Raw genomic sequence first — 221,387 nt, 5'->3', positions numbered from 1 at the left:
CAAGCAGGGCTGTGGAAACGGAAGCAGCACTGCCGTTTCCAGTTGAAGCATCCTGGCGCCAGAGTAGCACGGCCGCAGCAAAGGTTTCGCTGACATCGTGGCCGAGGCCTACGCTCTCGAACAGGGCGCGGATCGAATGAATGCGGCCGCCGGACAGGATGGAGCGCACGCGCTTTTCGCAAACGCCGGAGAGATCGACGATCGCCGCCGAGAAAAATTCCGCGCGGCCGGTGACGAGCGCATGGAGCAGGAAGGCTGGGGTCAGGCGCCCAGTCTCGCGCAGATGCGCCACAAGGCCGGGTAATTCCTCCACCGCCAGCGTGCCGGCCATGCCGACGGCAGCGATGTCGCAAGCTTCCCGCGTGATCCGCCGGCCGCGGGCTTCTCCGATCGCCATCTGCACCAGGCCGAAGGCGGCCAGTGCCGAGCCTACCTCTTCCACCAGCGCATGGCGGGCGTCGCTCGGCAGATCCGGCCGTGCAAGCAACAGGTCACGCACGGCCGCGCAACAGCCAAGACGCTCGGCAATGCGTTTCAACGACCGGCGCGACAGGTTGGCGCCGGCGTTTTCCAGGAGGATCAGAACTTCTTCCTCGCCACCGATCTCGGCGATCGCGGCCGATACAGCACGGGAGACGAAACTGCGCGCGGCGATCAGCGCCCGCGTTTCAAGCGTTCCTCTGGCTGCGAGGTCGACGAGGTCCTCGTCAGTCAACACCGGCGAGCGGGATATGACGACATAGGCAATTTCGGGCTGGTCTTCGGCAAGGCCGAGAATGATGGCGCGCGGAACCGACGCGCAGCCGCAAAGCGCATCGGCAAGTGCGTGCCGAACCTTTGGCGACGGATCGTCGAGCAGGAAGGTCATCGCCATCTCCGCGGCGCGGCGGTCCAGGCCATTCATCTGCGCATCGACATAGGCGCGACCAAGCGCACTGGCGGCGCGGGTGCGCTCACCCGTTCTCGCCGTTTCCACCCAGCGAAGAAATGCTTGTATGATCACCTACGCCCCACTAGACCACGCCAATGCCACCGATGTTCAAACCCTACCGGGCAAAGGTTTAAGATTGGTTCACCATGTCTGTTAACCGCTCCCAAACCATGAAGCCGCTGCTGATCGTCGACAGCCCCTTCCCGGCCGTGGACATCGCTGCACTCAATGCGCTCGCCGGCGTCATTGTCGATATTGATGCCGACACCGAAACACTTGCCGGAATGGCACGTTTGGCAGGCCGCACCTTCGCGCTTCTGGCGCGCGTCGAACCGCTGGAGCGGCTGAGCGGAGACGTATTGCGACGGCTGCTCGAAAGCGGTGCCGACGGCATCGTGCTTTCCGGATGCCGCGGGCGCGCCGATATACAGAAGCTCGATGTGATGTTGCGGGTTGCGGAAGCCGCCCATGGTGCAGCGCCCGACCCTGTCCGGATTTATGGGGAATACGGCAGTTCGCCGGAGGGTTTGTTGTCAACCCATCCGCTGACGGACTCGTCGCCCCGCCTGAAGGCTCTGATCTTCAATGGCGTAGCGCTGGCAAAGTCCATCGGTTGTCAGGAGCCGACCAGCGCTCGCCATCAGCGCGTCGCAGCGCCAATCCTCACTGGACGAGCAAATATGGTCTTGAGGGCGTTCGAAGCCGGCGTGCCCGCCTATGAGGTATTGCCTGCCACCCCTGACGAAGCCGCGGCGCGGTGGGCGCAATCGCAGAGCCGCGACAACGGCTTTGCCTCGGTCGTTTGCAACTCGATCGAGCAGGCAATCATTCTCGGCAGGGCGTGACCTGCGCGTTCAAAGTCGCGGATATCAACGGGTCGGACGGGTCATCTGAAAGACATCACCGCCATCGCAATAGTCCATGTAGCCAAGACGGGCGAGCGGCTTGACCGTCGCCATGTCGAAGCGGCCGTCGCGGATTGCCTCTTCTCGGATATGAATGCCGACGACCTGGCCGATGACGACATAGTTGTCGGTCACCGCGCCATCCAGGCCTTTTGGTTGAAACATCTCGGTCATCCGGCACTCGAGCGCAGCAAAAGCCTCGGCGACGAACGGCGCATTCACCAAGGTGCCGTCGACCGGAGTGAGCCCGGCGATCTCGAATTCGCTCTCGCCATGCGCTGCGGGAACAGACGTCTTGTTCACGGCCTCGGCAAGATTGCGACTGGCGAAGCTCGCCGTGAATTCACCCGTCGCCTCGATGTTGCGAACCGTATCCTTGTGGCCGCTTGACGAGAACATCACGAGCTTTGGCCGATCACTGATGGCGTTGAAGAAAGAATAGGGCGCGAGGTTATGCGTACCGTCGCCCCCGCGCGTGCCGATCCAACCGATCGGCCGCGGCGAGACGATGGCCTTGAAAGGGTCATGCGGCAGGCCGTGACGATTCGAGGCCGTATCGTAGAACATCAGGCGTCTTCTCCGACCCAGGTGACGATCTCGGCGAGTTCCGGCCGCGGCCGTTCCGTCGGCGGCACCATCGCGGTACCGATGTGAATGAAGCCAGCAAGTTTCTCACCCGGATTGACACCCAGCAAGGGATAGGCGCGTTCATCGAAAGCAAACCACTCGGTCAACCAGTTGGAGGCATAGCCAAGCGCGTTTGCGGCCATCAGCAGGTTGAGGCACACGGCGCCGGCGGACATCAACTGCTCCCATTCCGGGATCTTGAAATGCGGCGCAGCCTTGCTGACCACAGCGACGACGACCGGCGCTCGCGTCAGCCGCGTTTCCTCGACCTTGATCATTTCCTCCGAAAGATCCGGTTTTACCGCCAGCGCCAGCGCCTTCAATTCGGCGCTGATGCGCGCCCTTTCATCACCGCGATAGACGATGAAGCGCCAGGGAGCGAGCTTGCCGTGGTCCGGCACGCGGGAGGCGAGCTTCAGCATCTCCTCGACCTCGACCTTGCTGGGGCCGGGTTCACCCATCTGGAAAGCGGGGATCGAGCGGCGGGACGCGAGGTAGTCAACAAGCTTAATTTCGGTTTTCATGTCGGATGAATTCCACTAATTTGCCGCAGCATCGGAAGCCACGAAAATGCCATATCGGCGTCCCAAGTGGAGTCACTCAGTCAGGAAGTCAACTGCTCTCATGCGTGCATGCTCTCGTATTTTCCTCGGAACCGGGCTCGCGATCCTTGTCGCCGGCGCTGCTACGGAAAGTGTGCGTGCCGAGGATGCGACCCAGGCCTTTAAGAGTTTTCCCTCGATCGCCGGCCCGCGCAAGATGCCGAAGCTTATGGGCTTCAGCCCGATGACGAGCGATCCGATCGCCGAAGGCACCTTGAAGGATGTTAAGCTCGAAGCCTTGCTCACGGAGAAGGGCGCGCCCGTCGAAGCCGGCCTGACCTGGCGCATGTTCAGCCCGATCCCGGGAAGCGACGGCAAGCTGCCGCTGCTGGCGACGTCGGAAGGCGGCTCGACGGCATTCAACGTCGCGCCGGGTGATTACTTCGTCAATGTTTCCTTCGGTCGCGCCTCCGCGACGCGCAAGATCCGCGTGCCCCAGGACGGCACGCTCGAAAAGCAGACTCTCGTCCTGGATGCAGGTGGCATCAAGCTGAACGCCGTCTCCGGCAGCGATGTGCGCATTCCGCCGGCCGAACTCAGCTTCTCCGTTTATTCCGCAGATACGAAGAGCGACGGCGAGCGGGCGCTCATCATGTCGGATGTGAAGCCGAACACGGTGATCCGGCTCGGCGCCGGAACCTATCACGTGACCTCGAGCTACGGCGCGACCAACGCTTCGACGGCCGCCGACATTCAGGTCGAAGCCGGCAAGCTGACGGAAGCGACCATTCAGCACCGCGCTGCCAAGCTCACGCTCAAGCTGGTGTCGGAACCAGGCGGCGAGGCCATCGCCAACACCGCCTGGACGATCCTGACGTCGGCCGGCGACACCGTGGACGAAGAAAACGGCGCCTTCCCGACGCTGGTTCTGCTCGAAGGCAGCTATTCCGCCGTCGCGCGCTACAAGGACAAGATCTACGAACGGGACTTCACCGTGAAGGCCGGCGTCAACACGGACGTGGAGGTGCTGCTCAGCAGCGGCGGCAACGATGCGAACACAACCCCGGGCGTCGTCTCCGACGCACAGGACTAGAGCATCCTGCTTTGAAGTGTATCACTTGAAAGCAGAAAGATGCTCTAGAATCAAAGTGCTAGACCGTCCTTTGTGCGTTCCTATGAACGCACGGCGGCGCTCTAACTCCAGCGTTACGGTATGCGATTGACGCTACGTCAGCCGGCTCGCCGCATGAACCGCCGGCGCGGTGGCGCCATGGAGAAGACCGCGTCATAGATGCGGGCCAGCAGATCCTTGCGATCACTACAGACGCCGAGGTCCTCGGGCGTCAGCACCCGGCCGACGCGCGCCGCGATGGTCGTGCCGGACAGACGGCGGAACTCGCGGATCAGCAGCGACAGCCTCAACGTCAGTGAAATCTTGCTCGCAAGATGGAAGACGGGACCGTTCTGCCCCTCGAAGTAGATCGGGATGACACTCGCGCGTGCAGCCTGGATCAGTTTCGCCGGAAAGATCTTCCAGGGCAGGTCCTCGGCGCGGCCAAAACCCTTGGGCGCGGTCGCGACGCCGCCGGCCGGGAAGATCACGATCGTCACGCCTTCCTTCAGCAGCCGCAACGCCTCATGGCGCGTCGCCATGTTGACGGCCAGCGCCTCCTTCGTCTCCTCGAACGACACCGGCAGGGAGTAAGGCGCCATTTCCGGCACCTTCAGCAGTTCGTTGTTGATGAGGACGCGGAACGGTCGGCCAAGCTGTTCGGCGAGCGCCAGCACGGCGATACCGTCGCCAATGCCGAACGGGTGATTGGCGACGATGACGATCGGCGTGTCGGGCAAGTGCCGCGGCGGCCACTCGCCCTGGGTGCGCAGCTTCACATCGATGAGCTGCAGCATCTCGCCGAAGACCCGATCACTCTTGCCGACGATGTCGGACCGCCAGCGCGCGTAGAGCTTTGCGTAACGGTTGCGGCCCGACAGGCCTTCGATGGAGCGGATGAACCAGCGCTTCAGGCGTCGGTCGTTTGCGTTGGCGTAGGACAGCTCTTTGAACTGCACGGAAATCTCCGATGGATCATCTCGTATCCGGATATTCCGCTAATATGACAGTTTGCTGACAAAGCAAGTGCCCGGGGTCTCAACCCCGGGCTTTCTTGTAAGCAAAGTAAACCTCCACCTCCGGTGGAGGACTGGACGGGTTCTACATTGTGATTGAGAGACCTCCGTGCTTGGACCGCTAGGCTGGCCGAGACATAGAACGGAGGTTTTATGGATGAACGATCGCAATCACACGCGACATGGGACTGCAAATACCATGTGGTCTTCGCGAGTAAGTACCGAACGAAACGTCTTTACGGTGACGTGCGACGTGAATTGGGTGACCTTTTGCATCGGCTTGCTCTGCAAAAGGACTGCCGGATCGAGGAAGGGCATCTTATGCCCGACCATGTGCATATGCTGATATCGATCCCGCCGAAATATTCGGTGTCGCACATTGTCGGCTTCTTGAAGGGCAAGACCGCCCTTTACGTGGCCAACAAATACGCCCGCAAACGGCGCTACAAAGGGTATCACTTTTGGGCGCGAGGGTACTTCGTCTCAACGGCTGGCTATGATGAGCAGGTCGTCAGACGTTATATCCGCAATCAAGAAAAGGCCGACAAAGCTTCCGACTTTGCCGACCTCTTTAACCGTAGCTACTAACTTATAGCAAAACCGCTTCTAGCGGTTCAAGCGCAGCGTTTCAAACCTCCACCTCTGGTGGAGGTTATGACTTTCGGCCTTGCGCTTGAGGTCCGGCGCCATGGCTTCCGAGGCGAGCGAAGCAAGCGCCTCGTCGAGCGACATCGCGGTCTGGGCCTGGGAACCCAGACGGCGGATGTTGACCGACCGTTCTTCCGCCTCGCGCTTGCCGCAGACGACGATGACCGGAACCTTCGTGACCGAGTGTTCGCGGACCTTGTAGTTGATCTTCTCGTTGCGGAAGTCGGTCTCCACGGTCAAGCCCGCTTCACGCAGGAGTTCGGCAACCTCGCGACCATAGTCGTCGGCTTCCGAGGTAATCGTCGCGACCACGACCTGCAGCGGCGAAACCCAGAGCGGCATATGGCCGGCGAAGTTCTCGATCAGAATGCCGAGGAAGCGTTCCATCGAGCCGCAGATGGCGCGATGGATCATGACCGGCTGGCGCTTTTCCGATTCCTTGTCGATGTAGAACGCGCCGAAACGCTCCGGCAGGTTGAAGTCGACCTGGGTGGTGCCGCACTGCCATTCGCGGCCGATAGCGTCCTTCAGCGTATACTCGAACTTCGGCCCGTAGAAGGCGCCCTCGCCCGGCAGGATGCCGGTCTTGATGCGGCCTTCCGACTGCGCCTCGATCGTCTTCAGCACATCCATCATCACGCTCTCGGCACGATCCCAGAGCTCGTCGGAGCCGACGCGCTTGTCCGGGCGAGTGGAGAGCTTGACCACCACTTCCTTGAAGCCGAAGTCCTCGTAAACCGAGAGGATGAGGTCGTTGATGCGCAGGCATTCCGCCGCCATCTGCTCGTCGGTGCAGAAGACGTGCGCATCGTCCTGCGTGAAGCCACGCACGCGCATCAGACCGTGCAGCGCGCCCGACGGCTCGTAGCGGTGGACGTTGCCGAACTCGGCCAGGCGAACCGGAAGTTCGCGATAGGACTTCAGGCCATGCTTGAAGATCTGGATATGGCCCGGGCAGTTCATCGGCTTCAGCGCGAAGACGCGGTCGTCGTCGGTCTCATCGCCGGCGACCGTCACCTTGAACATGTTGTCGCGGTACCAGCCCCAGTGACCCGAGGTTTCCCAGAGCGACTTGTCGAGCACCTGCGGCGCGTTGACTTCCTGGTAGGTGTTTGCGAGCCGGCGGCGCATGTAGGCCACCAGCGTCTGGAACATGCGCCAGCCCTTGCCGTGCCAGAAGACGACGCCCGGGCCCTCTTCCTGGAAATGGAACAGGTCCATCTCGCGGCCGAGGCGACGATGATCGCGCTTCTCGGCTTCGGCGAGTACGTTCAGGTACTGGTCGAGCTCTTCCTCGGTGTGCCAGGCCGTACCGTAGATGCGGGTCAGCATCGCGTTGTTGCTGTCGCCGCGCCAATAGGCGCCGGCCACCTTCATCAGTTTGAAGGCCGTGCCGATCTGACCGGTCGAGGCCATGTGCGGGCCGCGGCAAAGGTCGAACCAGTCGCCTTGATAATAGATCTTGAGATCCTGTCCCTCGGGGATCGCGTCGACGAGTTCGACCTTGTAGCTCTCGCCCTTTTCAGCAAAGACCCGGCGAGCCTTCTCGCGCGACCAGACTTCCTTGGTGAAGGACTTGTTGCGCGCGATGATCTCCTTCATCCGCTTTTCGATCACAGGCAGATCGTCCGGAGTGAAGGGCTCGTTGCGCGCGAAATCGTAGTAGAAGCCATTGTCGATGACCGGGCCGATGGTCACTTGCGTTCCCGGCCACAATTCCTGCACGGCCTCGGCCATCACGTGCGCGGCATCGTGACGGATGAGCTCCAGCGCGCGCTTGTCGTCGCGCACGACGATCTCGATCCTGCCATCGGTCACTGGGTCGGACAGGTCGCGCAGTTCGTCGTCGAGCGCAATCGCCACGGCTTTCTTGGCGAGCGACTTCGAAATCGATTCTGCCACGTCACGGCCGGTCGTGCCGAAGGGATATTCGCGCACCGAGCCATCGGGAAATGTAAGGGAAACGGAATTCGACATAATGATCTCCTATCCAGTCCCGCCAACGAATGCGGGTGGTATGGTTGACCGGTAACGACCGGTGAATTGACGATACAGCGTCGCATCCGTCAGACGCGCATAGACCGCTGTAGTGCTTTGGATTGCTGCATGTTTTGCCCCAGACCGGAGGCGACCCGGGGAAACATGCGTAGCCTGATAAAGGGTTTTCGAAAGTGAGTAAAGGCGAAGGCTGCGCTGGAAACTAGGTGCGCAACATCTCGGCAAGCCCCTTCACCGTGTTCCAGTTGCGGAACGTTCCGACACCGAGGCGCTTGGTCGTCATCGCACCCAGGAGCTTCGATTCGCTCGCCTTGCCGGTGAAATGGACCCACAGATCGCCGTCGACGATTGCCAGACGTTCGCCGGCGACACAGTAACGCTCGAGACCTGCGAGCGTGGCGTCCGCCAGCGGATCGCGCATCACCCGCACATGGACACGCGTCGCGTCTTCTTCGCCCTCGCGGCGAAACGGATTTGATGCGGCAAGCTTCCGCCAGTCGGCGCCGGACCGGACAATAATGTCGACATGCCGACCGAATGTCCTGGCGAAAGCCATCTCAAGCGGCGATTCGAAGTCTCTGCTGGACGTTTGTCCAGCATCAAACACGAGATTGCCTGTCGCAACCAATGTCCGCGGCGAACGGTAGCCGAGGCCTTCGGCCATCTCTCTGAGATCGGCCATCACGACCCGTCGCCCGGCACCAAGAACGATGCTGTAGAGCAAGGCAACGTAGCTGTTCATCTCTTCTCCCGTTCACGCACGCCAGAAATCCGCAGCACCCGCCGGCAGGCGGGCGAGAACCCGATCAAGCTTCGCCTCGTCGATGTTGCGACGCAGGGCGGCAGCCACATCGACGATCGCGCTGTCCGGCGAAAGATTGTGATCGGGCCGGAACGCCTGCACCTCGCGGGTCATGGCGATACGACCCGAAAACGGGCTCTTCGGTTCTTCGAGGTCCCATTCGGCGACAAAAATCGCGCGCAGCACCGGCGGCAAGACGTCCGCGAACAGGATGGCCTCCTCAAGGTCCAATCGCCGCCGGAAAGTCTGGAGCACCGCCTGAACCATCGTGTAGGCCTGGTTCGTCGTCTGTAGCCCGGCCAGCTCGCGCGCGTCGAGGATGAACCGGTCGAAGTCGACCGAGGCCTGGCGGTATTCCATCGGCATAGGCATCGTGATCAACCAACCTTCGGCCGCGGTCGCCAGTAGCGCCACGGCGCATACCACACGAGGCGAGACTCAAGCCGTTCCGGCACCGGATCAAAGCCGTGCGTCCCGCCCGGCCCGCAGCGGGCGACGCGAAACAGCGTCATCCAACCTCCGGCCCACAAGCCATGACGGGCGATTGCCTCATAGCCATATTCCGAACAGGTCGGCAGGTGCCGGCATGAGTTGCCGATGAAGCTCGAAAGCGTGAGCTGGTAGGCGCGGATCAGCGCCATCCCGATCAGCCGCCCCGGAGTCTTGCGAAACGGGCCGCTCCAGTTTCGACCATGCGCCGCCGGCTTCGCACCGCTGTCCGGCGAATGCCGACAATTCGGTCCGCCGCACATGTCAGACTGCCGCGAGCAGCCGCTTGGCTTCGATCTGCTCGATGGCGTCGACCACGGCATCAAAAGTCAGCATCGTCGATGCGTGGCGCGCCTTGTAGTCCTTGACGGGACGCAGGAAACGCATGTCCTCGAAGCGCCCGGACGGCCCCTCACCGTCCGCCTTCAACATGGCAAGCATGTCCGCACGCGCCTGGCGGATTTCCTCCGCACCGGCGCCGACGACATGGCGCGCCATGATCGAGGAAGATGCCTGACCCAGCGCGCAGGCCTTCACGTCATGGGCAAAATCGGCGACCACGTCGCCATCCATCTTCAGCCAGATATGCACCTTCGAACCGCAGAGCTTCGAATGTGCGGTCGCGTCCGCGTCGGCATCCGAGAGCGTTCCGATGCGCGGAATGTTGCCGGCAAATTCGAGAATTCGGCTGTTGTAGATGTCATCCATCATTTGACGCGATCCGACTGATTTTTCGCGGTTTTGAGTGATCGACGCATGATTTTCTCCGGTAGGCAGGAAAAAAGCACGACGCGACACGCTCCGCCTCTTTCATCTCTGTGGCACCATACTATATGCTATGTCGTGTTGGGGCGACAGTTCCGCAAGAGGAACAATGTCGCCTGTTGTTTGGGAAACCGTGCCGGAAGGTCCAGTGCACTGCTAAGCCAGGACCCGAAAGCCCCGGAGCCCGCCAACGGAACCCAAGCCTGCAGGGTTAGGCGAATGGCCAGTGGCGAGTTGTCCGAAAGATAAAACGTCAAGCAATCCCGTATTGCTCAAAGAGGCCATTATGGATGCCATAGTGAAGAATTTTCCTGTGCTCGACGATGCGAGCGGCCGCCCGACCCAGAAGGAAGCGGAGGATGCCGTGCGCGTGCTGTTGCGCTGGGCCGGCGACGATCCGGAGCGCGAAGGCCTGAGGGACACGCCCGCGCGCGTGGCGAAGTCCTACCGCGAGCTTTTCAGCGGCTATGATCTTGCCGCCGAAGACGTGCTTGGCCGAACCTTCGAAGAGGTCGCCGGCTACGACGACATGGTGCTGGTCAAGGACATCCCGTTCTACTCCCATTGCGAACACCACATGGTGCCGATCATCGGCAAGGCACATGTCGCCTATCTGCCGAATGGCCGGGTGCTCGGCCTGTCGAAAATCGCCCGCGTGGTCGATATCTACGGCCGTCGGCTGCAAACGCAGGAATCGATGACGGCGCAGATCGCCCGGGCGATTGACGAGTCGCTCGCCCCGCGCGGCGTCGCCGTGATGATCGAAGCCGAACATATGTGCATGGCGATGCGCGGCGTCCAGAAGCAAGGCTCGACAACGCTCACCACCACATTTACGGGTACATTCCAAACGGAACCGGCTGAACAGGCGCGGTTCATGACCATGATCAGGGGCTTCAAGTAGGGCTCCGACAGACGGAGCCTTCCATGACGCTCATCTTCGACGCCCCCTCTTCCAATAAGGCCGAACTGGAATCCGGACCGGCCTTCACCCCCCGGTTCGATGAAAAGGGCCTGATCACCGCTGTCGTCACGGATGTGCGGGACGGCGAACTCTTGATGGTTGCCCATATGAACGCCGAGGCTCTGGCCCTGACGATCGAGACGGGTATCGCGCACTATTACAGCCGCTCGCGCAAGAGCCTCTGGAAGAAGGGCGAAAGCTCCGGCAACCTTCAGACCGTCAAGGAGATCCGCACCGATTGCGACCAGGATGCAATCTGGCTGAAGGTCTCCGTGGGCGGTCACGACGCCACCTGCCACACCGGTCGCCGGTCCTGCTTTTATCGCACGGTCGGCGTCGAGAGCGGCCACGCCGTCGTCACAATCACCGACGACCACAGGCACTTCGACCCCGCCGAAATCTATGATAAAAATTAAGGATCGCGCATCTTTTTGATGCGGCCACATGCTATATTTATCATTTGGAAACCAAGCGAGCGCCTAATCCTTAAGCAAGGATGCGGCGCGACGAGGGAGCGACAACGTTCCCAATTGTATTGCAAACTGTATCCAATATTTATCGGTCATGCCGCAATCGGCGACGGGATCGGTGATATACCTAAGTACGGTGCCAGTCTTTCAGCAATGGAATAGGACGAGGCCGGCACCTGCGCCGGCTTGGCGAAGCCTCCCAAGACGCGCGCATCAATTTGCCTTTCTCCAGGATCGAATTCGGTCCTGGGAAGTTAAGTCAATGATGAATTGCCACAGCGACCTTCGCGCATTCTCATCGACGTGTCGCGCTGCGGAGTATTCGGCGGTGTTGGAGGTGCCGGATGTTGAACTGGACTTTTACGCGTAACAATCAGATTGCAGATCTGTCCGGCCCGGACGGAACATCGATTTCAACAACACCACCAGAACCCGCGACACCCCCACAAAGACCGAAGATCGCTATTGCGCTTGGGGGCGGCGCCGCCCGCGGCTGGGCGCATATCGGCGTGCTGCGCGCCCTCGACGAGGAAGGCATCGAAGTCGGCATGATTGCAGGCACGTCGATCGGCGCGCTCGTCGGCGGCTGCTACCTTGCCGGCAAGCTCGACGAACTCGAGGCCTTCGCGCGCTCCCTAACCGTTCGGCGGATCGCTGGCCTGCTCGACTTCGCCATTGGCGGCGGCGGTCTCTTCGGCGGCCTGCGACTAACCAAACGCATGCAGGAACACCTGGAAGGTCTCAGCATCGAAGGTCTCGACAGACCGTTCATAGCCGTTGCGACCGAGGTGCATAGCGGTCACGAGGTTTGGCTCGAAAGGGGATCACTCATTACCGCGATCCGCGCCTCCTACGCGCTGCCCGGCATCTTCGAACCGATCAAGGCGAACGGGCGCACGCTCATCGACGGCGCACTCGTCAATCCGGTTCCGGTCTCGGTCTGCCGCGCTCACGAGCAGCAACTCGTCGTCGCCGTCAACCTCAACTACGACCTCTATGGCCGCTCCGCCGTCGTCAAGCACAGCGCTGGCATGGAAACGCCGGATTCACAGGAAAAGGAAGCGACCCATCACTCCCGCCTCGGGATGACTGGCGTGATGGTTCAGGCCTTCAACATCATCCAGGATCGTATCTCGCGGGCCCGCCTTGCCGGTGATCCGCCGGATCTGGCATTGCACCCCAAGCTCAACGATATCGGCCTGTCGGAGTTTCATCGTGCAGGTGAGGCGATCGACCGCGGCTACCACGAAGCGAAGGCCAAGCTCATGGAAATCCGCAGAATGCAGGACGCGCTCGTGCGCTGACGTGCGTTCCGTCAATCTTCTGCGCTGGCCCCGCGGTGACTGCGCGCGGGGCATTGCCCATTTGAGGGAACCGCTTCGCAAAGCCCGAACGAGGCACCTCGCGCGTCGTCGCGACAAACAGGGCGACGTACCCGAGGCGGATAAGAGGGCGGCGCAGGCCGCCCTACCCCTCAGCCTGCGATATAGGCCTTGATCTGTTCGGTCTCGTGCTCGATCGCACGGATGTGGTGTTTGATCACGTCACCGATCGAAACGATGCCGGCGAGCCGGCCATCTCTTTCGACCGGCAGATGGCGAGCCCTGAGCTTACTCATCATTTCCATCAGAGCCTGAACGGACATTTCCTCGGTGCAACTATAGACGTTCTGCCACATGACAGCCGCGACCGGCCTTTCGAGACAGGTGGCTCCCTGCTTGGCGATCGCTGCGACGATGTCGCGCTCGGTGAGGATGCCTGCGATCTGATCGTCCGCATCGACGATGATGACCGCACCGATATGATTGTCACGCAAGAGGATGGCAGCCTGTTGGACTGTCATCTGCGGGCCGACCGTTACGACATTGCGGCCCTTCTCATCGAGTATTGCTTTTACTGACATGCGCACATCTCCCGTTGCGACAACACCGGGTCGGCAGGGAAAGGTCCAGCCGTCTCTCGTGCGGTACGGTCGGGCGATGGAACCTGTACCCTGGCCGCTTACGATCGCCTGCCCGCGTGCTCCTCAGACGCGAATGGGCTTTCAATACCCGGCCTTCACAGGCCGCCTGCCTCTCGACAATCGGCGACCGCAGCAAATGGTGCGCCAGCACCCTTGGGAAATCAAGCGCCCAGGAACTCGTCCGCCGATCTTTCCCCGGCCGTCAGTCGCGAGGGTCGAAAAGGCCGAAGAGAAGAAAGCCGAAGAGGAAACCGCCGATATGGGCCTCCCAGGCGATGCTGCCCGCGCCGCCGGGCGTAAACACGCCAAGCCCGATCAGAAAGTTGGTGAGGAACCAGATCCCGGCGAAGATCACGACGGAGCGATTTGCCAACGACTCGCTGATTGGCAGCCGTCGATTGAGATGGGCAAATTGCCGGCTGATCCGTCCACTTGGCGAGAAGACGAAGCGCGCCGCCGCGCCCATGAAACCGGACACGACACCCGAAGCGCCGACGACCACGATCATCTCACCCCAATGAAATGCCGTGTGCAGCGCAACGGCAGCCGCAGCCGAAAGACACCAGAACACCGCCAGCCGCCCCATGCCGATGCGGCGCACGACCGGAGCACCGAAAGCGACCATCCAGAAGATATTGAAGATCAGGTGCTCCCAGCTTCCGTGCAGGAACGAATAGGTAACGGGGCTCCAGAGCCAGGCGAGACCCTGCTCGGCCAAGGGATGATCGTAGCGCGCCGGCAAAAAGGCGAAGTTGAAGATGATCTCCTGATCGATCGCAGGCGGCAGGACATAGGTGCGCAAGGCGTGAATGGCGATCAGAAACAGCAGGATGCCGGTCAGCCCGGCCGGCAGATTGAAGGCAGGCTCACGCGAAGGACCGGCGGCGCTGTCCCGGTCCGTTTCCGGTGGCGTTGCCGCCTGATCTCGTTCCATGGCTGCTGCTTTCTCCATCGATTGGTCCGTTCGATCGCTTTCGATCGAGGCGATGGCATGACATCGCCGGATTCGGACCGGACTGGGGCGACCAGCCATAAGCAAACAAAAAAAGACCGTCCAGTAAAAACTGAACGGTCGCCAAGCTCAAATCCGAGCTCCAGTTCAAGTGCCGAAGCCAACGCTTCGTGAAGTCATGTCTTCCAGTGCCAGTCGCGGTGCCCGCGTGCAATCGAAACCGTTCGTTAACCTTAATCTCGAGCTGGCATGGTTTTCGCTCCATTGATCTCAAGACCGCAATGAACGGCCAAACATGTGCCAGACCGGCACAGACGGCTCGCAGAAATGGAATGAACGCAAAGATGCGCAGCAATACGAGCACGGAGCTTTTCCGATACTGGAACACCATTCGCGGCAAGCGCGACCTTCCGCGTCGGGACGAACTCGAGCCAGGGGACATCCGCACGCTGCTCCCCAACCTTTTCATTCTCGAGCGTGACCGTAACGCCGGCATCTCGTTTCGTTTGGCAGGAACCCATGTCTGCGCCCTCTTCGGCCTTGAGTTGCGCGGGCGACAATTCGGCATGCTCTGGCTGAACGCGCAAGCCGCCAGGGCGCAGCACATGGCCAGCCAGGTGATGGCGCACCGGGTGCCTGTAATGCTGTCCGCCAAGGGTCGTACCGCCGATGCGCGCGAGATCGAGGTCGAAGCGCTGTTGCTGCCGCTCGCCTCGACCGAGGGGGCAAGCGACCGAATCCTGGGTGCGCTCTCGCCACTTTCCCGCCCGTATTGGTTGCATGCGACATCGGTGGAAGGCCTTGACGTCACCGGCATGAAAATCCTCGATCCCGATCGCACAGCCGTGTTTCGCGAAGAACAGGCGCCGGAATATGTCCCGCCCCGCGCAGATTCACATGGCCGCGACGGGGTTTTCGGCGAGTTCCGTCGTGTCCGGCATCTCCGCATCCTGGAGGGCGGGCGCCGCGGCTGATCGCCGCCGCTGTCCCGGGCTGGCCACGTGGACCAACCGGAGGACGAACCTTCTATTAACCCGAATGTCCTAAACTCTGCCTGCCGAATTACGTCATGCAGAGTCATCATGTTCTCGTTCCAGCACGCTCAGAATACCGCTCCGAAGCCGCATCACGAAGGTGCGTTCCAGCGCGTTTCCGTGAACCTTGCTGGACGGTTGATGCTCGCCAATCGCGACGAATATGACTGCACCGCCGTCGACATGTCGCCCGGCGACGTGCTGTTTTCCTCACCGGCACGGCCGCGGGCCGGCGAGCGTATCATCGCCTATATCGACCATGTCGGCCGCCTCGAGGGCACGGTGTCGCGCGTCGCCGACGATGCCTTCGTGATCCAGCTCAACGCCACCGAGCGCAAGCGCGAGAAGTTGGCCGCGCAGCTCACCTGGATCGCCAACAAACACGAACTCGGACTGCCGGAAGACCGGCGTCATGATCGCCTTGCACCGCGCAAGACGTCTACCGAGCTGACGCTCGACACCGGCGAGAAATTCCCTTGCCGCATCATCGACCTCTCACTCTCCGGCGCTGCCGTGGACATCGAGAACCGCCCGCCAATCGGCACCCCGGTCATGCTCGGCAATATGAAGGGCAAGATCGTTCGCCATTTCCAGGAAGGCTGCGCCATCGAGTTCTCGGGCGTACAGTCCCGCGAAGCGCTGACAGATTTCCTTTGAGGCGCGCCCGCGCCATCGCGCCTGCCGTACCCCGGATCAAGTTCGCTGGCTGATGCTGCCGCACGAAACAAGAGTGCGTCGCGAACTTTCGGATTCGATTCCTGCGCTGTAAGTTTTGACATTTCGCATGTCGGCATCGCAAGACCGCTGCCCATTTTTGCGCGACATGCTTTAATCCTCGGCCTTTCACGGTAGATCTGCCCCATAGGCCGCAACGAAGCTGCCGGTGAAGCCCAGCCGATCGAAATCGTTTCGAGGCGGAGACTGCCTCATTTCGGAACATCAGGTTCCAACCGCACTTTCAACAGTCGCTAATATTTTTTCGAACAAATTCAAGGCAAGACGCATATTCCAAGTCGAAAAGCGTCGACACAATCGCCGGAATTCGCCTCGCGAGCCACACATCGCGGCCGCCATTCTCCCCTTACCGCTGCGGCAGTCGATCCGTGGATCGACATGGGCCGATTGATTACAATCACTTACATGGTCAAGGAAACATGAACGGAAGGTCGTCCCGTTGGAAAATCGATAAAATTTGAGTCAAATTCGATTTAAATAAAAATCAAAATCTATTCTTATTTTATTCTTATACGACTTTCATTTGTACTTGTTTTTAGTTCGCAAGTTCGCGATCGATGAAAACGTCTGTGCCATTGTCGAACCACAACGGGGAGACAATCATGCTCAAGACAATCACCAAGATGATCGCGGCTGCGGTCCTTTTCACCGCCGGCCTGATCGAAACGGCGCAGGCACTTCCGGCCAACATGGTCGTCACCGGCGCCACCAACCCGCCGATCGGTCACTACGAGTTCTGCAAGATCTATCCGTCGGAGTGCACCTCCAACGGCAAGGACGGCGGCCCGATGGTGCTGACCCGCGAAGGCTGGCAGAAGATTCTCGAGGTCAACTACGACGTCAACCAGGCGATCACGCCCATGACCGACATGGAAATTCACGGCGTCGAAGAAAAATGGTCCTACCCGGAGACGGTTGGCGACTGCGAAGATTACGTTCTGCTGAAGCGCCGCAAACTGATCGAGAACGGCTTCTCTCCGTCGGATCTGTTGATCACCGTCGTTCTGCAGCCGAATGGCGACGGCCACGCCGTCCTGACCGTGCGCACCGACCGCGGCGACTTCATTCTCGACAACATGCGCAACAAGGTGCTGCTGTGGTCGGACACCGAATACACCTACCTCAAGCGCCAGTCGACCGAACACTCCGGTCGCTGGGTCAAGCTCCAGGACGGCCGCACCGTCGCCGTCGGCAGCGTACGGACGCAGTAACCTTTGAAGACTTGCGAGGCGACGCGCCTGCCGCAGCGGCCTCCGCCATTACAGGGCTCCGGTCACACTATCCCCGTCCATACCGGGCCTCGGCCGGTTCCGCGTCCCTCGGAACCGGCTTTTTTATCAGCGATGTCCCCGCCGCCAACCGCGTCGCGACCTTTCAGATTTGCTCTTGCACTTTAGTTTTTGATCGCAAACCGCTGCGCACTTTTTGCGCCACATGCCCTGGCAGCCGTAAGGCGCCTTCATCGGAAATTAACCATCCTCGACCAGCGTCGGGCAAGCGACATCGTCCATCCTTCGGTGTGCAGGAAAGCCTACGCCGATCACTGGACCGCCAGGCTCGGCCCGCGCGACGGGACAGTCCAACGATGAGCAGCACTTCAAATGATACTCACGAACCGGACCTCCGACCGCTGCTGTCGTCCGGCTTCGTCTACCGGGTAACGGCGGTCGTCATGGTGCTCGCGACGCTGACGGCCACCATCTCGCTTGCGGGGCGCTGGTTCGGCGAAAATCTCGCCCTTGCCGGCCACACCGCGAGCAATGAGGTTTTCGACATCTTCATCGGCCAGGATCACTTGCGCCTTCCGGCAAATATGATCCGCTTCGAAGCTCAGCGCGCCACCTCGATCGCCGAGCGCGTCGATCTCTACCTGAGCTGGCCGGGGCTCGAAGGCTACAGCGATCGGAGCCGGGAACTCTTCAACAATGTCGACGCACCCGAAAAGCTCATTTTCCTGCAGATTTCGCAAAGCACGATGTCTCGTGACATGTCCGGGCGGCTCGAGCCGATCTACGCACAGATCTTCGACGGCGCGCCCACGGCTGGCCCTGCGGGGCTGATGGAGCACGCAGTCAAGGCGACATCCAGCTATGCGGGCGAAGTCTTCCTGACCGCTGAGACGACTGCTCAGTCCCCCTATGTGGTGCGCTGTCTCAAGCCCGACGCACAAGCCATCTCGACAAGCGCCGACTGCCAGCGCGACATTCACGCCGGAAAAGATCTCGTCGTGCTCTACAGATTCTCGAACAGGCTGCTGCCGCAGTGGCGCGAAATCGACCAAGCGATCGCGACCTTCGTCAAAAGCCGTCTCGTGCCCTGATTTCGACTAACTGGTGTGGTGCAGGCAGCCCGCCGCGCCATTGCGCCACACCGGCATCGCCCTTGTACGAATGCGTTCGATTCCGGAAACCAATCATTCATCATAAACCGATTGGTAACGCTATGCCGATACTGTCTCAAGAACGGTCGTTCCCGGAGGCGGCGTCCGGACAACCCCATGACATGAGAATAATGAGTAGCGTAGTGTCCCAATCCGGTTTTTTTGATCTCGCGAAGCGCCCGTTCGGCGCTCTTTCAAAGATGATAGGACGGGTCGTCCTTGCGGGCGCCATTGCCTCGGTCGCGCTTGCAGCGCCGACTTTCGCGGCTTCCTCGAACTACGCCAGTCCGAAATATTCAGGCATCGTCATCGATGCGAAGACGGGCAAGATCCTCTACGGCGAGGACGCCGACGAACTGCGCTATCCGGCGTCGCTCACCAAGATGATGACGCTCTATCTGACCTTCGAAGCGCTCGAGGCCGGCCGGATCACGAAATCGACGCCCATCCCCTTCTCGAAGAACGCTTCCTCGGAGCCGCCGTCGAAGCTTGGCGTACGGGCAGGACAGTCGATCACCGTCGAGCAGGCGATCCTTTCGCTCGTCACCCGCTCGGCCAACGATGCGGCGACGGCGCTTGGTGAATATCTCGGCGGGTCCGAGCAGCGTTTTGCCCGCATGATGACGAACAAGGCCCGTGCGCTCGGCATGACGCGCACGACCTACCGCAACGCAAACGGCTTGCCCAACCCGGAACAGCGCACGACGGCGCGCGACCAGGCCCGCCTCGGCCTCGCGCTTCGCCAGCACTTTCCGCAATATTACGACTACTTCTCCACCCGCAGCTTCCAGTTTGGCAAACAGACAATCGGCAACCACAACCGCCTGCTCGGCAATGTACGCGGCGTGGACGGCATCAAGACCGGCTATACCCGTGCATCGGGCTTCAACCTCGTCACATCGGCTCAGCTCGAAGGCCGCAGCATCGTCGCTGTCGTCATGGGCGGCACCTCCGGCGGCAGCCGCGACGCGCAGATGCGCCGGCTGGTCGCCAAATACATGCCCGCAGCGTCCCGTCGCGGCGACGGCAACCTGATTGCCGAAACCAAGTCGGCTCCGGTTCCGGCTGAAGAAACCGAGGTCGCTTCGGCCGCGCCGGTTGCCGAGACGCCCGTTGTCGCCGCGACCGCCAGCGGCCATGACCTGCCCAACACCGGCCCGGTTCCGGACTTCCGCTACAACGGCGAGAGCGCGAGCAGCGTGCAGATGGCTTATGCCGGCAACGCGCGCGCATCCGACAACCCTGTCCTTTCGCCGAAGATCGTTCCCAACACGCTCGATGCGCAGAGCCTGAAGCTTCGTCAGCCGGTCGCCGCCGGCATGGTCGACACCCAGGTCACCAACTCCGTGCCGAAGAAGGCCGAAGCCAGCGCAAAGGCGGAGCCGGTCGAGGTCGCAAAGGCCGAACCGATGCCGGCTCAGCCGCAGGGCTGGGTGATCCAGATCGGTGCGACGCCGGACAAGGATCAGGCCATGACCCTTCTCGGCAATGCCAAGGACAAGGGCGGCAAGGCTCTGCAGAACGCAAAGCCCTTCACCGTGGCCTTCGGCCAGGTCTACCGCGCGCGCTTCGGCGGCTTCGACGACCAGAACGCAGCCGTCAACGCCTGCAAGGCATTGAAGAAGAAAGGCATCTCCTGCTGGGCGAGCCAGCAGTAAGGTAAAAGTTTTGGCGGCCGGATGTGTTTGTTTTCCGGCCGCCTTCCTCGGATTTGTACAGCGTAACGAGGTTAATCATGGCGATGAACGAAAACGTTCCGGGTGTTACCCCGCTGCCGGGACGGCGCGCTAAGCCGTCGCGTATCAACCTGCATCCCCTGCACGAGGCGGCCATGCGCATTGCCGATCTCGGGCTCAACAGATCGAAGGCGAAGACGCGCGATCTGGTCGGGATGCTCCTGACGCATGGAGCGCGCGCCTGGCGATCGACGCAGCCGCGCGCCGGCATTCATCTTCACGTGACGGGGCCGAACCGCCGCCATCCCTTGAAGATGCGGATCTCCTGAAAATTCGCGAAGTTGCAAGGGCGGCCTATGCCGCCTTTGTGCTTTCAGCAGTGTCGCTGCAACGATGCGCGTAGATTACACTCGACCAGCCATCCGGCTGGTGGTTCGCCACATTGTCAAAGTTGAAGGCTAGAGCAAACGTCGTGCGTTCATCCGGACGCACGGCGCTCTAGAGAAGCCCGAGTTCCGCCAGTTCGCGCCGCAGTTCGAGCGGCATATCTGCACCACCGCCGGAAAGCGACGCCAGGTCGCGCGGCGCGTCCTTGCCGGTCAGATAGCGCCAGCCCTGGAAGGCGCGCCGCGGCTGCAGCTCCGTCTCGACCACTTCCGGCCCAAGCAGCAGATTGCAGCGGCCGATACCCTCACCATCCGTGAAGGTCTCGATACCGATCAAGGGCTGCCGCGCCTGCACCGTCCCCTTGATGACCCAGTAGAGCGAACCGCCGTTCAGCAATTCCTCCACCCGTTTCGGCACCATGCGGGTCGTGTGGAAGGAGTGGGGCTCGAGGCCGGCGGCCATGGCAGCCATCGCCTTGCGCGAAACCCATTCGCGCAGGTCCTCGATCGATTCCGCTCCGACGCAGAGCTTTATGAGATGCAGAGACATAGCTGTTTTGAACACCCGTCCGGCCGTTGCGGTCAAGCGGCCAGGCGCTGTTCATCCACAATCACCGCCACTGCATAATTCCCTAAACCGGAATCGATTTAGGGACAAATTATGCAGCGCTCCAAAGTGATACAGCGACCTTGCCGCGCCTTAAAAGGCGCGCGGCGCTGTATGGCTCAACATTCGACGACGTTGACCGCGAGACCGCCGGTCGATGTTTCCTTGTACTTCTCGTTCATGTCGACGCCGGTCTGGCGCATGGTCTCGATGCAGGCATCGAGCGGCACGAAATGCTTGCCGTCGCCCTTGAGCGCCAGCGACGCCGCCGTTACGGCCTTGACCGCGCCGAGTGCGTTGCGCTCGATGCATGGCACCTGAACCAGGCCAGCCACCGGATCGCAGGTCATGCCGAGGTGATGCTCGAGTGCGATCTCGGCGGCATTTTCGATCTGCTCGGGCGTACCGCCCATGACGGCAGCAAGCCCCGCAGCCGCCATGGCGGAAGCTGAACCGACTTCGCCCTGACAGCCGACTTCTGCGCCCGAAATCGAGGCGTTGTGCTTGATGATGCCACCGATCGCGGCAGCCGTCAGCAGATAGTCGCGGATGCCCTCCTGATCGGCATCGTCATGGAAGTGCATGTAGTAGCGGATCGTCGCGGGAACGACGCCGGCCGCACCGTTGGTGGGCGACGTGACAACGCGGCCGCCCGCGGCATTCTCTTCATTGACCGCCATGGCGTAGACGCTCAGCCAATCGTTGGCGAGCAGCGGGTTGGTCTTATTGGAGCGCCATTCTTCCTGCAGCTTGTCGTGGATCGAGCGGGCCCGGCGGCGGACCTTCAGGCCGCCGGGCATGATGCCTTCCTGGCTGAGCCCTCGGTCGATACAGTTGCTCATCGCGCCCCAGATACGGTCGAGCCCGGCATTGAGCTCATCCGGCGACATGGTCGCTTCTTCGTTCGCCCGTTTCATCTGAGCGATCGTCAAGCCCGAGCGGGCCGCCATGTCCAGCATCTCCTGCGCTGACGAGAACGGGAAAGGCACCTTGACGCCAGCCGCCTTGTTCTTCGAGGCACGCATGGCCTCAAGTTCCGTATCGGTCACGACGAAGCCGCCACCGATCGAGTAATAGATCCGCTTCAGAAGCAGCCTGCCATCCCGATCGAAGGCGGAGAAGGACATGCCATTGGCGTGACCGGGCAGCGGCACCTTCTTATCGAAGATCAGGTCCGTCTTCGGCTGGAATTCGTAGGACGGATGTCCTGATGGCGCAATGCGTCCACTGCGCTCGACCTCGTCGATCAACGCGTCCATGCGATCGGGGTCGACCAGATCGGGGCGTTCGCCGACGAGGCCAAGGATCACCGCCCTGCCCGTTCCGTGGCCGATACCGGTATGGGCAAGCGAACCATGCAGGCTGACCTTGATCGCCGCAACGGCAGCGTGGGACGGGCGCGGCCAGTCATCAGACAGGATGAGATCGAGAAAGCGATTGGCGGCCGACATCGGCCCCATCGTATGCGAGCTCGAAGGCCCGATACCAATCTTGAACACGTCGAAGACGGAAAGAAACATAAGCTGCCTGCCCCGGAGACTGACCCGCAGCGCACCGGCATGACCGCCTGAACGCCGCATTCACGATTGCCTCGATATCACGCTTCACGGTCCGTGCGAACCGCCGCGCTATCCTCATATTTGCTGGACGATTTTATCCTCAGATCGGTCCCGATTTAAGGAAATCCGCAACAAATATAGGAACGAAGCCTAAGCGATCCCATAGGAGACGGTCAGGCGGTCAACCGACATTCGATCCCATCCGTGCGACATTGCCGTGCGCAGGCGCTCCCGCCATCTGGAATCAAAACGGCGCGGCTCTTGGGAAGCCGCGCCGTCAATCAGTGGACTTTTCTAGATACTAGATATCAAAGGCCGCCGAAAAGATAAGCAAGAACAAGAACGCCCGCGAAACCAGCTACGGCGCGAGCAGTCACACCCCAGCAAGACTTCTGAATTGTATTGTCCATGATGTCTCCGAAACACTCTCAACGGCCGCGGGCACCACAAGTGGCGCGCCCCGCGTCAGGGGCCATGCATATTGAAGAAAGCGTAAATGCGCAATGGGGAAATGTGGCGAAAAGGTGTCCTGGCCTTGCCGCAGCGAATGTCAAGCTGGTGAAAACCGCGCAATCGGCCGACGGCGACGGAGAGAAATTCCGCCGCAATTTCATCACAGTAGTTGACGCGCCGCCGATTCCCGCGCCGCCGCGGCCACCTTGCAATTTCCAAAAGCCATGCCAAAAACACGTGTATGACCTTCGAAGATTACATAGCGCTTGTCGTGTTCATCCTGCTTTGGGCAGGCTTCAGCTGGGCCACCGACGGCTCGCGCGGCTTCAAGCGCGTGAGTCTCACCCGTCTCATGAACGAGCATCGTGGCCGCTGGATCCGCAATTCGCTGAACCGCGACCTGAAGATGATCGACACGCAAATCATCGCAGGGCTTCAGGCCGGCACCGCCTTCTTTGCCTCGACGACGATTTTCGCACTCGGCGGCTGTTTCGCGTTGCTGGGGGCCACCGAACAGGCGCAGATGATCTTCGCGGACATGCCCTATGTCTTCCATGGCGGGCGAACCGCATTCGAGCTCAAGGTCGGCGGCCTCACCTGCCTCTTCGGCTATTCCTTCTTCAAGTTCGGCTGGTCCTATCGGCTGTTCAACTATTGCTCGATCCTGATGGGCGGCATTCCGATGACCGCCGACATGCAGCGAGATCCGCGGGCGGCAGAGAAGGCTGCCGAACGGGCGATCCGCATGAACGTGCTCGCCGCCAAGCACTTCAACGCCGGCCTCAGGGCGATTTTCCTGTCGATCGGTTATCTCGGCTGGTTCGTCAGCCCCTATGTGTTCGTCGGGCTTACCGTCTTCGTCATCTTCGTGCTGACCCGCCGGCAGTTCTACTCGCAGGCACGCGCGGCGCTGCTGCAGGACGTAGCGCCCTGACGGCACGCACGCCTTTCGCGCCGAACAGAAACAAGCCAGGTCTGCTCAGTTCCACCATCAACCAGCGACGCGTGTTTGGCGCAAGCCAAGCCTGTCATTCTTCCTCACGCCCACAGGATGGCGAATGCCCATGTCCGACAGCAACGTGACTTCACCGGCAACACAGATACCGGCTCAACCTGCCGCACGGCGGCGGCTTGCCTTCATCGATGTCGCGCGCGGCGTGGCGCTGCTCGCCATGGCAACCTATCACTTCGTCTGGGATCTCGAGTTCTTCGGTTATGTTGCCGCGGGAACCGCCGGCACCGGCGGCTGGAAGATCTTCGCCCGGCTGATCGCCAGCAGCTTCCTGTTCCTCGCCGGTTACAGCCTGGTGCTCGGACAATGGCCGAAGCTGCGCCTCGACGCGTTCATGCGCCGCTTCGCCAAGATCGCCGGTGCCGCGGCGCTGATTACCATCGCGACCTATTTCGCCTTCCCGGACTCGTTCATCTTCTTCGGCATCCTGCATGCCATCGCCGCGGCAAGCGTGATCGGCCTCGTTTTCCTGCGGCTTCCCGCGGTCGTCTCCCTCGTAGCGGCGGCGGCAGCCATCGCAGCACCCTTCTATCTGCGCTCGCAGGCCTTCGACGCATCCTGGCTCTGGTGGGTCGGACTGTCCGAAACGCTGCCGCGCTCCAACGACTACGTGCCGCTGCTACCGTGGCTCGGGCCTTTCCTGCTCGGCCTTGCCGCAGCCAGGCTCTTCCACGCGCGGCTCGTTGCGGCCCTGGCAATCCGCCCATCCACAGGCGACAAAGGCAAGCTGTGGATGAAGCCCTTCGTCTTCGGTGGTCGTCACAGTCTGGCCATATACCTCATTCACCAGCCCGTGCTCATCGGACTGGTCTATCTCTTCTCGCTGATCTCACCGCCGACATCGCCGGATCCCAAGCAAGCCTATCGCAGCAATTGCGTCGCGGCCTGCAACCAGGGCAACCCGGCCGTGCCGTGCGAGGCCTTCTGCGGCTGTACGTTGGACCTTCTGGTACAGCAGAACCTGTTCGACAGCCTGAACAGGGGAGAGATCAACGTAAGCACCGATGAACGCATTGCGCGAATCGCGCGACAGTGCACAATGGACGTGCAATCAGGGGACTAGGACATGAATGCCTATCGTGCCAAGCCGCTGACCTTCCCGTGGCCCGCCCTGCTCTACGGCGTCGCCACGCTCACGGCCCTTGTTCTGGGGCGAGATTCCCCCATCCCGGTGGCACACGGACATAGCTGGTTTCCCTGGATCATCGGCGGCACACTGATCACTGTCGCCATCTGGCTGGACCTCTGGGCGGTCAAGACCTTGCTCGACCGTCACACGGCCGTCATGCCTTACCGCTCCGCGACCTGCCTTGTCACCTACGGCCCCTTCCGCTTCACGCGCAATCCGATCTATCTTGGCTATACCTTGATGATGGTCGGCTTTGGCCTTGCGACGCTCAATCCGTGGTTCTTCATCACGGCGATCGCGGCGGTGATGCTGACGACACTCTTTGCCATTCGCAATGAAGAGCGGCACTTGCTTTCGCGCTTCGGCTTCGAATTCGAGCGCTATTGCCGGCACACCAGCCGCTGGATCTGAGCTGGCAGCCCGGTAAAGCCAACAAAAAAGGCGGCGCAGACGCCACCCTTCGAATTCCTCATCTGCAATACAATTGGAGGATCAGGTGCCGACGCCAATCTCCGCCAGACGCGTGAGGCACGCCTCTTCGACATTGTCGAGTTCTGCCAGGGTGTCTTCGATATCCTTGCGCTTCTGCCGAAGTTCCTCACGCTTTTCCTCGACGCGGCTCATCAACAGCCGAAGCTGGCCCATTTCACCGGGCGGGTCCTTGTAGACCTGGATGATTTCGCGGATCTCGGCAATCGTAAAGCCAATGCGCCGGCCACGCAGAATTTCCTGGATCAGTCGCCGATCTGCCGGCCGGAACAGCCGCGTACGTCCGCGGCGCTCGGGATGAATGAGGCCCTCGTCCTCATAGAACCGCAGCGTTCGGGTGGAAATGCCGAATTCCCGCGTCAATTCGGTGATGCTATAGTATTTATTCACGCCGCCATTCCATGATTTTTTGCAAGTCCACTATCGTTGACCTTGACGTAAAAGTCAAACAACGGCGCTTACGTGACGTGGAACCACCAGGTGGCTATGCCGAGAAAACTGAAGAAGCCGGTGATATCGGTAATGGCGGTCACGAAGACGGCGGAAGAGACAGCCGGATCCGCGCCGAAGCGGTCCAGGCACAGCGGAACGAGGATGCCGGCGAGCGCCGCGGCCATCATGTTGATCAGCATCGCGGTAGCGATGATGCCGCCGATGTTCGGATCCTGAAACCAGAGACCGGCCACCAAGCCGATCAGCGTGCCGAAGATCATGCCGTTGAGGAGCCCCACCCCGGCTTCGCGCCGAATGATGCGCGGAGCGTTGTGAATATCGAGGCCGCGGGTCGCGAGCGCGCGCACGGTGACCGTCATCGTCTGCGAACCGGCATTGCCGCCCATGCCGGCGACGATCGGCATCAGGATGGCAAGCGCCACGATCTGCTGAATGGTCGCATCGAAGAGGCCGATGACCGAAGCGGAGATGCAGGCCGTCATGGAATTGATGAACAGCCAGGGCACGCGCGAGCGCGATGCTTCCGCCACCGAGTCCGACAGTTCTTCGTCGCCAACGCCGCTCAGGCGCAGCAAGTCTTCCTCGGCTTCTTCCTGGATGACGTCGACGACGTCGTCGATGGTGAGAACGCCGACCAACCGACCGTTGTCGTCGACCACCGCCGCGGAGAGCAGGTCGTACTGCTCGAAGAGCTGAGCTGCCTCTTCCTGGTCCATTTCGGCAGGAATGGCGTGGCTCGTGTCGTGCATGATTGCATCGACCTTGACCGAACGTTTGGTACGCAGCACGCGATCGAGGTCCACGGCACCGAGCAGCTTGAAGGTGGGATCGATGACGAAGATCTGCGTGAAGCTCTCGGGCAGGTCCTCGTCTTCGCGCATGTAGTCGATCGTCTGGCCGACGGTCCAGAACGGCGGCACCGCCACGAACTCGGTCTGCATGCGCCGGCCGGCCGTGCTCTCGGGATAGTCGAGCGAGCGGCGCAGACGAACCCGTTCCGTAAAGGTAAGCTTCGCCAGGATCTCGTCCTGGTCTTCCTGGTCGAGATCCTCGAGAATGTAGACGGCATCGTCCGAATCCATCTCGCCGATAGCTTCGGCGATCTGCTCGTTCGGCATATGGTCGACGATATCGAGACGGATCGCCTCGTCGACCTCGGTCAGCGCCGAAAGGTCGAACTCCTTGCCGAGCAGCGAGACCAGCGCCAGACGCTGCTCCGGCTGAATCGCCTCGAGCAAGTCGCCGAGCTCCGAAGAATGCAGGCCGGCAACGTGCTGGCGCAGATAGATCGTGTCGCGATCGGCAATCGCCGCGCCGACATGCATGAGGAAATCGGAACGGACCGAACCGTCGTCGGCATAGATGTCCGAACCGTCAAAGGTCTTGACGTCTTCGAGACCGCTGTCGTCGTCGCCGATATTGCTCATGGGCGCCCTCGAAACGATTGCTGCTTTCCGGTGGTCCATCTTTGCAGACCGGAAAGAATGCGTCACTGACGGTTGGCTGGCCTTCTTCCGCCGCCGTGGTCCGGAGTCGGGCTCTAGAGCCTGCTACCGCAAAGCCCCGCCGAGGTCCACAGCACAGTTATCACCCCGCGCGTGGCGACAACAGATTTATTCAAGCTGTTGCAAATACATAAGAAACTGGCCACATCTCGATACAGTCGACATCGATCGCATGATCGGTTAGCACTTTTCTTCGTTCCCTGGAGCCGGAATCGATTTCAGCGAGCGAAACAGCAGATCAAGGTTTACGGTGCCTCTTGCGTTCTTCGACGGGACAACCGCGCCGCCCAGACCGCTGCAGTCGAGGAATATCTGATGGCGATCCGCCCCATTGTCCGCTTTCCAAACCAAATGCTGAGCCGGAAGGCGGACAGCGTCACCCGCTTTGACGCGACGCTCGAGGCCCTTGCGGGCGATCTTCTCGACACGATGCGCGCGGCGCCGGGTATCGGCATCACCGCGACGCATATCGGTGTCCTTCAGCGGGTGACCGTTATCGAGCTCGACCAGGAGAGCGGCGTTAGGATCTACGTCAATCCGGAGATCGTCTGGCACTCTGCCCAGCTCATGAAACATGCTGAAGGCAGCGTTTCGATGCCGGGGGTCACGGAAGACATCGAACGTCCGCAAGCGGTGCGGGTTCGCTTTCAGGCACTCTCCGGCGAGACAATCGAAGAAGAGGCCGAAGGGCTGATGGCGATTTGCCTGCAGCACGAGATCGACCAGCTCGACGGCATATTCTGGACCCAGCGCCTCTCGCGCCTGAAACGCGATCGGGCGATCAAGAAATTCGAAAAGCTGACAAGGGAACAGACACGCGGCTAGAGCCGTGCCCCGTAGACAGTATCCAATGACTCCACCAAGGATCTGACAATGAAGCCAAAATATCTTGCAGTCATCGGCCTCCTGGCTCTTGCCGGTTGCAACAGTGCCCAGCAGAGCCTTGAACCCCTGCCCGAAAGCCTGACCTACGGCGAGAACGCGAGCAAGAGAAAGACGCAGGCCGCTCCCGGCACGATGGTCCAGAACCGCTTCATGTATGAAGGGCAAATGGTCTACGAAACCTACGAGGTTCAGCCCGATCACAGCTACAAGCTCGTCCGGCGCCGCATGGACCAGAGCGGGCCGGCCGGTAACAGCTGACGAGAGCCGCGGAGTCGTGTTCGACCTGAAAGGCGCCTTGCGATCGACGGTGCAGACGAACGCAAGGCGCCGGCACAGGGCACGCGTGTGTTCAAAGCTAACTGCTGGATTTACAAACAAAAAACCCGGCCGAAGCCGGGTTTTTTTGGTGCGGTCGAGAAGACTCGAACTTCCACGGGTTGCCCCACAGCGACCTCAACGCTGCGCGTCTACCAATTCCGCCACGACCGCATCGTGGTAGCTGCCGACTCGCGCCAGCGGGGCTGCATTTAGCAAAAGCCCCCGAGGTGCACAAGGGACGGCTGTGCACAATTTGGACGATCGCGACGGAACGCAGCAGCCGTCGCGTTTCGGTGTGAAGAGGCCAGGGCCCGGCCGCCTCGCGCAGACCAAGTGCGCACGCACGTTATCGGCCACCGCGCCGAGACCGGCCGTTTGCATCGCGGCAGCCCTCGACCAATCGCGAGCAAGGCGAACGAGCTTCGTCCCGCCTTGTCGAACGCCTGCCCTTGATCGGAAACGTGCTGCCCGGGCAATACGCCGTTTCGCTAAGCTGAAGATAAAAAACAAAAAACCCGGCCGAAGCCGGGCTTTTTTTTGGTGCGGTCGAGAAGACTCGAACTTCCACGGGTTGCCCCACAGCGACCTCAACGCTGCGCGTCTACCAATTCCGCCACGACCGCATCGTGGTAGGTGCCGACTTGCGCCGACGCGGCTGCATGTAGCAAAAGCCCCTGGGGGGCACAAGAGGATGACGACAGAAATTTGACGGGAAATGAAACTATTTCAACAGCCCGCTCGGGAAGCCTTGGAAACGCTGGACTCTTGTCTCACGCCATCCCATGTACAGGCTCTGAAAAACAGGAATGCCCAGCGAATGCAGCGTGAAAATCTGAGCCAGGACATGTTCGCCCCTCCGGAATCACCGCCGGTTCGCTGGCGGATCGCCTCCGAACTGGTCGATTATCCACAGGCCGTCGAATTGATGGAGCGGGAAGCCGCCGCGATCGCCGCCGGAACGGCCGACGAACTCGTCTGGCTGGTCGAGCATCCGCCGCTTTATACGGCCGGAACCAGCGCCGATGCCGCCGACCTGGTGATGCCAGATCGCTTTCCGGTTTTCGCGACCGGTCGCGGCGGCGAATACACCTATCATGGTCCGGGGCAGCGCGTTGTTTACGTCATGCTCGACCTCAAGCGCCGGCGACAGGACGTGCGCGCCTTCGTCGCCGCGCTGGAGAGCGTCGTCATCTCCACGCTCGATTCCATGAATGTCAGAGGCGAGCGCCGCGAGGATCGGGTCGGCGTCTGGGTTCGCCGCCCGGAAAAGCCAGCCCTGCCCGATGGCTCCATGGCAGAAGACAAGATTGCCGCAATCGGGATCCGCCTGCGCAAATGGGTGAGCTTTCACGGCTTCGCGCTAAACGTCGATCCGGACCTCGACCATTTCGGCGGCATCGTGCCCTGCGGTATCCGCGGTTATGGTGTCACGAGCCTCGTCGACCTTGGTCTGCCGGTCATGATGCCGGACGTGGACATCCGTCTGCGCGAAGCCTTCGAGAGCGTGTTCGGCCCGACGAAGAGCGACGGGGCCTGAACCCGCCTAGTTTGCTGCCCGTCGCCCGGCCTGCCGCTCGCGCCAGATGATGAAGAGGCCAGAGCCGACGATAATGGCGATGCCGAGCCATTTGGAAAGCGATGGGAAATCTCCGAAGATGAGATAGCCGAGCGCCGTCGCCGTGACGATCTCGAAATAGTGGAATGGCGCCAGCAAGGAGACAGGCGCCGCTCTGAAGGCCTTGACGACAAGCAGGTGGCCGTAGCCGGAAAGCGTGCCGAGCACGACCACCAGCGTCCACCCAAGTGCCGAATGGGGCAAGGACGGCACGAAGTCCGCACTCCCCATGCCGTTGCCGATCAGGATCACCAGCGCCATCATCAATGTGCCGCCGATACCGGCGATGGTCTGCATCGTCAGCGGCGAGTCGCCGGTACCGACCGCACGATTGAGAAGCAGATAGCAGGCAAACACAAAGGCGCAGGCAACCGGCAGCAATGCCGTCAGGCCGAATACCGCGAAGCTCGGCTGGATGACGATCATCGCCCCACCAAAGCCGACGACGATCGCCAGCCAGCGCCGCCAGCCGACCTTCTCCTTGAGAAACACGGCCGAAAGGCAGGTGAGGATGAAGGGCTCGACGAAGTAGATGGCAAAGGTGTCGGCCAAAGGCATGTACTTCACGGAAATGAAAAAGAACAAGGCGGCGGTTGCCAGCAGCACGCCGCGCAGCAGATTGGCCCAGGGACGCTTCGGCTTCAGCGCCCGCAGGCCGCCGGCGCTGAGAAGCATGGGCAACGTCGCCACCAGCTGGAAGAAGAAGCGATAGAAGGTTACCTGGCCGGGCGACATGCCTTCATAAACGGCCATATATTTCGCGATCACATCCATGCCGGGCAAGATGACCATCGCAAAGAGCATGATGGCGACGCCTTGCATCACGGTATTGGCAGGCTCGGCAGCCGCGGTTCGGGCGTCGGTCATGGGCAAGCTCCGGTTGGCCGCGGCAGATTAGTGGCGACGCTGTGGTTTTCAACGGCAGAAGACAAGACGGAGAACGAACTATCCGCGCCTGCAGCGCCGCGCGTTTTATCAGACGCGCAAAGGTCGCTGTAGCACTTTGATTTGCTGCCTGTCTTCGTCCTCGAATCGAGGTCGGTTTAAAGAGACATGCAGTAAGCCGCAATTGACGGTGTTTTTGGCGCTTCGGGGTGGTCCCTCGCCAGTCAAATGCCTATAAGTTCAGGACCATCTTCCGCCCCGGAAATCAAAAGCGGCTGTCTGCCGGATCTCCGGGACCTTTGAGCGTAACCGTGGCAAAGGAGATATCCATGCGCTTGTCCACCGAAACGATGATTGCTCGCCTGCGAGACACCAGCGACGGTGACACGCTGGGTGGACGCATCTGGAGGGCGCGCGATGCCGCCAACCTCAGCACCAAGGATCTTGCAGACCAGCTTGGAGTGCGCGCCGAAACGGTCTCAGCCTGGGAGCGCGATCGCGCCGAACCCCGGACGAACCGGCTGTTTCTGCTGGCCGGCGTGCTGGGCGTTACGCCCGCCTGGCTGATTGCCGGCCTCGGCAAGGCCCCGGACTCAGACACGTGCGACGACGAGCGCGACAGTCTTCGCGAGCAGCTTGCACTGGTCAAGAAGCTGCATGAACAGACCGGCAAGGCCATCGCGGCTCTTGAGATGGAACTCAATCGCGTTCAACAGAACATTCGTTAGCTATTACCGATTCCAACGGGCCGCCGTCCTGGTGGCCCGAAACCATTTTTGCTCAAGGGAGAAATTAAATGGACGTACGCGCCGCCGTTGCCGTTCAGGCCGGCAAGCCGCTCGAGGTCATGACGGTTCAGCTCGACGGCCCGCGGGCCGGCGAGGTGCTGATCGAGGTCAAGGCCACCGGCCTCTGCCACACCGACGACTTCACCCTGTCCGGTGCCGACCCGGAGGGCCTGTTCCCGGCGATCCTCGGCCATGAGGGCGCCGGCATCGTCGTCGACGTCGGCCCGGGCGTCACCAGCGTGAAGACGGGCGATCACGTCATCCCGCTCTACACGCCCGAGTGCCGGGAATGCTATTCCTGCCTGAGCCGGAAGACCAACCTCTGCACGGCGATCCGCGCGACGCAAGGCCAGGGCCTGATGCCGGACGGCACCTCGCGCTTCTCGATCGGCAAGGACAAGATCCACCACTATATGGGCTGCTCGACCTTCGCCAACTACACGGTGCTGCCGGAGATCGCCGTTGCCAAGGTCAACCCGGAGGCGCCGTTCGACAAGATCTGCTACATCGGCTGCGGCGTCACCACCGGCATCGGCGCGGTCATCAACACCGCCAAGGTGGAGATCGGCGCGACCGCGATCGTCTTCGGTCTCGGCGGCATCGGCCTCAACGTCATCCAGGGCCTCCGGCTTGCCGGTGCCGACATGATCATCGGCGTCGATCTCAACAACGACAAGAAGGCCTGGGGTGAGAAGTTCGGCATGACCCACTTCGTCAACCCCAAGGAGGTCGGCGACGACATCGTGCCCTATCTCGTCAACATGACGAAACGCCATGGCGACCTGATCGGTGGCGCCGACTACACCTTCGACTGCACCGGCAACACCAAGGTGATGCGCCAGGCGCTGGAATCGGCCCACCGCGGCTGGGGCAAGTCGGTGATCATCGGCGTCGCCGGCGCCGGCCAGGAGATCTCGACCCGACCGTTCCAGCTCGTCACCGGCCGTCAGTGGATGGGCACCGCCTTCGGTGGCGCCCGCGGCCGCACCGACGTGCCGAAGATTGTCGACTGGTACATGCAGGGCAAGATCGAGATCGACCCGATGATCACCCACGTGATGCCGCTCGAAGACATCAACAAGGGCTTCGGGCTGATGCATTCCGGCGAAAGCATCCGCTCGGTCGTTCTTTACTAACCGCCAAGTGACGCAATTCCGGGCGGAAACCACTTCACATTTTTCCTGGAATTGTTTCACAATCCAATTCAGAACGGCGCCGGAGTCGATTGATTTCCGGCGCCTTTTTCAGTCCCGTTAAGAAACTGATTCAAGATGATCTATGTCGATGCCGATGCCTGCCCGGTGAAGGCGGAAATCCTGAAAGTGGCCGAGCGCCATGAAATTGAGGTGACTTTCGTCGCCAATTCCGGCCTGCGTCCTTCGCGCGACCCGATGGTGCACAACGTCATCGTCTCGGCGGGCTTCGACGCCGCGGACAATTGGATCGCGGAACGGGCGCATGAGGGCGATATTGTCGTCACCGCCGACGTGCCGCTGGCCGCGCGCTGCGTTGTCGCCGGCGCGCTGGTCACCGGTCCTTCGGGCCGCCTCTTCGACAAGACCAATATCGGCATGGCGTCCGCCATGCGTGATCTCGGCCAACATCTGCGCGAAACCGGCGAGAGCAAGGGCTACAACGCCGCCTTCACCCCACGGGATCGCTCTGCCTTTCTTGAAACACTTGACCGACTCGCACGCCAGTCGAAAAAATGACGGTGCGACGAGCAAGCCCGCGGGCAACTGCAATCGCAGGGGCATTTCAATGAAAGCGACGACAAGGCTCAGGCACTGGCCCTTCTACACCGCCCTCTTCTGCGGAGTTCTGACCGTACCAGTCCTCTGGTTCGTTGCGCGCCCCTTTGTCCTCGTGGTCGCTGCCATCACCTTTTTCTGCGTCTATCTCTTCATGAGTTGGCGGCGCTTGCGAATGATGACGGGCAGACATCTGAAAACGCATGCCCGCAACACCGACGAGCCGGAAGCCGTCATCTTCCTTGTAACATTCGCGGCCGCCGCAACTGCACTCGTCTCGCTGTTCATTGCGCTCAACGCCCAGCAAACGGGCTCCGCACTGGCCCTCGCCCTCGCCTTTGCCTCCGTCGTGCTTGGCTGGGCGACGATCCACATGATGGCCGCCATGCACTATGCCCATGTCTACTGGGTGGCTGACCAGAATCAGCAGGCGGCGGAGCCGGCGCGCGGCCTCGATTTTCCCGGGACCCCCGATCCTGGCGGTTATGACTTCCTCTATTTTTCCTTCGTCGTCGGCATGACGGCGCAAACATCTGATGTCGCCATCACGACGACGACCATGCGGCGTATCAACCTGATGCACGCCGTCGTTTCGTTCTTCTTCAACACCGTGCTCGTCGCCGCCGCCGTCAACGCGGCCGTGCAGCTTGCCGGCTGAGCATCATTATCCAAGGAGCATCCCATGAAAGTCCTTTCGCAAAACACCGCCTTCGGCGGCATGCAGGGCGTCTTTTCGCACGAGTCCGAGGCCTGCAAGGGTGAGATGACCTTCGCCGTTTTCGTGCCGCCACAGGCGATCAAGGAGCCGAGGCCGGTCGTCTGGTACCTGTCCGGCCTCACCTGCACGCATGCGAACGTCATGGAGAAGGGCGAATACCGGCGCATGGCCTCCGAACTCGGTCTCATCATCGTCTGCCCGGACACCAGCCCGCGCGGCGCCGACGTGCCCGACGAGCTGACGAATTGGCAGATGGGCAAAGGTGCCGGGTTCTATCTCGACGCCACCGAGAAGCCCTGGGCCGAGCACTATCAGATGTACACCTACATCACCGAAGAGCTGCCCGCCTATGTCAGCCAGCACTTTCGCATGGACATGAGCCGCCAAGGGATCTTCGGACATTCAATGGGCGGTCACGGTGCGATGACGATCGCACTCAAGCACCCGGACCGCTTCAGGAGCTGCTCGGCATTCGCGCCGATCGTCGAGCCTTCGACGGCTGATTGGTCGATCGGCGCCTTCGAGAAGTACCTTGGAACCGATCGCGCAGCCTGGCGGCAATATGATGCCTGCGCCCTCGTCCAGGACGGCGCACGCTTCCCCGAATTCCTGATCGACCAGGGCAAGGCAGACAGCTTCCTCGAAAACGGATTGCGCCCCTGGCTGTTCGAAGACGCCGTGAAGGGCACAGGCATCGATCTGACGCTGCGCATGCATGAGCGCTACGACCACTCCTATTACTTCATCTCGACCTTCATGGACGATCATCTGAAGTGGCATGCCGACCGGCTGGCCTGAGCCGATTTGACCCGGAGCGACTGATGACCCACCTCTTTCTCGTCGGCGCCGGTGGCGCAATCGGCTCGATCTTGCGCTACATTGCCGGTCTCTGGGCTATCCACCGCTTCGGGCCCAGCTTCCCGTGGGGCACCCTCGGGGTCAATATCACAGGCTCGTTCCTGATCGGCCTGTTGGCGGAGATGATCATGCGCAAGTTCGGCGCGTCGGCGGAAATGCGCGTGTTCCTCATCACCGGTGTTCTCGGTGGTTACACGACCTTCTCCGCCTTCTCGCTGGACGCAATCACGCTCGCCGAGCGCGGCGATGTCATGCTCTCCATCGTCTATATCATCGCCAGCGTCGCGCTTTCGATCTTGGCGGTCTTCTGCGGGCTGGCTCTGGTGCGCGCAATAGTCTAAAGGCTGCTCCTACGGGCGCTGCGTCTCCGAAGAGAAACGCGGCGCGTTACTGCATTGGTCCTCGACCGTCATCGCTTCGAGGGCATCGTTATGCAGCGGCTAAAGGATTACGGCAGCCCTTGCGCGCCTGAAGCGTTTTCCTGCGTCCATCCCTGCGCAGGAGCTTCGGACTGACGCGCGACGCTGCGGAAACAGAAGGCAGGTTCGCTCAAATGGCAGGTATAGAACACAGACAAGTCGATGGTGACGAGGCCGGCATGCGCCTCGACCGCTGGTTCAAGGTGCACTTTCCCGGGCTGGGCTTCGGTCCGCTGCAGAAGCTCTTGCGCTCCGGCCAGATTCGCGTCGATGGCGCGCGCGCCAAATCCGACACCCGCATCCAGCCCGGCCAGACGATCCGCATTCCGCCGCTCGGCGTCGACCCAAAGGAGACCAAGACCGGCCCGATCGGTGGCCGCGATCTCAGGCATTCTCCGGATGGCGAGCTTCTGTCGCGCATGGTGCTGCACGAGGATGCGAAGGTCATCGTGCTGAACAAGCCTGCCGGCCTTGCCGTCCAGGGCGGCTCCGGCGTCAGCCGTCATATCGACAAGATGCTCGAGGCCTGGACCAACCAGAAGGGTGAAAAGCCGCGCCTGGTGCACCGGCTCGACCGCGACACCTCGGGCGTACTGGTGATCGCCCGCACTCGCGGTGCCGCCCAGCAACTGACGGCCGCCTTCCGCGAGCGTGACACCAAGAAGACCTATTGGGCCCTTGTGAAAGGCGTGCCGCGCAAGCGTGAAGACCGGATATCCACCTGGCTCGTCAAGGAACAGACGCCGGATGGCGACCGCATGCGTATTGCCAAGCACGGCGACGACGGCGCCGATCACGCGATCTCCTACTACCGGATCGTCGAACAGGCCGGCCAGAACCTCGCCTGGCTGGAGATGGAGCCCTATACCGGCCGCACCCATCAGCTGCGCGTGCACGCAGCCCATATCGGTCATCCGATCATCGGCGATCCCAAATACTTCGACGCCGACATCAACTGGTCGTTCCCGGGCGGTATTCAGAACCGGTTGCACCTGCATGCCCGGCACATCGACATCCCGCATCCGAACGGCGGTCGTCTGCAGGTGACCGCGCCGTTGCCGCCGCACATGGTGCAGAGCTGGAACCTGCTCGGTTTCGACGAGAATGCTGCGAACGAGGAAGACTGATGAAACTGGCTCTCTTCGACTGTGACGGGACACTGGTCGACAGCGGTGGCCTGATCCATGAAGTGATGGCGCGCACCTTTGAAGCGTTCGATCTCGAGCGCCCACCCCTTTCGGTGACCAAAGGCATCATCGGCCTGACACTCGACATCGCCATTGCCCGCTTGCTCGGCCGTGAGCACGTCGACGACCTGGCGCTGGCGATGACGGCACACTATAAGGCGATTTTCGCCGGCGTGCGCGGCGAAGCCGGCTTCCAGGAGCTGTTGTTTCCGGGCATCGCCGACATGATGCAGACGCTCTCGTCGCGCAATGAACTAGTGATCGGCGCCGTCACCGGAAAGTCGCGGCGCGGCCTGACCCATATCGCGGCAACCCACGGCTTCGACAGCATCTTCTTCGTTTCCCGTACGGCCGACGATTGCCCCTCCAAGCCGCATCCGGCAATGGTGACGGAGTGCTGCTCGGAAGCCGGCATCGATGCGAAGGATACGGTCGTCATCGGCGACGCGATCTACGACATGCAGATGGCCAAGGCAGCCGGTGCTGCCGCCATCGGCGTCGCCTGGGGTTATGCGTCCGTCCCTGATCTCATCGAGGCAGGCGCGGATTTCGTTGCCCAGACGCCGGCTGACATCATTGAATGGATGGAACACAATCATGCCTGATATTCGCGACGAACTCAGCGGTGCGATGAGCCACGAGGATCCGGTCCGCCGCGCACAGATCCAGATGCTGAAACCGCTGCCGAAGCGCTTCTACAAAGAGGTCAGCGTCGCTGCAGCCGACGGAGATACGTACAGCGTGCTGCTCGATGGCCGGACGGTACGCACGCCGGCAAAACAGCCGCTTGCCGTGCCGACGCTGAAGCTCGCGGAGATTCTCGCCGCCGAATGGGAGGCACAGACCGAGGTCATCGACCCCGGCCAGATGCCGGTCACCCGCATCGTCAACACGGCGCTCGACGGCGTCGCCAAGGACCAGCGCTCGGTCTTCGACGACATCCTGCGCTTCGCCGGAACCGATATGCTCTGCTACCGCGCCGACAGTCCGGAAGGTCTCGTCGCCCGCCAGAACGAGATCTGGAATCCGGTGCTCGATTGGGCGCAACAAACGCTCGGCGCCCGCTTCATCCTTGCCGAAGGCGTGATCCATCAGGAACAGCCGGAAGAAGCGCTCGCTGCCTATGCGGAAGGCTTGCGTGCCTTCGCAACGCCGCTCGGCCTCACCTGCATCCACACGGTGACGAGCCTGACGGGCTCGGCCCTGCTGGCGCTCGCCTTCGCCTCGGGCAGGCTCTCCGCCGAAGAGGCCTGGACGGCCGCGCATGTGGACGAGGACTGGCAGATCGAGCATTGGGGAACCGACGAAGAGGCCTTCCGCCGGCGGGAGAACCGCTGGCAGGAAATGCAGGCGACCGCCGCGGTGCTCGACGCCCTGCGTTAAAAGAAAACGCGATATCGCAGAATACGATTGCGGGCTGCACGTCCTTCATGACGCGCAGCCCGCTTCGTTTGTAACTGTGGCTGCCGCTTCGAGAGCCTGACGCTACGACAATGCAGTACGCAGCGTTAGGCAGCGAGCTTCAGCCCGGCAATGCCGCTGACGATGAGCGCGATGCAGCCGAGGCGGATGAAGGTCGCCGGCTCAGCGAACAGGAAGATGCCGAGGATGACCGTGCCGACGGTGCCGATACCGGTCCAGACCGCGTAGGCCGTGCCGAGAGGCAGGCTGCGCACGGCAAGACCGAGCAGCACGATACTGAGGATCATCGACCCTACTGTCAGGATCGTCGGCGTGACGCGCGTAAAGCCATCCGTGTATTTGAGACCGATTGCCCAGCCGATTTCGAGGAAACCGGCAAGCAGAAGAAGGAACCAGGCCATGTCAAACTCCCAAGGTTGGAGCGAGGCCGTCCCCGCGGATGTTCGGTATCGACTTTGCGAACCGTGCAGCCGTCTGCAATGCAGGCTCTATCTCACACCCCGATACCGACAGCAAGGCACCCACGGGCAGATCAGCTCTGCACCGGTGGCAAAGCTAGGTCGCTTCACGCATTCCTTGAACACAAGCGGGGGGTCCGACGAGCCAGGTATTTCGCAAGGGAAGCGGTCTTTTGCAGTCTCGGATAGGCACTAGGGAGCATTGCGCTCCCGGCGCAGTTTCGCCCACCATTCCAGCCGCTTACGGATTTCGCGCTCGAAACCGCGCTCCGGCGGGTCGTAGAAGGTCTGTCGGCCCATCTTTTCCGGAAAATAATCCTGGCCAGAGAAAGCATCCGGTTCGTCGTGATCGTAACGATAGCCGTCGCCGTAGCCTTCGCCTTTCATCAGCTTGGTCGGTGCATTGAGGATGTGCTTCGGCGGCAGCAGCGAGCCGTTCTCCTTCGCGGCGCGCATCGCCGCCTTATAGGCGGTGTAAACGCCATTCGACTTCGGCGCGGTCGCCAGATAGACGCACGCCTCGGCGAGCGCCAGTTCGCCCTCCGGCGAACCGAGATAATCATAGGCGTCCTTGGCGGCGTTGCAGATCACCAGCGCCTGAGGGTCGGCAAGGCCGATGTCTTCGACCGCCATGCGCACCAGGCGGCGCCCAAGATAAAGCGGGTCCTCGCCCGCGTCGAACATACGGCAGAGGTAATAGAGGGCCGCATCCGGATCGGAGCCGCGTACCGACTTATGCAGTGCGGAAATCAGATTGTAGTGGCCGTCCTGGCCCTTGTCGTAGACCGGGGCCCGCCTTTGCACGATATTCTGAAGTGCTGCCGCATCGAAGATTTCGTCGCGCCGGGCCGCCCGCCAGACTTCCTCGGCCAGTGTCAGTGCCGCCCGGCCATCGCCATCTGCCATGCGGATCAGGCTGGCACGCGCATCCACATCAAGCGGCAGCGTCTTGCCTTCCGCCTGCTCGGCTCGCGACAGCAGCTCCTGGATGCTGTCTTCGCCATGCGGCTTGAACGTCAACACGCGGGCGCGGGACAACAGAGCGGCATTGAGCTCGAAGGACGGGTTTTCCGTCGTTGCACCGACGAGAATGACGGTGCCGTCTTCCATGACGGGCAGGAAGCTATCCTGCTGGGCGCGATTGAAGCGGTGGATCTCGTCGACGAACAGCAGGGTCTGCCGGCCGGACATGCGCCGCGCGCGCGCCGCTTCGAACACCTTCTTGAGATCGGCGACACCGGAGAAGATGGCGGAGATCTGCTCGAAGGCGAGCCCCGCCTCCCCCGAAAGCAACCGCGCCACGGTCGTCTTGCCGGTACCCGGCGGCCCCCAGAAGATCATCGATCCAAGTGAACCCGACGCGATCATGCGCGACAGCACGCCATCGTCGCCGGTCAGGTGCTCCTGACCGGTGACTTCGGCAAGCGTGCGCGGACGAAGTCTGTCGGCGAGCGGTCTTGCCGACGCCATCTCAGGAGGTTCGGAGGCGGAGAAGAGATCGCTCATCGGAAGAACTGACGGATAAGTTGACCGTCCCGCTCGATTTCGACGCGCCAGAAGGAGGCATCATCGGCCAGCACATGCTCCAATGTCTTGGACGTGTCGATTGCGGTGCCGTTGACCGAACGCACGATGTCCTTCGGCTCCAGGCCGATGCGTGCCGCAGGCGAGCCGCGGTTGACCTCCATGACGACGACCCCTTGCAGCGAGGTCGACATTCGCAACTCGTCGGCAAGACGCGGCGACAGGTTGGCGACGACCGCGCCGGCGAAGGGGTTGCGCCCTTCGATCAACCGTTCGTCGCGCGGCGACGTCTCGGGCGCCCGATCGAGCTTCAGCGTCACGTCACGGGTTTTGCCGTTTTCCGATACGGTGACGCGGGCTTCGTGACCGATTCCGACCGTTGTCAGGCGGTAGCCGAGTGCATCCGGGTGCTCGACGTCGATGCCGTTGACGGCGGTGATCACCTGCCCCGGCTTGATGCCCGCCTGTTCGGCCGGGCCACCCGCCACGACAGCAGTCACCAGCGCGCCACGGGCGCGGTTGAGACCAAGAGCCTCGGCGACTTCAGAGGTCACCGGTTCGAAGCTTGCGCCGATGAAGGGACGCACGAAGGTGCCGTTGCCGCCTTCGGCGGAGGCGACGAAAACCTTCACCAGATTGGCCGGGATGGCGAAGCCGACGCCGTTCGAGCCGCCACCCTTGGAGAAGATCGCGGTGTTGATGCCGATGAGCTGGCCATTCATATCGATGAGGCCACCGCCGGAATTGCCCGGGTTGATTGCCGCATCCGTCTGGATGAAGAAGCCGAAATCGCCCGACGAGACCTGGTTGCGCGCGAGTGCCGAGACGATGCCGCTCGTTACCGTCTGGCCGACGCCGAAGGGATTGCCGATCGCCAGAACGAGATCGCCGACTTCGACCGCATCGGAATCGCCGAGCGGGACGATCTCGAACGGACCGTCCGACTGGATCTTCAGCACCGCCAGGTCGAGCCGGTCATCCTTGAGCACGATCTTGCAGGGAAACTCGCGGCCATCTGCCAGCGCCACCTTGATGTCGTCGGCGCCCTCGATCACGTGATTGTTGGTCACGACGACGCCGTTCTTGCCGACGATCACGCCGGAGCCGAGCGAGGATTGCTTTTCCGAACGGTTCGGCATCCGCTGACCGAAGAATTCCTCGAAGAAGGGATCGCCGGAAAAGATCGAGCGGCGCTCGACGACCCGTTCGGCGTAGACATTGACGACCGCATTTGCCGTCTGCTTGACGAGCGGCGCGAAGGAAAGCTGCATTTCGGTGCGCGACTGTGGAACGGTCTTGGCCTCTTCAGCCAAGGCCGGACAGGCAAGAGAAACAGCAATGACGAGCGCGGCAAGCGCTCTTCGACTAACGATCATGTGAAGCATTCTCCTATTCGTCGCGGCTACGTTCAGATAGGATTTCGCGGGAAAAAAGGCAAATGTTGGCGCAAGATACGCAAACTTGCCGGCTTCACGCGCTACGCACGAAAACGTGGTTCGGCACCCCTTTCACGGTGATCGAAAGTCTGCTGAGTTCTTACAAGCCAAGGCTGATAAACCACTCTCGGATAAGACCATGCCATCCTATCGTCCGCCGCGAATCGTTTCCTCCGAAATCACCCCGGAGAATATCTTCATCAACCGTCGCACATTCCTGGGCGCAGCCGCCGGCGGCATTCTCCTCGCCGGAAGCAGTTCAGGTATGGCGGCTGCGCTCAGCGCACCGAAAGGCAAATACGTCGTCGACGAGGATCTGACCCCGGAGGCCGACGTCACGGGCTACAACAACTTCTATGAATTCGGGACCGGCAAGGGCGATCCCGCCGCCAATTCCGGCAGCTTCAAACCGACGCCCTGGACGGTGAAGGTCGACGGCCTCGTCGGCAAGCCGCAGGAGTTCGGGCTGGAAGATCTGCTGAAGTTCCCGATCGAGGAACGCGTCTATCGCATGCGCTGCGTCGAGGCATGGTCGATGGTGATCCCCTGGACCGGCTTCCAGCTTTCGACCCTGCTCGACAGGGTCGAGCCGCTTGGCAGCGCCAAGTATGTTTCGTTCGAAACGGTCGTACGCCCCGCGGAGATGCCGGGCCAATCCGGCTTCTTTCAGCCGCTGCCCTGGCCCTATCGCGAAGGGTTGAGGCTGGATGAAGCCCGCCACCCGCTCACTCTCTTGTCCGTCGGCGTCTACGGCAAGACCCTTCCCAACCAGAACGGGGCGCCGATCCGGCTCGTTACCCCCTGGAAATACGGCTTCAAGGGGATCAAGTCGATCGTGCGGATTTCGCTCACCGAAACGCAACCGCCCTCCACCTGGAACCTCTCGGCCCCGCACGAATACGGCTTCTATGCCAACGTCAACCCGGCCGTCGATCACCCGCGCTGGAGCCAGGCGACGGAGAACCGCATCGGTGGCGGTGGCTTCTTCGGCTCCAATCGTCGCGACACCCTGCCCTTCAATGGCTATGCCGATGAGGTTGCCAGCCTCTATGCCGGCATGGACCTCAGAGCGAATTATTGATCATGGCCCATCTGCCTGCCCTCCCGAAACGCTACCACTCGGCCTCGGTATGGGCACTTTATGGCCTGGGCCTGCTGCCGGCAGGCTACGGTTTCTATCTCGGCGCCACCGGGCAACTCCCTGGAAATCCGGTCAAGGAATTCGAGCACCTGCTTGGTCTCTGGGCGCTTCGCTTTCTCGTCGCGACCCTGGCGATCACGCCGATCCGCGACATTTTCGGCATCAATTGGCTTCGCTACCGCCGGGCACTCGGACTGCTCGCCTTCTATTACGTGCTGATGCACTTTCTCGCCTACATACTGCTCGATCAGGTGCTGAACATTCCGGCGATCCTCACCGATATCGGCCGACGCCCGTTCATCACCATCGGCATGGCCGGGCTCGTGATGTTGATCCCGCTGGCATTGACGTCCAACAATTGGTCGATTCGCAGGCTCGGGACCCGGTGGAATACGCTGCACCGGCTCGCCTATGTCATCGCCGCAGCCGGCGCCCTGCATTTTTCGATGTCGGTGAAGGTCGTGGGCCCCGAGCAGATGCTCTATCTGGGGCTGGTCGCCACGCTCATCGCCTGGCGGCTGGTGCGCAAGCCCTATCTGCGCCGCAAACGTCAGGCGGCCAATGGGCCGATCAGACGACAGCCCATAGAAAAAGCGGCCGGGTGATCGCCACCCGGCCGCTTTTGTTTCTCTGCCTTCGATCGGCTTAGGCTGCTTCGGCAGCTTCAGCTTCTGCAGCAACGCGGGCGAGATCCTTCGCACCCTTTGCCGAGACGTCGCGGTCGACGAATTCGATGACGGCGAGCGCGGCGTTATCGCCGTGGCGGAAGCCGGCCTTCATGATGCGCAGGTAGCCGCCGTTGCGGGTGGCGTAGCGCGATGCGATCGTGTCGAACAGCTTCGAAACGACGGCGGCGTCGCGGATCTGCGAGATCGCCTGACGGCGAGCGTGCAGGTCACCGCGCTTGCCGAGCGTGACGAGCTTCTCGACGATCGGGCGGATTTCCTTGGCCTTCGGCAGGGTCGTAACGATCTGCTCGTGTTCGATCAGCGAAGCTGCCATGTTGGCAAACATCGCCTTGCGGTGGCTGGCGGTTCTATTCAGCTTGCGGCCGGCTTTTGCGTGGCGCATGGCTATTCTCCTTCAATGCAGGCTTTGCCTGCCGTTTCCTGGCACATACAGGTGCAACACCTGCTGTTTGACGGGGAAAGGCAGAACAAGCTGCCTTTATCTGTTAGTATTGGTCTTCGTAACGCTTGGCGAGATCTTCGATGTTCTCGGGCGGCCAGGACGGCACTTCCATGCCGAGGTGCAGGCCCATGGAAGCGAGAACTTCCTTGATTTCGTTCAGCGACTTGCGACCAAAATTCGGCGTGCGGAGCATTTCTGCTTCGGTCTTCTGAATGAGGTCGCCGATGTAGACGATGTTGTCGTTCTTCAGGCAGTTGGCCGAACGGACCGAAAGTTCCAGTTCGTCGACCTTCTTGAGAAGCGCCGGGTTGAAGGCGAGTTCGGTAACGGCCTCTTCCTCTGCTTCCTTCTGCGGCTCGTCGAAGTTGACGAAGACCGACAGCTGGTCCTGAAGGATGCGGGCGGCAAAAGCGATCGCATCTTCACCGGTGACGGAACCGTCCGTCTCGATGGACATCGTCAGCTTGTCATAGTCAAGAACCTGGCCTTCGCGGGTGTTTTCCACCTTGTAGGACACTTTCTTGACCGGCGAGTACAGGCTGTCGACCGGGATCAGGCCGATCGGAGCATCTTCCGAACGGTTGCGATCAGCCGGCACGTAGCCCTTGCCGTTGTTGACGGTGAACTCCATGCGGATCTCCGCGCCCTCGTCGAGGGTGCAGATCACATGGTTCGGGTTGAGGATTTCGATATCGCCAACCGTCTGGATGTCACCGGCGGTAACAACGCCCGGACCCTGCTTGCGCACGACCATGCGTTTTGCGTCGTCGCCATCCATCTTGATGGCGATTTCCTTGATGTTGAGCACGATGTCCGTCACATCTTCCCGGACGCCCGGGATAGAGGAGAACTCGTGCAGAACGCCGTCGATCTGCACTGCGGTGACAGCTGCACCGCGCAGCGACGACAGAAGCACGCGGCGAAGCGCGTTGCCGAGCGTCAGGCCAAAGCCGCGTTCAAGCGGTTCCGCAACCAGCGTTGCCTTGGTGCGGCCGGAGGAGACGAACTCCACCTTGTTCGGCTTGATCAGTTCCTGCCAATTCTTCTGGATCATGTTTTCTGCCTTCCGTTCGTTGCCACCATCCAATCGTGACAACCGAGCCCCGAAGACCGGGAGAGCGCGGATGCACCCTCACCGGCATGTTGAATGCATATGATCAGACGCGGCGCTTCTTGCGCGGACGGCAGCCGTTGTGCGGGATCGGGGTCACATCGCGGATCGAGGTGATCATGAAGCCCGCAGCCTGCAGTGCGCGAAGAGCGGATTCACGGCCGGAACCCGGACCGCAAACTTCAACTTCCAGCGACTTCATGCCGTGTTCCTGAGCCTTCTTGGCGCAGTCTTCAGCGGCGATCTGTGCGGCAAACGGGGTCGACTTACGCGAGCCCTTGAAACCCTTTGCACCGGCAGACGACCAGGCAATCGCGTTGCCCTGTGCGTCGGTGATGGTGATCATCGTGTTGTTGAACGACGAATTGACGTGTGCAACGCCAGACGTGATGTTCTTGCGTTCGCGGCGGCGAACGCGGGTGGCTTCCTTGGCCATAGGATCCCTTTCTTAGATCTCTGCACCGCCGTAATTCCAGCGGCTCCACCGGGAAAAGGATTTGTCGTCCCCTGCCCTGCATCTTCATTTCCCCGAAGAGCGGAATACCCAATCTTCGGCCTCAACATCCGGCCATTCGGCCGGACGGCGGTCAGGCAAGCGCCTTACCAAACTGCAAAAGGAGGCCGGCGCCTGACGCCAGCCTCCCAATCTCCCTTTTCGGGAAATTACTTCTTCTTACCGGCAATCGCCTTCGCCGGACCCTTGCGGGTGCGGGCGTTGGTGTGGGTGCGCTGACCACGAACCGGCAGGCCACGACGGTGACGCAGGCCGCGGTAGCAGCCGAGGTCCATCAGGCGCTTGATGTTCATCGAGGTCTCGCGACGCAGGTCACCTTCGACCTGGTAGTCGCGGTCGATCGTTTCGCGGATCTGCAGGACTTCAGCGTCCGTCAGCTGATGCACGCGACGGTCAGCCGGAATACCGACCTTCTCGACGATTTCCTGTGCGAATTTCGGGCCGATCCCGTGAATGTAGGTCAGCGCGATAACTACGCGCTTCGCCGTCGGGATGTTGACGCCAGCGATACGTGCCACGTCTATTCTCCTTGCGTTCCAGTTGCCATCCGGCAATAGGTGCTTCGTTACGCGACCTCGAAGAGCCGCACGTTGATTGAGGTTCGAGACACGTCAAAAACGACCGCACCCGGACTTCATTTTCTTTGAAGACCGCGCCGATCGCTCTCATGTCGCGAGTTGGCGCTGTCTTTGGCGGAATCGGCCGGAAAAGTCAACTCCCCGGCGGCTCCTTTTCGGCAAAGACCAGTGTCTAAGCCAGAATCTTCTCGATCTCTGCGGTGACAGCGGTCACGTCCGCCATGCCATCGACCGTTCTCAGTTGACCGGTACCGGCATAATGCTCGGAGAGCGGCGCGGTCTTTTCCCGGTATTCCGCCAGGCGACGCTTGAAGGCTTCCGGATTGTCATCCGAACGGACCGTACCTCCCGCAGCGATGGTCTCCGCTACGCGATTCTCCATCCGCTTTACAAGGGCCGCCTCGTCGACCTTCAGCTCGATGACCGCATCGAGCTTCAGCCCCTTGCTTTCCAGCATCTTGTCGAGGGCAATCGCCTGCGGAACCGTGCGCGGGTAGCCATCGAGGATGAAACCCTTGGCACAATCCGGCTGATCGATGCGATCCGACACGATTTCGTTGACGATCTCGTCCGATACCAACTGGCCGGCGTCCATCACTGCCTTGGCGCGCTTGCCAACGTCAGTCGCCTGGGCAACGGCGGCCCGCAGCATATCGCCTGTGGAAAGCTGCGGAATGCCGTATCTCTCCGTCAGAAGCTTGGCCTGAGTCCCCTTGCCAGCGCCCGGCGGTCCCAAAAATATCAGTCTCATCGTCCCCTCTTTCCTCCGCGCAGCTTCGACTTCTTGATCAGCCCCTCATATTGCTGTGCGATGAGATGGCCCTGGATCTGTGCTACAGTATCGAGGGTCACGCTGACAACAATCAAAAGCGACGTACCACCAAGGTAGAACGGCACGCCGGTCTGCGAAATCAGAACTTCCGGCAGAATGCAGACGAACATCAGGTAGACCGCGCCGATAACGGTGATGCGCGTCAGGACGTAATCGATATATTCAGCCGTGCGCTCGCCCGGACGGATGCCCGGAATGAAGCCGCCGTGCTTCTTGAGATTGTCGGCCGTATCCTTCGGATTGAAGACGATCGCCGTATAGAAGAAGGCGAAGAACGCAATCATCGCTCCGTAGAGAACCATGTAGAGCGGCTTGCCGTGACCGAGCGCGCCAACGATGGTCGTGGCCCAACCCGGCAGCGTCGCCGTGTTGGCGAAGCCTGCAAGCGTCGCCGGCAGCAGCAGCAGCGAGGAAGCGAAGATCGCCGGGATGACGCCCGAAGTGTTGAGCTTCAGCGGCAGGTGCGAGGTGTCGCCCTGGAACATGCGGTTGCCAACCTGTCGCTTCGGATACTGGATCAGAAGCCGGCGCTGTGCCCGCTCGACGAAGACGATGAGCGCAATGACGGCAACGACCATGATGATGATCGCGAGGATCAGCGGCGTCGAGAGCGCGCCGGTGCGGCCGAGTTCGAGCGTGCCGGCGAGAGCCGTCGGCAGGTGGGCGACGATACCGGCGAAGATGATCAGCGAGATGCCGTTGCCGATACCGCGCGACGTGATCTGCTCACCGAGCCACATCAGGAACATGGTGCCGCCGAGCAGCGAGATGACCGTCGAAATGCGGAAGAACCAACCCGGATCGTTGACGAGGCCGTTGCCGCTCTCAAGGCCGGCAGCGATGGCATAAGCCTGCGCCGTACCGAGAAGCACCGTGCCGTAGCGGGTGTACTGGTTGATGATCTTGCGGCCCTGCTCGCCTTCCTTCTTCAACTGCTCCAGCGCCGGAACGACGGAGGTCATCAGCTGAACGATGATCGAAGCAGAGATATAGGGCATGATGCCGAGCGCAAAGATCGCCATGCGCTGCACGGCGCCACCCGAAAACATGTTGAAGAGGCCGAGAATGCCGCCGCTCTGGCCCTGGAAGGCCTGTGCAAAAGCTTCCGGGTTGAGACCGGGCAGCGGGATATAGGTGCCAAGACGGTAAACCAGAAGCGCACCAAGCGTGAACCAAAGCCGTTTCTTCAGATCTTCCGCCTTGGCGAAAGTCGAGAAATTCAGGTTCGAGGCGAGCTGTTCCGCTGCAGAAGCCATGCAATTCTCCGCGTACCAAATCTCGGAATCAGCGGGAACACCCGGTCCGTTCCGGAAGGAGTAACTTTTCGTCTTGAAAACCGGACGCGAGGCGATTGTGTCTGCAATCGGATGCCTCACCGTGGTTTCCGCTATGTCCGCCGCGGCGAGCGATTCGCCGGCTGCGGACGTGAGGCTCACATATGGGAGCAAAACCGCCCGGAGTGAAGCACCCCGGGCGGTTCATCAGTAATATTATTCAGCAGCGGCTGCGAGCAGCTTGACCGAACCGCCGGCCTTTTCGATCTTCTCGATCGCCGACTTGGAAGCGCCAGCGACTTCGATCGAAACCTTCGCCTTCAGTTCGCCGTCGGCGAGAACGCGGACGCCGTCCTTTTCGCGACGGATGACGCCAGCGGCCTTGAGAGCGGCTGCATCGACGGTCTTCGAAGCGTCGAGCTTCTTGGCGTCGATTGCCGTCTGGATACGGCCGAGCGACACGACAACGAACTCCGAAGCGAAGATGTTGTTGAAGCCGCGCTTCGGCAGACGACGGTAGATCGGCATCTGACCGCCTTCGAAGCCGTTGATGGCAACGCCCGAACGAGCCTTCTGACCCTTGACACCGCGGCCGGCCGTCTTGCCGGAGCCCGAGCCGATACCACGGCCGAGACGCTTGCGGCTGTGGGTCGAGCCTTCGTTGTCCTTGATTTCATTCAGTTTCATGAGCTTATCCCCCTCACTTCTCGTCGACGACGCGAACGAGGTGCTGGACGGTCCGGATCATGCCGCGAACAGACGGGGTGTCTTCCAGCGTGCGAACCCGGTGCATCTTGTTGAGGCCCAGACCGATGAGCGTCTGACGCTGTACGGCCGGACGGCGAATGGGGCTACCGATCTGCTCGACGGTAACCGTCTTCTTGGCAACTTCTTTCTTAGCCATCTGTCAGCTCCCTTATTCTTCGGAAGCAGCGCCGGAGGAAACACGACGAGCCTGGAGCGTGGCGTACTTGATGCCGCGCTGAGCTGCGATGTCCTTCGGGTGCATCTGGTTCTTGAGGGCGTCGAAGGTTGCGCGAACCATGTTGTAGGGGTTCGACGAACCGGTCGACTTTGCAACGACGTCATGAACGCCGAGCGTTTCGAAGACGGCGCGCATCGGACCACCGGCGATGATACCGGTACCGGGCTTGGCCGAACGCAGCAGCACCTTGCCGGCGCCGTGACGGCCATGAACGTCGTGATGCAGGGTACGACCACCGCGCAGCGGGACGAAAATCAGGTCGCGCTTGGCAGCTTCCGTGGCCTTGCGGATGGCTTCCGGCACTTCGCGTGCCTTGCCATGACCGAAGCCGACGCGGCCCTTCTGGTCGCCAACGACGACGAGAGCGGCGAAACCGAAACGACGACCGCCCTTCACCACCTTGGCGACGCGGTTAATTGCTACGAGCTTATCGACAAATTCGCTGTCGCGCTCTTCGCGGTTCTGGCGATCTTCGCGAGAACCTCTTTTTTCTTGTGCCATTGTCCTCTTCCTTTTTCTTTTCCGGGTGCAATCGGCAGATTGACGAGACCGCCTCCCCTCTTTTTCGAGATGAAGACGGCTGGAGATTTGCGAAACCGGCTGGAAAGCCCGGGCGGTTACGCCCGGGCCAACGAACTTAGAAGTTCAAGCCGCCTTCGCGGGCTGCCTCGGCCAGCGCCTTGACGCGGCCGTGGTAGATGAAGGCGCCGCGATCAAAGACAACGTCCTTGACGCCAGCCTTCGAAGCACGCTCCGCCAGGAGCTTGCCGACAGCCGAAGCGGCTGCCGTGTCTGCGCCGGTCTTCAGAGAAGACCGCAGATCCGTGTCGAGGGTCGATGCCGAAGCAAGGGTCTTGCCGGCAACGTCATCGATGATCTGCGCGTAGATGTTCTTCGACGAGCGATGAACCGACAGGCGCGGGCGGCCGTTGGCGACCGCCTTGATTTGACGGCGCACGCGGTTGGCGCGACGCACAAGAGTATCTTTCCTGCTAGCCATTTCGCGTGATCCTTACTTCTTCTTGCCTTCTTTGCGGACAATCCGCTCTTCGGCATACTTGACACCCTTGCCCTTGTAGGGCTCGGGGCCACGGTATTCGCGGATTTCCGCGGCAACCTGGCCGACCTGCTGCTTGTTGATGCCGGACACGGTGATTTCGGTCGGCTTCGGAACAGCAATCGTGATGCCTTCCGGCGTCTGGTAGACGACGTCGTGGCTGAAACCGAGCGCGAGCTGCAGGTTCTTGCCCTGCATCGACGCACGATAACCAACGCCGTTGATTTCGAGCTTGCGCTCGTAACCGTCCTTGACGCCCTTGAAGATGTTCTCGATCATCGTGCGGGACATGCCCCACTTCGAACGAGCATCCTTGCTCTGGCTGAGCGGCTGAACAACAACCGCATTATCTTCGAGCTTTACCGAAACTTCGTCGTTTGCAACGAAGAACAGTTCGCCCTTCGGGCCCTTCGCCGTTACCTTCTGGCCATCAACGCTTGCCGTGACGCCTGCCGGAACCTGAACGGGCTTCTTACCGATACGAGACATTTTTATACCTGTCTGTTCGCTATGGAGAACCTGCTACGCCTTCGTTAGAAGACGGAGCAAAGGATCTCGCCACCAACATTCTGTTCGCGTGCCTGATGATCGGCCATCACACCCTTCGGGGTCGAAAGGATGGTGATGCCGAGGCCGTTCGCGACCTGCGGAATGGACTTAACCGAGACATAGACTCGGCGGCCCGGCTTGGAGACGCGTGCGATCTCGCGGATCACGGAAGCGCCTTCGTAGTACTTCAGCTCGATGTTCAGCTCGGACTTGCCGTTGCCGAATTCGACTTCAGAGTATCCGCGGATGTAACCTTCAGCCTGAAGGACATCCAGAACGCGTGCACGGAGCTTCGAAGCCGGCGTGGAAACGCTCGACTTGCGGCGAGCCGCGCCGTTACGGATACGGGTGAGCATATCGCCCAGCGGATCAGTCATTGCCATGTGCCCGTCTCCTTACCAGCTCGACTTGACGACGCCCGGCACCTTGCCGAGGTTGCCCAGTTCGCGAAGCGCAATACGCGACATACGAAGTTTACGATAGTAGGCGCGCGGACGGCCGGTAACTTCGCAACGGTTGCGGATGCGGGTCTTGGATCCATCGCGCGGCAGACCAGCCAGCTTGATGGTTGCCTTGAACCGCTCTTCAATCGGCAGAGACTGGTTCATGATGATCGCCTTCAGAGCGGCACGCTTTGCAGCCTGCGAGGCAACCAGTTTGCGGCGGCGCTTGTTCTTTTCAACTGCGCTCGTTTTCGCCATTACAGTTATCCTTCTTTACGCTTGTCGTTACGGATTACTGACGGAACGGGAAGTTGAACTCTGTGAGCAGAGCGCGAGCTTCGTCGTCGTTAGTTGCCGTCGTGCAAACGATGATGTCCATGCCCCACATCTGATCAACCTTGTCGTAGTTGATCTCAGGGAACACAATGTGCTCCTTGATGCCCATGGCGAAGTTGCCACGGCCGTCAAAGGACTTCGGATTGAGGCCGCGGAAGTCGCGAACGCGCGGGAGAGCGATGTTCACGAGACGATCCAGGAACTCAAACATCCGAACGCCGCGCAGGGTAACCTTGGCACCAATCGGCATGCCTTCGCGGACCTTGAAGCCTGCGATGGAGTTGCGAGCGCGGGTGATTACCGGCTTCTGGCCAGCAATCGCTGCGAGGTCGGCAGCAGCAACGGTCGGCTTCTTCGAGTCGCCGGTTGCTTCGCCAACACCCATGTTGATGACGATCTTGTCGAGGCGCGGGATCTGCATTTCGTTGGCGTAGGAGAACTTCTCCTGCATCGCCTTGCGGATGCGCTCTACATATTCCTTCTTGAGCCGCGGCTCATAAGCGGACTTAGCCATCGATCACTTCTCCCGAACGCTTGGCCACGCGGACCTTCTTGTCGCCATCGATCTTGAAACCGACGCGGGTCGGCTTGCCGTCCTTCGGATCGGCAATCGCGATGTTCGAAAGGTGGATCGGGGCTTCCTTGTTGATGATGCCGGCTTCCTGGCTCTGGGTCTGGCGCTGGTGACGCTTCACCATGTTGACGCCACGCACGACAGCCCGGTCTTCCTTCGGCATAACCTGGACGACTTCGCCGGTCCGGCCCTTGTCCTTACCGGTGAGAACGACAACCTTGTCGCCTTTGCGAATCTTTTGCATCTCTCAACGCTCCTTTAGAGTACTTCTGGAGCCAGCGAGATGATCTTCATGTGGTTCTTGGCGCGAAGTTCGCGCGGAACCGGTCCGAAGATACGGGTGCCGATCGGCTCTTTCTTGTTATCGATAAGAACGGCTGCGTTGGTGTCAAAGCGGATGACGGAACCATCCGGACGGCGGATGTCCTTCGCAGTGCGAACGACAACAGCCTTCATGACATCACCCTTCTTTACGCGGCCGCGCGGAATGGCTTCCTTGATCGAAACGACAATGATGTCGCCGACCGACGCATACTTGCGCTTGGAGCCGCCCAGCACCTTGATGCACATGACACGACGTGCGCCGGAATTATCCGCCACGTCGAGGTTTGTTTGCATCTGAATCATGTCAGGTCGCCTTCTTGTTGTTACCAGGCCGGTTGGGTCGAGACCCCCTCGCCTGGCTTATAGTGCTCATCTCAAAGCAAAAGAACGCCCGGACTCGAGCGTTCCTCTGCTTCAATTGCGTGCTTCATACAGGTATTTGCCCAAGACGCAAGGGTCTTGCGGTCAAAACCTGCAGAAATCAGGCGTGGACGGCTACGACCGTCCAGCGCTTATCCTTCGAGATCGGCGCACATTCCTCGATGGAAACGACGTCACCAACCTTGTACTGGTTGTTTTCGTCGTGCGCCTTGTACTTCTTCGAACGGCGAACGGTCTTCTGGAGGATCGGGTGCGCAAAGCGGCGCTCGACCCGGACGACAACCGTCTTGTCGTTCTTATCGCTGACAACAGTGCCCTGCAGAATGCGTTTCGGCATATTTTCTGGTCCTTAGGCCTTGGCTTCTGCCGCCTTCTGGCGGGCAATGGTTTTGACGCGTGCGATGTCCTTGCGGACTTCGTTGATACGCGAAGACTTCTCGAGCTGGCCGGTTGCCTTCTGGAAGCGCAGGTTGAACTGCTCCTTCTTCAGCTTGGCAAGCTCTTCGTTGAGTTGATCGGCGCTCAGAGCGCGAACATCTGCGGCTTTCATGAGCTTCACTCCTTACTCTGCGATACGCTGCACGAAGCGCGTCTTGACAGAGAGCTTGGCAGCGCCAAGACGAAGTGCCTCACGGGCAAGTTCTTCGCTGACACCATCGATCTCAAACATCATTCGGCCGGGCTTGACCTTGCATGCCCAGTATTCGACCGAACCCTTACCCTTACCCATGCGGACTTCCGTCGGCTTGGCGGTGACGGGAACGTCAGGGAACACGCGGATCCAGACGCGGCCGGCGCGCTTCATGTGACGCGTGATCGCGCGGCGGGCCGCTTCGATCTCGCGCGCATTGACGCGGTTCGGTTCCTGAGCCTTCAGGCCGAATTCACCGAAGGCGAGATCAGAACCGCCCTTGGCAACGCCCTTGATGCGGCCCTTGAACTGCTTGCGATACTTCGTACGCTTTGGCTGCAACATTTTTTTACTTCTCCGATATTGGCTGCCAAACGCGAATGTTACGCGTTTTCACGACGGCGGTCACGATCGCCACGGTCGCGATCACGGCCGGCCGGGCCCTGGTTGTCACTTTCGATCGCGCGACGCTCGGAAGCCATCGGATCGTGCTCAAGGATTTCGCCCTTGAAGATCCAGACCTTGATGCCGCAGATACCGAAAGCGGTTTCCGCTTCGGCCGTGCCGTAGTCGATGTCCGCACGCAGCGTGTGCAGCGGAACGCGACCTTCGCGGTACCATTCGGTACGAGCGATTTCGGCGCCGCCGAGACGACCGGCGCAGGTGATCTTGATGCCTTCGGCGCCAAGACGCATGGCCGACTGAACAGCGCGCTTCATCGCACGGCGGAAGGCCACGCGGCGCTCGAGCTGCTGGGCGATCGACTGGGCGACGAGCGTTGCGTCAACTTCCGGCTTGCGCACTTCGACGATGTTGAGGTGCGTTTCGGAGTTGGTCATCTCGGAAAGCTTCTTGCGGAGCTTTTCGATGTCGGCGCCCTTCTTGCCGATGATCAGGCCCGGACGAGCCGAGTGGATCGTGACGCGGCACTTCTTGTGCGGACGCTCGATGACCACCTTGGCGATACCGGCAGCCTTCAGTTCTTCCATCAGGTAGGCGCGGATCTTCAGGTCTTCGTGAAGAAGCTGGCCGTATTCGGCATTGTCCGCGAACCAGCGGCTATCCCAGGTCCGGTTGATGCCGAGACGGAAACCGATCGGATTAATCTTCTGGCCCATTATGCGGCCTCCCCTTTGGCTTCCACTTCACGAACGACGATCGTCAAGTGAGAGAACGGCTTTTCAACACGCGATGCACGGCCGCGACCACGAGCATGGAAGCGCTTCATGACGATCGACTTGCCAACGTAAGCTTCTGCGACGACGAGCGAATCGACGTCGAGATCGTGGTTGTTCTCTGCGTTTGCGATCGCAGATTCAAGGGTCTTCTTGACCGTTTCTGCGATGCGCTTGCGGGAGAACTCCAGTTCGGCCAGAGCGCGGTCGACCTTCTTGCCGCGGATCATCGCGGCAACCAGGTTGAGCTTCTGGGGGCTGACGCGGATCGTGCGCGCAACTGCCTGCGCCTCATTATCCTTCAGCCGGCGTTCGGCTTTTGCCTTGCCCATTGTTACTTCCTCTTTGCCTTCTTGTCCGCGCCATGACCGTAGTAGGTCCGGGTCGGAGAGAATTCGCCAAACTTGTGGCCGACCATGTCTTCGTTGACGCTGACCGGAACGTGCTTGCTGCCGTTGTAGACGCCGAAGGTGAGACCGACAAACTGCGGAAGGATCGTGGAGCGGCGGCTCCAGATCTTGATCACTTCGTTACGACCGCCTTCGCGGACCTTCTCAGCCTTCTTGAGAAGATAACCGTCAACGAACGGACCTTTCCATACTGAACGAGTCATTCGAGACTTCCTCTCTTACTTCTTCTTCTGATGCCGCGAGCGCATGATGAACTTGTCGGTCGACTTGTTCGAGCGCGTACGCTTGCCCTTCGTGGGCTTACCCCACGGGGTAACCGGGTGACGACCACCCGAGGTACGGCCTTCACCACCGCCGTGCGGGTGGTCAACCGGGTTCATGACGACGCCGCGAACGTGCGGACGCTTGCCGCGCCAACGCGAACGACCAGCCTTACCGTCATTGATGTTGCCGTGATCGGGGTTCGATACGGCGCCGATCGATGCGAGGCAGGAACCGTGCACGAGACGCTGTTCGCCCGAGTTCAGACGAAGGATCGCCATGCCCTGGTCGCGACCGACGAGCTGCGCATAGGTACCGGCGGAGCGCGCCATCTGGCCGCCCTTGCCCGGCTTCATTTCCACATTGTGGATGATGGAGCCAACCGGGATGTACTGCAGCGGCATCGTGTTGCCAGGCTTGACGTCAACGGCCTTCTCGGAAGCGATGACCTTGTCGCCGGCAGCGAGGCGCTGCGGAGCGAGGATGTAGGCCTTTTCGCCGTCGGCGTAGTTGACGAGCGCGATGAAGGCGGTGCGGTTCGGGTCGTATTCCAGACGCTCGACCGTGCCTTCAACGTCGAACTTGCGACGCTTGAAGTCGACCAGACGGTAGGTACGCTTGTGACCGCCGCCCTGGAAACGAACGGTGATGCGACCGAGGTTGTTGCGACCGCCCTTGGAGGACAGGCCTTCGGTCAACGCCTTGACCGGCTTGCCCTTGTAGAGGCCAGCCCGGTCTACGATGACCAGCTGACGCTGGCTCGGGGTCGTCGGATTGAAACTTTTCAATGCCATTTTCTTGTTCCCTTTTGGGTTTTTACCCTAATGGGCCTATCCGTTAGAGACCGGTGGAGACGTCGATGGACTGACCGTCGGCGAGCGTGATGATCGCCTTCTTCACGTCCTTCTGCTTTCCGGCAAAGCCGCGGAAACGCTTCGTCTTGCCCTTGCGGACGAGCGTGTTCACGGCCGTAACCTTGACGCCGAACAGAGCTTCGACAGCAGCCTTGATTTCAGGCTTCGAAGCGTCCTTGGCGACGTTGAAGACGACCTGGTTCTGTTCGGAAACCAGCGTCGACTTTTCGGTGATCGAGGGGGACACGATCACGTCGTAGTGGCGAAGATCCGTCATTTGAACCGCTCCTCCAGAGCTTCCACGGCAGCCTTGGAAAGCACGAGCTTGCCACGGCGCAGAATGTCGTAAACATTGATGCCCTGAACCGGCAGAACGTCCACGTTCGGGATGTTCTGGGCTGCGAGCTTGAAGTTGTTCTCGATCTCGGCGCCGCCGATGATCAGAGCGTTGGTAAGGCCGAGCGATGCGAACGCACCGGCGAGAGCCTTGGTCTTGGCTTCCTTGGCAACGAGATCGTCGATGACGATGATCTCTTCAGCCTTCAGCTTGGCCGAGAGCGCATGACGCAAGCCGAGGGCGCGAACCTTCTTCGGCAGATCATGCTCGTGGCTGCGGACGACCGGGCCATGGGCCTTGCCACCGCCGCGGAACTGCGGAGCGCGAGCGGAGTGGTGGCGGGCGCGGCCCGTACCCTTCTGCTTGTACATTTTGGCGCCGGTGCGCGAAACTTCCGCGCGGCCCTTGGCCTTGTGCGTGCCCTGCTGCTTCTTGGCGAGCTGCCAGCGAACGACGCGGGCAATGATGTCTTCACGGGGTTCGAGGCCGAAAATGGCGTCAGAAAGGGAAACCTTTCCCGCGTCCTTGCCCTCGAGGGTTTTGACGTTGAGATCCATTACTCGGCTCCCTTACTTCGATGCTTCGGCGCGCACGGCGGCCGGGCGCGGAGCGCCTTCCGGGGTGCCCGACTTGATGGCGTCACGAACGACGATCCAGGCACCCTTGGAGCCGGGGACTGCGCCCTTGACCAGGATCAGACCGCGGTCTTCATCGGTCGATACGACTTCGAGGTTCTGGGTGGTGACGCGGGTCTGACCCATGTGACCAGCCATGCGCTTGCCCTTCCAAACGCGGCCCGGATCCTGGTTGGAACCGGTCGAACCGTGCGAGCGGTGCGATACGGAAACGCCGTGCGTTGCACGCAGACCACCGAAGTTGTGGCGCTTGATCGCACCAGCAAAGCCCTTACCGATCGTGGTACCGGTAACGTCGACGAGCTGGCCGGCAACGAAATGGTTGGCCGTCAGTTCTGCACCGATGTCGATCAGGTTGTCCGCGGTAACGCGGAACTCGACGAGCTTCGCCTTCGGCTCGACGTTGGCAGCAGCAAAATGGCCGCGCATCGCCTTCGGCGTGTTCTTGACCTTCGAACGGCCGGCGCCCAGCTGGACAGCCACGTAGCCGTTCTTCTCTTCCGTACGCTGGGCTACCACCTGGCAGTTCTCCAGCTTCAATACTGTAACCGGGATATGCTCACCGGCGTCGTTATAGACGCGGGTCATTCCCACTTTCTGTGCAATCACACCTGAACGCATCGGTTCATTCCTCTTGAGAGTTAGTGACGGGGCAAGCCCCCTCACATCTCTGGTTTAAGGTTTCCTTGAGATCATCCGATCTTGAGGTCGCCCGTTTTCGGAAGCCGTTGGACCGGGGTCCACGTACCTTCCTTGTTATTAAAGCTTGATTTCCACGTCGACGCCGGCAGCCAGGTCGAGCTTCATCAGCGCGTCAACGGTCTGCGGGGTCGGATCTACGATATCGAGAAGGCGCTTGTGGGTGCGCATTTCGAACTGTTCACGGCTCTTCTTGTCGACGTGCGGCGAGCGGTTGACCGTAAACTTTTCAATGCGCGTCGGCAGCGGTACGGGACCGCGCACGCTTGCACCGGTACGCTTTGCCGTCGACACGATTTCGCGCGTCGAGGCGTCGAGGATCCGGTGATCAAACGCCTTGAGGCGGATGCGGATGTTCTGGCCGTTCATACGACTTATCCTTGTTCATGTTGTCTGCGGTTTCCGTGGAAAAACACGCATTGAACTTCGTTTATGTTCGGCCAGTCCGCTAATTTTCAAAGATCGGAGGGACAGGGTTTCCCCTGCCCCTTCCTATTTGAGCGGCCGTGGCCGGCCTGTTCCTTTGTGAGCGCACAACGTCGAAGCACCGTGCAAATCACGCGTGGGCGCCATTTGCACTATTTCGTCGTCTTCGGCAAGCCGTGCGACCAACTAAATCTTTCGGGGCGGCTATGACGGAGGCGCATAGCATGCGCCTCACTTCATTTCCGCCCTTAGTCCCGTCGATTACTCGACGATGGAGGCAACGATGCCTGCGCCGACGGTACGGCCGCCTTCGCGGATCGCGAAGCGCAGCTTTTCTTCCATCGCGATCGGAACGATCAGCTCGACGTCAACCGTGACGTTGTCGCCCGGCATGACCATTTCCGTGCCTTCCGGCAGCGTCACGATGCCCGTCACGTCCGTCGTGCGGAAGTAGAACTGCGGACGGTAGTTCGTGAAGAACGGCGTATGACGGCCGCCTTCTTCCTTCGTCAGGATGTAGGCTTCAGCCTTGAACTTCTTGTGCGGCTTGACCGAACCCGGCTTGCACAGGATCTGGCCACGCTCGACGCCGTTGCGGTCGACACCGCGCAGCAGCGCACCGATGTTGTCGCCAGCCTGGCCCTGGTCGAGCAGCTTGCGGAACATTTCAACGCCCGTGCAGGTCGTCTTCGTCGTCGGACGGATGCCGACGATTTCGATTTCTTCGCCGACCTTGACGATGCCGCGCTCAACGCGACCGGTCACAACCGTACCACGGCCCGAGATCGAGAACACGTCTTCGATCGGCATCAGGAACGGCTGGTCGATCGGACGCTCGGGCGTCGGGATGTAGGCGTCAACCGCTGCCATCAGCTCGCGGATCGCGTCTTCGCCGATCTTCTTGTCCGAATCTTCCAGAGCAGCAAGCGCCGAGCCCTTGATGATCGGAATGTCGTCGCCCGGGAATTCGTAGGACGACAGAAGTTCGCGAACTTCCAGCTCGACGAGCTCGAGAAGCTCGGCGTCGTCAACCTGGTCGACCTTGTTCAGGAACACGACGATCGCTGGAACGCCGACCTGGCGGGCGAGCAGGATGTGCTCGCGGGTCTGCGGCATCGGGCCGTCAGCGGCCGAGCAGACCAGGATCGCGCCGTCCATCTGCGCCGCACCCGTGATCATGTTCTTGACGTAGTCGGCGTGGCCGGGGCAGTCAACGTGAGCGTAGTGACGGTTCGGCGTCTCATACTCAACGTGCGCCGTCGAAATCGTGATACCACGGGCCTTTTCTTCCGGAGCGGCGTCGATCTGGTCATACGCCTTGAACTCGCCGAAGTACTTCGTGATCGCTGCCGTCAGCGACGTCTTGCCATGGTCAACGTGGCCAATCGTGCCAATGTTAACGTGCGGCTTGTTGCGCTCAAATTTGCTCTTTGCCATTTCCGGCTCTCCGTTTTCTATCCCCTCTCGGGGAAAACTTTCTATCTGCTTTCAGCGTATCGGTATTCCGGTCACTTCTGACCGGAATACTTTGCCTGGATTTCCTGTGCGACGTTCGACGGGACCGGCGCGTAGTGATCGAAGGTCATCGTGTACTGTGCACGACCCTGCGACATGGAGCGCAGGTTGTCGACGTACTTGAACATGTTCGCCAGCGGAACGTTTGCGTTGATCACAACGGCAACGCCACGCGATTCCTGGCCCTGGATCTGGCCACGGCGGGAGTTCAGGTCGCCGATAACGTCGCCGACGTAGTCTTCCGGCGTCACGACTTCCACCTTCATCATCGGCTCAAGCAACTGTGCACCAGCCTTCTTGGCTGCTTCACGGAAGCAAGCACGCGAAGCGATTTCGAAGGCCAGGACCGACGAGTCGACGTCGTGGAAGGCACCGTCGATGAGCGTCGCCTTGACGCCCAGCATCGGGAAGCCAGCAAGCGGACCCGAGGACAGAACGCTTTCGATACCCTTCTGAACGCCCGGGATGTATTCCTTCGGAACAGCACCACCGACGATCTTGGATTCGAAGACGAAATCTTCGCCGTCCGGGTTCGGTTCGAATACGAGCTTGACGCGCGCGAACTGACCGGTACCACCGGACTGCTTCTTGTGCGTGTAGTCTTCTTCGTGCTGCCGGGTGATGGTTTCGCGGTAAGCAACCTGCGGCGCACCGACGTTGGCTTCAACCTTGAACTCGCGACGCATGCGGTCGACGATGATGTCGAGGTGAAGTTCGCCCATGCCGGCGATGATCGTCTGGCCGGATTCCTGGTCGGTCTTGACGCGGAACGACGGGTCTTCGGCTGCCAGGCGGTTGAGCGCGAGGCCCATCTTTTCCTGGTCGCCCTTGGACTTCGGCTCGATCGCGATCTGGATAACCGGTTCCGGGAATTCCATGCGCTCGAGAACGACCGGCTTCAGCGGATCGCAGAGCGTGTCACCCGTGGTGGTTTCCTTGAGGCCGGCGAGAGCAACGATGTCGCCTGCGAAGGCTTCTTCGATGTCTTCACGCGAGTTCGAATGCATCTGCAGCATACGGCCGACGCGCTCGCGCTTGTCCTTGACCGTGTTCATGACCGACGAGCCCTTTTCGAGCTTGCCCGAGTAGATGCGGGCGAAAGTCAGCGAGCCGACGAAGGGGTCGTTCATGATCTTGAACGCGAGCATTGCGAGCGGCTCGGCGTCGTCAGCATGACGCTCGATTTCAGCTTCGGTCTTGACGTCGATGCCCTTGATGGCCGGAATGTCGACCGGCGACGGCAGGTAGTCGACGACGGCGTCGAGGAGCGGCTGAACGCCCTTGTTCTTGAACGCGGTACCGCAGAACATCGGGTGGAACTTCACGTCGATCGTGCCGCGGCGAACGAGTTCGCGGATCTTGTCATTCGAAGGCATGTTGCCTTCGAGGTAGGCTTCCATCGCGGCTTCGTCGATCTCGACAACGGTCTCGATCAGCTTTTCGCGATATTCTTCGGCCTTGTCCTTCATGTCGTCCGGGATCTCGACGACATCCCACTGGGCGCCGAGCGATTCATCGCGCCAGACGAGAGCGTTCATCTCGATCAGATCGATGACGCCCTTGAAGTCGCTTTCAGCGCCGATCGGCAGCTGCATGACGACGGCGGTCGCACCGAGACGGGTCTTGATCATCTCGACCGAGCGGTAGAAGTCGGCGCCGGTCTTGTCCATCTTGTTGCAGAAGATCATGCGCGGAACATGATACTTCTCAGCCTGACGCCAGACGGTTTCCGTCTGCGGCTCAACGCCGGCGTTGGCGTCGAGCAGCGCGATGGCGCCGTCGAGAACGCGCAGCGAACGCTCGACTTCGATGGTGAAGTCAACGTGGCCGGGGGTGTCGATGATGTTGAAGCGGCGGGTTTTGCCGTCACGGCCCTTCCAGAAGGTCGTCGTCGCAGCAGACGTGATCGTGATGCCGCGTTCCTGTTCCTGCTCCATCCAGTCCATGGTAGCGGCGCCGTCGTGGACTTCGCCGATCTTGTGGGACTTGCCGGTGTAGTACAGAATGCGCTCGGTCGTCGTGGTCTTGCCGGCGTCGATGTGCGCCATGATACCGAAGTTACGGTAGTCTTCGATTTTATATTCGCGTGCCATAGTGGACTGCCTCTTGAGACGTTCGCGCCAGAATTACCAGCGATAATGCGAGAACGCACGGTTGGCATCAGCCATCTTGTGCGTGTCTTCGCGCTTCTTCACGGCGCTACCACGGTTGTTCGCTGCGTCCATGAGTTCGCCGCAGAGGCGATCAACCATGGTCGTTTCGTTACGCTTGCGTGCGGCCGCAATCAGCCAACGGATGGCGAGGGCCTGGCGACGCTCCGGACGAACGTCGACCGGAACCTGGTAAGTAGCACCACCGACGCGGCGCGAACGCACCTCAACATGCGGCGCAATGTTGTCGAGCGCGGAATGGAATACGGTGATCGGCTCCTGCTTCAGCTTGACCTGGACCGCATCGAACGCGCCGTAAACAATGCTTTCCGCTACGGACTTCTTGCCGTGCAGCATGATTGCGTTCATGAATTTCGTGACAACCAGATCACCGAACTTCGGATCCGGGTTGATCTCACGCTTTTCTGCTCTGTGACGTCGGGACATACTTCTCGTCTCTTTAACTGTTTCAGCGCTTTACCACGCGGAGGACCTCGCGCAGCGCCGGGATTTTCAAAACCGAATTACTTCGGACGCTTCGCACCGTACTTCGAACGGCGCTGCTTGCGGTTCTTAACGCCCTGCGTATCGAGAACGCCACGGATGATGTGGTAACGAACACCCGGAAGGTCCTTAACGCGGCCGCCGCGGATCATAACAACCGAGTGTTCCTGAAGGTTGTGACCTTCACCCGGAATGTAGCCGATGACTTCGAAGCCGTTCGTCAGACGAATCTTGGCAACCTTACGGAGAGCCGAGTTCGGCTTCTTCGGGGTCGTCGTATAAACGCGGGTGCAAACGCCGCGCTTCTGCGGGTTTTCCTGCAGAGCAGGAACCTTATTGCGCTTTACCTGTGCCTGACGCGGCTTGCGGATCAGCTGGTTTACGGTAGGCATATACCCATCCCTTGCAAAATCTTATCACGTTACCCTTGCGGGCGGATCGTTGCCGTCGCCGGCAGTGTCGAACGCCTCATGAAATGCGCAAAACAGGGGCCGATCCGCCTTTCCGCAGATGGCCCCAAATAAAGCAGAGGACGCACTATCTCGCGCGTCTTGCGTGCAGCATTGTAGTCGTCGGCGTGCGTTTCGAACCTTGTTTGAGGCGAACTCCAGAACGCGACGTTCCGAACCAGCCAGCCTCACATGGGCTCCGATGCGGCGGGGTGTACTGATTTCAAGGCCAACAGTCAAGGGCAATTAAGAAATATTCCATCGCCCGCAGGCCCGATACGCCTGCAAAACAAGGCTTTTGCACATGGTTTCGACCCGGCGCTCGCCTCTTTGGCCCTTCAACAGGCGGAGTGTCCGACAGGGTTAAGGAATCGGCAACCACTTTGTGGGGGTTTTCCACGGTCTTCGAGTCGGGCACCGCAGAAGCGCTCCAGGAGCGCTGCATTTCCATCGCGCTGGACAGAAAAGGGCGCTAAGGTCGCGCCAGCCAAACGAAAGGAAACAAAATGGCCGTCACCCCAGACAACGACAATGCCCCGGACGAACCGATGGTATTCATCATCATCGGCAAGGCCTATGAGACCGACGGCGACGAAGACGGCGTGGACATTCACGTGATGCTCAAGGCGCCCGACGACGATACCGCCGTTCGCGAGACACTGAACGCCCTTGCCGAAGAGGGTTTTCTCGAGGCTGATCTGGACCAGATCGGCACACTGACCGAGGTGCCGAGCGAGGAACCTCACGCCTCTGCCTACCAAGGCGCACTCGAAGGCGAAGTGGCGATCATCCGCTTCAGTTGAGCCTTGCGAGCGAGCAACCTGCGCCCTCGCCGCTTGTGCGCGGGCCGCACCTCCCCAAAAGAAGAAGCCGCCGAGAGCGATCTCGGCGGCTTCTTCGTTGTCTGGACAGGGGGCGGAAACCCGCCCTCCCCGCTTATTCGGCGGCTGCGTTCTCGTTGGCGAGATCGGCAAGCATCGGCGTTGCGGTCTCGGCACCCGTGCCACGACGACGTTCTTCCAGGATCATTTCGTCGCGCGCGGTTGCGATGCGGCGAATCTGGGTCATCGTGCCACCGGTACCGGCCGGGATCAGGCGACCAACAATAACGTTTTCCTTCAGACCCTGCAGGCCGTCCGTCTTGCCGGCAATCGCGGCTTCGGTCAGGACCTTGGTGGTTTCCTGGAACGACGCGGCCGAGATGAAGGACGGCGTCTGTAGCGAGGCCTTGGTGATACCGAGCAGAACCGGGTCGCCATAGGCCGGCTTCTTGCCTTCGGCAATCAGCGCGTCGTTGACGTCTTCGAGTTCGATCCGGTCGACATTGTCACCGACAATGTAGGTCGAGTCACCGGCGTCGGTGATTTCAACCTTCTGCAGCATCTGACGAACGATGACCTCGATGTGCTTGTCGTTGATGACAACGCCCTGCAGTCGGTAGACTTCCTGGATTTCGTTGACCAGGTAGGAAGCGAGTGCTTCCACGCCCTTGATCGCCAGAATGTCATGCGGCGCCGGGTTGCCGTCGAGGATGTAGTCGCCCTTTTCGATGTAGTCGCCATCCTGAAGATGGAAGGGCTTGCCCTTCGGGATCAGGTATTCGACCGGCTCGACACCGTCTTCCGCCGGCTCGATCAGAACGCGGCGCTTGTTCTTGTAGTCGCGGCCGAAGCGGATCGTACCATCGATCTCTGCGATGATGGCGTGGTCCTTGGGACGACGGGCTTCGAACAGTTCGGCAACGCGCGGCAGACCACCGGTGATGTCCTTGGTCTTGGCGCTTTCGAGCGGCGAACGGGCGAGAACGTCACCCTGGCTCACCTTCTGGCCCGGCTCGACCGAGAGGATCGCGTCAACCGAGAGCAGGAAGCGGGCTTCGCCGCCACGCGACAGCTTGGCAACTGCGCCGTTCTTGTCCTTGATGACGATCGCCGGCTTGAGGTCCGTACCACGCGGAGTCGAACGCCAGTCAATAACCTGACGCTTGGTGATGCCGGTGGATTCGTCGGTCGCTTCAAGCACCGAGATGCCGTCGACGACGTCTTCGAAATGAACGGTACCTTCCACTTCCGTCATCATCGGGCGGGTGTAGGGGTCCCACTCGGCGAGACGCTGACCGCGCTTCACCTTGTCGCCATCGTCGACGAGGATCTTCGAGCCATAGGCAACGCGCTGCGAAGAACGCTCGACGCCACGCTCGTCCAGGATCTGGACCGCCATGTTACGACCCATCGCGACGAGAACGCCGTCCGAGTTGCGCAGCATGTTGCGGTTCTTGATCTGGACCGTACCTTCGTAGGACGCTTCCAGGAACGACTGGTCGACCACGGTCGCCGTACCACCAAGGTGGAAGGTACGCATGGTGAGCTGGGTGCCCGGCTCCCCGATCGACTGTGCAGCGATGACGCCAACCGCTTCGCCCATGTTGACCGGCGTACCACGAGCCAGGTCGCGGCCGTAGCAGACGCCGCAAACGCCCGTCTGGATTTCGCAGGTCAGCGCCGAACGGATACGGATCGACTGGATACCAGCCTTCTCGATCTCGATGACGTCGGCCTCGAGGATCATCCGGCCAGCATCGACGATGCGAGCGCCGGTGACCGGGTGATCGATGTCGTCCAGAGCCGTACGGCCAAGAATACGAGCGCCGAGCGAAGCCACGACCTGACCGGCATCGACGATCGCCGTCATGGTGAGACCGTTTTCGGTGCCGCAATCGACGGAGTTGACGATGCAATCCTGCGCGACGTCGACAAGACGGCGGGTCAGGTAACCGGAGTTCGCGGTCTTCAAGGCGGTGTCGGCCAGACCCTTACGGGCACCGTGGGTCGAGTTGAAGTACTCGTTAACGGTGAGACCTTCCTTGAAGTTCGAGATGATCGGCGTCTCGATGATTTCACCCGACGGCTTGGCCATGAGGCCGCGCATGCCGCCCAGCTGACGCATCTGGTTCGGAGAACCACGGGCGCCGGAGTGCGACATCATGTAGATCGAGTTCATCGGCTTCTGACGGCCGTTTTCGTCGAATTCCACCGCTTTAATGCGGGCCATCATCTCGTCGGCGACCTTTTCGGTCGCCTTACCCCAGGCATCGACAACCTTGTTGTACTTTTCGCCCTGGGTGATGAGGCCATCGTTGTACTGCTGCTCGTATTCCTTCACGAGCGCTTCAGTGTCACCGACGATCTTCACCTTGGTGTCCGGGATGACCATGTCGTCCTTGCCGAACGAAATGCCGGCGCGGCAGGCATGGGCAAAGCCGAGCTGCATGATGCGGTCGCAGAAGATGACCGTGTCTTTCTGGCCGCAATGACGGTAGACCGCGTCGATCATCTTGGAGATGTTCTTCTTGGTCATTTCCTGGTTGCAGATGTCGAACGGCACGTTGACGTTGCGCGGCAGCAGTTCACCAATGATCATGCGGCCAGGCGTGGTTTCATAGATCTTCGAAACCGGGTTGCCCTCGGCATCGACGGTCTTGAAGCGGCCACGGATCTTGGCATGCAGGGTCACGGCCTTGGTTTCGAGCGCGTGATGCAGCTCGCCCATGTCCGAGAACGCCATGCCTTCGCCCGGCTCGTTCTGGTTCAGGATCGACAAGTAGTAGAGGCCGAGAACCATGTCCTGCGACGGAACGATGATCGGCGCGCCGTTTGCCGGGTGCAGAATGTTGTTCGTCGACATCATCAGCACGCGGGCTTCGAGCTGGGCTTCGAGCGACAGCGGCACGTGAACGGCCATCTGGTCACCGTCGAAGTCGGCGTTGAACGCCGTGCAGACGAGCGGATGCAGCTGGATCGCCTTGCCTTCGACCAGGGTCGGTTCGAAGGCCTGGATGCCCAGGCGGTGCAGCGTCGGCGCGCGGTTCAGGAGAACCGGATGCTCGCGGATGACCTCGTCGAGGATATCCCAGACTTCCGGCTTTTCCTTTTCAACGAGCTTCTTGGCCTGCTTGACGGTCGAGGAGAAGCCCTTGGCGTCAAGGCGCGCATAGATGAACGGCTTGAACAGCTCAAGCGCCATCTTCTTCGGAAGACCGCACTGGTGCAGCTTCAGTTCCGGACCGGTCACAATGACCGAGCGGCCGGAATAGTCGACGCGCTTGCCGAGCAGGTTCTGACGGAAGCGGCCCTGCTTGCCCTTCAGCATGTCGGACAGCGACTTCAGCGGACGCTTGTTGGCGCCGGTGATCACGCGGCCGCGACGGCCGTTGTCGAACAGCGCATCGACAAATTCCTGCAGCATGCGCTTTTCGTTGCGGATGATGATGCCCGGAGCGCGCAGTTCGATCAGGCGCTTCAGACGGTTGTTACGGTTGATGACACGGCGATAGAGATCGTTCAGGTCCGACGTTGCGAAGCGGCCGCCGTCGAGCGGAACGAGCGGACGCAGGTCCGGCGGGATCACCGGAACGACCTTGAGGATCATCCACTCCGGACGGTTGCCCGACTCCATGAAGTTCTCGACGATCTTCAGGCGCTTCATCAGCTTCTTCTGCTTCAGATCCGAGGTCGTCTCAGCGAGCTCGGCGCGCAGGTCGCCAGCAATCTTTTCCAGGTTCATCGAAGCGAGCATTTCATAGATCGCTTCAGCGCCGATCATGGCGGTGAACTGGTCTTCGCCGAATTCGTCGACGGCGAGCATGTAGTCTTCTTCGCTGAGGAGCTGGTTTTCCTTCAGCGACGTCAGACCCGGCTCGGTGACGATGTAGTTTTCGAAGTAGAGAACGCGCTCGACATCCTTCAGCGTCATGTCGAGCAGCGTTGCGATGCGGCTCGGCAGCGACTTCAGGAACCAGATGTGGGCAACCGGAGCGGCGAGCTCGATATGGCCCATGCGCTCACGGCGAACGCGCGACAGCGTGACTTCGACGCCGCACTTTTCGCAGATGATGCCCTTGTACTTCATGCGCTTGTACTTGCCGCACAGGCACTCGTAGTCCTTGATCGGGCCAAAGATGCGCGCGCAGAACAGACCGTCACGTTCCGGCTTGAACGTGCGGTAGTTGATCGTCTCCGGTTTCTTGATCTCACCGTAAGACCAGGAAAGAATCTTCTCCGGCGACGCGATCGAAATCCGGATGGAATCGAAGGTCTGTGCAGGCACCTGCGGATTGAAAAGATTCATGACCTCTTGGTTCATGCCTGTCTCCTTTACGGGCTTTACGCCCTGAGCTTGGCGAGGGTGCCGACAAATCCCGGGCGCCGGCCCCTGCCCCTTAAACAGCTAAAACCGCATTGGCTGCGGCTCTGTTCCTGCCGAAGACGTCAGCGTCTCCAGGCGGAAACGGTGCGCGCCGCGTCGCGGCACGCACCTTGGGTCTCTTTACTCGGCTGCGTCCGGCAATTGTGCCGCGCCAATGTCGTCGACCTTCGAGTTCTTCGAGCTCGACCGAAAGGCCCAGCGAGCGCATTTCCTTGACGAGAACGTTGAAGCTCTCCGGAATGCCCGCTTCGAAGGTGTCGTCGCCGCGGACGATCGCTTCGTAGACCTTGGTACGGCCGGCGACGTCGTCCGACTTGACCGTCAGCATTTCCTGCAGGGTGTAGGCCGCGCCGTAAGCTTCCAGCGCCCAGACCTCCATTTCCCCGAAACGCTGACCGCCGAACTGCGCCTTACCGCCCAGCGGCTGCTGGGTGACGAGCGAGTACGGACCGATCGAACGGGCGTGGATCTTGTCGTCGACCAGGTGGTTGAGCTTCAGCATGTAGATGTAGCCCACGGTCACCTGGCGGTCGAACTGATCGCCGGTACGGCCGTCGTAGAGCGTCGACTGACCGGTCACCTTGAGGCCGGCCTTGGCCAGCATCTCGTTGACGTCGGCTTCGACTGCACCGTCGAAGACCGGGGTCGCGATCGACACGCCGCGGCGGGTCTGCTCGGCCAGGCGGACGATCGACTCGTCGTCGTACTGCTTGATCGGCTCACCCTTCGGACCGGATCCGATGACATCGTCGATGGTCGCACGCAGCGGCTTGATGTCGCCACTCTCGTGGTAGGCATCGAGCATCGCGCCGATCTTCTTGCCCATGCCGGCGCAAGCCCAGCCGAGATGGGTTTCGAGGATCTGGCCGACGTTCATGCGCGACGGAACGCCGAGCGGGTTCAGAACGACGTCGACATGCGTGCCGTCTTCCAGGAACGGCATGTCTTCGATCGGCACGATACGCGACACGACACCCTTGTTGCCGTGACGGCCGGCCATCTTGTCGCCCGGCTGGATCTTGCGCTTAACAGCGACGAAGACCTTGACCATCTTCATGACGCCCGGAGGCATTTCGTCGCCGCGCTGGACCTTCTCGACCTTGTCCATGAAGCGCTGTTCGAGGCGCGACTTGGATTCGTCGTACTGGGCGCGCAGAGCTTCGATCTCGCCCTGAGCCTTTTCGTCTTCGACGGCGAACATCCACCACTGCGAGCGGGGATATTCGCTGACGACGAGGTTCGAAAGCTCGGTGCCCTTCTTGAAGCCCTTCGGGCCGGCAACCGCCGTGTGGCCACGCAGCATGTCGACGAGACGTGCGTAGACGTTGCGATCAAGGATCGCCTGTTCGTCGTCGCGGTCCTTGGCGAGGCGTTCGATTTCCTCGCGCTCGATCGCCATCGCGCGCTCGTCCTTCTCAACGCCGTGGCGGTTGAAGACGCGAACTTCGACGACGGTACCGAAGGTGCCCGGAGGCATGCGCATCGAGGTGTCGCGGACGTCGGAGGCCTTTTCACCGAAGATGGCGCGCAGAAGCTTTTCTTCCGGCGTCATCGGGCTTTCGCCCTTCGGCGTAATCTTGCCGACGAGGATGTCACCCGGCTGAACCTCAGCACCGATATATACGATACCGGCTTCGTCGAGGTTGCGCAGCGCTTCTTCCGAAACGTTCGGAATGTCGCGGGTGATTTCTTCCGGACCGAGCTTGGTGTCACGCGCCATCACTTCGAATTCTTCGATGTGGATGGAGGTGAACACGTCGTCGCGCACGATCCGCTCGGAGAGCAGGATCGAGTCTTCGTAGTTGTAGCCGTTCCACGGCATGAACGCGACGAGCGCGTTGCGGCCGAGAGCCAGGTCACCGAGGTCGGTCGACGGACCGTCAGCGATGATGTCGCCCTTGTTCAGAACGTCGCCGACGGTGACCAGCGGGCGCTGGTTGACGCAGGTGTTCTGGTTCGAACGCTGGAACTTCTGCAGACGATAGATATCGACGCCCGACTTCGACGGATCGAGGTCTTCGGTGGCGCGGATAACGATACGGGTCGCGTCGACCTGATCGACGACGCCGCCACGACGGGCTGCGATCGCAGCGCCGGAGTCGCGGGCGACGACCGGTTCCATGCCGGTTCCAACGAACGGTGCTTCGGCACGCAGCAGCGGCACGGCCTGACGCTGCATGTTCGAGCCCATCAGTGCGCGGTTGGCGTCGTCGTTCTCGAGGAACGGGATGAGCGCGGCCGCGACCGAAACGAGCTGCTTCGGCGAAACGTCCATCAGGTTGATGTTGTCGCGCGGCGCCAGCATAACTTCGCCGGAGTGACGGCAAACAACGAACTCTTCGGAGAAGGAGTTGTCCTCGTTCAGCGGCGAGTTGGCCTGCGCCACGTGATACTTCGCTTCTTCCATCGCCGAGAGGTAGACGACGTCGTTCGTCACCTTGCCGTCGACGATCTTGCGGTACGGGCTTTCGATGAAGCCGTACTTGTTGACGCGGGCGAAGGTTGCGAGCGAGTTGATCAGACCGATGTTCGGGCCTTCCGGCGTTTCGATCGGGCAAATACGGCCGTAGTGGGTCGGATGAACGTCGCGGACTTCGAAGCCGGCGCGCTCGCGGGTCAGACCACCCGGGCCAAGTGCCGAGAGACGGCGCTTGTGGGTGATTTCCGAAAGCGGGTTCACCTGGTCCATGAACTGCGACAGCTGCGAGGAGCCGAAGAATTCGCGAACGGCAGCAGCGGCCGGCTTCGCGTTGATCAGATCCTGCGGCATGACCGTGTCGATTTCGATCGAGGACATGCGTTCCTTGATCGCGCGCTCCATGCGGAGCAGGCCGAGACGGTACTGGTTCTCCATGAGCTCGCCGACCGACCGAACACGGCGGTTGCCGAGGTTGTCGATGTCGTCGATCTCGCCCTTGCCGTCGCGCAGCTCGACGAGCATCTTGACGACCGCCAGGATGTCTTCCTTGCGCAGGATGCGTACGGTGTCGGCGACTTCGAGGTCGAGGCGCATGTTCATCTTGACGCGACCGACGGCCGAAAGGTCGTAGCGCTCGGCATCGAAGAACAGCGTGTTGAACATGGCTTCGGCGGAATCCATGGTCGGCGGTTCACCCGGACGCATCACGCGATAGATATCGAACAGGGCGTCCTGACGGTTCTCGTTCTTGTCGGCCGCGAGCGTGTTGCGGATGTAGGCACCGACATTGATATGGTCGATGTCGAGAACCGGGATCTCGTCGAAACCAGCCGAGAGGATGACCGGAAGGGTCTTCTCGTCGATCTCGTCGCCGGCTTCGAGGTAGATCTCACCGGTGGCGAAGTTGACGACGTCTTCGGCAAGGTAATTGCCGTAGAGATCATCGTCGGTCGCCTTGAGCGCCTTCAAGCCCTTTTCCTGCAACTGGCGGAGCAGACGCGGGGTCAGCTTCTTGCCGGCCTCGACAACGACTTCGCCGGTGTCGGCGTCGATCATGTCGGTGATGGCCTTCTGGCCCTTGAGCGCATCCGGCTGGAACGGCACGCGCCAGCCTTCGCCGTCGCGCTGGTAGAGCGACTTCGTGTAGAAGGTGTCGAGGATTTCCTCGCCGTCCATGCCGAGCGCCATCAGCAGCGACGTCACCGGAATCTTGCGGCGGCGGTCGATACGGGCATGCACGATGTCCTTGGCGTCGAACTCGATGTCGAGCCAGGAGCCACGGTAAGGAATGACGCGGGCTGCGAAGAGCAGCTTGCCCGACGAATGGCTCTTGCCCTTGTCGTGGTCGAAGAAGACGCCCGGCGAACGGTGCATCTGCGAAACGATAACGCGCTCGGTACCGTTGACGATGAAGGTACCGTTGTCGGTCATGAGCGGCATGTCGCCCATGTAGACGTTCTGTTCCTTGATGTCCTTGATCGACTTCGCGCCGGTATCCTCGTCAATATCGAACACGATGAGACGCAGCGTCACCTTGAGCGGCGCTGCGTAGGTCAGATCGCGCTGACGGCATTCTTCGACGTCGAACTTCGGCGGCTCGAATTCGTAGGACACGAACTCCAGCATCGATGCGCCCGAGAAATCCTTGATCGGGAAAACGGACTTGAAAACAGCTTGGAGCCCTTCGTCAGGGCGACCGCCCTTGGGCTCTTCAACCATCAGAAACTGGTCGTAGGACGCCTTCTGAACCTCGATGAGGTTCGGCATTTCTGCGACTTCTGGAATTTTACCAAAAAACTTGCGTACGCGCCTGCGACCGTTAAACGAAAGGGTCTGAGCCATCGTCGCTCCTTGTCAATCTTGCATCCGGGCCTGCAACGGACGGGAACCGATGGCCAGTCGACCCCGTCAATCAATGAGTTGTCCAATCTCGTCCAGCTAACGAAAAACGCTCAGCGCGGATTGCTGTGCTGCCTTTCGTTCGAGACCATCCTCTTGAAGAACCCATTACCCAAAAGCCGTTTTTCGACAGGCTTTTGGGTAATATGTTCCAAAAACGGTCAAAGAGAGGCGGCCCGAAAAGGCCACCTCCCCTTGCATGTAGCCGAATTACTTGACGTCAACCTTGGCGCCAGCTTCTTCGAGCTTCTTCTTGAGGTCAGCAGCTTCCGCCTTGGAAACAGCTTCCTTGACCGGCTTCGGAGCGCCTTCGACCAGGTCCTTGGCTTCCTTGAGGCCGAGACCGGTGATAGCGCGAACTTCCTTGATGACGTTGATCTTGTTGGCGCCAGCGTCAACGAGGATAACGTCGAACTCGGTCTTTTCTTCTTCAGCAGCAGCGGCAGCACCGCCGGCAGCGCCGCCAGCAGCAGCAACAGCTACCGGAGCAGCGGCCGAAACGCCCCACTTTTCTTCGAGCAGCTTGGAAAGCTCAGCAGCTTCCAGGACGGTCAGCGAGGACAGGTCTTCAACGATCTTTGCGAGATCAGCCATTTTACTTTTCCTTTTGTTCGGTTCGAACTGGTTTTAAATACAACAGCGAAAATCCGCCTTAGGCGGCTTCGTCCTTCTTGGCATAGGCCGAGAACACGCGAGCAAGCTGGCTTGCCGGTGCTGCAACAACCGTTGCGACGCGGGTTGCCGGGGCATTGAGAAGGCCCAGCAGCTTTGCGCGCAGCTCGTCGAGCGAAGGCAGGGTCGCGAGCGACTTGACTGCTTCGGCGTTGAGCGTGGTTGTGCCCATGGCGCCACCGAGAACAACGAGCTTGTCGTTGGTCTTGGCGAAATCCATGACGACCTTAGGAGCCGTGATCGGGTCTTCGCTGTATGCGATCAGCGTCTGACCCTTGAAGAGATTGGTCATCCCTTCCGACTCGGTGCCCTGAAGAGCGATCTTGGCCAGGCGGTTTTTCGCGACTTTGACGGTGCCGCCAGCAGCGCGCATCTTCGAACGGAAGTCGTTCATCTGCGCAACTGTGACACCAGCATAGTGGGCCACGACAACCGAACCGGAAGCCTTGAAGACTTCGTTCAGCTCCGTGACGAATTCGCGTTTTTCCGCTCTTTCCACTGTCTGTCTCCAGTTGACAGGGTTGCATGAACTGCAGCCCCTGCCGGGTTTGCCTTTGTCACCAGGGATCATCAAAGAAGATCCCAAGTAACGCTTGAGGATCCTGTCCCTTGGCGTTCCCGGAAAGCCGGGTCTGACACAAGGCAAGCGAGGCTCGAACCGAATTTCGACGCCTCCGGCGTCATGGCGAAATTCAGATCTTACCCGTCTCATGCAGGCCGAAGTGATTAAGGTAAAACCACCCGCAATCTCGGACAGGAGTTCCGGATCGAAATCCGGATTTCCGGCCCCAAGAGGGCCGGAAATTTGTGTGTCGGGCCGAAGCCCGAAAACAATTAGGCGACGCTGAGCGTGGCCGGGTCGATCTTGAGGCCCGGGCCCATGGTCGACGAAATCGCGACGCGCTTGACGTAGTTGCCCTTAGCGCCGGTCGGCTTCGCCTTGATCACGGCGTCAGCGAAAGCGCGGATGTTTTCTTCCAGCGCCTTGGCATCGAAGGATGCCTTGCCAACGCCGGCGTGAACGATACCAGCCTTCTCGACGCGGAACTCGACAGCGCCGCCCTTGGATGCCTTGACGGCACCAGCAACGTCCATCGTAACCGTGCCGACCTTCGGGTTCGGCATCATGCCGCGCGGGCCGAGAACCTTACCGAGACGACCGACGAGCGGCATCATGTCCGGGGTGGCGATGCAGCGATCGAAATCGATCTTGCCGCCCTGGACGATTTCAACGAGTTCTTCCGCGCCGACAACGTCAGCACCTGCAGCCTTGGCTTCGTCAGCCTTGGCGCCACGGGCAAAAACAGCGACGCGAACCGAGCGGCCGGTGCCGTTCGGCAGGTTGACAACGCCACGAACCATCTGGTCGGCATGGCGCGGGTCAACGCCGAGGTTCATCGCGACTTCGATGGTCTCGTCGAACTTGGCGGTCGCACGTTCCTTGACCAGCGATACGGCTTCAGTGAGGCCGTAGATCTTCGCCGGATCGATGCCCTCGCGGGACTTCTGTACACGCTTTGCAATCTTCGCCATGGTCTTAGCCTACCACTTCCAGGCCCATAGCGCGGGCAGAGCCCTCGACCATAGCCATTGCGCCTTCGATATCGGCAGCGTTGAGATCCTTCATCTTGGCTTCGGCGATCGACTTGATCTGAGCCTTGGTGAGCTTGCCAGCCGAAGCGCCCTTACCCGGGGTCTTCGAGCCGGACTGGATCTTCGCTTCCTTCTTCAGGAAGTAGCTGACCGGCGGCTGCTTCATGACGAAGGTGAAGGACTTGTCCTGGTAATAGGTGATGACGACCGGGATCGGCATACCCTTTTCCATTTCCTGCGTGGCGGCGTTGAACGCCTTGCAGAATTCCATGATGTTAATGCCACGCTGACCGAGCGCAGGACCGATCGGCGGGGACGGATTGGCCGACCCAGCCTTCACCTGCAGCTTGAGCTGGCCTGCAACTTTCTTAGCCATTTCTCTCTGCCTTTTCTAAGATCCTCTCGCGACGGATCGCTCCAAGGATCGATTGCGCCGGTTTCCCGGCTTTTGCCGACCACGGGGATCGACGGCTGCGGTTGCGTGGTGCGGAACATCCGACCCAGCTAAGGCCGGCTTCCTTCCACGCGCATGCGGACTTCTCCGCCAGAACGGGTCGCAACCCGCCCTATCTCTCGAGATCTTCTCAGACCTTCTCGACCTGACCGTATTCCAGCTCGACCGGCGTCGCGCGACCGAAGATCGATACCTCGACCTTGAGGCGCGAACGCTCTTCGTCGACATCCTGAACGACACCGTTGAACGAGGCGAACGGTCCGTCGGAGACGCGAACCTGCTCGCCGATCTCGAACGAAACCGACGGCTTCGGACGCTCGACGCCGTCCTGGACCTGACCGAGAATGCGCTCGGCCTCATGATCCGGAATCGGAACCGGCTTGCTGTCGGTACCGAGGAAACCCGTCACCTTCGGCGTGTTCTTGATAAGGTGGAACGCCTCATCCGTCAGGTTGGCGCGAACCAGAACGTAGCCCGGGAAGAACTTGCGCTCGGCGTCGACCTTGCGGCCACGACGCACCTCGACAACTTTCTCGGTCGGCACGAGAATCTTCTCGAACAGATGATCGAGACCCTTCTGCTTGGCCTTTTCCTCGATCAATTCAGCGACCTTCTTTTCGAAGTTCGAATAGGCGTGAACAATGTACCAGCGCGCAGCCATGCTACCCTCCACCCAATCAAGCGCCAACGTTGAGGACGAGGCCGATCAGCCATCCCATCAACTGGTCCGCAGCAAAGAAGAAGGCAGCGGCAAAAAAGACCATGACAAAAACCATCAGCGTCGAGATCATCGTCTCACGCCGAGAGGGCCAAGTCACTTTCGACGTCTCAGAGCGAACCTGCTGCAGAAACGTTACCGGATTCGTTTTGGATGCCATGTAATGCTCACGCCATTACGGCGCGTAAAGCCGATGATTCAGCCCCACGCACCGCGTGTCTGTTTGGACCCTACATAAAGACCGATTCTGAAAACCACAAGAGCCAATCAGTCTTTTCTGTGAATTTCGTCAGCCGGATTACCGGCCCTTAAACTTACTCTGCCGAACCCTCAACCTTTATGCAAGCGCGAGGAGAATGGCAGGGGCAGAGGGGCTCGAACCCCCGACCTGCGGTTTTGGAGACCGCCGCTCTACCAACTGAGCTATACCCCTATTCAGCGGCGCCTTCGTCTAACAACGCGTCGCCGCCTCAAGTCAGCGGCTTCATATTCAGTTTGCCGGAGGATGACAAGCGTCTTTCACCGAAGAAGCAAAAAAATCCTCATCGGAACGTATCCGGTCCCTACCCTGCCGCCTATAGGCTCGAAGAAGGGGCGCAAGCTATTGCCGAGCCAGTCGGAATTTTCCACAGGCGCAAAGCCAAAGGAGCCGCTACCCTGCCGGCGATTGGCCGGAGCCGAATCAAATGTCGCGCATCACGTTGGTCGAATACGATCCCTGCTGGCCATCGCTCTTCGAAGAACGAGCCATGGCCGTAACCACCTTGCTCTGCCCTTTTGTCAGCGAGATCCACCACATCGGCAGCACGGCAGTACCGGGACTGGTGGCGAAGCCGAAGATCGATATCGATGCGGTCGTCTCGGATCAAAGGATGCTGCCGGAGCTAAGCGCCCGCCTTCGCAGCGCCGGCTACACTTTTCACGGCGACCCGCATGCAAGCGGCCTCTGGACGTTCACCGCCGACACGCGCCCCTGCGGCACGCGGCTTTATCTCTGCACAAGCGGCAACGCCGCCCAAGCAGCCCGCCTTCTCTTCCGGGATCGGCTGCGTGAAAGGCCGGACCATGCCTCGCAATATGAGACATTGAAAAAGCGGCTTGCAGAAGAAGCCAATGACGATTGGGAATTCTACACCGGCGGCAAGCGTGCCTTCATCGAAGCGGTGCTCGCGTCCCCCTAACGAAAAAGGCCCCGCCGTCACCGGCGGGGCCTTCCTACTGACTTTTAATCAGCAGATTACTCGACGATGGAGGCAACGATGCCTGCGCCGACGGTACGGCCGCCTTCGCGGATCGCGAAGCGCAGCTTTTCTTCCATCGCGATCGGAACGATCAGCTCGACGTCAACCGTGACGTTGTCGCCCGGCATGACCATTTCCGTGCCTTCCGGCAGCGTCACGATGCCCGTCACGTCCGTCGTGCGGAAGTAGAACTGCGGACGGTAGTTCGTGAAGAACGGCGTATGACGGCCGCCTTCTTCCTTCGTCAGGATGTAGGCTTCAGCCTTGAACTTCTTGTGCGGCTTGACCGAACCCGGCTTGCACAGGATCTGGCCACGCTCGACGCCGTTGCGGTCGACACCGCGCAGCAGCGCACCGATGTTGTCGCCAGCCTGGCCCTGGTCGAGCAGCTTGCGGAACATTTCAACGCCCGTGCAGGTCGTCTTCGTCGTCGGACGGATGCCGACGATTTCGATTTCTTCGCCGACCTTGACGATGCCGCGCTCAACGCGACCGGTCACAACCGTACCACGGCCCGAGATCGAGAACACGTCTTCGATCGGCATCAGGAACGGCTGGTCGATCGGACGCTCGGGCGTCGGGATGTAGGCGTCAACCGCTGCCATCAGCTCGCGGATCGCGTCTTCGCCGATCTTCTTGTCCGAATCTTCCAGAGCAGCAAGCGCCGAGCCCTTGATGATCGGAATGTCGTCGCCCGGGAATTCGTAGGACGACAGAAGTTCGCGAACTTCCAGCTCGACGAGCTCGAGAAGCTCGGCGTCGTCAACCTGGTCGACCTTGTTCAGGAACACGACGATCGCCGGAACGCCAACCTGGCGGGCGAGCAGGATGTGCTCGCGGGTCTGCGGCATCGGGCCGTCAGCGGCCGAGCAAACCAGGATCGCGCCGTCCATCTGCGCCGCACCGGTGATCATGTTCTTGACGTAGTCGGCGTGGCCGGGGCAGTCAACGTGAGCGTAGTGACGGTTCGGCGTCTCATACTCAACGTGCGCCGTCGAAATCGTGATACCACGGGCCTTTTCTTCCGGAGCGGCGTCGATCTGGTCATACGCCTTGAACTCGCCGAAGTACTTCGTGATCGCTGCCGTCAGCGACGTCTTGCCATGGTCAACGTGGCCAATCGTGCCAATGTTAACGTGCGGCTTGTTGCGCTCAAATTTGCTCTTTGCCATGGGTACGTTTCCTGTGGTCAAGTATGAATGATCAGCCGGCAGGGCCGGTTTGTGGAGCCGTTTAAGGGTTTCAGGGGATTTGCGCAAGACTTAATTGCGTACGCCCGGACCGGTCGCCGACGGCCTTTTCCCGACAAAATGTAAGAACGGTGAAGCGCCGACGCAAGACCAGCCATCCGCGAATCACGGATCGCCAGCCGAACAAGATAAACAATGGCTTATCACGAAGCACTGAGGCATCGATTTAATTGGAAAAGTGGAGAGGATTCGCTGCTGGAGCGGGTAGCGGGAATCGAACCCGCGTATTCAGCTTGGAAGGCTGCTGCTCTACCATTGAGCTATACCCGCGGGCCTTCGATCCAGAAGCAGAATGGTGGAGGGAGTTGGATTTGAACCAACGTAGGCTGAGCCAACGGATTTACAGTCCGTCCCCTTTAACCACTCGGGCATCCCTCCATTATTCTGTCGGGATCTTTCGACCAAGCAATTGAGATCGCGAGACAACCAGCGACTTGTCGTTGCCGCTCTCGATCTGTGGCCGGGTATATGACCGCCCTCTTTCGTCCTGTCAACACGGCTCAATGGAAAATTTCTGAATTTCTCCACAGCGACAATTCCGGACCGCTCACGGAAAACCATTTCGCCCCGCCTGCAACCCCTCTATAAGACGCCCATGAGCAAAGATCGCACCGGCGACAAGAGCGCCAAGGACACCCATTACGCCAACCTCAGGCGCGCCCACCGCGACGCCAAGCGGGAGCGAGGCGAAATCCCAACGCCGAAACAGGAGAAGCGCCGCAAGGCGCCGGCCGACTGGAAGCCGCCGCAACTCGCGCCGGAACAGGTCCTGCTTTACGGCTTGCACACGGTTCGCGCCGCCCTCGACAATCCGGCGCGCCAGATCGTTCGCCTCAGCGTTACGCAGAACGCCGCTGCCCGGCTGGAGCTCGGCGAACTGTCGGCCCTGCCCTTCCCGGTCGAGACCGTGACGCCGCAGGATCTCGACAAGATCCTCGGCCCTGATGCGATCCACCAGGGCGTCATGCTCGAAACGCGCCCCTTGCCGCATCGCAAGCTAGAAGCGCTTCGCGACTGCCCGCTGATTCTCGTGCTTGACCAGGTGACCGACCCGCACAATGTCGGTGCCATCATGCGCTCCGCCGTCGCCTTCGACGCCGGCGCGCTGATCACCACCATGCGCCATAGCCCGACCGAATCGGGCGTGCTCGCCAAATCCGCCTCGGGCGCGCTGGAGATGATCCCGTATATCCAGATCACCAATCTCGCGGATGCCATCGAAGAACTGCATCGGCTGGGCTTCCAGACGATCGGCCTCGATTCGGAAGGGCCGCAGCCGCTTGAGGGAACATTCAGCGGTAAGAAGATCGCACTGGTTCTCGGTTCCGAGGGCAAGGGGCTGCGGCAGAAGACCCGTTCGATCGTGAAGGACCTTGCCCGGCTCGACATGCCCGGTGCGATCAAATCGCTGAACGTATCGAACGCGGCGGCGATCGCCATGTATGCTGCGCGCCAATTCCTGAGCCGCTGAGATCTCCAGACCGACCGCCCCATCGCGACAACCGCGCGGGCGGTCGCATTGCCCAAGGCTTAGCACAGCGACACCGAAGGCCGCGCATTGACGCGATATTGGGCCTGTGGAAATCTCCGCATCGTTGGGATCGGAGAGCTTTCATGATCATCGCACGGGCATCACGCACATCTATGTTTCGGCTGCTGGTTTTGAGTGCGGTCTGTCTCGGTCCACACGCCGCCTCCGCGGCCGGCGACATCGATCCCGCCATCATCGCGGCGCAGAAGGGCGATTATCTGGTCGCGCCGCTCGATGGCGCGGACGGATGCAAGCTCACACTCACCGCCGACGAGGCGATCGGCGGCTACGCCGTTGCCGGAGCCGAGGGCTGCGCCAAGAGCCTGCCAATCCTTGCCGACGTCGCCGCCTGGAATTTCGACGGGAGTGGCGGCCTGTTGCTGATCGACGTCCTGCGAAAGGTTCGCGCCCGCTTTGAAGAGAGCGAGGGATCCCCTCTCCTGACGAACGGCGAGAACGGGCCTCGGCTGGCGCTCGTACCTGCGGTGGACGGCATCTCGCATCTGCCGGCGCCGGCCAATATGAAAGGTGCGTGGCAGATGAAACGACCAGGCGGAGCCGCCGTCTGCCAAGTGAGCTTCACGGGGACCGCCGACAGTGACGGCAATCTGGGGCTGACCGTGGAGGAACCTTGCGAAGGCGCCGTCAGAAAACTGAAACTGCGGAGCTGGACAGCAAACGGCCTTGGCATCACCCTGCTCGGAGACGGCGGCAGTTCGCTCGCCTTCACGGCCACAGCTTCCGGATTCGAGAAAGACCGGAACGAAGGCGGCAAACCGCTGCTCCTCGTCAGAAACTGACCGATTGCCGCGTAGAGTCCGGAGGCGTGCTCATCCCGGCCGTCGGACAGCCGTCGCGCAACTTCTTCCAGGTGGTGACATTGAGGTTCATCTCGCAGCGCGCGAGATAGGCGTTTCCGTCGACACGGACGCAGGCAATCTGCCCAAGTTCATATTTCGAACCGTCGCGGTTGCGGCAGGTGCAGCCATGATCCGGCGGCGCGGCAAGGGCAGCTTCGGCGGCGAGCAAAAGAGCCACCGTAGCGGTCATGCCCCAAAGGATCGTCCGCCCGTTCGTCATGAAGGCAATATAAAGCAAATGATGATAGACGAAAACGGACAATGCCGGCTGCATCTGCAACCGGCACCGTCCGCAAGCAGGGCCAAGGCCCCTCCACCGGATCACCGCCGTGATCCGCTGAATTCATTTTTGTTTTAGCTCGCCAGGCGAAGCACATTGCCTGCGGCAATGGTCTTTTCGGCCTCGGCGATCGCGAACTGCTTGGAGTCGGCGCTGAGGTTCAGGCCCTCGGCGCGGACGAACTCGACATCGGTGACGCCCAGGAAACCGAAGACCGTCTTCAGGTAGGATTCCTGATGGTCCATCACGGCAGCCGGACCGGCGGAATAATGACCGCCGCGGGTCGAGGCGACGATGATCTTCTTACCCTTGGCGAGGCCTTCCGGACCATTTTCGGTGTAACGGAAGGTCTTGCCGGAGACGGCGATGCGGTCGATCCAGGCCTTGAGCTGGCTCGGAATACCGAAGTTGTACATCGGCGCGCCGATGATGATCGTGTCGGCAGCTAGGAATTCTTCGAGCATGTCGCGGCCAAGCTTGACGTCGGCGGCAAGGTCGGCGTCCACGCTGGCGAGATCTGCGGGAGCCATGATCTGGGCGCCGGTCAGGTGCGGGAGCGAGCTGGCGGCGAGGTCACGATAGGTCACCGTTGCATCCGGGCGGTCAGCCTTGACCTGAGCAGCGAGGGCGGCCGTCAGGCGGCGGGAAACCGAGTGATCACCGAGGATACCGGAGTCGATATGAAGAACATTCATGGGAACACCTTTGTGTTTGCGTTGCGGTGATCCACATATGAGGGGAAAACAATCACCCGATAAGCCAGCGGATATTTGACATACTGTTTCCAGACGGAAACAATCACGCCGAGCATCCGCACTTCGGAGACAGGACAATGCAGGATCTAAACGACCTCGGGCTTTTTGCCGCCGTGGTGCGAAACAACGGCTTCAGCGCTGCCGCACGCGACCTCAATATACCCAAATCCAAACTCAGCAAACATGTAGCCCGCCTGGAGGAGCAGCTCGGTGTGCGCCTTCTCGAGCGCTCGACCCGCAAGTTGCGCGTCACCGACATCGGCCGCGTGTTCTACGAACATTGCCAGGGGTTGCTTGACGGCGTTGCTGCCGCCGAAGCCGAAATCGCAGCCGTTCGGGCCGAGCCCTCCGGCACCGTCAGGCTCGCCTGCCCGCTCGGGTTCACGCCCATGCTCGCCGATATCCTTCCGGCGTTTCACCGGCGCTATCCCGGCGTCCGGCTGCTGATCATCGCCACCAACCGGCGCATTGACCTCATCGAGGAACGGGTCGACGTGGCGCTTCGCGCCCGCGGCCAACTCGATACCGACAATCAGTTGATCATCCGCAAGTTCGGCGAAGTGCGCGAGCGGCTCGCCGCCAGCCCGACGTTCCTTGCCCGCGCGGGCGAGATCACGATCGACAATCTCAGCCAGCAGGCGACGCTGTCGATGAACGAACAGCACCCGACCGATGTCTGGCGACTCATCTCGGCCGACGGAAACACGACGGAAATCACCCACCGCCCGATCATCGGCTGCAGCGACTTCATCATTCTCGAACGTGCAGCGATCGAGGGCATGGGCGTGGCGCTGCTGCCGGACCATATCTGCGAACGCGCCTTCCGTGCCGGCGTCTTGGTGCCGGTACTACCGGAGTGGACGTCGAACGACGTCGTCGTGCATCTCGTCTTCCCATCCCGCCAGGGCATGCTGCCGGCAACCCGGGCGCTGATCGACTATCTCGCCGAAAATCTTCTCAATGCTTTGCAGAAATGCCGCGAGGTCCCGGTGCGGATGGCCCACTCGTTCGATATCTGACGTCGCTGCCCGGTGCCGCTCGGCACCGGCAAATCACCAAGACCGTCGGGAGTGTGGACCATGGCTCGAATTGCACCGCGTGACGAACTCGACACCGACGCTGCCGCGTGGCTGTATGCGGCTGCCCGCATCTCAAATCCGAATGCGGTCCCACGGCAAAAAGCGAGCGATTTCAGCAAAAGGGGATGACGTGGTGCCCCCAGAGAGACTCGAACTCCCGACCTACTGATTACAAATCAGCCGCTCTACCAACTGAGCTATAAGGGCACTTTCAGCGGTCGGAGTTACCATAATCTCGCGCGGTGTAAAGCAAATTTGCGAATTCTCCCAATTTTTCAGATGCGTTCGGCTGCCGGCCATGCCAGAAACAGGGTCGAGAGATCGCCGTAAGCGGCACGCAACGCATCGAACGGACTAGAGTTTCATGGCCCGAACGTTCAATTCCTTCGCCTTCCTCGCCTCTTCTGCGGAGGAGGCGCAAAAGGCTGCGGCTGATCTCAAGGCGATCTATGGTGATCACGATCCGGCAAAGGCCGACGTGATCGTGGCGCTCGGCGGCGATGGCTTCATGCTGCAGACGCTGCACCAGACCATGAACAGCGGCAAGCTGGTCTACGGCATGAACCGCGGGTCCGTCGGCTTCCTGATGAACCGCTACAGCACCGAGAACCTGGCGGATCGCATTTGTCAGGCGGTCGAAAACGCGTTCCATCCGCTGGAGATGCAGACGACCGATGTCTATGGCGAGAGCTTCACGGCGCTTGCGATCAACGAGGTCTATCTCTTCCGCCAATCCTACCAGGCCGCGAAGCTGCGCGTCGTCATCGACGGCAAGACACGGCTCGAGGAACTGACCTGCGACGGGTTGCTGGTGGCGACGCCGGCCGGATCGACGGCTTACAACCTCTCCGCCCATGGCCCGATCCTGCCGCTCGAGGCGCCGCTTCTCGCGATGACGCCGGTCAGCGCCTTCCGTCCGCGGCGCTGGCGCGGCGCGCTGCTGCCGAACCATGTGACCGTCGAGATCGAAATCCTCGAAGCCGACAAGCGGCCGGTCAACGCGGTGGCGGACCATCAGGAAGTAAAATCGGTGGTCAAGGTGCGGATCGCCGAATCGGAGAACATGACGGCGCGCATCCTCTCGGATCCCGACCATTCCTGGTCGGACCGCATCCTGGCCGAGCAATTCTCGAACTGAGCGCACGTTCTCCGCGCGATATGTTATGATCCTCGTGGACCGGCTTGCGACCGTTGCTGCATGTTTCCTTTAATCGGACCCGATTAAAGGAAACATGCAGCAATTCAGAATGCTACAGCGAAGCGGCCGCGGAGCTGCGGTTTGAAAGGACGACAACCCCAAATGCAAAGATCCGCCCTCCTCGCGCTTCTCCTGTTCGTGAGCAGCGCCGGCGCCAAGGCCGAGGACGCCAACGTCGTGCCGCCGCAGGTAACTTTCGTGACGAGCACAGGCTATTGGGAGGAAAGCGGAGAGCCACTTTCGTCACTTGACCCCAATGCGGCCGCCGAGAAACGAGGCGACGCCCGGCGCGGCTACTACAAGCTGGTCGCGCTTCGCCAGGCGGATGGCACGGCACAGGTCCACCTGCAGCAGATCGAAGTGACGTCCGCCGGCCCCGTGGTGGTTTCCTCGGCGGAACTCGAAGAGTTCTCGGCGCTCAAGGCCTATGTCACCGATATTCGCCCGGAGACCTCGACCGGCGTCACCGCGCAGCCGGGGATGTTCGCGACGGTCTATCTGAAGACCGATCCGAGCGCGCGCGAACCGGAGAGCTGGACCGTGCTCATCGACGATCTCGGCGACATCAAGATCGAGCGCGCCTCGAACTGAGCAAAGGAAAAGGCCGGATGCGAACACCCGGCCTTCTTCAATTCCAGAACTCTCGCCGCGATGCTTAAAGCCGGTCGCGATCTTTCAGATCGCTCCTTGCGCCTTAAGTTCTTGATATCGCATGTCGTTATCGCAAAACCGCTGCGCACTTCTGCGCGACATGCTTTAGTTCAGATCGTCGACGACGGCATCCGCGCCGCCGCTGACACGGTGCGCGAGCGCTGCTTCCATGAACTCGTTGAGCTCGCCGTCGAGAACATCGCCCGGTGCCGTGCTTTCGACGCCGGTGCGCAGATCCTTGACCAACTGGTAGGGCTGCAGAACGTAGGAGCGGATCTGGTGACCCCAGCCGATGTCGGTCTTCGACGCGGCCTCGGCGTTTGCCGCCTCTTCCCGCTTCTTCAGCTCGGCCTCGTAGAGGCGAGCACGCAGCATGTCCCAGGCCTTCGCCCGGTTCTTGTGCTGCGAGCGTTCCTGCTGGCACTGCACGACGATGCCCGACGGGATGTGCGTGATGCGCACCGCCGAGTCGGTGGTGTTGACGTGCTGACCACCGGCGCCCGAGGAGCGGTAGGTGTCGATGCGGCAATCGCTCTCGTTGACGTCGATCTGGATCGAATCGTCGACGACCGGGTAAACCCAGATCGAAGAGAACGAGGTGTGACGGCGCGCGTTGCTGTCATAGGGCGAAATGCGAACAAGGCGGTGCACGCCCGATTCGGTCTTCAGCCAGCCATAGGCATTATGGCCCTTGACGAGCAGCGTCGCGGACTTGATGCCAGCTTCTTCACCATCCTGGATTTCCAGAAGCTCGACCTTGTATCCCTGGCGCTCGGACCAGCGGGTATACATGCGCAGAAGCATGTTGGCCCAGTCCTGGCTCTCCGTGCCGCCGGCACCGGAATGCACTTCGAGATAGGTGTCGTTCTGATCCGCCTCGCCAGAAAGCATGGCCTCGACCTGCTTCTTGGCCGCTTCCGACCGAAGCTCGCGCAGCGCCTGTTCGGCATCCGCGACGATCGCCGCATCGCCCTCTTCCTCACCGAGTTCGATGAGTTCGATGTTGTCGTTGAGCTGCTGCTCGAAACGACGCAGCCCATTGATGCCGTCGTCAAGCTGCTGGCGCTCGCGCATCAGCTTCTGTGCTTCCGAAGCATCGTTCCAGAGGGTCGGGTCTTCCGCCTTGTTGTTCAACCAGTCCAGTCGTCTTACCGCCTGATCCCAGTCAAAGATGCCTCCTCAGCAGGCTTATGGCCTGCTTGATTTCGTCGACAATATTCTCGATTTCGCTGCGCATGATCCTGCTTCTTGTGAACCCGATATGAAGGTGAGCGTCAAATAGCGATGCCCGCCGCTGATGTAAAGGCGGCGGGCATCGCAAGTGAGGAAAGGCTTAGAACAGGCCGTTGGAACCCGAGGTCACCGCCTGGTTTGCCTGCGGCGAATTCTTCAGGATCTCTTCCGGCGGTACATATTGATCGAGACCGCCGATGACCGAGAAGGTATCGGCCGGGCCGGTGCCGGGCTTGAACGCCTCTATGATCGTGTCCGGCTCACCCTCTTGGGCAGCCATGCCGGTCTTGCGGTTGACAGCGACCATGCTCATGCCTTCCGGCACGACGAACTTGCTCGGGCGTATGCCCTTGACGGCTTCCTGCATGAAGTCGTTGAAGATCGGCACCGCGAGGCTGCCGCCGGTGGCGCCGCGGCCGAGCGGCGCGGGATTGTCGAAACCGAGATAGAGGCCGGCGACGATGTCCGGCGTGTAGCCGACAAACCAGGCGTCCTTTTCGTCGTTGGTCGTACCGGTCTTGCCGGCAACCGGACGATCGAGCTTGATCTTGCCAGCCGCCGTGCCGCGCAGGACGACGCCCTCCATCATCGAAGTGATCTGGTAGGAGGTCATGGGGTCGAGCACCTGCTCGCGATTGTCGGTCAGGACCGGCTCTTCCTGGCTCTGCCAGTCGCTTGCATTGCAGTTGTCGCAGGTGCGATCCTCATGCCGGAAAATCGTCTTGCCATAGCGGTCCTGAATACGGTCGATCAGCGACGGCTTGATCTGCTTGCCGCCATTGGCGAGAACCGAATAGGCCGAGACCATGCGCAGAACCGTCGTTTCGCCGGAGCCCAGCGACATCGCGAGCAGCGGCGGCATCTTGTCGTAGATACCGAAACGCTCGGCATATTCGGCAACGAGGTTCATGCCCATGTCGTTGGCGAGGCGAACCGTCATCAGGTTGCGCGACTTCTCGATGCCGAGACGCAGCGTCGACGGACCGGCCGAGCCGCCCCCATAGTTTTCCGGACGCCAGACCTGACCGCCGGCGACGATTTCGATCGGGGCGTCGAGAATGACCGACGCCGGCGTATAGCCATTGTCGAGCGCCGCAGCGTAGACGAAGGGCTTGAAGGACGAGCCCGGCTGGCGCATCGCCTGGGTCGCGCGGTTGAATTCCGACTGGCCATAGGAGAAGCCGCCGACCATGGCCAGCACGCGGCCGGTCTGCGGATCCATCGCCACGAGACCACCCTGGACCTTCGGCGGCTGGCGCAGGCGATATTCGCCCTTTTCCGGCAAGGGCTCGACATAGACGACATCGCCGGCGCCGAAGACACCCTCGGGGGACTTCGCCGACTTGCGGTCGCCATTGGCGGACCGGTAGGCCCACTGCATGTTCTTGGCGGAGATGTGTCCGGTAACGCGTTCGGCGACAATCTTGCCCGAGGCTTCCTTATCCGGCTGGATGCCGATCTCGGCACCCTGCGCATCGACCGACAGAACGACGGCGAGCTTCCACTCCGGCACGTCGCTGAAGGCAGGAACCGCGCCAAGCGGCTCACCCCAATCGCCACCGATCTCGATCGTCTTTACCGGACCATGGAAGCCACGGCGCTCGTCATAGCTCAGCAGACCCGCCTGCAGCGCCTTGCGTGCCGCGATCTGCAGACGCGGGTCGAGCGAGGTGCGAACCGACAGGCCGCCTTCATAGAGCGCGTTGTCGCCATATTTCTGGATGATCTGCCGGCGGACCTCCTCGGCGAAGAAGTCGGACGCGAAGAGATGTGCGCCACCGCGGCGTGGATTGACGCCCAGCGGCTGCTTCTTGGCCTCTTCGCCATCGGCCTTGGTGACGTAGCCGTTCTCCACCATGCGGTCGATCACCCAGTTGCGGCGTTCGATGGCGGCTTCGGTCTTGCGGAACGGATGGTAGTTGGCCGGGCCCTTCGGCAGAGCGGCAAGATAGGCGGTCTCGGCAATGGTGAGCTCGGTGACCGACTTGTCGAAATAGGTCAGCGCCGCGCCGGCAATGCCGTAGGAATTGAGGCCGAAGAAGATCTCGTTGAGATAGAGCTCAAGGATGCGGTCCTTGCTGTAGGCCTGCTCGATACGGAAGGAAAGGATCGCTTCCTTGACCTTGCGGTCGATCGTCTGGTCGGACGACAGCAGGAAGTTCTTTGCCACCTGCTGCGTGATCGTCGATGCGCCCACGGGCCGACGGCCGGAGCCGAAGTTCTGCAGGTTGACGGCGATAGCGCGGGCGAGACCCGTAAGGTCGACGCCCGGATGCTGGTAGAAATTCTTGTCTTCGGCCGAGATGAAGGCCGCCTTGACGCGATCCGGGATCGCCTGGATCGGCAGATAGAGACGCCGCTCGCGCGCGTATTCTGCCATCAGGGCGCCGTTGCCGGCATGAAAGCGCGTCGTCACAGGCGGCGAATATTTCGCCAGCACCTCGTAGTCAGGTAGATCCTTGGTGACGACGCCCAGATAAAGCGCCACGGCTCCGGCCACGCCAAGCAGCAGAAACGCACCAATCCCGAAGAAATATCCAATCAGCCTGATCATCAGTCAGATACCGGTACCTTAATTATCGTCCAATTGCCGGACCGCCCCGCGACAGTCCATGCTCTGTCCCGCCGGCTTACATTGCGTCGGTCCGACCAAACTCTTTCGTCAGAAATCGTCTGGCATCGCAGCGCCCCGCCAGCCCGGCTCCTCATATGGCGAGGAACCCCGGGCATCAACTCGTTTCTCAACAAATCCGGGCGCAATTCCGGTTAGGTCGCGGATTGTGCGTAAAATAGGGCTGTTTCTGATTATTGCGTGCGCATCCAGTTGAAAAGCATAACGCTGTTACCGGGGCGACACAAATCACTTCGTTCCCGGGCCTGCCTTCAAACGTCAGCCGCCGCTGGCGACCGCCTGCTCGCGGTAACGCTGAACCGCGACGGCAAGACGTTCCGAAACTTTTCGACGCCATTCCGGATCCAGCAGCAACTTCTCATCCTCCTTGTTCGACAGGAATCCCAGTTCCAGCAGAATCGACGGCACATCGGGAGCCTGCAGCACCCGGAACCCGGCGAAGCGGTGCGGGTTGTTGATGAGATTGATCTGGCCCTCGAAAGAGGAAACCACCGCGCGCGCCATATTGACGGAGAAGGCCTGCGTCTCGCGGCGGGTCAGGTCGATCAGGATATCGGCGACCTCCGCGGGCTCGCTTTGAAGTGGTACGCCGGCGATTTCGTCCGAAAGGTTCTCGCGGGCAGCAAGGCTTGCGGCCAGATGGTCCGACGCCTTGTCGGAGATCGTATAGACCGTAGCGCCACGGATGTCCTTCTGCCGAAGCGCATCGGCGTGGAGCGAGATGAAAAGATTGGCGCCCTTGTTGCGGGCAATCTGCACGCGTTGCGGCAGCGAGAGAAAGACATCCTCTTCGCGGGTGAGGAAAGCTTCAATCCCCGCGCCCTTGTTCAGGGCCGCGGCGAGATCTTTGGCAAAGGCCAGCGTGACGTGTTTCTCTTCCGTCTTCGTCTCGCCGGCGAGCGCGCCGGTGTCGATGCCGCCGTGACCGGCATCGATCGCGACGATGAACGGCCCGCCGTCCTTCGTAGGCGCTACCGCGACGGGTCTGTCGGTTTTCGTCGCTGCGACAGAACCGGTCCACTGTTGTTCGCCGAGAAGCGCATCGAAACGCGCCTGGTCGACCCGTACGGCGTCGAGGACCAGGCGGTAGCCTTTGCCCCCTTCTTCCGCAATTACTTCCGCATGGGTCACGGCGACCGGTCCCTTCGCGGAGAGAACGATGCGGGAATTGCCCGCCCCCATGCCGCCATAGCGGATCGCATCGAACAGGCCACGCGGCTCGAGGCTCTCCGCCTTCAGGCCAAAGGCTGTTTCCGGAAGATCGACAACCACGCGAACCGGGTCGGCCACGTAATGAAGGGAAAAATCCGGCTTGCGGTCGAACTCGACGACGACCCGAGTGCGCGCGTCGTCACCGGCGATCCGTGCGCCAAAAGCGAGCAAGGGGCCCGGCTCGACAGCATTGGCGGTCGGCGCGTTCAAGAGAAAACCTCCGACGAGCAACGATGCACCGAGCAAACGCCAACCCGTACGCGACATTAACGACAACAGCGAACCGCGCATCCAAACCGCCAAAGGCTTCACCTTGGGCTCCCCACCACTTTCTCAAAAACCAGACGGCAGCCGACGCGGCCACCAAACGCACACCTTGATCAATGAACCTTTATGGTTAACCAAAGCTTGACAAAGGTCATCTTCCGCTCTGCACCGAAGCCATCGATTCATCATTTGCCGGCCTACTCCACGTGGACAAGCGAATCGATCATTATTGTGGCGGCACGGGCTTTTCCCTTGCCAATGTGACATAGAAAACATAAAAGCGTCACAAGGAGAAAGTGTTGACGGGATAGAACAGTCGACCGGGCAGCCGGAGCTTCTCCAAAGCTTGGCGCCAGGGAGTGGTCGAACCGGATTAACCGGTTAAACGCATCGCACTTCCGCGGTCGCAAGCGTTCATCCGCCGTCTCTGCATTTCCTCCTCGTATACTGGATCGCAAATTTCCGGCGGTGGCCGGAGTTCTTGATGGTGATTTTTCACCAACGCCCGCAAGCGGGCGCATTCATCGGGTCTTCATGAGACCTTGGACATTGGCATTCTTGTTTGGTCATTGATGTTGACTCAGCGGTATCGGTCAGAAGTAGAGCGGCCCCGGAACAGACATGTTCCGGCTGTCGTCTGGCTGCTGCACCATCGCCTGCACCAAACAGGAACTTTCATATCCGGCGCACCTTCCGACGTGTTTGGCAGTCTTCCCAAGGAAGCAGGTCTGTCTCCCGTTCCGCTGGTGCGCCGAGGAGCACAGCTTAGATGGCAGAGAAAATGCTTATCGATGCGTCTCACTCCGAGGAGACGCGCGTCGTTGTCGTACGCGGGAACCGCATAGAAGAATTCGACTTCGAGTCGGAACATAAGAAGCAAATCCGCGGCAATATCTATCTGGCGAAGGTCACCCGGGTGGAGCCTTCGCTGCAGGCCGCCTTCGTCGACTATGGCGGCAACCGCCACGGATTTCTGGCCTTCGCCGAAATTCATCCCGATTACTACCAGATCCCCCTTGCCGACCGTCAGGCCCTGCTGAAGGCCGAAGCCGAAGAAGCACGACGCGACGACGACATCGAACATGTCGAAACCGCACCGGCGCCGACGAGCGAGCTTTCCGTTCCCGTCGACCTCGAGGTCGCAACGGAGCCCGAAACCGCGGCGCAGCCGGCAGAAACCGTCGCCGCCGAACCAGTGGTTGAAGACGAAGCGCCGGCCGAAAAGCCGAAGGCAAAGCCGAAGCGCACCCGCAAGACCAAGGCCAAGGCTGCCGAAGAAGCGGCAGCCGCCTCCGCCGATGGCGACGAAAGCAACGGCGGCGAAATGGCCGCGATGGTCGATACCGACACCATCTCCGAGGACGTCGACAGCCGCCGTCGCCATGACGACGACGATGATGACGACGACAGCCACGATGGCGAAAAGGAAATCATCGAGTCCGTCGGCGCGGAAGACGCCATGGAAGAGGTTCCGGATCGTCAGATCCGCAAGCCCCGGAAGCAGTATCGCATCCAGGAAGTCATCAAGCGCCGCCAGATCCTGCTCGTCCAGGTCGCCAAGGAAGAGCGCGGCAACAAGGGCGCGGCGCTGACGACCTACCTGTCGCTCGCCGGCCGCTACTCGGTGCTGATGCCGAACACGGCGCGCGGCGGCGGCATCTCCCGCAAGATCACCAACCTGCAGGACCGCAAGCGCCTGAAGGAAATCGCGCGCGGCCTCGAAGTGCCGCAGGGCATGGGCGTCATCCTGCGCACCGCCGGTGCGAACCGCACCAAGGTCGAGATCAAGCGCGACTTCGAATACCTGATGCGCCTGTGGGAAAATGTCCGCACGCTGACCCTGAACTCCACTGCCCCCTGCCTCGTCTATGAGGAAGGCAGCCTGATCAAGCGCTCGATCCGCGATCTCTACAACAAGGATATCGGCGAGATCATCGTTTCCGGCGAGGAAGGCTACAAGGAAGCCAAGGGCTTCATGAAGATGCTGATGCCGAGCCACGCCAAGGTGGTTCAGCCCTATCGCGACGTGCATCCGATCTTCTCGCGCTCCGGCATCGAAGCACAGCTCGACCGCATGCTGCAGCCGCAGGTGACGCTGAAGTCCGGTGGCTACATCATCATCAACCAGACCGAAGCGCTGGTTTCGATCGACGTCAACTCCGGTCGGTCGACGCGCGAGCACTCGATTGAAGACACGGCGCTGCAGACGAACCTCGAGGCGGCCGAAGAAGTGGCCCGCCAGTTGCGCCTGCGCGACCTTGCCGGCCTTGTCGTCATCGACTTCATCGACATGGAGGAAAAGCGCAACAACCGCGCCGTCGAGAAGAAGCTGAAGGACTGCCTGAAGAACGATCGCGCCCGCATCCAGGTCGGCCGCATCTCGCATTTCGGCCTGCTCGAAATGTCGCGCCAGCGCATTCGCGCCTCGGTGCTCGAATCGACGATGCAGACCTGCCCGCACTGCAACGGCACGGGTCACGTTCGCTCGCAGTCTTCCGTCGCCCTGCATGTACTGCGCGGCATCGAGGAATATCTGCTCAAGAACACCACGCACGACATCACCGTACGCACCATCCCGGATATCGCGCTCTACCTGCTCAACCAGAAGCGCGGCACGATCATGGATTACGAAGGTCGCTTCGGCGTCTCGATCATCATCGAGGCAGACGCCCATGTCGGTGCGCAGCACTTCGCGATCGATCGCGGCGAACCGGTCGAAAACCCGGTCAAGATCGAGCAGCTCCTGCATTTCGAGCCGGAGCCGGAAGAAGATGACGTCGTGATCGAAGAGGATCTCGACGAAGAAGAAGCCGAAGAAATCGCCAGCGAGCAGCGCCAGGAGCAGCCGAAGGCTGCCCAGTCCTCCGACGACCAGGGTGGCCGCAAGCGCAAGCGCCGGCGTCGCCGTCGCGGCAAGGGCGGCCAGCAAGCCGAGGGCGGTGTGACCCAGGCTTCCGAAGCGGCAGGCGATCTGGAAGACGAGGCAGATGAAGGCGAAGCCGACGACGAGAGCGTCGACACCGAAGCCACGACCGCTGACGGCGAACAGAAGCGCAAGCGTCGCCGTCGCGGCAAGCGCGGTGGCCGCCGCAACCGACCGGAGGGCGAAGGTGAAGAAGGCCAGATCGAGGCCGATGCGGAAGGTGATGACGCCGACGAACCGGAGGCCGTAGAAGCGCCTTCCGTTACCGCCGAGATCGAAGTCGCCGTAGCCGCCGAGGAAACCGCTGCAGCCGTCGAGGAGGCCGAGGTCGTCGAGGCCAAACCGGCCAAGCCGAAGCGGACCCGCAAGAAGGCTGTGAAGGCGGAAGAACCGGTCGCGGCCGTCGATAACGTCGCCCAGGCCGCCGTCGAAGATCAGCCGGCAGACGTCGACGTCGCCGCCGAGGCTGTGGAAGAGGCTGCGGCCGACCTCGCCGAAACCAGGCCGGCGCGCGCAAACCGCGATCTCTCGAAGATCGCCTCGGAACCGGTCGTGACTTCGAATTCTCCGAAGGCCGAAGGCGAAGAGGAAGAGCCCGCCAAGCCCAAGAAGGGTGGCTGGTGGCAGCGCCGCGGCTTCTTCTAAGAAGTCGCTCTCTGGTCCCGGCTCGAAGCCGAACCGGGACCCTGGCGCCTCGAAGCGTTGAACGCGAAAGATCGTGAATAGAAAAGGCCCGGATCGCTCCGGGCCTTTTCTTTACAGGTAGTAGCCGAAGCAGACGGGACGTCTTCGCTCCCCCGTCCGTTCGGCCGGGTAATCAGGCAAGCCAGCGGGCGATCCTGTCCATTGCCTCGGCCATGTCACCCTCAGCGCCAGCATAGGAAAAGCGCATCGTACGGTGTCCCTCGAGCGGATCGAAGTCGAAGCCCGGCGTCGCCGCGACATTGATCTCGGCAAGCATCCGGCGGGCAAAGGCCATGCTGTCATTGGTGAAGCGGCTGACATCGGCATACGCGTAGAAGGCGCCATCCATCGGCGAGGCGATGGAGAAGCCGATCTCCGGCAGGCGCTTCAGCAGCATCTCGCGATTAGCCGCATAGGCGGCCTTGTAGCCGTCGAGTTGCTCATGCGCGTCGAGCGCAGCTTCGGCAGCGATCTGCGACAGCTCCGGCGGCGAAATGTAAAGGCTCTGGGCGATGCGCTCGAATCCGCGCACCTTGTCGGCCGGCAAGACCATCCAACCGATGCGCCATCCGGTCATGCAGTAATATTTGGAGAAGGAGTTGATGACGATCACCTCGTCGGTAACCTCCAGCGCGCTCGCCTCTTCGCCAGCGAAGGTCAGGCCGTGATAGATCTCGTCCGAAATGAAGGCGATCGATTCCGCCTGGCAATAGTCGGCCAGCGCCCTGAGGCCGGCCCTGCCCGTGACGGTGCCGGTCGGGTTCGCCGGGCTTGCCAGCAATACGCCCTTCAGCGGCCGGCCGACCTTTGCGGCGGCCCGCGCCAGGCTTTCCGGCGTCAGCGTGAAGCCGGTGTCGGCATTGGCCTCGACCTCGACCACCGTCAGGCCGAGCGCGGCCAGGATGTTGCGGTAGGCCGGATAGCCGGGCCGCGCGATGGCGACGCAATCGCCGGGATCGAAGAGCGCGAGGAAAGCGAGATTGAAGCCGGCCGATGACCCTGTGGTCACGGCTACCCGCTGCGGATCGAGTGCAATGCCGTGGCGCTTCTCGTAGTGGCGGGCGATGGCCTTGCGCAGCGACAGAGTGCCGAGCGCATCGGTATAGCCAAGGCGCCCGTGTTGCAGCGCGTTGCGCGCGGCTTCCAATGCGGCCGCCGGCGCCGGATGCGCCGGCTGCCCGACCGCCATAGAGATCACCGGGTGGCCGGCATTGCGGCGACGAGTCGCCTCCGCCAGCACATCCATCGCGTGAAAAGGTTCGACGGCGCTGCGTTTTGACAAGTCGATCAACGGAAAATCCTCGATATGCGGCTGTGCTCCAGCCCCTTTGCCCGATGATATTGACCTTCACAAGTCCGCGAGTGCCGTATTTCCGCCGATTTTGCCGTTTCGTTTCCGCGGCACCCACCCTATGCTGCGAGCATATAGCGAATACGAGGATTCCTGTTGTCTTTTGGAACTGCCCCGGTTGACGTGACGATGGGCAATGGACGACACACAGGATACGCAAGGACAACGAGGTAGAAATGAATTTCAGCACCAAGATGGTTGCCGCCGGAACGCTCGCCGCGCTCGTGGCCGGAGTCAGCCTGCCGCAGAGCGCGTTTGCGCTCGACGCGAAGCAGAAGGAAGAGATCGGCGCCTTCATCAAGGAGTACCTGATCGCCAATCCGGAGATCATGCTGGAGGTCCAGGAGGCGCTGACGACGAAGCAGCGTGCCAAGCAGCAGGAGGCCGCCGAAAGCGCGATCACCGAGAACAAGAAGGCGATCTTCAACTCCGACTATGACATGGTGCTGGGCAATCCCAAGGGCGACGTCACCATCGTCGAGTTCTATGACTACAACTGCGGCTATTGCAAACGCGCCCTTTCGGACATGGACGCAATCCTCGGCAAGGACAAGAACGTCCGCTTCGTGCTGAAGGAACTGCCGATCCTCGGCCCGGACTCGCTGGCGGCGCACAAGGTGAGTGCTGCGTTCCGTCTCATCGCTCCGGAGAAGTACGGCGACTTCCATCGCGCCCTGCTCGGCGGCGAAGACCGCGCTACGGAAGAGACCGCCCTTGCGGTCGCCGCCAAGCTCGGCGTTCCTGAGGATCAGTTGCGCGCCAAGATGGAAAAGGAGCCGCATGACGCGGCTGTGCGCGAGGCCTATGGGCTCGCCAACGACCTCGGCATCACCGGCACACCGTCCTATGTCATCGGCAACGAGGCAGTCTTCGGCGCCGTCGGCGCCGAAGAAATCGAGGGCAAGGTCGCCAATATGCGCGAGTGCGGCAAGACGGCCTGCTGACGAACCTTCCCATGACTGTGGACAAATCCCGCGGGGGCCCAAAGGGCTTTTCCTCGCGGGACCATCAGTCTATAGGTAACCCTCCATCATCGGACCGGAATCCCTTATGCCATCGACCATTTTCGTGCTGAACGGCCCCAACCTGAATGCGCTGGGCAAGCGCGAACCGGGTATTTACGGCGGCCAGACGCTCGCCGATATCGAGGCGATGTGCAAAGCCGAGGGCGATGCGCTCGGCTTCGCGGTCGATTTCCGCCAATCAAACCACGAGGGCACGCTGGTCGACTGGCTGCATGAGGCTGGCGGCGTCGCCGCCGGCGTGGCGATCAATCCGGCGGCATATGGCCATACGTCGATCGCGCTTCACGACGCCATCCGCGCCATCGGCATTCCGGTGGTCGAACTCCACCTCTCGAACATCCATGCGCGCGAAGAATTCCGTCACAAATCGATGATCGCGCCTGCCGTCAAAGGCGTCATCTGCGGCTTCGGCGCGCAGAGTTACATTCTTGCGCTGCATGCGCTAAAGAACCTGACAAATCCGTCGAAATAAAAAGAACATTAAGAGGCTCATATTCCATGGCTGACAAGAAACCAGGTATCGACCAGGCGCTGATCCGCGATCTCGCCAACATTCTCAAGGACACCGATCTGACCGAGATCGAAGTCGAGCAGGACGACCTGCGCATTCGCGTCTCGCGCAACGGCACGCCGGTGGCAATGCCGATGATGCCGCAGATGCCGGCCTATCAGGTTCCTGCCGCTGCTGCCGCCGCCGCCCCGGCCAACGCCGTCGCCGCTCCGGCTGCCGATAGTGGCCGCGCGTCGAAGAACGCTGTGACGGCCCCGATGGTCGGCACCGCCTATCTAGCTCCGGCTCCCGGTGCGCGCCCCTTCATCGAAGTCGGCGCCACCGTCAAGGAAGGCCAGACCATCCTCATCATCGAGGCGATGAAAACGATGAACCAGATCCCGGCTCCGCGCTCGGGCAAGGTCACCGAAATCTTCGTTCAGGACGCAGCCCCCGTCGAATATGGCGAACCGCTGATCGTAATCGAATAAGGCGGCGCGGCGATGATCTCGAAAATTCTCATTGCCAATCGCGGCGAAATCGCCCTTCGCGTGCTGCGCGCCTGCAAGGAGCTCGGCATCGCGACGGTTGCCGTCCACTCCACGGCCGACAGCGACGCCATGCATGTGCGCCTCGCCGACGAGAGCGTCTGCATCGGTCCGCCGCCCTCGCGCGATAGCTATCTGAACATTCACCAGATCGTCGCCGCCTGCGAAATTACCGGTGCCGACGCCGTGCACCCGGGCTACGGCTTCCTGTCGGAAAACGCCAAGTTCGCCGAAATTCTCGAAGCGCACGACATCACCTTCATCGGCCCGACGGCCGAGCACATCCGCCTCATGGGCGACAAGATCACCGCCAAGAAGACGGCGCAGGAGCTTGGCATCCCGGTCGTTCCGGGTTCCGATGGCGAAGTGAAGCCGGAGAATGCGCTTGAAGTCGCCCGCCAGATCGGCTTTCCGGTTCTGATCAAGGCCACCGCCGGCGGCGGCGGCCGCGGCATGAAGGTTGCACGAACGGAAGCCGATCTCGAACATGCCGTGGCCACGGCGCGCGCCGAGGCCCTGGCGGCCTTCGGTAACGACGCGGTCTACATGGAGAAGTTTCTCGGCCAGCCGCGTCACATCGAAATCCAGGTCGTCGGCGACGGTGCGGGCAACGCCGTACACCTCGGCGAGCGCGACTGCTCGCTGCAGCGTCGTCACCAGAAGGTCTGGGAAGAGGCGAACTCCCCCGCTCTCAACGTCGACCAGCGCATGAAGATCGGCCAGATCTGCGCCGACGCCATGAAGAAGCTCAAGTACCGCGGCGCCGGCACGATCGAGTTCCTCTACGAGAACGGCGAGTTCTATTTCATCGAGATGAACACCCGTCTTCAGGTCGAGCATCCGATCACCGAAGCGATCACCGGCATCGACCTCGTGCACGAGCAGATCCGCGTCGCGTCCGGCGGCGGTCTTTCGGTCAAGCAGGAAGACATCGTGTTCTCCGGTCACGCCATCGAATGCCGCATCAACGCCGAGGACCCACGCACCTTCGTCCCCTCCCCGGGCACGATCACGCATTTCCACGCGCCGGGCGGTCTTGGTGTACGCGTCGATTCCGGTGCCTATCAGGGCTATCGTATCCCTCCGTACTACGACAGCCTGATCGGCAAGCTGATCGTACACGGGCGCACTCGCGTCGAGTGCATGATGCGTCTGCGCCGCGTCCTCGACGAATTTGTCATCGACGGCATCAAGACCACGCTTCCGTTGTTCCAAGACCTGATCAATAATCAGGATATCGCCAACGGCGACTACGATATCCACTGGCTGGAAAAGCATCTGGCCGCCACGTCCGAGTAAGGGCCATACGTTGAAAGGGACGCGCAGCAAGCAGCCCGACATTACCCCGGATATGCTGCTGCGCGCCTATTCGATCGGCCTGTTCCCGATGGCCGATTCGGCCGACGACCCGGAGCTCTTCTGGGTCGAGCCGGAAATTCGCGGCGTTATCCCGCTGACGAACTTTCATGTCTCCCGCAGCCTCGCCAAGACGATCCGCCGGAAACCCTTCGACATCCGCTTCAACACCGCCTTCGAAGCGGTGATGGAAGGCTGCGCCGCCCCCGCCCCGGACCGGCCGACGACCTGGATCAACAGCAAGATCCGTACCCTCTATGCAACGCTGCACACGATGGGTTACGCCCACAGCGTCGAAGCCTGGGAGAATGACGTGCTGGTCGGCGGTCTCTACGGCGTCTCGCTCGGTTCGGCTTTCTTCGGCGAGAGTATGTTTTCCAGGCGCACCGACGCCTCGAAGATCTGCCTCGTGCACCTGGTGGAGCACCTGCGCGCCCGGGGCTTTGAGTTGCTGGACACCCAATTCACCACTGAGCATCTCAAATCCTTCGGTGCGATCGACGTACCGAAGGCCGAATATGAGATCATGCTCGGCAACGCGATGAACTCGCCGGACCTCTCGTTCTAGATACTCTTCGTTGGATATCTCCACCTGGAGATGTACTTCGGTCACGTGTTCATCCAGACTTCGGCCGTATTCGAGGGGACATCTGGATGAACAAGTTCATATTGGCATTATCGGTTTTCATGGCTTCCAGCGCAGTTGCGGAAGCAAAGACATATCGTGAGATGTTCGGTAGCGAACCGAACCTGTCACCCGAGTATTCGGCCATCGTGGGGTCGCTTGATTTCAAGCAGGGCAAGGTGTCGCTGCCCTCTGCCCATGCGCAGCTCGACATTCCAGCGGATTTCTATTTCCTGGATCCTGCCGATACCAGGAAGGTCCTTGTCGACCTGTGGGGCAATCCGCCCGGCTCGGCCGAGGGTTATCTCGGCATGGTATTTCCCGCCAAGTATGCGCCGGACGCAGACAAAGCCTGGGGATCGGCCATCGACTATCTGAAGGACGGTTACGTCTCGGACGCAGATGCGCTGACGACCGACTTCACCGAACTGTTGGCGCAACTAAAGGAAGCCTCAGCCGAAAACAACATCGAGCGCGAGAAGCAGGGCTACGATCCGATCACGTTGGTTGGCTGGGCCTCCCCTCCCCATTACGATCTGGGAACGCACACGATGCACTGGGCACGTGACCTGATCTTCGGCAAGGATCCGAACGGTCCCCACACCCTGAACTATTCGGTTCGCATCCTCAGCCGGGAAGGTGTGCTGCAGATGAACTTCATTTCGGGACTCGAGCAACTCGATGAAATCAAGGCGGGACTGCCGGGTGTGACCGGCATGGTGCAGTTCGATGCCGGTCAGGCTTACGCGGACTTCAAGGAGGGCGACGCGGTCGCGGCCTACGGAATGGCGGGTCTTATTGCTGCCGGCGCTGGCGCCAAGGTCGCCGCCAAGGCCGGTTTGCTTGCCGTCGCGCTGGCCTTTCTGAAAAAAGGCGCCGTAGTGGTCCTGATTGCCGGCGCTGCGGTTCTGCGTTTCGTCAAGGGCCTGTTCGGCCGCAAGGAACCGCCAAGCGCATAGCGCCGGGATGATGACGGAGATGGATAGGTGTTGGGCTGCCGATCTCAGGTCCGGCAGCCTTGGCAGACTACTGCTTCGCCGCGGTATCCGGCGGCGGCAAATCGGACGTCGCCTTGCAGGACTGCAGCCACACGTCATAGACCGGATGCTCGACGGCGTTCAGGCCCGGGCTATCGGCGAACATCCAGCCGGTGAAGATGCGGCGGATCTTGCGGTCGAGCGTGATCTCTTCAACCTCGACGAAGGTCGTGATCTTCTGCGCCTCGGTATCGTCGCGGCTGTAGCAGACGCGCGGCGTGACCTGAAGGGCGCCGAACTGGACCGTCTCACCGATATAGACGTCGAAGGTCGTGATACGGCCGGTGATCTTGTCGATGCCGGAGAAGACAGCAACGGCATTGGAGAGGCGCGCCGCATCGACGGCTCCCGCCGAGGCGATCAGCGGCAAACCGGCAAGCAGGGACAAGCCCAACCGCCGCGCACCTTGGCCGATTGCTTTGCGCAGATCAGAACCTGTCATTGTCGCCTGTCTCCCGCGTGCCCTATTCATCGTCGATGGATTTCAGGCGCTAACCATCAATTGTGGCCGCGCCGTGATCGAGGAACAATTCCGCGGTCCGTCCTCGTCGCTGAAGAGAGATTTCTCAGGAACCCGGTGTCCAGGCGTCGTAGTCGCCGGTCACGCGCGGGCGCTTGCCGGTGGCTGCGATCGAACCCTGCGGGCGGTAGGCATTGGCCGTGCCGGTCGGGTTCGCGCGATGCGGCTTCTGCCATTCGCGCGGCGTGTATTTCTCGTCGGCCGGCGAAACGTCGGTGCGGTGATGCATCCAGCCGTGCCAGCCGGCCGGAATGGCGGAGGCTTCGGCATAGCCGTTATAGATCACCCAGCGGCGGGTTCGGCCTTCGGAATCCTTGCCACCCTGGTAGTAGACATTGCCGAGCTCGTCTTGACCGACCCGTTGACCGTGGCGCCAGGTGTGAAAGCGCGTTCCGATCGTCTGTTCGTTCCACCAGGTGAAAATCTGCAGCAGGAGCTTCATCGATGCCGTCCTTGACCGGCCGTTGGGAAGGCGGCCAGATACCAAAACCATGTTCCCGCTTATGCCCCGCCGCTCATGGCTTGTCCAGTGATTCCGAGGCAAAGGCCGTCATTTCAACGGCATGAGAAAGCCGAAATGGCTGCGCACGAAGCCAAGCCGCTCATAGAAACGATGCGCATCCGTGCGCACGGCATTGGACGTCAGCCGCACCTTCTTCGCTCCGCGGCCTCGCGCCTCGGCGATGGCATGGCGCATCATGCGTTCACCGATGCCGCGGCCGCGCATATCTTCACGCGTCTGAACCGCCTCGACAATCAGGCTGGAACTGCCCCGCCCCGACAAGGTGGTATGCAGCGCCGTCTGAAAGGTACCGACGATCTCGCCGGCAAGGACTGCGACGAAGAGTGTCTGCAGTGACGAAGCCTCGATTTTATCGAAGGCGGCGACATAGTCGCCGAAAGCGGCGGGATCGGTCGTGTCACCATGACCACCGATCTGATCGGCGGCGAAGAGAGCGACGATCGCCGGCAGGTCTTCGCGCTTGGCCTTGCGGATCAAGAGTTCGGTTGTCGCGTCCATGGTTCCTCCGCTCACAGCGTTCATCAGCAGCGGACCAAACACCAGAAGGTAACGGCTTGATGACGGCGCAATCTCTCCCGAGGTTTTCCACAGGCGGAACGGACCAGGCTACGGCAGCGGAAAGATCTCCAAAGCGGGTCGCAATCTACCAGATCGCCCCTTACGCTCTAAGATCTGATATCTCGCATGCCGTTTTTGCAAAACCGCTGCACCTTTGCGCGACTTGCTTCAGCTGAGAAGCCGCTTCTCCAGGATGATGGCCGGCAGACCGGATTGCTCGTCACCGCAATTCGCCGTCTTGCCCATCTCTGAGAAGCCATGCGTTCGGTAAAACGCCAGCGCATGCAGGTTCTGCGGCTCGACTTCGACGCGCATGCGCTCGGCATCGGGGAAACAGGTCTCAAGCTCGGCGAAGATGTCGCGGCCAATACCCTGCCGCTGAAATTTCGGCAGCACATAAAGCTGATGGAGCACGGCGGTCTTGGGCTGCGTGTCCGACATCGCCGCAAAGCCCATGCCGCCGATCTGCCGGCCGTCATCGGCCACCAGGAATTCGGCGTTCTTGCGCGCGAGGCGGGCCTTCAGCGCCGGCAGCGAGTGCCAGCGCTCCGTCAGCTCGTTGACCTTCTCGACGCCATAGAAAGTGTCGTAGGTCGCGTGCCACGTTTCGATCAGCAGGGCACGAACCTTGTCCAGGTCGCGCTCGCTGGCCGTGCGCACGAAGAACATCGTTATTCCTCGATGCCGAGCTTGGCCTTCACCAAGGCCTGTACAGCCTGCGGGTTGGCCTTGCCGCCGGTCGCCTTCATCACCTGGCCAACGAACCAGCCGGCAAGCGAGGGCTTGGCCTGAACCTTGGCAACCTGATCGGGGTTGGCGGCGATGATCTCATCGACAGCCTTTTCGATTGCGCCGGTGTCGGTCACCTGCTTCATGCCACGCGCCTCGACGATTTCCGCCGGGTCGCCACCCTCGTTCCAGACGATCTCGAAGAGATCCTTGGCGATCTTGCCGGAAATCGTCTCAGCCTTGATGAGGTCGATGATTCCGCCGAGCTGCGCCGGCGAAACCGGAGTCTCTTCAATGGCTTTGCCGGCTTTGTTCAAGGCGCCGAGCAGGTCGTTGATGACCCAGTTCGCAGCAATCTTGCCATCGCGCCCCTCGGCTACCGCCTCGAAATAGTCCGCGATCGACTTCTCGGAAACAAGAACCGACGCATCGTAAACCGAAAGGCCGAGGTCGCGGACGAACCGTTCCTTCTTGTCGTCAGGCAGCTCCGGCAGGTCGGCCTTCAGGGCTTCGACGAAGGCATCGTCGAATTCCAGCGGCAGCAGGTCCGGATCCGGGAAGTAGCGGTAGTCGTGCGCGTCTTCCTTCGAGCGCATCGAGCGGGTCTCGCCCTTGTTCGGGTCGAACAGGCGGGTCTCCTGGTCGATCACGCCACCATCCTCGAGGATGCCGATCTGGCGACGTGCCTCATATTCGATCGCCTGGCCGATGAATCGGATCGAGTTGACGTTCTTGATCTCGCAGCGCGTGCCGAAGGCTTCGCCCGGACGACGGACGGAAACGTTGACGTCGGCGCGCATCGAGCCTTCGTCCATGTTGCCGTCGCAGGTGCCGAGGTAGCGCACGATCGAGCGCAGCTTGGTCATGTAAGCTTTCGCTTCGTCCGACGAACGCATGTCCGGCTTGGAGACGATCTCCATCAACGCCACGCCCGAGCGGTTGAGGTCGACATAGGACATCGACGGATGCTGGTCGTGCATCGACTTGCCGGCATCCTGTTCCAGATGCAGGCGTTCGATACCGATTTCGACATCCTCGAACTGACCCTGGCGATCCGGCCCGATCGAGATGATGATCTTGCCTTCGCCGACGATCGGATCCTTGAACTGCGAGATCTGATAGCCCTGCGGCAGATCCGGATAGAAATAGTTCTTGCGGTCGAAGATCGAGCGCTTGTTGATCGTAGCCTTGAGGCCGAGGCCGGTGCGCACGGCCTGCTTCACGCATTCCTCGTTGATGACGGGCAGCATGCCGGGCATGGCGGCATCGACCAGCGAGACGTTCGCGTTCGGCGCATTGCCGAATTCCGTCGAGGCACCCGAAAACAGCTTCGAATTGGAAAGCACCTGGGCATGGACTTCCATGCCGATGATGACTTCCCAGTCGCCGGTGGCGCCGGGGATGAAGCGTTTCGGATCGGGGGTGCGGACGTCGACAATGCTCATATCATGCTCTTCTTTGAAGCCTGAATTCTTGGTTTCTCGGTAGAACAATTGGTTCACGGGTGCAAGTTGTTCGGCGTCATCTGGCGCCCATCTCCGTGCAACCGCGAATGCGAAGCGCCGCTTAACCACCGTTTAGCACCCTTGCGCCAAGATTTCCCGATGTCGACCGTCACCGCACTCGCATTGTACGCAGCCTACATCAACATCTTAAGCTTCGGGCTGTTTTGGTTTGACAAACGGGCTGCGCGCGCGGGCCGTTGGCGCATCAGCGAGCAGACACTGCTGACAATCTCTCTTCTCGGCGGAAGTCCTGGTGCGATGGCCGCCCGGCACATATTTCGCCACAAGACGCGCAAGGAACCGTTTCGAACCCGTTTGGCGCTCATCGTCGTTGTCCAGGTGGCTGCCGCGGCTGTCGGCACCCTGGCGTTGCACGGACACCTTGACGTGCTCGCGAGCGTCTTCTAGGAAAGCATCGTCTTTCTGGAGTTTTGATGTTCACTTCTTCGTCTGAGTCCCGGTAAGGGCCCGTCCCCGCAATCCCCTTTATTGATTGCGCGCACGGGCCGGAAACGTCGCCCCGCATTCCCAGTGATTTGCGGAACGGTTTCCTGCGTTCATACGAACGCTTTTCCGGAACATTCAGAAATGGACATCTCACGCGCCGAACAGCGCATTCTTCATCATTTGGCCCAGGGCGGCCGCATCGAAGTCACCCGCGAAAGCAAGGCGATCATCGAAATTCGATGCTTCACCCGTGACGGCTGGGTCTATCCTGGTTTTGACCTGGAGCTCTTCCGCAAGCTGAAGCGCAAGAAGGCGATCTCGTCTTCTGGCGGCAAGCCCTATCGCATCACGGAACGCGGCTTGCTGCTGGTGCGCGCCGAACTCAACAACCGCTGAGCGGTAAAAGCCGATGATGCCGGGCATCGAAGGATGCCCGGCATCATCGGCGCTTCACGCTAGGTCACGCAAAGAAGCCTTCACCTTGCGTCAACACCGGAAACGGCGCATCGCACGCAATCGCGCCCGGCGTCTTTCGCCAGATAAAGGGCGCGGTCCGCCGCCAGGAGCAAGCCGTCGAGATCGGCGTCACGAACGGAAACTTCCGCGGTTCCGATGCTGATGGTGACAGAGAGCTTACGGCCCTGCTCCAGATCGATATCGAGCACACGCACAGCCTCGAGCAGCCGCTCGGCGACCTTGAGCGCGTCGGCCTGAGTTTGGCGCGCCAGCACGACGGCGAACTCCTCGCCACCAAGGCGACCGACGAGATCGTCGGGGCGAAGGACGGCCCGCACGGCACGAGCGACAGCGATCAGCACCCGGTCTCCGACGGCATGGCCATAGGTATCGTTGATCAGCTTGAAGCGATCGATGTCGAGCATCATCACGATCGTTCCGCCTCTCCGCGCGCCGGGTGCAGCGACCAGAGCCGCCGCACGCGCCATGAAGGTAGAGCGCGCCAAACATTGGGTCAGGTAGTCGTAGTCGACAGCATGAGACAGGCGCCCGATCAGAGCCCGGCGCGCGGTATCGATGCTGGCTACAGTCAGGGGACAGAGAGCAATAAGCGTGGTTCCGAGCCGCGTCGACGTCAGCGTCGCCTCGGCCACGCCGCTGACGCCAAGGCGCAGCGCGCCGGATGCAACGGCAACCTGCGTCAACACGCAGACGATCGCCGTCAAAACGGTCACCGGGAACAGGCCGTAGCTCAGGGCGCACCAAAGGAGCGCCGGCACCGGAAAGGCGAACGCGCCTGGAGCGCCGATCGCAAGCGCTGCACCGCACGAAATGACCAGGGAACCGAGCGGCCAGGCGCTATCGGCAGCCGCAGATGCCGTTGTCGCCGTGGGCGCGGAATGCACCCCGTCACCGGAGCGCGGCGCCGTCAGGAAGACTGGGAGCAGAACCACATAGTTGACCAGTTCCGTCGTGAGCCACGCCACGAAGGCATCCGGCACGGCCGTACCAAATGACAAGTGAACCGCAAATGCGCCCACGAGCGAGGCTGCTGTCGCTGCCAGTGAAGAGGCTGCGAACATGTAGAGGACAGAGCGCGCTCGGCGCAGGTGCCGATGCTCGGTCGAGAAACGCTTGAACAGCAAGAAGCCGATGACGACGCCGGCCATGTTGGCAACGTTCAAGGCGATGGCCTCGTGCAGGCTCGCCCCCGTGGCCAAATCGGCGAGCACATAGGCCAGTGCGGCCGTCAGCCAACCGGCCGGGCTGGCGAGTGACGGATTTCTGATCAGAAGACCGAGAAGGATCGCATTCGCCGGCCAGATCGAGGCCAGCATGCCAACCGGGCGGCTCAAGATGCCGAGCACGCAGGCGATGAAAACGATCACCCCGAGGGCGGTAATGCCAAACGAATGACGGAAGGGTTTCAGAACCAACGGTCGAGCAACCGTCTTCCCCAGCATCTGCAACAAGCGCCCCCCTGCCGTGCCACACCACGTCAATACCCCTCATATTTCATGGGACTAATGAACGTGATGTGAACAGGCCAGCGTCATTTCCGGGTCACAGCCATGCACGAATGCGCGCAGGTCAGCGCTTCTCATCCTGCGCGATGAGAACTTTGCTCAAGCCGATGAACTCGACATCGCCGTCGAGTTGCGGGGCGTAGGCGGTGGAAAGCCAAGTTACACCGTAGCCACGGTTGCGGAAGAAGGTCACGGCTCGGTCGTTGCGCGCATGGGTCTTGGTGGTGGCGACATCGAATCCATCCGCAACGATGCGGCGCTCGATCTCGCCAAGCAGCAAAGCGCCGAGGCCCCTGCCCTGGGCCGCAGGCTCGATCCACAGGTCGGAAATCGCGTTGTCGAAGTCCTCACGCGCCACCCATCCGCGAACGCTGCCTTCGGCTTCGACCAGCAAGGCGGACAACCAGTTGTCGGAAAGAAAACGGAAAAACGAGGCTTCAGCCACATGCCGCATCCTCTTGCCGTCAGCGAGGCCTGCAATCGCAAACTGCCAAGCGGCGAGACCGATCTCCGTCAGCCGGTCGACGTCGCCGGCGCGGGCATGGCGGATGAAAGGCATGACGCGGGCTCCTTCCGCGACAAGAGTGGCCGTGCGCCTCAGAAGCAGAAATGGCGGTGCCTATCCGGCACCGCCATCAGAATTTACCACCACTTGACCGGTGTGAAGCGGCCCGCCGCCTGCTCGATGACATGCGCCGTCTTGAACAGCGTCTCTTCTTCGAACGGCTTGCCGATCAGTTGCAGGCCCAAAGGCAGCCCCTTGTGGTCGAGCCCGCCGGGAACAGCGATGCCGGGCAGGCCGGCCATGTTGACCGTCACCGTGAAGATGTCGTTCAGGTACATCTTGACCGGATCGGATGCCAGATCCTCGTCGGCGATGCCGAAGGCGGAGGACGGCGTGGCGGGCGTAAGGATAGCATCGACGCCGGCGTGGAAGGCCAGCTCGAAGTCCCGCTTGATCAGCGTGCGGACCTTCTGCGCCCGCAGATAGTAGGCGTCGTAGTAGCCGGCCGAAAGCACGTAGGTGCCGATCATGATGCGGCGCTTGACCTCCTGGCCAAAACCGGCGGCGCGCGTCTTCTCGTACATTTCGACGATGTCCTTGCCATCGACGCGCAGACCGTAACGCACGCCGTCATAGCGGGCGAGGTTCGAGGAAGCCTCGGCCGGAGCGACGATGTAATAGGCCGGCAGGGCGTATTTCGTGTGCGGCAGGGTGATGTCGACGATCTCGGCGCCAGCTTCCTTCAGCCAGGCAATGCCCTGCTGCCAGAGCGCCTCGATCTCCTCCGGCATGCCATCGACGCGGTATTCCCGGGGAATGCCGATCTTCATGCCCTTGATCGACTTGCCGATAGACGCTTCGTAGTCCGGCACCGGCAGATCGACCGAAGTCGTGTCCTTGGTGTCGACGCTTGCCATCGACTTCAGGAGGATGGCGGCATCGCGCACGTCACGGGCGATCGGGCCGGCCTGGTCGAGCGACGAGGCGAAGGCGACGACGCCCCAGCGCGAGCAGCGGCCATAGGTCGGCTTGATGCCGACGGTGCCGGTGAAGGCGGCCGGCTGGCGGATCGAACCGCCGGTGTCGGTCGCCGTGGCGCCGGCGCAGAGATGCGCAGCGACGGCCGCGGCGGAACCGCCGGACGAGCCGCCCGGCACGAGATCCATGTTGGAGCCCTTGGCGCGCCAGGGATTCTTCACGGCACCATAGTAGGACGTCTCGTTCGACGAACCCATGGCGAACTCGTCCATGTTCAGCTTGCCGAGCATGATGGCACCGTCGTTCCAGAGGTTCTGGGTAACGGTCGATTCGTAGCGCGGCGCGAACCCGTCGAGGATGTGGCTGCAGGCCTGGGTGTGCACGCCTTCGGTACCGAAGAGGTCCTTGATGCCGAGCGGGATGCCTTCGAGCGCACCGGCCTTGCCGGCGGCAATGCGCGAATCCGAGGCCTTGGCCATCTCGCGTGCCTTGTCCGGCGTTACGGCGATATAGGCGTTGATCGCCTCATTGGCGGCGTCGATTGCGGCGATATAGGCGTCCGTCAGTTCGACGGCGGTGATTTCCTTGGCGGCGAGCTTCGCGCGGGCTTCGGCAATCGTGAGGCTGGTAAGGTCGGTCATGATGAAATCGGGCTTTCGCAATCGGGAACGTCGGGGCGGCAGGCGGAGGTTACTCGACCACCTTCGGAACGAGGAAGAAATTGCGATCGGAATTCGGCGCATTGGCAACGATGTCGTCGGCCTTGTTGCCGTCCGTGACGTCGTCCGTCCGCTTCTTCATCTCCATCGGCGTCACCGAAGTCATCGGCTCGACGCCATCGACATTCACTTCGGAGAGCTGTTCGACAAAACCGAGGATGCCATTGAGCTCGCCCATCATCCGCTCGGCTTCCTCTTCGCTGACGGCGATACGGGCAAGGCGCGCAACGCGCTTCACGGTGGCAAGGTCTACGGACATGATCGTCTCCGGTAACTGGAACTTCCCCCGCTATAATGGCGCGCGGCGAGCCACGCAACGGGGGAATTGCCGGAGTACCGGGCCTCACGTCAAAAGGCCCGGCGCAACATCAGACCTCGACGACGCCGCCGACGTGCGGCGTCTCCACCTTGGTCGGCGCACTTTCCATACCGACAACGAAGGTTTCGGGCGTCTGGTCGATGATCGGGAACGAGCCGTAATGGCAGGGGATCGCCGTCGAGAACTTGAAAAAGCGCTGGCAGGCGAGTGCCGCCACGGCTCCACCCATGGTGAAACGGTCGCCGATCGGAACGATGCCGATCTGAGGCTGGTGCAGTTCGCCAATCAACGCCATGTCGGAAAAGATGTCCGTGTCGCCCATGTGGTAGAGCGTCGGCTCGTCGTCGAAGTGCAGCACCAGGCCATTGGCGCTGCCGAGCGAGTGGGAGACGCCGTCCTCGGTGATCTGCGCCGAGGAATGCAGTGCATTGACGAAGGTTGCGGAAAAGCCGCCGAGGTGGATCGTTCCGCCGGTGTTGCCCGGCTCCATTTTCGTGACGCCCTGCCTGCCGAGCCACATGCAAAGATCGAAGTTGCCGACAACGGTGGCCCCTGTCTCCTTGGCGATCGCAACCGCATCGCCGACATGGTCGCCGTGGCCATGGGTCAGGAGGATGTGGGTGAGGCCGGCGGTCGCGTCCCTGCGCTCCTCGTCCCGGAAGGCGGGGTTGCCGGTGAAAAAGGGGTCGATGAGGATTTTGGCCTTTGCCGTCTCGACGTGAAAGGCGGAATGGCCGAGCCATTTGATCTTCATGACTTTCTCCCTGATGATTTGCGTATCGGAACAGCATATGGAACAGACAACCCTCCGCGCAAAGATCGAATCGACACGGACATGGCAATTCTCACCATCGAAGAGCTGGCATCCCAGCTTCATCAGAACCAGGCGATCGCCGGGCTCGACCTTGGGACCAAGACGATCGGTCTCTCGGTCTCCGATCTCGGCCGCCGTTTCGCGACACCCCGCGAGGTGATCCGCCGGGTCAAGTTCGGGGTGGACGCGGAAGCGCTGTTGTCAGTGGCGGAAAAAGAAAAGGTCGCGGCCTTCGTCATCGGCCTGCCCGTCAATATGGACGGCAGCGAGGGACCGCGCTGTCAGGCGACCCGCGCCTTCGTGCGCAACATGGAGCAGAAAACGCCGCTACCCTTCATCTTCTGGGATGAACGACTTTCAACCGTTGCGGCCGAGCGCGTGCTGATCGAGATGGACGTTTCGCGACGGAAGCGGGCCGAACGCATCGATTCGGCCGCCGCCTCCTTCATTCTTCAGGGCGCGCTCGACAGGCTGGCGTCGCTTGGAAGGGACGCCCTCTCGGACTGAGCTTTGCCGGCACCGAAACGACGGCGGTACCAGGCTGAGATCTCCCGGCGCTTGCGAAAGCCGATAATGGCAAAGACTACGAAACTGTCGAAGACGATTGCGCGGGCGACGAGCGGCGGGATCGTCTCCGGCGGAATGCCGAGAACGTGGCCGTAGACCTGGAACACGAGATCGTGGGTCTGCCGCGTCAGCATGAAGAAGCCGAAGCTCATGTCGTAATAGGAGAGACCATACCACGACGTGAGGAACATGACCGGGCAGGCCCACAGGATCAGAAACCACTTCATGCGGCTCCCCTTTCCGAAATGCGGCGGTAGATCAGCGGATATATGGCGCGGTCCGCCAGCAACAAGGCGAGCAGGACCGTCGTTGGGACCGCAATATCCATCGCCAGTCCGGCGAAAAACATCATCATGATGATCAAAAGGCCAGTTCTCACCGAACCGCTCCATCCGGATTCTGTTGAAATGCCTGGTCAATTTCCTCCCTGTGGGGAAGACGTGCAACGTAAACCATTTGTTAAGGTTAATTTGCACAGCCTGGTCTTTTCGTGCCGTTGGACGCGGCTGTGCTCCGATCTTTCTCCCCTATGCCGCAAGCCCATTCCGATCGCTGCAGAATTCGGGTAGCGATATCCTTCCCCCTCGCAGGTCCTCCTCCATGACCGTCGTCTTTGAAAGCATCCTCCCGATCTTCCTGCTCGTACTGCTTGGCGCCTGGCTCAAGCGCTCGACGTTCGTCGACCAGAGCCTTTGGCTCGGGCTTGAGCAGTTTGGCTACTTCATCCTGTTCCCCGCCCTTCTGTTCTCGACGCTCGCCCAGGCGGACTTTGCCGGTCTGAAAGCCGACGCGACGGCCATCGCGACGGTCGGCAGCGTCAGCCTGATGTCGGCCTTCGTGCTGCTGCTCTGGCCAATGCTGCGGGACCGCCAGGTGTCCGGTGCCTCCTTCACGTCGGTCTTCCAGACCGCGACGCGCTGGAACGGCTTCATGGCGCTGGCAATCGCGCAGAAGCTCTACGGCCCGATCGGCTTGACGCTGACCGCCCTGGTGATGACGCTCGTGATCATCCCCATCAATCTCTACAATATCGGCGTTCTTGTCTGGTTCGGCGGGGGCAATCGTGACTTCAGGCGCTTCTTCGCAAAGATCGTCACCAATCCGCTGATCGTCGCCTCGGTGCTTGGTATTCTCGTCAACTCGATCGGCCTGAAGATCTACGGCCCCGTGATGACCACGATCGAGATGCTGGCAAGCGCCTCGCTCAGCCTCGGGCTGGTAATGGTCGGGGCAGGCTTGCGCGCTTCCGATGCGCTGAAGCCGAGCGCGACAGCGCTGCTCGCGGTCTTCCTCAAGCTGATCGTCATGCCGGTCTTCATGGTGAGCGCAAGCTACCTGCTCGGCATTCGCGGCGACGCCCTGCTGGTCATCGCGCTTGGCGCGGCCGTGCCGACGGCCATGAACGGCTATCTGCTGGCCAAACAGATGGATGGCGACGCCGAGCTCTATGCGGCAGTCGCGACGATCCAGACGGTCGTCTCGTTCTTCACGATACCGCTCGTCCTCTACTTGACGGCGTACGTTACAGGGGGCTGACGGCTTATGCCGCAGGGCCTGACGGCTTATGCCGCAGGGGGATAGAGAAGATCGAGGATGTAGGCGGAATCGAAGCGCGAATCGAGCATGCCGTAGGTCGAGCGCCATCCGGCAGCCAGGCGCGATTCGAGGAACGCGTCCGCGATGCGGCCGGCACCAAGTCGGTAAAGCTCGGCGGCTGCCCCTGCGAGCGCCAGTTGCTCGACCAGCATGCGCGCCGCACCCTCATCGCGTTCGCAGAGCGACATGGCCGCACGCAGCACGTCGATCGTCTTGCGGCCGGACGGCCCGAGATCGCGCGCCAGAACGACGAAGAGCTGCTCGAAGAGGTCCTTGCCCTTGGCGAGCACGCGCAGCACGTCCAGCGCCATGACGTTGCCGGAGCCTTCCCAGATGGCGTTGACCGGCGCCTCGCGGTAATGGCGCGCCAGCGCGCGCTCCTCCACATAGCCGTTGCCGCCCAGGCATTCCATCGCTTCATAGATCAGCGCCGGCGCGATCTTGCAGGCCCAGTATTTCGCGACAGGCGTCATGATCCGCGCATAGGCCGCGTCTTCCGAACTGCTGCGCGCCTTGTCGAAGGCCTCAGCCAGACGGAAGGAAAGTGCGCTTGCCGCCGCCACATCGAGCGCCATGTCGGCCAGCACACGCGTCATCATCGGCTGGCTCACGAGCGGCTTGCCGAAGACCTTGCGGCCGCGAGTGTGATGCACGGCTTCGGCGAGCGAGGCCCGCATCATGCCGGCGGATGCCAGCGCACAGTCAAGGCGCGTCAGCGTCACCATGTCGAGGATCGTCCGGATGCCGGCATCCGGCGCGCCGAGGATGAAACCGAACGTGTCGGAGAACTCGACCTCTGACGAAGCGTTGGAGCGGTTGCCGAGCTTGTCCTTCAGCCGCTGGAAACGCAGCCCGTTGGCGCTGCCGTCCTCCAAGAGTCGCGGCACGAGAAAGCAGGCGAGGCCGTCGCGGGTCTGCGCCAGCATGACGAAGGCGTCGCTCATCGGCGCGGACATGAACCACTTGTGGCCGTTGAGCCGGTAGATGCCCTCGCCCACGCGTTCCGCCGTAGAAGTGTTGGCGCGCACGTCGGTGCCGCCCTGCTTCTCGGTCATGCCCATGCCGACGGTGACCGCCGATTTCTGCATCCAGGGGCGGTTGGTGGAATCGTATTTGCGCGACAGGATCTTCGGTGCCCATTCCTTCTGGACCGCCGGCGACGCAGTGATCGCGGCAAGCGAAGCGCTGGTCATCGTCAGCGGGCAGAGATGGCCGCATTCGAGCTGGGCCGTGAGATAGAAGCGGATAGCGCGGGTCTTGTGCGACTGGTTGCGTTCATCCGGCAGATTTTCCCAGGCGGACGCGTGCAGGCCCGAAGACATCGAGCGGCGCATCAGTGCATGCCAGGCCGGGTGAAACTCGACGACGTCGAGACGCTCGCCGCGCGGCCCATGCGTCTTCAGCTTCGGCGGACCTTCGTTGGCCATGCGCGCCAGTTCCTGCGCCTCAGGCGAGGTGACGTAACGGCCGAGCAGGTCGAATTCGTCGCGCAGCGTCTTGCTCATGCCAGACGTGATGTCCACCACCAGCGGGTCGGAGCGATAGGCGTTGACACCGGACCAGGGCTTCGGCTGGTTCAGCTCGGCGAGTTTCTGTTCAGTCCGGTTCATCTGATTCATGGGCCGGTTCTAGCGCAAGTTTCACGACCACGGAACGGGGCGCGAAAAAGATAGGATCGCCGTTGCAAGTTTTCTGCGGACGGTGACGCCCAAGCCTTGCCGTGCCGGGGGCCAAGTCTTATAGAGCGACGCAATTTAGAGCGGAATGAGGAAAAGTGTTTGCGGTTTTCCGCTCGCATTCTGCTCTAACTTATAAGAAGCGATCACGTTTATGGTCTTAGGCCTCATCGGCCCACAACCATCGTGATCCGAAGAGCGCAAGGGCGGCCCATGACCACTTTCCCGCATCGCCACCTGCTCGGCATCAAGGGGCTCACGGAGCAGGACATAACCTATCTGCTCGACCGCGCCGATGAAGCCGTCCAAATCTCCCGTCAAAGAGAGAAGAAGACCTCCACGCTTCGAGGGCTGACGCAGATCAACCTCTTCTTCGAGGCCTCGACCCGCACGCAGTCCTCCTTCGAACTCGCCGGCAAACGCCTCGGCGCCGATGTCATGAACATGTCGGTCGGCAATTCCTCGGTGAAAAAGGGCGAGACGCTGATCGACACGGCGATGACGCTGAACGCCATGCACCCGGACGTGCTGGTCGTGCGCCATTCCTCGGCCGGCGCCGCGGCGCTGCTGGCGCAGAAGGTTTCCTGCTCCGTCGTCAATGCCGGCGACGGCCAGCACGAGCACCCGACCCAGGCGCTACTCGACGCGCTGACGATCCGCCGCGCCAAGGGCAAACTCTCACGCATCATCGTGGCGATCTGCGGCGACGTGCTGCACTCGCGCGTGGCGCGCTCCAATATTCTCCTCCTGAACCAGATGGGCGCCCGCGTCCGCTTGGTCGCTCCGGCGACGCTGCTGCCCTCGGGAATCGCCGAGATGGGCGTCGAGGTCTACCACTCCATGGCCGAGGGTCTGAAAGGTGCCGATGTCGTCATGATGCTGCGTCTCCAGCGCGAGCGCATGGCCGGCGCCTTCGTTCCTTCGGTGCGCGAATACTTCCACTATTACGGGCTCGACGCGGAGAAGCTGAAGGCTGCCAAGGACGATGCACTCGTCATGCATCCCGGGCCGATGAACCGCGGCGTCGAGATCGCCTCGGAAATCGCCGATGGCCCGCAGAGCGTGATCGAACAGCAGGTCGAGATGGGCGTTGCCGTACGCATGGCGGTGATGGAAACGCTGCTTCTCTCGCAGAATCAGGGGCCGCGCCTATGACCAGACCACTCGTTCTGAAAAACCTCCGCATCGTCGACCCCTCGCGCAACCTTGATGAGGTCGGCACCATTATCGTTGGAAACGACGGCCGCATCCTGGCTGCCGGCGCCGATGCGCAGAACCAGGGCGCGCCGGACGGCGCCTTCGTCAAGGACTGCGGCGGGCTCACGGCAGTCCCGGGCCTCGTCGATGCCCGCGTCTTCGTCGGCGAACCGGGCAGCGAACATCGCGAGACCTTCGAATCCGCGTCGCGCGCGGCAGCGGTCGGTGGCGTCACCACTTTCATCGCGATGCCGGACACGGATCCTGTGATCGACGATATCGCGCTGGTCGAGTTCGTTAAGAAGACGGCGCGCGACAAGGCCGTCGTCAACGTGCATCCGGCCGCGGCCCTGACCAAGGGACTGGCCGGGGAAGAGATGACCGAATTCGGCCTGCTGCGCGAAGCCGGCGCCGTCTGTTTCACCAATGGCCGGCGGTCGATCCACGATACGCTGGTCCTGCGCCGGGCCATGACCTATGCGCGCGAATTCGGCGCCGTCATCTCGCTTGAGACTCGCGACAAGTATCTCGGCGCCAACGGCGTCATGCACGAAGGCCTGCTCGCAAGCTGGCTCGGTCTTGCCGGGATCCCGCGCGAGTCCGAGATCATCCCGCTCGAGCGCGACCTGCGCATCGCCGGCCTGACGAAGGCGGCCTATCACGCCGCGCAGATTTCCGTTCCCGAATCGGCAGAGGCCATCCGTACCGCGCGCGAACGCGGCGCCAACGTCACCTGCGGTATCTCCATTAACAACCTGGCACTCAATGAGAACGACATCGGCGAGTACCGCACTTTCTTCAAGCTTTCGCCGCCGCTTCGCAGCGAGGACGACCGGGTCGCCATGGCCGAGGCACTGGCCGACGGCACCATCGACATCATCGTCTCCTCGCATGACCCGCAGGACGTCGATACCAAACGCCTGCCCTTCGCCGACGCCGCCGACGGCGCCATCGGCCTGGAAACGCTCGCGGCTGCAGCCCTTCGCCTGCACCACAGCGGCCAGGTTCCGCTGATGCGCCTGATCGATGCCATGTCGACGCGTCCGGCAACGATCTTCGGTCTCGACGCCGGTACGCTGAAACCCGGCGCCAAGGCGGATATCGCGGTCCTAGACCTTGACGAGCCGTGGGTGCTCTACAAGGAGGCGATCGTTTCGCGCTCCAAGAACACGCCGTTTGAAAATGCACGCTTTACCGGGCGGGTTGTGCAAACCTATGTTGCGGGCAAGCTTGTGCATTCCGCATAAGCCCGAAGCGGTCGCGCGGGAGGGGAACCGGTGGATCTATTTTCCTGGCAGCTCGGGCTGCCCTTGACGTTGGTGTGTCTCGCCTTCGGCTATCTGCTCGGCTCGATCCCATTCGGGCTGATCCTGACCCGCATGGCGGGGCTCGGCGACGTGCGAAAGATCGGCTCGGGCAATATCGGCGCGACCAATGTGCTGAGAACCGGCAACAAGAAACTCGCAGCCGCTACTTTGCTGCTCGACGCCCTGAAGGGTACCGCGGCCGCGGCCATAGCCTCCTATTGGGGCGTCGAGGCAGGCATCGCCGCCGGCTTTGCGGCGTTTCTCGGCCACCTCTATCCGGTCTGGCTCGGCTTCAAGGGCGGCAAGGGCATTGCCACCTATATCGGCGTCCTCCTCGGCCTCGTCCCCGTCATGGTGCTTGCCTTTGCGGCGATCTGGCTCGCCATGGCGAAAATCACCCGTTACTCCTCATTGTCCGCCCTGGTTGCAACGGCTATCATCCCGGTTCTACTTTACGCGGTAGGGAACGAGAAGGTCGCTCTCCTCTTCGCCGCAATGACCGTCATTAGCTGGGTGAAGCATCGCGCCAATATCCAGCGGCTGCTCGCCGGCACGGAAAGCAAGATCGGAGATAAGGGATAATGTCTGAGGACAGCGCAGGACGAACCGGAGTGGCGCTGACCGAACGACAGAAACTCTCCTGGCTGCGGCTGATCCGCAGCGACAACGTCGGCCCCATCGCCTTCAGGGACCTGATCAACCACTTCGGCACCGCGGAAAATGCGCTCGACGCGCTCCCTGAACTGTCCCGGCGCGGAGGAACCAAGCAGGCCTACCGCGTGGCGACCGCAAGCGAGGCCGAACGGGAACTGGAAGCGGCGCGACGCTGCGGCGCGGTCTTCGTCGGCATCGGCGAGCCGGGTTATCCCTCGGCGCTGCGACAGATCGACGGTGCTCCCCCTCTTCTCGCCATGAAGGGCGACCTCAAAGCGGCAAGCCGCCCGTCGCTCGGCATCGTCGGCTCGCGCAATGCATCGGCGAGCGGCGCAAAGTTCGCGGCGATGATCGCGCGCGATGCCGGACGCGCCGGCTATGTCGTCACTTCGGGTCTTGCCCGGGGTATCGATACGGCCGCCCATCGCGCAAGCCTCGAAACCGGCACGATCGCCGCACTCGCCGGCGGGCTCGATCGCCCCTACCCGCCCGAAAACCTCGGCCTCCTCGAGGAGATCACATCTGGCCGCGGCCTCGCGATCAGCGAAATGCCTTTCGGGTGGGAGCCGCGTGCCCGCGATTTTCCCCGCCGCAACCGCCTGATTGCCGGCGTCAGCCTCGGCGTCGCCGTCGTCGAGGCCGCCAATCGCTCCGGTTCGCTGATCACCGCCCGTTATGCCGCCGATTTCGGCCGGCTCGTCTTTGCCGTTCCGGGATCCCCACTCGATCCCCGGTGCCATGGCACCAACGATCTTCTGAAACAGGGCGCGATCGTGACAACGTCGCCGGACGATGTCCTCGAAGCGCTGGCACCGCTCAGCCAGTTCGAACTGGCCCTGCCAAGCGCCAGGGAACCGGAGGGGCATACGCAGCCGAGCGCCCCCGCCACGACCAGCGACAACGACCGTGCGGCCATCATCAATGCGCTCGGCCCGACGCCGGTCGAGACGGACGACATCGTCAGGCACACCGGGCTTTCTCCCGCGCAGGTCTACCTGCTTCTTCTGGAACTCGATCTTGCCGGACGGCTCGACCGGCACGCCGGCGGGCTTGTGTCTCTCGCGGCAACCGAATGAGTGCCAGCGATGGTGATCCGCGGCCGCTAAGAAGCGACGGAATACCCATTGCAGATTGCAGACGCCATGCAATCTTGCGTGAGTTGCATCGCCTCCGCTCATCGTTATTTTGGGCGAACCCTCTTGACCCCGCACGAATCCCTGTCCATTTCGGGGCATCGATACAAGGCGACACACGGCGCTGACAGCGCTGACGCCCGAACCAGAACCGGTTGTCTCAGAAAATGACGATGAATGTTGTAGTGGTGGAGTCGCCTTCCAAGGCAAAGACGATCAACAAGTACCTTGGGCCTGGCTACAAGGTACTGGCTTCGTTCGGCCATGTGCGCGACCTGCCGGCGAAGGACGGTTCGGTCCGTCCGGACGAAGATTTCGAAATGTCCTGGGAGGTCGACGGCGCCTCGGCGAAGCGCATGAAGGACATTGCCGACGCGGTCAAATCCTCCGACGGCCTCATTCTCGCAACCGACCCGGATCGCGAAGGCGAAGCCATTTCCTGGCACGTGCTCGACCTCTTGAAGAAGAAGAAGGTGCTTGGCGACAAGCCGGTCAAGCGCGTCGCCTTCAACGCCATCACCAAGAAGGCGGTGCTCGAGGCGATCGCCCATCCGCGCGACATCGACATCTCGTTGGTCGACGCCTACCTGGCACGCCGCGCGCTTGACTATCTCGTCGGCTTCAACCTGTCGCCGGTGCTCTGGCGGAAGCTGCCGGGTGCCCGTTCGGCCGGCCGCGTGCAGTCGGTCACGCTCCGCCTCGTCTGCGACCGCGAAGCCGAGATCGAGCGCTTCGTCTCGGAGGAATACTGGAACATTTCGGCGCTGCTGAAGACCCCGCGCGGCGACGAGTTCGAGGCTCGCCTCGTCTCGGCCGACGGCAAGCGCCTCGCGCCCAAGGCGATCGGCAACGGGGAAGAAGCGAACCGGCTGAAGACCCTGCTCGACGGCGCCGCCTATGTCGTCGACAGCATCGAGGCGAAGCCCGTCAAGCGCAACCCGTCGCCGCCCTTCACCACCTCGACGCTGCAGCAGGCGGCCTCCTCCAAGCTCGGCTTTTCGGCCTCGCGCACCATGCAGGTCGCGCAGAAGCTCTATGAAGGCGTCGACATCGGCGGAGAGACGGTCGGTCTGATCACCTATATGCGTACCGACGGCGTGCAGATGGCGCCGGAGGCGATCGAGGCCTCGCGCAAGGCGATCGCCAGCCAGTTCGGCGACCGCTACCTGCCGGAGAAGCCGCGTTTCTATTCGACCAAGGCGAAGAACGCCCAGGAAGCGCACGAAGCCATTCGCCCGACCGATTTCAACCGCACGCCGGACCAGGTTCGCCGCTTCCTCGATGGCGACATGCTGCGGCTCTACGACCTTGTCTGGAAGCGCGGCATCGCAAGCCAGATGGCATCCGCCGAGATCGAGCGCACCACCGCCGAAATTACCGCCAACAATGGCGGCAAGACCGCTGGCCTGCGTGCCACCGGCTCCGTCATCCGCTTCGACGGCTTCATCGCCGCCTATACGGATGCCAAGGAAGATGGCGAGCAGAGCGACGACGGCGACGAGGATGGTCGCCTGCCGGAGATCAATGCGCGCGAGAACCTCGCGAAGCAGAAGATCAACGCTTCGCAGCACTTCACCGAGCCGCCGCCGCGCTACTCGGAAGCGAGTCTGATCAAGAAGATGGAAGAGCTCGGCATCGGCCGGCCTTCCACCTATGCCGCAACGGTCACGACGCTGCTCGACCGCGACTACATCACCAACGACAAGCGTAAGCTCGTGCCCCAGGCCAAGGGCCGCCTGGTGACGGCGTTCCTGGAGAGTTTCTTCACGCGCTATGTCGGCTACGACTTCACGGCGTCGCTGGAAGAGAAGCTCGACCAGGTCTCGGCCGGAGAGGTCAACTGGAAGGACGTCCTTCGCGACTTCTGGAAGGATTTCTTCGCACAGATCGAGGAAACCAAGGAGCTGCGTGTCACCAACGTGCTCGACGCACTGAACGAGGAACTGGCGCCGCTGGTCTTCCCGAAGCGCGAGGATGGCGGCGATCCGCGCACCTGCCAGGTCTGCGGCACCGGCAAGCTGTCGCTGAAGCTCGGCAAGTATGGCGCCTTCGTCGGCTGCTCGAACTATCCGGAGTGCAATTTCACCCGCCAGCTTTCCTCCGAGAGCAACGGCGACCAGGAAGCGGCGGTCTCGAACGAACCGCAGGCGCTCGGCAAGGACCCGCATACCGGCGAGGAAATCACGCTGCGCAACGGCCGCTTCGGTCCCTATGTCCAGCGAGGCGACGGCAAGGAAGCCAAGCGCTCGAGCCTGCCGAAGGGCTGGACGCCATCGACCATCGACCATGAGAAGGCGGTCGCCCTTCTGTCGCTGCCGCGCGACATCGGCGCGCATCCCGAAACCGGCAAGATGATCTCGACCGGCCTCGGCCGCTACGGACCGTTCGTCCTGCATGACGGCACCTATGCCAATCTCGAATCGATCGAAGACGTGTTCTCGATCGGCCTCAACCGCGCCGTCTCGGTTCTTGCCGACAAGCAGTCGAAGGCCGGCGCCGGGCGTGGCCGCACGGCAGCCGCCGCGCTCAAGGAACTCGGAGATCACCCGGAAGGCGGCGCCATCACCGTTCGTGACGGGCGCTACGGTCCCTATGTCAACTGGGGCAAGGTCAACGCCACCCTGCCCAAGGGCAAGGATCCGCAGTCGGTGACGGTCGAGGAGGCGCTCGCGCTGATTTCGGAGCGCGCCGCCAAGGGCGGAACGACGAAGGGCAAGGCAAGCAAGGCCAAGACGACCAAGGCAGCGGCAAAGTCCGAGGACGGCGCTGCGAAGACGACCAAAGCCAAGGCACCTGCCAAGAGCAAGACGAAGACGGCCGCCAAGGCCAAGAAGGGCTGATTTTGACCAGAATACCGCGCGACCCGACCGAACAGTCCGGCAAGAGAAGCATGGGCAAGAAGCCTGCTCGCGCGGCCAAGGCCGGACCGGCTCAGCCAAGCGAACCAATCATTCACGGCGCGGTTCCGCCGCGCGACGTACTGATGCGCTTCATCGCCGAAAACCCGGATCGTGCCTCCAAGCGCGAGATCGCCAAGGCCTTCGGCCTCAAGGGCGAAACCCGTGTCGAGCTCAAGGCGTTGCTGAGATCGCTGGAAGAGGACGGTCTGGTCGAGAAGAAGCGCAAGTCGCTGGTGCGTCCCGGCGCCCTGCCCCCTGTCACCGTGCTCGACATCACTATCCGCGACGTCGACGGCGAACTGATCGGCCGGCCGGCCGAGTGGCTTGACGATGACGGCGTCGCTCCGGCGGTGCTGATCAAGCAGTCGGCTGTCGGCAAGGCCAAGGGCAAGGTTCCGGTCGGCGGCCTCGGCGACCGCGTGCTCGCCAAGATCTTTCCGGCCAAGGAGCGGGGCGGTCCTGCCTATACGGCGCGCATCATCAAGGTGCTGGACAAGCGCAAGGACGCGGTGCTCGGCGTCTTCCGCTCGACGCCCGGCGGCGGTGGCCGCTTGATGCCGATCGACAAGCGCGGCGAGGAAGTGCTCGTCGATCCGGAATTCACCGGCAACGCCAAGGATGGCGATCTCGTCGAGGTACAGCTCGCACGGCTCGGCCGTTACGGCTTGCCACGCGCCCAGGTGCAAAACGTCATCGGCTCGGTGGCCTCGGAGAAGGCGATCTCGATGATCGCGATCCATTCGCACGGCATACCCCACGTCTTCCCGGAACGGGTGATCGAGGAGGCAAATGCCGCTGGGCCCGCCACCATGGCGCATCGCGAAGACTGGCGGACGCTGCCGCTCATCACCATCGACCCGGCCGATGCGAAGGATCACGACGACGCCGTTCACGCCGAGCCGGATCCGTCCGAAGACAATCCCGGCGGCGTCATCGTCACGGTCGCGATCGCCGACGTCTCCTATTATGTCCGGCCAAAATCCGCGCTGGACCTTGAGGCGCTGAAGCGCGGCAACTCGGTCTACTTCCCCGATCGGGTGGTGCCGATGCTGCCCGAACGGATATCCAACGATCTCTGCTCCCTGAAGGAAGGTGTCGACCGCCCGGCACTGGCCGTGCGCATGCGCTTTTCCAAGGAGGGCCGCAAGGCCGGGCACACGTTCCACCGCATCATGATGAGAAGCGCGGCGAAACTCTCCTACCAGCAGGCGCAGGCGGCCATCGACGGCAACCCGGACGACAAGACCGGGCCGATCCTCGACACGATCCTGAAGCCGCTCTGGGAGGGTTATCGCATCCTCACGCGCGGCCGCGACCGGCGCCAGCCGCTCGAACTCAACATGCCCGAGCGCAAGATCATCCTGAAGCCCGATGGCACGGTCGACCGTGTCTTCGTTCCCGAGCGCCTCGATGCCCACAAGCTGATCGAGGAAATGATGATCCAGGCAAACGTCGCTGCGGCCGAGACGCTGGAGCAGAAGCGCCAGGTGCTGATCTACCGTGTGCACGACCAGCCCTCGCTCGCCAAGCAGGAGAGCTTGCGCGAATTCCTGGCGACGCTCGACATCTCGCTCATCAAGGGCGGCAACATGCGCTCGAACCATTTCAACGGCATTCTGGCCAAGGCCGAAGGAAAGCCCTTCGAGACGATGGTCAACGAGATGGTGCTCCGCTCGCAGAGCCAGGCGATCTACAGCCCCGAGAATATCGGGCACTTCGGCCTGAACCTCTTGAAATACGCGCATTTCACCTCGCCGATCCGGCGTTATGCCGACCTCATCGTACATCGGGCACTGGTTGCCTCGCTCGGCCTCGGCGAAGGCGGACTGACGCCGCAGGAAGAGGGTGTGCTCGACGACATCGCCGCGGAGATCTCGACCTTCGAGCGCCGCGCCATGGCAGCGGAACGGGACACCGTCGACCGGCTGATCGCCCATCATCTGAATGGCCGTGTCGGCGAGGAATTCGAAGGCCGCGTTTCGGGCGTCACCAAGGCGGGACTCTTTGTCACCCTGCCCGCCTATGGCGCCGATGGCTTCGTTCCGATATCTACGCTCGGACGCGACTACTTCATCTATGATGAGGCGCATCAGGCGCTTTCCGGCGAGAAGACCGGGCTCGGCTATCGCCTGGGCGATCCGGTGCGCGTCAAGCTCGTGGAGGCCGTGCCGCTTGCGGGTGCGCTGAGATTCGAGATGCTGAGCGAGGGGCGCAAGATGCCGACGGCGACGCGCTCCTTCCACAAGTCCGGCCGGCGCGACCGCACCGGGGCACGCAAGAAGCCGGGAACACGGCCGCCGAGAGGCCGGCGATAGGTTCCCGCAAGGCAGAGGAATAGGCATGAAAGCAGCGGCAGGCGAAACACTTCAACTGGGCAGCAGCGAAAGCGACGAGCGCTCGGTTGGCCTTTCGATGAAGCGCGGCTTTCTCGGCCGCTGTCCGGCCTGCGGCAGCGGCAAGCTGTTTCGCAGCTACGTCAAGTCCGTCGATGCCTGCGCCGCCTGCGGCGAGCGCATGGACCATCATCGTGCCGATGACTTCCCGCCCTATATCGTCGTGACGATCGTCGGCCACCTCGTGCTTGCCGGCTATATGATGACCGACCTCATCCTGCCGTTGACGACCTGGCAGCATCTGGCGATCTGGGCGCCGATCACCGTGATCAGTTCGCTGGGGCTGCTGCAGCCGGTCAAAGGTGCCGTCATCGGTCTGCAATGGGCGCTCAGGATGCACGGCTTTGGCGGTCACGAAGACGCGCCGGAAGATGTCCTGCCGCCGCGAGACGACAGGGCATGACGTCTGCGCGAAGCTCGGGCGGCCCGGAACGCCAGCATCCCGCGGCCGTCAGACCGCGGGATGCCGCCTCCGTCATGCTGCTCGACCGCCAAGGGGAGCGCGTGCGGGTTTTGATGGGCAAGCGGCACAGCGCCCACGTCTTCATGCCTGATCTCTATGTCTTCCCCGGTGGACGGCGCGATGCCGGCGACCACCGCATCAGTTTCGGCTCCGACCTGCACCCGTCCGTCCTGCATGCGCTGAAGACGGCCGGCGCGCGCCAACTGACCGACACACGCGCCCGTGCGCTCGCCCTTGCCGGGCTGCGTGAGCTCTACGAAGAGGCCGGCATCGCCGTCGGCCAACCGGCTCCCTCGGCCACCGCGCCGGTTCCCTTTCTTCCCGATCTTGCAAAGTTGCGCTATATGGCTCGGGCCATCACCCCTCCGGGCCATGCGAGGCGGTTCGATACGCGCTTCTTCGCTTTGTTTGCGGACGAGGCCGGGATCGATCCGACACGCTTCCTGGACAGCCGGGAGCTTCAGGACTTGCAGTGGATCGATGTGAACGATTCTCCGTCTCTACGGATACCTGACATCACCGCCATCATACTTGCGGATCTCAGAAGCAGTCTCGACACCGATCCGTCGCTCCCCTGTGAACGAGCGGTGCCACTTTATGCCGCGCGCCGTGGGCGCCTCGTCCGCACGTTGCTCTAGGGTTCGCCTGATGTCACAGCCGTCGCCCGGTATAACTGCACCGGTTGAGGATATTCACTGGCGGTCGCTGATCGCCGCCGTTGCCGCAATCAGCGCCGTTGGCATCGCCATCGGCCTCGGTCTGCCGCTGCTCTCCATCATCATGGAGAAGCGTGGAATTTCCTCGACGCTCATCGGGCTCAACTCGGCGATGGCCGGCCTTGCCTCGATGGCCGCCGCGCCGTTCACCACAAAGGTCGCCCATCGCTACGGTGTCGCACAGACCATGTTGTGGGCCGTGCTGGTCGCCGCCATGAGTGCCTTCGGCTTCTACTACATCACCAACTTCTGGCTCTGGTTTCCGCTGCGTGTGATCTTCCACGGCGCCATTACCGTGCTCTTCATCCTCTCGGAGTTCTGGATCAACGCGACTGCACCGCCAAGCAAGCGCGGCTTCGTGCTCGGCATTTACGGCACGGTTCTTTCGCTTGGTTTCGCCACCGGTCCCCTGCTCTTCTCCATCCTCGGCAGCGAGGGCATCCTGCCCTTCGTCGTCGGCGCCGGCGTGATTCTGCTTGCCGCCGTGCCGATCTTCCTGGCGCGTGACGAGAGCCCCGTCATCGACGAGAAGCCCGAGCGGCATTTCCTGCGCTACGTCTACCTCGTTCCGACCGCCACGGCCGCCGTCTTCATCTTCGGCGCGGTCGAATCGGGCGGGCTTTCGCTGTTCCCGGTGTTCGGTACCCGGTCCGGCTTCACCGAATCACAGGCCGCACTGCTGCTGACGGTGATGGGCATCGGCAACTTCATCTTCCAGATCCCCCTCGGCATGTTGTCCGATCGGGTGAAGGACCGGCGCACGCTGTTGTCCGCCATGACGGTCATCGGCCTCATCGGCGCCCTCTGTCTGCCGATGCTGGCCGAAAGCTGGTTCCTCATGGCGGTCGTGCTGCTTTTCTGGGGTGGTTGCGTGTCCGGGCTCTACACCGTCGGTCTCAGCCATCTGGGGTCTCGCCTGCAGGGCGCGGATCTCGCGGCCGCCAACGCCGCCTTCGTGTTCTCCTATGCGGTCGGGACGGTCGCTGGCCCGCAGGTCATCGGCGCCGCGATGGACGTCACCGGCGACAACGGTTTCGCTTGGGCGATCGCCGGCTTTTTCGCTCTCTATGTCGCGCTTTCGGTGGTCAGGATCGTTTTGAATCCAAAACGGCCTTGACTTTTCGGCCGCGATTTGTAGTTTCGCGCCAACCTTGCCCGTGGCCCGCAACCGGTTGTCCACGGCTTTCATTGTTACAAAGGCAGGACGACCATGGCAAAAGCCACCACCATCAAGATCAAGCTGCTTTCGACAGCCGACACGGGTTTCTTCTACGTCACGACCAAGAACAGCCGTACGATGACGGAAAAGATGACGAAGACCAAGTACGACCCGGTCGTCAAGAAGCACGTCGAGTTCAAGGAAACCAAGATCAAGTAAGATCGACAGTTTCCCGGGGATCAAGGGGCGTCGACCGCAAGGTCAGGCGCCCTTTCCTTTTGGACGTTCGAGCATGGGCTTTCGGCGGTCGCGGCGACCGGCCAGTTGACGGTCGAAAGGCATGCCGTCTCGCGCCTCTCGCCTGATCCCCCAAAGCAAAAACGCCGCCCCGGGATGGGGCGGCGTTTCGCAAAGGGGGTCGGCTGGCCTCTGACTGCGGCACGAGGATTCCGCAGGCGTCAAAAGCCAACCGACCGACCCCACGACCCAGGAGATGCGGCGGACCTGAGCATCATGGGGTAAGCAAAATGTTAGGAGGCGATGCCTTCTTGTTCATCAGCATCACCTGAAAATGGAAAAAAATCAACGAATTCTTAATGCGCGAAGCGGTGCCGCTAAGCGCATGGTTAATTCTGTATCAGACTGAGACAGGCACACGGCCCGGGCGCCGCGGCTACCCAAACTCCCCGGTAGCATCGGCTGCGGCGAGAATACAACTTTAGATGCAACCTGCAAGAGGTGGCCCCAAGAAATTCACCGGGGCGCAGAAGCGTCCGGATTGGGCTCAGGCGGCCGCCGCCACCACACGGTTGCGGCCCTCGTTCTTGGCTTGGTAGAGCGCCGTATCCGCGCGCTTGAGCAGAGCCTCGGCCGTATCGGCATCCGGCCTAAGCGTCGCGATTCCCATCGACGCCGTTACCCTCAAAACGCCATCCGCCTGCGGTATCGGGAACGGCAGGCTTTCGATAATCATGCGTAAGCGCTCGGCGACGCCGGCTGCCATCTCAGCCGACGTATCGGGCATCACGACGACGAATTCCTCTCCGCCGAAACGGCAGGCAAGATCGGCCCCGCGCACGGTCGCGCGAATGCGATTGGCGAACTCCCGCAGCACTTCGTCACCGGCATCATGGCCGTAGGTATCGTTGACCTGTTTGAAACGGTCGATGTCCGTCATGCAGATGGACAGCGGCCGGCCGCGCGCAGCAGCCCTATCCATCAGCAGTTTCAGGTGAGTGTCGAAATAGCGGCGGTTGTGCAGGCCGGTCAGGCCGTCGGTGACGGCAAGTTCGATGGTCTGCTGCACGCTCGCGCGCAGCCTGTCATTGCAATGCTTGCGCCGGATCTGGGTCATGGAGCGAGCGATCAGCTCATTCGGATCGACCGGCCGCATCAGGTAATCGGTCACGCCGAGATCGAGCGCGCGCACCACCATCTCATCGCTGCCCTGCTCCGCGATCAGCAGGATGGGGATGAAGCGCGTCCGCTCCAGCGAACGCAACTGCGAGCACAGGCGCAGAGGATCGTATTCGTCGAAGTTCGCGTTGACGATGACTAGGTCGAAATTGTTCTCGGCGGCTTCGAAGAGTGCCGCCTGCGGATCTGAGGTCACCGAGACATCCGCGATCGGTGCAAGCGCGCGCTGCAGCCTCTCCTGCGACGAGCCACGGCCATCGACCAGCAGAACATTGCCCGGCTCGTCCGGGCGATCCGAGCGACCGACGTCCTCGAGGCCGATGGTCTGCGCCGTCTGGGCGCGCAGGCGCAATTCGTCGCTGACATTCTTCAGCCGCACCAGGCTCTTCACGCGCGACATCAACTGGAGATCGTTGACGGGCTTGGTCAGGAAGTCGTCGGCGCCTGCCTTCAGGCCGCGCACGCGATCCGACGGCTGATCGAGCGCCGTCACCATGACGACGGGAATATGCGCCGTGCGCGGATTCGCCTTCAGCCGTTCGCAGACCTCGAAACCGTCGAGTCCAGGCATCATGATGTCGAGCAGCACGAGATCGATGGGCGTCTTCTCGCAGAGCGCCAGTGCCGAGTAGCCGTCATTGGCCGTCAACACATCGAAATATTCGGCGAGCAGCCTGGCTTCGAGCAACTTCACATTGGCCGGAACATCATCAACGACAAGGATACGCGCAGTCATATCAATTTTCCCGCCGCTCAGGCATCGCCCAGGTAGGTTTTGATCGTTTCTATAAACTTCGGTACGGAAATCGGCTTGGAAACATAGGCTTCGCATCCACCCTGGCGGATGCGCTCCTCGTCTCCCTTCATTGCAAATGCAGTAACGGCGATGACAGGAATGACGTGCAATTCATCGTCTTCCTTCAGCCATTTGGTCACTTCCAGACCGGACACTTCCGGCAACTGGATATCCATCAGAATGAGATCGGGCCGGTGCTTGCGCGCGAGCTCGAGCGCCTCCATGCCGTTGCGCGTCTGGATCGTCGCATAGCCGGAAGCCTCAATCAGGTCGCGGAACAGCTTCATGTTCAGCTCGTTGTCCTCAACAATCATTACCTGTTTGGGCATGTCGATCCCTTGCTGTCCGTCGTCACCTTGCAAGTCTCCTCAAGACATTTAACTTGCAGAGCCGACGACTCGACCCATTTCCTCAACTTCAGAGATAGGCCTATTTGGTTGAAAAATAGGTAACTCAGCACGTAAAAACCATACGGGGACGAAGCATTGAAGAGCGCCGACGAAATCGCCATCGACATCCTCGCCTGGCTCGCCGGCGAGCCTGAGCTTCTGTCCCGTTTCCTGGCGCTGACGGGCACCGATCCGACGGCATTGCGCAATGCCATCGCCGAGCCTGGATTCATGGGCGGACTCGTCGCCTTTCTCATGGACCACGAGCCAACGCTGATGGCATTCTGCCAGGCGACCGGTACGGCGCCGGAAGATGTGGTGCGCGCCCATGCGGCGCTTTCGGGCCATTCGGATTTTGAGGATTGAGCGTGCCAGGCGCGTCCACAGGCGACCGCATCCAGCTTCGAGAGCGCCCGCTGATCGTCAGCGACATCGATGAGGTCGTGCTCGAATTCATCAATCCGTTCAAGCTTTTCCTTGAAAGCTGCGGCCACGTTCTGTTGCCCCGATCCTTCCGTTTGACCGGCAACATCGTCGATCGTACGAACGAACGACCGCTCGCGGAGGCGGAGGTCAAGGCCCTGCTTGATTCCTTCTACGGGTCGCAGGATCGCTGGCAGACGCCGGCTGCACAGGTCGTCGAGACCTTGGCGGCGCTGTCGAAGGAAGCAGACATCGTTTTCCTCACCGCCATGCCGCCGCATCACGCCGCGATCCGGCGCGCCTTGCTCGACCGGCTTGACCTTCCCTACCCGCTGCTTGCCTCCGAGGAACCGAAGGGACCGATCGTGCAAAAACTGCACGCCGGACGCCCGATTCCGCTGGTCTTCGTCGACGACATTCTTCGCAACCTGCAGTCGGTCCAGCACTACGCGCCGTCCTGCCTGCTGATCAACCTGATGGTTAACGCGGAGTTCCGCGCGCTCGCCCCAAAGCCGGACACCGGCATCCGCGCGGCCGCTGACTGGCCGGAGGCGGCGGCGGCCATTCGTGCGCATTTCGAGGGCTAATTCAGCGCCGGTTCCCATCAGTGCAAATCCAATCGCATCAGCGGCCTGCCATCCTTGCGACGCGCCACCACGTCGAATCCCGCGGCCTCGAAGACCGCCGTCGCGCCGACCCAAAGGGCGACTGACTTTGACTGTTTGGCGTGATCGATCGGACAAGCATCGAGATAGCGTGCGCCGCCCACTCTCGCGTGGTCGACCGCGGCGCGCACGATGGCTCAAGCCCTTGCCCCGTAGTTTCGACTGCATGAACAGACAGCTCAGCGCCCAGACCTTCGGATCGGTCGCCTCGCGGTCCTCCAGTGGTCGCGCCGCCGTGCGCGGTGAATTGAACTGCGGAACATCCTGGCGAGGACCAACCTGAACCCAGGCCACCGGCTTTCCCTCGAAATAGCCGAGGATGCCGGGCGGCGGCGCGGCTTCGATACGTTCCTTGATAAAGGCCTTGCGCTGCCCGGCCGGCATCGCCGTTCGGATGGAATGCGGCAGGCGCAACGCGGTGCACCAGCAACCGCCATAGGCACCGTTCGGCTCAAAAAGCTGCTCGAAATCCGCCCAACTATCCGCCGTCACGGGTGAGAACCGGAGTGTGATTTCCAACAGAGCCTCCCTTGAGACTCACCAGCCTAGAGCGTAAGGTCGCGATGTTCAATATTTGTTCCTGATATGCCCGACAGCGCTGCTCAATCTCCAGGCTTCTGCCGCGACTGCCTCAAGGAACAGGCCGGTGGCGCGCGGCGCTGCACGGCCTGCGGCAGTCCACGCCTGTTACGCCACAGCGAGCTCTATGATCTGACATTGGCCCATATCGATTGTGACGCCTTCTACGCGTCGATCGAAAAACGCGATGATCCGGAACTTGCCGACAAGCCGGTGATCATCGGCGGCGGCAAGCGCGGCGTGGTGTCCACGGCCTGCTACATTGCCCGCATTCACGGCGTACGCTCGGCAATGCCGATGTTCAAGGCGCTGGAGGCCTGCCCGCAGGCCGTGGTCATCAAGCCCAACATGGAAAAATACGCCCGTGTCGGTCGTGAAGTCCGCACGCTGATGCAGGAGTTGACGCCGCTGGTGCAGCCGCTGTCGATCGACGAGGCCTTTCTGGAACTCAAGGGTACCGAACGGCTGCACCACGATCCGCCGGCGCGTACGCTCGCGCGCTTCGCCCGACGTGTCGAGCAGGAGATCGGCATCACCGTCTCCGTCGGCCTCTCCTACTGCAAGTTTCTCGCCAAAGTGGCTTCCGACCTGCAGAAACCGCGCGGCTTTTCAGTCATCGGCCAGGCCGAGGCACTGGAGTTCCTGAGGGAAAAGCCGGTCACGCTGATCTGGGGCGTCGGCAAGGCTTTCGCCAATACCCTGGAACGCGACGGCGTGCGCACGATCGGGCAATTGCAGACCATGGAGGAAGCCGATCTCATGCGCCGCTACGGCACCATGGGACAGCGGCTCTTCCGCCTGTCGCGCGGGCTCGACGAACGAGCGGTCGAGATCGACGGAGAAGCCAAGAGCGTGTCCTCCGAGACGACGTTCAACGACGATATCGCGCGTTACGACGATCTCGTGGTGCATCTCAGGCGCCTCAGCGAGCAGGTAGCGCATCGGCTGCGAAAGTCCGAGCTCGCCGGCCAGACCGTCGTTCTGAAACTGAAGACGGCCGACTTCAAGATCCGCACCCGCAACCGGCGGCTCGACAGCCCGACACGGCTCGCCGACCGTATCTTCCGCACCGGGCTGCAACTCCTGGAAAAAGAGGCGGACGGCACGAAGTACCGCCTGATCGGGATCGGCGTCAGCGATCTCTCAGCCCCGGATCTTGCCGATCCGCCCGATCTGGTCGACCCCGCGGCAACCCGCCGGGCCGCGGCCGAAGACGCCATCAACAAGCTGCGCGACAAGTTCGGCAAGGCCAGCGTCGAGACCGGCTATACCTTCGGCACCCGGAAACGCGATCCCTGAACGCGGGCAGAGCGCGATCACGCAACCTTGATGTGGTGCGCACACGGACTGGATGAATTCTTTAAAGATTGCAGGCTAGGCTCGTTCGCCAAGTCACGTGTTGGGTTGAGTGTATGGTATCGCGTTTCGCTCTCACCGCCAGCTTCGTTGCTCTGCTTTTGTCACCGGCCACCGGGTTTGCAGGCAGTCGCGGGCCGCTACAGATCATTGTCTCGAAAGACCAGCAATCGCTCGTCGTCTATGACGGCGACGCCGTGATTGCGACGTCGCCGGTGTCAACCGGCAAGGCCGGCCATGCGACGCCGACGGGCATCTTCTCGATTCTGGAAAAGCGGCGGCATCACAAGTCGAACATCTACTCGAACGCGCCGATGCCCTTCATGCAGCGGCTTACTTGGTCGGGTATCGCGCTGCACGGTTCCAACCATGTGCCCGACTACCCCGCCTCGCATGGCTGCGTGCGCCTGCCGAGCGCTTTCGCCGCCTCGCTTTACAAGATGACCGAGCGCGGCGTGCACGTGCTGATTTCCGACCGGCAGATAACGCCTGCAGAGGTCAAGAGCGCCCTGCTCTTTCGCCCGGCTCCCTCGGAAATCCTGCCGCCGCTTTCCGATGTGCCGCTGAGACCCGCCATCAGCCAGGCTGGAGATACGCCGGTCGAAGTCGCCATGACAGAACCGGCAGGTGGTGCGGCGGGCGCCGCCAAATCCACGGCAGAACCGATCCGTATCCTGATCACGCGCAGCGATGCGCGGGACGCCATGCGTGAAGTGCAGGCGTCGCTGGAGTTCCTCGGATACGCACCCGGTACGATCGACGGCCACCCAGGGCCGGCGACGATTGCGGCGCTCCGTGCCTTCCAAGCGAGCGAAGGGCTCGAGAGCGACGGCAAGCTGACGCCGGAGTTGACCGACAGGCTAATGCGCAAGGCCGGGCGCACGCCGCCGCAGAACGGCAAGATCCTCGTGCGGCAAGGGTTCAAGCCACTGTTCGAAGCGGGTCTTACCATCGACAAGCCGGAAGAGGCACTTGGAACGCATTTCCTTCAATTCCGCCACAATGAAGAAGAAGGCGCTGAAGGCAAATGGTTCGGCGTTTCCCTTGAGAATCACCTGACTGCCTCGACGAAGAAGCGGCTCGGCATTTCCACAGACGCGGATCCCTTCGCCTATAACGGAATACAGCGGACGCTGGCGCGGATGACGATATCAGACGATGTTCGCAGGCGGGTCGAGGGCCTGTTGGCCGAAGGCTCGTCGCTCTCGATCGCCGACACGGAAAGCGGACTGGAGACCGGTCAGGGCACCGATTTCATCACCATCACCCGAACGCGGCCCGGCGACTGATCGCAGGCCTATACGCGAAACAGTCACGGGCGCGACGCCGCTCGCCTTGAAGGACCTCCGCGCCAGTTCTCCGTTTCAATGAAAACGGGACACAATCCGGATCAAACCAGCTCGACGTCGACCACACCCGGCGCCGAGCGCAGCGCTGCGGCGATCTCCGGCGAGATCCGGAACTTCTCGCTCAGTTCCACCTCGATCTCGCGCTGACCGTTGTCCTTGATGACGACGAAGGAAACGAGGCCGTCGCCTCTGGTGTTGAGATGCGAGGCGATCGATTTCAGCGGGCCGGAATCGCGCACGTAGACGCGCAGCGCCTTCTGCAGTTGCAGCGATTCTTCCTCCAGCGAGCGCAGGGTCTGGATGCGCAGCCCGATGCCCTCCGGCCGCTCTTCGGCGGCAACGGTCATGACCAGCGATTTGCCCGGCTCCAAGAGGTCACGATACTGATGCAGCATCTCGGAGAAAAGCACGGCCTCGAATTGGCCGGAGGAGTCGGAAAAGGCGACGATGCCCATCTTGTTGCCGGTGCGCGTCTTGCGTTCCTGCTTCGAGGTTACCGTGCCGGCTAATCGGCCGGCGGTTGCGCCCTTCTTCACCGCGCCGGCGAAATCGCCGAAGGTCTGCACACGCATCTTCGCAAGCAGCGCATTGTAGGTGTCGAGCGGATGGGCGGAGAGATAGAAGCCCAGCACCTGGAATTCGCGGTGCAGCTTTTCCGAAGCGAGCCAGGGCGTGTAGGCGGGGAGCGCGATGCGCTCCGGCCCGGTTGCCGCCCCCGCCCCAAACATGTCGCTCTGGCCGCTCGTCTTGTTCTCCTGCGCACGCTGGGCGAAGCCAAGGATGCGATCGAGCCCGCCGACCAGTTCCGCCCGGTCATAGCCAAAGCAATCGAAAGCGCCGGCGGCGATCAGGCTTTCGAAGACCCGACGGTTGAGAAGCTTGGGATCGATCCTGAGGCAGAAATCCTCGAGACTCGCGAAGGGCCGGTCGCCGCGCACTTCGACGATATGCTCGACCGCGGATTCGCCCACGCCCTTGATCGCGGCGAGCGAATAATAGATGCGGTTCTCACCCGTCTGGAAATGCCGGAACGAGGTCTGCACCGATGGCGCGATCACCTCGATGCCCAGCCGCTTCGCATCCTGGCGAAAGTCGTTGACCTTTTCCGTGTTGGACATGTCGAGCGTCATCGACGCCGCCAGGAACTCCACCGGATAGTGCGCCTTCATATAGGCGGTCTGGTACGAGACGATCGCATAAGCCGCGGCGTGCGACTTGTTGAAGCCGTAGTTGGCGAACTTGGCGAGCAGGTCGAAGATCAGGTCGGCCTGCGGCTTCGACACTTCATTCTTGACGGCGCCGTCGACGAAGCGGGCGCGCTGCTTGTCCATTTCCTCCTTGATCTTCTTACCCATGGCGCGGCGCAGAAGATCGGCCTCGCCGAGCGAATAGCCCGAGAGCACCTGGGCGATCTGCATCACCTGCTCCTGGTAGACGATAACGCCCTGCGTTTCCTTGAGCAGATGGTCGATCTTGGGATGGATCGATTCGACCTCTTCCTCGCCATGCTTGCGGGCGTTGTAGACCGGGATGTTCTCCATCGGGCCCGGGCGGTAGAGCGCCACCAGCGCGATGATGTCCTCGATGCAGTCGGGCCGCATGCCGATCAGCGCCTTGCGCATGCCGGCACTTTCCACCTGGAACACGCCAACGGTCTCGCCGCGCGACAGCATCTCATAGGTCTTCGGGTCGTCGAGCGGAATGCTCGCGAGATCGACTTCGATGCCGCGCTGCTTCACGAAATCGACCGCAACCTTCAGAACGGTGAGGGTCTTCAGGCCGAGGAAGTCGAACTTGACGAGACCCGCCTGCTCCACCCACTTCATGTTGAACTGGGTGACCGGCATGTCGGAGCGCGGATCGCGATACATCGGTACGAGTTGCGACAGCGGCCGGTCGCCAATGACGATGCCGGCGGCATGAGTCGAGGCGTGACGGTAGAGGCCTTCGATCTTCTGGGCGATGTCGAGAAGGCGGGCGACCACCGGCTCCTTCTCGGCTTCCTCCTGCAGGCGCGGCTCCTCTTCGATCGCCTTGGAGAGCGGCGTCGGATTGGCCGGATTGTTCGGCACCAGCTTGCAGATCTTGTCGACCTGGCCATAGGGCATTTCGAGCACGCGGCCGACGTCGCGCAGTGCGGCGCGCGCCTGCAGCGAACCGAAGGTGATGATCTGCGCCACCTGCTCGCGGCCGTATTTGCGCTGCACGTAGCGGATCACCTCTTCGCGCCGGTCCTGGCAGAAGTCGATGTCGAAGTCGGGCATCGAGACGCGCTCAGGATTGAGGAAGCGTTCGAACAGCAGCGAGAAGCGCATCGGATCGACGTCGGTGATCGTCAGCGCATAGGCAACCAGTGATCCTGCACCCGAACCGCGGCCCGGCCCGACGGGGATATCGTGCTGCTTCGCCCATTTGATGAAGTCGGCAACGATCAGGAAGTAACCGGGGAACTTCATGCGCTCGATAACACTGAGCTCAAAGGCCAGGCGCTCGCGATATTCCTGCTCGCTATAGCCGGGCGCCATGCCAAGCTTGGCGAGACGCTGTTCGAGCCCCTCCTCCGCCTGGCGGCGCAGCTCGGCCGCCTCGGCGCGCTCCGCCTCTTCCGGATCCGCGGTGGCGCCGGTAAAGCGCGGCAGGATCGGTCCGCGGGTCTTCAGCATGAAGGAGCAGCGCCGCGCGATCTCGACGGTGTTTTCCAGCGCCTCGGGCAGATCGGCAAAAAGCGCCGCCATTTCCTTGCGGCTCTTGAGATAGTGGTCCGGCGTCAGGCGGAAGCGGCTGTCGTCCGAAACCATCGCGTTGTGCGCCACTGCCATCAGGGCGTCATGGGCATCATAGTCGGACGGCGACGGGAAGAAGGCCTCGTTGGTGGCAACAAGGGGTATGTCGAACTTGTAGGCAAGGTCGATCATCCGGCTCTCATGACGCCGGTCGTAACCTCCGTGCCGCTGCAGCTCGATATAGAGACGATCGCCGAAGAGATCATGCAAGGCTTCGAGGCGTGCCTCGGCCAGCGCCGTCGAGCCAGCCTTCAGGGCCAAGTCCACCGGGCCGCCGGACGCGCCGGTCAACGCGATCAAACCGTCCGTACCGTTTTCGGCAAGCCAGGAACGCGTGATCCGGGTCGCCTGACTGCCCTCGCCGCTGAGATAGGCGCGACTCACCAAATCGACGAGCCGCGTGTAGCCGTCGTCCGTCGCGGCGATCAGGACGATCGATGGCAGCTTCGCGAGTTGTTGCGCGTGACCGCGCCGTTCGCCATCCGCCTCGTCTTCCATGTCGATGGAAAGCTGGCAGCCGGTAATCGGCTGCAGGCCGTCGTCGGCTGCTTTCTGCGAAAACTCGAGCGCGGCAAAGAGATTGTTGGTGTCGGCGATCCCGATCGCCGGCTGATTATCGGCAACCGCCTTGCCGATGACCTTCTTCAGCGGCAGGGCGCCCTCGAGCAGGGAGAAGGCCGAGTGAACTCGCAGATGCACAAACTGCGGGTCCGTACCAAGCGCCTCGCTCGATGCTGCTTTGCCCTCGTCTGCCATTGTTCGCACCCTGATTCCTGTCCGGTCGCCAGGATATCCCGCTTCTCACCCGACATGTCCAGTTTCCCTGACATGTCGTCCCCCTTATTCAATCCCGGGGGCGAAAATTGGGAAGTGCGTGGGAGGAAATGTCGGCGCTCCTCAGAGGCCGAGCGCAATGAAAGAGATGCTTGCGATGAAAAGGCTCATCGAAGCGAAGGCGGCGAGGTCACGAACAAAATCAGTCATAACATGGCTCCTTTTCCGTTATGTTTTTACTTTGTTCCATTTTTGTTCCCTCGTCAAGCGAGACACCGGCGTTCTATTCACGATGGTTAACACGGCAGGCGAATGCCGGTTAACTAGTGAGGAAGCCGCTTGAGGAACGCGCCGCGCCCGCCTATCAAGAGGAACAACCAAGCGGAGTATTTCGACATGCATGCACGCCTGATTCTACCCTTGCTGTTCCTGTTGCCGGCGGTCGCCTCTGCGACGGAAACGATCGACCCTGCCCGGATTGTCTCCGCCGCAACCGGCGACTGGGATAAGGACGGGGATTCGGATCTCGCCCTGATCGTGCGGCCTGCCGAGGGCAGCGACGACGATAACGGCGTTTATGTTTACCTGGCCGGCGAAACTGGCGCGCTCGGTTTGAAGTCGGCCATCCCGAACAAGGTCTGGGGTCAGTTCGATCTTGCCGGACAGGCGCCGTCGGTCACGGCGCTGCCGAATGGCTCACTCGTCATCACCAGCCACAACGACGCCATCGGTCGTGACCGTTGGGAGCAGAAATTGACGGTGGCATACCGCAACTTCGACTTTGTGGTCGCTGGCTACACCTACTCGTCCTACGATACGCTCGCCCCCGACAACACCTCCCAATGCGACCTCAACGTGCTGACGGGTAAGGGCAAGGCGAATGACAAGCCCATTGCCGTAAAAGGCGAGCTCGTCCTCCTCAAAGACTGGGACGACGATCGCGGGCAGAAGGCTTGCGGCATTCAATAATCATCTATTTGTTCCCTTTATGTTCTTTACAGCTCTCGCGCATTGCGGCATCTTGAGTCTGGAACATATAGGGAACAGTCATGACCGAACTCAACGGACTCACGGACTTCATCGTAGAGGCCAAAGCCAATGCCTATGTGGGCGGCGGTATGGCCCGCGCTCCTTCGCGCCCGGGCTCCCGCGACATCGGTTACGAACGTGATCGCTGGCGCTATCTCGACAGCTATTTCGGCGGGACTGATTTTGCCGGACAGGAGACTGTCTGGCAGGAGGAGGAACCCCGCTGGGCCATGAACTATTTCGGCCGCATCATCCGCCCCGATCTCATCGATGGAGAGAAGGCTGGACTGGTCATCAAGGCTGCGCTGCGGGCGATGTACCAGGAAAAGCGGCACTTTCTTGGCGGCATGGAGTTTCGGCATGCGCATGGCTACTACATCGACAGCAGCCGTGGTGACACCGGACATTTTTCCGGCCACGAAGTCATCTTCGTCGATGGCGAGGAAGCTTACGAACTCGACTATCGGCGGTCTGATCAGGCGTTAAGAGCAAGGCGAGAAGATGCGTCCATCGCGCTTCAGGGCACCCTCTCCGGGCGACCTAAAGACACGGACTGAGTCCGCTTTTCCCGTACCGGCAAAGACGGCGGGAGGTAACGGCGCCTGACGATCAACAGGCCGGCCGCCGCGCGGTCAGTTCATTTCGACAACCTTGCCGTCCTCGATCGTCACGCGGCGGTCCATCAAGCCGGCAAGCTCGTGGTTGTGTGTGGCGATCAGGGCCGCAAGGCCCGACTGGCGCGCAAGCGCCTCCAGCGCTTCGAAGACATAGCCGGCGGTTTCCGGGTCGAGATTGCCCGTCGGCTCGTCTGCAAGAAGCACGAGCGGCGCATTGGCGACGGCCCGCGCGATTGCGACGCGCTGCTGCTCGCCGCCGGAAAGTTCTGCCGGACGGTGGTCGGCGCGGTGACCGATGCGCATGTAGTCGAGCAGCGCCCTTGCTCGATCGGCGGCCTCAGCCTTGGGCAGACCGGCGATCAACTGCGGCATCATGATGTTCTCGAGCGCCGAGAATTCCGGAAGCAGATGGTGAAACTGGTAGACGAAGCCGATCTCGTTTCGGCGGATCGCCGTGCGCCGATCGTCGTTGAGCCCACCACAGGACACGCCATTGACCAAGACTTCGCCGCCATCCGGGCGCTCCAGCAGACCGGCCACATGCAAGAGCGTCGACTTGCCGGTTCCCGAGGGCGCGACCAGCGCAACCGTCTCGCCGCTTCTCAACGTAAAATCCGCACCCTTGAGGATGGGCAGGAACGTTTCGCCTTCCCCGTAGTGTCGCTCGACGCCGGAAAGCTGCAGTGCCACGCGCGCATTCATTCAGTTGATGTCCTTGTCATTCGTAACGCAGGGCCTGCACCGGATCGAGGCGCGAGGCACGCCAGGCCGGGAAGATCGTGGCGAGGAAGGAAAGGGTGAGTGCCATGACGATGACGAGCGCGGTCTCATCGGCATTCATATCGGCCGGGAGCTGGCTCAGGAAATAGAGTTCCGGGCTGAAGAGTGTCGTTCCGGAGATCCAGGAGAAGAACTGCCGGATGGATTCGATGTTGAGGCAGACGACGACGCCGAGCGCTACGCCGGCGACCGTTCCCGCCACGCCGATCGCCGCCCCGGTCATGAAGAAGATGCGCATCACCGAGCTTGAAGTTGCGCCCATCGTTCTGAGAATCGCGATGTCGCTGCCCTTGTCCTTCACCAGCATGATCAGGCCGGAGATGATGTTCAGCGCCGCGACCAGCACGATCAGCATCAGGATCATGAACATCACGTTGCGCTCGACTTCGAGCGCCGAGAAGAAGGTCTTGTTGCGGTCACGCCAGTCGGTGATGAAGATCTGCCGTCCCGCGGCATCCTCGATCGGCTGGCGCAGTTCGTCGACGACATCCGGATGCTGGACGAAGATCTCGATCGATTGCGCGAGCCCCTCCGCGTTGAAGAAGAGCTGCGCCTCTTCGAGCGGCATGAAGATGATCGTCGAGTCGTATTCCGACATGCCGATCTCGTAGATCGCCGAGACGGTATAGGCCTTGACGCGCGGGTTCATGCCGAGCGGCGTCACGTCACCATTGGGCGAGGTCAGCGTGATCGTTCCGCCGACGCGGATGCCGAGCTGTTCGGCCATGCGCGAGCCGATCGCCACGCCCGAGCCGGAGGCAAAGCCGACCATGTCGCCGGATTGGATATGATCGGAAACCGACTTCATCTTGCTGAGATCGTCGGCACGGATGCCGCGGACCAGTGCGCCCGTGGAACTATCGCCGACGCCCTGGGCCAGAACCTGGCCCTCGACCAGCGGGATGGCCATGGTGACGCCCTTGACGCCCGAAAACTTGGTCGCCAGTTCCGCATAATTGTTGAGCGGCCCGTCGATCGGCTGGACGATCATATGACCGTTGATGCCGAGAATGCGGGAGATGAGCTCGGTGCGAAACCCATTCATCACCGCCATGACGATGATCAGCGTGGCGACGCCAAGCATGATGCCGATGAAGGAGAAGCCGGCAATTACAGAGATGAAGGCTTCCTTGCGCCTGGAGCGCAGGTAGCGCCAGGCTACCATGCGCTCAAAGGCGGAAAAGGGACGGCTGGAGGACTTTTCAGGCTGCACTGCGGCCTGCACCTGATCTTGCACCACGGCGGTCATCCTGCCTTCCCTCGCCTCATTACTTCGTTGCGATCAGCTTGTTGATCGCAGCTTCGACGGTCATCGTCTCGCGCTCGCCGGTCTTGCGATCCTTGACCTCGACTTCGCCGTTGGCGACCGAACGCGGGCCGACGATGATCTGGACCGGAACCCCGATCAGGTCAGCCGTCGCGAACTTCGCGCCGGCGCGGTCGTCCGTGTCGTCGAGCAGAGCATCGAATCCTGCCTTGCCGAGTTCGGAGTAGAGCGTCTCGCAGGCTCCGTCGCAAGCGGCATCGCCCGCTTTCATGTTGATGATGACGCCGTCGAACGGCGCGATCGACTTCGGCCAGATGATGCCGTTGTCGTCATGCGAGGCTTCGATGATCGCCGGCACGAGGCGGGTCGGCCCGATACCGTAGGACCCCATGTGCACGGCGTGCTCCTTGCCGTCGGGGCCGAGAACCTTGGCGCCCATGGCTTCGGAATACTTGGTGCCGAAATAGAAGATATGGCCGACTTCGATGCCGCGTGCCGACACGCGATCGCCTTCGGCAACCGCATTGAAGGCTGCTTCATCGTGCATTTCCGATGTCGCCGCGTAGCGCGACGTCCACTTGTCGAAGATCGCCTTGAGACCGGCGACATCATCGAAGTTGGTTTCTTCGCCGGGGATATCGAAGCCGAGGAAATCCTTGTGGCAGAAGACTTCGGATTCGCCGGTATCGGCGAGGATGATGAATTCGTGGCTCAGGTTGCCGCCGATCGGGCCGGTATCGGCACGCATCGGAATGGCGCGAAGGCCCATGCGCGCGAAGGTGCGCAGGTAAGCGGCGAACATGCGGTTATAGGCGTGTTCTGCCCCTTCCCGGTCGAGATCGAAGGAATAGGCGTCCTTCATCAGGAACTCGCGCGAGCGCATGGTGCCGAAGCGCGGGCGGATCTCGTCACGGAACTTCAGCTGGATATGGTAGAGGTTGAGCGGCAGATCGCGGTAGGACTTCACGTAGGAACGGAAGACGTCCGTGATCATTTCCTCGTTCGTCGGACCGTAGAGCATCGGCCGGTCCTGGCGATCCTTGATGCGCAGCATCTCCTTGCCATAGGCGTCGTAACGGCCGCTTTCCTGCCAGAGCTCTGCGGACTGCAGCGTCGGCATCAGGAGTTCGATCGCGCCCGAGCGGTTCTGCTCCTCGCGGATGATCGCATTGACCTTGTCGAGAACGCGCTTGCCCAGTGGCAGCCAGGTATAGATGCCCGAGGACTGCTGCCGGATCATGCCCGTACGGAGCATGAGGCGGTGGGAAACGATTTCCGCTTCCTTAGGATTTTCCTTCAGGATGGGCATGAAAAAGCGGGACAGGCGCATGACGGGTTCCAGAACTTGATGAACGTCGCACTATCGGCGGATTCGGGCGAAATGACGTTGAGCTCCGGTGCCTTCTTCGCCGATAGACTGGCAAGGGCGACCGACGCTTCTCGGGGTCGAGCTCTCCATTATCCATCGTCGGCAAAGCCGGCGTGAACCTTTATGAGCCTTGCGTTCATAGCTGCTTCGCCGTCGGAAGAAAACCCTACTCTCAGACCATCGTCGGAAAGATCGGAGCCGCTGATTTTGAGGGGAAAAGACCGGCAAAGCCTGCGTCAAAAGAGCACGCTAGTAACAAGATTGCGACAGGAATTGTCAACGGGAATATTTTACCCAACTGTAGCAAAAATGCAAAAAAACAGGATGACAGAGCTTAATGTTTGGGCTAATTTCGGCTCACAAAACAGGCATGAAGACTAAATTCTTGCCGACTTTCGCGGTCAAGTCTTGGGAGGATAAGATCTTAGGCGCGCTTAGTCGCTGCCGCCGGCAACGGATGAAAGATCACGCGAAGCTTAAAAACAAGGCTTTTAGCCTTGTTTTTTTTTGCTTTTTTTCGATCCATCGCAATCACGAAGCAGCAGCAAGAATTGAACTATGTCAATTTGGCGGCGGTCAACCCTGTGATTGCTCTGGTTCCGGCCGCGGCGTCGCGACGGCCGTTTTCGCGACGCCGAAATCCAGCCTCGATATCCTGAAAGTTCTTCGCTCGGCCTGCGGCTTCGCTCAGCCCACCTGCGCCCGCGGAAACTCTCAATAGAATTTCGGGTAAAACCGCGGGATGGAATCGATGCCGTAGCCAAGTTTGACGGAGACGACATACCAGGCGATCTGGATGACGGCCGCGATGGCCGTGGTCAAAAGCACGACCCGTTTCGCATTGAACTTGGCCGGCGCGCTTTCGACGCTTCCCGGGACGACGCTGTTTTCTTCCGCCTGCGTGCGCACCCCCAAGGGGAGAACGGCAAACAGCGTGATCCACCAGATGATGAAGTAGATGGCAAAAATTGAAAACAGCGGCATTTCCGGCTCCCGGTGAAGACAATCGACGTAACGGCCCAAGGCCATTTCGCCGCGACTTCCGCGACATTCTGTCCGCCTTATAGCGCCGCCTGCCCGATCAGACAAACGTGCATCGCGCGGTCAACTGTCACACCTCTTCGAGTTCGATCAGCGTACCCTGGAAATCCTTGGGATGCAGGAAAAGCACCGGCTTGCCATGCGCGCCGATTTTCGGCTCTCCGTCTCCCAGAACCCGAGCTCCCGCCGCCCGCAGCGCGTCACGCGCGGCGAGGATGTTCTCCACTTCGTAGCAGATGTGGTGCATTCCGCCCGAAGGGTTCTTCGCCAGGAAGGCAGCGATCGGCGAACCTTCGCCGAGCGGCTCGAGGAGTTCGACCTTGGTGTTGGCCAGCGTGACGAACACAACGGTCACGCCGTGTTCCGGCAATGCCTGCGGCTCGGTGACGGATGCACCGAGCGTCGAGCGGTAGCTTTCGGCGGCGGAGCCAAGGTCCGGCACGGCGATGGCGATATGGTTCACTCTTCCGAGCATTGCGATCCTCCCGCTATGACGTCCTGTACCGGTCCCGCTTACACCGCCGCGGGACGACCGCCAATCAGACTTTCGTGACAAACACCGTTACAATCGGCTTCTTGCCCCAGGTCTGGTTGGCTGTGCTGCGAACCGCTCGGCGAACCGCCTCCTGCAACATTGCCAGGTCCTTGCGCTTTGCCCGCGGAATACTCTCGACCGCACCGAGGATCGCGTCATAGAGGGTGTCCTCCATGTCTTCGCCCTCGTCATCGAACTCCGGGAGACCGATCGCAACGATATCCGGATCGCCGAGGAAATCGTACCGGCTGTCGAGCACGACATTGACGGCGACGTGTCCGGCAAAAGAGAGCTTGCGGCGCTCGCCGATGCCCATTTCTTCAAAATCGCCGATGAGATTACCGTCCTTGTAGATACGGCCATGCGGCGCTTCGTCGATGACCTCGGCCGGGCCCGGCGCAAGCCGCAGCATTTTGCCGTTCCGGAGGCGCGGAACATTGGCAATGCCCGACTGCTGTCCGAGTTCGGCATGGGCCGTCAGATGCGCAGCTTCGCCATGAACCGGGACTAGGATCTGCGGGCGCAGCCACTGATACATCTGCTGCAGTTCGGTGCGGCGGGGGTGACCGGACACATGCACCAGCGCTTCACTGTCGGTGATGATGTGGATGCCCTGTTCGACAAGGCCATTCTTGATGTCGTTGATCGCCTTCTCGTTGCCGGGGATCGTGCGTGAAGAGAAGACAACCGTGTCGCCCGCGGAGAACGCAACGTTGCGCATCTCGTCGCGCGCGATCTTGGCGAGCGCTGCCCGCGGTTCGCCCTGGCTGCCGGTCAGGATAACCACGACCTTGTCGCGCGGTACGTAGCCGAACTCGTCTTCGGCGAGGAACGGCTTGATGCCTTCCATCAATCCGAGGTCCTGAGCAACGGCGACGACGCGGCGCATCGAGCTGCCGAGCAGCAGGACATCCCGCCCCGCCTCTTCCGCGGCCTCGGCGATCGAGCGGATGCGTCCGACATTCGACGAGAAGGTGGTGATCGCAACCCGGCCCTCGGCATTGGCGATGATCTTCGACAGGCTTTCGGAGACTTCCTGTTCCGACGGCGAAACGCCGTCGCGCATGGCATTGGTGGAATCGCAGATGAGCGCCAACACGCCTTCGTCGCCGATCTGGCGGAAACGCGTCTCGTCGGTCAGCGGCCCGAGCGACGGATGCAGGTCGATCTTCCAGTCGCCGGTATGAACGACCGTTCCGAGCGGCGTGCGGATGATCAGCGACATCGGCTCGGGGATCGAATGGTTGACGCCGACGGCTTCGATCTCGAACGGGCCGACATTGATGCGGTCGCCCTGCTTGAAGATCGTCACCGGGATCTCGCCGCGGCTCTTTTCGAAATCGCGCTTGGCCTCCAGCATGCCTGCCGTGAACGGCGAGGCATAGACCGGAACGTTGAGGCCCGGCCAAAGATCATTCAGGCCGCCGTAATGGTCCTCATGGGCGTGGGTGATAATGATCGCCTTGAGATTGCGCCGCTCCTCGGCAAGAAACCCGATGTCGGGCAGCACCAGTTCGACGCCGGGAAGCTCCGGCCCCGGGAACGTCACGCCGCAATCGACCATGATCCACTGGCGGTTTCCGGGCCGCCCGTAGCCGTAAAGGCCGAGGTTCATGCCGATTTCGCCGACGCCGCCAAGCGGCAAGAACACCAGTTCTTCGTCCTGCGCCATATTGTAGTGCGCCCTTGTTCTAGAAATTATCCGAAAAATACGTCGCCGGCTGCAATCGCCTGCATCGTGCCTGACCCGGTATCGAGCATCAACCGCCCGGTCTCATCAATACCGGCAAAGCGACCCGAAAGCGACCGGTCCGGCAGGTTCACTGTAATCGTCTCACCGATGCCGCGGGCGGCCGCCCGCCATTGCTCGATGGTCTTTGCAATCCCCGCGCCACGGTCCCATAGCGACAGCGTCTCCGCCATCGTCATGAACAGTCGCGCGAAAAGTTCGTCCGGCGAAACCGAAGCGCCTTCCTTCCTCAACGAGGTGACGGGATAGAGGGCCTCGTCCGGCTGGACGGCAATGTTGATGCCGCAGCCAATGACCAACGCCTGGCGCCCATCCGGAAGCGCCTCCCCCTCGAGCAGGATGCCGCAGGTCTTTTTCCCGTCGATGAGAATGTCGTTTGGCCACTTGATCTCCACCGGTGCCGCACCCGGCGGCATCACCTGCCGAATTGCCCGGTGCACGGCGACGGCAACGGCGAGCGGCAGAGAATGCAGATGCTCGATTGGTGCCGGATCGATCAGGAGAAGCGATGCATAGAGGTTGCCGGGTTCCGAAAACCAGGCGCGACCGCGGCGGCCGCGGCCACCGGTCTGCCTGACTGCCGTGACCCAGAGATTGCCCGGGTCGCCCTGGCGCGCACGCGCCAGGCATTCGCTGTTTGTCGATCCGACCACATCGAGAGCGACGTGCCGGAAATCGTCGGGCGATATCCGGCCACCGCTTTCAGGGGCGATCAAAAGAAGGTCCGCGCCGCGGCCTCGGCAGCGCTTCCAAGCGGACCGCCGATCAGGACGTATCCGAGGACGAACAGACCCGAGAGGCCGAACACCAGTTTCAGTTCGCCAGCCGTACGGGCAAATTCACCCTTGGCGTCATCGAACCACATCACCTTGATGACTCGCAGATAATAGTACGCGCCGACAACGGATGCGAGCACGCCGATGATGGCGAGTGCATAGAGCTGCGCTTCGATCGCAGCCATGAAGACGAAGTACTTCCCGAAGAAGCCTGCCATCGGCGGGATGCCGGCGAGCGAGAACATCATGATGGTCAGCACGGTCGCCATGAAGGGGTTCGTCTGCGACAGGCCCGCGAGATCGTCGATGTTCTCGACGTTTTCGCCTTCCTTGCGCCGCATCGCCAGGATGCAGGCAAAGGTGCCGAGCGTCATGACCATGTAGATGAGCATGTAGAGCAGCACGCCGCGAACGCCCGCCATCGAGCCGGCAGCAAGGCCGACCAGCGCGTAACCCATGTGACCGATCGAGGAATAGGCCATCAGGCGCTTGATGTTCTTCTGGCCGATCGCGGCGAAGGCGCCGAGCAGCATCGAAGCGATAGAGATGAAGACGATGATCTGCTGCCAGTCGGCAACGACGGGCTCGAAGGCGTTGATGACGATACGCACAAGGATCGCCATGGCGGCGACCTTCGGCGCTGCCGCGAAGAAGGCGGTGACCGGTGTCGGTGCGCCTTCGTAGACGTCAGGCGTCCACATGTGGAACGGCACGGCCGAAATCTTGAAGGCGAGACCGGCGAGCACGAAGACGAGACCGAAGATCAGGCCGAGCGAGCGGCCTTCCGCCGTCAGCGCCGCGGCAATCTGGGTAAAGCCGGTATGACCGGTGAAGCCGTAGATCAACGACATGCCATAGAGCAGCATGCCCGACGAAAGCGCGCCGAGCACGAAGTACTTGAGGCCGGCTTCGGTCGAACGAACGCTATCGCGGTTGATGGCGGCGACGACATAGAGCGCAAGTGACTGCAGTTCCAGCGAGAGATAGAGCGAGATCAGGTCGTTGGCCGAGATCATCAGCAGCATGCCGAGCGTCGCCAGCACCAGCAGCACCGGGAACTCGAAGCGATCGATCTGGGCGGAACGCGCGTGACCGACGGTCATCACCATCGCCGTGATCGAACCGATCAACGCCAGCACCTTCATGAATTTGGCGAAGGGATCCGAGAGGAAGGCGCCGCCATAGGCTTCGCCTTCACCAGTTTTCAGAACGAGCCAGAGGCCGGCGATGATCAGAACGGCAACCGCAAGGCCGGTGACGGTCGAAGCCGACTTTTCGCCGGCAAATACGCCGATCATCAGCAATGCCATAGCGCCGACCGCGAGGATCAACTCGGGGATCGAGAGTTGCAGGCTTGCAAGGAGGGTTTCAGCAGTCATGTCCAATCACGTCCTGTGGTCATTGCACCGAAAGCGCAACGTTTTGCGCTGCCTGCAGGGCTGCGGAGTAGTTGTTGACGAGCAGATCCACGGAAGCCGCGGTCGCATCGAAGATCGGAGCCGGGTAGACGCCGAAGAAGATCGTCAAGATCACCAGCGGATAAAGAATGGCCTTTTCACGCGGCGACAGGTCGAGCAGCGCCTTCAGGCTTTCCTTTTCCAGCGCACCGAAGATCACCCGACGATAGAGCCAGAGAGCATAGGCGGCCGAGAGGATGACGCCCGACGTCGCGAAGAGCGCAACCCAGGTGTTGGCACGGAACGCGCCTACGAGGGTCAGGACTTCGCCGACGAAGCCGGAGGTGCCCGGGAGGCCGACGTTGGCCATGGTGAAGACCATGAAGGCGACGGCGTATTTCGGCATGTTGTTGACCAGGCCGCCATAGGCCAAGATCTCGCGGGTATGCAGACGGTCATAGACGACGCCGACACAGAGGAAGAGCGCGCCGGAGACGATGCCGTGCGACAGCATCTGGAAGATCGCACCCTGCACGCCCTGGGTATTGGCGGCGAAGATACCCATCGTCACGTAACCCATGTGCGCAACCGACGAATAGGCGATCAGCTTCTTGATGTCCGTCTGCATCATCGCGACCAGCGAGGTGTAGATGATGGCGACGACGGAAAGCGTGAAGACGAACGGCGCGAAATAGTCGGATGCCAGCGGGAACATCGGCAGCGAGAAGCGCAGGAAGCCGTAACCGCCGAGCTTCAGGAGAATGCCTGCCAGGATGACCGAGCCCGCCGTCGGCGCCTGAACGTGCGCGTCCGGAAGCCAGGTATGGACCGGCCACATCGGCATCTTCACCGCGAAGGAGGCAAAGAAGGCGAGCCACAGCCACGTCTGCATCTGGCGCGGGAAGCTGTAGGCGATCAACTGCGGGATGTCGGTCGTACCGGCCTGCCAGTACATCGCCATGATCGCGAGCAGCATTAGCACCGAGCCGAGCAGCGTGTAGAGGAAGAACTTATAGCTGGCGTAGACGCGGTCCTTACCGCCCCAGACACCGATGATGATGAACATCGGGATCAGGCCGGCTTCGAAGAATACGTAGAAGAGCACGATATCGAGCGACACGAAGACACCGATCATGAACGTTTCCAGGACAAGGAAGGCGATCATGTATGCCTTGAGCCGCTTCTCGATCGTCAGCCAGCTTGCAAGGACGCAGAACGGCATGAGGAAGGCCGAGAGCACGACGAAAAGTACCGAAATGCCGTCGACGCCGAGATGGTAGGAAATGCCGGTGCCGAGCCAGTCGTGCTTTTCGATCATCTGGAAGCCCGGGTTCGAGGCGTCGAACTGGTACCAGATGTAGACCGACACGGCGAGCGTGAAGATCGTCGTCAGCAGCGATACGTTCAGGATGTTCCGGCGGCCGTAAGCGCTGTCTTCCCTTGTCAGCAAGAGAAGCAGGACGCCGACGAGCGGCATGAAGGTGACCGCGGAAAGTACGGGCCAATCGGTCATCAGAAGGAACTCCTGAACATCATCCAAGTAACGAGCGCGGCAATGCCGATCAGCATCGCGAACGCGTAGTGATAGAGGTAACCAGTCTGCAGGCGGACAACGCGGTCAGTGACGTTAAGCACGCGCGCGGCAATGCCGTTCGGGCCGTAGCCATCGATCACGCGGCCATCGCCTTCCTTCCACAGGAAGGTGCCGAGCCACTTGGCCGAACGTACGAACAGGAAGTCATAGAGCTCGTCGAAGTACCACTTGTTGAGCAGGAACTGGTAGAGGCCACGATGCTGCTCCGCCAGGTACTTCGGCAGTTCCGGCCGGCGGATATACATGTACCAGGCGGTGAAGAGGCCGAGCGCCATCGCGGCAAACGGGCTCCACTTAACCCACAACGGGACGTGGTGATACTCCTCGAGGATCTCGTTTTCCGCTCCCGTGAAGAGCGCACCCTTCCAGAACTCGGCATATTCGTGGCCGAAGAAGTGGTCGTGGAACAGGAAACCCGCGAGCAGCGCACCGGCACCCAGGATATAAAGCGGCACCAGCATGACCTGGGGCGATTCATGGACGTGATGCATGACATCCGAAGACGCACGCGGCTTGCCGTGGAACGTCATGAAGGTCAGGCGCCAGGAGTAGAAGCTCGTGAACAGCGCGGCGATCACCAGTAGCGCGAAGGCAAAGCCCGATACGGTGCTGTGCGAGGCGAAGGTCGACTCGATGATCGCATCCTTCGAGAAGAAGCCAGCCGTACCGAAGAGCGTACCGGGGATACCGACGCCGGTCAGTGCGATCGTACCGATGAACATCATCCAGTAGGTGACCGGGATATGCTTCCGAAGGCCGCCCATGTAGCGCATGTCCTGTTCGCCATCGACGGCGTGGATGACCGAACCGGCACCCAAGAACAGCAGTGCCTTGAAGAAGGCGTGCGTGAACAGGTGGAAGATGGCTGCGCCATAGGCGCCGACGCCGAGCGCCACGAACATGTAGCCGAGCTGCGAGCAGGTCGAATAGGCGATGACGCGCTTGATATCGTTCTGGACGAGACCGACGGTCGCGGCGAAGAAGGCGGTGATCGCGCCGATGATCGTGACGACGGTCAGTGCATCCGGCGAAAGTTCAAACAGCGGCGACATGCGGGCGACGAGGAAGACGCCGGCGGTGACCATGGTTGCGGCATGGATAAGGGCCGAAACCGGGGTCGGACCTTCCATCGCGTCCGGAAGCCAGGTGTGCAGCAGGAACTGCGCCGACTTGCCCATCGCGCCCATGAAGAGCAGCAAGCAGGCAGCCGTGATGGCGTCAGCCTTGTCGAGGTGCATGCCGAACAGGGTGACAACCGCCTCCCCTGCTGCAGCGCCTTCGGCCGGCAGGTAGGTCTGGGCGGCAGCGAAGATCGTCTCGAAGTTGACCGAGCCGAACAGCACGAAGACGAGGAAGATGCCGAGCGAGAAGCCGAAGTCGCCGACGCGGTTGACGATGAAGGCCTTCATCGCCGCTGCGTTGGCCGAAGGCTTCTTGTACCAGAAGCCGATGAGCAGGTAGGACGCCAGGCCCACGCCTTCCCAGCCGAAGAACATCTGCACCAGGTTGTCCGACGTGATGAGCATGAGCATCGCGAAGGTGAAGAGCGACAGATAGGCAAAGAAGCGCGGACGATGCGGATCGTGATGCATGTATCCGATCGAATAGACATGCACGAGCGTCGACACGGTGTTGACGACGACGAACATGACCGACGTCAGCGTGTCAACGCGGAACGCCCATTCGACGTCGAAGCTGCCGGACTGGATCCAGCGCAGCACCGAAACCTTGATCATCTCCTGGTGGCCGAGCGCGACGTCGAAGAAGACGTACCAGGAGAGCACGGCGGCGATGATCATCAGACCGCTGGTGACATATTCCGATGCCTTGGCGCCGATCGAAGTCCCGAAGAGGCCGGCGATCAGAAAGCCGATCAAAGGCAGGAAGACGATAGCCTTGATGATGGTATCCATAGCCCAATCAGCCCTTCATCATGTTGACGTCTTCAACAGCGATCGAGCCGCGGTTGCGGTAGAAGACGACGAGAATTGCAAGTCCGATGGCCGCTTCCGCAGCCGCGACGGTCAGGATGAACAGGGCGAAGACCTGGCCTGTGATGTCGTTCAGGAACGACGAAAAGGCAACCATGTTGATGTTGACCGCGAGAAGAATGAGTTCGACCGACATCAGGATGACGATGACGTTCTTCCGGTTCAGGAAGATGCCGAAGACGCCCAGCGTGAACAGGATGGCGCTGACGGTGAGATAGTGGGAAATTCCGATTTCCATTTTTTGTTCCTCGATCTCGCGTCCGACTTAGATGCCCTGGCCCGGCTTGACCGTGACCACTTCGACGGCGGTCTCGGGTGTACGGGCAACCTGCTGCGGGATGTTCTGGCGCTTGATGTTTTCGCGATGGCGCAGGGTCAGCACGATCGCGCCGATCATGGCGACGAGCAGTACGAGGCCGGCGATCTGGAAGAAGTAAACGTAGTGGGTGTAGAGCACGTCGCCGAGGGCTGCCGTGTTCGTCCGCTCCGTGACGGCCGGGATCGGCATCGAAATCGCCTTGGCGATTTCCGGCGAGAAGGTTGCGCCGCCGACCACGATGATGAGCTCGGCTGCGAGGATAAGGCCGATCAGGGCGCCGATCGGCGCGTATTCGAGCACGCCTGCGCGCAATTCCGCGAAGTCGATGTCGAGCATCATGACCACGAACAGGAAGAGCACCGCGACCGCACCGACATAGACAACCAGCAGGATCATCGCGAGGAATTCGGCGCCGGTCAGCAGGAACAGACCCGCCGAGTTAAAGAAGGTCAGGATCAGGAACAGAACCGAATAAACCGGGTTCCTGGCCGCAATGACCATAAATGCCGACGCCACCGCGATGAAGGCAAAGAGATAGAAAAAAAGAACCTGCAGACCCATGATCGGTGCCTTTTTCGTCTTGCACGGCGTGAAGCGCTTCTGGCTCCACTCCACAGGCAAAGCCGGACACGCGTCCGGCCGTTGCCCAAACCTATGTCACATGCACCGCCCTCCCCGGGGCGGCACTACGCTCCGGCCTCAGCGATAGGGCGAGTCCATTGCGATGTTGCGTGCGATTTCCCGTTCCCAACGGTCGCCGTTGGCGAGGAGCTTGTCCTTGTCGTAGTAAAGCTCTTCGCGCGTCTCGGTGGCGAACTCGAAGTTCGGGCCTTCGACGATGGCATCGACCGGACAGGCTTCCTGGCAGAAACCGCAATAGATGCACTTCACCATGTCGATGTCGTAGCGCACCGTGCGGCGCGTGCCGTCGTTGCGGCGCGGTCCGGCTTCGATGGTGATGGCCTGTGCAGGACAGATCGCCTCGCACAGCTTGCAGGCGATGCAACGCTCTTCACCATTCGGATAGCGGCGCAGAGCATGCTCGCCGCGGAAGCGCGGGCTGACCGGCCCCTTTTCGAAGGGATAGTTCACCGTCGCCTTCGGCTTGAAGAAATAGCGCATCGACAGAAAGAACGCGCCGACGAATTCCTTCAGGAACAGCGAGCTGACGGCTTGCGAAAGACCGGCCATCATTTACCTCCAGAATTGCCGGCCTGGGAGCGGCCGGCGGTATGCTGCAAAACGTGAGCCATCGTCATGCGGCTCCCGTCAGCTTGAGAACGAATGCAGTGATCACGACCATTGCAAGAGAAAGCGGCAGGAAGACCTTCCAGCCGAGACGCATCAGCTGGTCGTAGCGATACCGCGGAACGAAAGCCTTCACCATCGCGAACATGAAGAACACGAAGGATGCCTTCAGAATGAACCAGATGATGCCGGGAACCCAGTTCAGGAACCAGACGTCGACCGGCGGCAGCCAGCCGCCAAGGAACAGGATCGTCGTCAGCGCGCACATCAGGCAGATGGCGGCATATTCGCCGAGCATGAACATCATGTACGGAGTGGAGCCGTACTCGACCATGAAGCCGGCGACGAGTTCGGATTCGGCTTCCGGCAAGTCGAAGGGCGGGCGGTTCGTTTCGGCGAGCGCCGAAATGAAGAACACGATGAACATCGGGAACAATGCCAGCCAGTGCCAGTCAAGGAAGGACGCCGGGAGGCCGAGGCGCGTACCGATGCCGTCGGTCTGGGCGTTGACGATATCCGTCAGGTTCAGCGAGCCGACGCAAAGCAGGACGGTGACGATGACGAAGCCGATCGAGACTTCGTAGGAAACCATCTGCGCCGCGGAACGAAGCGCACCGAGGAACGGATACTTGGAGTTCGACGCCCAGCCACCCATGATGATGCCATAAACTTCAAGAGAAGATATGGCGAACACGAAGAGGATGCCGACGTTGATGTTCGCGATCACCCATCCGGCGTTGAGCGGGATCACCGCCCAGGCGGCGAGCGCCAGCGTGACGGAAACGAGCGGGGCGAGCAGGAAGATCGCCTTGTTGGCGCCGGCCGGAATCACCGGCTCCTTGAAGACGAACTTCAAAAGGTCGGCGAAGGACTGGAAAAGCCCCCAGGGGCCCACCACATTCGGACCACGGCGGAGCTGAACTGCGGCCCAGATCTTACGGTCGGCGAGCAGGATGTAGGCGATGAAAAGCAGCAGCGCGACCAGGAGCAGCAGCGACTGGGCGACCATGATGATCGCGGGCCAGACATAGGTCGAAACGAAAGCGTCCATGATACTCTATTCCCTCGCGCTCATTCCGCCGCAGCTTTGAAATTGTTGCGTGCCAAAGCCGAGCATTCGGCCATGACGGCGGATGCGCGCGCTATCGGGTTCGTCAAATAGAAGTCTTTGACCGGAGACGCAAACACGGATTTGCCCATCTCACCGGCTTTTTGGCCGAGTGCGGCAATTTCGTCGCCGTTACCGGTCGCGATCGCGTCGACGTCAGCGAAATGCGGGTGGGCCGCATAGAGCTTCGAGCGCAATTCGCCAAGCGAATCAAAGGGCAGCTTCTTGCCGAGAACGTCGGAGAGTGCGCGGATGATCGCCCAGTCCTCACGTGCGTCGCCCGGTGCGAAGCCGGCGCGGTTGCCAACCTGGACGCGACCCTCGGTGTTGACCCAGGTGCCGGACTTTTCGGTGTAGGTTGCACCCGGCAGGATGACGTCGGCAGCATGCGCGCCGTTGTCGCCGTGCGAGCCGATATAGACGGTGAAGCCGGACTTGCGCGCCGAAAGATCGATCTCGTCAGCGCCGAGCAGGAAGAGAACGTCGGAAGCAGTGACCATTTCGGCGGCCGACTTGCCGTTCGCACCCGGCACGAAGCCGAGGTCGAGACCACCGACACGGGAAGCAGCCGTGTGAAGGACGGCAAAACCGTTCCACTCGGCGGTGACTGCACCGACGACGCCTGCGAGCTTGGCCGCAGCAGCGAGAACGGCAGCACCGCCCTCCCCTGCGATCGCGCCCTGGCCGATGAGGATCATCGGGCGCTGGGCCTTCTTCAGCGTTGCGGCGAACTTGCCCTTTCCGGAAACGAGCTCGGCCAGCGTTTCGGTGCCGGCGCCGAGATACTCGTATTCGTAGCGCAGTTCACCGGGCTCACCGATCACGGCGATCGGGAAATTGCCCATGCGGTAGCGCTTGCGGATACGGGCGTTGAGGACGGACGCCTCGAAGCGCGGGTTCGAGCCGATGATCAGCAGCGCATCGGCGCTTTCGATGCCGGCGATCGTCGGGTTGAAGAGGTAGCTGGCGCGGCCGAGCGACGGGTCGAGTGCTGCGCCATCCTGGCGGCAGTCGACGCTCTCGGAGCCGAGCGCTGCGATCAGGCTCTTCAGTGCATACATTTCCTCGACCGAAGCGAGGTCGCCGGCAATGGCGCCGATCTTGTCGCCGGAGGTCTTGGCAACGGCAGCCTTGACCGCCTGGAAGGCTTCGCCCCAGGTCGCCGGCTGCAGTCGGCCATCCTTCTTGACGTAGGGACGATCGAGGCGCTGCGTCTTCAGGCCGTCCCAGATGAAGCGGCTCTTGTCGGAGATCCACTCTTCATTGATGTCTTCGTTGACGCGCGGCATGATGCGCATGACTTCGCGGCCGCGGGTATCGACGCGGATCGCAGAGCCCAGTGCGTCCATCACGTCGATGGATTCGGTCTTGTTCAGCTCCCACGGACGGGCGGTAAAGGCAAACGGCTTCGAGGTCAGCGCGCCGACCGGGCAGAGGTCAACGACATTGCCCTGCAATTCGGACGTCATGGCCTGCTCGAGATAGGTGGTGATCTCGGCGTCTTCGCCGCGGCCGATCAGGCCAAGCTCGGCAATACCGGCAACTTCGGTCGTGAAGCGGACGCAGCGCGTGCAGTGGATGCAGCGGTTCATCACGGTCTTGACGAGCGGGCCGATATACTTGTCTTCGACGGCGCGCTTGTTTTCCTGGTAGCGCGAACTGTCGATGCCGAAGGCCATCGCCTGGTCCTGCAGGTCGCATTCGCCGCCCTGGTCACAGATCGGGCAGTCGAGCGGATGGTTGATCAGCAGGAATTCCATCACGCCTTCGCGGGCCTTCTTGACCATCGGCGTGGTCGTGAAGACTTCCGGCGCTTCGCCGTTCGGGCCCGGACGAAGGTCGCGCACGCCCATGGCGCAGGAGGCGGCGGGCTTCGGCGGCCCTCCCTTCACTTCGATCAGACACATGCGGCAGTTGCCGGCGACCGAAAGCCGCTCGTGGAAACAGAAGCGCGGAACCTCGGCTCCGGCCTCTTCGCACGCCTGAAGCAGCGTGAAATGATCCGGTACCTCGATCTCTTTTCCGTCGACTTTCAGCTTTGCCATCTTCGTACTCAATCCTGTCTTCCGTCCATCGGCCTTCCGGCGATGGACAATTCCAACACAGCCTTGCTGCTTGCGGGCGATGACCGTCTCAGGTCCCCGCCCCTATTGTCTCACGCGCCTTTCAGCGCTTTGGCCTGTCCAACCCAGTCATCCCGCTTGATGCGGCCGCCGAAACCGAGTTCGTCATCGAAGCGGGCAACGTCCGCGTCGCTCCAGCCGGCAATGTCGGCAAAACCGCGCACGCCCTTCGCGTTCAGCACCTGCTCGAGCTTCGGGCCGATACCGGAGATCCGCTTCAGGTCGTCAGCGGCCTCCGCCTTGGTCCGCGCCGCGCGAACCTTAATCGGCTTCTCGACGGCGGCCTTATCAACCACCGGCTTCGCCGCAACGCGCTTGGCGGCCGTGGACGGCCTGGCGACCGGTTCCGGCCTTGCTTCGGCTTGCACCGTCTTTGCGACCACCGGGGCCGTCGCGCCAGAAGCCGCGGGTTCCGCCCGCTTCTGAGCCGCCTCGACCGCCCCCTGCATGGCACCGAGCATGGCGCCTGCAATGTGACTCGTGAGGCCGAAACCGATCGCGGTCGCCGCCGCGACCGCGGCAGCCGGATGCACCATAAGCGGGTGCAACGACACCTGCGGCAGGCCCTTCATCCACTCGGCCATGCCGAACGGATCGGCCGGATCGCCGCCAAGCGGACCTGCGAACGGAATGCCTGCTTCGGCCTGTCCCTTCATTTGTCCTTCTCCGCGCGCGCCGGCCATCGTCGGTTACTCCGCCGCTTCCAGAACCGCGCCATGCGACGAGGCATTGCGCGTGTATTCGTCGATGCGCTTTTCCATTTCCGGGCGGAAATGCTTGATCAGGCCCTGGATCGGCCAGGCGGCTGCGTCGCCGAGCGCGCAGATCGTGTGGCCTTCGACCTGCTTGGTGACGTCGAACAGCATGTCGATCTCGCGCTTCTGGGCGCGGCCCTGCACCATGCGTTCCATCACGCGCATCATCCAGCCCGTGCCTTCGCGGCACGGCGTGCACTGACCGCAGCTCTCGTGCTTGTAGAAGGCCGAGAGGCGCCAGATCGCCTTGATGATGTCGGTCGACTTGTCCATGACGATGACGGCAGCGGTGCCGAGACCGGAGCCGAGCTCGCGCAGGCCGTCATAGTCCATGATCGCGTCCTTCATCTGCGCGCCGGGCACGCAGGGGACGGACGAGCCACCGGGGATGACGGCGAGCAGGTTGTCCCAGCCGCCGCGAATGCCGCCACAGTGCTTTTCGATCAGTTCATGGAACGGGATCGACATCGCGTCTTCGACCGTGCACGGGCGGTTGACGTGACCGGAAACCGAATAGAGCTTGGTGCCGTGGTTGTTCGGACGACCGAAGCTCGTGTACCAGCCGGCGCCGCGGCGCAGGATGGTCGGCGTGACCGCGATCGACTCGACGTTGTTGACGGTCGTCGGGCAGCCATAGAGGCCCATGTTGGCCGGGAACGGCGGCTTCAGGCGCGGCTGGCCCTTCTTGCCTTCGAGGCTTTCGAGCAGCGCGGTTTCTTCGCCGCAGATATAGGCACCGGCACCATGGTGCACGTAGATGTCGATGTCGTAGCCGAGCTTGTTGTTCTTGCCGAGCAGGCCGTAGGCGTAGCATTCGTCGATCGCCGCCTGCAGCGCCTCGCGCTCGCGGATGAACTCGCCGCGGACGTAGATATAGGCGACATGTGCACCCATGGCGAAGCTGGCGATGACGCAGCCTTCGATCAGGGTGTGCGGGTCGTGACGCATGATGTCACGGTCCTTGCAGGTGCCGGGCTCGGACTCGTCGGCATTGACGACGAGATAGTGCGGACGGCCATCGCTTTCCTTCGGCATGAAGGACCACTTGAGGCCGGTCGGGAAGCCGGCGCCGCCACGGCCGCGCAGGCCGGAGGCCTTCACTTCGTTGACGATCCAGTCACGGCCCTTTTCCAGCAACTGCTTGGTGCCGTCCCAATGGCCGCGCGCCATGGCGCCCTTCAGGGACTTGTCCTTGAGGCCGTAGATATTGGTAAAGATGCGGTCTTCATCTCTGAGCATAATTCACCTCTTTACCGCGGCTTCTTGCCGAAGACCTTGATGTATTCGGCTTCGCCGCCCTTGGCGAGCGCCTTGGCCTGCTTGACCCAGTCGTCGCGTTCGATGCGGCCCTTGAAATTCAGGTATCCATCGACCCACTCGCGCTCCGCCTTCTTCCACGAAGCAACTTGCGCGTAGGTGTAGATGCCCAGCTCGTTCAGCGTGCCCTCGATCTTCGGACCGACGCCGGAGATCAGCTTGAGGTCGTCGACGGCCGCCGGCTTTTCGATGCCTGCCGGGCGGTTCTTGTCCTCGAGCGAAGGCTTGCCCGCAGCGGCGGCAGGCTTGGCCGGCTTCGACTTGTCGACGGTGTCACCTTCGACCTTGGCGTTGGCAGCGGCTTCCGCCTTCGCCGTCGCCGGCGTCTTCAAGGACGCATTGGTCTCGCTGGCAGCGGTCTTCGCACGGGCGGCATTCGACGGCGGCACGGAAACGGCCGGCCCGTCGCTGACCTTCTTGGCGACGCTGGTCGCAGCCTTCGCCGGAGCCGGGTCAGCCATCATCAGCGTCGTCAGGCCGCCTTCCGGCGCGGAATAGATGCGGTCGATCTGCGGGCCGGGGGTAACTTCGGCACCCTTGCCTGCCTCGAAACGGTCGATGATCTGCTCAAGCTTCTCGGGTGTCAGGTCTTCGAAAGTATCCTTGAAGATCATGACCATCGGCGCGTTGACGCAGGCGCCCTGACATTCGACCTCTTCCCAGGAGAGCGTGCCGCTCTCGTTGAGGGTGAAGGGGTCATGGGCGATCTTGCTCTTGCAGACCTTGATCAGGTCCTCGGCGCCACGCAGCATGCACGGCGTCGTGCCGCAAACCTGGACGTGCGCACGCGTGCCGACCGGCTTAAGCTGGAACTGGGTGTAGAAGGTCGCAACTTCGAGCACGCGGATATAGGCCATGCCAAGCATGTCGGCGATCGACTCGATGGCCGCCTTCGTCACCCAGCCGTCCTGATCTTGAGCGCGCATCAAAAGCGGGATGACGGCGGACTGCTCACGACCCTTGGGGTATTTCTTGATCGTTTCCTTCGCCCAGGCGGCGTTCTCCTTGCTGAAGGCAAAGCTCGCTGGCTGGACGGTGTCTTCGGCTAGTCGACGAACGGACATTCTAGTGGACACCTTATCAGTTAATCGAACCGCACCGCGATTTCGTCACCGAGACGAATTCGCAGGCATAGGCTGACTGGTCTTTCTGCAAAAATACGATGTAGCGCGTGCCATTGGCGACCGCGGCCTTGATCTCGTAGCCCTTGGCGACGAGGTCGGCCATCGAGCCCCCGCGCATGCCACCCGACGTCGCACCGCTGTCGACCGACTCCTGCGCAGGAGCGGCCGATGCGAAAGCAAGAAGAGCAAGCGCGGCCAGGGGCACGAGACGCATCAGCGGTCTACCTCACCGAACACGATATCGAGGGAGCCCAGCACGGCCGAAACGTCGGCAAGCTGGTGTCCTCGACAGAGGAAATCCATCGCCTGGAGATGTGCGTAACCCGGCGCGCGGATCTTGCAGCGATAGGGCTTGTTGGTGCCGTCGGAGACGAGATAGACGCCGAACTCGCCCTTCGGCGCTTCGACGGCAGCGTAAACTTCGCCGGCCGGCACGTGATAGCCTTCGGTGTAGAGCTTGAAGTGGTGGATCAGCGCTTCCATCGAACGTTTCATCTCGCCGCGCTTCGGCGGAACGATCTTGCCGTCGAGCGACGAAACCGGACCGACCTTGGCATCGCCGAGCAGGCGATCGACGCACTGGCGCATGATGCGCGCCGACTGGCGCATCTCGATCATGCGGATCAGGTAGCGGTCGAAGCAGTCGCCGTTCTTGCCGATCGGGATATCGAATTCGAGATCCGAGTAGCACTCATAGGGTTGCGAGCGGCGCAGGTCCCAGGCAGCGCCCGAGCCGCGCACCATCACGCCCGAGAAGCCCCAGGCCCAGGCGTCATCGAGCTTGACGACGCCAATGTCGACGTTGCGCTGCTTGAAGATACGGTTGCCGGTGAGCAGCTCATCGATGTCGTCGACGGTCTTCAGGAACGGATCGATCCATTTGCCGATGTCTTCGACCAGCTCGTGCGGCAGGTCCTGGTGGACGCCGCCCGGACGGAAATAGGCCGAGTGCATGCGCGCGCCACAGGCACGCTCATAGAACACCATCAGCTTTTCGCGCTCTTCGAAGCCCCAGAGCGGCGGCGTCAACGCGCCGACGTCCATGGCCTGCGTGGTGACGTTCAGGAGGTGCGAGAGGATGCGGCCGATTTCCGAATAGAGGACGCGGATGAGCTGACCGCGGATCGGGACTTCCGTGCCCGTCAGCTTTTCGACCGCAAGCGCGAAAGCGTGCTCCTGGTTCATCGGCGCCACGTAGTCGAGGCGGTCGAAATAGGGCACGGCCTGCAGATAGGTCTTGGTCTCGATCAGCTTCTCGGTGCCGCGATGCAGAAGGCCGATATGCGGATCGACGCGTTCGACGATTTCGCCATCAAGCTCGAGCACCAGACGAAGAACGCCGTGCGCCGCCGGATGCTGCGGACCAAAGTTGATGTTGAAGTTGCGGACGTTGTGTTCGGTCATACCGATTGCTCCAGGCCGGACGGCAGCCGCTTGGCGGCTACCGCGGGCCACTTAGTCTCACCGTGCTTTCGCTTTCTCGTCGCCAGGCAGCACGTAGTCCGTGCCTTCCCAGGGAGAGAGGAAGTCGAAGTTGCGGAATTCCTGCTTCAGCTCGACGGGCTCGTAGACGACACGCTTGGCTTCGTCGTCATAGCGCACCTCGACAAAACCGGTGACCGGAAAGTCCTTGCGCAGCGGATGTCCTTCGAAACCGTAGTCCGTCAGGATGCGGCGCAGGTCCGGATGGCCGGTGAACAGGATGCCGTACATGTCGTAGGCTTCGCGCTCGAACCAATCGGCGCCCGGATAGACCGGCGTCGCCGATGGAACCGGCTCGTTCTCGCCGGTCGAAACCTTGACGCGCACGCGCAGGTTCTGGCGCGGCGACAGCAGGTGATAGACGACATCGAAGCGATCCGGCCGCTGCGGCCAGTCGACGCCGCAGACATCGACGAAGTTGACGAAGGCGCATTGCACGTCATCGCGCAGGAAAGTGAGCAGCGCGATGAGGTTTGCCGCCGTTGTCGTCAGCGTCAGTTCGCCATAGGCCAGCGATGCGTCGGAGATCAGCGCACCGCGCGTTTCACGCAGGTAGGACGCAAGCTCGTTCAGGGCTTCACTCATATCAAAGACCCCCTGCCCTTAGCGCTCGATCGTGCCGGTCCGGCGGATCTTCTTCTGCAGCAGCAGCACGCCGTAAAGCAGCGCTTCTGCCGTGGGAGGACAGCCTGGCACGTAGATGTCGACGGGAACGACGCGGTCGCAGCCGCGAACAACCGAATAGGAATAGTGATAGTAGCCGCCGCCGTTGGCGCAGGAGCCCATCGAGATGACGTAACGCGGCTCCGGCATCTGGTCATAGACCTTGCGGAGCGCAGGCGCCATCTTGTTGGTCAACGTGCCGGCGACGATCATGACGTCGGACTGGCGCGGCGAGGCGCGCGGCGCAAAACCGAAACGCTCGGCATCGTAGCGCGGCATCGACATCTGCATCATCTCGACCGCACAGCAGGCGAGACCGAACGTCATCCACATCAGCGAGCCGGTACGGGCCCAGTTGATGAGCTCGTCCGTCGAAGTAACGAGAAAACCCTTGTCGGCGAGCTCGTTGTTGATCTCGCCGAAGAATGCGTCATTGCTGCCAATCGGCTTGCCGGTGGCGGGATCGATGATCCCCTTCGGCTTGGGCGCAACGAGCGCGGTGCCGGATGATGCTAGTTCCATTCCAGCGCTCCCTTCTTCCATTCATAAACAAAGCCGATCGTCAGCACGGCGAGGAAGACCATCATCGACCAGAAGCCGAACCAGCCCAGATCATGGAACGAAACCGCCCAGGGGAAGAGGAAGGCGACTTCGAGGTCGAAGATGATGAAGAGGATCGACACGAGATAGAAGCGGATGTCGAACTTCATGCGGGCGTCATCGAACGCATTGAAGCCGCACTCATAGGCCGACAGCTTTTCCGAATCAGGAGCCTTGAAGGCGACGGCGAAGGGAGCAATCAGAAGCGCCAGGCCGATCACCAATGCGATTCCAATGAAAATCGCGATCGGAACGTAGGAACCGAGAAGTTCAGTCATTGTTATCCGTCCCTGCCTGCGGGAGGGCGCATGGGAGAGCACCAAAACAACAGATCTCGCAGGCCGAAAAATATGTTGCAACGCCAGAGTGGTTAGCGCAGCCCGCGCCTGCGCGCAAGCCTTCAAGGGTCATTTAAACCGGTTCACGGCACAGGATCGAATGGGTGGGCGCGACAAAGCTCGGAATCACGGGTCATCGCCGACTTTACCGTAAACAGCGGCAATGCGAGACAGATTGCCGCAGCGCACAAATCCAGCCGCACAACGCAGAAACAGGAAAATCCAGAAGAGGAAAGTGGCGCGAGTGACGGGGCTCGAACCCGCGACCTCCGGCGTGACAGGCCGGCACTCTAACCGACTGAGCTACACCCGCGCATGATGACCGTGAACGATCATTATTACCACCATTGGCCATTCATGAGAATGCCTAGGCAGGACCAGATCAAGAGTGGCGCGAGTGACGGGGCTCGAACCCGCGACCTCCGGCGTGACAGGCCGGCACTCTAACCGACTGAGCTACACCCGCATCATCTTGACTTGGCTGGAGCGTTTCCGCCCCGGCACCGAGCGGGCTTGCCCGTTCGATGAGCGGCTAACTAAGCGGTTCGCATTTGGGTGTCAAGCGTGTTTGAAGACAAATCCATGACGGAACGAAAAATGATCCACAGGCCAGGGTGACGGCAAACTTCTGGAAGCCGGATCGCATGCACGACGCAGCCACAGGTCACTCCGGCCGCCGCTTCTATCCCGTCCGATGGTGCCTAACGGCGAATCTTTGTCTCTCGCCCTCCCCCGCCGCGCGGGACGGCCAAGAACCCGCTTTCCTGTCCACAAGCACGAACCCCGGCAATTCAGGGCGTTGCGCGACCCGCAACAAAAAAAATCATAAAAACGATACAAATGCTCTTGCGGTTTTTTTCGGTTACGCCTAGATCACGGCCACCGACGCGGCGGACTGATCCGGTCCGGATGCGGAAGGGCGATTAGCTCAGTTGGTAGAGCGCCTCGTTTACACCGAGGATGTCGGGAGTTCGAGTCTCTCATCGCCCACCATTATTCTCCACGAAGATCGACATCCATACATTTGCGGCATCGCTGCGTATTCGTGCGCCGCTCGCGCCTGCCTTCATAATCTCTTCGAGATGGGCGATGCGCTTTGAGCGGGCGGGAATCAGGGCCTCGACAATCACGATCGAAGCAACCTGTCGACACGACCGCCAATTTTCCCCGGATACGCAGTCCCGCGCGGCGCGCTTACGCGCCGCGATACTGCTCGTCGGTCACATGCTCCAGCCAATCCACAGCCTTGCCGTCGAGCGCTTCCTGAATCGCCAGGTGCACCATTGCGGTCTCGGGCGCGGCTCCATGCCAGTGCTTTTCGCCCGGTGGGAACCAGACGACATCGCCCACGCGAATCTCGCGCACCGGGCCGCCCCAGGTCTGCGCCAGGCCGCGGCCCGCGGTCACGATCAGGGTCTGGCCGAGCGGATGGGTGTGCCAGGCGGTGCGGCCCCCCGGCTCGAAGGTTACGCTGACCGCGCGGACCCGCGCCGGATCCGCGGCCTCGATGACCGGGTCCTGCCGCACTGTGCCGGTGAAATACTCCGCCGGGGCGCGCATCGAAGGTCTCGATCCACCGGGTATGATCTCCATCTCTCGTTCCTCCGGGTTTTCGTTTGCGGCACTTCCGTTCAGCGAAAGTGTGTCACGCCGAACAGGCATCGCCTTTCCGCGACCCTATCATAACCTGTGGATTGTCACAGTCGGGCAGGCAGTACGGGCGAGCTCGCAAAGATGTTCGTGGTGCGTCAGATAGATCACCTGGCCCACGCGCGCCATGTCAGCCATCTGCTCGAAGGCACGGCCGGCGCGGCCGTCGTCGAAGGTCTCCATGATGTCGTCGGCGATGAAGGGCAGCGATTCGCGTGCTGCCGCGATTTCGTGATAGCCGGCGATTCTGAGCGCCAGATAGAGTTGGAATCGGGTGCCTTTGGAGAGATCCTTAGCAAGTTTCGATCCGCCGCCGGCGGCGTTGGCGATCAGGAACTCCTGCCCCCTGTCGGATTGCGCCGACAGGCCGGAATATTCTCCGCCGCTGATGCGGCTGAAGGTTTCGGAAGCCCGCCGCATCATCGCGCTGCGGTGCCGCTCGCGGAAAAGCCGAAGCGCCGTTTCCGCCGCGATGACGCCTGCCCGGAGCCGCAGGTAAGCGAGCGCCCTGCTCTCAATCTCAAGCAGCAGCGTTCGCCGCTTCTGATCGAGTTCGGCCACCGTATCCCCGCCTTCGACATCGGCGAGCGCCTTCTCCTTGCCGCGCATATCCGTGTGCGATTCGCTGACGTCGCGGTCGCTGTCTTCGAGCGCCGCGTCGAGCCGCGCCAGCTCCAGCCGGACTGCGGCGTCATCGAACTCAGCGAGCAACGCCTCGGCCTCTTCGCACTTGGCAACGCCAAGTCGGGATGCGAGGTCCGCTTCCAGTTCGGCGATTCGCTGACGCAGGCGCTCCTGCTCGCGCGCGTTTTCAAACTGCTGCGCGGCTTCCTCGAGTGTATCGCACGCGAAGAATTCAGTAACGAGGCGCCGGCGCGCGCCATGAATCTCGCGTGCGCCACAGATTTCGCGCCGCTCTTCCTCCAGTCGGGCCAGTTCCGACAGAAAGGTCGCCCGGCGATCGGCAATCCGCTGCGCCTCGGCGGCACGCGCCTTGAGCATCGTAAACGTTGCGAACGTATCGTCTGTCGCGGATGCGCCGGCAAGGTCGGCGATATCGCGCTCGAAAGCTGCCTGATCCTTGCGCATGCCGATGACGCGATATTCGAGATCGACCTTGCGCTGTGCAAGCTTGTCCAGGTCCTGCAGGATAGCGAGCATCGCGCCAATCTGCTCCGGCACGAGCTGTTCGCTGCGTTCGGCAAGCCAGCTCTTGGCGAGAAGCGCATTCCACTGCTCCTGCCAGGTGGCCATCTCGGCCTCGGCAAGGTCAAGGGCCGCGCGGCGGCCGTCAAGAACCGTTGCGCCGCGCTTCACCGCCTCGCGGGCCGCGTTGCGGGCGGCGGCCGCCGCTTGCGCCTGCGATACGACCCGCTCGGCGATCAGCAGGAGATCGTCGAGCCGCTCCGGCAACCCCTCTCGTATGCCGATGCCGGCGAGCTCGCCGCTGATCGCGCGAATCGCTGCGGCTTCCTCGGCATGCGCGCGCTCAAATTCCAGGCGCGCCACACGCAATTGCGCGCGAATCTCGAGCACCGAAATCCGAACGGCAAGCCAGGCCTCCAGTTGCGGCAAACTCGTGACGCTGGGTAAGCCGCACGACGTAGCGATGGCCGCGAGAACCTGCGCCTGGGCCTTCCCTTCCTCGCTGCATCGCTGCTGCTGTTCGCGGAGCGCCGCGAGCCGGGCGCGTCGCTCGGCGAGTGAAAGGGACAAGCCGCGCATCTCGGCGAGCCGCGCCGTTTCGGCGAGGCGCAGCGCGGTAACCTCGTCATCCCTGCCCATCGCCTCTTCGAAAACGACGGCCGTTTCGTGGACGAGCCGGTCCTTGTGCCGTTTCCAGGCCTCATCACGATGGCGACGCAGCGCCGCGGCCGAAACATCGTCCAGAGTGCCCCCGACGGCAGACAGCGCGTCCAGCCGCGCCTCCTCGCCCGCAAGCAGTTCCTGCTCGCCGGCGATGCGATCGGACAGGCGCGCTTGCCGTTCCTCCAATGTGGCGGCCGCCTTGCGCCAGGCCTCAAGCGCTCCCGGCGCGGGAACGCTAAGCGCCAGCAGATCGTCGGAGTTTCCGGCAAAAGGTTGCAGCAGCAACAGCTTGTCGGCAAGTTCCGCCTCCAGCCGATCCAGCGACTGTGCGGCTGCCTGTTTCCGCAGCAGACAGTCGCTGCGACGCAGCAGCGTTAGCCGCCCGGAAAGACCCGAGGCATCGGCCGGTCCCCCTTCTCCATCGATCCGCGCCAGTTCACACTCAGCGACCCGATTTTCCTCGGCGGCGGCCTGCGCTTCGTGCCGAGCGGACGTGCACCGTTCGGCCAGGGCAGAATGCCGGCGCGCGAGATCCTGAAGCCGCGCACCAACCCCTGCCGGCAGCAGCAGCTCGGCAGGGTCGCGGTCCGCCGGCTCGCCGAGCCGCAGCAGGCAGCCGGCGATCTCCGTAGATGTCCCCGCCAGTTCTTCCAATCGCGATGGCATGTCGCGCGCGGCCGTAACATAGCGCGCATCGAGCGCTGTCTCCTGCAGCGCCGTCAGCCGTTCGGCCAGGCACAGCCCTTCCTTGTCGAGTGGTAATTGTTCCAGCGCATCGCGACGATGCTTCATCTCGCTTTCGTTCTGCCGGAGCCTGACCTCGATCTCCGCTTCCTGGCGGCGAAGCGCCGGCAGTTCGGTTGCCCATTCGGCCGGCGGAACCGGCAACACCGGCGCGCTCGCCAGCTCCATGCGAAGCGCGCGCAGCCGGCCAAAATTCGGCATTGCCTCGATCTCAGTCTTCAATCTAGCCCGCGCGACCCGAAGCTCGGCGCGGCGTGTGATCGCCTCCTCGTGACGGTCGCGTGCTTGCGCCAGCGTCTTGCGCAGCGCCGCATATTCGCGTGCATTGATATCGAGGGCGTTTCGTTCCGTCCTCAAAGCATCAAGCTGCGCCTTCAGCTCGGCAAGCTGATGCTTACGCGCCTGTGGCCGATAGAAGACGTCCGCTTGGCCACGCAAGGCCGCAAGGATCGCCGTGCTATCCGGCAGACCCGAGCTTGCGGAAAACAATAGCGATCCAAGCTCGCCCTCGCTTTTCAGGATCGCCTCGCCGCCCTTCTCGATGCTCTCGTCATCGAGCGAAAACATCGTCTGATAGGTGTCGCGGTCGATTGCGCCCAGCGCTCCGGAGAAAAGATTGTCGGGCAGCGGCTGATCATCAGCACCAACCAGCGAGTTCGTCTTGCGTTTGACCCGGAACACACGGTGAGTCCGGTCGGCCGCCGTGAGCGCGCCACCGACGCGCATCGTGGGATAGGGATGCAGGAACCCATAGGGGCTTGAGTGCTCTATCCCGAAGAGCAGATCGAGGAAGCCGGAAAAAAGGGTCGATTTGCCCGCTTCGTTCGGTCCGTAGACGATGTGCAGGTCGGGCACATCGGCCGTGTTCTCACCGAAGTCGAGGCGGCGATCGGTGAATTTGCCATAGCGGACGAGATCAAGCGCACGTAGCCGCATCAGTGGCTGCCCTCGCCGGCACTGCCGCCATGAAGATGGGCAAGCACCTCCATACCTCCCGATGCGCTGGCCTCGAAAGCGAGCCGTTCGATCGCATCTTCGTCAGGCGCCAAAGCTTGGCGCAGCTCCGGCGGCAGCTGTTGCAGCAAATCTTCCACGGCCGCCCGGACCTCCTGGCGAAAGCCGTGGGCGGGCAGAACGTCGGCCTCGACGAGAGCCGCCAGCTCATCGACCGGGTCCAGCATTGCACCCCTTTTTTCCGCGAGCGGACTGCGGCAGGCGAGTTCCAGCTTCTCGATCCAGCAACCGACGATGCCGGCCGCGATGTTGTCGATCTCGGCGCGCAACAGGTCCGTGTCACGGCGAAGGCGCCAAGCCAGCGGCGTCGCCCCCGTCAGCGTTACGCGCAGGATCACGTTTTCCGCCGCCGTATCCACAGTGACGCGCGTAAGCGCCTGCCTGACCGCATCGAGCACATCGCGCCACTCGGAGAGGCCGGTGATATCGACCGGCAGGCGCTCGAAACTGGCGATGCCGAGCGGCATCTTGGCAATCTCGGTCCGTCCGTCGTCATCGATCGCCACCAGCGTCACGCTTTTCACGCCGGCCTCGTTGATGTCGCGGCCCTGCGGTATGCCGGGCATGACGACGAAGCGGCCTGTTGCATGGATCTGGCGTTGGTGGATATGGCCGAGCGCCCAGTAGTCGAAACCATGCGCCACGAGGTCGGCTGCACTGCAGGGCGCATAGGGATCATGGCCAGCGGCGCCGGCAAGGCTGGTATGCAGCATGCCGATGTTGACTGCGCCCGGCATCGGCGGCTGAAAGGCCGGCAGCAGGCTTTCCGGCGCGTGCGGACTGGCGAAACTTACCCCGTGCACGTAGACGTCGCGCCCGCTTGCCAGGGTCTTGGCGAGAACGGCCTTTGCCTTGCCTTTGAACACATGTGCCGAGGGCGGCAGCGTAAGCTCGTTGGTGACCTGCGACTGGGCGTCGTGGTTGCCGCGGATGATGAACGTCCGGATCCCCGCCTCATCCAGCCGGCGCAACTCCCGTCCGAGAAACAGCGCCGTGTTCATCGACGTCTGGCTACCGTCATAGAGATCGCCCGCGATCAGCAGCGCATCGACCTGCTCGGCGATGCAGAGATCGACGATCTTGGCGAAGGCGCGTCGGGAGGCGCTACGCACGATCTCCGCGAGGTCGGCGTTCCTGAGGGCGAGGCTGCGGAGGGGCGAATCGAGATGAAGATCTGCGGTATGGACGAAGCGGAAGGGCATGGCCGACCATGGCCCGGCAGGCCGGTGCCCGTCAATCAGCGGCGTCCCTTCATCCACGTGGCAGATTGGCCGGTTACAGACGAGCACATTTCAGGCCAGGCAAGTAAAGCCAAGACTAATACAGAAGATCCCCGTGAAGATTGGCGAAAACAAACGATCAACAGCACTGTCCGAGTACCTGCAAATATCAGATTATACTCACTTTAATCGATTAGGGTTTTTGTAACATCTTGTTCGCTAGGTTTCCGCCGGCTGCGCTCAAAGCGCGTCCAGGCACCGGAATGATTCCTGCTTCGGCATCCGCTCCGTCATGACGATCAAGAGCCGGAAAGACTTCATCAAGTACAGCTTTATGGACGGCCGTCCTTCCGGGGGGAACCTATGTCACGGCTCAAGATTTCACACACGCTCATTGCCCTTTTCCTCGTGGTCGCCGTCATTGTCGCGGCGCTTGCGGTTTCCTCGCTCGGCGGCATCAAGATGATGAACGAGCGCAACAACGAGATCGCCACCACCTGGCTGCCGCGTGTCTCGCTTTCCCGCGCGCTCGAAACCCAGCTTTCCGACACGCGCATGGCGTTTGCGCGCCACCTGATCTCGCTGACGCCCTTCGAGAAGAAGGCCGCGGAAAAAGTCATCGGCCAGACCGTCGAAGGCTTCAACAAGCTCGCCGACGACTATGCGGCGCTGATGGTGACGGACGCCGACAAGGCAGCGCTGGAAAAAGTACGTACTGCCTACCAGGCCTACCTCTCCATCGCCGATGGCATGGTCAAGCTCTCCAACAACCTCGAGAACATGAAGGCGCAGAGCGTCTTCAAGGTCGAGATGCGTGAAACGGAGCAGAAGGTCGACGAGGCGATCAAGGAAGTGCGCGCCCTCAACGTCGCCGGAGCCGATGCCGCGGTTGCCGCAAGCTCGGCAACGCACGACCAGATACGCAAGATCGAGATGGCCGTCATCGCTGTCGCTGCCATCATCGTGATCGGCGCCATTCTCTATGCCGTGCGCGGTATCGCCCGTCCGATCCAGATCATTACCCGTTCGATGGCGCGCCTTGCGGAGGGCGACACGGACAGCAGCATCCCCTACGGCGCCCGCAAGGACGAAATCGGCGAGATGGCCCGTGCCGTCGAAGTCTTCCGTCAGGCGGCAATCACCAACCAGCAACTTGAAGCGGATGCTGAGGCGCAGCGCGCACGCGCCGAGGCCGATCGCCTGCGTCTGACCGAAGAAGCGGAGGCCGCAGCTCAGCGCCGTCTCCAGGAAGCGACGGCGGGCCTGGCCGCCGGTCTGCGCCGCCTGGCCTCCGGCGATCTCGCCTTCCAGCTCAACGAGCCTTTCGCGCCTGATTTCGAGCAGCTCCGCCACGACCTGAACCAGGCCGTCGCCCAGCTTGCCGACACGCTTGCCGCCGTTTCGGCCAGCTCCGGCAGTATCGACAGCGGTGCGCGCGAAGTCAGCCAGAGCGCCGACGACCTGTCGCGCCGGACCGAGCAGCAGGCCGCTTCGCTGGAAGAGACTGCCGCCGCCCTCGACCAGATCACCGTCAATGTCGGCAACTCGTCGAAGCGCACCAACGAGGCCCGCGCCGTGGCCAGCCAGGCAAACGAAAGCGCCCGCAAGTCCGGCGCGATCGTCTCGGGCGCCGTCGATGCCATGGGCCGGATCGAGCATTCGTCGAGCCAGATCTCGAACATCATCGGTGTCATCGACGAGATCGCCTTCCAGACGAACCTGCTGGCGCTGAATGCCGGCGTCGAAGCGGCCCGCGCCGGTGATGCCGGCAAGGGTTTTGCCGTCGTCGCCCAGGAGGTGCGTGAACTTGCCCAGCGCTCGGCCAATGCGGCCAAGGAGATCAAGGATCTGATCCGCAACTCCGCCGTCGAAGTCGAAAGTGGTGTCCGGCTCGTGCGCGAAACCGGCGAGGCTCTCCGCACCATTGAAGGCTTCATCGTCACGATCAACCAGCACATGGATGCGATCGCCGTCTCGGCGCAGGAGCAGTCCGCGGGACTGTCGGAGGTCAACATGGCCGTGAACCAGATGGATCAGGTGACGCAGCAGAATGCCGCCATGGTCGAGGAAGCCAATGCGGCAAGCGCCACGCTTGCCCAGGAAGCCGGCCGCCTGCGAGATCTGATCGCCCGCTTCACCCTGGAAGAAGCCCAGGCCTACGGCTACGCGCCGTCGGCCGGCTCGACGCGCCGGGCGGCATAACCATCGCGCAGGTCCGAGCCTGGTTTTTCGCGGGCTCGCGCCGGAGACATCGCAATCGACCGTGAAGTGGACGAGCGATTTGTAACCGATGTTCGGGTTACGAAAACCATGACGAACCAACAGAAACGGCCGCCGGAAACGGCGGCCGTTTCTTTGCCTGTCGGGTGCTTACCGTGAAGTCCCGGAGGTTTGTGTCGACAAATGCGGTAATTATAACTATCACTAATGTTACTGCCATTTCACATGGCACCTCATGAAATTCCAATGACGATCATGAAGAAGACATTCGAAGTTTCCGACAGACTGTTCGAGCTCTACCATCGGGTCCACCGGCTGGTGAACGAATCGATGACCGAAGAAGGCGTGTCGCTGGCACGCAGCAAGTTCCTCTTCTTCCTCAGCAAGCTCGGTCCCTGTCGCTCGACCGATATCGCCTGTGCGCTGAACTTCGCGCCGCGCACGGTCACCGAAGCCATCGACGGTCTCGAACGTGACCGCCTGGTCATGCGCAAGCCGGACCCGGAAGATCGGCGCGCAAAGATCGTCTCGATCACCGAAACCGGGCGCATCGTTCTCGAGGCCGCCGAACATCCACGCAAGCAGTTGCTCGAGGAAATCTTCTCGGCGCTCGACGACGAGGAACTCGACGCCCTCTACGACATCGTCGGCAAGCTGGTGGACAGGACGGACGAGATCCGCAAGCGCAAGGATGAAGCCGAAGAGGCAGCACAGATCGCTGTCGCCCGCTAATGGCGGCTCCTCGATCGGGTCACGCAGTGCCGAAATTGAAAGAGGCCGGGACGTCATATCCCGGCCTCTTCCGTTTTCTCCGGGCGTAACGCTTACATCGCGTTGATAGCGCCGATGGAGAAGAACAGGGTCTCGCCGGAGGAGTCGTCGACACCGTCATTGTCGGTGACGACGTAGCCGTTGCCGGCGGCGTCGACGGTGAAACCTTCGACCTTGTCGACGACGTAGCCGTTCAGCGCCTTCAGGTCCGGAATGAGGTCACGTACCTCTTCCTTCTTGACGACCGGCAGTTCGCCACCGAGTGCTGCCGGCTTCAGTTCCGTCAACGCCACCCGGTAGATCTTCTTGAGCTTGGCTGCCTGGCCGATCAGGTTGTCGCGCTCGATGACATAGGCGTAGTCGCCATGAACGGAGATTTCCGAGAGGCCGACCCAGCCGTCACCGGCCTTTTCCAGCGGGTAGCGCACGGCGCCCCACTCTTCGCTCTTCGGCTTATAGGAAACGAGCTTGACGAAACCCTTCTCGTCATCCTTCCATTCGCGTTGGACAGCCATCCACAGCGTCTGATCGTCACCTTCGCCGACGACAGTGATGCCTTCGAAGCCGAAGCGGATTTCGCCGACACGCAGCGCCTCAGGCAGGGCGATTTCCTTCTTGATCTCGCCCTTCTTGTTCACGTGGAAGATTGCGTGATTGTAGAGCTTGTCGGAGTTGCCCTCGGATGCGAGCCAGAAGCCCCCTTCCCCGTCATTGGCGATGCCCTCGATGTCGAGCTTCTGAGCCGGCGCGCCGTCCCGGGTGATCGTGAGCGTTTCGGTGATGAGGGCCGGCTTCTGCGTTGCGTCGATCGTGAAGATCGTCGGCTGGGACGAGAAGACCGAGTCGTTGACGGCGCGCAGGAAACCTGGCTTGTCCGAGACGGCGGCGAGACCGGAGAGTGCGCCAAAGCCGATCGGCAGGCCGTCCTTCTCGGCGGAGCGGATCTGCGGATAGGCTGCCTCGCCCTCGCCGCGCTCGTAGATCATCACGTGCGAACGTGCGCCACCGTCCTCGACGAGGTCGACTTCGTTTGCGGTCGCAAGCAGATTGCGCGACGGGATGGCGACGGCACCTTCCGGCGAGATGCCCGACGGCAGCAATTGCAGCAGTTCGGGCTCCGCACCGGTGTCCTTGTAAACGCCAACGACCGAAGCACGCTCCGAAAGCAGGAAGAACAGGTTGTCGTCACCGAACTTCGCCGCGTCCAGGCCCTCGGGCTCGACGCCCTTGGCAGAAGAACGCTTCTCCGGATAGTGGCCGATCGCGGCAATGGCATGCTCGAAGCTCGCACCCGATTCGTAGAGGACCTTGCCGGTCGTATCGAAGATCGTGAAGCCGCGCGAACCGCCTTCGTAGTCGCCTTCGTTGGCGACGACGATCCGGTTGTCATCGAGCCACTTCACCGCATCCGGCTCGCGCTTGCGGCCCGGCTGTTCGTCCTTGAAGGCAATCGCACCGTTGCGCTTGGTGTCGATGTCCTTGAGGTCAACCGTGCCGGCGGAGAAATGCGTCTTCACCGTCGCGGTCTTGCCGTCGATGATGACGATGTGGTTGTTTTCCTGCAGCGTCAGCGCAATCTCGTCCTTGCTGTTGAAGGAGACGAATTCCGGCTCCGGATCCTCGCCGGCGATTTCGGCAAGACCTGTCAGCGTCACACGCTTCAGCGCGCCGCAATCGGCAACGCCGTCCTTCAGGGACAGGATGACCAGGTCGCCGGCCGGCATCTGCGGGATCTTGCCTTCGTTCACGTCCTCGTCACGCTCGTTTTCAATGGCGATCGCTGCAAGCGTGCGATCCTTGTTGACGGCGACCGAGTCCGGCTGACCGCCGAGGTCACAGGTTGCCTCAACCTTCTTCGAAGCGAGATCGACCACAGCGAGAAGACCGGAAGGCTTGACGAAGCTTTCGCGCGTGTTGACCGCAACGAGCGCCTTGGCGCCGGCAACGGTGACGGAGGTCGGCTCACCATCGAAGGAGATCGTGCCGGCAGCCTTCGGCGCCTTGGCATCGGTGATGTCGATCAGGCCGACGCGCTTGCCCGGGCTGTCCGAGTAGATCAGCGTATTGCCGTCCTCGCTGGCCGTGATGATCTCGGCGGACGTCGGCGCCTTGCGCGCGTCGCCTTCAGGCAGATTGTCGGCGACAGCGAAGGATGCAATCCGGTTGAATACGGGCTCGGCCGCCGCGGGAAAAGCCGCGGAAGCGAGAAGGATGGCGGCAAGTGCCGCCACGCGCGATGCATTGGTCATAAAATCCCCCATGGACACTACTGAAAAACATGGGGTTTCTGCGCGATGGGGATGACAGCCGAATGACAGCCGAACGGTTTTGCACCACTCAGGCGGCGGCGGTCTCCCGCTCGCGCCTGATTTCGTTGCGCATGATGAACAGCGAGGCTGCGAGGATCAGCACGGCACCGATCCAGAGATAGCCGGTCGGCGCGTAGCCAAAGACCAGCCAGCCGGCGAAAACATTGAGCGGCAGCTTCAGATCATCGAAGGGCTGCACATAGGCTGCGTCAGCAACCGTGTAGGCCAGTGTCAGCAGATATTGCGCGAAAACGGTGAGAACCCCGGCGAGCACGAGAAGGCCGAGTGCCGCGCCGTCCGGAACCGCAAAACCAGCCGTCAGCGCTATGACGCCATTGATCGGGGTCAGGAGAACAAGCAGCCAGATGGTGATCGTTTCGGGACGCTCGGTGCTCGTCAGGCTCTTCGTGATGAGTGACGACGCGCCCCACAGCAACGCGGAGAGGATCGGCAGCAAGGCCGCCCAGGTGAAGCTGTCCGACCAGGGTTCGAGAATGATCATGGCGCCAGCAAATCCGACCGCCGTCGCGGTCCAGCGCGCCGGGCCGACGCGCTCGCCAAGAAACAGGCGAGCGCCAAGGATGATGAAGAACGGCGAGGTCATGACCAGGGCGATCGCCTGCCAGATCGGCACGTGAGCGAGGCCGGAGACCCAGGCTCCGACGCCGAAGGCGGCGAGCGCCACACGCACCACATGGCGCCAAGGGTAATCGGTGCGCATCGCCGAAAGTCCGGCACGGCGCAGGAACGGCAGGGAAAACAGGAAGGCGAAGGCATATTGCCAGAAGGCCGTGGCGGCGGCGGGAAAGCCGAGCGTCATCGTCAGCCATTGGGTCACGACGTTGAGGCCGGCGAAGGCTATGCCGGCCAGCACCATGAAGCCGGCTCCGGCCATGGCACGCGAGGAGGAAAAGCCGAGGGAAGTCTGATTCACGTCATGCACCCTGAGAAACGGACAAACACAAATCAGGACGCATGAGCGCACGGCACGACGCCGGGCAGCCCTGCCCTTCGTGCCGACGACCATTCTCTTTCATCCGGACTATGACCGTCGGCTCCGGAGTTGCACCGGATCTGCTGACCCCTCCCCCTGTTCCAGGAGAGAGGCGCTCGCGGGCTTGGGCCACCGCTTAGCGTTACCGCGACCTTGGCGCGCCGTGAAAGACGCGCGGCGCTGTCGTGCCCTTACCGCCGGTGGGGACTTTCACCCCGCCCTGAGAATGGGCAAGCCGTAGAGCAAATGGCGGGAGGCTGCAAGAGCCCCTCGAAATGCAAAAGGGTCCGGCTTTCGCCGAACCCTCGAATACCTGGACTGCCGGCCTCGTGTCCGGCCGCCAAGCAAATCTGATCAGCCGTTGACGGCGTCCTTCAGGCCCTTGCCGGCCGTGAACTTCGGCACGTTGCGAGCCGGGATATCAACTTCCGCACCCGTGGACGGGTTGCGGCCCTTCGAGGCTTCGCGGCGCGAAACCGAGAAGTTGCCGAAGCCGACCAGGCGAATGTCGCCGCCGTTCTTCAGCTCGCCCTGGATGGTCTCGAAAACTGCATCAACTGCAGAAGATGCGTCGGTCTTGGAAAGTCCGGCCTTCTCAGCAACGGCAGACACGAGCTCATTTTTGTTCATGTTTCCACCCCTTTCAGATTGGTTCGAAACGACTGTGTTTTAAGGCGCGGCGGCTTGCGCATCGCCCGCGTCTTGCCTTTCCCAATTGCGCCTAATCCCTTGGAATGCAAGGCTTGCGGCGTGCTTTTACAACAAAAAAGACCGGCCAGAGGCCGGTCTTCCCAATTTTTCTGCAAAATCGGCGCCGCGTGAGGGCGCGGCGCCCATTGCCTGGCACTTTTTAGTGGGCGATCGAAGAACCCGCTTCGTCCTGCGAATCAACCGCTGCGACGGTCGCCGGCTCGTTTGCCGGGTCCCAGTCGATCGGCTCCGGCCTGCGCACCAGAGCGTGTTCGAGAACTTCGCCCATCCGCGAAACCGGGATGATTTCGAGCGCGTTCTTCACGTTGTCCGGGATCTCGGCGAGATCCTTGGCGTTCTCTTCGGGGATCAACACCTTCTTGATGCCACCCCGAAGAGCCGCGAGCAGCTTCTCCTTGAGACCGCCGATCGGCAGCACCCGGCCGCGCAGCGTGATCTCGCCGGTCATCGCCACATCCTTGGAGATCGGGATGCCGGTCATGATCGATACGATCGCGGTTGCCATGGCGACACCAGCCGACGGGCCATCCTTCGGCGTTGCGCCTTCCGGCAGGTGCACGTGGATGTCACGCTTGTCGAACAGCGGAGGCTCGATGCCGAAATCGATCGCCCGCGAACGGACATAGGACGCCGCCGCCGAAATCGATTCCTTCATCACGTCACGCAGGTTGCCGGTGACCGTCATGCGGCCCTTGCCGGGCATCATGACGCCTTCGATCGTCAGCAGTTCGCCGCCGACCTCGGTCCAGGCAAGACCCGTGACCACGCCGATCTGATCGTCGCGTTCGGCTTCGCCGTGACGGAAGCGCGGCACACCCAGGTAGTCGTTGATGTTGTCCGCCGTGACTTCGACCGTCTTGGTCTTGCCCTTGATGATCTCGGTCACCGCCTTGCGGGCGAGCTTCATCAATTCGCGCTCGAAGTTACGGACACCGGCTTCCCGCGTGTAGGTCTGGATGACCGCCATCAGGGCCCCGTCGCTCACGGAGAACTCCTTCGGCTGCAGAGCGTGGTCGCGGATCGCCTTCGGCAGCAGGTGCCGCTTGGCGATCTCCAGCTTTTCCTCTTCGGTATAGCCGGCGATGCGGATCACTTCCATGCGGTCCATCAACGGCGCCGGAATGTTCAGCGTGTTGGCCGTGGTGATGAACATCACGTTGGACAGGTCGTATTCGACTTCCAGGTAGTGGTCCATGAAGGTCGAGTTCTGTTCCGGATCCAGCACCTCGAGCAGAGCCGACGACGGATCGCCGCGGAAGTCCTGGCCCATCTTGTCGATTTCGTCGAGCAGGAACAGCGGGTTGGACCGCTTCGCCTTCTTCATCGACTGGACGACCTTGCCCGGCATGGAGCCGATATAGGTACGGCGGTGGCCGCGGATCTCGGCTTCGTCACGAACGCCGCCCAGCGCCATGCGCACATATTCGCGGCCGGTCGCCTTGGCGATCGACTTGGCGAGCGAGGTCTTGCCGACGCCCGGAGGGCCGACGAGGCACAGGATCGGGCCCTTGATCTTCGACGAACGCGCCTGCACGGCGAGATATTCGACGATGCGTTCCTTGACCTTGTCGAGACCGAAGTGATCCGTGTTGAGCACGTCCTCGGCATGGTTCAGGTCGCTCTTGATCTTCGACTTCTTGCCCCAGGGCAGGCCGAGCAACCAATCCAGATAGTTGCGGACCACGGTCGCTTCCGCGGACATCGGGCTCATCTGGCGCAGCTTCTTGAGTTCCGCGTCAGCCTTTTCGCGCGCTTCCTTGGAAAGCTTCGTCTTGGCGATGCGTTCCTCGATCTCGGCCATCTCGTCGCGGCCATCTTCGCCGTCGCCGAGTTCCTTCTGGATCGCCTTCATCTGTTCGTTGAGGTAGTATTCGCGCTGGGTCTTCTCCATCTGGCGCTTGACGCGCGAGCGGATGCGCTTTTCGACCTGCAGGACGGAGATCTCACCTTCCATGAAGCCGAGCGCCTTTTCCAGGCGCATCTTCACGCTGGTGGTCTCCAGCATTTCCTGCTTCTCGACGATCTTGATCGACAGATGCGAAGCGACCGTATCCGCGAGCTTCGAATAGTCTTCGATCTGGCTGGCGACGCCGACGACCTCGGGGGAGATCTTCTTGTTGAGTTTCACATAGCTTTCGAACTCGGAAACGACCGAGCGGCTCAGCGCCTCGATCTCGACCGGATCTTCTTCCGGTTCGTTCAGCGTATGCGCCGAAGCCTCATAAAACTCTTCGCGCGGCGTGTAGCCGTCGATCTTGGCGCGCGCACGGCCTTCGACCAGCACCTTGACGGTGCCATCGGGCAGCTTCAGCAATTGCAGGACATTGGCGATGGTGCCGACGTCATAGATCGCGGACGGTTCCGGATCGTCGTCGGTGGCGTTGATTTGGGTGGCAAGCATGATCTGCTTGTCGGTACCCATGACTTCCTCAAGCGCACGGATCGACTTTTCACGGCCGACGAAGAGCGGCACGATCATGTGCGGGAAGACTACGATGTCGCGGAGCGGCAGGACCGGGTAGGTCGCGCTTTCAGTCGCCGGTGACGTTTTGTTCGTCATGTCATTTCCTTTCCGTCCCGATTTCGGGCCCGTTCCCGGGAGCCCCGCAGGCACTCCCGGCTGTCATATTTTCCACATGAAAGTGGAGTGCGACCGCGTCCATTTCAAGGCTGACGCGACACCCACCACCGTGGCCGGGTCCTTCTGACTACGCATCATTTCTGTTGCGGGCCTTGCGACGGAGAACGAGGCTCAAGGACGCGCAACGACAAAGGTCCTTCATTGAATCGTCACATCATTGCGTTGTTTGGGACACTTTAGCAACAATCGAATTGTGAAATCTGCGCTGCCGCCCCTTAGTCTCAACAGCTAAGTGCGCAAACATGAAAAAGCCCGCACAAGGCGGGCTTCTCAAACGATAATTCAGCTTTCTCAGGCTGAAACGTTGGTCTTTTCGTCAGACCGCTCGGAGTAGATGTAGAGCGGCCGCGCTGCACCCTTGACCACCTCGTCGGAGATGACCACTTCGCGCACGCCCTCAAGCGTCGGCAACTCGAACATGGTGTCGAGCAGGATCTTTTCCATGATCGAGCGAAGGCCGCGAGCACCGGTCTTGCGCACGATCGCCCGGCGGGCAATCTCGCGCAGCGCGTCTTCATGGAAGGTGAGCTCCACGTCTTCCATCTCGAACAGGCGCTGGTACTGCTTGACGAGCGCGTTCTTCGGCTCCGACAGGATCTGGATCAGCGCGTCCTCGTCGAGGTCTTCGAGCGTTGCCAGGACCGGCAGACGACCAATGAATTCCGGGATCAGGCCGAACTTGACGAGATCTTCCGGCTCCAGTTCGCGCAGTACTTCGCCAACGCGACGGTCTTCCGGCGCACGAACCGTGGCGCCGAAGCCGATCGAGGTCTTCTCGCCGCGGGCGGAGATGATCTTGTCGAGGCCGGCAAAAGCGCCACCGCAGATGAACAGGATGTTGGTCGTGTCGACCTGCAGGAATTCCTGCTGCGGATGCTTGCGGCCACCCTGCGGCGGTACCGATGCAACCGTGCCTTCCATGATCTTCAGCAGCGCCTGCTGCACGCCCTCGCCCGAAACGTCGCGGGTGATCGACGGGTTGTCGGACTTGCGCGAAATCTTGTCGACTTCGTCGATGTAGACGATGCCGCGCTGGGCGCGCTCGACGTTGTAGTCGGCAGCCTGGAGCAGCTTGAGGATGATGTTTTCGACGTCCTCACCGACATAACCGGCCTCGGTCAGCGTCGTGGCGTCCGCCATGGTGAACGGCACGTCGATGATGCGGGCGAGCGTCTGGGCGAGATAGGTCTTGCCGCAACCGGTCGGGCCGACGAGCATGATGTTCGACTTCGCCAGTTCGACATCGCTGCCCTTGGCGGCGTGCGCCAGGCGCTTGTAGTGGTTGTGTACGGCGACCGACAGGATACGCTTGGCCTGCTGCTGGCCGATGACGTATTCGTCGAGAACCTTGATGATTTCCTGAGGGGTCGGCACACCGTCGCGGGACTTGACCATCGAGGTCTTGTTCTCTTCGCGAATGATGTCCATGCACAGTTCGACGCATTCATCGCAGATGAAGACGGTCGGTCCGGCAATCAGCTTACGGACTTCGTGCTGGCTTTTGCCGCAGAACGAACAATAAAGCGTATTCTTCGAGTCACCGCCGTTGCTTCCGCTGACCTTGCTCATTTCCACTTCCTTCCAGCACGCCGGACACTTCAAGAAAAGTATCGCGGACCACTCAATTCGCCCTGTAGCCTATCCTCATGCAGGGCTTCCGGGAGTACTTACCGCATCGGCACGGACACGCCCGATACGGCTGCAACGACTCTCCCAACTCATCCGAACACTATGCCCTCAGAATCCAACATAGCATTAACGGTCCATATTAACGGCTTTACCCTGACGATAAAGCCCTTGAGCCATTACAATTGTGTCACAATTACATCTATCGCGACACAAAAGCGCGTTATCAGGCCTGCTCGGCGCCTTCGATCTCTTCACGCGAGGTCAGTACCTTGTCGACGATACCCCAGTCCAGAGCCTCGTCCGCGCTCATGAAATGGTCGCGGTCGAGTGTCTGTTCGACTTCCTCGTAAGTCCGACCGCAATGCTTGACATAGACCTCGTTGAGGCGGCGCTTCATCTTGAGGATGTCGCGGGCGTGGCGCTCGATATCGGAGGCCTGGCCCTGGAAACCGCCCGAGGGCTGGTGAACCATGATGCGCGCATTCGGCGTCGCAAAACGCATGTCCTTGTGGCCGGCCGCCAAGAGCAGAGACCCCATGGAGGCTGCCTGGCCAACGCAGAGCGTCGAGACCGCAGGCTTAATGAACTGCATCGTGTCGTAGATCGCCATACCCGAGGTGACGACGCCGCCCGGGGAATTGATGTAGAGCGCGATTTCCTTCTTCGGGTTTTCGGCTTCGAGGAAAAGGAGCTGGGCGCAGACGAGCGTCGCCATCTGATCTTCGACCGGACCGGTGACGAAGATGATGCGCTCCTTCAGAAGGCGCGAAAAGATATCGTAGGAACGTTCACCGCGGTTGGTCTGCTCAACAACCATCGGCACCAGTGCCAGTGCGGTATCAACGGGATTTCTCATATCGAACCTTCATCAATCGGGCTCGCAAAACCTTTGCGAACCGGGAATCACGGGATTTACCTTCTGCTCCTACATAGAGTGTCAACACCCTTCACTTCAAGTCGCGAAGCTTCGATAACCTTAATCGAACGCCCCGCTTTGCTGCGAAGTCCGGCACTCCTCCACACATGGTTGTCAATAGAGCCTTTTTTCGCCGATAAGCGCGGCGCAAGCCCGCCGCGACCGAGCGTTTCGCACAGGGTTCGATGACCTCGGTAAACGAACGGCAAATCATGCAGCCGATCCATCGCTTCGTCAGAGCTGGGACTCGATTGGCAGAATGCGGATCAGGTTGGCCATCAAACGCCTCGCAAGGCTGGCATCCGGCTCGTGCCGCAGCAGCCTCTCGGAACCGTTGGCGCGATCACGCCAGACAAGCCGTGAACCGTCCATTCCGAGCCGATAGCTGATCGACGGCGAAGTCTCCTCTTCGAACATGCCGGCGAGTTCGCCGGCAAGAGCCTCGTCCGCAAACACCACGCCCATTTCCGTGTTGAGCGATGCGGAGCGCGGATCGAAGTTCATCGAGCCGACGAAGCCGTGTCGGCCATCGACAACGAAAGCCTTGCTATGCAGGCTCGCATTGCGCGCGCCGAACAACGACATGCGATGTCCTTCGGCGACATCGCCCTGTTCCTTCAATTCGAAGAGTTCCACGCCGGCGCGCACGAGTTTGCGGCGATACTTGACGTACCCGCCGTGAACGGCTGCGACATCCGTCGCAGCAAGAGAGTTGGTCAGCACCGAGACGCGCGCGCCCCGCGCCGCAATGGAGGTAAGCTCGCGCGTCCCGGCAACGCCGGGAATGAAATAAGGTGAAATGATCCTGAGATCCCTCGCGGCCGCCTCTATCAACGGGAAGAGCTCACGCAGCAACCAGTTCTGCCGCCGCTGCATCAGCGCCTTTTCCGGCGGGTCCGATGCCAGGCGGATTTCCGAACTCCAGTGAAGGCGTCGCGAGCCGTGATAGATGTCGGCCTCTTTGACCGCGCTGTCGACTCGTTCGACGTAGAACCGGCCCGCCGGCGTCCGGGCAAGCCCATCGACGGCGTCGCGGAGCGCCGGCAGATATTGCTTGCGCGGTGTGCGCAGCGCCGCGATCGGGAGAACCGAGGCGCTGTTCCAATAGCGGTCGAACATGGCAGACGCCTGTTCCAGCACCGGCCCCACCATCCAGACGTCGAGGTCGCGGAAGTTGGAGAGTTCGGCAGCGTCGAAATAGGCGTCGCCGATGTTGCGCCCACCGGCGATGGCGATGCGACCATCCGCCACCCACAGCTTGTTGTGCATGCGGCGGGTGGCGCTGAAGGCACGGATCGCCATTTCGAAGCCGCGACGAAAGCGATCGGTCCGCGCCCGGCTCGGGTTGAAGAGCCGCACGTCGATATTGGGGTGGGCGTCAAGCGCGATGCACATGCGATCGTGAATGCCGGCATTGATGTCGTCGAGCAGCAGCCGGACACGTACGTCCCTGTCGGCGGCGGCCAGAATCTCGCGAGCCAGCAAAAGACCGGTCAGGTCATCCTTCCAATAATAATACTGCAGATCGAGGCTTCGACCGGCGCGCCGCGCCGCATGCGCGCGCACCACCAGAGCCTCGATATTGTCGGAGACGAGCGACACGCCATTTGCCGCTGGATGGGCTGCAAGAAGAGGCACCAGATGCCGATCGAGTTCGGTTCCGGCCTCGTCCACCGGGAGCGCGGTCGACGGCAGCCCATGCGGGCGCCGGCCGAACCGGCCGTAGATGTAGAGGATGGCCGAAATAACCACACCGACGATGATAGCAGCGGCGATCAGGACGGAGGACAACATCGAAAGCTCGCCCCGCGCCCGCGTCAGGCCGATCCCGTGCGACCGGCATTGACCCGATTTCCGTCTCGGTGTTCCTGCTGGGCAGCCTTCAAGGCGATCGAGGCTTTTATCGGCAGATGATCCGAGGCGATCCGCGCAAGCGGTGAGTCATGCACGGCGACCGAGGTTACCAGGTGGTGTGGATTGCCAAGCACGCGATCGAGCGGAAGCAGGGGAAAGCGCGACGGAAAGCTCGCGACCGTGGCATGCGACGGATCGAAAACCGGACTGAGGAACGACAGCGACGAGCGCCGGCCCATGCGCCACTCGTTGAGATCGCCGATCAGCAAGGTCGGCCGCCCGTTCGCATCGGCCGCCGCCTCGAGGATTGCCTCGGCCTGCTGAGCGCGGGAATGCCTGAGAAGACCGAGATGGGCGGCGATGATGCGCAATGGGCCGACCTTCAGGTCGAGATCGACGACGAGGGCACCACGCGGCTCGACGCCCGGCAGTTTCAGTTGCCGCACGTCCGAAACCGCTCCCTCGCGCAGCAGCAGCACATTGCCGTGCCACCCATGCCCCTTCGCGGAAAACCCGGAGATCGGCACCGAAACGAGGTGGGCTTCTCGGCGGAGGTGGTCGAGATCGAGAAGCCCGGCGCGCTCCCCGAAGCGCTGGTCCGCCTCCTGAAGCGCAACGATATCGGCACCCAGCTCGCCGATCACATGGGCCGTCCGCCCGGGATCGAACCGCCCGTCCGTGCCGACACATTTGTGGATGTTATAGGAGGCGATGACGATGTCGCCGCGGTTCACCGCGGTTTCGCGATGGACGACCGTGGGGCGCCGCTTGCGGATCGCTGCGACGATCCCCGCCGATAGACTGGACTGGTTTTTTGCCATGCCGCTCCCTGTCTGCTGCCCGCATCATTGCGCAAATAGGTCACCGGGCGCCACTGAAAAAGGGTCAGGGACGGAAGTTGTTTCGCAACTGCGTTGTCGCGTCGAATGGCTGGACGCCGGTCCTGCAGGAGCAGCGCCGGTGTCCATTGTCGCCAACCTCACTCAGTCAGCCGGCCCTGCGAACAGGATCAGATTTCCGTCCGGATCAAGCACGATGAAGGTGCGTGCGCCCCAGGGTTCCGTCCGCAAAGGCTGGTGAAAACACACACCAGCCGCCTGATAGGCCAGGAACAATTGCTTGATGTCATTGGCGGTTTCGAGCGTGATGGCCGCCGATAGCAGGTCTTCGCGCTCGCGAATGTCGCCGACGAAAACCGGCTCGCAGACCAGCCGTAGAGCGAGCCTGGCATTGTCTCGAACGACCTGCCCATAGAAGGGCGGCTCGCCGTAGACGAAATCGACGGTAAAGCCGAGCTTCTCCGTGTAGAAAGCGCATGAGGCCTTGATATCGGCGACAAACAGCTGTGCGGCGATCGATTGCAGCAGCGGCTGCGATGTGGTGGGAGTTGAGTGTGTGGTCATTGTCAGGGCTCCTGATTTGAGCGCCTGCCAACTGTCGAATCCCGATTGACGCGCAATCAGCTCCTGCGCGTCGGCGAGCTTGAACTCCGACTTGAGAATGGCGTCGTCATCAAGGCCACGGAAACGCGGCAACGCAGCCCTGATCTCGGCGGCGACCGGATGGTACCGTTCGCGATGCCATTTGAGATACTGCTTCGCCTGCTTCTTCAGGTTTTCAAGGTTTGGCATGGGCGCAACTACGGTGTGTCTTCCGTAGGCGGGCATTGCCCTTTCAGCCTCTTGCCGATGCGCCCTACGCAGCGCCACGAGATTGACCGCCATCGCCGGCACTGTCAACGCCGTCCCGGAGTGAGCGGAGGGATATCGGCACTTGCCGGCCGAACGCCGGTTCCCGTAGAAATAGGCGTCGATCCAAACTTGGGAAGAGCCCGTTGCATGCCTGCCATTGCCATTGACGGCGCCCAAAGGCGCGTTTCCATCGACGCGCGCGATCCCGCGTTCTACAGTGATCCACTCGCCGCCTATGCCGAGATCCACGCGCAATGCCCGGCCTTCTTCTGGGAAGAGCGGCAACAATGGTATTTCGCTGGCTACGACCAGGTGAACACGCTGCTGCGCGACCGGCGTTTCGGCCGGCAGATCCTGCATGTGGCGACACGCGAAGAGGTTGGCCTTCCGGCACCGAAGCCGCATTTGAAGGATTTCGACGCGCTCGAGGAGCATTCGCTGCTGGAGCTCGAACCGCCGGCACACACCCGCCTGCGCACACTCGTCAACCGCGCCTTCGTCTCGCGGCAGATCGAGCAGTTGAGACCGGATATCGAGCGGCTGTCGCATGCCCTGATCGACAGCTTTGCAAACGACGGTCAGGTCGAATTGCTGAAGACCTTTGCGGAAGCGCTTCCCGTGACGATCATCGCCCGCATGCTCGGCATTCCCGTCGAGGCGGCGCCCGACCTTCTCGACTGGTCGCACCGCATGGTCAAAATGTATGTCTTCGACCCGAGCTACGAAACCGAGCTCGACGCCAACCAGGCTTCCGCCGACTTTGCCGATTATCTCCGAAAGATCATCGCAGAGAAACGCCGCAACCCCGCCGACGACCTGCTGACGCACATGATCACCTCGGAAAAGGATGGCGAGCGACTTTCCGAGGCAGAGCTGGTCTCGACCACTGCCCTGCTCCTTAATGCCGGTCACGAAGCAACGGTGCATCAGATCGGCAATGCCGTCAAAACCATCCTGCAATCCGGACTCTCGACCACGGACCTGTTTGCCACGGAAGCGGCAACGCCGCTGACGATCGAGGAGTGCCTGCGCTTTGCGGCACCGCTGCATATTTTCCAGCGCTATGCCCTGACGGACGTCGAGCTCGGTGACGGCATCACGCTTCGAAAGGGTGACAAGATCGGCCTTTTGCTCGGGGCGGCCAATGTCGACCCGAAAAAGTTCACGGACCCGAATGTGTTTCGGCCGACGCGTGACGAAGGCGTCAATGTCTCCTTCGGCGCCGGCCTGCATTTCTGCATCGGCGCGCCGCTGGCTCGGCTTGAGCTCAATCTATCGCTGCCGATCCTGTTTCGGCGGCTGCCGAACATGCGGCTGACGAACGAACCCAAGGTGAAGGATGCGTTCCATTTCCACGGACTGGAGCGCCTCGACCTGGTCTGGTGAGCCGCACCGAAGCCCTGCCAGTCTCCGGTGCTGCGGCGATTAAAGGCGGATGACGTAATCCTTGCGCGTGGTCTCGACGACTTCCCAGGTGCCTTCGAAACCGGGGCGCAGGATCATGCTGTCGCCGGCACGCAGATGCGCCGCCTCGCCACCATCCTGCGTGACGATCGAATAGCCGGAGATGATGTGGAAATATTCCCACTCCTCGTAGACGATCCGCCATTTGCCCGGCGTCGATTCCCATACCCCGGCGTAGAGGCCGCCCTCGGCCTCCTCCAGGTTCCAGGTCCGGAATTGCGGCACCCCGGAAATCAGCCGGTCGGCGGCCGGCGTACCGGTTTCCGCCTCGACGGAAGACAGATCGAATTTCTGCATTTTCGTCATTTTGGCACCTTCGCGGGAGGCGTCGCCTCCCCTCCTGTTTCAGAGCTTGGCCAGCGACTGCTCGAGATCGGCGATGATGTCGGAGACGTCCTCGATGCCGACCGAGAGACGGACGACATCCGGTCCGGCACCGGCCGCCACCTGTTGCTCGGGCGTCAGTTGCCGATGGGTGGTCGAGGCCGGGTGAATGACGAGCGAGCGCGTGTCGCCGATATTGGCGAGATGCGAGAACATTTCCAGCCCCTCGACGAAGCGCTTGCCGGCCTCGTAGCCACCCTTGAGACCGAAGGTAAAAACGGCGCCAGCCCCCTTCGGCGAATAGCGCTGCTGAAGCGCGTGGTTGGGGTCGTCCTCAAGCCCGGCATAGCTTACCCACGACACCTTGTCGTGCGTCTTCAGCCACTTGGCGACCGCAAGCGCGTTGTCGCAATGGCGCTGCATGCGCAGAGGCAGGGTCTCGGCACCGGTCACGAGCATGAAGGCATTGAACGGCGAGATTGCCGGGCCGAAATCGCGCAGGCCCAGGACACGGGCGGCAATCGCAAAGGCGATATTGCCGAAGGCCTGGTGCAGGACGACGCCGGTATATTCCGGACGCGGCTCCGAAAGCATCGGATACTTGCCGGACTTCGACCAGTCGAAAGTGCCGCCGTCGACGATGACGCCACCCATCGAATTGCCATGGCCGCCGATGAACTTCGTCAGCGAATGCACGACGATATCGGCGCCATGCTCCAGCGGCCGCAGCAGGTAGGGCGTCGCCATGGTGTTGTCGACGATCAGAGGCAATTCGTGCCTGCGGGCAATCTCGGCGATCGCGGCGATGTCGACGAAGGTGCCGCCGGGATTGGCGAGGCTTTCGATGAAGATCGCCTTGGTGCGCCGATCGATCTTCGCCTCGAAGGAGGCCGGGTCGCTCGGATCGGCCCAGCGCACCTGCCAGTCGAAGGACTTGAAGGCATGGCCGAACTGGTTGACCGAGCCGCCATAGAGCCGGTTGGCCGCGACGAAGTTGTCGCCTGGGCTCATGATCGTGTGGAAGACGAGCAACTGTGCCGCATGGCCGGAGGCAACCGCCAGCGCCGCCGTGCCGCCTTCGAGCGCAGCGATGCGCTCTTCCAGCACAGCCTGGGTCGGGTTCATGATGCGGGTGTAGATGTTGCCGAACTGCTGGAGACCGAAAAGCGCCGCGGCATGGTCGGTATCGTTGAAGACGAAGCTCGTCGTCTGGTAGATCGGCGTCGCCCGCGCCCCCGTGGTCGGATCAGGCTGCGCTCCGGCGTGGATTGCGAGCGTGTTGAAACCAGGATTGTCTTTCGTCATTTCGTACCTCCCATGACCCGAGCGCCGCGCCAGCCGGCGCGCCGAGGACGCCCTATCACTTTGAATCTGTGTGTGACCCGCAATCGACCCTCCGCGGCCAGCGCGGAGGTGGCGGCACTATTCCAGAGCCTACGTGTGCGGTCAAAGAGGATTTTTGCGAAACTGACGGTTGCGCGGACCGTGCCCTATCTCAGCCGATCAGCCGCGGATACTCGATCGCCGGACAGCGGTCCATCACCACCTTGATCCCGGCAGCTTCCGCTTTTGCCGCTGCGCCGTCGTGGCGCACGGAGAGCTGGCCCCAGATCACCTTCGGCAATCGGTCAAGCGCCAGGATCTCGTCGACGAGCGCCGGCAAGGCATAGGCCGCGCGGAAGACGTCGACCATGTCGATCGGTTCCTTGACGTCGGCCAGCCTGCCGACAACCGTCTGGCCGAGTAAGGTCTTGCCGACGTGACCGGGATTGATCGGGATCACCCGATAGCCCTTGCGCAACAGGAACGCCATGACCCGATGGCTCGGTCGCTCGGCATTCGGCGAGGCGCCTACGAGGGCGATCGTCTTGGTCTCGCGCAGGATGTCGGCGAGATAGTAGTCCGGATAGGCGTCGTGGTTCATCTAAGGCTACGGGGTCCATTGTAACGGCCGTATAATGATGCCGGGACCCGGCAAGTCAACTGCGCGCTCCATACTTCCCGCGTGTCGCTCAAGACGATCGCCGCCGCGACACTTTCCGATTGCATTTACGGCCGAGCGGCGCGACAAGCGTCATAAAGCCTGCCACATCGTTTCCGAGGTCCCATCTTGCCCGTTGAAGTCATTGCGCTCGTCCTGTTCGGGGCGTTGTTGCACGCGACCTGGAATGCCCTGGTCAAGGCAGGCTCGGAAAAATCGCTCGACGCAGCAATGATCGCGCTCGGGGCCGCCGCCGTGGCAATCCCCTTCCTGCCCTTCCTGCCCCTGCCGAAACCGGAAGCCTGGCCCTACATCCTGGTTTCGGCGCTGTTCCAGTTTGCCTATTTCCAGCTTGTCGCCGCCTCCTATCGCGCCGGCGACATCGGTCTCGTCTATCCCCTGATGCGCGGCACCGCGCCCTTGATCGTCGCGGCCACCAGCGGTGCCTTGATCGGTGAGCAGCTTTCGTTCGGTACGATGATCGGCATTCTGACGATCTCGGCCGGCGTACTGACACTCGCCTTCGAGTCGCGAAAGGGCGGGAAACACGCGATCGTGCTCGCCCTCCTCAACGCCTGCGTCATCGCCTGCTACACTTATGTCGACGGCATCGGCGCGCGCGTCTCGGGCAATCCCATTTCCTACACGCTGTGGATGGCCCTGCTGCCGCCAGCACTGCTCTTCACCTGGGCCTTCGCCCGACGCGGCATCAAGCCGGTCGCCCGCCACGTCTACAAGAACTGGTGGCGCGGACTCATCGGCGGCGCCGGGTCGATCGGCGCTTACGGCCTGGCGCTCTGGGCGATGACCAAGGCGCCGGTCGCTACCGTCGCGGCGCTCCGCGAGACCTCGATCCTCTTTGCGGTGGTCATCTCGGTCGTGTTCCTCAAGGAGCCGGTCAGCGTCTGGCGCATCGCCGCTGCCTGCGTCATTGCACTCGGCGCGCTGCTCCTGAAGCTCGCCTGACCGTCAGTCTTCCTTCCATTCCGGCATGCGCTTGCCGAGGAAGGCACCGATACCATCCTCGGCATCGCGAGCCAGCATGTTCTCGACCATGACACCGACGGCGTAGTCATAGGCATCCGGCAGGTCCATCTCGGCCTGGCGATAGAAGGCCTCCTTGCCGATCTTCAGCGCCTGCGGCGACTTCGACGCGATCACCGCGGCATATTTGTCGACGACCTGGCGCAGATATTGCTGCGGCACGATGCGGTTGACGAGGCCGAAATCCTTGGCGGTCGAGGCGTCGATGGTCTCGCCGGTCAAGAGCATCTCCATCGCCTGCTTGCGATGCGCCGCACGCGTGAGCGCGACCATCGGCGTCGAGCAGAAGAGGCCGATATTGACGCCGGGCGTACAGAAGGTGGAGCTGTCGGTGCAGATCGCCAGGTCGCAGCTTGCCACAAGCTGGCAGCCGGCCGCCGTCGCAAGCCCGTCGATCTCGGCAATCACCGCCTGCGGCAGCCGGTTGATCTTCAGCATCAACTCAGCGGCCATGCGGATCGTCTGTTCGAAGAAGGCTCTGCCCCGATCGTCGTCCTCGCGATGCACAGTCATTTCCTTGAGATCGTGGCCGGCGGAAAAGAGTTTGCCCGAAGCGGCGAGCACGACGACCTTGATTTCCTTGGAGGCGGCGATTGCATCGAACTCCGCGTGCAAGGCCTCCATCATGGCGATCGAAAGCACGTTGGCCGGCGGATTGTTAAGCGTCAGCCGCAACACCGGCCCGGAGCGTTCGCGCAGCAGCATCCCGTTCGGCTCTTCCTTCCTGAACGATACGACCTCGGCCATGATCTTCTCCTGAAACGTGAACTCGGGCTTGGTGGTACGCCGGACGCGCGTGCGGTGCAAGCTGGCGGGAGAACCAGCGGCGCATTCCGTCTAAGACCTTTTTCCGCCTTGCGTCCGGCCGCCGGTCGGTTTCAGGTGGCGGCAGATATGTTGAAGGATGCAATGAATGACCATCGAGCCGATCATGACCGTCGACGACCTCAACCGGTTTCTCGACACGGATTTTCCGCAGGTCCATACCGACGGCAAGGTCTTTCATGTCACGGCGGTCGGTCCCGGCTTTGCCACGATGCGGCTCGATCCGAACGAGCGGCACATCCGCCCGGGCGGCACCGTCTCGGGCCCTACCCTCTTCGCGCTTGCCGACGTTTCCGCCTATATCGCGCTGATCGCCCATATCGGACCGATCGCGCTTGCAGTCACCACCAATCTCAACATCAATTTCCTGCGCAAGCCCGAGCCGGAACCGCTCGAATGCACCTGCCGGATCCTGAAACTCGGCAAGCGGCTGGCCGTTCTCGACGCATCGATCGTCAAGGTCGGCGGTGACGATCTCGTCGCGCATGCAACGGCGACCTATTCGATTCCACCACGCTAATTTGTGGTATCAAAATACCATAAGTATAACCTATTGTTTTTGCTTGACTTTATTTCCAGCACGCTGATTTCGCGTTCTTGACGCTTGTTTCGCACTTGCGTATAAGCTGCCGCAGATCGCGGTCCTCAAGGGCCGCTTTCTTCTTTTGTCCGGGAGACCGGCCAAAACCAAGCAACAAGAAACGCCCGGCGGTTCGCCGCTCGGGTCCAAAGAAAGAGTTTTGATATGGCAACCTTCGTTCAGAAGCCTGCAGAGGTGGAGAAGAAGTGGATCATCATCGACGCCGAAGGCCTCGTTGTCGGTCGCCTCGCTTCCATCATCGCAAACCGCCTGCGCGGCAAGCACAAAGCTACCTTCACCCCGCATGTTGACGACGGCGACAACGTCATCGTCATCAACGCCGAGAAGGCAGTTCTGACGGGCAAGAAGTACACCGACAAGAAGTACTACTGGCACACCGGCTACCCCGGCGGCATCAAGGAGCGCACCGCTCGCCAGATCATCGAAGGCCGCTTCCCGGAGCGCGTCATCGAGAAGGCCGTCGAGCGCATGGTTCCGCGTGGTCCGCTCGGCCGTCGCCAGATGAAGAACCTGCGCGTTTACGCAGGCGCCAACCACCCGCATGAAGCACAGCAGCCGGCCGTCCTCGACGTCGCCAAGCTGAACAGCAAGAACACAAGGAGCGCCTGATAATGGCTGACCTTTCCGCTCTCAAGGACATCGCCACGACCGCGGAACCGGCTGCTCCGGTTCACGTCAAGAAGGTCGACGCCCAGGGTCGCTCCTACGCGACCGGCAAGCGTAAGGACGCTGTCGCCCGCGTATGGGTCAAGCCGGGCTCCGGCAAGATCACCATCAACGGCAAGCCCTACTCGGCTTACTTCGCCCGTCCGGTTCTGCAGATGATCCTGCAGCAGCCGATCGTCGCTGCTGCCCGTGACGGCCAGTTCGACATCGACGCGACCGTTGCTGGCGGTGGTCTCTCCGGCCAGGCCGGTGCCGTTCGTCACGGCATTGCCAAGGCGCTGACCTACTTCGAACCGGGCCTGCGCTCCGTTCTGAAGCGTGGTGGCTTCCTCACCCGCGACAGCCGCGTGGTCGAGCGCAAGAAGTACGGCCGTGCGAAGGCACGTCGTTCGTTCCAGTTCTCGAAGCGTTAATCGCTTCCAAACTGCGACACTGGAAAGGCGGGGCTTTGCTCCGCCTTTTTTGTTATCGTCACCAGCATAACATCCGATAACGTCGACCTTCCGAGGCATAGCGTATGACCACGTCCCCCGTCGCCAAGACCCCAGCGCCTCCCTATTACATCGTCACCTTCTCCTCACGGCGCACGGCCGGCGACAACGGCTATGACAGCATGGGCGCGGAGATGGAGAGGCTTGCCCGCGAACAGCCCGGCTTTCTCGGCCTCGAAAGCGTGCGCGGCGGCGATGGCTTCGGCATTACCAATTCCTACTGGGCGGACGAAGCGAGCATCACGGCATGGAAAAGCAACGTCCGTCACCTTGCCGCCCAGCGGATAGGCCGCGAGCGTTGGTACGAGGATTATCAGGTGCGGGTCGGCAAGATCGAACGGCAGTACGGATTCGAGCGCACTTAAACGAGGCGGCTCCGTGCGGCGCTCATTTTGAGCCGCTTCAGATCGGCAATTCGGTGGTCGACTTGAGTTCGCGCAACACGAAACTCGATACGACCGTGCGCACATGCGGATTGCGCATCAGATAACGCGTCATGAAGGCGTCGTAGCTTTCGACGTCGGCCGCGCGGATCTTCAGCATGTAGTCGAACGTACCCGACAGAGCGTAACACTCCATGATTTCCGGCCGGTCGCGCACCACGGCCGAGAAGGCCGCGATCGCTTCGTCGTGATGGTCCTCGAGGGTCACGTGGGCGATGATGCAGAGTTTGAGATCGAGCTTTGCCGGATCGAGCAGCGCCACGCGCTTGCGGATGACGCCGTCGCCTTCCAGTTCCTGCAGGCGTCGCCAGGCCGAGCTTTGCGACATGCCGGCCTTTTCCGCCAGTTCCGAAAGAGACTGGCCGCTATCGGCCTGAATCAGCCGCAACAGCTTTCGCAAAGGCTGAAGATTTTCTTTCACATCGGACGGCATGCCGAAATTTTCTCCCGCTCATAGTCCACTGCCTGGCAACTGTGAAACAAATACTCGCTCCAATCGCGATACAATTGCAACAGAAGAAGTTGTTCTGACGAGCGAGGAGGCGTCATGACCAAGGAAAGCACTTATACCGCCAAGCTGCCCGAGCCCGACGGCACCTATCTCTACACCCCGGAAGAGGATGCGATCTGGGGCGAGCTCTATCAGCGGCAGATGAAGCTTCTTGCCGACAAGGCCTGCGACGAATATCTGGAAGGCGCAAGGACGCTCAACCTAGGCCCCGATCACGTGCCGCAATTGAAGGACGTGAACCGCCGGTTGGCCGAGACCACCGGCTTCGGTGTGGAAGGCGTTCCCGCCCTCATTCCGCCGTCACGCTTCTACGAGCTCCTGTCCCAAGGCAAGTTTCCTCTGGCGACTTTCATTCGGCGGCGTGAGCATATCGACTACATCGAAGAGCCCGATATCTTCCACGAAGTCTTCGGCCATTGCCCGCTGCTCACCAACCAGAGCTACGCGAATTTCGTCCGTCGCTTCGGCGAAAAGGCGGCTTCGCTCGGCAAGGGCTATTCGTGGCACATGTTCCGGATCTTCTGGTTCACGGTCGAGTTCGGTCTGATCAACACATCGAAGGGTCGTCGCTGCTATGGTGCCGGCATCGTGTCTTCGCCGAACGAGACACGAAATGCCATGGAAACCCCTGGCATCGAGTTCCGTCCGTTCGACCTGATGACCGTGCTGCGCACGCCCTATCGCATCGATATCGTGCAGCCGATCTATTACGTGATCGACAGCTTCGCGCAGCTCGAAACGATCATCGAAGAGGATGTCGCCGCGCGCATCACCGAAGCGAAGGCGCTTGGCGACTTTGCCCCGACCTACGAGGCCAAGGCCTCGTAATCGCGAAAGATTCGGCCGGCAGGGGCCTTGCCTTGCCGGCGACGATTGTCCAACGTCTCGCCACCACACGTTGGAGCGGGATGCGCGCGCAGGGTGCGCCTATCCCGCCCTGGAGCAGAGGCGGGCTATGGCCAACAGGACAATCGATCATGCGCTGACGGCGCGTTCACTGACATCAGCGGCATCCGACCCGACACATGCCGGCATTCTCTCCTTCATGCGGCGCAAATACTCGAAGCAGTTGAAGGGCGTCGATGCCGTCGTCTGGGGCATCCCTTTTGATGCCGCGACCTCGAACCGCCCCGGCGCTCGCTTTGGGCCACAGGCGATTCGGCGCGCTTCGGCGATCTTCGAGAATGATCCGCAATACCCCTTCGAGCGCGATCTCTTCTCGGAGATGGCGACGATCGACTACGGCGACTGCCTGCTCGACTACGGCAACCATTCGAAGACGCCGGCAACGATCGAGCGCGAGGCCGCCAAGATTCTCAGGACCGGCGCCTATCTGCAGACACTCGGCGGCGACCACTTCGTCACCTACCCGATCCTGAAGGCGCATGCGGCCATCCACGGCCCCCTCGCCCTCGTGCAATTCGATGCCCACCAGGATACCTGGCCGGACGAGCGCGGCCGCATCGATCACGGCTCCTTCGTCGGCCGTGCCGCACGCGAGGGCCTGATCGACACCGACGCCTCGATCCAGATCGGCATCCGCACCCACGCGCCGGACGAGTGCGGCGTTCGTATCCTCTATGGCTATGACGTCGAAGAAATGAGCGCGACCGAGATTGCCGAGACGATCATCCGGCAGGTGGGCGAGCGGAAAGCCTATCTCACCTTCGACATCGACTGCCTCGACCCGGCCTATGCGCCCGGCACCGGCACGCCGGTCGCCGGCGGCCCGTCGAGCGCCAAGATCCTTTCGGTCCTGCGCAAGCTCGGCGCGCTGACGGTCGTCGGCAGCGACGTCGTGGAAGTGGCGCCCGCCTACGATCATGCCGATATCACCGCGATCGCCGGCGCGACCGTCGCCATGTACATGCTGGGGCTGCATGCGGAAAAGCTTGCGGAGCGCGCGCCACTGCGCTGAAAGCAAGCGCCGCCGTTGCGACGAAGGGCGGCTGCTTGTATAGGAACTGACAGGCTTGGCGGTGGTCCGCCCGCCTGTTGAGAAAATGATTCAATTCTATGCCAGACTGATTCCGGAACGACCTCTAACTTACTGGCAGAACGGGAAAATCATGAAACCGAAGATCTTCATCGATGGCGAACACGGCACCACGGGCCTGCAGATCCGCACGCGCATGGCCGGCCGCAGCGATCTGGAACTGCTTTCCATACCGGAAGCAGAACGACGCAACGCCGCGATGCGCGAAGATCTCCTGAACGACGCCGACATCGCGATCCTCTGCCTGCCGGACGATGCCTCGCGCGAAGCGGTTTCGATGGTCGCCGGCAATAACAAGGTGCGCATCATCGACACATCGACCGCGCACCGCATTGCGCCCGACTGGGCCTATGGTTTTGCCGAAATGGACAAGGCGCAGCCGGAGAAGATCCGCGACGCCCGCCATGTCGCCAATCCCGGCTGCTATCCGACCGGCGCGATCGGCGTGATCCGGCCGCTGCGCCAGGCCGGCATCCTGCCGGACGGCTATCCGGTCACGGTCAACGCGGTTTCCGGCTATACCGGCGGCGGCAAGCAGATGATCGCGCAGATGGAGGACGAGACCAATCCGGACCACATCAGCGCACCGCACTTCCTCTACGGCCTGCCGCTCAAGCACAAGCACGTGCCCGAGATGAAGATGCACGGCCTGCTCGATAGGGCTCCGATTTTCGCCCCCTCGGTCGGCAAGTTCGCGCAGGGCATGATCGTCCAGGTTCCGCTCTACCTCGAAGATCTTGCCGCCGGCGCAACACTGGAGACGGTGCATGCGGCGCTGGTCGAGCACTATGCCGGTCAGTCGATCGTCGAGGTCGTGCCGCTTGCGGAAAGTGAAAAGCTCGCACGCATCGACGCGACCGAGCTTGCCGGCACGGACACGATGAAGCTCTTCGTCTTCGGCACCAGCGGCGGCAATCACGTGAACCTCGTCGCCCTGCTCGATAATCTCGGCAAGGGCGCCTCGGGCGCGGCCGTCCAGAACATGGACCTGATGCTGTCGGCCTAAACGGCAACTTCACTTGAAAATCAGAAGACCCCGGCGAGCGGCTCGCCGGGGTCTTCTGATTCATCGCTTCGGTGCGAACGTCAGTCGCGATACTCGATCGCCGTCGGCCGCGGATATTCGCCGTAGAATCCGCGCCAGTGGGCGACGGCGAAGCCGAGCACGACTAGAGCGCCGCCCTGGTGCAACACGCCCCAGCCGATCGGCACCTGCAACACCAGCGTGGTGATACCAATGGCCGCCTGGGCCGAGACGAGCAGGAACAGAAGCACCGCGCGCCGTGCATGTGTGGTTTCCGGGGCAGCCCTCAATGAAGCGATCATGTGCATCAGCGCGAAGGAGAACAGCACATAGGCGCCGATGCGGTGAACGAACTGCACCGTCTTCGGGTTCTCGAAGAGATTGATCCACCAGGGTTGCTGCAGGAACAGATCCTGCGGGACGATCGCACCATCCATCAGCGGCCAGGTATTGTAGCTGAAGCCGGCATCGAGGCCGGCGACGAGCGCGCCCAGATAGATCTGGAACAGGCTGAAGATCGCGATGATCATTGCCATCTTGCGTGAACGGTCGGTGGGCGCGACATCATTCGAATGCGGACTGAGCCCGCGGAAGATCCACATACAAGAGGCGAAAATCAAACAGGCGATGACGAGGTGCGTGGCCAACCGGTACTGGCTGACCTCGGTGCGCTCGACGAGGCCGGAGGAAACCATCCACCATCCGATGAAGCCTTGAAAGCCGCCGAGCGCGAGGATGCCGAGAAGCGGCATCCGGAGCTTACGCTCGACCCGCCCGGTCAACCAGAAGAACGCGAGCGGCAGGGCGAAGATCAAGCCGATGGTGCGGGCCAGCAGCCGGTGCGCCCATTCCCACCAGAAGATCGTCTTGAATTCGTCGACCGTCATGCCGTTGTTCATCTGCTGATATTGCGGAATGCGCTGGTAGAGTTGGAACTCTTCTTCCCACTCTTCGGCCGAAAGCGGCGGGATGACGCCATGGATCGGCTTCCATTCGGTGATCGACAGGCCCGATTCCGTAAGGCGTGTTGCACCACCGACAAGCACGAGCGCAAAGAGGGTGAAAAGCACCACCGCCAGCCAGCCGCGGATTTGCCGCCGGTTACGGTCGGTCCTGCTGATCTCGTTTCTAAGCATCTGTTCTGTCGCCAATTCGACGCCGGCCATCATTTTCCCTCTGGTATCGCAGGGTTGTCGGCGGAGCGACCGGACGGATCAACGGTCGCACCTCTCGGAAAGCCGTTGATTTGCACCAGAGCGGCATGCAAAACAAGGCCGAAACCTTTGCGGCATGCGGTCGCGGCCACCTTGCCCATGTAAGCCACGTGAAAGAAGTGAAATGCCCGTACGCCTCAGAAAGCTGATCGGCACGATCCTGATCATCATCCTCGTCGTCGTTTATGCGCTTGCCGCCGTCACCTTCGCCTCGCTGCTGCTCGGCGCATCGCCGTGGTGGGTGCATCTGGCCTATTTCTTCTTCACCGGCCTGCTCTGGATATTGCCAGCCATGCTGATCATCAAATGGATGGAAAAGCCCGCCAAGGATCGCTGATCCCCTACTGCATGTCTTCGTCCTTAAATCGACCTCGATTTAAGGACGAAGACATGCAGTAAATCAAAGTGCTACAGCGACCTTTGCGCGTCTTAAAAGACGCGCGGCGCTGTAGGCGTCGCGCACATCGAAGAGGTCACTGATGAGACTTGCGGTCATTTCCGATATCCACGGCAACGATCTCGCACTTGAAGCGGTGCTCGCCGACATCGATGCGCTGGGTATTCGCGACATCGTCAATCTTGGCGATCACCTGAGCGGCCCGCTCAATGCCGCCCGCACCGCCGACATCCTGATCGAGCGGCCGATGCCGTCGATCCGCGGCAATCACGATCGCTATCTGCTGACTGTCGATCCCCTGCACATGGGGTTGTCCGACCGCGCCGCTCACGATGAATTGCAGCCGCGACACCGCGAATGGCTCGCCACTTTGCCCGCGACGCTGGTTTACAAAGACACGGCCTTCCTGTGCCATGCGACGCCGGAAAACGACGAGGCCTATTGGCTCGAGGCTCTGAGCCCTGGTGGCATCGTCCACATGGCGGCGCATTCAGCGATCGAGGCTTTGGCCGACGGTATCGACTATCCGGTGATCCTCTGCGGTCACACCCACATCCAACGCGCCGTCCGCCTCTCCGACGGACGCCTCGTCGTCAATCCCGGCAGCGTCGGCTGCCCCGGCTATGTCGACGACCAGCCCGTGCCGCACAAGGTCGAGGCGGGCTCTCCGCATGCGCGCTACGCGATCATCGAACAATCGGCGGCAGGGTGGGGTGTCACCTTCCGCAACGTTCCCTATGATTGGATGGCGATGTCCCGGCTCGCAGCCAGCCGCAACCGGCTGGAATGGGCAAAGGCATTGGCCACGGGTTTTCTCGATTGATCGGTTGGGTCACGAGATGCCCGCTCGTTTCACGCTTTGCTAACCGCATTCCCCGGTTATTCTCCAAAGCAGTTCATAAGAATTCCCGCATTAAACGGATCGTAGCGGACTTGAGGTTCAATCACTCGGCAACAGGGACCGGATGGCACCTTCGATGACGAACTCCGACCTCACCATGGAAGGCTCCGGCGACCGTCGCCCGCATGCTTCCACGCGTGTCGGTCCGACCGATGCTGCGAGCCGCTTCGCGATTTCGATCCATCGCACCATGGAGCCGCTGGAGGCCGAGTGGCGTGCACTCGACAGCCTCGCCGGCAATTCGCTGCATCACGCCTACGACTGGTGCCGTGCCTGGGCGGAAACCCACGGCAGCGATCTCTTGCTGCTGCGCGTAGCGCTCGATGGCGAGCTTCTCCTCATTCTGCCGTTGGAACTCAGTCGCGGGCGCCTGTTTCGGAGCGCCCGTCTGATCGGAACGGAACACAGCAACCTCAACACCGGGCTCTTTGCCGCCGATGTCTCGGCGGCGATGACGCCGGCGCTGGCCCAAGCCTTGGCCGGAGACATCACAAGGGCGCTACTCGGCTTCGCCGATGTCCTCATGATCGAACGGACACCAAGCGAGTGGCGCGGCAGCGTCAGCCCCTTCGCCGCACTCCCTGGCGTCGCAAATCCCAATTCTTCGTTCCAGCTCCCCCTCCTCGGCAGCATCCAGCTCACGCTGGCCCAGATCAACGCCAAGCGCCGCCGCAAGAAGATGCGCATCTCCGAGCGACGCTTGGTGGAAATGGGCGGCTACGACTATGTGATCGCCCGAACTGCCGGCGAAACGCAGGCGCTGCTCGACACCTTCTTCCGGCAGAAGGCGGCACGCTTCGCAACACTCGGTCTGCCCGATGTCTTTAAGGACACCGAGACACAGGCCTTCTTCCATGCGCTTGCCTCCGACCAGGATGGCGATCCACAGCTCATGCAGTTGAACGCCATCCGGCTCAAGGGTGAACATGACGGGCAGGTGGTTGCCGTCGCCGGGCTTTCACTGAAAGGCGACCATGTCATCTGTCAATTCGGCTCGATCGACGAGGCGCTGGCGGGCGATGCAAGCCCGGGTGAGTTGTTGTTCTATCGGATGATCGAGCGCCTCTCGACGCAAGGCCTGCGCCTGTTCGATTTCGGCGTCGGCGACCAACCCTACAAGCGATCCTGGTGCACGATCGAGACGCCGTTGCGTGACATTGCGTTACCGGTGACGTTTTGGGGGCGCCTTGCTGTCCTGCGCCATCACCTCGTCGTGCGGGCAAAGGCTGTAGCGAAGTCGAACAAGGCGGTTTACGCTCGCCTGCAGCGAGCGAGGCGGTTCAGACAAGGCAAAGTCAATTCACAAAGCATCCCCGACTGAGGGGCTGGACAGCAGCGTCGCAACCGTGCGGACCGCGTTGATTACGCGCGGTCGGCACGCCGCCCTCCGTCAGGCGGCATCCCGGTCGGGATAATCCGGATCGGTCTCTGCCTGCCCGGTCATGAGGACGATGTCGCGATAGCCAGCGGCACCAAAGCCGGTCAGAACCTCGACGATGCGTTCATCGCTGACCGACGGTGCCGAGAGGATGATCTCTGCGCCATCGCGTCCGGCAATCTTCTCGACAGCCATTTCGTCGGCCGGACCACACTCGACCAGAACGAGATCATAGGCGTTGGTCAGGGCGTCGATGATCATCTTCAGCCGTTCGATGCCACGCATCGCCTGCCGCGGGTCGGCATCGCCCTGGGGGATGATGTGGGCGTCGGAGAAGCGGTCGGCATGAATGGTATCGGTGAAGGGCACCTCACCCGCCAGAAGGTTGGTAATGCCGGGAAGCTGCGGCGAGCGCGCCATCAGGCGCGTCGGGCAGGCCGAGCCGGTCAGGTCGATCAGCACGACCTTCACGCCATCCTCGGCCAGAAGGCGTGCCAGCATCACCGTTGCGGTCGATCCTTCGTCTCCGCCCGGCGACACCGAAATCGCGACGCGCACGCCGGTGGCGCGCAGATGTTCCGCCACCGCTTCGATCGAGAAATCCGGTTCGGCGGCTGCTTCCGCGGCGTCCGCATCCGCATCCGACGTTTGCACCGCGGGCAGCAGGTCGACAGCGTCACCATCGGCTACGGGCGCTACGTCGGGCGAGGTGTCCGCGGCAACGATCGGGATGTCGGCGGCGCTTGCAGCCAGGGCTGGCCGCGGGCGAACCGGTGCCAGCCGCTCGCCGGTTACCGAGACCGGCCGCAGCGCCCGGCCACTGAACAGTTCGCCGAGCATGATCACGACGCAGCTCAACAGGAACGTCGCAAGAGCGGCAACGATCGTGATCGGCAGCACCTTCGGGAAGCTGGCGCTCGTCGGGACCACTGCATTTGAAATCACACGTGCATCGGCCGGTGTCGCATTCTCGACCGTGCGCGACGTCGCCTCCCGGTAACGGGCAAGATAGGTCTCGAGCAGCTGCCGCTGGGCAGTCGCTTCGCGCTCGAGCGCGCGCAGGCCTACCTCTTCCTCGCCCGCCTGTGCGGACTGAGCCTTCAAAGCGTTGAGTTGCTGGACGAGCTGCTGTTCACGCAGCTCGCCGACCTTCGCCTCGTTCTCGAGGCTCGTCAGGATCTTGCGCGTCTCCGTGCGAATCTGTCCGCGGATGCCTTCAAGTTGCGACTTCAGCGCCTTAAGGCGCGGATGACCGTCAAGCAACGTGGTCGAAAGATCGGCGACCTGTGCCTGCAGGTTTGCCTCGGTCTCCTTGAGCCGCTGGATCATCTGCGACCCGACGACGTCGGTGATCGTGTCCGGTGCCCGGCCGCTCGCAAGTGCGGAGCGCACGCCGGCAGCCCGCGCTTCCGCGTTGGCACGTTCACCGCGCACGCGGGCCAGCTCGGTCGAGATATCCGTCAGTTGCCGTGTCGCGAAATTTGTCGTCTCGCCCGTCGGCAACAGATCGGACGATGCGCGGTAGGCGGCAACTTTTGCCTCCGCATCCCGCACCTTCTCGCGCAGATTGGCGATCTCCGGCTCGAGCCAACGGGTGGCCTCGGAGTTGGTGTCGAGCTTCGCGCCGCTTTGGAGCGCAAGGTAGACCTTCGCCATCTCGTTCGGAACCGCGGCCGCAAGCTGCCGATCCTTCGAAGTGAAGCTGATCGCGATCACGCGTGACTTCTCGACCTGATAGACTTGGAGCTTGTCGTTGAATTCCTTGAGCACCCTCTCCTCGGGTGGCATTTCCAAGGGGTTCTTCTTTAGGCCGAGCATGACGAGAAGATCCGAAAGCGCCGAGGGCGCAGCCGACGGATCGAATTCCTTGAGCTCATAGAGCTTCATGTTGCGCGCAACCTGCTTGATGAGGTCGGCGGAGCGGAGCACCTGCACCTGGCTCAAGATGCCGGACTCGTCGAAGACGCGATCGGCCCCGGCCTGCGAGGCCTGGTTCGGGCCGCTGAACTCCGGCTCACGGGATTCAATGAGCACGCGGGTTTCGCTCTGATAGTCCGGAGCAATCATCTTCGTGGCACCGAAGGCGAGTGCCGCCACACCGGCGGTTGCGAGCAGCACCTTGACGCGCCGATCCCAGACGGCGCGAAACAGGCCGCCGAGATCGATATCCACATCCTGTTGACCGCTGCCGCTTCCCGACATGCTACTGGCTCCGAACCTTCAAATTTTGCCGGAGGGTAAAGGAACATGGTAACGCAAGGGTTAATGGGATCAACTTCCGGACGATAGCCCCCTCTCCGCCACAGCGATACATCGCAAAAATTCTACCGCGAGTTTACCGGCTATTAACCCTAACGGTTCGATAACGTCTGAAAAGGTGGGTCGTTTCCGGAGCCTATGAACCGCATGTCAACCGCAGCTATCAAGACGGGTCTCGCGATCACGGCGGCAGTGCTGTCGATGTTGCTCAGCGGTTGCACAAGCTATCAGCCGGCGCCGAAGGCTTTCAGCGAAGCCACCATCCAACCCTATCGCCTCGACAGCGGCGATCGCCTGCGCATCAACGTCTTCGAACAGGCGGGCCTCAGCGGCACCTATACGGTCGATCAGGCCGGATATGTCGCCTTCCCGCTGATCGGCACGGTCGCCTCGCGCGGCAAGACTCTGCCCGAGCTCGAAGGCATGATCGCCGCCAAGTTGCGCCAGGGATACCTGCGCGACCCCGACGTGACGATCGAGGTCGATCGCTACCGTTCGGTCTTCATCATGGGCGAAGTCGGCCAGGCTGGACAATATGCCTATGTGCCAGGGATGACCGTGCAGAATGCGATTGCGGTCGCTGGCGGTTTCTCGCCGCGCGCCAATCAATCCAACGCCGACATTACCCGGAAGATAAACGGCCGCATCATCACTGGCCGGGTTCCGATCACCGACGCGGTTCTCGCCGGCGATACGATCTACATCCGCGAACGGCTGTTCTGATCTCGATGCAGCCACAGCGTCCCCTGCGCATCATTCATTGTTTCAGGTCGCCGGTCGGCGGAATTTTCCGCCATGTGCGCGATCTCGCCGAGGCGCACGCTCGCGCCGGCCACGAGGTCGGCATTCTCTGCGACAGCACCACCGGGGGTAGCCACGAGGATTCACTGTTCGATGAGATCCGGCCCTACCTGGCGCTCGGCCTCGTCCGCATGCCGATTCACCGCTCGATCGGGCCGTCGGATTTTGCCGCGCTGTGGCGTGGCTACAAGGAAATCAGAAGTTTGCGACCGGATGTGTTGCATGGGCACGGCGCCAAGGGTGGCGCCATAGCCCGCCTCATCGGTTCAGCCTTGCGGGTCAACAGGTATCGCGTAGCCCGCCTCTATTCACCGCACGGAGGGAGCCTCCACTATCGCCGCCGCTCCCTGATCGGCCGGCTCGTCTTCCCGCTGGAACGGGTCCAGGAGCGGCTGGCGGATGCCCTCGTTTTCGTCTGCGACTTCGAACGCCAGACCTACTTCACCAAAGTCGGGGCGCCACACGTCCGGCACGAACTGATCTACAACGGCATAGACGACGGGGAGTTCGAAGTGATCTCCCCCCGGCCGGATGCGGCCGATTTTCTCTATATCGGCATGATGCGGGACCTGAAGGGTCCCGATTTGTTTGTAGAGGCCTTCGCGCGGACCGAACGCCTCGTCGGACGACCCCTGTCCGCATTGATGATCGGCGACGGCCCGCAACAGCAGGAATATGGCGAACTGATGCTGCAGCAGGGCCTCAGCCGCCGCATCAAGATGCAGCCGGCCATGAAGACCCGCGAAGCATTTACGCTGGCGCGCAACGTCGTCGTTCCCTCGCGCGCTGAGTCCATGCCCTATATCGTCCTCGAAGCGCTCGCGGCGAGAAAACCGGTCATCGCCAGCCGTGTCGGCGGCATCCCGGAGATACTTGGGCTCGACAGCGGCGCGCTTGCAGAACCGGCCGACGTCCAATCGCTGGCCACCATCATGGCGCGCTCGATCAGCGAAAAGGACTGGGCGATGCGGGTCATGCCTGAGCCGAACACGTTCAAATCCCGCTTCGCCGCTTCGGTCATGTCGTCCGAGATGTTGGACCTCTATCGGGAATTGTGCCGTTACCAGCCATCCACGGATAGCGTGCCATCTACAACGTAAGCGTTTCTTAGTGGCTTTCTGCTATCCGGGCGGAGGAACTTCAGCGCCGGAAGACAGCCATGAACAAGATTGATCGCCCGGGTTCATTCGATCCGGAAGTGCTTCGCAAGAAGATTTCGGAGATCCGCGCCCGTGCACCCGGCGAGATGCCGAGCGACGGGCCGACCGCGGAACTCAACCCGCTGGCACGCCAAATCGCCGAACAGTTCCGGGCCGACACCTATTCGCCGACCATGATCATGGGGCTGATGCGGCTGTTCGAGTTCAGCGCACTCTTTGCCATCGGCTACGCGATCAACGCACTCTATGTTCAGCCAGGCTTCGACCACTTGCCGCTCTATCTGGCGATCCTGGTGGGGGGCTCGGCTCTGGCGGTTGCCGCGATGCAGATTGCCGATACCTACCAGATCCCGGCTCTGCGTGCCTGGCTGCGCGTGATGCCGCGTATTCTCGCGGCCTGGGCGGTCGCCTTTGGTGGCATCGCCATCGCCCTCTTCTTCCTGAAATCCGGCCACCAGTATTCCCGTGTCTGGTTCGGCGGCTGGTTTGTCGGTGGCGCGCTCTTTCTCCTCGCGGAACGCGCCTTCATCGCCTATTCCATCCGTCACTGGGCCCGCAACGGCACGATGGAACGGCGCGCCGTCGTCGTTGGCGGCGGCCAGCCGGCGAAGGACCTGATCCGCACGCTTGAGGATCAACCCGACAACGACATCCGTATCTGCGGCATTTTCGACGATCGCGACGAGCGGCGTTCGCCCAACGTCATCGCCGGTTATCCGAAACTTGGAACGGTCAACGAACTCGTGGAGTTCGCGCGCCTGGCGCGCATCGACATGCTGATCATCTCGCTGCCGCTGACGGCCGAAAAGCGCATTCTCGAGCTCCTCAAGAAGCTCTGGATCCTGCCGGTCGACATCCGGCTCGCCGCCCACGCCAACAATCTGCGCTTCCGACCGCGCAGCTACTCCCATGTCGGCGACGTGCCCATGCTCGACATTTTCGACAAGCCGATCGCCGACTGGGACTCGGTCGCCAAGCGCGGCTTCGACATCTTCTTCAGTCTGGTCGCGCTGGTGCTCCTTTGGCCGATCATGCTGGGCGCCGCCATTGCCGTCAAAGCCAGCTCTCCCGGCCCGATCATCTTCAAGCAGAAGCGGCACGGCTTCAACAACGAGACGATCGAGGTCTACAAGTTCCGCTCGATGTACACGCATATGAGCGACCACTCGGCACGCAACGCCGTGACCAGGGGCGACCCTCGCGTAACGCCGGTCGGACGCTTCATCCGCAAGTCGTCGATCGATGAGTTGCCGCAGATTTTCAACGTGCTGAAAGGCGAACTGTCGCTCGTGGGGCCGCGCCCGCACGCCGTGCTGGCACAGACCCAGAACCGGACCTATTCCGACGTCGTCGAAGGCTATTTCGCGCGCCATCGCGTCAAGCCCGGCGTCACCGGCTGGGCGCAGATCAATGGCTGGCGCGGCGAGATCGACAATGACGAGAAGATCCGCCTGCGCACGGCCTTCGACCTCTACTATATCGAAAACTGGTCGCTGCTCTTCGATCTCAGGATCCTGTTCCTGACGCCATTCCGTCTCCTCAACACCGAGAACGCCTATTGAGCGCCGTCGAGACAGGCCGGTTTCCGATCGCTCGTCCCCAGCTTGCAGCGCTCTCGCTGCTCGGCTCGGGCCTGGTGGCGTTCGCCGTGTTTCTTTCCGGCTTCGTCATCTTCGAGCCCGCGCCCTACGAACTGTTCCTCGTCGCACTCATCGGTCTCTGGGCGCTCTTCGGTCTCAAGATTTCACGGAGCATCGCGCCCCTGCTCACGCTTCTGACGCTGTTCATGGTGGGCGGCATTCTCTCCTTGACGGTCATGATCGACCTGAGCAAGGGGCCGATGTACATGGCGGTTTCCGGCTTTCTTGCGCTGTCGTCGATCTTCTATGCTGCGATCATAGAAGACCGTCATGAGCGGCTGAGGCTCATCTTCAATGCGTGGACGGTCGCGGCCATCATTACCGCGCTGCTCGGCATCCTCGGCTATTTCGGCGCCGTTCCCGGCGCGGAGAACTTCACGCTCTACGGTCGCGCCAAGGGTGCCTTTCAGGACCCGAACGTATTCGGCCCGTTTCTCTCGGTGCCGGCCATGTATCTGATTCACGGCATCCTGACGCAGCCGATCCAGAAGGCGCCGCCGAAGATAGCCGCATTGCTGATCCTCGTCCTCGGTGTCTTCCTGTCGTTTTCGCGTGCCGCCTGGGCGCTCAACCTCTTCTGCGTCGTCGCCTTCGTCTTCGTCATGCTGCTTAGGGAACGCGGCGGCCTCTTTCGTCTCAGGATCCTCGTCCTGGCGCTCGTGGGCGCACTCCTGGTCGTCGGCGCGCTTCTCGCCGCCCTCCAATTCGAGCAGGTCGCAACGCTCTTTTCCAGCCGATCGCAGCTCGTACAGGATTATGACGGCGGGCACCTCGGCCGTTTCGATCGCCATCGCCTGGGTTTTCTGATGTCGATGGAGAAGCCTCTCGGCATCGGCCCCATGGTCTTCAGCACGATCTTCCCGGAAGACGAGCACAACGTATGGCTGAAGTCGCTGACGTCCTATGGCTGGCTCGGCTTCATCAGCTATGTGACGCTCATCATCTGGACGCTTTCACTCGGCTTCCGCTTCCTGCTGCTCAACCGCCCCTGGCAAACCTACCTGATGATTGCCTGGGTCGCCGTCCTCGGCCACGTCGGCGTTGGCAACGTCATCGACACCGATCACTGGCGCCATTTCTACCTACTCCTCGGAATCATCTGGGGATGTGCCGCCCTCGAATATCGCCATCGCCGGCAAACGCGTGCCGGCTGGAGCTCCTGATCATGGAACACTTCGTTCCGGGCCGGCGACCGGCCCTCCCCTTGCGCCTCCTTCAGGTTCTGGAACCAAGCGGTGGCGGCTCGGGCCGACACTTTCTCGACCTCTGCCGTGGCATGCACCAACGCGGGCATCATGTGGAGGCGATCTATTCGCCGGTGCGCGCTGAGGAAGGTTTCGTGCGCGAGTTGAAGGCAGTCGGCCTGCCGGCTATCCACGCCGTCAACATGAAGCGGGCGCCGGGTCCGTGGGATCTAGCTTCCTTCCTCGAACTGCGGCGCATCATTCGCGGCGGCGGCTTCGACATCATCCATGGCCACAGCTCCAAGGCCGGCGCGCTGACGCGGATCCGACTTCCCGGTCCGCACATTCCCCGCCTCTATACCCCACACGCCTTTCGGACCCTCGATCCCAGGCTCGGCCGCGGCGGCCGGCTGATCTATGGCACGATAGAATGGGGCCTTGCCCGCTTTTTCACCGACCGGCTCATCTGCGTTTCCGAAGACGAATACCGTCACGCCCTATCGCTATATATGCCCGAGGATCGGACGTCGGTGATCGTCAACGGCGTTGCCCCGCCCTCATGCGACATGGCGCAAACGATTCGCGCCAGCTTCGGGATCGCGCCGGATGCCTTCGTCTTCGGCTTCATCGGTCGACTTTCGGCGCAAAAGGCGCCGGAGCGCCTCATCGCCGCCTTCAAGAGCGTCGCCGCTTCGGTGAACAATAGTCATCTGGTGATGGTCGGCGCCGGTGAACTCGAAGGGACCTTGCGCATGGCGATCGCCGAAAGCGGACTGCAAAACCGCATGCACCTGACCTCGGCCTTCACCGGACCACAGGCCGCACCGGCTTTCGATGTTCTGGTCATGCCGAGCCGCTACGAAGCCATGTCCTATGTGATGCTGGAAGGGGCGGCCGCCGGCAAACCGATCATCGCCACCGATATCGGCGGTGCCCGCACGGTCATCGAGGATGGCCAGAACGGCTTCATCCTGCCGAACAGCGACGACACGTCACTGCTCGCGAAGACGATGGTCAAGGCAGCCGCAGCGGAGACTTTCGAAAAGCTGTCTGCCGTCGCGCGGAGCCGGAAACAACGCTTCACCCTCGATGTGATGCTTGATCAAACGGAGACGCTCTATAAGAGGACGGCCATCAGACGCCGCGTGCCCGCAATCCTTCAGCCGGCGGAGTAGCGGCCGAATCGAAGGGCCGAGAGCTGCGACTCGCATGCGGGGAACCAGCTGGCGGGCGCAAAGTGGCTGCATTGATGCAGAGCATCTCGTGGCACGTCCGTGGGACTTTTCTGTTCCCGCACATGCTTTTCCACGCCGTTTGTTCCTTTTTCGATCCAGGCCGCATTTTCCCGCTTGCGCTCTAAGCGCTGGTTATATAGGGATTTCCTCGGTTCGGAGCGTAGCGCAGCCCGGTAGCGCACTTGACTGGGGGTCAAGGGGTCGTGGGTTCGAATCCCGCCGCTCCGACCATTTTCTCCAAAATCTCAATTTGAATATTATGCCATCGGTGCTGCCAAACGTCGGCTGCCGCAGACTTCTATGCGTTTCCAAGCAGATGCGTCCCTCCAGGCGCGATTGAACCTTCACCAAACCTGAAATCGCGTCGCTCGAAACGTTGTCCCTAACGCAACGTGAGCTTGCCATCACAACCGATTTGAGGGACAGTTTGGTACTGGCCCTTGAGGCCTGGAGCCTCCCCTCATAGGAGAAAACCATGCCTCTTAAATCTCTGATGGCCGTGGCCGCACTCGTCGTCCTGACCCTGTCCGGATGCGCGACGTCCGGTTCGACCAACACAACCTACGCGCAGTGGACCGGCCCCTATCCGCAGCCTGATGTTTCCGCATCGAGCCCCGGTGGTTTCCGTATGTCCTACTAAAACGCGGCACCGTAGGGTAAGCGACAGAACGCGAGCCCAGTGAGGCGCCCCTCAATCGCTCGCGTCCATGCATCGGTGGGTTGCCCTCTTGCCCAGGGCCGAAGCACTTGGGTGCGGGCCGCCCGCCAATCTCCCAGCCCGACGATCGAACGAATGTTCGCCGATAGCTCCGGCTGGTTGGCAGCAATGCGTCCCACAACCGCGCAAGCGCCACGCCTGCGTTACCACTGAATTTCTTTAAGGCCATCAAAGCGTTGCGCGTTGTCAACCCAGGCATGCGCCTCGCAGGCGATCGCAGACGGCCTCAGCGCACCTGGTCGAGCAGGCGCTTGCATTCCAGGAGATCGTAGAGCGCCTCCTGAAGCAGGGCGCGATCTTCCTTGCCGACAGACGACGATTTGCCGAGAGAGATTTCCGGCACGTCGTCGCTGCCGCCGCCAAATGAGAAGAAGCGGCGGCTCGCCGGCGCCTTGGCGCGGCCGACGATCTGGTCCTCCTCCGAAACGCCGGCCTTGGGCGGCGCCGGTTCCTCGTTGCTCGATGCCGCAAGCGCCTCGACGGTCGCGAGATCACCGCTGGCAATGGCGGCAACGAACTTGTTGCCGTTGGTCTTCAAGAGCTTCTGCACGCCCTTGATTGTGTAGCCGTGGTCATAGAGCAGGTGCCGGATACCCTTCAGGAGATCGACATCCTCGGGTCGGTAATACCGTCGACCGCCGCCGCGCTTCATCGGCTTGATCTGCTGGAAACGGGTTTCCCAGAAGCGCAGAACATGCTGCGGCAGATCGAGATCGTCGGCGACCTCACTGATGGTGCGGAAAGCGTCCGGGCTCTTTTCCATGTGGCTCCCAATCCATGTCACGCGACTCACGCTCGCAAGCCGCAATGAACCGATATCATACCGATGATGGCACGAATCAGGTCCATTTCAACGGCTTATGGATGGGTTTTCAACCACATTTGTGGCTGACGCCGTGACTTCACGCGACGGGAGATACCGGCTTCTGCTTGGCCCTGCGGCTAAGATGGGCCTTCAGCACCCGTTGCTTGAGCACGTTGGACGCCTTGAAGGTCATGACACGCCGCGGCGAGATCGGCACTTCCTCGCCGGTCTTCGGGTTTCGCCCGATGCGCTCGTTCTTGTCGCGGACCTGAAAAGTCGCGAAAGAAGACAGCTTCACGCTCTCGCCACGCACGATTGCGTTGCATATTTCGTCAATGACGGTTTCCACCAGTTCGGCAGACTCTGTCCGCGACAGACCTACCTTGCGAAAAACCGACTCAGCCAAGTCCGCCCGTGTTACTGTTTTTCCGCTCATCTTCCCCCACCAACGTCTGGTACGCCGATCAGCGTCCGAAGACTATTGCCCTTACCTTTTGCGGTCAAGCGCCTGTTGCTTAAGCAATTTCTTTACCAGCGGAGGAGCACCGAGCCCCAGGTGAAGCCACCCCCCATGGCCTCGAGCAGGACGAGGTCACCCTTCTTGATCCGCCCGTCGCTTGCCGCCGCGTTCAAGGCCAGCGGAATGGAGGCCGCAGACGTGTTGCCATGCAGATCGACCGTCACCACAACCTTGTCGAGAGGGATGCCGAGCTTCTTGGCGGAGCCGTCGATAATGCGTCGGTTGGCCTGGTGCGGTACCAGCCAGTCCAGATCTTCCGCGGTCGTTCCGGTCGCCTCGAAAGCGGCCTCGATCACGTCGGTGATCATGCCGACCGCGTGCTTGAAGACTTCGCGGCCTTCCATCTTGAGATGGCCGACCGTGCCCGTGGTCGAAGGGCCGCCGTCAACATAGAGCTTGTCGCGATGGGCACCGTCGGAGCGGAGCTTCGCCGTCAGCACGCCCCGGTCGGCATTCGTGCCCTCTCCCTCTTGGGCTTCCAGGATGATGGCACCGGCGCCGTCGCCGAAGAGCACGCAGGTCGTCCGGTCGGTCCAGTCGAGAATGCGCGAGAACGTCTCCGAGCCGATCACCAGAACGCGCTTGGCAAGCCCGCCGCGAATATAGGCGTCGGCCGTCGTCACCGCATAGACGAAACCGGAGCAGACGGCCTGCAAGTCGAAAGCTGCACCATGGCGCATGCCAAGGCGATCCTGGATGTTGACGGCCGTTGCCGGAAAGGTGTTGTCCGGTGTCGAGGTCGCCAGGATGATGACGTCGATATCGTCAGGCGTGAGCCCGGCATTGGCGAGGGCCGCGCGGGCAGCGCCTTCGCCAAGAGACGCGGTGGTTTCGCCCTCGCCGGCGATGTAGCGCTGCCGGATGCCCGTGCGCTGCACAATCCACTCATCGGACGTATCGACCTTGGATTCCAGCTCCTGGTTGGTAACAACGCGCTTCGGCAAGGCTGCGCCGAAGCCGCGAACGACGGAACGGATCATCTATTCAAACCTCATCATTCATGCCGGCGGAAAGGGCCTGGGGCGGTTCCGCACCATGGTACTTCGCCAGATCGAGCTCGATCTTCGACTTCAGGCCATTCTTCACCATGTCGTAGCCGACATCGATCGCGGCTGCGAAACCCTCGGCATCCGCACCACCATGGCTCTTGATCACGACGCCATTGAGGCCAAGGAATACCCCGCCATTGACCTTCCTGGGATCCATCTTCTCCCGCAGACGATCGAATGCGCCCTTCGCCAGAATGTAGCCGATCTTGGCAAGCAGGGTGCGCGACATTGCAGCGCGCAGATATTCGGCAATCTGGCGCGCGGTGCCTTCGGCGGCCTTCAGCGCGATGTTGCCGGAAAAACCTTCGGTCACGACCACATCGACCGTTCCGCGGCCGATGTCATCACCCTCGACGAAGCCGTAATAGTCAAAGCCGTCGATATTGGCTTCACGGATCAGGCGGCCAGCTTCCTTGACCTCCTCCTGTCCCTTGATTTCCTCGACACCGACGTTGAGAAGACCAACCGTCGGCCGTTCGATCTCGAAAAGCGCCCGTGCCATGGCGCCGCCCATCAGCGCGAAGTCCATAAGTTGCTGTGCATCCGCGCCGATCGTCGCCCCGACGTCCAGCACGATGCTTTCGCCCTTCAGCGTCGGCCAGATGGCGGCGATCGCCGGACGCTGGATCCCCTGCATCGTGCGCAGACAGAAGACCGACATGGCCATCAGCGCGCCGGTATTGCCGGCCGAAACGACGACATCCGCCTCGCCAGCGTTGATCGCGTCGATCGCCTTCCACATGCTCGATTTTCCGCGGCCGCGGCGAAGCGCCTGGCTCGGCTTCTCGTCCATCGCGACGGCGATCTCGCAGTCATGAAAAATGCTGCTGGCCTTGAGCTTCGGATATTTTTCCAGGAGGCTCGCGCATTGCGCCTCGATGCCGAACAACACGAACTTGATGTCCGGATGACGTTCGAGCGCCCTTGCGGCGCCCGGGATGACGACTTCGGGACCATAGTCGCCACCCATCACGTCAAGTGAAATTCTGACCACGCGTGTCTTATCCTTCATTTCTGCCACACAACACGTACCGTCGTGGCGCACTCACCTGGGACGCAATGACGATACATATTGCTTCTGACGCTTGAGCCAAGCACGCGGCAGATCGCTTCGCGGCTCTTTTGGCCGGTTTGGGGCCAAAATACTGCTTTTCCTTTGCGTGACAACCGAATTGTAGAGGAGGCTTTCAGAGCCTCAGTCCTTTTTCCAGTCCTTCAGAACGGCAAAGGGGTTCGGCTTCTTGTCGTCCGCTGCCGTGCTCTCGATGCGCGCGCCGAAAGTGGCGCCAGGCTTGCGCGGATAGGGATCGATCGCAAGCGCCACCTGCTCACTGACGACGACGCCGGCATCGATCGTGTCACCGGTGAAGGTGTCGGGAATGTCGGGACCATCCGGGTCGAGAATCATCTCGCCGCCGTCGTTGCTCGCCTGGCGGGCGAGCCGCGATCCCTCGGGTACCAGGATCACTTCGACCGGCTCGTGGATGTCGGCCTCGACGGGCTCGAGCGTCACCACGCAGCTTTGCACGATGCGGGCCGTGACATCGCCCTTGATCTTGATGCCATCCTTCTTCCAGCGCGCGATTTGCAGGTCAGCGCCGAGCGACAGCACATCGTCGACACCCCAGAGCTGCGCGAGCGCCGCACGCTCGCGCTCGTTTGCGGAAAGCTTAACGCTGACAGCGTTCGCCGAGATATGTCCCACCCTCACCGGATAGGAGAAGGCCGGCTGGCCATCGTCTTTCATGATCGGATCCTTCCTCGCCAGGGCGATTGATGCCGCCCAGTCGCGAATGCAGCCGTCGCCCGTATTCGGGTTTGCGACGCTGTTATCTCTTAATGACCGCTCTATTAAGCTCCAGCGGACGGAATCTGCAACTGACCGGTCTCGACGACCTCTTCGCCGACGTCGGCGAGTTGTGCCTCCACGGTTAGCAGATAGGCTGCAAGCGCCTCCATCGCGGGCGCGGCATCGCCCCCTTCCGGGTGGAAGTTGCGCTTCAACGCCGCCGCAAGGGCGGCCCTGTCCTTTGCCTCCAGCGCAGCCGCATAGGATTCGAGGCGACCATAATACATGCCGGCCAGCCTCTTCATCTTCTTCGGAACGCCGGCATCGCCCACTCCAAGCTCGCGGATCGAGTGATCGACGTCCTCGAAGAAAGCGTCGATGATCTCCTGGGCGATTTCCTGCCCGGGCCTTGCGGAGGCGCGTGTGCGGCGGAAGTAAAGGATCAGCATTGCCGACAGCATCTCGAAACGCCCCATGACCGTGTCCGGCACATCGAGGTCGGTATAGAGATAGGGTTGGCGTGCGGCCGACGTCAGCAGCGCATACTGCCGTTCGACAATCGCCGTATTGCCGCTTTTTCTTTTGAACAGTCCAAAAATCATCACAAAGCTCGGGCTTGGCTTTCTCGAAATGCGCGCAAGCGCCCATCCCGTTGTTGCATGACAGCCGAAGCTGGTTTACCGAAGCAGGCACGAATTGCAATGGCGGATCTGCCATCGTTTCTCCAAGGGGAGCTGTCGTTGACGAAGCGGTATTTGAGAAAGAACTTTAAAACCCTCGGCCGCGTGGCGGTCGTAGCTACCATCGCCGGTCTCACCCTTTCAGCCTGCCAGTCCGCCAATGTCGGTGAAGTCCTTCATCAGGGTTACGTGGTCGACCAGGAAACGCTAAATCTCGTTCCGGTTGGCTCCAGCCGCGAACAGGTGCTGCTGTCGCTCGGCACGCCCTCGACCACCGCGACCTTCGACAACGAAGTGTTCTACTACATTTCGCAGACCCGCAAGCGTCCCGTCGCCTTCATGAAGCCCAAGTTGATCGACCAGTCGATCCTTGCGGTCTACTTCGACAAGGAAGGCACTGTCAGCCAGCTTGCGCATTATACTTTGAAAGACGGCAAGGTCTTCGACATGCTGTCACGCACGACGCCGACCGGCGGCAAGGAAACGAGCTTCCTCGGCCAGCTTCTCAGCGGACCGGGCGCCGGACAGGCTGCCGCAAAGAGCCTGTTCAAGGACTTCGGCAGCAAATAGTTGACCCATCACAAAGCAAAAGGCCCGCGGAACCTCGTTCCGCGGGCCTTTTTCGTTTCAGCGGTTCGATCAGGCGAGGATCGCCAACAGCAGCAGCGCCACGATGTTGGTGATCTTGATCGCCGGGTTCACCGCCGGGCCGGCGGTATCCTTGTAGGGGTCGCCCACTGTGTCGCCGGTGACGGATGCCTTGTGCGCATCCGATCCCTTTAGATGACGTTCGCCGTTCTTGTCGACGAAACCATCCTCGAAGCTCTTCTTGGCATTGTCCCAGGCGCCGCCGCCCGAGGTCATCGAGATCGCCACGAAGAGGCCATTGACGATGACGCCGAGAAGCGATGCGCCAAGGGCAGCGAAGGCCGAGGCCTTCGAGCCCGACAGAAGCAGCACGCCAAAGTAGACGACGACAGGTGCAAGCACCGGCAGCAGCGAGGGAACAACCATTTCGCGGATTGCCGCCTTGGTGAGAAGATCGACGGCGCGGCCATAGTCCGGCCGTTCCTTGCCTTCCATGATGCCGGGTTTTTCGCGGAACTGCCGGCGAACCTCCTCGACGATGGACCCGGCCGCACGGCCGACGGCCGTCATCGCGATACCGCCGAAGAGGTAGGGGATGAGGCCGCCGAAGATCAATCCGGCCACGACGTAGGGGTTGGAGAGATCGAAGGAGATCTGTCCGACATCGGCGAAGTACGGGTACTTGTCGCCGTTGGCGGCGAAGTAGCTGAGGTCGTTCGAATAGGCGGCGAACAGCACCAGCGCGCCGAGACCGGCCGAACCGATCGCGTAGCCCTTGGTGACGGCCTTGGTGGTGTTACCGACGGCGTCGAGCGCGTCCGTCGATTTACGCACTTCCGGCGGCAGGTGTGACATTTCCGCGATGCCGCCGGCGTTGTCGGTCACCGGCCCGAACGCATCAAGCGCCACGATCATGCCGGCAAGGCCGAGCATGGCGGTGACGGCGATGCCCGTGCCGAAGAGACCGGCGAGCTGGTAGGTGGCAATGATGCCGCCGACGATGACGATCGCCGGCAAAGCCGTCGATTCCAGCGAAACGGCGAGGCCCTGGATCACGTTGGTGCCGTGGCCGGTCACAGAAGCCTGGGCGATCGAGTTCACCGGTCGCTTGTTGGTGCCGGTATAGTATTCGGTGATGACAACGATCAGGGCCGTCACGACCAGGCCGAGGATGCCGCAGAAGAACAGGTTCCAGCCGGTGACATCCCTGCCTGCGACGGTGCCGATCGAGCCCCATCCGATCGTAAACGACGTGGCGGCGCCGAGACCGAAGATCGACAACACGCCGGTAACGATCAGGCCCTTGTAGAGCGCGCCCATGATCGAGTTGTTGGCACCGAGCTTCACGAAGAAAGTGCCGACGATCGATGTGATGATGCAGGCCGCGCAGATCGCCAGCGGATAGACCATGACGGTCGCGAGCACCGGCGTGCCGGCGAAGAAGATCGCCGCGAGCACCATGGTTGCGACGACCGAGACGGCATAGGTCTCGAAGAGGTCGGCCGCCATGCCGGCGCAATCGCCGACATTGTCGCCGACGTTGTCGGCAATCGTCGCCGGATTGCGCGGATCATCCTCGGGGATGCCGGCTTCCACCTTGCCGACGAGGTCGCCGCCGACGTCGGCACCCTTGGTGAAGATGCCTCCGCCGAGACGGGCGAAGATGGAGATCAGCGAAGCGCCGAAGCCGAGCGCGACCAGCGCGTCGATGACTTCGCGCGAAGCGGGCTCATGCCCGAGGCCGACCGTGAGGACGACGTAGTAGACGGAGACGCCGAGGAGCGCCAGGCCCGCTACGAGAAGGCCGGTAATCGCGCCGGACTTGAAAGCGATGTCGAGGCCGGAGGCAAGGCTGACGGAAGCCGCCTGGGCAGTGCGGACGTTCGCCCGAACCGAAACATGCATGCCGATGAAGCCCGCAGCGCCCGAAAGGATTGCACCAATCAGGAAGCCGAACGCGGCGGCGGGGGAAAGAAGAACCCAAGCGGCGATGAAAACGACGACGCCGACGATGGCAATGGTCTTGTACTGACGCGTGAGATAGGCCTGCGCCCCTTCACGAATGTAGCCTGCGATTTCTTGCATGCGGGCGTTCCCCTGGTCGGCGGCCAGCACCGACTGTGTTGCCCAGATGGCATAAGCCACCGCGAGCAACCCGCATGCGATAACGCCCAACAAAATGGTCATTTCGCATTACCCTCCGTTACAACCCGCAGACTCACTCCCGGCCACGGGCCCCTCAAAACCGCGAATCACGCGCCACCTCCTCAAGCAGCACCTGTCACGGCGCGGCCAGAGTGCGGTTGCAACGGGAGATCGTCAAGCCCCGGAAAACGCCAGTGACAAGGCGCTCCGGCGACTTCGATTGTCGGGGGAAGGAGCTAGGCGGCGGCGTTCCGGGGAGCGCGCTTCAACAGCAACAGAAGCACGAGGCAGACAATGGTGACCGGCCAGACGACCGCGTTCAGCATGTCCCATCCATAGGCGGACAGGACCTTGCCCGAGGCAAAGGACGACAGCGCCACGGTGCTGAACAGGATGATGTCGTGGAAGGCCTGGACCTTGTCGGCCTCCTGCGGGCGGTAGCTGCTCGCGACGATCGCCGTCGAACCGATGAAGCCGAAGTTCCAGCCGAGGCCGAGCAGCACCAGGGCGCCCCAGAAGTTCCAGAGCTCGATGCCCATATGCGCAACCGTGGCGCAGGCCATCAACAACAGCAGGCCGCAGCCGACGATACGCTCGGCGCCGAAGCGGCTGATCAGCCAGCCGGTGAAGAAGCTCGGGGCGAACATCGCCAGCACGTGCCACTGGATGCCGAGCGTCGCAAGTTCCGTCGAAAAGCCGCAGCCCACGACCATCTCGACCGGCGCACCGGTCATCATGAAGGTCATCAGCGCATAGCTGGAGATGCCGCAGACCATGCCGGTGGCGAAGCGCTGGCTGCGCACGATCGCGCCGAGAGGACGCACGGCCCGGTCGTGGTGATCTCTCACCATCGCACTCGGTTCGGGCAGCCGCAGCGGTGCGAAGAAGAATGCCGCAAGCAGGCTGATCGGCAGCAGCACAACGAATGCGCCGGCAAAGGCAACGGGCGCGAACAGATTGCCGGCAAAGATGACGATCTGCGGGCCGAGTACCGCTGAAACAATGCCACCGCCAAGGATCAGCGAGATCGCCTTGGGCTTGTAGAACGACGGGGAAGCATCGGCCGCAGCAAAGCGCAGCTTCTGGGTGAAGCCGTTCGACGAGCCGAGCATGGCAAGGGCGAAGGCAAAGAGCCAGAAGCTTTCACGGAAGAGCGCGATTGCGGCGAGCGCCGCACCTGCGGCTGCGATCCCGGTCCCGGTCATGAAGGCAAAACGGCGGCCGATCACGCGCGATAGCATCGCGACCAGCACGACGCCGAGCGCCATGCCGACGTTAAAGGCGGTAAGTGGCGCGGTGGCGAGAGACTTGTCATCCGCCAGCAACTGATAGCCGGCAACGCCGCCGATGGAGAAGCAGATCGGCCCGACGACACCCATGATAGCCTGGGCTGCGGTCAGGTGAAAAACATTGCGGCGCGCTTCGCGAAGGGTGGTCCCCATGTCATCCGCAGCAACCGCAACCATAACTCTTTACTTCCTGAACTCGCTGCGGACCTGCTTGGCAATGCGGTCGAGAACGGCGTTGACCAGCTTCGGCTCGTCATCCTCGAAGAAGGCCTTGGCGATCTCGACATATTCGGTGACGATCACCGGAACGGGCACGTCCTTGCGCTCCAGCATCTCGAAGGTGCCGGCGCGCAGGATGGCGCGTACGGTAGAATCGAGCCGCGACAGCGCCCAGTCGTCCTGAAGCGCCGAACCGATCAACGGATCGAGCTTGCGCTGGTCGCGCACGACGCCGGCGACGATCGAGCGGAACCAGGACGCGTCCGCCTTCAGATAGGTATCGCCGTCGACGTCCTGGCCGAGGCGATGGGCTTCGTACTCGGCAACCACTTCGAGCACGCCGGTACCGCCAATGTCCATCTGATAGAGCGCCTGCACGGCGGCAAGGCGCGCTGCACCGCGCTGGTTGACCTGCTTCAGCGGCTGATCCGAGGGTGTCTTCGTCACTTTTCCGTGCCCAGTTTCTTCTTCAATTCAATCATGGTGAGCGCCGCGCGCGCGGCGAAGCCACCCTTGTCACCTTCCGACCGGCGGGCACGTGCCCAAGCCTGGTCGTCATTCTCGACCGTCAGGATACCATTGCCAATAGCGAGGCTTTCGCTCACGGCGAGATCCATGATGGCCCGCGAAGATTCGTTCGCGACGATATCGAAATGATAGGTCTCGCCGCGAATGACCATGCCGAGTGCGACGAAGCCGTCATATTCCGTGCCGCCCTCGTCGGCACCGTCAAGCGCCATGGCGATCGCAGCCGGGATTTCGAGCGCGCCCGGAACCGTCACGATATCATAGGTGGCCCCGGCTGCGTCCAGCGCATGCTTGGCGCCGTCGAGCAATGCATCGGCCATATCGTCATAGAAGCGCGCTTCCACAATCAGGATGTGGGCTGCCGTGGTCTCTGCCATGGATCACCTGTCTTTGAGAGTTCGTCGCCGGATGCGACCGACTGAGGCGGCGGTCAAACCATGCCCGGCGCCGAATGGCAAGCAAATTCCGCCGCGGAAGGCCTTTTGCCGCGCCGAACGGCGCCAGAATAGCTGCCCCGAAGGACGTTGGCGAAGCGCTGAAGAAGGCAACATGGCAAACGCGCGGTCCAATATGATCCGCATGCGCTCCGCTGCAGCTACCGTCATAGGATTGCAATACGGAGACACAATCAACGTGACGTTTATCAATTTTCAACGCTTCCCTGTTGACGATCCCGCGATCGCGGGACACGGATAGGGAAGCACCGTCGATGCTTCTTGCGAAATGCACGGCGCCAGGGAGGAAGACATGACGGAAACTCGAAAACCGGTCGTCAACCCGAAGACCCTCGACCTCGATCATTGGACGAGAGGCGAGCGGTTCGAATCACGCGACGCCTCCTTCGGCGCGCTGCTCGGCCTTAGGAATCTCGGCATCGGCTACGGCGAAGTGCCGCCGGGCAAGTCCGGTTGTCCCTTCCACAATCACCACGTCGAGGAAGAGCTTTTCATCATCCTCGAAGGCGAAGGCACCTACCGCTTCGGCAGCGAACGCCATTCGGTGGGCCCGGGCGATATCCTGGGCGCGCCGGCGGGCGGGCCAGAAACGGCGCATCACCTGATCAACACCGGCACGGCTCCGCTCAAATACCTGTCGATCTCGACCATGGCAGCAACCGAGATTTGCGAGTATCCCGATTCCGGCAAGCTTCTCGCCAAGACGCGCGGCCCCGACGGCGAACGGCGCTTCCGTTTCATCGGCCGCGCGGAAAGCAGCGTCGACTATTGGGACGGCGAGCCCGGCGCTTGAGTTCACCACAGCATAGGATCGAACATGCATAGCGTGCCTATCATCGAGACAGATCGCCTCATCCTGCGCCCCTATCGCCGTGACGATTTCCCTTCCTACGTTGCCCTGTTCGGCGATGCCGAGGTGATCCGCTATGTCGGTGGGGTACCGTTCACGCGCGAACAATCCTGGACCCGTTTCCTGCGCCAGGTCGGCATGTGGCACTATTTCGGCTTCGGCTTCTTCGCCATCCAGGATCGGCAGACGGGGACGTTTCTTGGCGAGGCCGGGTTTCACGACGTGCACCGCGCGATCACGCCGTCACTCGAGGGAACGATGGAAACCGGATGGGCGCTGTCGCCCAGAGCCCATGGCCGGGGCCTGGCGACGGAAGCCGTCAGTGCCGCGCTCAAATGGGCCGATCAGCAATTTCCGAGACTTCGGAAAACCTGCATCATCGATATCGGAAACCACGCCTCGATCCGTGTCGCGGAAAAGCACGGCTTCCAGGAGTTCTGGCGAACGACCTATCACGGCAATCACGTGATCATGTTCGAGCGCCAGCAGACGCGTGCGAACGCTGAAACATGAACAATTTTTAATTGTTTTCCCACCTTTTGCGCCATGGAAACGGCCAGATTCCGGCACAGTTTTCCAGGCGTTGGCACGACGCGCCCCCGCCCCAAGCCGAGGAAACGTCGTCCCAATTAGTCGAAACAGTCCAGCACGTCCCACTGCGGGTTACGCAACCCGTAAACGACGCCTGCTGGCCGCTGCGGCACGAGATGGTGATCGGCCCCGGACACCCGTAACGGTCCCGCGATCGGGCGGGAGGCCGGCGCTCGCGATGCCGCAGGCAACCAAGGAGCATGACCATGAACCGCATTGCCAAGCTTTCCGTCATCGCTGCTCTCTCCGCCCTTCCCTTCGGGGGCATCTCCTACGCGGCAGGCGCTGCGATGAACTGGCCGGCGCATATCGACCAGACGGTACGCCACTTCAAGGGCAACCACTTCACTGTCGTCGATATCGACACGCTCAAGGCAACGAGCCAGACGCGGACCTGGATCAACGAAGCGACGCCGAAGCAAGTTTCGGCCCTGCACGCCGCAGTCCGCGCCAACAAACCGCTGGCAACCAAGCTGAAGGGCCAGAACGTCGAGATGAACAACATCGCCGGCGCCGAACGGGCGGCCGATGGCAGTCTGACCTTCTATGTGCGCTAAGCCTTAAATTGCCCTCCTGAAACGCCACCGCCCCCAATTGGGGGCGGTACGGTTGTAACGGACATTTTCGTCAAACTTCGCTCATGCCGGCTTGGGTGCCGGGAACTCGGCCAGGCGCGCCGCATATCGCGCCATGGTGTCGACCTCGAAGTTCACAAAATCACCGGCCTTGCGCTCGCCCCAGGTGGTGACCTCCAGCGAATGACGGATAAGCAGCACGTCGAATTCGGCGCCATCGACCTTGTTGACCGTCAGCGACGTTCCGTCGAGCGCGACGGAGCCCTTCGGCGCTACGAATTTTGCCAGATGTTCGGGTGCCCGCAGCCGAAAGCGCACCGCGTCACCTTCCGGTTCCACCGACAGGATTTCCGCCTTGTCGTCGACATGGCCGGAGACCAGGTGGCCGCCGAGCTCGTCGCCGATCTTCAGCGACCGCTCGAGGTTGATCCGCGTGCCCTTCGTCCAGCCTGCAATCGTCGTCAGCCGCAACGCTTCTTCCCAGGCCTCGACCTCGAACCAGCGCTCGTTGCTGCCGGCTTCAGGCAGGGCGGTCACCGTCAGGCACACGCCGGAATGGGCAATGGAGGCGCCCATGTCGATGGTCTTCGGATCATAGCTCGTGGCAACACGCAGCTTGATGCCTTCCTTGAGCTGGGTGACGGCATCGACGGTGCCGATATCGGTAACAATGCCTGTGAACATCAGTTCTCTCTTTCGTATTCCTCGAACAGGTCGTCGCCATACCGTGCCTCGGCGACGCGTCGGAAGCCTCTCGGCACGGACTTACGGTCAAATGGGGATGCGATGCCGTTTTCGCCAATCGCCCCGGGGCCGGTGTAAAGCTGAATACCGTCGACGAGATCCGCATCGAGAAAGGCGCGCGCCGCGACGGCTCCGCCTTCGACCATCAGGGAGGAGAGGCCGCGGGAAGCGAGCGCCGCTAGCAGGTCGGCAATCGAACCGGCTTCGAGCACCTCGACGCCCGCCGCTTCCAGGGCCGCCTTGCGTGCGGCCCTGCCGTCGTCAGCATCCGTATCGCCGGATCCATCACTGGAGACCACGATCACCGGGACATTTCGCGCCGTTCGCGCCAGTTTCGAAGCAAGCGGGAGGTCGAGCCGACGGTCGAGGACGATGCGCAGCGGCGAGCGATTTTCGAGCCCTGGCATCCGCACGGTCAATTCGGGGTCATCAGCCGTCGCCGTGCCGATCCCGACCAGGATCGCATCCGTCTCGGCTCTCAGCATCTGCACCTGCCCGCGGGAGATGGGACCGGTGATGCGAACCTGCCCCTCCCCTTTGCGGCCAATCATGCCGTCGACCGAAACGGCAAGCTTGAGAGTCACATAGGGGCGGCGGCTGACCTGGCGCATGAGATAGGCTTCGAGCGCCCGCTGCCCCTCTTCCGCGAGAACGCCGATATCGACGGTGAGGCCGGCATCGCGCAGGC

The 221,387-nt window shown here is 61.7% G+C and carries 222 protein-coding genes, 10 tRNA genes, 2 pseudogenes and 1 riboswitch (2 of these 235 running past the window's edge); of the genes and pseudogenes, 90 read left to right on the top strand and 144 right to left on the bottom strand.

Features of this window, described 5'->3' with window-relative positions:
• A protein-coding gene (locus tag AC1Z3V_RS24565) for a DUF2336 domain-containing protein (RefSeq protein ID WP_483502234.1) crosses the window boundary here: on the bottom strand, positions 1-1,003 show its 5' portion. Its footprint begins 134 nt before the window's first position; the window shows 1,003 of its 1,137 coding nt (coding positions 1-1,003); it begins with the start codon at positions 1,001-1,003; its stop codon lies beyond the left edge, outside the window.
• 74 nt (positions 1,004-1,077) lie between these two features.
• On the opposite strand from AC1Z3V_RS24565, the gene AC1Z3V_RS24560 reads away from it, so the two are divergent.
• A complete protein-coding gene (locus AC1Z3V_RS24560) occupies positions 1,078-1,776 on the top strand; it encodes an aldolase (RefSeq protein WP_483502232.1) in 699 nt (232 codons plus the stop codon).
• Positions 1,777-1,800: 24 nt separating this feature from the next.
• Here AC1Z3V_RS24560 and AC1Z3V_RS24555 read toward each other — a convergent pair whose 3' ends face one another.
• Positions 1,801-2,403 carry a flavin reductase family protein gene (locus tag AC1Z3V_RS24555; RefSeq protein ID WP_429816811.1) on the bottom strand — a complete coding sequence of 201 codons (603 nt, stop codon included), beginning with the start codon at positions 2,401-2,403 and terminating at the stop codon, positions 1,801-1,803.
• Positions 2,403-2,987, bottom strand: a complete 585-nt coding sequence (locus tag AC1Z3V_RS24550) for a nitroreductase family protein (protein ID WP_483502230.1) — start codon at positions 2,985-2,987, stop codon at positions 2,403-2,405. Before AC1Z3V_RS24550 ends, AC1Z3V_RS24555 begins: the two co-directional genes overlap by 1 nt.
• Before the next feature lie 100 nt (positions 2,988-3,087).
• Between AC1Z3V_RS24550 and AC1Z3V_RS24545 the strand changes: the two genes are divergently transcribed.
• The gene (locus AC1Z3V_RS24545) at positions 3,088-4,098 is read left to right on the top strand and encodes a hypothetical protein (RefSeq protein WP_483502228.1); all 1,011 of its coding nucleotides are present in this window, start codon (positions 3,088-3,090) and stop codon (positions 4,096-4,098) included.
• A gap of 137 nt (positions 4,099-4,235) precedes the next feature.
• Here AC1Z3V_RS24545 and AC1Z3V_RS24540 read toward each other — a convergent pair whose 3' ends face one another.
• Positions 4,236-5,075 carry a lysophospholipid acyltransferase family protein gene (locus tag AC1Z3V_RS24540; RefSeq protein ID WP_483502227.1) on the bottom strand — a complete coding sequence of 280 codons (840 nt, stop codon included), beginning with the start codon at positions 5,073-5,075 and terminating at the stop codon, positions 4,236-4,238.
• A gap of 210 nt (positions 5,076-5,285) precedes the next feature.
• Here AC1Z3V_RS24540 and tnpA point away from each other — a divergent pair, with 210 nt between their 5' ends.
• Positions 5,286-5,720, top strand: coding sequence for an IS200/IS605 family transposase (tnpA, locus tag AC1Z3V_RS24535; RefSeq protein WP_483500592.1), 435 nt, complete (start codon positions 5,286-5,288; stop codon positions 5,718-5,720).
• Between the two features lie 18 nt (positions 5,721-5,738).
• Here tnpA and thrS read toward each other — a convergent pair whose 3' ends face one another.
• From thrS to AC1Z3V_RS24510, 5 genes are all read right to left on the bottom strand, one after another.
• A complete protein-coding gene (thrS, locus tag AC1Z3V_RS24530) occupies positions 5,739-7,757 on the bottom strand; it encodes a threonine--tRNA ligase (RefSeq protein WP_483502226.1) in 2,019 nt (672 codons plus the stop codon).
• Between the two features lie 223 nt (positions 7,758-7,980).
• Positions 7,981-8,520 carry a DUF1697 domain-containing protein gene (locus AC1Z3V_RS24525; protein WP_483502224.1) on the bottom strand — a complete coding sequence of 180 codons (540 nt, stop codon included), beginning with the start codon at positions 8,518-8,520 and terminating at the stop codon, positions 7,981-7,983.
• A gap of 12 nt (positions 8,521-8,532) precedes the next feature.
• Positions 8,533-8,952 carry a DUF2267 domain-containing protein gene (locus AC1Z3V_RS24520; RefSeq protein ID WP_483502223.1) on the bottom strand — a complete coding sequence of 140 codons (420 nt, stop codon included), beginning with the start codon at positions 8,950-8,952 and terminating at the stop codon, positions 8,533-8,535.
• Between the two features lie 5 nt (positions 8,953-8,957).
• Positions 8,958-9,332 carry a membrane protein insertion efficiency factor YidD gene (gene yidD / locus AC1Z3V_RS24515; RefSeq protein ID WP_429816793.1) on the bottom strand — a complete coding sequence of 125 codons (375 nt, stop codon included), beginning with the start codon at positions 9,330-9,332 and terminating at the stop codon, positions 8,958-8,960.
• A 1-nt stretch (position 9,333) separates the two neighbouring features.
• Positions 9,334-9,780, bottom strand: a complete 447-nt coding sequence (locus tag AC1Z3V_RS24510; protein ID WP_483502221.1) for an iron-sulfur cluster assembly scaffold protein — start codon at positions 9,778-9,780, stop codon at positions 9,334-9,336.
• A gap of 340 nt (positions 9,781-10,120) precedes the next feature.
• On the opposite strand from AC1Z3V_RS24510, the gene folE reads away from it, so the two are divergent.
• The 3 genes from folE (at position 10,121) to AC1Z3V_RS24495 (ending at position 12,572) form a co-directional block, all read left to right on the top strand.
• Positions 10,121-10,738 (top strand): GTP cyclohydrolase I FolE, encoded by a 618-nt coding sequence (gene folE, locus AC1Z3V_RS24505; RefSeq protein ID WP_429816789.1) that lies wholly within the window; start codon positions 10,121-10,123, stop codon positions 10,736-10,738.
• A gap of 23 nt (positions 10,739-10,761) precedes the next feature.
• Entirely contained in the window at positions 10,762-11,214 is a 453-nt protein-coding gene (hisI, locus tag AC1Z3V_RS24500; protein WP_483502219.1) for a phosphoribosyl-AMP cyclohydrolase, read from the top strand.
• Between the two features lie 398 nt (positions 11,215-11,612).
• Positions 11,613-12,572, top strand: coding sequence for a patatin-like phospholipase family protein (locus AC1Z3V_RS24495; RefSeq protein WP_483502218.1), 960 nt, complete (start codon positions 11,613-11,615; stop codon positions 12,570-12,572).
• Positions 12,573-12,742: 170 nt separating this feature from the next.
• Here the strand turns inward: AC1Z3V_RS24495 and AC1Z3V_RS24490 are convergent, their stop codons facing one another.
• The gene (locus tag AC1Z3V_RS24490; protein WP_429816781.1) at positions 12,743-13,171 is read right to left on the bottom strand and encodes a CBS domain-containing protein; all 429 of its coding nucleotides are present in this window, start codon (positions 13,169-13,171) and stop codon (positions 12,743-12,745) included.
• A gap of 262 nt (positions 13,172-13,433) precedes the next feature.
• The gene (locus tag AC1Z3V_RS24485) at positions 13,434-14,165 is read right to left on the bottom strand and encodes a rhomboid family intramembrane serine protease (protein ID WP_483502216.1); all 732 of its coding nucleotides are present in this window, start codon (positions 14,163-14,165) and stop codon (positions 13,434-13,436) included.
• 350 nt (positions 14,166-14,515) lie between these two features.
• On the opposite strand from AC1Z3V_RS24485, the gene AC1Z3V_RS24480 reads away from it, so the two are divergent.
• The 6 genes from AC1Z3V_RS24480 (at position 14,516) to AC1Z3V_RS24455 (ending at position 20,337) form a co-directional block, all read left to right on the top strand.
• Entirely contained in the window at positions 14,516-15,157 is a 642-nt protein-coding gene (locus AC1Z3V_RS24480) for a PAS domain-containing protein (RefSeq protein WP_483502214.1), read from the top strand.
• 108 nt (positions 15,158-15,265) lie between these two features.
• Positions 15,266-15,874 (top strand): PilZ domain-containing protein, encoded by a 609-nt coding sequence (locus tag AC1Z3V_RS24475; RefSeq protein ID WP_483502212.1) that lies wholly within the window; start codon positions 15,266-15,268, stop codon positions 15,872-15,874.
• A 680-nt stretch (positions 15,875-16,554) separates the two neighbouring features.
• On the top strand, positions 16,555-17,163 hold the full coding sequence (locus AC1Z3V_RS24470; RefSeq protein WP_483502211.1) for a transglutaminase-like cysteine peptidase: 609 nt from the start codon (positions 16,555-16,557) through the stop codon (positions 17,161-17,163).
• 374 nt (positions 17,164-17,537) lie between these two features.
• On the top strand, positions 17,538-18,272 hold the full coding sequence (locus tag AC1Z3V_RS24465; protein WP_483502210.1) for a hypothetical protein: 735 nt from the start codon (positions 17,538-17,540) through the stop codon (positions 18,270-18,272).
• 182 nt (positions 18,273-18,454) lie between these two features.
• A complete protein-coding gene (locus AC1Z3V_RS24460) occupies positions 18,455-19,990 on the top strand; it encodes an SPOR domain-containing protein (RefSeq protein ID WP_483502208.1) in 1,536 nt (511 codons plus the stop codon).
• A gap of 77 nt (positions 19,991-20,067) precedes the next feature.
• A complete protein-coding gene (locus AC1Z3V_RS24455) occupies positions 20,068-20,337 on the top strand; it encodes a hypothetical protein (RefSeq protein ID WP_247959104.1) in 270 nt (89 codons plus the stop codon).
• Positions 20,338-20,506: 169 nt separating this feature from the next.
• Here AC1Z3V_RS24455 and AC1Z3V_RS24450 read toward each other — a convergent pair whose 3' ends face one another.
• Together AC1Z3V_RS24450 and AC1Z3V_RS24445 are read right to left on the bottom strand one after the other, a co-directional pair.
• Positions 20,507-20,944, bottom strand: coding sequence for a DUF1489 family protein (locus AC1Z3V_RS24450; RefSeq protein WP_483502206.1), 438 nt, complete (start codon positions 20,942-20,944; stop codon positions 20,507-20,509).
• A gap of 176 nt (positions 20,945-21,120) precedes the next feature.
• Entirely contained in the window at positions 21,121-22,521 is a 1,401-nt protein-coding gene (locus tag AC1Z3V_RS24445; RefSeq protein ID WP_483502204.1) for an L-serine ammonia-lyase, read from the bottom strand.
• Positions 22,522-23,254: 733 nt separating this feature from the next.
• On the opposite strand from AC1Z3V_RS24445, the gene AC1Z3V_RS24440 reads away from it, so the two are divergent.
• The 3 genes from AC1Z3V_RS24440 to AC1Z3V_RS24430 all read left to right on the top strand — a co-directional run bounded on the left by AC1Z3V_RS24440 (position 23,255) and on the right by AC1Z3V_RS24430 (position 25,565).
• Positions 23,255-23,947 carry a DUF599 domain-containing protein gene (locus AC1Z3V_RS24440; protein WP_429816761.1) on the top strand — a complete coding sequence of 231 codons (693 nt, stop codon included), beginning with the start codon at positions 23,255-23,257 and terminating at the stop codon, positions 23,945-23,947.
• 130 nt (positions 23,948-24,077) lie between these two features.
• Positions 24,078-25,088, top strand: a complete 1,011-nt coding sequence (locus tag AC1Z3V_RS24435; RefSeq protein WP_483502203.1) for a heparan-alpha-glucosaminide N-acetyltransferase — start codon at positions 24,078-24,080, stop codon at positions 25,086-25,088.
• A 3-nt stretch (positions 25,089-25,091) separates the two neighbouring features.
• Positions 25,092-25,565, top strand: a complete 474-nt coding sequence (locus AC1Z3V_RS24430) for a methyltransferase family protein (protein WP_483502201.1) — start codon at positions 25,092-25,094, stop codon at positions 25,563-25,565.
• Positions 25,566-25,646: 81 nt separating this feature from the next.
• Here AC1Z3V_RS24430 and AC1Z3V_RS24425 read toward each other — a convergent pair whose 3' ends face one another.
• On the bottom strand, positions 25,647-26,033 hold the full coding sequence (locus tag AC1Z3V_RS24425; protein ID WP_113537749.1) for a MerR family transcriptional regulator: 387 nt from the start codon (positions 26,031-26,033) through the stop codon (positions 25,647-25,649).
• A gap of 68 nt (positions 26,034-26,101) precedes the next feature.
• Positions 26,102-27,523, bottom strand: coding sequence for a magnesium transporter (mgtE, locus tag AC1Z3V_RS24420; RefSeq protein WP_483502199.1), 1,422 nt, complete (start codon positions 27,521-27,523; stop codon positions 26,102-26,104).
• A gap of 393 nt (positions 27,524-27,916) precedes the next feature.
• Here mgtE and AC1Z3V_RS24415 point away from each other — a divergent pair, with 393 nt between their 5' ends.
• Positions 27,917-28,426, top strand: coding sequence for a peptide deformylase (locus tag AC1Z3V_RS24415; protein ID WP_483502198.1), 510 nt, complete (start codon positions 27,917-27,919; stop codon positions 28,424-28,426).
• Between the two features lie 48 nt (positions 28,427-28,474).
• Positions 28,475-28,744 (top strand): hypothetical protein, encoded by a 270-nt coding sequence (locus AC1Z3V_RS24410; RefSeq protein ID WP_429816748.1) that lies wholly within the window; start codon positions 28,475-28,477, stop codon positions 28,742-28,744.
• 146 nt (positions 28,745-28,890) lie between these two features.
• Here AC1Z3V_RS24410 and AC1Z3V_RS24405 read toward each other — a convergent pair.
• Positions 28,891-28,975, bottom strand: a tRNA-Leu gene (locus AC1Z3V_RS24405).
• Between the two features lie 367 nt (positions 28,976-29,342).
• Positions 29,343-29,427 (bottom strand) — tRNA-Leu (locus tag AC1Z3V_RS24400).
• A gap of 194 nt (positions 29,428-29,621) precedes the next feature.
• On the opposite strand from AC1Z3V_RS24400, the gene lipB reads away from it, so the two are divergent.
• Positions 29,622-30,341: a lipoyl(octanoyl) transferase LipB gene (gene lipB, locus AC1Z3V_RS24395; protein WP_483502196.1), complete on the top strand. Its 720-nt coding sequence runs from the start codon at positions 29,622-29,624 to the stop codon at positions 30,339-30,341.
• A 6-nt stretch (positions 30,342-30,347) separates the two neighbouring features.
• On the opposite strand, the gene AC1Z3V_RS24390 is transcribed toward lipB, so the two are convergent.
• Positions 30,348-31,286 carry a DMT family transporter gene (locus AC1Z3V_RS24390; protein ID WP_483502195.1) on the bottom strand — a complete coding sequence of 313 codons (939 nt, stop codon included), beginning with the start codon at positions 31,284-31,286 and terminating at the stop codon, positions 30,348-30,350.
• Positions 31,287-31,633: 347 nt separating this feature from the next.
• Here AC1Z3V_RS24390 and AC1Z3V_RS24385 point away from each other — a divergent pair, with 347 nt between their 5' ends.
• The 9 genes from AC1Z3V_RS24385 to AC1Z3V_RS24345 all read left to right on the top strand — a co-directional run bounded on the left by AC1Z3V_RS24385 (position 31,634) and on the right by AC1Z3V_RS24345 (position 38,408).
• Positions 31,634-32,032, top strand: a complete 399-nt coding sequence (locus tag AC1Z3V_RS24385) for a helix-turn-helix domain-containing protein (protein ID WP_483502193.1) — start codon at positions 31,634-31,636, stop codon at positions 32,030-32,032.
• A 68-nt stretch (positions 32,033-32,100) separates the two neighbouring features.
• Complete coding sequence (locus AC1Z3V_RS24380) at positions 32,101-33,228, top strand: S-(hydroxymethyl)glutathione dehydrogenase/class III alcohol dehydrogenase (RefSeq protein WP_483502192.1); 1,128 nt, start codon at positions 32,101-32,103, stop codon at positions 33,226-33,228.
• A 135-nt stretch (positions 33,229-33,363) separates the two neighbouring features.
• Positions 33,364-33,804, top strand: a complete 441-nt coding sequence (locus AC1Z3V_RS24375; protein WP_429816736.1) for a YaiI/YqxD family protein — start codon at positions 33,364-33,366, stop codon at positions 33,802-33,804.
• A 49-nt stretch (positions 33,805-33,853) separates the two neighbouring features.
• A complete protein-coding gene (locus tag AC1Z3V_RS24370; protein WP_429816734.1) occupies positions 33,854-34,501 on the top strand; it encodes a DUF1345 domain-containing protein in 648 nt (215 codons plus the stop codon).
• Between the two features lie 24 nt (positions 34,502-34,525).
• Positions 34,526-35,359 carry an S-formylglutathione hydrolase gene (gene fghA / locus AC1Z3V_RS24365; protein ID WP_483502189.1) on the top strand — a complete coding sequence of 278 codons (834 nt, stop codon included), beginning with the start codon at positions 34,526-34,528 and terminating at the stop codon, positions 35,357-35,359.
• Positions 35,360-35,382: 23 nt separating this feature from the next.
• The gene (crcB, locus tag AC1Z3V_RS24360) at positions 35,383-35,760 is read left to right on the top strand and encodes a fluoride efflux transporter CrcB (protein WP_483502188.1); all 378 of its coding nucleotides are present in this window, start codon (positions 35,383-35,385) and stop codon (positions 35,758-35,760) included.
• 212 nt (positions 35,761-35,972) lie between these two features.
• The gene (locus AC1Z3V_RS24355) at positions 35,973-36,965 is read left to right on the top strand and encodes an RluA family pseudouridine synthase (RefSeq protein ID WP_483502186.1); all 993 of its coding nucleotides are present in this window, start codon (positions 35,973-35,975) and stop codon (positions 36,963-36,965) included.
• Positions 36,965-37,630, top strand: coding sequence for an HAD-IA family hydrolase (locus tag AC1Z3V_RS24350; protein ID WP_483502185.1), 666 nt, complete (start codon positions 36,965-36,967; stop codon positions 37,628-37,630). Before AC1Z3V_RS24355 ends, AC1Z3V_RS24350 begins: the two co-directional genes overlap by 1 nt.
• Positions 37,623-38,408: an ATP12 family chaperone protein gene (locus AC1Z3V_RS24345; RefSeq protein WP_483502183.1), complete on the top strand. Its 786-nt coding sequence runs from the start codon at positions 37,623-37,625 to the stop codon at positions 38,406-38,408. The genes AC1Z3V_RS24350 and AC1Z3V_RS24345 overlap by 8 nt, the downstream gene beginning before the upstream one ends.
• 125 nt (positions 38,409-38,533) lie before the next feature.
• On the opposite strand, the gene sugE is transcribed toward AC1Z3V_RS24345, so the two are convergent.
• The 3 genes from sugE to AC1Z3V_RS24330 all read right to left on the bottom strand — a co-directional run bounded on the left by sugE (position 38,534) and on the right by AC1Z3V_RS24330 (position 41,805).
• Complete coding sequence (sugE, locus tag AC1Z3V_RS24340; protein WP_429816722.1) at positions 38,534-38,848, bottom strand: quaternary ammonium compound efflux SMR transporter SugE; 315 nt, start codon at positions 38,846-38,848, stop codon at positions 38,534-38,536.
• Between the two features lie 249 nt (positions 38,849-39,097).
• Positions 39,098-40,411 carry a replication-associated recombination protein A gene (locus tag AC1Z3V_RS24335; protein WP_429816719.1) on the bottom strand — a complete coding sequence of 438 codons (1,314 nt, stop codon included), beginning with the start codon at positions 40,409-40,411 and terminating at the stop codon, positions 39,098-39,100.
• Positions 40,408-41,805, bottom strand: coding sequence for a DegQ family serine endoprotease (locus AC1Z3V_RS24330; RefSeq protein ID WP_483502181.1), 1,398 nt, complete (start codon positions 41,803-41,805; stop codon positions 40,408-40,410). Before AC1Z3V_RS24330 ends, AC1Z3V_RS24335 begins: the two co-directional genes overlap by 4 nt.
• A 199-nt stretch (positions 41,806-42,004) precedes the next feature.
• Between AC1Z3V_RS24330 and msrP the strand changes: the two genes are divergently transcribed.
• Positions 42,005-42,946 (top strand): protein-methionine-sulfoxide reductase catalytic subunit MsrP, encoded by a 942-nt coding sequence (gene msrP / locus AC1Z3V_RS24325; protein WP_483502179.1) that lies wholly within the window; start codon positions 42,005-42,007, stop codon positions 42,944-42,946.
• Between the two features lie 2 nt (positions 42,947-42,948).
• A complete protein-coding gene (gene msrQ, locus AC1Z3V_RS24320) occupies positions 42,949-43,611 on the top strand; it encodes a protein-methionine-sulfoxide reductase heme-binding subunit MsrQ (RefSeq protein ID WP_483502177.1) in 663 nt (220 codons plus the stop codon).
• 40 nt (positions 43,612-43,651) lie between these two features.
• Here the strand turns inward: msrQ and rplQ are convergent, their stop codons facing one another.
• From rplQ to rpsL, 31 genes are all read right to left on the bottom strand, one after another.
• Complete coding sequence (gene rplQ / locus AC1Z3V_RS24315; RefSeq protein ID WP_429816708.1) at positions 43,652-44,077, bottom strand: 50S ribosomal protein L17; 426 nt, start codon at positions 44,075-44,077, stop codon at positions 43,652-43,654.
• A 103-nt stretch (positions 44,078-44,180) separates the two neighbouring features.
• On the bottom strand, positions 44,181-45,191 hold the full coding sequence (locus tag AC1Z3V_RS24310) for a DNA-directed RNA polymerase subunit alpha (protein WP_034795592.1): 1,011 nt from the start codon (positions 45,189-45,191) through the stop codon (positions 44,181-44,183).
• Positions 45,192-45,294: 103 nt separating this feature from the next.
• Complete coding sequence (gene rpsK / locus AC1Z3V_RS24305; RefSeq protein ID WP_003536496.1) at positions 45,295-45,684, bottom strand: 30S ribosomal protein S11; 390 nt, start codon at positions 45,682-45,684, stop codon at positions 45,295-45,297.
• 227 nt (positions 45,685-45,911) lie between these two features.
• Entirely contained in the window at positions 45,912-46,280 is a 369-nt protein-coding gene (rpsM, locus tag AC1Z3V_RS24300; RefSeq protein ID WP_052638152.1) for a 30S ribosomal protein S13, read from the bottom strand.
• Positions 46,281-46,512: 232 nt separating this feature from the next.
• The gene (locus tag AC1Z3V_RS24295; protein WP_483502173.1) at positions 46,513-47,091 is read right to left on the bottom strand and encodes an adenylate kinase; all 579 of its coding nucleotides are present in this window, start codon (positions 47,089-47,091) and stop codon (positions 46,513-46,515) included.
• Positions 47,088-48,428, bottom strand: a complete 1,341-nt coding sequence (secY, locus tag AC1Z3V_RS24290; RefSeq protein ID WP_429816700.1) for a preprotein translocase subunit SecY — start codon at positions 48,426-48,428, stop codon at positions 47,088-47,090. Before secY ends, AC1Z3V_RS24295 begins: the two co-directional genes overlap by 4 nt.
• A 234-nt stretch (positions 48,429-48,662) precedes the next feature.
• Positions 48,663-49,133 carry a 50S ribosomal protein L15 gene (rplO, locus tag AC1Z3V_RS24285; RefSeq protein WP_057255582.1) on the bottom strand — a complete coding sequence of 157 codons (471 nt, stop codon included), beginning with the start codon at positions 49,131-49,133 and terminating at the stop codon, positions 48,663-48,665.
• Positions 49,134-49,146: 13 nt separating this feature from the next.
• Complete coding sequence (gene rpmD / locus AC1Z3V_RS24280; protein WP_057255581.1) at positions 49,147-49,350, bottom strand: 50S ribosomal protein L30; 204 nt, start codon at positions 49,348-49,350, stop codon at positions 49,147-49,149.
• 12 nt (positions 49,351-49,362) lie between these two features.
• Positions 49,363-49,932, bottom strand: a complete 570-nt coding sequence (rpsE, locus tag AC1Z3V_RS24275) for a 30S ribosomal protein S5 (RefSeq protein WP_173516262.1) — start codon at positions 49,930-49,932, stop codon at positions 49,363-49,365.
• Between the two features lie 136 nt (positions 49,933-50,068).
• The gene (gene rplR, locus AC1Z3V_RS24270; RefSeq protein WP_173516261.1) at positions 50,069-50,431 is read right to left on the bottom strand and encodes a 50S ribosomal protein L18; all 363 of its coding nucleotides are present in this window, start codon (positions 50,429-50,431) and stop codon (positions 50,069-50,071) included.
• 12 nt (positions 50,432-50,443) lie between these two features.
• Positions 50,444-50,977 carry a 50S ribosomal protein L6 gene (gene rplF, locus AC1Z3V_RS24265; RefSeq protein WP_483502170.1) on the bottom strand — a complete coding sequence of 178 codons (534 nt, stop codon included), beginning with the start codon at positions 50,975-50,977 and terminating at the stop codon, positions 50,444-50,446.
• 44 nt (positions 50,978-51,021) lie between these two features.
• The gene (gene rpsH / locus AC1Z3V_RS24260) at positions 51,022-51,420 is read right to left on the bottom strand and encodes a 30S ribosomal protein S8 (protein WP_173516259.1); all 399 of its coding nucleotides are present in this window, start codon (positions 51,418-51,420) and stop codon (positions 51,022-51,024) included.
• Positions 51,421-51,432: 12 nt separating this feature from the next.
• Positions 51,433-51,738, bottom strand: coding sequence for a 30S ribosomal protein S14 (rpsN, locus tag AC1Z3V_RS24255; RefSeq protein ID WP_173516258.1), 306 nt, complete (start codon positions 51,736-51,738; stop codon positions 51,433-51,435).
• A 34-nt stretch (positions 51,739-51,772) separates the two neighbouring features.
• On the bottom strand, positions 51,773-52,330 hold the full coding sequence (gene rplE, locus AC1Z3V_RS24250) for a 50S ribosomal protein L5 (RefSeq protein ID WP_429816692.1): 558 nt from the start codon (positions 52,328-52,330) through the stop codon (positions 51,773-51,775).
• Positions 52,323-52,634 (bottom strand): 50S ribosomal protein L24, encoded by a 312-nt coding sequence (rplX, locus tag AC1Z3V_RS24245; RefSeq protein ID WP_173516256.1) that lies wholly within the window; start codon positions 52,632-52,634, stop codon positions 52,323-52,325. Before rplX ends, rplE begins: the two co-directional genes overlap by 8 nt.
• Positions 52,635-52,648: 14 nt before the next feature.
• Positions 52,649-53,017: a 50S ribosomal protein L14 gene (rplN, locus tag AC1Z3V_RS24240; RefSeq protein WP_034795548.1), complete on the bottom strand. Its 369-nt coding sequence runs from the start codon at positions 53,015-53,017 to the stop codon at positions 52,649-52,651.
• 178 nt (positions 53,018-53,195) lie between these two features.
• Positions 53,196-53,432 (bottom strand): 30S ribosomal protein S17, encoded by a 237-nt coding sequence (gene rpsQ / locus AC1Z3V_RS24235; protein ID WP_173516255.1) that lies wholly within the window; start codon positions 53,430-53,432, stop codon positions 53,196-53,198.
• A 12-nt stretch (positions 53,433-53,444) separates the two neighbouring features.
• Positions 53,445-53,645, bottom strand: a complete 201-nt coding sequence (gene rpmC / locus AC1Z3V_RS24230) for a 50S ribosomal protein L29 (protein ID WP_056319072.1) — start codon at positions 53,643-53,645, stop codon at positions 53,445-53,447.
• A gap of 12 nt (positions 53,646-53,657) precedes the next feature.
• Positions 53,658-54,071: a 50S ribosomal protein L16 gene (gene rplP, locus AC1Z3V_RS24225; protein ID WP_011975175.1), complete on the bottom strand. Its 414-nt coding sequence runs from the start codon at positions 54,069-54,071 to the stop codon at positions 53,658-53,660.
• Between the two features lie 38 nt (positions 54,072-54,109).
• Positions 54,110-54,844 (bottom strand): 30S ribosomal protein S3, encoded by a 735-nt coding sequence (gene rpsC / locus AC1Z3V_RS24220; protein ID WP_113541392.1) that lies wholly within the window; start codon positions 54,842-54,844, stop codon positions 54,110-54,112.
• Entirely contained in the window at positions 54,844-55,233 is a 390-nt protein-coding gene (gene rplV / locus AC1Z3V_RS24215; protein ID WP_034795534.1) for a 50S ribosomal protein L22, read from the bottom strand. The genes rpsC and rplV overlap by 1 nt, the downstream gene beginning before the upstream one ends.
• 2 nt (positions 55,234-55,235) lie before the next feature.
• On the bottom strand, positions 55,236-55,514 hold the full coding sequence (gene rpsS / locus AC1Z3V_RS24210) for a 30S ribosomal protein S19 (protein WP_018239488.1): 279 nt from the start codon (positions 55,512-55,514) through the stop codon (positions 55,236-55,238).
• 15 nt (positions 55,515-55,529) lie between these two features.
• On the bottom strand, positions 55,530-56,366 hold the full coding sequence (rplB, locus tag AC1Z3V_RS24205; RefSeq protein ID WP_057255572.1) for a 50S ribosomal protein L2: 837 nt from the start codon (positions 56,364-56,366) through the stop codon (positions 55,530-55,532).
• 43 nt (positions 56,367-56,409) lie between these two features.
• Entirely contained in the window at positions 56,410-56,703 is a 294-nt protein-coding gene (locus AC1Z3V_RS24200; RefSeq protein WP_057255571.1) for a 50S ribosomal protein L23, read from the bottom strand.
• Complete coding sequence (gene rplD, locus AC1Z3V_RS24195) at positions 56,700-57,320, bottom strand: 50S ribosomal protein L4 (protein ID WP_173516253.1); 621 nt, start codon at positions 57,318-57,320, stop codon at positions 56,700-56,702. Before rplD ends, AC1Z3V_RS24200 begins: the two co-directional genes overlap by 4 nt.
• Positions 57,321-57,332: 12 nt before the next feature.
• On the bottom strand, positions 57,333-58,019 hold the full coding sequence (gene rplC, locus AC1Z3V_RS24190; RefSeq protein WP_173516252.1) for a 50S ribosomal protein L3: 687 nt from the start codon (positions 58,017-58,019) through the stop codon (positions 57,333-57,335).
• Between the two features lie 138 nt (positions 58,020-58,157).
• The gene (gene rpsJ / locus AC1Z3V_RS24185) at positions 58,158-58,466 is read right to left on the bottom strand and encodes a 30S ribosomal protein S10 (protein ID WP_003507767.1); all 309 of its coding nucleotides are present in this window, start codon (positions 58,464-58,466) and stop codon (positions 58,158-58,160) included.
• 318 nt (positions 58,467-58,784) lie between these two features.
• Positions 58,785-59,960, bottom strand: coding sequence for an elongation factor Tu (tuf, locus tag AC1Z3V_RS24180; protein WP_336174473.1), 1,176 nt, complete (start codon positions 59,958-59,960; stop codon positions 58,785-58,787).
• Positions 59,961-60,031: 71 nt separating this feature from the next.
• Positions 60,032-62,131, bottom strand: a complete 2,100-nt coding sequence (gene fusA, locus AC1Z3V_RS24175; protein WP_483502163.1) for an elongation factor G — start codon at positions 62,129-62,131, stop codon at positions 60,032-60,034.
• 33 nt (positions 62,132-62,164) lie between these two features.
• Entirely contained in the window at positions 62,165-62,635 is a 471-nt protein-coding gene (gene rpsG / locus AC1Z3V_RS24170) for a 30S ribosomal protein S7 (RefSeq protein ID WP_113541264.1), read from the bottom strand.
• 77 nt (positions 62,636-62,712) lie between these two features.
• Positions 62,713-63,084: a 30S ribosomal protein S12 gene (gene rpsL / locus AC1Z3V_RS24165; protein WP_003507760.1), complete on the bottom strand. Its 372-nt coding sequence runs from the start codon at positions 63,082-63,084 to the stop codon at positions 62,713-62,715.
• A 563-nt stretch (positions 63,085-63,647) separates the two neighbouring features.
• Between rpsL and AC1Z3V_RS24160 the strand changes: the two genes are divergently transcribed.
• A complete protein-coding gene (locus AC1Z3V_RS24160; RefSeq protein WP_483502161.1) occupies positions 63,648-63,944 on the top strand; it encodes a transcriptional regulator in 297 nt (98 codons plus the stop codon).
• Between the two features lie 133 nt (positions 63,945-64,077).
• Here the strand turns inward: AC1Z3V_RS24160 and rpoC are convergent, their stop codons facing one another.
• The 9 genes and pseudogenes from rpoC to AC1Z3V_RS24115 form a co-directional block, all read right to left on the bottom strand.
• The gene (gene rpoC / locus AC1Z3V_RS24155) at positions 64,078-68,283 is read right to left on the bottom strand and encodes a DNA-directed RNA polymerase subunit beta' (RefSeq protein WP_483502160.1); all 4,206 of its coding nucleotides are present in this window, start codon (positions 68,281-68,283) and stop codon (positions 64,078-64,080) included.
• Positions 68,284-68,466: 183 nt separating this feature from the next.
• Positions 68,467-72,607, bottom strand: a pseudogene (gene rpoB, locus AC1Z3V_RS24150) (DNA-directed RNA polymerase subunit beta).
• A 267-nt stretch (positions 72,608-72,874) separates the two neighbouring features.
• Entirely contained in the window at positions 72,875-73,258 is a 384-nt protein-coding gene (rplL, locus tag AC1Z3V_RS24145; RefSeq protein WP_429816677.1) for a 50S ribosomal protein L7/L12, read from the bottom strand.
• 58 nt (positions 73,259-73,316) lie between these two features.
• Positions 73,317-73,835 carry a 50S ribosomal protein L10 gene (gene rplJ, locus AC1Z3V_RS24140; protein ID WP_429816675.1) on the bottom strand — a complete coding sequence of 173 codons (519 nt, stop codon included), beginning with the start codon at positions 73,833-73,835 and terminating at the stop codon, positions 73,317-73,319.
• A 335-nt stretch (positions 73,836-74,170) separates the two neighbouring features.
• The gene (rplA, locus tag AC1Z3V_RS24135) at positions 74,171-74,869 is read right to left on the bottom strand and encodes a 50S ribosomal protein L1 (protein WP_247961097.1); all 699 of its coding nucleotides are present in this window, start codon (positions 74,867-74,869) and stop codon (positions 74,171-74,173) included.
• A gap of 4 nt (positions 74,870-74,873) precedes the next feature.
• Positions 74,874-75,305, bottom strand: coding sequence for a 50S ribosomal protein L11 (rplK, locus tag AC1Z3V_RS24130; protein ID WP_173516243.1), 432 nt, complete (start codon positions 75,303-75,305; stop codon positions 74,874-74,876).
• Between the two features lie 208 nt (positions 75,306-75,513).
• Positions 75,514-76,044 carry a transcription termination/antitermination protein NusG gene (gene nusG / locus AC1Z3V_RS24125; RefSeq protein ID WP_483502157.1) on the bottom strand — a complete coding sequence of 177 codons (531 nt, stop codon included), beginning with the start codon at positions 76,042-76,044 and terminating at the stop codon, positions 75,514-75,516.
• A gap of 16 nt (positions 76,045-76,060) precedes the next feature.
• Positions 76,061-76,261: a preprotein translocase subunit SecE gene (gene secE / locus AC1Z3V_RS24120; RefSeq protein ID WP_173516242.1), complete on the bottom strand. Its 201-nt coding sequence runs from the start codon at positions 76,259-76,261 to the stop codon at positions 76,061-76,063.
• Positions 76,262-76,458: 197 nt separating this feature from the next.
• Positions 76,459-76,534 (bottom strand) — tRNA-Trp (locus AC1Z3V_RS24115).
• A gap of 253 nt (positions 76,535-76,787) precedes the next feature.
• On the opposite strand from AC1Z3V_RS24115, the gene AC1Z3V_RS24110 reads away from it, so the two are divergent.
• Positions 76,788-77,282, top strand: a complete 495-nt coding sequence (locus AC1Z3V_RS24110; protein WP_483502155.1) for a GrpB family protein — start codon at positions 76,788-76,790, stop codon at positions 77,280-77,282.
• Between the two features lie 56 nt (positions 77,283-77,338).
• Here the strand turns inward: AC1Z3V_RS24110 and tuf (AC1Z3V_RS24105) are convergent, their stop codons facing one another.
• From tuf (AC1Z3V_RS24105) to AC1Z3V_RS24095, 3 genes are all read right to left on the bottom strand, one after another.
• The gene (tuf, locus tag AC1Z3V_RS24105; protein ID WP_336174473.1) at positions 77,339-78,514 is read right to left on the bottom strand and encodes an elongation factor Tu; all 1,176 of its coding nucleotides are present in this window, start codon (positions 78,512-78,514) and stop codon (positions 77,339-77,341) included.
• A 274-nt stretch (positions 78,515-78,788) separates the two neighbouring features.
• Positions 78,789-78,862 (bottom strand) — tRNA-Gly (locus tag AC1Z3V_RS24100).
• Positions 78,863-78,885: 23 nt separating this feature from the next.
• A tRNA-Tyr gene (locus tag AC1Z3V_RS24095) sits at positions 78,886-78,970 on the bottom strand.
• A 217-nt stretch (positions 78,971-79,187) separates the two neighbouring features.
• Here AC1Z3V_RS24095 and AC1Z3V_RS24090 point away from each other — a divergent pair.
• Entirely contained in the window at positions 79,188-80,063 is an 876-nt protein-coding gene (locus AC1Z3V_RS24090; protein WP_483502153.1) for a TrmH family RNA methyltransferase, read from the top strand.
• A gap of 143 nt (positions 80,064-80,206) precedes the next feature.
• Positions 80,207-80,923, top strand: a complete 717-nt coding sequence (locus tag AC1Z3V_RS24085) for an AprI/Inh family metalloprotease inhibitor (RefSeq protein ID WP_483502152.1) — start codon at positions 80,207-80,209, stop codon at positions 80,921-80,923.
• On the opposite strand, the gene AC1Z3V_RS24080 is transcribed toward AC1Z3V_RS24085, so the two are convergent.
• Both AC1Z3V_RS24080 and AC1Z3V_RS24075 read right to left on the bottom strand, forming a co-directional pair.
• A complete protein-coding gene (locus AC1Z3V_RS24080) occupies positions 80,913-81,173 on the bottom strand; it encodes a hypothetical protein (RefSeq protein WP_429817194.1) in 261 nt (86 codons plus the stop codon). The two genes, AC1Z3V_RS24085 and AC1Z3V_RS24080, sit on opposite strands and share 11 nt — an antisense overlap.
• Before the next feature lie 164 nt (positions 81,174-81,337).
• Positions 81,338-81,958 (bottom strand): FMN-dependent NADH-azoreductase, encoded by a 621-nt coding sequence (locus AC1Z3V_RS24075; protein WP_429816663.1) that lies wholly within the window; start codon positions 81,956-81,958, stop codon positions 81,338-81,340.
• 137 nt (positions 81,959-82,095) lie between these two features.
• Here AC1Z3V_RS24075 and AC1Z3V_RS24070 point away from each other — a divergent pair, with 137 nt between their 5' ends.
• Positions 82,096-83,037, top strand: a complete 942-nt coding sequence (locus AC1Z3V_RS24070) for a LysR family transcriptional regulator (protein WP_483502151.1) — start codon at positions 82,096-82,098, stop codon at positions 83,035-83,037.
• A 191-nt stretch (positions 83,038-83,228) separates the two neighbouring features.
• On the opposite strand, the gene AC1Z3V_RS24065 is transcribed toward AC1Z3V_RS24070, so the two are convergent.
• A tRNA-Thr gene (locus tag AC1Z3V_RS24065) sits at positions 83,229-83,304 on the bottom strand.
• A gap of 157 nt (positions 83,305-83,461) precedes the next feature.
• Between AC1Z3V_RS24065 and AC1Z3V_RS24060 the strand changes: the two genes are divergently transcribed.
• Together AC1Z3V_RS24060 and AC1Z3V_RS24055 are read left to right on the top strand one after the other, a co-directional pair.
• Positions 83,462-84,235, top strand: a complete 774-nt coding sequence (locus AC1Z3V_RS24060) for an NAD kinase (protein WP_483502149.1) — start codon at positions 83,462-83,464, stop codon at positions 84,233-84,235.
• A gap of 162 nt (positions 84,236-84,397) precedes the next feature.
• The gene (locus AC1Z3V_RS24055; RefSeq protein ID WP_483502148.1) at positions 84,398-84,886 is read left to right on the top strand and encodes a hypothetical protein; all 489 of its coding nucleotides are present in this window, start codon (positions 84,398-84,400) and stop codon (positions 84,884-84,886) included.
• Positions 84,887-85,051: 165 nt separating this feature from the next.
• Here AC1Z3V_RS24055 and prfB read toward each other — a convergent pair.
• The 3 genes from prfB to AC1Z3V_RS24040 all read right to left on the bottom strand — a co-directional run bounded on the left by prfB (position 85,052) and on the right by AC1Z3V_RS24040 (position 90,290).
• Positions 85,052-86,183 (bottom strand): peptide chain release factor 2 gene (prfB, locus tag AC1Z3V_RS24050; RefSeq protein ID WP_429808889.1). Its coding sequence is split into 2 segments (ribosomal slippage): positions 85,052-86,113 and positions 86,115-86,183, totalling 1,131 coding nucleotides; the frame shifts between segments, so codons are not numbered across the junction.
• A gap of 96 nt (positions 86,184-86,279) precedes the next feature.
• A complete protein-coding gene (locus AC1Z3V_RS24045) occupies positions 86,280-88,733 on the bottom strand; it encodes a penicillin-binding protein 1A (protein ID WP_429808886.1) in 2,454 nt (817 codons plus the stop codon).
• Between the two features lie 336 nt (positions 88,734-89,069).
• Positions 89,070-90,290, bottom strand: coding sequence for an N-acetylmuramoyl-L-alanine amidase (locus AC1Z3V_RS24040; RefSeq protein WP_429808952.1), 1,221 nt, complete (start codon positions 90,288-90,290; stop codon positions 89,070-89,072).
• Between the two features lie 769 nt (positions 90,291-91,059).
• Here AC1Z3V_RS24040 and AC1Z3V_RS24035 point away from each other — a divergent pair.
• Positions 91,060-93,858 (top strand): Rne/Rng family ribonuclease, encoded by a 2,799-nt coding sequence (locus AC1Z3V_RS24035; protein ID WP_429808883.1) that lies wholly within the window; start codon positions 91,060-91,062, stop codon positions 93,856-93,858.
• A 172-nt stretch (positions 93,859-94,030) separates the two neighbouring features.
• Here the strand turns inward: AC1Z3V_RS24035 and AC1Z3V_RS24030 are convergent, their stop codons facing one another.
• Positions 94,031-95,188 (bottom strand): pyridoxal phosphate-dependent aminotransferase, encoded by a 1,158-nt coding sequence (locus tag AC1Z3V_RS24030; protein ID WP_429808880.1) that lies wholly within the window; start codon positions 95,186-95,188, stop codon positions 94,031-94,033.
• Between the two features lie 236 nt (positions 95,189-95,424).
• Between AC1Z3V_RS24030 and AC1Z3V_RS24025 the strand changes: the two genes are divergently transcribed.
• From AC1Z3V_RS24025 to AC1Z3V_RS24000, 6 genes are all read left to right on the top strand, one after another.
• On the top strand, positions 95,425-96,192 hold the full coding sequence (locus AC1Z3V_RS24025; RefSeq protein WP_429808878.1) for a DsbA family protein: 768 nt from the start codon (positions 95,425-95,427) through the stop codon (positions 96,190-96,192).
• Positions 96,193-96,298: 106 nt separating this feature from the next.
• The gene (aroQ, locus tag AC1Z3V_RS24020; RefSeq protein ID WP_429808875.1) at positions 96,299-96,745 is read left to right on the top strand and encodes a type II 3-dehydroquinate dehydratase; all 447 of its coding nucleotides are present in this window, start codon (positions 96,299-96,301) and stop codon (positions 96,743-96,745) included.
• 26 nt (positions 96,746-96,771) lie between these two features.
• Complete coding sequence (gene accB / locus AC1Z3V_RS24015) at positions 96,772-97,254, top strand: acetyl-CoA carboxylase biotin carboxyl carrier protein (RefSeq protein WP_483502146.1); 483 nt, start codon at positions 96,772-96,774, stop codon at positions 97,252-97,254.
• 12 nt (positions 97,255-97,266) lie between these two features.
• Entirely contained in the window at positions 97,267-98,610 is a 1,344-nt protein-coding gene (gene accC, locus AC1Z3V_RS24010; RefSeq protein WP_483502144.1) for an acetyl-CoA carboxylase biotin carboxylase subunit, read from the top strand.
• Between the two features lie 10 nt (positions 98,611-98,620).
• Positions 98,621-99,235, top strand: coding sequence for a leucyl/phenylalanyl-tRNA--protein transferase (gene aat / locus AC1Z3V_RS24005; protein ID WP_483502142.1), 615 nt, complete (start codon positions 98,621-98,623; stop codon positions 99,233-99,235).
• A gap of 86 nt (positions 99,236-99,321) precedes the next feature.
• Entirely contained in the window at positions 99,322-100,251 is a 930-nt protein-coding gene (locus tag AC1Z3V_RS24000; RefSeq protein ID WP_483502141.1) for a DUF2167 domain-containing protein, read from the top strand.
• Between the two features lie 67 nt (positions 100,252-100,318).
• On the opposite strand, the gene AC1Z3V_RS23995 is transcribed toward AC1Z3V_RS24000, so the two are convergent.
• From AC1Z3V_RS23995 to gatB, 5 genes are all read right to left on the bottom strand, one after another.
• The gene (locus AC1Z3V_RS23995) at positions 100,319-100,771 is read right to left on the bottom strand and encodes a DUF2155 domain-containing protein (RefSeq protein WP_483502139.1); all 453 of its coding nucleotides are present in this window, start codon (positions 100,769-100,771) and stop codon (positions 100,319-100,321) included.
• Positions 100,772-100,895: 124 nt separating this feature from the next.
• A complete protein-coding gene (locus AC1Z3V_RS23990) occupies positions 100,896-101,291 on the bottom strand; it encodes an NADH:ubiquinone oxidoreductase subunit NDUFA12 (protein WP_104665671.1) in 396 nt (131 codons plus the stop codon).
• Positions 101,292-101,399: 108 nt separating this feature from the next.
• Positions 101,400-101,870 carry an N-acetyltransferase family protein gene (locus AC1Z3V_RS23985; RefSeq protein WP_483502137.1) on the bottom strand — a complete coding sequence of 157 codons (471 nt, stop codon included), beginning with the start codon at positions 101,868-101,870 and terminating at the stop codon, positions 101,400-101,402.
• A gap of 228 nt (positions 101,871-102,098) precedes the next feature.
• Positions 102,099-102,599, bottom strand: coding sequence for an N-acetyltransferase family protein (locus AC1Z3V_RS23980; RefSeq protein ID WP_483502135.1), 501 nt, complete (start codon positions 102,597-102,599; stop codon positions 102,099-102,101).
• A 2-nt stretch (positions 102,600-102,601) separates the two neighbouring features.
• Positions 102,602-104,104: an Asp-tRNA(Asn)/Glu-tRNA(Gln) amidotransferase subunit GatB gene (gene gatB / locus AC1Z3V_RS23975; RefSeq protein WP_483502134.1), complete on the bottom strand. Its 1,503-nt coding sequence runs from the start codon at positions 104,102-104,104 to the stop codon at positions 102,602-102,604.
• 159 nt (positions 104,105-104,263) lie between these two features.
• On the opposite strand from gatB, the gene AC1Z3V_RS23970 reads away from it, so the two are divergent.
• On the top strand, positions 104,264-104,572 hold the full coding sequence (locus AC1Z3V_RS23970; RefSeq protein WP_483502132.1) for a DUF1294 domain-containing protein: 309 nt from the start codon (positions 104,264-104,266) through the stop codon (positions 104,570-104,572).
• Between the two features lie 180 nt (positions 104,573-104,752).
• Positions 104,753-105,007 (top strand): YjhX family toxin, encoded by a 255-nt coding sequence (locus AC1Z3V_RS23965; RefSeq protein WP_483502130.1) that lies wholly within the window; start codon positions 104,753-104,755, stop codon positions 105,005-105,007.
• Between the two features lie 80 nt (positions 105,008-105,087).
• Here AC1Z3V_RS23965 and AC1Z3V_RS23960 read toward each other — a convergent pair whose 3' ends face one another.
• From AC1Z3V_RS23960 to AC1Z3V_RS23940, 5 genes are all read right to left on the bottom strand, one after another.
• On the bottom strand, positions 105,088-106,530 hold the full coding sequence (locus AC1Z3V_RS23960; protein WP_483502128.1) for a GGDEF domain-containing protein: 1,443 nt from the start codon (positions 106,528-106,530) through the stop codon (positions 105,088-105,090).
• Positions 106,531-106,657: 127 nt separating this feature from the next.
• A complete protein-coding gene (locus AC1Z3V_RS23955) occupies positions 106,658-107,152 on the bottom strand; it encodes a GNAT family N-acetyltransferase (RefSeq protein ID WP_483502126.1) in 495 nt (164 codons plus the stop codon).
• Positions 107,153-107,235: 83 nt separating this feature from the next.
• Positions 107,236-108,717 (bottom strand): Asp-tRNA(Asn)/Glu-tRNA(Gln) amidotransferase subunit GatA, encoded by a 1,482-nt coding sequence (gatA, locus tag AC1Z3V_RS23950; protein ID WP_483502124.1) that lies wholly within the window; start codon positions 108,715-108,717, stop codon positions 107,236-107,238.
• A 49-nt stretch (positions 108,718-108,766) separates the two neighbouring features.
• Complete coding sequence (gene gatC, locus AC1Z3V_RS23945; protein ID WP_429808841.1) at positions 108,767-109,054, bottom strand: Asp-tRNA(Asn)/Glu-tRNA(Gln) amidotransferase subunit GatC; 288 nt, start codon at positions 109,052-109,054, stop codon at positions 108,767-108,769.
• 109 nt (positions 109,055-109,163) lie between these two features.
• A complete protein-coding gene (locus AC1Z3V_RS23940; RefSeq protein ID WP_483502123.1) occupies positions 109,164-109,868 on the bottom strand; it encodes a metal-dependent hydrolase in 705 nt (234 codons plus the stop codon).
• An 81-nt stretch (positions 109,869-109,949) separates the two neighbouring features.
• On the opposite strand from AC1Z3V_RS23940, the gene ruvX reads away from it, so the two are divergent.
• Complete coding sequence (gene ruvX, locus AC1Z3V_RS23935; protein WP_429808835.1) at positions 109,950-110,435, top strand: Holliday junction resolvase RuvX; 486 nt, start codon at positions 109,950-109,952, stop codon at positions 110,433-110,435.
• Here ruvX and AC1Z3V_RS23930 read toward each other — a convergent pair.
• Together AC1Z3V_RS23930 and AC1Z3V_RS23925 are read right to left on the bottom strand one after the other, a co-directional pair.
• Complete coding sequence (locus tag AC1Z3V_RS23930) at positions 110,381-110,722, bottom strand: DUF6105 family protein (protein ID WP_483502121.1); 342 nt, start codon at positions 110,720-110,722, stop codon at positions 110,381-110,383. The two genes, ruvX and AC1Z3V_RS23930, sit on opposite strands and share 55 nt — an antisense overlap.
• Positions 110,719-110,874, bottom strand: coding sequence for a hypothetical protein (locus tag AC1Z3V_RS23925; protein ID WP_483504196.1), 156 nt, complete (start codon positions 110,872-110,874; stop codon positions 110,719-110,721). Before AC1Z3V_RS23925 ends, AC1Z3V_RS23930 begins: the two co-directional genes overlap by 4 nt.
• A gap of 221 nt (positions 110,875-111,095) precedes the next feature.
• On the opposite strand from AC1Z3V_RS23925, the gene AC1Z3V_RS23920 reads away from it, so the two are divergent.
• On the top strand, positions 111,096-112,031 hold the full coding sequence (locus AC1Z3V_RS23920; protein ID WP_483502120.1) for an AEC family transporter: 936 nt from the start codon (positions 111,096-111,098) through the stop codon (positions 112,029-112,031).
• A 26-nt stretch (positions 112,032-112,057) separates the two neighbouring features.
• On the opposite strand, the gene AC1Z3V_RS23915 is transcribed toward AC1Z3V_RS23920, so the two are convergent.
• The gene (locus AC1Z3V_RS23915; protein WP_429808827.1) at positions 112,058-113,710 is read right to left on the bottom strand and encodes an acyl-CoA dehydrogenase family protein; all 1,653 of its coding nucleotides are present in this window, start codon (positions 113,708-113,710) and stop codon (positions 112,058-112,060) included.
• Positions 113,711-113,980: 270 nt separating this feature from the next.
• Between AC1Z3V_RS23915 and AC1Z3V_RS23910 the strand changes: the two genes are divergently transcribed.
• The 10 genes from AC1Z3V_RS23910 to rpmG all read left to right on the top strand — a co-directional run bounded on the left by AC1Z3V_RS23910 (position 113,981) and on the right by rpmG (position 125,908).
• Complete coding sequence (locus AC1Z3V_RS23910; RefSeq protein ID WP_483502118.1) at positions 113,981-114,922, top strand: aspartate carbamoyltransferase catalytic subunit; 942 nt, start codon at positions 113,981-113,983, stop codon at positions 114,920-114,922.
• Positions 114,919-116,211 (top strand): dihydroorotase, encoded by a 1,293-nt coding sequence (locus tag AC1Z3V_RS23905; protein ID WP_483502116.1) that lies wholly within the window; start codon positions 114,919-114,921, stop codon positions 116,209-116,211. Before AC1Z3V_RS23910 ends, AC1Z3V_RS23905 begins: the two co-directional genes overlap by 4 nt.
• A gap of 30 nt (positions 116,212-116,241) precedes the next feature.
• Positions 116,242-116,853 carry a glycerol-3-phosphate 1-O-acyltransferase PlsY gene (plsY, locus tag AC1Z3V_RS23900; protein WP_483502114.1) on the top strand — a complete coding sequence of 204 codons (612 nt, stop codon included), beginning with the start codon at positions 116,242-116,244 and terminating at the stop codon, positions 116,851-116,853.
• Complete coding sequence (gene dprA / locus AC1Z3V_RS23895) at positions 116,853-118,001, top strand: DNA-processing protein DprA (RefSeq protein ID WP_483502112.1); 1,149 nt, start codon at positions 116,853-116,855, stop codon at positions 117,999-118,001. The genes plsY and dprA overlap by 1 nt, the downstream gene beginning before the upstream one ends.
• A gap of 230 nt (positions 118,002-118,231) precedes the next feature.
• Complete coding sequence (topA, locus tag AC1Z3V_RS23890) at positions 118,232-120,898, top strand: type I DNA topoisomerase (RefSeq protein ID WP_483502111.1); 2,667 nt, start codon at positions 118,232-118,234, stop codon at positions 120,896-120,898.
• A gap of 2 nt (positions 120,899-120,900) precedes the next feature.
• Positions 120,901-123,273, top strand: coding sequence for a ribonuclease R (gene rnr / locus AC1Z3V_RS23885; RefSeq protein WP_483502110.1), 2,373 nt, complete (start codon positions 120,901-120,903; stop codon positions 123,271-123,273).
• 25 nt (positions 123,274-123,298) lie between these two features.
• Positions 123,299-123,754 carry a DUF983 domain-containing protein gene (locus AC1Z3V_RS23880; RefSeq protein WP_429808808.1) on the top strand — a complete coding sequence of 152 codons (456 nt, stop codon included), beginning with the start codon at positions 123,299-123,301 and terminating at the stop codon, positions 123,752-123,754.
• Positions 123,751-124,452: an NUDIX hydrolase gene (locus AC1Z3V_RS23875; RefSeq protein WP_483502109.1), complete on the top strand. Its 702-nt coding sequence runs from the start codon at positions 123,751-123,753 to the stop codon at positions 124,450-124,452. The genes AC1Z3V_RS23880 and AC1Z3V_RS23875 overlap by 4 nt, the downstream gene beginning before the upstream one ends.
• A gap of 10 nt (positions 124,453-124,462) precedes the next feature.
• Positions 124,463-125,647, top strand: coding sequence for an MFS transporter (locus AC1Z3V_RS23870; protein WP_429808802.1), 1,185 nt, complete (start codon positions 124,463-124,465; stop codon positions 125,645-125,647).
• Positions 125,648-125,740: 93 nt separating this feature from the next.
• Entirely contained in the window at positions 125,741-125,908 is a 168-nt protein-coding gene (gene rpmG / locus AC1Z3V_RS23865; RefSeq protein WP_034795357.1) for a 50S ribosomal protein L33, read from the top strand.
• A 565-nt stretch (positions 125,909-126,473) separates the two neighbouring features.
• Here the strand turns inward: rpmG and AC1Z3V_RS23860 are convergent.
• Positions 126,474-127,841 carry a PleD family two-component system response regulator gene (locus tag AC1Z3V_RS23860; protein WP_483502107.1) on the bottom strand — a complete coding sequence of 456 codons (1,368 nt, stop codon included), beginning with the start codon at positions 127,839-127,841 and terminating at the stop codon, positions 126,474-126,476.
• 17 nt (positions 127,842-127,858) lie between these two features.
• Positions 127,859-128,230 carry a response regulator gene (locus tag AC1Z3V_RS23855; RefSeq protein ID WP_003537642.1) on the bottom strand — a complete coding sequence of 124 codons (372 nt, stop codon included), beginning with the start codon at positions 128,228-128,230 and terminating at the stop codon, positions 127,859-127,861.
• Between the two features lie 156 nt (positions 128,231-128,386).
• On the opposite strand from AC1Z3V_RS23855, the gene AC1Z3V_RS23850 reads away from it, so the two are divergent.
• Together AC1Z3V_RS23850 and AC1Z3V_RS23845 are read left to right on the top strand one after the other, a co-directional pair.
• Complete coding sequence (locus AC1Z3V_RS23850; protein ID WP_429808796.1) at positions 128,387-128,656, top strand: DUF3572 domain-containing protein; 270 nt, start codon at positions 128,387-128,389, stop codon at positions 128,654-128,656.
• A gap of 2 nt (positions 128,657-128,658) precedes the next feature.
• Positions 128,659-129,300, top strand: a complete 642-nt coding sequence (locus AC1Z3V_RS23845) for a hypothetical protein (RefSeq protein WP_483502105.1) — start codon at positions 128,659-128,661, stop codon at positions 129,298-129,300.
• Between the two features lie 17 nt (positions 129,301-129,317).
• Here the strand turns inward: AC1Z3V_RS23845 and AC1Z3V_RS23840 are convergent.
• A pseudogene (locus tag AC1Z3V_RS23840) lies at positions 129,318-129,897 on the bottom strand (GNAT family N-acetyltransferase).
• Between the two features lie 66 nt (positions 129,898-129,963).
• Between AC1Z3V_RS23840 and AC1Z3V_RS23835 the strand changes: the two are divergent.
• A complete protein-coding gene (locus AC1Z3V_RS23835; RefSeq protein ID WP_483502103.1) occupies positions 129,964-131,256 on the top strand; it encodes a DNA polymerase IV in 1,293 nt (430 codons plus the stop codon).
• Between the two features lie 113 nt (positions 131,257-131,369).
• Positions 131,370-132,602 (top strand): L,D-transpeptidase family protein, encoded by a 1,233-nt coding sequence (locus AC1Z3V_RS23830; protein WP_483502102.1) that lies wholly within the window; start codon positions 131,370-131,372, stop codon positions 132,600-132,602.
• 101 nt (positions 132,603-132,703) lie between these two features.
• On the opposite strand, the gene dnaE is transcribed toward AC1Z3V_RS23830, so the two are convergent.
• Complete coding sequence (gene dnaE / locus AC1Z3V_RS23825) at positions 132,704-136,201, bottom strand: DNA polymerase III subunit alpha (protein ID WP_483502100.1); 3,498 nt, start codon at positions 136,199-136,201, stop codon at positions 132,704-132,706.
• A gap of 414 nt (positions 136,202-136,615) precedes the next feature.
• Here dnaE and AC1Z3V_RS23820 point away from each other — a divergent pair, with 414 nt between their 5' ends.
• Together AC1Z3V_RS23820 and AC1Z3V_RS23815 are read left to right on the top strand one after the other, a co-directional pair.
• Positions 136,616-137,188, top strand: coding sequence for a hypothetical protein (locus AC1Z3V_RS23820; RefSeq protein ID WP_483502098.1), 573 nt, complete (start codon positions 136,616-136,618; stop codon positions 137,186-137,188).
• An 80-nt stretch (positions 137,189-137,268) separates the two neighbouring features.
• Positions 137,269-137,805 carry a DUF5680 domain-containing protein gene (locus tag AC1Z3V_RS23815; RefSeq protein WP_483502097.1) on the top strand — a complete coding sequence of 179 codons (537 nt, stop codon included), beginning with the start codon at positions 137,269-137,271 and terminating at the stop codon, positions 137,803-137,805.
• A 75-nt stretch (positions 137,806-137,880) separates the two neighbouring features.
• Here the strand turns inward: AC1Z3V_RS23815 and AC1Z3V_RS23810 are convergent, their stop codons facing one another.
• Genes AC1Z3V_RS23810 through proS form a run of 3 tightly spaced genes read right to left on the bottom strand, consistent with a single transcriptional unit; the run spans position 137,881 to position 141,242 of the window.
• Positions 137,881-138,567: an ABC transporter ATP-binding protein gene (locus AC1Z3V_RS23810; protein ID WP_483502096.1), complete on the bottom strand. Its 687-nt coding sequence runs from the start codon at positions 138,565-138,567 to the stop codon at positions 137,881-137,883.
• A gap of 16 nt (positions 138,568-138,583) precedes the next feature.
• The gene (locus tag AC1Z3V_RS23805) at positions 138,584-139,894 is read right to left on the bottom strand and encodes a lipoprotein-releasing ABC transporter permease subunit (protein WP_483502095.1); all 1,311 of its coding nucleotides are present in this window, start codon (positions 139,892-139,894) and stop codon (positions 138,584-138,586) included.
• Positions 139,895-139,913: 19 nt separating this feature from the next.
• Positions 139,914-141,242, bottom strand: a complete 1,329-nt coding sequence (proS, locus tag AC1Z3V_RS23800) for a proline--tRNA ligase (protein ID WP_429808768.1) — start codon at positions 141,240-141,242, stop codon at positions 139,914-139,916.
• A gap of 409 nt (positions 141,243-141,651) precedes the next feature.
• Here proS and AC1Z3V_RS23795 point away from each other — a divergent pair, with 409 nt between their 5' ends.
• Positions 141,652-142,002, top strand: coding sequence for a hypothetical protein (locus tag AC1Z3V_RS23795; RefSeq protein WP_483502093.1), 351 nt, complete (start codon positions 141,652-141,654; stop codon positions 142,000-142,002).
• Here AC1Z3V_RS23795 and AC1Z3V_RS23790 read toward each other — a convergent pair.
• The 22 genes from AC1Z3V_RS23790 to AC1Z3V_RS23685 form a co-directional block, all read right to left on the bottom strand.
• Positions 141,996-142,265, bottom strand: a complete 270-nt coding sequence (locus AC1Z3V_RS23790) for a DUF1467 family protein (RefSeq protein ID WP_483502091.1) — start codon at positions 142,263-142,265, stop codon at positions 141,996-141,998. The two genes, AC1Z3V_RS23795 and AC1Z3V_RS23790, sit on opposite strands and share 7 nt — an antisense overlap.
• A gap of 127 nt (positions 142,266-142,392) precedes the next feature.
• Entirely contained in the window at positions 142,393-142,797 is a 405-nt protein-coding gene (gene mce, locus AC1Z3V_RS23785; RefSeq protein WP_429808763.1) for a methylmalonyl-CoA epimerase, read from the bottom strand.
• A 64-nt stretch (positions 142,798-142,861) separates the two neighbouring features.
• Positions 142,862-144,529, bottom strand: a complete 1,668-nt coding sequence (locus tag AC1Z3V_RS23780) for a ribonuclease J (protein ID WP_483502089.1) — start codon at positions 144,527-144,529, stop codon at positions 142,862-142,864.
• Positions 144,530-144,555: 26 nt separating this feature from the next.
• The gene (locus AC1Z3V_RS23775) at positions 144,556-145,320 is read right to left on the bottom strand and encodes a biotin--[acetyl-CoA-carboxylase] ligase (RefSeq protein WP_483504139.1); all 765 of its coding nucleotides are present in this window, start codon (positions 145,318-145,320) and stop codon (positions 144,556-144,558) included.
• Positions 145,320-146,762, bottom strand: a complete 1,443-nt coding sequence (gene nuoN / locus AC1Z3V_RS23770) for an NADH-quinone oxidoreductase subunit NuoN (protein ID WP_429808758.1) — start codon at positions 146,760-146,762, stop codon at positions 145,320-145,322. The genes AC1Z3V_RS23775 and nuoN overlap by 1 nt, the downstream gene beginning before the upstream one ends.
• Positions 146,763-146,781: 19 nt before the next feature.
• Positions 146,782-148,293, bottom strand: a complete 1,512-nt coding sequence (locus tag AC1Z3V_RS23765) for an NADH-quinone oxidoreductase subunit M (protein WP_483502087.1) — start codon at positions 148,291-148,293, stop codon at positions 146,782-146,784.
• Positions 148,293-150,287, bottom strand: coding sequence for an NADH-quinone oxidoreductase subunit L (nuoL, locus tag AC1Z3V_RS23760; RefSeq protein ID WP_483502085.1), 1,995 nt, complete (start codon positions 150,285-150,287; stop codon positions 148,293-148,295). The genes AC1Z3V_RS23765 and nuoL overlap by 1 nt, the downstream gene beginning before the upstream one ends.
• A gap of 7 nt (positions 150,288-150,294) precedes the next feature.
• The gene (gene nuoK, locus AC1Z3V_RS23755; RefSeq protein ID WP_025426592.1) at positions 150,295-150,603 is read right to left on the bottom strand and encodes an NADH-quinone oxidoreductase subunit NuoK; all 309 of its coding nucleotides are present in this window, start codon (positions 150,601-150,603) and stop codon (positions 150,295-150,297) included.
• A gap of 27 nt (positions 150,604-150,630) precedes the next feature.
• Positions 150,631-151,245: an NADH-quinone oxidoreductase subunit J gene (locus AC1Z3V_RS23750; RefSeq protein ID WP_057252871.1), complete on the bottom strand. Its 615-nt coding sequence runs from the start codon at positions 151,243-151,245 to the stop codon at positions 150,631-150,633.
• Between the two features lie 138 nt (positions 151,246-151,383).
• Positions 151,384-151,875 (bottom strand): NADH-quinone oxidoreductase subunit NuoI, encoded by a 492-nt coding sequence (nuoI, locus tag AC1Z3V_RS23745; RefSeq protein ID WP_429808750.1) that lies wholly within the window; start codon positions 151,873-151,875, stop codon positions 151,384-151,386.
• A gap of 64 nt (positions 151,876-151,939) precedes the next feature.
• The gene (gene nuoH, locus AC1Z3V_RS23740) at positions 151,940-152,983 is read right to left on the bottom strand and encodes an NADH-quinone oxidoreductase subunit NuoH (protein ID WP_483502084.1); all 1,044 of its coding nucleotides are present in this window, start codon (positions 152,981-152,983) and stop codon (positions 151,940-151,942) included.
• Positions 152,984-153,003: 20 nt separating this feature from the next.
• Positions 153,004-155,085, bottom strand: a complete 2,082-nt coding sequence (gene nuoG, locus AC1Z3V_RS23735; protein ID WP_483502083.1) for an NADH-quinone oxidoreductase subunit NuoG — start codon at positions 155,083-155,085, stop codon at positions 153,004-153,006.
• 110 nt (positions 155,086-155,195) lie between these two features.
• Complete coding sequence (locus AC1Z3V_RS23730; RefSeq protein ID WP_483502082.1) at positions 155,196-155,846, bottom strand: NADH:ubiquinone oxidoreductase; 651 nt, start codon at positions 155,844-155,846, stop codon at positions 155,196-155,198.
• Positions 155,847-155,852: 6 nt separating this feature from the next.
• Positions 155,853-157,157: an NADH-quinone oxidoreductase subunit NuoF gene (gene nuoF / locus AC1Z3V_RS23725; protein ID WP_483502081.1), complete on the bottom strand. Its 1,305-nt coding sequence runs from the start codon at positions 157,155-157,157 to the stop codon at positions 155,853-155,855.
• Between the two features lie 11 nt (positions 157,158-157,168).
• The gene (locus tag AC1Z3V_RS23720) at positions 157,169-158,299 is read right to left on the bottom strand and encodes an NADH-quinone oxidoreductase subunit E (RefSeq protein WP_483502079.1); all 1,131 of its coding nucleotides are present in this window, start codon (positions 158,297-158,299) and stop codon (positions 157,169-157,171) included.
• Between the two features lie 16 nt (positions 158,300-158,315).
• Positions 158,316-158,573 (bottom strand): hypothetical protein, encoded by a 258-nt coding sequence (locus tag AC1Z3V_RS23715; RefSeq protein WP_429808733.1) that lies wholly within the window; start codon positions 158,571-158,573, stop codon positions 158,316-158,318.
• A complete protein-coding gene (locus AC1Z3V_RS23710; RefSeq protein ID WP_173516176.1) occupies positions 158,573-159,763 on the bottom strand; it encodes an NADH-quinone oxidoreductase subunit D in 1,191 nt (396 codons plus the stop codon). Before AC1Z3V_RS23710 ends, AC1Z3V_RS23715 begins: the two co-directional genes overlap by 1 nt.
• Before the next feature lie 57 nt (positions 159,764-159,820).
• Positions 159,821-160,426, bottom strand: a complete 606-nt coding sequence (locus AC1Z3V_RS23705) for an NADH-quinone oxidoreductase subunit C (RefSeq protein ID WP_429808730.1) — start codon at positions 160,424-160,426, stop codon at positions 159,821-159,823.
• 18 nt (positions 160,427-160,444) lie between these two features.
• A complete protein-coding gene (locus AC1Z3V_RS23700) occupies positions 160,445-161,026 on the bottom strand; it encodes a NuoB/complex I 20 kDa subunit family protein (RefSeq protein WP_429808727.1) in 582 nt (193 codons plus the stop codon).
• Positions 161,017-161,382 (bottom strand): NADH-quinone oxidoreductase subunit A, encoded by a 366-nt coding sequence (locus tag AC1Z3V_RS23695; RefSeq protein ID WP_429808724.1) that lies wholly within the window; start codon positions 161,380-161,382, stop codon positions 161,017-161,019. The genes AC1Z3V_RS23700 and AC1Z3V_RS23695 overlap by 10 nt, the downstream gene beginning before the upstream one ends.
• A 296-nt stretch (positions 161,383-161,678) precedes the next feature.
• Positions 161,679-161,755 (bottom strand) — tRNA-Asp (locus tag AC1Z3V_RS23690).
• Between the two features lie 76 nt (positions 161,756-161,831).
• A tRNA-Asp gene (locus AC1Z3V_RS23685) sits at positions 161,832-161,908 on the bottom strand.
• A gap of 451 nt (positions 161,909-162,359) precedes the next feature.
• Here AC1Z3V_RS23685 and AC1Z3V_RS23680 point away from each other — a divergent pair.
• A tRNA-Val gene (locus AC1Z3V_RS23680) sits at positions 162,360-162,435 on the top strand.
• A gap of 201 nt (positions 162,436-162,636) precedes the next feature.
• Here the strand turns inward: AC1Z3V_RS23680 and AC1Z3V_RS23675 are convergent.
• The 3 genes from AC1Z3V_RS23675 to AC1Z3V_RS23665 all read right to left on the bottom strand — a co-directional run bounded on the left by AC1Z3V_RS23675 (position 162,637) and on the right by AC1Z3V_RS23665 (position 167,861).
• Complete coding sequence (locus AC1Z3V_RS23675) at positions 162,637-163,035, bottom strand: (R)-mandelonitrile lyase (protein WP_483504138.1); 399 nt, start codon at positions 163,033-163,035, stop codon at positions 162,637-162,639.
• 87 nt (positions 163,036-163,122) lie between these two features.
• Positions 163,123-166,581 carry an AAA family ATPase gene (locus AC1Z3V_RS23670; RefSeq protein ID WP_483502076.1) on the bottom strand — a complete coding sequence of 1,153 codons (3,459 nt, stop codon included), beginning with the start codon at positions 166,579-166,581 and terminating at the stop codon, positions 163,123-163,125.
• The gene (locus AC1Z3V_RS23665) at positions 166,581-167,861 is read right to left on the bottom strand and encodes a metallophosphoesterase family protein (RefSeq protein ID WP_483504137.1); all 1,281 of its coding nucleotides are present in this window, start codon (positions 167,859-167,861) and stop codon (positions 166,581-166,583) included. Before AC1Z3V_RS23665 ends, AC1Z3V_RS23670 begins: the two co-directional genes overlap by 1 nt.
• A gap of 381 nt (positions 167,862-168,242) precedes the next feature.
• Here AC1Z3V_RS23665 and AC1Z3V_RS23660 point away from each other — a divergent pair, with 381 nt between their 5' ends.
• Together AC1Z3V_RS23660 and AC1Z3V_RS23655 are read left to right on the top strand one after the other, a co-directional pair.
• Positions 168,243-170,081, top strand: a complete 1,839-nt coding sequence (locus tag AC1Z3V_RS23660) for a methyl-accepting chemotaxis protein (protein ID WP_483502075.1) — start codon at positions 168,243-168,245, stop codon at positions 170,079-170,081.
• A 273-nt stretch (positions 170,082-170,354) separates the two neighbouring features.
• Entirely contained in the window at positions 170,355-170,831 is a 477-nt protein-coding gene (locus AC1Z3V_RS23655; RefSeq protein ID WP_173518111.1) for a MarR family winged helix-turn-helix transcriptional regulator, read from the top strand.
• Between the two features lie 92 nt (positions 170,832-170,923).
• On the opposite strand, the gene AC1Z3V_RS23650 is transcribed toward AC1Z3V_RS23655, so the two are convergent.
• The 9 genes from AC1Z3V_RS23650 to AC1Z3V_RS23610 form a co-directional block, all read right to left on the bottom strand.
• Positions 170,924-173,131, bottom strand: a complete 2,208-nt coding sequence (locus tag AC1Z3V_RS23650; RefSeq protein ID WP_483502074.1) for an esterase-like activity of phytase family protein — start codon at positions 173,129-173,131, stop codon at positions 170,924-170,926.
• Between the two features lie 76 nt (positions 173,132-173,207).
• On the bottom strand, positions 173,208-174,113 hold the full coding sequence (locus tag AC1Z3V_RS23645; RefSeq protein WP_483502073.1) for a DMT family transporter: 906 nt from the start codon (positions 174,111-174,113) through the stop codon (positions 173,208-173,210).
• Between the two features lie 87 nt (positions 174,114-174,200).
• A riboswitch (FMN riboswitch) is annotated at positions 174,201-174,405 on the bottom strand.
• A gap of 122 nt (positions 174,406-174,527) precedes the next feature.
• Entirely contained in the window at positions 174,528-174,803 is a 276-nt protein-coding gene (gene hupB / locus AC1Z3V_RS23640; protein WP_065777403.1) for a DNA-binding protein HupB, read from the bottom strand.
• A 220-nt stretch (positions 174,804-175,023) separates the two neighbouring features.
• Positions 175,024-177,444, bottom strand: coding sequence for an endopeptidase La (gene lon / locus AC1Z3V_RS23635; RefSeq protein ID WP_429808707.1), 2,421 nt, complete (start codon positions 177,442-177,444; stop codon positions 175,024-175,026).
• A 372-nt stretch (positions 177,445-177,816) separates the two neighbouring features.
• Positions 177,817-179,094, bottom strand: a complete 1,278-nt coding sequence (gene clpX, locus AC1Z3V_RS23630; RefSeq protein ID WP_077961578.1) for an ATP-dependent Clp protease ATP-binding subunit ClpX — start codon at positions 179,092-179,094, stop codon at positions 177,817-177,819.
• Between the two features lie 283 nt (positions 179,095-179,377).
• Complete coding sequence (locus AC1Z3V_RS23625; RefSeq protein WP_173516165.1) at positions 179,378-180,010, bottom strand: ATP-dependent Clp protease proteolytic subunit; 633 nt, start codon at positions 180,008-180,010, stop codon at positions 179,378-179,380.
• Positions 180,011-180,304: 294 nt separating this feature from the next.
• Complete coding sequence (locus AC1Z3V_RS23620) at positions 180,305-181,864, bottom strand: phospholipase D family protein (RefSeq protein WP_483502071.1); 1,560 nt, start codon at positions 181,862-181,864, stop codon at positions 180,305-180,307.
• Positions 181,865-181,887: 23 nt separating this feature from the next.
• Positions 181,888-182,745, bottom strand: coding sequence for an endonuclease/exonuclease/phosphatase family protein (locus AC1Z3V_RS23615; RefSeq protein ID WP_483502070.1), 858 nt, complete (start codon positions 182,743-182,745; stop codon positions 181,888-181,890).
• 162 nt (positions 182,746-182,907) lie between these two features.
• Positions 182,908-183,555 (bottom strand): bleomycin resistance protein, encoded by a 648-nt coding sequence (locus AC1Z3V_RS23610; RefSeq protein WP_113536935.1) that lies wholly within the window; start codon positions 183,553-183,555, stop codon positions 182,908-182,910.
• Between the two features lie 207 nt (positions 183,556-183,762).
• Here AC1Z3V_RS23610 and AC1Z3V_RS23605 point away from each other — a divergent pair, with 207 nt between their 5' ends.
• Complete coding sequence (locus AC1Z3V_RS23605) at positions 183,763-185,001, top strand: cytochrome P450 (protein ID WP_483502068.1); 1,239 nt, start codon at positions 183,763-183,765, stop codon at positions 184,999-185,001.
• A 39-nt stretch (positions 185,002-185,040) separates the two neighbouring features.
• On the opposite strand, the gene AC1Z3V_RS23600 is transcribed toward AC1Z3V_RS23605, so the two are convergent.
• The 3 genes from AC1Z3V_RS23600 to AC1Z3V_RS23590 all read right to left on the bottom strand — a co-directional run bounded on the left by AC1Z3V_RS23600 (position 185,041) and on the right by AC1Z3V_RS23590 (position 187,327).
• Complete coding sequence (locus AC1Z3V_RS23600; RefSeq protein WP_429808695.1) at positions 185,041-185,385, bottom strand: cupin domain-containing protein; 345 nt, start codon at positions 185,383-185,385, stop codon at positions 185,041-185,043.
• Between the two features lie 39 nt (positions 185,386-185,424).
• Entirely contained in the window at positions 185,425-186,708 is a 1,284-nt protein-coding gene (locus tag AC1Z3V_RS23595; RefSeq protein ID WP_483502066.1) for an O-acetylhomoserine aminocarboxypropyltransferase, read from the bottom strand.
• A gap of 190 nt (positions 186,709-186,898) precedes the next feature.
• Positions 186,899-187,327 (bottom strand): CoA-binding protein, encoded by a 429-nt coding sequence (locus AC1Z3V_RS23590; RefSeq protein WP_429808689.1) that lies wholly within the window; start codon positions 187,325-187,327, stop codon positions 186,899-186,901.
• A 186-nt stretch (positions 187,328-187,513) separates the two neighbouring features.
• Between AC1Z3V_RS23590 and AC1Z3V_RS23585 the strand changes: the two genes are divergently transcribed.
• On the top strand, positions 187,514-188,350 hold the full coding sequence (locus tag AC1Z3V_RS23585; protein ID WP_483502064.1) for an EamA family transporter: 837 nt from the start codon (positions 187,514-187,516) through the stop codon (positions 188,348-188,350).
• Positions 188,351-188,353: 3 nt separating this feature from the next.
• Here AC1Z3V_RS23585 and AC1Z3V_RS23580 read toward each other — a convergent pair whose 3' ends face one another.
• The gene (locus AC1Z3V_RS23580; protein ID WP_483502062.1) at positions 188,354-189,175 is read right to left on the bottom strand and encodes an enoyl-CoA hydratase; all 822 of its coding nucleotides are present in this window, start codon (positions 189,173-189,175) and stop codon (positions 188,354-188,356) included.
• Positions 189,176-189,341: 166 nt separating this feature from the next.
• On the opposite strand from AC1Z3V_RS23580, the gene AC1Z3V_RS23575 reads away from it, so the two are divergent.
• The 4 genes from AC1Z3V_RS23575 to AC1Z3V_RS23560 all read left to right on the top strand — a co-directional run bounded on the left by AC1Z3V_RS23575 (position 189,342) and on the right by AC1Z3V_RS23560 (position 191,376).
• Positions 189,342-189,773, top strand: a complete 432-nt coding sequence (locus tag AC1Z3V_RS23575; RefSeq protein ID WP_483502060.1) for a PaaI family thioesterase — start codon at positions 189,342-189,344, stop codon at positions 189,771-189,773.
• Positions 189,774-189,998: 225 nt separating this feature from the next.
• Complete coding sequence (gene rplM / locus AC1Z3V_RS23570; protein ID WP_429808678.1) at positions 189,999-190,463, top strand: 50S ribosomal protein L13; 465 nt, start codon at positions 189,999-190,001, stop codon at positions 190,461-190,463.
• 2 nt (positions 190,464-190,465) lie between these two features.
• Positions 190,466-190,933, top strand: a complete 468-nt coding sequence (gene rpsI / locus AC1Z3V_RS23565; protein WP_173516154.1) for a 30S ribosomal protein S9 — start codon at positions 190,466-190,468, stop codon at positions 190,931-190,933.
• A gap of 104 nt (positions 190,934-191,037) precedes the next feature.
• Positions 191,038-191,376, top strand: a complete 339-nt coding sequence (locus AC1Z3V_RS23560; protein WP_483502058.1) for an antibiotic biosynthesis monooxygenase family protein — start codon at positions 191,038-191,040, stop codon at positions 191,374-191,376.
• A 37-nt stretch (positions 191,377-191,413) separates the two neighbouring features.
• On the opposite strand, the gene AC1Z3V_RS23555 is transcribed toward AC1Z3V_RS23560, so the two are convergent.
• Complete coding sequence (locus AC1Z3V_RS23555; RefSeq protein ID WP_429808673.1) at positions 191,414-191,887, bottom strand: Lrp/AsnC family transcriptional regulator; 474 nt, start codon at positions 191,885-191,887, stop codon at positions 191,414-191,416.
• A gap of 114 nt (positions 191,888-192,001) precedes the next feature.
• On the opposite strand from AC1Z3V_RS23555, the gene AC1Z3V_RS23550 reads away from it, so the two are divergent.
• From AC1Z3V_RS23550 to argC, 3 genes are all read left to right on the top strand, one after another.
• Entirely contained in the window at positions 192,002-192,793 is a 792-nt protein-coding gene (locus tag AC1Z3V_RS23550; RefSeq protein ID WP_429808670.1) for a phenylalanine 4-monooxygenase, read from the top strand.
• A gap of 127 nt (positions 192,794-192,920) precedes the next feature.
• Positions 192,921-193,883 (top strand): agmatinase, encoded by a 963-nt coding sequence (speB, locus tag AC1Z3V_RS23545; RefSeq protein ID WP_483502056.1) that lies wholly within the window; start codon positions 192,921-192,923, stop codon positions 193,881-193,883.
• Positions 193,884-194,034: 151 nt separating this feature from the next.
• A complete protein-coding gene (argC, locus tag AC1Z3V_RS23540; protein WP_483502054.1) occupies positions 194,035-194,967 on the top strand; it encodes an N-acetyl-gamma-glutamyl-phosphate reductase in 933 nt (310 codons plus the stop codon).
• A gap of 80 nt (positions 194,968-195,047) precedes the next feature.
• Here argC and AC1Z3V_RS23535 read toward each other — a convergent pair whose 3' ends face one another.
• Complete coding sequence (locus AC1Z3V_RS23535; protein ID WP_483502053.1) at positions 195,048-196,151, bottom strand: COX15/CtaA family protein; 1,104 nt, start codon at positions 196,149-196,151, stop codon at positions 195,048-195,050.
• A gap of 172 nt (positions 196,152-196,323) precedes the next feature.
• Between AC1Z3V_RS23535 and AC1Z3V_RS23530 the strand changes: the two genes are divergently transcribed.
• The 3 genes from AC1Z3V_RS23530 (at position 196,324) to AC1Z3V_RS23520 (ending at position 198,818) form a co-directional block, all read left to right on the top strand.
• A complete protein-coding gene (locus tag AC1Z3V_RS23530) occupies positions 196,324-196,536 on the top strand; it encodes a DUF2842 domain-containing protein (RefSeq protein ID WP_247957779.1) in 213 nt (70 codons plus the stop codon).
• Between the two features lie 142 nt (positions 196,537-196,678).
• Positions 196,679-197,419 carry a metallophosphoesterase family protein gene (locus AC1Z3V_RS23525; RefSeq protein WP_483502052.1) on the top strand — a complete coding sequence of 247 codons (741 nt, stop codon included), beginning with the start codon at positions 196,679-196,681 and terminating at the stop codon, positions 197,417-197,419.
• 154 nt (positions 197,420-197,573) lie between these two features.
• Positions 197,574-198,818: a GNAT family N-acetyltransferase gene (locus AC1Z3V_RS23520; protein WP_483502050.1), complete on the top strand. Its 1,245-nt coding sequence runs from the start codon at positions 197,574-197,576 to the stop codon at positions 198,816-198,818.
• A 69-nt stretch (positions 198,819-198,887) separates the two neighbouring features.
• On the opposite strand, the gene AC1Z3V_RS23515 is transcribed toward AC1Z3V_RS23520, so the two are convergent.
• A complete protein-coding gene (locus tag AC1Z3V_RS23515) occupies positions 198,888-201,077 on the bottom strand; it encodes a GumC family protein (protein WP_483502048.1) in 2,190 nt (729 codons plus the stop codon).
• A gap of 204 nt (positions 201,078-201,281) precedes the next feature.
• Here AC1Z3V_RS23515 and AC1Z3V_RS23510 point away from each other — a divergent pair, with 204 nt between their 5' ends.
• The 7 genes from AC1Z3V_RS23510 (at position 201,282) to AC1Z3V_RS23480 (ending at position 207,794) form a co-directional block, all read left to right on the top strand.
• The gene (locus AC1Z3V_RS23510) at positions 201,282-201,857 is read left to right on the top strand and encodes a polysaccharide biosynthesis/export family protein (RefSeq protein ID WP_113536971.1); all 576 of its coding nucleotides are present in this window, start codon (positions 201,282-201,284) and stop codon (positions 201,855-201,857) included.
• A gap of 5 nt (positions 201,858-201,862) precedes the next feature.
• Positions 201,863-203,035 (top strand): glycosyltransferase family 4 protein, encoded by a 1,173-nt coding sequence (locus tag AC1Z3V_RS23505; protein ID WP_483502046.1) that lies wholly within the window; start codon positions 201,863-201,865, stop codon positions 203,033-203,035.
• Between the two features lie 59 nt (positions 203,036-203,094).
• Positions 203,095-204,657 carry an undecaprenyl-phosphate glucose phosphotransferase gene (locus AC1Z3V_RS23500; RefSeq protein ID WP_483502044.1) on the top strand — a complete coding sequence of 521 codons (1,563 nt, stop codon included), beginning with the start codon at positions 203,095-203,097 and terminating at the stop codon, positions 204,655-204,657.
• Positions 204,654-205,898, top strand: a complete 1,245-nt coding sequence (locus tag AC1Z3V_RS23495; RefSeq protein WP_483502042.1) for an O-antigen ligase family protein — start codon at positions 204,654-204,656, stop codon at positions 205,896-205,898. Before AC1Z3V_RS23500 ends, AC1Z3V_RS23495 begins: the two co-directional genes overlap by 4 nt.
• 2 nt (positions 205,899-205,900) lie before the next feature.
• Entirely contained in the window at positions 205,901-207,094 is a 1,194-nt protein-coding gene (locus AC1Z3V_RS23490; protein WP_483502040.1) for a glycosyltransferase, read from the top strand.
• A gap of 214 nt (positions 207,095-207,308) precedes the next feature.
• Positions 207,309-207,385: transfer RNA gene (locus AC1Z3V_RS23485), tRNA-Pro, on the top strand.
• A 244-nt stretch (positions 207,386-207,629) separates the two neighbouring features.
• On the top strand, positions 207,630-207,794 hold the full coding sequence (locus tag AC1Z3V_RS23480; RefSeq protein WP_429808640.1) for a hypothetical protein: 165 nt from the start codon (positions 207,630-207,632) through the stop codon (positions 207,792-207,794).
• Positions 207,795-208,098: 304 nt separating this feature from the next.
• On the opposite strand, the gene AC1Z3V_RS23475 is transcribed toward AC1Z3V_RS23480, so the two are convergent.
• The 6 genes from AC1Z3V_RS23475 to AC1Z3V_RS23450 form a co-directional block, all read right to left on the bottom strand.
• A complete protein-coding gene (locus AC1Z3V_RS23475; protein ID WP_057252555.1) occupies positions 208,099-208,635 on the bottom strand; it encodes a MerR family transcriptional regulator in 537 nt (178 codons plus the stop codon).
• A gap of 139 nt (positions 208,636-208,774) precedes the next feature.
• Positions 208,775-209,113, bottom strand: a complete 339-nt coding sequence (locus tag AC1Z3V_RS23470) for an integration host factor subunit alpha (RefSeq protein ID WP_113536913.1) — start codon at positions 209,111-209,113, stop codon at positions 208,775-208,777.
• A gap of 92 nt (positions 209,114-209,205) precedes the next feature.
• The gene (locus AC1Z3V_RS23465; protein ID WP_483502039.1) at positions 209,206-210,177 is read right to left on the bottom strand and encodes a beta-ketoacyl-ACP synthase III; all 972 of its coding nucleotides are present in this window, start codon (positions 210,175-210,177) and stop codon (positions 209,206-209,208) included.
• A gap of 4 nt (positions 210,178-210,181) precedes the next feature.
• On the bottom strand, positions 210,182-211,240 hold the full coding sequence (gene plsX, locus AC1Z3V_RS23460; RefSeq protein WP_483502037.1) for a phosphate acyltransferase PlsX: 1,059 nt from the start codon (positions 211,238-211,240) through the stop codon (positions 210,182-210,184).
• A gap of 201 nt (positions 211,241-211,441) precedes the next feature.
• Positions 211,442-211,993, bottom strand: coding sequence for a YceD family protein (locus tag AC1Z3V_RS23455; RefSeq protein ID WP_429808631.1), 552 nt, complete (start codon positions 211,991-211,993; stop codon positions 211,442-211,444).
• Positions 211,994-212,097: 104 nt separating this feature from the next.
• Positions 212,098-212,637, bottom strand: a complete 540-nt coding sequence (locus tag AC1Z3V_RS23450) for a ubiquinol-cytochrome C chaperone family protein (protein WP_483502035.1) — start codon at positions 212,635-212,637, stop codon at positions 212,098-212,100.
• Positions 212,638-212,775: 138 nt separating this feature from the next.
• On the opposite strand from AC1Z3V_RS23450, the gene AC1Z3V_RS23445 reads away from it, so the two are divergent.
• Positions 212,776-213,285 (top strand): outer membrane protein assembly factor BamE, encoded by a 510-nt coding sequence (locus AC1Z3V_RS23445; RefSeq protein ID WP_429808626.1) that lies wholly within the window; start codon positions 212,776-212,778, stop codon positions 213,283-213,285.
• A 69-nt stretch (positions 213,286-213,354) separates the two neighbouring features.
• Here the strand turns inward: AC1Z3V_RS23445 and AC1Z3V_RS23440 are convergent, their stop codons facing one another.
• The 4 genes from AC1Z3V_RS23440 to ribH all read right to left on the bottom strand — a co-directional run bounded on the left by AC1Z3V_RS23440 (position 213,355) and on the right by ribH (position 217,861).
• Complete coding sequence (locus tag AC1Z3V_RS23440) at positions 213,355-215,490, bottom strand: sodium-translocating pyrophosphatase (protein ID WP_483502033.1); 2,136 nt, start codon at positions 215,488-215,490, stop codon at positions 213,355-213,357.
• A gap of 194 nt (positions 215,491-215,684) precedes the next feature.
• Positions 215,685-216,914, bottom strand: a complete 1,230-nt coding sequence (locus AC1Z3V_RS23435) for an MFS transporter (RefSeq protein WP_429808621.1) — start codon at positions 216,912-216,914, stop codon at positions 215,685-215,687.
• A 6-nt stretch (positions 216,915-216,920) separates the two neighbouring features.
• Complete coding sequence (gene nusB / locus AC1Z3V_RS23430; protein WP_113398386.1) at positions 216,921-217,403, bottom strand: transcription antitermination factor NusB; 483 nt, start codon at positions 217,401-217,403, stop codon at positions 216,921-216,923.
• Positions 217,400-217,861, bottom strand: a complete 462-nt coding sequence (gene ribH, locus AC1Z3V_RS23425) for a 6,7-dimethyl-8-ribityllumazine synthase (RefSeq protein WP_173516130.1) — start codon at positions 217,859-217,861, stop codon at positions 217,400-217,402. The genes nusB and ribH overlap by 4 nt, the downstream gene beginning before the upstream one ends.
• A gap of 370 nt (positions 217,862-218,231) precedes the next feature.
• On the opposite strand from ribH, the gene AC1Z3V_RS23420 reads away from it, so the two are divergent.
• The 3 genes from AC1Z3V_RS23420 to AC1Z3V_RS23410 all read left to right on the top strand — a co-directional run bounded on the left by AC1Z3V_RS23420 (position 218,232) and on the right by AC1Z3V_RS23410 (position 219,937).
• Positions 218,232-218,732 (top strand): cupin domain-containing protein, encoded by a 501-nt coding sequence (locus AC1Z3V_RS23420; protein WP_483502031.1) that lies wholly within the window; start codon positions 218,232-218,234, stop codon positions 218,730-218,732.
• Positions 218,733-218,756: 24 nt separating this feature from the next.
• Positions 218,757-219,302, top strand: a complete 546-nt coding sequence (locus AC1Z3V_RS23415; protein WP_483502029.1) for a GNAT family N-acetyltransferase — start codon at positions 218,757-218,759, stop codon at positions 219,300-219,302.
• A gap of 284 nt (positions 219,303-219,586) precedes the next feature.
• Positions 219,587-219,937: a hypothetical protein gene (locus AC1Z3V_RS23410; RefSeq protein ID WP_483502027.1), complete on the top strand. Its 351-nt coding sequence runs from the start codon at positions 219,587-219,589 to the stop codon at positions 219,935-219,937.
• Positions 219,938-220,018: 81 nt separating this feature from the next.
• Here AC1Z3V_RS23410 and AC1Z3V_RS23405 read toward each other — a convergent pair whose 3' ends face one another.
• Positions 220,019-220,639: a riboflavin synthase gene (locus AC1Z3V_RS23405; protein ID WP_483502025.1), complete on the bottom strand. Its 621-nt coding sequence runs from the start codon at positions 220,637-220,639 to the stop codon at positions 220,019-220,021.
• Positions 220,639-221,387: the 3' portion of a bifunctional diaminohydroxyphosphoribosylaminopyrimidine deaminase/5-amino-6-(5-phosphoribosylamino)uracil reductase RibD gene (gene ribD / locus AC1Z3V_RS23400; RefSeq protein ID WP_483502024.1), read on the bottom strand. Its footprint extends 355 nt past the window's final position; the window shows 749 of its 1,104 coding nt (coding positions 356-1,104); its start codon lies off the right edge, out of view; the stop codon is at positions 220,639-220,641. The genes AC1Z3V_RS23405 and ribD overlap by 1 nt, the downstream gene beginning before the upstream one ends.

The sequence above is a fragment of the Ensifer sp. 38_S197 genome, from assembly GCF_056924495.1.
This window is presented reverse-complemented; position numbering and strand designations above follow the sequence as displayed.

What these genes read in the sequence shown, in the direction of transcription:
- AC1Z3V_RS24410 (WP_429816748.1), top strand. Translation starts at nt 28,475, where the DNA reads ATGAAGCCAAAATATCTTGCAGTCATCGGCCTCCTGGCTCTTGCCGGT.
- AC1Z3V_RS24085 (WP_483502152.1), top strand. Translation starts at nt 80,207, where the DNA reads ATGATCATCGCACGGGCATCACGCACATCTATGTTTCGGCTGCTGGTT.
- AC1Z3V_RS23970 (WP_483502132.1), top strand. Translation starts at nt 104,264, where the DNA reads ATGTCGACCGTCACCGCACTCGCATTGTACGCAGCCTACATCAACATC.
- AC1Z3V_RS23695 (WP_429808724.1), bottom strand. Translation starts at nt 161,382, where the DNA reads ATGACTGAACTTCTCGGTTCCTACGTTCCGATCGCGATTTTCATTGGA.
- yidD (WP_429816793.1), bottom strand. Translation starts at nt 9,332, where the DNA reads ATGTGCGGCGGACCGAATTGTCGGCATTCGCCGGACAGCGGTGCGAAG.
- gatB (WP_483502134.1), bottom strand. Translation starts at nt 104,104, where the DNA reads ATGAGCATTGTCGACGTCCGCACCCCCGATCCGAAACGCTTCATCCCC.
- AC1Z3V_RS23420 (WP_483502031.1), top strand. Translation starts at nt 218,232, where the DNA reads ATGACGGAAACTCGAAAACCGGTCGTCAACCCGAAGACCCTCGACCTC.
- gatC (WP_429808841.1), bottom strand. Translation starts at nt 109,054, where the DNA reads ATGTCCGTAGACCTTGCCACCGTGAAGCGCGTTGCGCGCCTTGCCCGT.
- AC1Z3V_RS23530 (WP_247957779.1), top strand. Translation starts at nt 196,324, where the DNA reads ATGCCCGTACGCCTCAGAAAGCTGATCGGCACGATCCTGATCATCATC.
- mgtE (WP_483502199.1), bottom strand. Translation starts at nt 27,523, where the DNA reads ATGAGCAATATCGGCGACGACGACAGCGGTCTCGAAGACGTCAAGACC.
- crcB (WP_483502188.1), top strand. Translation starts at nt 35,383, where the DNA reads ATGACCCACCTCTTTCTCGTCGGCGCCGGTGGCGCAATCGGCTCGATC.
- AC1Z3V_RS23915 (WP_429808827.1), bottom strand. Translation starts at nt 113,710, where the DNA reads ATGAATCAGATGAACCGGACTGAACAGAAACTCGCCGAGCTGAACCAG.
- rpmD (WP_057255581.1), bottom strand. Translation starts at nt 49,350, where the DNA reads ATGGCTAAGAAAGAAGTTGCCAAGAAGACGGTTACCGTCGAGCAGATC.
- AC1Z3V_RS23720 (WP_483502079.1), bottom strand. Translation starts at nt 158,299, where the DNA reads ATGTCCGTTCGTCGACTAGCCGAAGACACCGTCCAGCCAGCGAGCTTT.
- AC1Z3V_RS23670 (WP_483502076.1), bottom strand. Translation starts at nt 166,581, where the DNA reads ATGCGGCTACGTGCGCTTGATCTCGTCCGCTATGGCAAATTCACCGAT.
- AC1Z3V_RS23590 (WP_429808689.1), bottom strand. Translation starts at nt 187,327, where the DNA reads ATGAACCACGACGCCTATCCGGACTACTATCTCGCCGACATCCTGCGC.
- rplE (WP_429816692.1), bottom strand. Translation starts at nt 52,330, where the DNA reads ATGGCTAAGTCCGCTTATGAGCCGCGGCTCAAGAAGGAATATGTAGAG.
- secY (WP_429816700.1), bottom strand. Translation starts at nt 48,428, where the DNA reads ATGGCTTCTGCAGCGGAACAGCTCGCCTCGAACCTGAATTTCTCGACT.
- AC1Z3V_RS23555 (WP_429808673.1), bottom strand. Translation starts at nt 191,887, where the DNA reads ATGCCGTCCGATGTGAAAGAAAATCTTCAGCCTTTGCGAAAGCTGTTG.
- argC (WP_483502054.1), top strand. Translation starts at nt 194,035, where the DNA reads ATGAAACCGAAGATCTTCATCGATGGCGAACACGGCACCACGGGCCTG.
- AC1Z3V_RS24440 (WP_429816761.1), top strand. Translation starts at nt 23,255, where the DNA reads ATGACCTTCGAAGATTACATAGCGCTTGTCGTGTTCATCCTGCTTTGG.
- AC1Z3V_RS23465 (WP_483502039.1), bottom strand. Translation starts at nt 210,177, where the DNA reads ATGATCCGTTCCGTCGTTCGCGGCTTCGGCGCAGCCTTGCCGAAGCGC.
- AC1Z3V_RS23710 (WP_173516176.1), bottom strand. Translation starts at nt 159,763, where the DNA reads ATGACCGAACACAACGTCCGCAACTTCAACATCAACTTTGGTCCGCAG.
- rpmC (WP_056319072.1), bottom strand. Translation starts at nt 53,645, where the DNA reads ATGAAAGCCGCAGATGTTCGCGCTCTGAGCGCCGATCAACTCAACGAA.
- rpsG (WP_113541264.1), bottom strand. Translation starts at nt 62,635, where the DNA reads ATGTCCCGACGTCACAGAGCAGAAAAGCGTGAGATCAACCCGGATCCG.
- AC1Z3V_RS23650 (WP_483502074.1), bottom strand. Translation starts at nt 173,131, where the DNA reads ATGGGGGATTTTATGACCAATGCATCGCGCGTGGCGGCACTTGCCGCC.
- AC1Z3V_RS23860 (WP_483502107.1), bottom strand. Translation starts at nt 127,841, where the DNA reads ATGACTGCGCGTATCCTTGTCGTTGATGATGTTCCGGCCAATGTGAAG.
- AC1Z3V_RS23655 (WP_173518111.1), top strand. Translation starts at nt 170,355, where the DNA reads ATGAAGAAGACATTCGAAGTTTCCGACAGACTGTTCGAGCTCTACCAT.
- AC1Z3V_RS23660 (WP_483502075.1), top strand. Translation starts at nt 168,243, where the DNA reads ATGTCACGGCTCAAGATTTCACACACGCTCATTGCCCTTTTCCTCGTG.
- AC1Z3V_RS24160 (WP_483502161.1), top strand. Translation starts at nt 63,648, where the DNA reads ATGGCCGTCACCCCAGACAACGACAATGCCCCGGACGAACCGATGGTA.
- rpsC (WP_113541392.1), bottom strand. Translation starts at nt 54,844, where the DNA reads ATGGGCCAGAAGATTAATCCGATCGGTTTCCGTCTCGGCATCAACCGG.
- AC1Z3V_RS24295 (WP_483502173.1), bottom strand. Translation starts at nt 47,091, where the DNA reads ATGAGACTGATATTTTTGGGACCGCCGGGCGCTGGCAAGGGGACTCAG.
- AC1Z3V_RS24430 (WP_483502201.1), top strand. Translation starts at nt 25,092, where the DNA reads ATGAATGCCTATCGTGCCAAGCCGCTGACCTTCCCGTGGCCCGCCCTG.
- AC1Z3V_RS23905 (WP_483502116.1), top strand. Translation starts at nt 114,919, where the DNA reads ATGACCAGACCACTCGTTCTGAAAAACCTCCGCATCGTCGACCCCTCG.
- thrS (WP_483502226.1), bottom strand. Translation starts at nt 7,757, where the DNA reads ATGTCGAATTCCGTTTCCCTTACATTTCCCGATGGCTCGGTGCGCGAA.
- AC1Z3V_RS23815 (WP_483502097.1), top strand. Translation starts at nt 137,269, where the DNA reads ATGACCGAACTCAACGGACTCACGGACTTCATCGTAGAGGCCAAAGCC.
- AC1Z3V_RS23990 (WP_104665671.1), bottom strand. Translation starts at nt 101,291, where the DNA reads ATGAAGCTCCTGCTGCAGATTTTCACCTGGTGGAACGAACAGACGATC.
- lon (WP_429808707.1), bottom strand. Translation starts at nt 177,444, where the DNA reads ATGACGAACAAAACGTCACCGGCGACTGAAAGCGCGACCTACCCGGTC.
- AC1Z3V_RS23470 (WP_113536913.1), bottom strand. Translation starts at nt 209,113, where the DNA reads ATGAGCGGAAAAACAGTAACACGGGCGGACTTGGCTGAGTCGGTTTTT.
- AC1Z3V_RS23805 (WP_483502095.1), bottom strand. Translation starts at nt 139,894, where the DNA reads ATGACCGCCGTGGTGCAAGATCAGGTGCAGGCCGCAGTGCAGCCTGAA.
- AC1Z3V_RS24510 (WP_483502221.1), bottom strand. Translation starts at nt 9,780, where the DNA reads ATGATGGATGACATCTACAACAGCCGAATTCTCGAATTTGCCGGCAAC.
- AC1Z3V_RS23955 (WP_483502126.1), bottom strand. Translation starts at nt 107,152, where the DNA reads ATGCCTTTCATCCGCCATGCCCGCGCCGGCGACGTCGACCGGCTGACG.
- aroQ (WP_429808875.1), top strand. Translation starts at nt 96,299, where the DNA reads ATGCCATCGACCATTTTCGTGCTGAACGGCCCCAACCTGAATGCGCTG.
- AC1Z3V_RS23835 (WP_483502103.1), top strand. Translation starts at nt 129,964, where the DNA reads ATGCCCGACAGCGCTGCTCAATCTCCAGGCTTCTGCCGCGACTGCCTC.
- AC1Z3V_RS23605 (WP_483502068.1), top strand. Translation starts at nt 183,763, where the DNA reads ATGCCTGCCATTGCCATTGACGGCGCCCAAAGGCGCGTTTCCATCGAC.
- AC1Z3V_RS24415 (WP_483502198.1), top strand. Translation starts at nt 27,917, where the DNA reads ATGGCGATCCGCCCCATTGTCCGCTTTCCAAACCAAATGCTGAGCCGG.
- rplM (WP_429808678.1), top strand. Translation starts at nt 189,999, where the DNA reads ATGGCAACCTTCGTTCAGAAGCCTGCAGAGGTGGAGAAGAAGTGGATC.
- AC1Z3V_RS24110 (WP_483502155.1), top strand. Translation starts at nt 76,788, where the DNA reads ATGTCGCGCATCACGTTGGTCGAATACGATCCCTGCTGGCCATCGCTC.
- AC1Z3V_RS23405 (WP_483502025.1), bottom strand. Translation starts at nt 220,639, where the DNA reads ATGTTCACAGGCATTGTTACCGATATCGGCACCGTCGATGCCGTCACC.
- ribH (WP_173516130.1), bottom strand. Translation starts at nt 217,861, where the DNA reads ATGGCAGAGACCACGGCAGCCCACATCCTGATTGTGGAAGCGCGCTTC.
- rpoC (WP_483502160.1), bottom strand. Translation starts at nt 68,283, where the DNA reads ATGAACCAAGAGGTCATGAATCTTTTCAATCCGCAGGTGCCTGCACAG.
- topA (WP_483502111.1), top strand. Translation starts at nt 118,232, where the DNA reads ATGAATGTTGTAGTGGTGGAGTCGCCTTCCAAGGCAAAGACGATCAAC.
- AC1Z3V_RS23475 (WP_057252555.1), bottom strand. Translation starts at nt 208,635, where the DNA reads ATGGAAAAGAGCCCGGACGCTTTCCGCACCATCAGTGAGGTCGCCGAC.
- sugE (WP_429816722.1), bottom strand. Translation starts at nt 38,848, where the DNA reads ATGGCCTGGTTCCTTCTTCTGCTTGCCGGTTTCCTCGAAATCGGCTGG.
- nuoF (WP_483502081.1), bottom strand. Translation starts at nt 157,157, where the DNA reads ATGCTCAGAGATGAAGACCGCATCTTTACCAATATCTACGGCCTCAAG.
- AC1Z3V_RS23455 (WP_429808631.1), bottom strand. Translation starts at nt 211,993, where the DNA reads ATGAAAGACGATGGCCAGCCGGCCTTCTCCTATCCGGTGAGGGTGGGA.
- rplR (WP_173516261.1), bottom strand. Translation starts at nt 50,431, where the DNA reads ATGGCTAGCAGGAAAGATACTCTTGTGCGTCGCGCCAACCGCGTGCGC.
- nusG (WP_483502157.1), bottom strand. Translation starts at nt 76,044, where the DNA reads ATGGCTGCGCGCTGGTACATTGTTCACGCCTATTCGAACTTCGAAAAG.
- AC1Z3V_RS23510 (WP_113536971.1), top strand. Translation starts at nt 201,282, where the DNA reads ATGTCAACCGCAGCTATCAAGACGGGTCTCGCGATCACGGCGGCAGTG.
- AC1Z3V_RS24080 (WP_429817194.1), bottom strand. Translation starts at nt 81,173, where the DNA reads ATGACCGCTACGGTGGCTCTTTTGCTCGCCGCCGAAGCTGCCCTTGCC.
- AC1Z3V_RS24545 (WP_483502228.1), top strand. Translation starts at nt 3,088, where the DNA reads ATGCGTGCATGCTCTCGTATTTTCCTCGGAACCGGGCTCGCGATCCTT.
- proS (WP_429808768.1), bottom strand. Translation starts at nt 141,242, where the DNA reads ATGCGCCTGTCCCGCTTTTTCATGCCCATCCTGAAGGAAAATCCTAAG.
- fusA (WP_483502163.1), bottom strand. Translation starts at nt 62,131, where the DNA reads ATGGCACGCGAATATAAAATCGAAGACTACCGTAACTTCGGTATCATG.
- AC1Z3V_RS23415 (WP_483502029.1), top strand. Translation starts at nt 218,757, where the DNA reads ATGCATAGCGTGCCTATCATCGAGACAGATCGCCTCATCCTGCGCCCC.
- AC1Z3V_RS23980 (WP_483502135.1), bottom strand. Translation starts at nt 102,599, where the DNA reads ATGTTCTTCGTGCGCACGGCCAGCGAGCGCGACCTGGACAAGGTTCGT.
- AC1Z3V_RS24055 (WP_483502148.1), top strand. Translation starts at nt 84,398, where the DNA reads ATGCAAAGATCCGCCCTCCTCGCGCTTCTCCTGTTCGTGAGCAGCGCC.
- clpX (WP_077961578.1), bottom strand. Translation starts at nt 179,094, where the DNA reads ATGAGCAAGGTCAGCGGAAGCAACGGCGGTGACTCGAAGAATACGCTT.
- nuoL (WP_483502085.1), bottom strand. Translation starts at nt 150,287, where the DNA reads ATGGATACCATCATCAAGGCTATCGTCTTCCTGCCTTTGATCGGCTTT.
- AC1Z3V_RS23700 (WP_429808727.1), bottom strand. Translation starts at nt 161,026, where the DNA reads ATGGAACTAGCATCATCCGGCACCGCGCTCGTTGCGCCCAAGCCGAAG.
- AC1Z3V_RS24345 (WP_483502183.1), top strand. Translation starts at nt 37,623, where the DNA reads ATGCCTGATATTCGCGACGAACTCAGCGGTGCGATGAGCCACGAGGAT.
- AC1Z3V_RS24555 (WP_429816811.1), bottom strand. Translation starts at nt 2,403, where the DNA reads ATGTTCTACGATACGGCCTCGAATCGTCACGGCCTGCCGCATGACCCT.
- AC1Z3V_RS23985 (WP_483502137.1), bottom strand. Translation starts at nt 101,870, where the DNA reads ATGGACGCGACAACCGAACTCTTGATCCGCAAGGCCAAGCGCGAAGAC.
- speB (WP_483502056.1), top strand. Translation starts at nt 192,921, where the DNA reads ATGGCCAACAGGACAATCGATCATGCGCTGACGGCGCGTTCACTGACA.
- AC1Z3V_RS24375 (WP_429816736.1), top strand. Translation starts at nt 33,364, where the DNA reads ATGATCTATGTCGATGCCGATGCCTGCCCGGTGAAGGCGGAAATCCTG.
- rpsK (WP_003536496.1), bottom strand. Translation starts at nt 45,684, where the DNA reads ATGGCCAAGGAAGCCACCCGCGTTCGCCGCCGCGAACGCAAGAACATC.
- dprA (WP_483502112.1), top strand. Translation starts at nt 116,853, where the DNA reads ATGTCTGAGGACAGCGCAGGACGAACCGGAGTGGCGCTGACCGAACGA.
- AC1Z3V_RS24435 (WP_483502203.1), top strand. Translation starts at nt 24,078, where the DNA reads ATGTCCGACAGCAACGTGACTTCACCGGCAACACAGATACCGGCTCAA.
- AC1Z3V_RS23715 (WP_429808733.1), bottom strand. Translation starts at nt 158,573, where the DNA reads ATGCGTCTCGTGCCCCTGGCCGCGCTTGCTCTTCTTGCTTTCGCATCG.
- rplD (WP_173516253.1), bottom strand. Translation starts at nt 57,320, where the DNA reads ATGGATCTCAACGTCAAAACCCTCGAGGGCAAGGACGCGGGAAAGGTT.
- AC1Z3V_RS23855 (WP_003537642.1), bottom strand. Translation starts at nt 128,230, where the DNA reads ATGCCCAAACAGGTAATGATTGTTGAGGACAACGAGCTGAACATGAAG.
- AC1Z3V_RS23920 (WP_483502120.1), top strand. Translation starts at nt 111,096, where the DNA reads ATGACCGTCGTCTTTGAAAGCATCCTCCCGATCTTCCTGCTCGTACTG.
- AC1Z3V_RS23965 (WP_483502130.1), top strand. Translation starts at nt 104,753, where the DNA reads ATGGACATCTCACGCGCCGAACAGCGCATTCTTCATCATTTGGCCCAG.
- AC1Z3V_RS23575 (WP_483502060.1), top strand. Translation starts at nt 189,342, where the DNA reads ATGACCATCGAGCCGATCATGACCGTCGACGACCTCAACCGGTTTCTC.
- AC1Z3V_RS23550 (WP_429808670.1), top strand. Translation starts at nt 192,002, where the DNA reads ATGACCAAGGAAAGCACTTATACCGCCAAGCTGCCCGAGCCCGACGGC.
- AC1Z3V_RS24470 (WP_483502211.1), top strand. Translation starts at nt 16,555, where the DNA reads ATGCTCAAGACAATCACCAAGATGATCGCGGCTGCGGTCCTTTTCACC.
- AC1Z3V_RS24480 (WP_483502214.1), top strand. Translation starts at nt 14,516, where the DNA reads ATGAACGCAAAGATGCGCAGCAATACGAGCACGGAGCTTTTCCGATAC.
- AC1Z3V_RS23450 (WP_483502035.1), bottom strand. Translation starts at nt 212,637, where the DNA reads ATGATTTTTGGACTGTTCAAAAGAAAAAGCGGCAATACGGCGATTGTC.
- tuf (WP_336174473.1), bottom strand. Translation starts at nt 78,514, where the DNA reads ATGGCAAAGAGCAAATTTGAGCGCAACAAGCCGCACGTTAACATTGGC.
- rpsH (WP_173516259.1), bottom strand. Translation starts at nt 51,420, where the DNA reads ATGGCAATGACTGATCCGCTGGGCGATATGCTCACCCGTATCCGTAAC.
- AC1Z3V_RS24060 (WP_483502149.1), top strand. Translation starts at nt 83,462, where the DNA reads ATGGCCCGAACGTTCAATTCCTTCGCCTTCCTCGCCTCTTCTGCGGAG.
- accB (WP_483502146.1), top strand. Translation starts at nt 96,772, where the DNA reads ATGGCTGACAAGAAACCAGGTATCGACCAGGCGCTGATCCGCGATCTC.
- tnpA (WP_483500592.1), top strand. Translation starts at nt 5,286, where the DNA reads ATGGATGAACGATCGCAATCACACGCGACATGGGACTGCAAATACCAT.
- AC1Z3V_RS24045 (WP_429808886.1), bottom strand. Translation starts at nt 88,733, where the DNA reads ATGATCAGGCTGATTGGATATTTCTTCGGGATTGGTGCGTTTCTGCTG.
- AC1Z3V_RS23515 (WP_483502048.1), bottom strand. Translation starts at nt 201,077, where the DNA reads ATGTCGGGAAGCGGCAGCGGTCAACAGGATGTGGATATCGATCTCGGC.
- accC (WP_483502144.1), top strand. Translation starts at nt 97,267, where the DNA reads ATGATCTCGAAAATTCTCATTGCCAATCGCGGCGAAATCGCCCTTCGC.
- AC1Z3V_RS23665 (WP_483504137.1), bottom strand. Translation starts at nt 167,861, where the DNA reads ATGCCCTTCCGCTTCGTCCATACCGCAGATCTTCATCTCGATTCGCCC.
- AC1Z3V_RS24460 (WP_483502208.1), top strand. Translation starts at nt 18,455, where the DNA reads ATGAGAATAATGAGTAGCGTAGTGTCCCAATCCGGTTTTTTTGATCTC.
- AC1Z3V_RS23620 (WP_483502071.1), bottom strand. Translation starts at nt 181,864, where the DNA reads ATGTTGTCCTCCGTCCTGATCGCCGCTGCTATCATCGTCGGTGTGGTT.
- AC1Z3V_RS23875 (WP_483502109.1), top strand. Translation starts at nt 123,751, where the DNA reads ATGACGTCTGCGCGAAGCTCGGGCGGCCCGGAACGCCAGCATCCCGCG.
- AC1Z3V_RS24000 (WP_483502141.1), top strand. Translation starts at nt 99,322, where the DNA reads ATGAACAAGTTCATATTGGCATTATCGGTTTTCATGGCTTCCAGCGCA.
- AC1Z3V_RS24390 (WP_483502195.1), bottom strand. Translation starts at nt 31,286, where the DNA reads ATGACCGACGCCCGAACCGCGGCTGCCGAGCCTGCCAATACCGTGATG.
- AC1Z3V_RS24355 (WP_483502186.1), top strand. Translation starts at nt 35,973, where the DNA reads ATGGCAGGTATAGAACACAGACAAGTCGATGGTGACGAGGCCGGCATG.
- rpsS (WP_018239488.1), bottom strand. Translation starts at nt 55,514, where the DNA reads ATGACTCGTTCAGTATGGAAAGGTCCGTTCGTTGACGGTTATCTTCTC.
- rpmG (WP_034795357.1), top strand. Translation starts at nt 125,741, where the DNA reads ATGGCAAAAGCCACCACCATCAAGATCAAGCTGCTTTCGACAGCCGAC.
- AC1Z3V_RS23490 (WP_483502040.1), top strand. Translation starts at nt 205,901, where the DNA reads ATGGAACACTTCGTTCCGGGCCGGCGACCGGCCCTCCCCTTGCGCCTC.
- rplQ (WP_429816708.1), bottom strand. Translation starts at nt 44,077, where the DNA reads ATGCGCCACGCAAAAGCCGGCCGCAAGCTGAATAGAACCGCCAGCCAC.
- AC1Z3V_RS24475 (WP_483502212.1), top strand. Translation starts at nt 15,266, where the DNA reads ATGTTCTCGTTCCAGCACGCTCAGAATACCGCTCCGAAGCCGCATCAC.
- AC1Z3V_RS23435 (WP_429808621.1), bottom strand. Translation starts at nt 216,914, where the DNA reads ATGGTTGCGGTTGCTGCGGATGACATGGGGACCACCCTTCGCGAAGCG.
- AC1Z3V_RS23535 (WP_483502053.1), bottom strand. Translation starts at nt 196,151, where the DNA reads ATGGCCGGCGTCGAATTGGCGACAGAACAGATGCTTAGAAACGAGATC.
- ruvX (WP_429808835.1), top strand. Translation starts at nt 109,950, where the DNA reads ATGGCAATTCTCACCATCGAAGAGCTGGCATCCCAGCTTCATCAGAAC.
- AC1Z3V_RS24070 (WP_483502151.1), top strand. Translation starts at nt 82,096, where the DNA reads ATGCAGGATCTAAACGACCTCGGGCTTTTTGCCGCCGTGGTGCGAAAC.
- AC1Z3V_RS24465 (WP_483502210.1), top strand. Translation starts at nt 17,538, where the DNA reads ATGAGCAGCACTTCAAATGATACTCACGAACCGGACCTCCGACCGCTG.
- AC1Z3V_RS23595 (WP_483502066.1), bottom strand. Translation starts at nt 186,708, where the DNA reads ATGACGAAAGACAATCCTGGTTTCAACACGCTCGCAATCCACGCCGGA.
- AC1Z3V_RS24075 (WP_429816663.1), bottom strand. Translation starts at nt 81,958, where the DNA reads ATGAATGTTCTTCATATCGACTCCGGTATCCTCGGTGATCACTCGGTT.
- rplN (WP_034795548.1), bottom strand. Translation starts at nt 53,017, where the DNA reads ATGATTCAGATGCAAACAAACCTCGACGTGGCGGATAATTCCGGCGCA.
- nuoG (WP_483502083.1), bottom strand. Translation starts at nt 155,085, where the DNA reads ATGGCAAAGCTGAAAGTCGACGGAAAAGAGATCGAGGTACCGGATCAT.
- AC1Z3V_RS24520 (WP_483502223.1), bottom strand. Translation starts at nt 8,952, where the DNA reads ATGCCTATGCCGATGGAATACCGCCAGGCCTCGGTCGACTTCGACCGG.
- AC1Z3V_RS24200 (WP_057255571.1), bottom strand. Translation starts at nt 56,703, where the DNA reads ATGACGGATCTTCGCCACTACGACGTGATCGTGTCCCCCTCGATCACC.
- AC1Z3V_RS23940 (WP_483502123.1), bottom strand. Translation starts at nt 109,868, where the DNA reads ATGAAGATCAAATGGCTCGGCCATTCCGCCTTTCACGTCGAGACGGCA.
- rplK (WP_173516243.1), bottom strand. Translation starts at nt 75,305, where the DNA reads ATGGCTAAGAAAGTTGCAGGCCAGCTCAAGCTGCAGGTGAAGGCTGGG.
- AC1Z3V_RS24550 (WP_483502230.1), bottom strand. Translation starts at nt 2,987, where the DNA reads ATGAAAACCGAAATTAAGCTTGTTGACTACCTCGCGTCCCGCCGCTCG.
- AC1Z3V_RS23995 (WP_483502139.1), bottom strand. Translation starts at nt 100,771, where the DNA reads ATGACAGGTTCTGATCTGCGCAAAGCAATCGGCCAAGGTGCGCGGCGG.
- AC1Z3V_RS23765 (WP_483502087.1), bottom strand. Translation starts at nt 148,293, where the DNA reads ATGACCGATTGGCCCGTACTTTCCGCGGTCACCTTCATGCCGCTCGTC.
- rplF (WP_483502170.1), bottom strand. Translation starts at nt 50,977, where the DNA reads ATGTCTCGTATCGGTAAGAAGCCCGTTCAGGTTCCGGCAGGCGTCACG.
- rplA (WP_247961097.1), bottom strand. Translation starts at nt 74,869, where the DNA reads ATGGCGAAGATTGCAAAGCGTGTACAGAAGTCCCGCGAGGGCATCGAT.
- secE (WP_173516242.1), bottom strand. Translation starts at nt 76,261, where the DNA reads ATGGCATCCAAAACGAATCCGGTAACGTTTCTGCAGCAGGTTCGCTCT.
- msrQ (WP_483502177.1), top strand. Translation starts at nt 42,949, where the DNA reads ATGGCCCATCTGCCTGCCCTCCCGAAACGCTACCACTCGGCCTCGGTA.
- AC1Z3V_RS23730 (WP_483502082.1), bottom strand. Translation starts at nt 155,846, where the DNA reads ATGGCCGGCGCGCGCGGAGAAGGACAAATGAAGGGACAGGCCGAAGCA.
- AC1Z3V_RS23580 (WP_483502062.1), bottom strand. Translation starts at nt 189,175, where the DNA reads ATGGCCGAGGTCGTATCGTTCAGGAAGGAAGAGCCGAACGGGATGCTG.
- AC1Z3V_RS24040 (WP_429808952.1), bottom strand. Translation starts at nt 90,290, where the DNA reads ATGTCGCGTACGGGTTGGCGTTTGCTCGGTGCATCGTTGCTCGTCGGA.
- rpsJ (WP_003507767.1), bottom strand. Translation starts at nt 58,466, where the DNA reads ATGAACGGCCAGAACATCCGCATCCGCCTCAAGGCGTTTGATCACCGG.
- AC1Z3V_RS24380 (WP_483502192.1), top strand. Translation starts at nt 32,101, where the DNA reads ATGGACGTACGCGCCGCCGTTGCCGTTCAGGCCGGCAAGCCGCTCGAG.
- AC1Z3V_RS24335 (WP_429816719.1), bottom strand. Translation starts at nt 40,411, where the DNA reads ATGAGCGATCTCTTCTCCGCCTCCGAACCTCCTGAGATGGCGTCGGCA.
- AC1Z3V_RS23820 (WP_483502098.1), top strand. Translation starts at nt 136,616, where the DNA reads ATGCATGCACGCCTGATTCTACCCTTGCTGTTCCTGTTGCCGGCGGTC.
- gatA (WP_483502124.1), bottom strand. Translation starts at nt 108,717, where the DNA reads ATGACCGACCTTACCAGCCTCACGATTGCCGAAGCCCGCGCGAAGCTC.
- AC1Z3V_RS23675 (WP_483504138.1), bottom strand. Translation starts at nt 163,035, where the DNA reads ATGGAGATCATACCCGGTGGATCGAGACCTTCGATGCGCGCCCCGGCG.
- AC1Z3V_RS23750 (WP_057252871.1), bottom strand. Translation starts at nt 151,245, where the DNA reads ATGGGTCTGCAGGTTCTTTTTTTCTATCTCTTTGCCTTCATCGCGGTG.
- AC1Z3V_RS23610 (WP_113536935.1), bottom strand. Translation starts at nt 183,555, where the DNA reads ATGCCAAACCTTGAAAACCTGAAGAAGCAGGCGAAGCAGTATCTCAAA.
- AC1Z3V_RS24445 (WP_483502204.1), bottom strand. Translation starts at nt 22,521, where the DNA reads ATGTTTCTTTCCGTCTTCGACGTGTTCAAGATTGGTATCGGGCCTTCG.
- rpsI (WP_173516154.1), top strand. Translation starts at nt 190,466, where the DNA reads ATGGCTGACCTTTCCGCTCTCAAGGACATCGCCACGACCGCGGAACCG.
- rpsQ (WP_173516255.1), bottom strand. Translation starts at nt 53,432, where the DNA reads ATGCCGAAACGCATTCTGCAGGGCACTGTTGTCAGCGATAAGAACGAC.
- AC1Z3V_RS23930 (WP_483502121.1), bottom strand. Translation starts at nt 110,722, where the DNA reads ATGAAGTGGTTTCTGATCCTGTGGGCCTGCCCGGTCATGTTCCTCACG.
- AC1Z3V_RS23870 (WP_429808802.1), top strand. Translation starts at nt 124,463, where the DNA reads ATGTCACAGCCGTCGCCCGGTATAACTGCACCGGTTGAGGATATTCAC.
- rplV (WP_034795534.1), bottom strand. Translation starts at nt 55,233, where the DNA reads ATGGGCAAGGCAAAAGCCGAACGCCGGCTGAAGGATAATGAGGCGCAG.
- AC1Z3V_RS24485 (WP_483502216.1), bottom strand. Translation starts at nt 14,165, where the DNA reads ATGGAACGAGATCAGGCGGCAACGCCACCGGAAACGGACCGGGACAGC.
- AC1Z3V_RS24495 (WP_483502218.1), top strand. Translation starts at nt 11,613, where the DNA reads ATGTTGAACTGGACTTTTACGCGTAACAATCAGATTGCAGATCTGTCC.
- rpsN (WP_173516258.1), bottom strand. Translation starts at nt 51,738, where the DNA reads ATGGCGAAAACGAGCGCAGTTGAAAAGAACAAGCGCCGCCGCAAACTG.
- AC1Z3V_RS24450 (WP_483502206.1), bottom strand. Translation starts at nt 20,944, where the DNA reads ATGTCTCTGCATCTCATAAAGCTCTGCGTCGGAGCGGAATCGATCGAG.
- AC1Z3V_RS23520 (WP_483502050.1), top strand. Translation starts at nt 197,574, where the DNA reads ATGACGAACTCCGACCTCACCATGGAAGGCTCCGGCGACCGTCGCCCG.
- AC1Z3V_RS23625 (WP_173516165.1), bottom strand. Translation starts at nt 180,010, where the DNA reads ATGAGAAATCCCGTTGATACCGCACTGGCACTGGTGCCGATGGTTGTT.
- AC1Z3V_RS23880 (WP_429808808.1), top strand. Translation starts at nt 123,299, where the DNA reads ATGAAAGCAGCGGCAGGCGAAACACTTCAACTGGGCAGCAGCGAAAGC.
- rpsL (WP_003507760.1), bottom strand. Translation starts at nt 63,084, where the DNA reads ATGCCTACCGTAAACCAGCTGATCCGCAAGCCGCGTCAGGCACAGGTA.
- rplL (WP_429816677.1), bottom strand. Translation starts at nt 73,258, where the DNA reads ATGGCTGATCTCGCAAAGATCGTTGAAGACCTGTCCTCGCTGACCGTC.
- AC1Z3V_RS24525 (WP_483502224.1), bottom strand. Translation starts at nt 8,520, where the DNA reads ATGAACAGCTACGTTGCCTTGCTCTACAGCATCGTTCTTGGTGCCGGG.
- AC1Z3V_RS23500 (WP_483502044.1), top strand. Translation starts at nt 203,095, where the DNA reads ATGAACAAGATTGATCGCCCGGGTTCATTCGATCCGGAAGTGCTTCGC.
- AC1Z3V_RS23910 (WP_483502118.1), top strand. Translation starts at nt 113,981, where the DNA reads ATGACCACTTTCCCGCATCGCCACCTGCTCGGCATCAAGGGGCTCACG.
- folE (WP_429816789.1), top strand. Translation starts at nt 10,121, where the DNA reads ATGGATGCCATAGTGAAGAATTTTCCTGTGCTCGACGATGCGAGCGGC.
- rplX (WP_173516256.1), bottom strand. Translation starts at nt 52,634, where the DNA reads ATGCAAAAGATTCGCAAAGGCGACAAGGTTGTCGTTCTCACCGGTAAG.
- dnaE (WP_483502100.1), bottom strand. Translation starts at nt 136,201, where the DNA reads ATGGCAGACGAGGGCAAAGCAGCATCGAGCGAGGCGCTTGGTACGGAC.
- AC1Z3V_RS23795 (WP_483502093.1), top strand. Translation starts at nt 141,652, where the DNA reads ATGAAGACTAAATTCTTGCCGACTTTCGCGGTCAAGTCTTGGGAGGAT.
- rplC (WP_173516252.1), bottom strand. Translation starts at nt 58,019, where the DNA reads ATGCGTTCAGGTGTGATTGCACAGAAAGTGGGAATGACCCGCGTCTAT.
- AC1Z3V_RS24350 (WP_483502185.1), top strand. Translation starts at nt 36,965, where the DNA reads ATGAAACTGGCTCTCTTCGACTGTGACGGGACACTGGTCGACAGCGGT.
- AC1Z3V_RS23525 (WP_483502052.1), top strand. Translation starts at nt 196,679, where the DNA reads ATGAGACTTGCGGTCATTTCCGATATCCACGGCAACGATCTCGCACTT.
- msrP (WP_483502179.1), top strand. Translation starts at nt 42,005, where the DNA reads ATGCCATCCTATCGTCCGCCGCGAATCGTTTCCTCCGAAATCACCCCG.
- nuoI (WP_429808750.1), bottom strand. Translation starts at nt 151,875, where the DNA reads ATGGCCGGTCTTTCGCAAGCCGTCAGCTCGCTGTTCCTGAAGGAATTC.
- AC1Z3V_RS24560 (WP_483502232.1), top strand. Translation starts at nt 1,078, where the DNA reads ATGTCTGTTAACCGCTCCCAAACCATGAAGCCGCTGCTGATCGTCGAC.
- mce (WP_429808763.1), bottom strand. Translation starts at nt 142,797, where the DNA reads ATGCTCGGAAGAGTGAACCATATCGCCATCGCCGTGCCGGACCTTGGC.
- AC1Z3V_RS23780 (WP_483502089.1), bottom strand. Translation starts at nt 144,529, where the DNA reads ATGGCGCAGGACGAAGAACTGGTGTTCTTGCCGCTTGGCGGCGTCGGC.
- hisI (WP_483502219.1), top strand. Translation starts at nt 10,762, where the DNA reads ATGACGCTCATCTTCGACGCCCCCTCTTCCAATAAGGCCGAACTGGAA.
- AC1Z3V_RS24455 (WP_247959104.1), top strand. Translation starts at nt 20,068, where the DNA reads ATGGCGATGAACGAAAACGTTCCGGGTGTTACCCCGCTGCCGGGACGG.
- tuf (WP_336174473.1), bottom strand. Translation starts at nt 59,960, where the DNA reads ATGGCAAAGAGCAAATTTGAGCGCAACAAGCCGCACGTTAACATTGGC.
- AC1Z3V_RS23505 (WP_483502046.1), top strand. Translation starts at nt 201,863, where the DNA reads ATGCAGCCACAGCGTCCCCTGCGCATCATTCATTGTTTCAGGTCGCCG.
- AC1Z3V_RS23410 (WP_483502027.1), top strand. Translation starts at nt 219,587, where the DNA reads ATGAACCGCATTGCCAAGCTTTCCGTCATCGCTGCTCTCTCCGCCCTT.
- rplO (WP_057255582.1), bottom strand. Translation starts at nt 49,133, where the DNA reads ATGAAACTGAATGAAATCAAGGACAACGAAGGCTCGACCCACAGCCGC.
- nuoK (WP_025426592.1), bottom strand. Translation starts at nt 150,603, where the DNA reads ATGGAAATCGGAATTTCCCACTATCTCACCGTCAGCGCCATCCTGTTC.
- AC1Z3V_RS23560 (WP_483502058.1), top strand. Translation starts at nt 191,038, where the DNA reads ATGACCACGTCCCCCGTCGCCAAGACCCCAGCGCCTCCCTATTACATC.
- nuoN (WP_429808758.1), bottom strand. Translation starts at nt 146,762, where the DNA reads ATGACTGCTGAAACCCTCCTTGCAAGCCTGCAACTCTCGATCCCCGAG.
- AC1Z3V_RS23480 (WP_429808640.1), top strand. Translation starts at nt 207,630, where the DNA reads ATGCCTCTTAAATCTCTGATGGCCGTGGCCGCACTCGTCGTCCTGACC.
- AC1Z3V_RS23830 (WP_483502102.1), top strand. Translation starts at nt 131,370, where the DNA reads ATGGTATCGCGTTTCGCTCTCACCGCCAGCTTCGTTGCTCTGCTTTTG.
- AC1Z3V_RS23960 (WP_483502128.1), bottom strand. Translation starts at nt 106,530, where the DNA reads ATGCTGGGGAAGACGGTTGCTCGACCGTTGGTTCTGAAACCCTTCCGT.
- AC1Z3V_RS23615 (WP_483502070.1), bottom strand. Translation starts at nt 182,745, where the DNA reads ATGGCAAAAAACCAGTCCAGTCTATCGGCGGGGATCGTCGCAGCGATC.
- AC1Z3V_RS24370 (WP_429816734.1), top strand. Translation starts at nt 33,854, where the DNA reads ATGAAAGCGACGACAAGGCTCAGGCACTGGCCCTTCTACACCGCCCTC.
- AC1Z3V_RS24090 (WP_483502153.1), top strand. Translation starts at nt 79,188, where the DNA reads ATGAGCAAAGATCGCACCGGCGACAAGAGCGCCAAGGACACCCATTAC.
- AC1Z3V_RS24490 (WP_429816781.1), bottom strand. Translation starts at nt 13,171, where the DNA reads ATGTCAGTAAAAGCAATACTCGATGAGAAGGGCCGCAATGTCGTAACG.
- AC1Z3V_RS24330 (WP_483502181.1), bottom strand. Translation starts at nt 41,805, where the DNA reads ATGATCGTTAGTCGAAGAGCGCTTGCCGCGCTCGTCATTGCTGTTTCT.
- AC1Z3V_RS23790 (WP_483502091.1), bottom strand. Translation starts at nt 142,265, where the DNA reads ATGCCGCTGTTTTCAATTTTTGCCATCTACTTCATCATCTGGTGGATC.
- AC1Z3V_RS24035 (WP_429808883.1), top strand. Translation starts at nt 91,060, where the DNA reads ATGGCAGAGAAAATGCTTATCGATGCGTCTCACTCCGAGGAGACGCGC.
- AC1Z3V_RS23810 (WP_483502096.1), bottom strand. Translation starts at nt 138,567, where the DNA reads ATGAATGCGCGCGTGGCACTGCAGCTTTCCGGCGTCGAGCGACACTAC.
- rplP (WP_011975175.1), bottom strand. Translation starts at nt 54,071, where the DNA reads ATGTTGCAGCCAAAGCGTACGAAGTATCGCAAGCAGTTCAAGGGCCGC.
- lipB (WP_483502196.1), top strand. Translation starts at nt 29,622, where the DNA reads ATGCAGCGTGAAAATCTGAGCCAGGACATGTTCGCCCCTCCGGAATCA.
- AC1Z3V_RS23705 (WP_429808730.1), bottom strand. Translation starts at nt 160,426, where the DNA reads ATGAGTGAAGCCCTGAACGAGCTTGCGTCCTACCTGCGTGAAACGCGC.
- AC1Z3V_RS24310 (WP_034795592.1), bottom strand. Translation starts at nt 45,191, where the DNA reads ATGATCCAGAAGAATTGGCAGGAACTGATCAAGCCGAACAAGGTGGAG.
- rplB (WP_057255572.1), bottom strand. Translation starts at nt 56,366, where the DNA reads ATGGCATTGAAAAGTTTCAATCCGACGACCCCGAGCCAGCGTCAGCTG.
- hupB (WP_065777403.1), bottom strand. Translation starts at nt 174,803, where the DNA reads ATGAACAAAAATGAGCTCGTGTCTGCCGTTGCTGAGAAGGCCGGACTT.
- AC1Z3V_RS24025 (WP_429808878.1), top strand. Translation starts at nt 95,425, where the DNA reads ATGAATTTCAGCACCAAGATGGTTGCCGCCGGAACGCTCGCCGCGCTC.
- fghA (WP_483502189.1), top strand. Translation starts at nt 34,526, where the DNA reads ATGAAAGTCCTTTCGCAAAACACCGCCTTCGGCGGCATGCAGGGCGTC.
- rpsE (WP_173516262.1), bottom strand. Translation starts at nt 49,932, where the DNA reads ATGGCACAAGAAAAAAGAGGTTCTCGCGAAGATCGCCAGAACCGCGAA.
- nuoH (WP_483502084.1), bottom strand. Translation starts at nt 152,983, where the DNA reads ATGGACGCTTTCGTTTCGACCTATGTCTGGCCCGCGATCATCATGGTC.
- AC1Z3V_RS23600 (WP_429808695.1), bottom strand. Translation starts at nt 185,385, where the DNA reads ATGACGAAAATGCAGAAATTCGATCTGTCTTCCGTCGAGGCGGAAACC.
- AC1Z3V_RS24385 (WP_483502193.1), top strand. Translation starts at nt 31,634, where the DNA reads ATGCGCTTGTCCACCGAAACGATGATTGCTCGCCTGCGAGACACCAGC.
- AC1Z3V_RS23440 (WP_483502033.1), bottom strand. Translation starts at nt 215,490, where the DNA reads ATGACCATTTTGTTGGGCGTTATCGCATGCGGGTTGCTCGCGGTGGCT.